This window comes from Eubacterium sp. F2 (genome assembly GCF_046244355.1).
Lineage (GTDB): Bacteria > Bacillota > Clostridia > Peptostreptococcales > Anaerovoracaceae > Aminicella.
This window is the reverse complement of sequence record NZ_CP176393.1, coordinates 1499460-1730145: the sequence shown is the minus strand read 5'-3', so window position 1 is coordinate 1730145 and position 230686 is coordinate 1499460. Positions and strand designations below refer to the sequence as shown.

General features: G+C 49.8%; 181 protein-coding genes, 3 tRNA genes and 2 other RNA genes (1 of these 186 running past the window's edge). 51 read left to right on the top strand and 135 right to left on the bottom strand.

The window, feature by feature from the left end:
- Positions 1 to 447: 447 nt before the first annotated feature.
- The 3 genes from ptsP to ACI77B_RS07230 all read right to left on the bottom strand — a co-directional run bounded on the left by ptsP (position 448) and on the right by ACI77B_RS07230 (position 6771).
- Positions 448 to 2103: a phosphoenolpyruvate--protein phosphotransferase gene (gene ptsP / locus ACI77B_RS07240; protein ID WP_409336214.1), complete on the bottom strand. Its 1656-nt coding sequence runs from the start codon at positions 2101 to 2103 to the stop codon at positions 448 to 450.
- A 2-nt stretch (positions 2104 to 2105) separates the two neighbouring features.
- Positions 2106 to 4007, bottom strand: a complete 1902-nt coding sequence (locus tag ACI77B_RS07235) for a PTS beta-glucoside transporter subunit IIBCA (protein ID WP_409336213.1) — start codon at positions 4005 to 4007, stop codon at positions 2106 to 2108.
- Between the two features lie 61 nt (positions 4008 to 4068).
- Positions 4069 to 6771 carry a Cof-type HAD-IIB family hydrolase gene (locus tag ACI77B_RS07230; protein WP_409336212.1) on the bottom strand — a complete coding sequence of 901 codons (2703 nt, stop codon included), beginning with the start codon at positions 6769 to 6771 and terminating at the stop codon, positions 4069 to 4071.
- Between the two features lie 673 nt (positions 6772 to 7444).
- Between ACI77B_RS07230 and ACI77B_RS07225 the strand changes: the two genes are divergently transcribed.
- The 5 genes from ACI77B_RS07225 to ACI77B_RS07205 all read left to right on the top strand — a co-directional run bounded on the left by ACI77B_RS07225 (position 7445) and on the right by ACI77B_RS07205 (position 13510).
- Positions 7445 to 8038, top strand: coding sequence for a TetR/AcrR family transcriptional regulator (locus ACI77B_RS07225; RefSeq protein ID WP_409336211.1), 594 nt, complete (start codon positions 7445 to 7447; stop codon positions 8036 to 8038).
- Between the two features lie 260 nt (positions 8039 to 8298).
- Positions 8299 to 9216: a glycyl-radical enzyme activating protein gene (locus tag ACI77B_RS07220; protein ID WP_409336210.1), complete on the top strand. Its 918-nt coding sequence runs from the start codon at positions 8299 to 8301 to the stop codon at positions 9214 to 9216.
- A gap of 4 nt (positions 9217 to 9220) precedes the next feature.
- On the top strand, positions 9221 to 11593 hold the full coding sequence (hypD, locus tag ACI77B_RS07215; RefSeq protein WP_409336209.1) for a trans-4-hydroxy-L-proline dehydratase: 2373 nt from the start codon (positions 9221 to 9223) through the stop codon (positions 11591 to 11593).
- A 123-nt stretch (positions 11594 to 11716) separates the two neighbouring features.
- Positions 11717 to 12526 carry a pyrroline-5-carboxylate reductase gene (proC, locus tag ACI77B_RS07210; protein ID WP_409336207.1) on the top strand — a complete coding sequence of 270 codons (810 nt, stop codon included), beginning with the start codon at positions 11717 to 11719 and terminating at the stop codon, positions 12524 to 12526.
- A 480-nt stretch (positions 12527 to 13006) separates the two neighbouring features.
- Positions 13007 to 13510, top strand: a complete 504-nt coding sequence (locus ACI77B_RS07205) for a threonine/serine exporter family protein (protein WP_409336206.1) — start codon at positions 13007 to 13009, stop codon at positions 13508 to 13510.
- An 86-nt stretch (positions 13511 to 13596) separates the two neighbouring features.
- Here the strand turns inward: ACI77B_RS07205 and ACI77B_RS07200 are convergent, their stop codons facing one another.
- Positions 13597 to 14292 carry a Bax inhibitor-1/YccA family protein gene (locus tag ACI77B_RS07200; RefSeq protein ID WP_409336205.1) on the bottom strand — a complete coding sequence of 232 codons (696 nt, stop codon included), beginning with the start codon at positions 14290 to 14292 and terminating at the stop codon, positions 13597 to 13599.
- 525 nt (positions 14293 to 14817) lie between these two features.
- Positions 14818 to 15039 (bottom strand): zinc ribbon domain-containing protein, encoded by a 222-nt coding sequence (locus tag ACI77B_RS07195; protein ID WP_409336204.1) that lies wholly within the window; start codon positions 15037 to 15039, stop codon positions 14818 to 14820.
- Between the two features lie 630 nt (positions 15040 to 15669).
- Here ACI77B_RS07195 and ACI77B_RS07190 point away from each other — a divergent pair.
- Both ACI77B_RS07190 and ACI77B_RS07185 read left to right on the top strand, forming a co-directional pair.
- Positions 15670 to 16845 (top strand): M20 metallopeptidase family protein, encoded by a 1176-nt coding sequence (locus ACI77B_RS07190; protein WP_409336203.1) that lies wholly within the window; start codon positions 15670 to 15672, stop codon positions 16843 to 16845.
- Between the two features lie 141 nt (positions 16846 to 16986).
- A complete protein-coding gene (locus ACI77B_RS07185; protein WP_409336202.1) occupies positions 16987 to 18243 on the top strand; it encodes a hypothetical protein in 1257 nt (418 codons plus the stop codon).
- Positions 18244 to 18604: 361 nt separating this feature from the next.
- Here the strand turns inward: ACI77B_RS07185 and ACI77B_RS07180 are convergent, their stop codons facing one another.
- From ACI77B_RS07180 to ACI77B_RS07115, 14 genes are all read right to left on the bottom strand, one after another.
- Positions 18605 to 19219 carry a class II aldolase/adducin family protein gene (locus tag ACI77B_RS07180; protein ID WP_409336201.1) on the bottom strand — a complete coding sequence of 205 codons (615 nt, stop codon included), beginning with the start codon at positions 19217 to 19219 and terminating at the stop codon, positions 18605 to 18607.
- A gap of 151 nt (positions 19220 to 19370) precedes the next feature.
- Complete coding sequence (locus ACI77B_RS07175; RefSeq protein ID WP_409336200.1) at positions 19371 to 20489, bottom strand: YkvI family membrane protein; 1119 nt, start codon at positions 20487 to 20489, stop codon at positions 19371 to 19373.
- A gap of 17 nt (positions 20490 to 20506) precedes the next feature.
- Complete coding sequence (grdB, locus tag ACI77B_RS07170; RefSeq protein ID WP_409337710.1) at positions 20507 to 21829, bottom strand: glycine reductase complex selenoprotein B; 1323 nt, start codon at positions 21827 to 21829, stop codon at positions 20507 to 20509.
- Between the two features lie 22 nt (positions 21830 to 21851).
- Entirely contained in the window at positions 21852 to 23138 is a 1287-nt protein-coding gene (gene grdG, locus ACI77B_RS07165; RefSeq protein ID WP_409336199.1) for a sarcosine reductase complex component B subunit alpha, read from the bottom strand.
- A 172-nt stretch (positions 23139 to 23310) separates the two neighbouring features.
- Positions 23311 to 23730, bottom strand: a complete 420-nt coding sequence (locus tag ACI77B_RS07160) for a GrdX family protein (RefSeq protein ID WP_409336198.1) — start codon at positions 23728 to 23730, stop codon at positions 23311 to 23313.
- A gap of 303 nt (positions 23731 to 24033) precedes the next feature.
- Positions 24034 to 24906, bottom strand: a complete 873-nt coding sequence (locus ACI77B_RS07155) for a LysR family transcriptional regulator (protein ID WP_409336197.1) — start codon at positions 24904 to 24906, stop codon at positions 24034 to 24036.
- Positions 24907 to 25016: 110 nt separating this feature from the next.
- Positions 25017 to 25853, bottom strand: a complete 837-nt coding sequence (amrS, locus tag ACI77B_RS07150) for an AmmeMemoRadiSam system radical SAM enzyme (protein WP_409336196.1) — start codon at positions 25851 to 25853, stop codon at positions 25017 to 25019.
- Between the two features lie 162 nt (positions 25854 to 26015).
- On the bottom strand, positions 26016 to 27404 hold the full coding sequence (amrA, locus tag ACI77B_RS07145; protein ID WP_409336195.1) for an AmmeMemoRadiSam system protein A: 1389 nt from the start codon (positions 27402 to 27404) through the stop codon (positions 26016 to 26018).
- A gap of 626 nt (positions 27405 to 28030) precedes the next feature.
- Positions 28031 to 28336: a DUF6506 family protein gene (locus tag ACI77B_RS07140; RefSeq protein WP_409336194.1), complete on the bottom strand. Its 306-nt coding sequence runs from the start codon at positions 28334 to 28336 to the stop codon at positions 28031 to 28033.
- 28 nt (positions 28337 to 28364) lie between these two features.
- Complete coding sequence (lpdA, locus tag ACI77B_RS07135) at positions 28365 to 29801, bottom strand: dihydrolipoyl dehydrogenase (RefSeq protein ID WP_409336193.1); 1437 nt, start codon at positions 29799 to 29801, stop codon at positions 28365 to 28367.
- A gap of 39 nt (positions 29802 to 29840) precedes the next feature.
- A complete protein-coding gene (gene dapB, locus ACI77B_RS07130) occupies positions 29841 to 30638 on the bottom strand; it encodes a 4-hydroxy-tetrahydrodipicolinate reductase (RefSeq protein WP_409336192.1) in 798 nt (265 codons plus the stop codon).
- A gap of 53 nt (positions 30639 to 30691) precedes the next feature.
- Positions 30692 to 31300, bottom strand: coding sequence for a TetR/AcrR family transcriptional regulator (locus ACI77B_RS07125; RefSeq protein ID WP_409336191.1), 609 nt, complete (start codon positions 31298 to 31300; stop codon positions 30692 to 30694).
- A 260-nt stretch (positions 31301 to 31560) separates the two neighbouring features.
- On the bottom strand, positions 31561 to 32937 hold the full coding sequence (gene brnQ / locus ACI77B_RS07120) for a branched-chain amino acid transport system II carrier protein (RefSeq protein ID WP_409336190.1): 1377 nt from the start codon (positions 32935 to 32937) through the stop codon (positions 31561 to 31563).
- Positions 32938 to 33083: 146 nt separating this feature from the next.
- A complete protein-coding gene (locus ACI77B_RS07115; protein ID WP_409336189.1) occupies positions 33084 to 34274 on the bottom strand; it encodes a pyridoxal phosphate-dependent aminotransferase in 1191 nt (396 codons plus the stop codon).
- Positions 34275 to 34645: 371 nt separating this feature from the next.
- On the opposite strand from ACI77B_RS07115, the gene ACI77B_RS07110 reads away from it, so the two are divergent.
- The 8 genes from ACI77B_RS07110 to ACI77B_RS07075 all read left to right on the top strand — a co-directional run bounded on the left by ACI77B_RS07110 (position 34646) and on the right by ACI77B_RS07075 (position 43454).
- Positions 34646 to 34819 (top strand): hypothetical protein, encoded by a 174-nt coding sequence (locus ACI77B_RS07110; RefSeq protein WP_409336188.1) that lies wholly within the window; start codon positions 34646 to 34648, stop codon positions 34817 to 34819.
- 64 nt (positions 34820 to 34883) lie between these two features.
- Complete coding sequence (locus tag ACI77B_RS07105) at positions 34884 to 35321, top strand: winged helix-turn-helix transcriptional regulator (RefSeq protein ID WP_409336187.1); 438 nt, start codon at positions 34884 to 34886, stop codon at positions 35319 to 35321.
- 363 nt (positions 35322 to 35684) lie between these two features.
- Complete coding sequence (locus ACI77B_RS07100; protein ID WP_409336186.1) at positions 35685 to 36170, top strand: MarR family winged helix-turn-helix transcriptional regulator; 486 nt, start codon at positions 35685 to 35687, stop codon at positions 36168 to 36170.
- 160 nt (positions 36171 to 36330) lie between these two features.
- Positions 36331 to 37812, top strand: a complete 1482-nt coding sequence (locus ACI77B_RS07095; RefSeq protein WP_409336185.1) for a DHA2 family efflux MFS transporter permease subunit — start codon at positions 36331 to 36333, stop codon at positions 37810 to 37812.
- Between the two features lie 468 nt (positions 37813 to 38280).
- On the top strand, positions 38281 to 39075 hold the full coding sequence (locus ACI77B_RS07090; RefSeq protein ID WP_409336184.1) for a threonine/serine exporter family protein: 795 nt from the start codon (positions 38281 to 38283) through the stop codon (positions 39073 to 39075).
- Positions 39075 to 39659, top strand: a complete 585-nt coding sequence (locus ACI77B_RS07085) for a threonine/serine exporter family protein (protein WP_409336183.1) — start codon at positions 39075 to 39077, stop codon at positions 39657 to 39659. Before ACI77B_RS07090 ends, ACI77B_RS07085 begins: the two co-directional genes overlap by 1 nt.
- Positions 39660 to 41768: 2109 nt before the next feature.
- A complete protein-coding gene (locus tag ACI77B_RS07080; RefSeq protein ID WP_409336182.1) occupies positions 41769 to 42437 on the top strand; it encodes a GNAT family N-acetyltransferase in 669 nt (222 codons plus the stop codon).
- Positions 42438 to 42524: 87 nt separating this feature from the next.
- Positions 42525 to 43454, top strand: a complete 930-nt coding sequence (locus ACI77B_RS07075) for a DUF4300 family protein (protein WP_409336181.1) — start codon at positions 42525 to 42527, stop codon at positions 43452 to 43454.
- Positions 43455 to 43661: 207 nt separating this feature from the next.
- Here ACI77B_RS07075 and pckA read toward each other — a convergent pair whose 3' ends face one another.
- The 7 genes from pckA to ACI77B_RS07040 form a co-directional block, all read right to left on the bottom strand.
- Entirely contained in the window at positions 43662 to 45242 is a 1581-nt protein-coding gene (pckA, locus tag ACI77B_RS07070; protein WP_409336180.1) for a phosphoenolpyruvate carboxykinase (ATP), read from the bottom strand.
- Positions 45243 to 45379: 137 nt separating this feature from the next.
- Positions 45380 to 46519 carry a glycerate kinase gene (locus tag ACI77B_RS07065; RefSeq protein ID WP_409336179.1) on the bottom strand — a complete coding sequence of 380 codons (1140 nt, stop codon included), beginning with the start codon at positions 46517 to 46519 and terminating at the stop codon, positions 45380 to 45382.
- A 20-nt stretch (positions 46520 to 46539) separates the two neighbouring features.
- Positions 46540 to 47940: a pyruvate carboxylase subunit B gene (locus ACI77B_RS07060; protein ID WP_409336178.1), complete on the bottom strand. Its 1401-nt coding sequence runs from the start codon at positions 47938 to 47940 to the stop codon at positions 46540 to 46542.
- 9 nt (positions 47941 to 47949) lie between these two features.
- Positions 47950 to 48369, bottom strand: coding sequence for a biotin/lipoyl-containing protein (locus ACI77B_RS07055; protein ID WP_178262790.1), 420 nt, complete (start codon positions 48367 to 48369; stop codon positions 47950 to 47952).
- Positions 48370 to 48373: 4 nt separating this feature from the next.
- Positions 48374 to 48526, bottom strand: a complete 153-nt coding sequence (locus tag ACI77B_RS07050) for a hypothetical protein (protein ID WP_409336177.1) — start codon at positions 48524 to 48526, stop codon at positions 48374 to 48376.
- Positions 48508 to 49869, bottom strand: a complete 1362-nt coding sequence (locus ACI77B_RS07045; protein ID WP_409336176.1) for a carboxyl transferase domain-containing protein — start codon at positions 49867 to 49869, stop codon at positions 48508 to 48510. Before ACI77B_RS07045 ends, ACI77B_RS07050 begins: the two co-directional genes overlap by 19 nt.
- Positions 49870 to 50077: 208 nt before the next feature.
- The gene (locus ACI77B_RS07040; RefSeq protein ID WP_409336175.1) at positions 50078 to 51379 is read right to left on the bottom strand and encodes an aminotransferase class V-fold PLP-dependent enzyme; all 1302 of its coding nucleotides are present in this window, start codon (positions 51377 to 51379) and stop codon (positions 50078 to 50080) included.
- 209 nt (positions 51380 to 51588) lie between these two features.
- On the opposite strand from ACI77B_RS07040, the gene ACI77B_RS07035 reads away from it, so the two are divergent.
- The 7 genes from ACI77B_RS07035 to ACI77B_RS07005 all read left to right on the top strand — a co-directional run bounded on the left by ACI77B_RS07035 (position 51589) and on the right by ACI77B_RS07005 (position 59401).
- The gene (locus ACI77B_RS07035) at positions 51589 to 52521 is read left to right on the top strand and encodes a LysR family transcriptional regulator (RefSeq protein ID WP_409336174.1); all 933 of its coding nucleotides are present in this window, start codon (positions 51589 to 51591) and stop codon (positions 52519 to 52521) included.
- Between the two features lie 343 nt (positions 52522 to 52864).
- Positions 52865 to 53599 carry a 5-oxoprolinase subunit PxpB gene (gene pxpB / locus ACI77B_RS07030; RefSeq protein WP_409336173.1) on the top strand — a complete coding sequence of 245 codons (735 nt, stop codon included), beginning with the start codon at positions 52865 to 52867 and terminating at the stop codon, positions 53597 to 53599.
- On the top strand, positions 53596 to 54561 hold the full coding sequence (locus ACI77B_RS07025; RefSeq protein ID WP_409336172.1) for a biotin-dependent carboxyltransferase family protein: 966 nt from the start codon (positions 53596 to 53598) through the stop codon (positions 54559 to 54561). Before pxpB ends, ACI77B_RS07025 begins: the two co-directional genes overlap by 4 nt.
- A gap of 54 nt (positions 54562 to 54615) precedes the next feature.
- Complete coding sequence (locus ACI77B_RS07020) at positions 54616 to 55584, top strand: D-2-hydroxyacid dehydrogenase (RefSeq protein ID WP_409336171.1); 969 nt, start codon at positions 54616 to 54618, stop codon at positions 55582 to 55584.
- A 257-nt stretch (positions 55585 to 55841) separates the two neighbouring features.
- On the top strand, positions 55842 to 56600 hold the full coding sequence (locus ACI77B_RS07015; RefSeq protein WP_178263997.1) for a LamB/YcsF family protein: 759 nt from the start codon (positions 55842 to 55844) through the stop codon (positions 56598 to 56600).
- A 12-nt stretch (positions 56601 to 56612) separates the two neighbouring features.
- Positions 56613 to 57965: a dicarboxylate/amino acid:cation symporter gene (locus tag ACI77B_RS07010; protein WP_409336170.1), complete on the top strand. Its 1353-nt coding sequence runs from the start codon at positions 56613 to 56615 to the stop codon at positions 57963 to 57965.
- 383 nt (positions 57966 to 58348) lie between these two features.
- A complete protein-coding gene (locus ACI77B_RS07005; protein ID WP_409336169.1) occupies positions 58349 to 59401 on the top strand; it encodes a methyltransferase domain-containing protein in 1053 nt (350 codons plus the stop codon).
- Positions 59402 to 59526: 125 nt separating this feature from the next.
- Here ACI77B_RS07005 and ACI77B_RS07000 read toward each other — a convergent pair whose 3' ends face one another.
- Positions 59527 to 60924 (bottom strand): MBL fold metallo-hydrolase, encoded by a 1398-nt coding sequence (locus tag ACI77B_RS07000; RefSeq protein WP_409336168.1) that lies wholly within the window; start codon positions 60922 to 60924, stop codon positions 59527 to 59529.
- A gap of 193 nt (positions 60925 to 61117) precedes the next feature.
- The gene (locus ACI77B_RS06995) at positions 61118 to 61699 is read right to left on the bottom strand and encodes a 5-formyltetrahydrofolate cyclo-ligase (protein ID WP_409336167.1); all 582 of its coding nucleotides are present in this window, start codon (positions 61697 to 61699) and stop codon (positions 61118 to 61120) included.
- A gap of 451 nt (positions 61700 to 62150) precedes the next feature.
- Between ACI77B_RS06995 and ACI77B_RS06990 the strand changes: the two genes are divergently transcribed.
- Positions 62151 to 64781 (top strand): YhgE/Pip family protein, encoded by a 2631-nt coding sequence (locus ACI77B_RS06990; RefSeq protein WP_409336166.1) that lies wholly within the window; start codon positions 62151 to 62153, stop codon positions 64779 to 64781.
- Complete coding sequence (locus ACI77B_RS06985) at positions 64781 to 66973, top strand: YhgE/Pip family protein (RefSeq protein ID WP_409336165.1); 2193 nt, start codon at positions 64781 to 64783, stop codon at positions 66971 to 66973. The genes ACI77B_RS06990 and ACI77B_RS06985 overlap by 1 nt, the downstream gene beginning before the upstream one ends.
- A 60-nt stretch (positions 66974 to 67033) precedes the next feature.
- On the opposite strand, the gene ACI77B_RS06980 is transcribed toward ACI77B_RS06985, so the two are convergent.
- Positions 67034 to 67753 (bottom strand): hypothetical protein, encoded by a 720-nt coding sequence (locus ACI77B_RS06980; protein ID WP_409336164.1) that lies wholly within the window; start codon positions 67751 to 67753, stop codon positions 67034 to 67036.
- Positions 67754 to 68519: 766 nt separating this feature from the next.
- On the opposite strand from ACI77B_RS06980, the gene acpP reads away from it, so the two are divergent.
- From acpP to ACI77B_RS06940, 8 genes are all read left to right on the top strand, one after another.
- Positions 68520 to 68750, top strand: coding sequence for an acyl carrier protein (gene acpP, locus ACI77B_RS06975; RefSeq protein ID WP_178263989.1), 231 nt, complete (start codon positions 68520 to 68522; stop codon positions 68748 to 68750).
- A gap of 28 nt (positions 68751 to 68778) precedes the next feature.
- The gene (locus ACI77B_RS06970; protein ID WP_409336163.1) at positions 68779 to 69360 is read left to right on the top strand and encodes an acetyl-CoA carboxylase biotin carboxyl carrier protein; all 582 of its coding nucleotides are present in this window, start codon (positions 68779 to 68781) and stop codon (positions 69358 to 69360) included.
- Positions 69354 to 70781, top strand: a complete 1428-nt coding sequence (accC, locus tag ACI77B_RS06965; protein ID WP_409336162.1) for an acetyl-CoA carboxylase biotin carboxylase subunit — start codon at positions 69354 to 69356, stop codon at positions 70779 to 70781. Before ACI77B_RS06970 ends, accC begins: the two co-directional genes overlap by 7 nt.
- Before the next feature lie 90 nt (positions 70782 to 70871).
- Positions 70872 to 72788 (top strand): acetyl-CoA carboxylase carboxyltransferase subunit alpha, encoded by a 1917-nt coding sequence (locus ACI77B_RS06960; protein WP_409336161.1) that lies wholly within the window; start codon positions 70872 to 70874, stop codon positions 72786 to 72788.
- A gap of 1 nt (position 72789) precedes the next feature.
- Entirely contained in the window at positions 72790 to 73719 is a 930-nt protein-coding gene (locus tag ACI77B_RS06955; protein WP_409336160.1) for a beta-ketoacyl-ACP synthase 3, read from the top strand.
- A 33-nt stretch (positions 73720 to 73752) separates the two neighbouring features.
- Positions 73753 to 74781, top strand: a complete 1029-nt coding sequence (locus tag ACI77B_RS06950; RefSeq protein ID WP_409336159.1) for an NAD(P)H-dependent flavin oxidoreductase — start codon at positions 73753 to 73755, stop codon at positions 74779 to 74781.
- A gap of 46 nt (positions 74782 to 74827) precedes the next feature.
- Complete coding sequence (gene fabF, locus ACI77B_RS06945) at positions 74828 to 76069, top strand: beta-ketoacyl-ACP synthase II (RefSeq protein WP_409336158.1); 1242 nt, start codon at positions 74828 to 74830, stop codon at positions 76067 to 76069.
- Between the two features lie 316 nt (positions 76070 to 76385).
- Positions 76386 to 76946 carry a MarR family winged helix-turn-helix transcriptional regulator gene (locus ACI77B_RS06940; RefSeq protein WP_409336157.1) on the top strand — a complete coding sequence of 187 codons (561 nt, stop codon included), beginning with the start codon at positions 76386 to 76388 and terminating at the stop codon, positions 76944 to 76946.
- A 192-nt stretch (positions 76947 to 77138) separates the two neighbouring features.
- Here ACI77B_RS06940 and ACI77B_RS06935 read toward each other — a convergent pair whose 3' ends face one another.
- From ACI77B_RS06935 to ACI77B_RS06895, 9 genes are all read right to left on the bottom strand, one after another.
- A complete protein-coding gene (locus ACI77B_RS06935; protein ID WP_409336156.1) occupies positions 77139 to 77687 on the bottom strand; it encodes a hypothetical protein in 549 nt (182 codons plus the stop codon).
- Between the two features lie 98 nt (positions 77688 to 77785).
- Positions 77786 to 79060, bottom strand: a complete 1275-nt coding sequence (locus ACI77B_RS06930; protein ID WP_409336155.1) for an SLC13 family permease — start codon at positions 79058 to 79060, stop codon at positions 77786 to 77788.
- 379 nt (positions 79061 to 79439) lie between these two features.
- On the bottom strand, positions 79440 to 80747 hold the full coding sequence (locus ACI77B_RS06925) for a Wadjet anti-phage system protein JetD domain-containing protein (RefSeq protein ID WP_409336154.1): 1308 nt from the start codon (positions 80745 to 80747) through the stop codon (positions 79440 to 79442).
- Positions 80747 to 81232, bottom strand: a complete 486-nt coding sequence (locus ACI77B_RS06920; protein ID WP_409337709.1) for an SbcC/MukB-like Walker B domain-containing protein — start codon at positions 81230 to 81232, stop codon at positions 80747 to 80749. Before ACI77B_RS06920 ends, ACI77B_RS06925 begins: the two co-directional genes overlap by 1 nt.
- Before the next feature lie 1607 nt (positions 81233 to 82839).
- A complete protein-coding gene (locus ACI77B_RS06915; RefSeq protein ID WP_409336153.1) occupies positions 82840 to 84102 on the bottom strand; it encodes an ATP-binding protein in 1263 nt (420 codons plus the stop codon).
- Positions 84071 to 84706, bottom strand: a complete 636-nt coding sequence (locus ACI77B_RS06910; RefSeq protein WP_409336152.1) for a DUF4194 domain-containing protein — start codon at positions 84704 to 84706, stop codon at positions 84071 to 84073. Before ACI77B_RS06910 ends, ACI77B_RS06915 begins: the two co-directional genes overlap by 32 nt.
- The gene (locus ACI77B_RS06905; RefSeq protein ID WP_409336151.1) at positions 84703 to 86091 is read right to left on the bottom strand and encodes a Wadjet anti-phage system protein JetA family protein; all 1389 of its coding nucleotides are present in this window, start codon (positions 86089 to 86091) and stop codon (positions 84703 to 84705) included. The genes ACI77B_RS06910 and ACI77B_RS06905 overlap by 4 nt, the downstream gene beginning before the upstream one ends.
- Positions 86092 to 86176: 85 nt before the next feature.
- Positions 86177 to 87157 carry a YibE/F family protein gene (locus ACI77B_RS06900; protein ID WP_409336150.1) on the bottom strand — a complete coding sequence of 327 codons (981 nt, stop codon included), beginning with the start codon at positions 87155 to 87157 and terminating at the stop codon, positions 86177 to 86179.
- Positions 87158 to 87222: 65 nt separating this feature from the next.
- A complete protein-coding gene (locus ACI77B_RS06895) occupies positions 87223 to 88179 on the bottom strand; it encodes a metallophosphoesterase (RefSeq protein ID WP_409336149.1) in 957 nt (318 codons plus the stop codon).
- 564 nt (positions 88180 to 88743) lie between these two features.
- Here ACI77B_RS06895 and ACI77B_RS06890 point away from each other — a divergent pair.
- Positions 88744 to 89784, top strand: a complete 1041-nt coding sequence (locus tag ACI77B_RS06890; protein WP_409336148.1) for a proline racemase family protein — start codon at positions 88744 to 88746, stop codon at positions 89782 to 89784.
- Between the two features lie 296 nt (positions 89785 to 90080).
- On the opposite strand, the gene ACI77B_RS06885 is transcribed toward ACI77B_RS06890, so the two are convergent.
- Entirely contained in the window at positions 90081 to 92066 is a 1986-nt protein-coding gene (locus ACI77B_RS06885; RefSeq protein ID WP_409336147.1) for a rhodanese-like domain-containing protein, read from the bottom strand.
- Positions 92067 to 92406: 340 nt separating this feature from the next.
- Here ACI77B_RS06885 and ACI77B_RS06880 point away from each other — a divergent pair, with 340 nt between their 5' ends.
- Together ACI77B_RS06880 and pepT are read left to right on the top strand one after the other, a co-directional pair.
- A complete protein-coding gene (locus ACI77B_RS06880) occupies positions 92407 to 93645 on the top strand; it encodes a S1C family serine protease (protein WP_409336146.1) in 1239 nt (412 codons plus the stop codon).
- Positions 93646 to 94103: 458 nt separating this feature from the next.
- On the top strand, positions 94104 to 95333 hold the full coding sequence (pepT, locus tag ACI77B_RS06875) for a peptidase T (RefSeq protein ID WP_409336145.1): 1230 nt from the start codon (positions 94104 to 94106) through the stop codon (positions 95331 to 95333).
- Between the two features lie 410 nt (positions 95334 to 95743).
- Here pepT and ACI77B_RS06870 read toward each other — a convergent pair whose 3' ends face one another.
- From ACI77B_RS06870 to ACI77B_RS06855, 4 genes are all read right to left on the bottom strand, one after another.
- Positions 95744 to 96112, bottom strand: a complete 369-nt coding sequence (locus ACI77B_RS06870; RefSeq protein WP_409336144.1) for a hypothetical protein — start codon at positions 96110 to 96112, stop codon at positions 95744 to 95746.
- A gap of 212 nt (positions 96113 to 96324) precedes the next feature.
- Positions 96325 to 97230 carry a glycoside hydrolase family 25 protein gene (locus ACI77B_RS06865; protein WP_409336143.1) on the bottom strand — a complete coding sequence of 302 codons (906 nt, stop codon included), beginning with the start codon at positions 97228 to 97230 and terminating at the stop codon, positions 96325 to 96327.
- A 345-nt stretch (positions 97231 to 97575) separates the two neighbouring features.
- Positions 97576 to 98547, bottom strand: a complete 972-nt coding sequence (locus ACI77B_RS06860) for a cation diffusion facilitator family transporter (RefSeq protein ID WP_409336142.1) — start codon at positions 98545 to 98547, stop codon at positions 97576 to 97578.
- Between the two features lie 474 nt (positions 98548 to 99021).
- Positions 99022 to 100443 (bottom strand): ISLre2 family transposase, encoded by a 1422-nt coding sequence (locus ACI77B_RS06855; RefSeq protein ID WP_409336141.1) that lies wholly within the window; start codon positions 100441 to 100443, stop codon positions 99022 to 99024.
- 211 nt (positions 100444 to 100654) lie between these two features.
- On the opposite strand from ACI77B_RS06855, the gene ACI77B_RS06850 reads away from it, so the two are divergent.
- The 3 genes from ACI77B_RS06850 (at position 100655) to ACI77B_RS06840 (ending at position 104455) form a co-directional block, all read left to right on the top strand.
- Entirely contained in the window at positions 100655 to 101167 is a 513-nt protein-coding gene (locus ACI77B_RS06850; protein WP_409336140.1) for a hypothetical protein, read from the top strand.
- Positions 101145 to 102188 (top strand): acyltransferase, encoded by a 1044-nt coding sequence (locus ACI77B_RS06845; RefSeq protein WP_409336139.1) that lies wholly within the window; start codon positions 101145 to 101147, stop codon positions 102186 to 102188. Before ACI77B_RS06850 ends, ACI77B_RS06845 begins: the two co-directional genes overlap by 23 nt.
- A gap of 458 nt (positions 102189 to 102646) precedes the next feature.
- Positions 102647 to 104455 (top strand): hypothetical protein, encoded by a 1809-nt coding sequence (locus ACI77B_RS06840; RefSeq protein WP_409336138.1) that lies wholly within the window; start codon positions 102647 to 102649, stop codon positions 104453 to 104455.
- A gap of 773 nt (positions 104456 to 105228) precedes the next feature.
- Here ACI77B_RS06840 and ACI77B_RS06835 read toward each other — a convergent pair.
- Positions 105229 to 105302 (bottom strand) — tRNA-Arg (locus ACI77B_RS06835).
- Between the two features lie 844 nt (positions 105303 to 106146).
- Between ACI77B_RS06835 and ACI77B_RS06830 the strand changes: the two genes are divergently transcribed.
- Entirely contained in the window at positions 106147 to 107607 is a 1461-nt protein-coding gene (locus ACI77B_RS06830; protein WP_409336137.1) for a L,D-transpeptidase family protein, read from the top strand.
- Between the two features lie 261 nt (positions 107608 to 107868).
- Complete coding sequence (gene htpG, locus ACI77B_RS06825) at positions 107869 to 109857, top strand: molecular chaperone HtpG (protein WP_409336136.1); 1989 nt, start codon at positions 107869 to 107871, stop codon at positions 109855 to 109857.
- Between the two features lie 274 nt (positions 109858 to 110131).
- Here htpG and ACI77B_RS06820 read toward each other — a convergent pair whose 3' ends face one another.
- The 3 genes from ACI77B_RS06820 to ACI77B_RS06810 form a co-directional block, all read right to left on the bottom strand.
- Positions 110132 to 111151 carry an alpha-hydroxy-acid oxidizing protein gene (locus tag ACI77B_RS06820; protein WP_409336135.1) on the bottom strand — a complete coding sequence of 340 codons (1020 nt, stop codon included), beginning with the start codon at positions 111149 to 111151 and terminating at the stop codon, positions 110132 to 110134.
- Positions 111152 to 111294: 143 nt separating this feature from the next.
- On the bottom strand, positions 111295 to 112218 hold the full coding sequence (hslO, locus tag ACI77B_RS06815; protein WP_409336134.1) for an Hsp33 family molecular chaperone HslO: 924 nt from the start codon (positions 112216 to 112218) through the stop codon (positions 111295 to 111297).
- Between the two features lie 92 nt (positions 112219 to 112310).
- On the bottom strand, positions 112311 to 112823 hold the full coding sequence (locus ACI77B_RS06810; protein WP_409336133.1) for a hypothetical protein: 513 nt from the start codon (positions 112821 to 112823) through the stop codon (positions 112311 to 112313).
- Between the two features lie 260 nt (positions 112824 to 113083).
- On the opposite strand from ACI77B_RS06810, the gene ACI77B_RS06805 reads away from it, so the two are divergent.
- Positions 113084 to 114058, top strand: coding sequence for a TAXI family TRAP transporter solute-binding subunit (locus tag ACI77B_RS06805; protein ID WP_409336132.1), 975 nt, complete (start codon positions 113084 to 113086; stop codon positions 114056 to 114058).
- Between the two features lie 12 nt (positions 114059 to 114070).
- Positions 114071 to 115261, top strand: a complete 1191-nt coding sequence (gene gltS / locus ACI77B_RS06800) for a sodium/glutamate symporter (protein ID WP_409336131.1) — start codon at positions 114071 to 114073, stop codon at positions 115259 to 115261.
- Positions 115262 to 115451: 190 nt separating this feature from the next.
- Here gltS and ACI77B_RS06795 read toward each other — a convergent pair whose 3' ends face one another.
- From ACI77B_RS06795 to ACI77B_RS06760, 8 genes are all read right to left on the bottom strand, one after another.
- Entirely contained in the window at positions 115452 to 115706 is a 255-nt protein-coding gene (locus tag ACI77B_RS06795; protein ID WP_409336130.1) for a hypothetical protein, read from the bottom strand.
- A gap of 333 nt (positions 115707 to 116039) precedes the next feature.
- Positions 116040 to 116939 (bottom strand): peptidoglycan editing factor PgeF, encoded by a 900-nt coding sequence (gene pgeF, locus ACI77B_RS06790; RefSeq protein ID WP_409336129.1) that lies wholly within the window; start codon positions 116937 to 116939, stop codon positions 116040 to 116042.
- A 149-nt stretch (positions 116940 to 117088) separates the two neighbouring features.
- Entirely contained in the window at positions 117089 to 118327 is a 1239-nt protein-coding gene (locus ACI77B_RS06785; RefSeq protein ID WP_409336128.1) for a thiolase family protein, read from the bottom strand.
- A 140-nt stretch (positions 118328 to 118467) separates the two neighbouring features.
- Positions 118468 to 119610, bottom strand: coding sequence for an acryloyl-CoA reductase electron transfer subunit beta (gene acrA, locus ACI77B_RS06780; protein ID WP_409336127.1), 1143 nt, complete (start codon positions 119608 to 119610; stop codon positions 118468 to 118470).
- A gap of 21 nt (positions 119611 to 119631) precedes the next feature.
- A complete protein-coding gene (gene acrB / locus ACI77B_RS06775; protein ID WP_409336126.1) occupies positions 119632 to 120432 on the bottom strand; it encodes an acryloyl-CoA reductase electron transfer subunit gamma in 801 nt (266 codons plus the stop codon).
- Between the two features lie 24 nt (positions 120433 to 120456).
- Complete coding sequence (locus ACI77B_RS06770; RefSeq protein WP_409336125.1) at positions 120457 to 121746, bottom strand: acetyl-CoA hydrolase/transferase family protein; 1290 nt, start codon at positions 121744 to 121746, stop codon at positions 120457 to 120459.
- 26 nt (positions 121747 to 121772) lie between these two features.
- Complete coding sequence (locus tag ACI77B_RS06765) at positions 121773 to 122918, bottom strand: acyl-CoA dehydrogenase (protein ID WP_409336124.1); 1146 nt, start codon at positions 122916 to 122918, stop codon at positions 121773 to 121775.
- Between the two features lie 25 nt (positions 122919 to 122943).
- Positions 122944 to 123783 (bottom strand): 3-hydroxyacyl-CoA dehydrogenase family protein, encoded by an 840-nt coding sequence (locus ACI77B_RS06760; RefSeq protein ID WP_178262898.1) that lies wholly within the window; start codon positions 123781 to 123783, stop codon positions 122944 to 122946.
- 435 nt (positions 123784 to 124218) lie between these two features.
- On the opposite strand from ACI77B_RS06760, the gene ACI77B_RS06755 reads away from it, so the two are divergent.
- Positions 124219 to 124998, top strand: a complete 780-nt coding sequence (locus ACI77B_RS06755) for an enoyl-CoA hydratase-related protein (protein ID WP_409336123.1) — start codon at positions 124219 to 124221, stop codon at positions 124996 to 124998.
- A 791-nt stretch (positions 124999 to 125789) separates the two neighbouring features.
- Positions 125790 to 126728 (top strand): AEC family transporter, encoded by a 939-nt coding sequence (locus ACI77B_RS06750; protein WP_409336122.1) that lies wholly within the window; start codon positions 125790 to 125792, stop codon positions 126726 to 126728.
- Between the two features lie 176 nt (positions 126729 to 126904).
- On the opposite strand, the gene grdD is transcribed toward ACI77B_RS06750, so the two are convergent.
- From grdD to ACI77B_RS06720, 6 genes are all read right to left on the bottom strand, one after another.
- Positions 126905 to 128056 carry a glycine/sarcosine/betaine reductase complex component C subunit alpha gene (gene grdD / locus ACI77B_RS06745; RefSeq protein ID WP_409336121.1) on the bottom strand — a complete coding sequence of 384 codons (1152 nt, stop codon included), beginning with the start codon at positions 128054 to 128056 and terminating at the stop codon, positions 126905 to 126907.
- Between the two features lies 1 nt (position 128057).
- Positions 128058 to 129605, bottom strand: a complete 1548-nt coding sequence (grdC, locus tag ACI77B_RS06740; protein WP_409336120.1) for a glycine/sarcosine/betaine reductase complex component C subunit beta — start codon at positions 129603 to 129605, stop codon at positions 128058 to 128060.
- Positions 129606 to 129988: 383 nt separating this feature from the next.
- Positions 129989 to 131515, bottom strand: coding sequence for a BCCT family transporter (locus ACI77B_RS06735; protein ID WP_409336119.1), 1527 nt, complete (start codon positions 131513 to 131515; stop codon positions 129989 to 129991).
- Positions 131516 to 131530: 15 nt separating this feature from the next.
- The gene (grdH, locus tag ACI77B_RS06730; RefSeq protein ID WP_409336118.1) at positions 131531 to 132850 is read right to left on the bottom strand and encodes a betaine reductase selenoprotein B; all 1320 of its coding nucleotides are present in this window, start codon (positions 132848 to 132850) and stop codon (positions 131531 to 131533) included.
- A gap of 15 nt (positions 132851 to 132865) precedes the next feature.
- The gene (locus ACI77B_RS06725; protein WP_409336117.1) at positions 132866 to 134197 is read right to left on the bottom strand and encodes a glycine/sarcosine/betaine reductase component B subunit; all 1332 of its coding nucleotides are present in this window, start codon (positions 134195 to 134197) and stop codon (positions 132866 to 132868) included.
- A 555-nt stretch (positions 134198 to 134752) separates the two neighbouring features.
- Positions 134753 to 135439, bottom strand: a complete 687-nt coding sequence (locus ACI77B_RS06720) for a TetR/AcrR family transcriptional regulator (RefSeq protein WP_409336116.1) — start codon at positions 135437 to 135439, stop codon at positions 134753 to 134755.
- A gap of 484 nt (positions 135440 to 135923) precedes the next feature.
- Here ACI77B_RS06720 and ACI77B_RS06715 point away from each other — a divergent pair, with 484 nt between their 5' ends.
- Complete coding sequence (locus ACI77B_RS06715; RefSeq protein WP_409337708.1) at positions 135924 to 137540, top strand: solute:sodium symporter family transporter; 1617 nt, start codon at positions 135924 to 135926, stop codon at positions 137538 to 137540.
- A gap of 331 nt (positions 137541 to 137871) precedes the next feature.
- A complete protein-coding gene (locus ACI77B_RS06710; protein ID WP_409336115.1) occupies positions 137872 to 138150 on the top strand; it encodes a helix-turn-helix domain-containing protein in 279 nt (92 codons plus the stop codon).
- Between the two features lie 62 nt (positions 138151 to 138212).
- Here the strand turns inward: ACI77B_RS06710 and ACI77B_RS06705 are convergent, their stop codons facing one another.
- From ACI77B_RS06705 to murI, 59 genes are all read right to left on the bottom strand, one after another.
- Positions 138213 to 138497 (bottom strand): hypothetical protein, encoded by a 285-nt coding sequence (locus tag ACI77B_RS06705; protein ID WP_409336114.1) that lies wholly within the window; start codon positions 138495 to 138497, stop codon positions 138213 to 138215.
- 135 nt (positions 138498 to 138632) lie between these two features.
- Complete coding sequence (locus tag ACI77B_RS06700; RefSeq protein ID WP_409336113.1) at positions 138633 to 139832, bottom strand: VWA containing CoxE family protein; 1200 nt, start codon at positions 139830 to 139832, stop codon at positions 138633 to 138635.
- Between the two features lie 32 nt (positions 139833 to 139864).
- Entirely contained in the window at positions 139865 to 140683 is an 819-nt protein-coding gene (locus ACI77B_RS06695; RefSeq protein ID WP_409336112.1) for an AAA family ATPase, read from the bottom strand.
- 262 nt (positions 140684 to 140945) lie between these two features.
- Positions 140946 to 142631, bottom strand: a complete 1686-nt coding sequence (locus ACI77B_RS06690; RefSeq protein WP_409336111.1) for a sensor histidine kinase — start codon at positions 142629 to 142631, stop codon at positions 140946 to 140948.
- The gene (locus tag ACI77B_RS06685; RefSeq protein WP_409336110.1) at positions 142628 to 143302 is read right to left on the bottom strand and encodes a winged helix-turn-helix domain-containing protein; all 675 of its coding nucleotides are present in this window, start codon (positions 143300 to 143302) and stop codon (positions 142628 to 142630) included. Before ACI77B_RS06685 ends, ACI77B_RS06690 begins: the two co-directional genes overlap by 4 nt.
- A gap of 119 nt (positions 143303 to 143421) precedes the next feature.
- On the bottom strand, positions 143422 to 144120 hold the full coding sequence (gene phoU / locus ACI77B_RS06680) for a phosphate signaling complex protein PhoU (protein ID WP_409336109.1): 699 nt from the start codon (positions 144118 to 144120) through the stop codon (positions 143422 to 143424).
- Positions 144120 to 144884, bottom strand: a complete 765-nt coding sequence (gene pstB / locus ACI77B_RS06675; protein WP_409336108.1) for a phosphate ABC transporter ATP-binding protein PstB — start codon at positions 144882 to 144884, stop codon at positions 144120 to 144122. The genes phoU and pstB overlap by 1 nt, the downstream gene beginning before the upstream one ends.
- 58 nt (positions 144885 to 144942) lie before the next feature.
- A complete protein-coding gene (gene pstA, locus ACI77B_RS06670; RefSeq protein ID WP_409336107.1) occupies positions 144943 to 145830 on the bottom strand; it encodes a phosphate ABC transporter permease PstA in 888 nt (295 codons plus the stop codon).
- Positions 145831 to 145849: 19 nt separating this feature from the next.
- Complete coding sequence (pstC, locus tag ACI77B_RS06665; protein WP_409336106.1) at positions 145850 to 146758, bottom strand: phosphate ABC transporter permease subunit PstC; 909 nt, start codon at positions 146756 to 146758, stop codon at positions 145850 to 145852.
- Entirely contained in the window at positions 146748 to 147665 is a 918-nt protein-coding gene (locus ACI77B_RS06660) for a phosphate ABC transporter substrate-binding protein (RefSeq protein ID WP_409336105.1), read from the bottom strand. Before ACI77B_RS06660 ends, pstC begins: the two co-directional genes overlap by 11 nt.
- 446 nt (positions 147666 to 148111) lie before the next feature.
- Positions 148112 to 149548 (bottom strand): alanine/glycine:cation symporter family protein, encoded by a 1437-nt coding sequence (locus tag ACI77B_RS06655; RefSeq protein ID WP_409336104.1) that lies wholly within the window; start codon positions 149546 to 149548, stop codon positions 148112 to 148114.
- Positions 149549 to 150060: 512 nt separating this feature from the next.
- Complete coding sequence (locus ACI77B_RS06650) at positions 150061 to 151047, bottom strand: ornithine cyclodeaminase family protein (RefSeq protein WP_409336103.1); 987 nt, start codon at positions 151045 to 151047, stop codon at positions 150061 to 150063.
- 357 nt (positions 151048 to 151404) lie between these two features.
- Entirely contained in the window at positions 151405 to 151737 is a 333-nt protein-coding gene (locus ACI77B_RS06645; RefSeq protein ID WP_409336102.1) for an Ig-like domain-containing protein, read from the bottom strand.
- Between the two features lie 756 nt (positions 151738 to 152493).
- Complete coding sequence (locus tag ACI77B_RS06640) at positions 152494 to 153693, bottom strand: pyridoxal phosphate-dependent aminotransferase (protein WP_409336101.1); 1200 nt, start codon at positions 153691 to 153693, stop codon at positions 152494 to 152496.
- Between the two features lie 128 nt (positions 153694 to 153821).
- A complete protein-coding gene (locus ACI77B_RS06635) occupies positions 153822 to 154664 on the bottom strand; it encodes a TlyA family RNA methyltransferase (protein ID WP_409336100.1) in 843 nt (280 codons plus the stop codon).
- Positions 154665 to 154676: 12 nt separating this feature from the next.
- Positions 154677 to 156524 (bottom strand): 1-deoxy-D-xylulose-5-phosphate synthase, encoded by a 1848-nt coding sequence (gene dxs / locus ACI77B_RS06630; protein WP_409336099.1) that lies wholly within the window; start codon positions 156522 to 156524, stop codon positions 154677 to 154679.
- A 96-nt stretch (positions 156525 to 156620) separates the two neighbouring features.
- Positions 156621 to 157517 carry a polyprenyl synthetase family protein gene (locus ACI77B_RS06625; protein ID WP_409336098.1) on the bottom strand — a complete coding sequence of 299 codons (897 nt, stop codon included), beginning with the start codon at positions 157515 to 157517 and terminating at the stop codon, positions 156621 to 156623.
- A 46-nt stretch (positions 157518 to 157563) separates the two neighbouring features.
- The gene (gene xseB, locus ACI77B_RS06620) at positions 157564 to 157767 is read right to left on the bottom strand and encodes an exodeoxyribonuclease VII small subunit (RefSeq protein ID WP_409336097.1); all 204 of its coding nucleotides are present in this window, start codon (positions 157765 to 157767) and stop codon (positions 157564 to 157566) included.
- A 21-nt stretch (positions 157768 to 157788) separates the two neighbouring features.
- Positions 157789 to 158979, bottom strand: coding sequence for an exodeoxyribonuclease VII large subunit (xseA, locus tag ACI77B_RS06615; protein ID WP_409336096.1), 1191 nt, complete (start codon positions 158977 to 158979; stop codon positions 157789 to 157791).
- Between the two features lie 18 nt (positions 158980 to 158997).
- Positions 158998 to 160164, bottom strand: coding sequence for a hypothetical protein (locus tag ACI77B_RS06610; RefSeq protein WP_409336095.1), 1167 nt, complete (start codon positions 160162 to 160164; stop codon positions 158998 to 159000).
- Positions 160164 to 160625: a transcription antitermination factor NusB gene (gene nusB / locus ACI77B_RS06605; RefSeq protein WP_409336094.1), complete on the bottom strand. Its 462-nt coding sequence runs from the start codon at positions 160623 to 160625 to the stop codon at positions 160164 to 160166. Before nusB ends, ACI77B_RS06610 begins: the two co-directional genes overlap by 1 nt.
- Positions 160622 to 160990 carry an Asp23/Gls24 family envelope stress response protein gene (locus ACI77B_RS06600; protein WP_409336093.1) on the bottom strand — a complete coding sequence of 123 codons (369 nt, stop codon included), beginning with the start codon at positions 160988 to 160990 and terminating at the stop codon, positions 160622 to 160624. Before ACI77B_RS06600 ends, nusB begins: the two co-directional genes overlap by 4 nt.
- A gap of 391 nt (positions 160991 to 161381) precedes the next feature.
- Positions 161382 to 162803 carry an ISLre2 family transposase gene (locus ACI77B_RS06595; RefSeq protein ID WP_409335832.1) on the bottom strand — a complete coding sequence of 474 codons (1422 nt, stop codon included), beginning with the start codon at positions 162801 to 162803 and terminating at the stop codon, positions 161382 to 161384.
- A gap of 94 nt (positions 162804 to 162897) precedes the next feature.
- Complete coding sequence (locus tag ACI77B_RS06590; RefSeq protein ID WP_409336092.1) at positions 162898 to 164184, bottom strand: transporter associated domain-containing protein; 1287 nt, start codon at positions 164182 to 164184, stop codon at positions 162898 to 162900.
- A 52-nt stretch (positions 164185 to 164236) separates the two neighbouring features.
- Positions 164237 to 165472, bottom strand: coding sequence for a peptidase U32 family protein (locus tag ACI77B_RS06585; RefSeq protein WP_409336091.1), 1236 nt, complete (start codon positions 165470 to 165472; stop codon positions 164237 to 164239).
- A gap of 36 nt (positions 165473 to 165508) precedes the next feature.
- Positions 165509 to 166189 carry an O-methyltransferase gene (locus ACI77B_RS06580; RefSeq protein WP_409336090.1) on the bottom strand — a complete coding sequence of 227 codons (681 nt, stop codon included), beginning with the start codon at positions 166187 to 166189 and terminating at the stop codon, positions 165509 to 165511.
- A gap of 49 nt (positions 166190 to 166238) precedes the next feature.
- Positions 166239 to 167312: an endolytic transglycosylase MltG gene (mltG, locus tag ACI77B_RS06575; RefSeq protein ID WP_409336089.1), complete on the bottom strand. Its 1074-nt coding sequence runs from the start codon at positions 167310 to 167312 to the stop codon at positions 166239 to 166241.
- Between the two features lie 152 nt (positions 167313 to 167464).
- Positions 167465 to 168028, bottom strand: coding sequence for an elongation factor P (efp, locus tag ACI77B_RS06570; protein WP_178262847.1), 564 nt, complete (start codon positions 168026 to 168028; stop codon positions 167465 to 167467).
- Between the two features lie 122 nt (positions 168029 to 168150).
- Entirely contained in the window at positions 168151 to 168513 is a 363-nt protein-coding gene (locus ACI77B_RS06565; protein WP_409336088.1) for a YlbF family regulator, read from the bottom strand.
- A gap of 12 nt (positions 168514 to 168525) precedes the next feature.
- Positions 168526 to 170430 carry a ribonuclease J gene (locus ACI77B_RS06560; protein ID WP_409336087.1) on the bottom strand — a complete coding sequence of 635 codons (1905 nt, stop codon included), beginning with the start codon at positions 170428 to 170430 and terminating at the stop codon, positions 168526 to 168528.
- Positions 170431 to 170441: 11 nt separating this feature from the next.
- Positions 170442 to 172928 carry a leucine--tRNA ligase gene (leuS, locus tag ACI77B_RS06555; RefSeq protein WP_409336086.1) on the bottom strand — a complete coding sequence of 829 codons (2487 nt, stop codon included), beginning with the start codon at positions 172926 to 172928 and terminating at the stop codon, positions 170442 to 170444.
- A 24-nt stretch (positions 172929 to 172952) separates the two neighbouring features.
- Positions 172953 to 173867: a bis(5'-nucleosyl)-tetraphosphatase (symmetrical) YqeK gene (gene yqeK / locus ACI77B_RS06550; RefSeq protein WP_409336085.1), complete on the bottom strand. Its 915-nt coding sequence runs from the start codon at positions 173865 to 173867 to the stop codon at positions 172953 to 172955.
- Complete coding sequence (gene nadD / locus ACI77B_RS06545) at positions 173845 to 174453, bottom strand: nicotinate (nicotinamide) nucleotide adenylyltransferase (RefSeq protein WP_409336084.1); 609 nt, start codon at positions 174451 to 174453, stop codon at positions 173845 to 173847. Before nadD ends, yqeK begins: the two co-directional genes overlap by 23 nt.
- Before the next feature lie 2 nt (positions 174454 to 174455).
- On the bottom strand, positions 174456 to 176228 hold the full coding sequence (aspS, locus tag ACI77B_RS06540) for an aspartate--tRNA ligase (RefSeq protein WP_409336083.1): 1773 nt from the start codon (positions 176226 to 176228) through the stop codon (positions 174456 to 174458).
- Positions 176229 to 176350: 122 nt separating this feature from the next.
- The gene (hisS, locus tag ACI77B_RS06535) at positions 176351 to 177616 is read right to left on the bottom strand and encodes a histidine--tRNA ligase (RefSeq protein ID WP_409336082.1); all 1266 of its coding nucleotides are present in this window, start codon (positions 177614 to 177616) and stop codon (positions 176351 to 176353) included.
- 17 nt (positions 177617 to 177633) lie between these two features.
- A complete protein-coding gene (gene hemZ, locus ACI77B_RS06530) occupies positions 177634 to 179052 on the bottom strand; it encodes a coproporphyrinogen dehydrogenase HemZ (RefSeq protein WP_409336081.1) in 1419 nt (472 codons plus the stop codon).
- On the bottom strand, positions 179045 to 179659 hold the full coding sequence (locus tag ACI77B_RS06525) for an MBL fold metallo-hydrolase (protein WP_409336080.1): 615 nt from the start codon (positions 179657 to 179659) through the stop codon (positions 179045 to 179047). The genes hemZ and ACI77B_RS06525 overlap by 8 nt, the downstream gene beginning before the upstream one ends.
- Positions 179660 to 179757: 98 nt before the next feature.
- Positions 179758 to 181959: a RelA/SpoT family protein gene (locus ACI77B_RS06520; RefSeq protein WP_409336079.1), complete on the bottom strand. Its 2202-nt coding sequence runs from the start codon at positions 181957 to 181959 to the stop codon at positions 179758 to 179760.
- A 30-nt stretch (positions 181960 to 181989) separates the two neighbouring features.
- Positions 181990 to 184395, bottom strand: a complete 2406-nt coding sequence (gene secD / locus ACI77B_RS06515) for a protein translocase subunit SecD (RefSeq protein ID WP_409336078.1) — start codon at positions 184393 to 184395, stop codon at positions 181990 to 181992.
- Positions 184396 to 184624: 229 nt separating this feature from the next.
- Positions 184625 to 185161: a preprotein translocase subunit YajC gene (gene yajC / locus ACI77B_RS06510; RefSeq protein WP_409336077.1), complete on the bottom strand. Its 537-nt coding sequence runs from the start codon at positions 185159 to 185161 to the stop codon at positions 184625 to 184627.
- 355 nt (positions 185162 to 185516) lie between these two features.
- A tRNA-Leu gene (locus ACI77B_RS06505) sits at positions 185517 to 185600 on the bottom strand.
- Between the two features lie 23 nt (positions 185601 to 185623).
- Positions 185624 to 185706: transfer RNA gene (locus ACI77B_RS06500), tRNA-Leu, on the bottom strand.
- 48 nt (positions 185707 to 185754) lie between these two features.
- The gene (locus tag ACI77B_RS06495) at positions 185755 to 187425 is read right to left on the bottom strand and encodes an ABC transporter substrate-binding protein (protein WP_409336076.1); all 1671 of its coding nucleotides are present in this window, start codon (positions 187423 to 187425) and stop codon (positions 185755 to 185757) included.
- Entirely contained in the window at positions 187409 to 188011 is a 603-nt protein-coding gene (coaE, locus tag ACI77B_RS06490) for a dephospho-CoA kinase (RefSeq protein ID WP_409336075.1), read from the bottom strand. Before coaE ends, ACI77B_RS06495 begins: the two co-directional genes overlap by 17 nt.
- Before the next feature lie 21 nt (positions 188012 to 188032).
- The gene (gene polA / locus ACI77B_RS06485; RefSeq protein ID WP_409336074.1) at positions 188033 to 190690 is read right to left on the bottom strand and encodes a DNA polymerase I; all 2658 of its coding nucleotides are present in this window, start codon (positions 190688 to 190690) and stop codon (positions 188033 to 188035) included.
- 33 nt (positions 190691 to 190723) lie between these two features.
- A non-coding RNA gene (ssrS, locus tag ACI77B_RS06480) (6S RNA) lies at positions 190724 to 190904 on the bottom strand.
- Positions 190905 to 191114: 210 nt separating this feature from the next.
- Entirely contained in the window at positions 191115 to 191846 is a 732-nt protein-coding gene (locus ACI77B_RS06475) for a YebC/PmpR family DNA-binding transcriptional regulator (RefSeq protein WP_409336073.1), read from the bottom strand.
- Between the two features lie 122 nt (positions 191847 to 191968).
- Complete coding sequence (locus ACI77B_RS06470) at positions 191969 to 196285, bottom strand: acyl-CoA dehydratase activase-related protein (protein ID WP_409336072.1); 4317 nt, start codon at positions 196283 to 196285, stop codon at positions 191969 to 191971.
- A 149-nt stretch (positions 196286 to 196434) separates the two neighbouring features.
- Positions 196435 to 197892, bottom strand: a complete 1458-nt coding sequence (locus tag ACI77B_RS06465; protein ID WP_409336071.1) for an MATE family efflux transporter — start codon at positions 197890 to 197892, stop codon at positions 196435 to 196437.
- 213 nt (positions 197893 to 198105) lie between these two features.
- Positions 198106 to 198446, bottom strand: an RNA gene (gene rnpB / locus ACI77B_RS06460) — RNase P RNA component class A.
- 12 nt (positions 198447 to 198458) lie between these two features.
- Positions 198459 to 199238: a Nif3-like dinuclear metal center hexameric protein gene (locus ACI77B_RS06455; protein ID WP_409336070.1), complete on the bottom strand. Its 780-nt coding sequence runs from the start codon at positions 199236 to 199238 to the stop codon at positions 198459 to 198461.
- Between the two features lie 60 nt (positions 199239 to 199298).
- Positions 199299 to 200075 carry a tRNA (adenine(22)-N(1))-methyltransferase gene (locus tag ACI77B_RS06450; RefSeq protein ID WP_409336069.1) on the bottom strand — a complete coding sequence of 259 codons (777 nt, stop codon included), beginning with the start codon at positions 200073 to 200075 and terminating at the stop codon, positions 199299 to 199301.
- 3 nt (positions 200076 to 200078) lie between these two features.
- Entirely contained in the window at positions 200079 to 201197 is a 1119-nt protein-coding gene (gene rpoD, locus ACI77B_RS06445; protein ID WP_409337707.1) for an RNA polymerase sigma factor RpoD, read from the bottom strand.
- 198 nt (positions 201198 to 201395) lie between these two features.
- On the bottom strand, positions 201396 to 203180 hold the full coding sequence (gene dnaG, locus ACI77B_RS06440; RefSeq protein WP_409336068.1) for a DNA primase: 1785 nt from the start codon (positions 203178 to 203180) through the stop codon (positions 201396 to 201398).
- Positions 203181 to 203362: 182 nt separating this feature from the next.
- Positions 203363 to 204388, bottom strand: coding sequence for a deoxyguanosinetriphosphate triphosphohydrolase (locus ACI77B_RS06435; RefSeq protein WP_409336067.1), 1026 nt, complete (start codon positions 204386 to 204388; stop codon positions 203363 to 203365).
- A gap of 96 nt (positions 204389 to 204484) precedes the next feature.
- Entirely contained in the window at positions 204485 to 204907 is a 423-nt protein-coding gene (gene dut / locus ACI77B_RS06430; protein ID WP_409336066.1) for a dUTP diphosphatase, read from the bottom strand.
- 70 nt (positions 204908 to 204977) lie between these two features.
- Entirely contained in the window at positions 204978 to 206240 is a 1263-nt protein-coding gene (locus ACI77B_RS06425; protein WP_409336065.1) for a M16 family metallopeptidase, read from the bottom strand.
- Positions 206241 to 206276: 36 nt separating this feature from the next.
- Positions 206277 to 206819 carry a hypothetical protein gene (locus ACI77B_RS06420; protein ID WP_409336064.1) on the bottom strand — a complete coding sequence of 181 codons (543 nt, stop codon included), beginning with the start codon at positions 206817 to 206819 and terminating at the stop codon, positions 206277 to 206279.
- 104 nt (positions 206820 to 206923) lie between these two features.
- Positions 206924 to 207736, bottom strand: coding sequence for a glutamate racemase (murI, locus tag ACI77B_RS06415; protein WP_409336063.1), 813 nt, complete (start codon positions 207734 to 207736; stop codon positions 206924 to 206926).
- Between the two features lie 271 nt (positions 207737 to 208007).
- Here murI and pepF point away from each other — a divergent pair, with 271 nt between their 5' ends.
- The 3 genes from pepF to ACI77B_RS06400 all read left to right on the top strand — a co-directional run bounded on the left by pepF (position 208008) and on the right by ACI77B_RS06400 (position 211771).
- Entirely contained in the window at positions 208008 to 209807 is a 1800-nt protein-coding gene (gene pepF / locus ACI77B_RS06410) for an oligoendopeptidase F (RefSeq protein ID WP_409336062.1), read from the top strand.
- 147 nt (positions 209808 to 209954) lie between these two features.
- Positions 209955 to 210809 (top strand): NAD(+)/NADH kinase, encoded by an 855-nt coding sequence (locus tag ACI77B_RS06405; RefSeq protein WP_409336061.1) that lies wholly within the window; start codon positions 209955 to 209957, stop codon positions 210807 to 210809.
- A gap of 8 nt (positions 210810 to 210817) precedes the next feature.
- Positions 210818 to 211771 (top strand): RluA family pseudouridine synthase, encoded by a 954-nt coding sequence (locus ACI77B_RS06400; protein ID WP_409336060.1) that lies wholly within the window; start codon positions 210818 to 210820, stop codon positions 211769 to 211771.
- Between the two features lie 178 nt (positions 211772 to 211949).
- Here ACI77B_RS06400 and ACI77B_RS06395 read toward each other — a convergent pair whose 3' ends face one another.
- Entirely contained in the window at positions 211950 to 212330 is a 381-nt protein-coding gene (locus ACI77B_RS06395) for a hypothetical protein (RefSeq protein WP_409336059.1), read from the bottom strand.
- A gap of 848 nt (positions 212331 to 213178) precedes the next feature.
- The gene (locus tag ACI77B_RS06390) at positions 213179 to 213958 is read right to left on the bottom strand and encodes a DUF975 family protein (RefSeq protein WP_409336058.1); all 780 of its coding nucleotides are present in this window, start codon (positions 213956 to 213958) and stop codon (positions 213179 to 213181) included.
- Positions 213959 to 214160: 202 nt separating this feature from the next.
- On the opposite strand from ACI77B_RS06390, the gene ACI77B_RS06385 reads away from it, so the two are divergent.
- The gene (locus ACI77B_RS06385) at positions 214161 to 214802 is read left to right on the top strand and encodes a thiamine diphosphokinase (RefSeq protein ID WP_409336057.1); all 642 of its coding nucleotides are present in this window, start codon (positions 214161 to 214163) and stop codon (positions 214800 to 214802) included.
- Here the strand turns inward: ACI77B_RS06385 and ACI77B_RS06380 are convergent.
- The 13 genes from ACI77B_RS06380 to ACI77B_RS06320 all read right to left on the bottom strand — a co-directional run bounded on the left by ACI77B_RS06380 (position 214773) and on the right by ACI77B_RS06320 (position 229544).
- Positions 214773 to 215612: a pyridoxamine kinase gene (locus ACI77B_RS06380; protein WP_409336056.1), complete on the bottom strand. Its 840-nt coding sequence runs from the start codon at positions 215610 to 215612 to the stop codon at positions 214773 to 214775. The two genes, ACI77B_RS06385 and ACI77B_RS06380, sit on opposite strands and share 30 nt — an antisense overlap.
- A gap of 67 nt (positions 215613 to 215679) precedes the next feature.
- Positions 215680 to 217380, bottom strand: a complete 1701-nt coding sequence (locus ACI77B_RS06375; RefSeq protein WP_409336055.1) for an acyl-CoA dehydratase activase — start codon at positions 217378 to 217380, stop codon at positions 215680 to 215682.
- A complete protein-coding gene (locus tag ACI77B_RS06370) occupies positions 217377 to 218663 on the bottom strand; it encodes a 2-hydroxyacyl-CoA dehydratase subunit D (protein ID WP_409336054.1) in 1287 nt (428 codons plus the stop codon). The genes ACI77B_RS06375 and ACI77B_RS06370 overlap by 4 nt, the downstream gene beginning before the upstream one ends.
- Before the next feature lie 143 nt (positions 218664 to 218806).
- Positions 218807 to 219313, bottom strand: coding sequence for a Cys-tRNA(Pro) deacylase (ybaK, locus tag ACI77B_RS06365; protein WP_409336053.1), 507 nt, complete (start codon positions 219311 to 219313; stop codon positions 218807 to 218809).
- Between the two features lie 30 nt (positions 219314 to 219343).
- On the bottom strand, positions 219344 to 221119 hold the full coding sequence (locus ACI77B_RS06360; protein WP_409336052.1) for a sodium/proton-translocating pyrophosphatase: 1776 nt from the start codon (positions 221117 to 221119) through the stop codon (positions 219344 to 219346).
- Between the two features lie 79 nt (positions 221120 to 221198).
- Entirely contained in the window at positions 221199 to 221429 is a 231-nt protein-coding gene (secG, locus tag ACI77B_RS06355; RefSeq protein WP_409336051.1) for a preprotein translocase subunit SecG, read from the bottom strand.
- Between the two features lie 114 nt (positions 221430 to 221543).
- The gene (locus ACI77B_RS06350) at positions 221544 to 222983 is read right to left on the bottom strand and encodes an SLC13 family permease (protein ID WP_409336050.1); all 1440 of its coding nucleotides are present in this window, start codon (positions 222981 to 222983) and stop codon (positions 221544 to 221546) included.
- 19 nt (positions 222984 to 223002) lie between these two features.
- Positions 223003 to 224055 carry a hypothetical protein gene (locus ACI77B_RS06345; protein WP_409336049.1) on the bottom strand — a complete coding sequence of 351 codons (1053 nt, stop codon included), beginning with the start codon at positions 224053 to 224055 and terminating at the stop codon, positions 223003 to 223005.
- On the bottom strand, positions 224055 to 224369 hold the full coding sequence (locus tag ACI77B_RS06340) for a hypothetical protein (protein ID WP_409336048.1): 315 nt from the start codon (positions 224367 to 224369) through the stop codon (positions 224055 to 224057). Before ACI77B_RS06340 ends, ACI77B_RS06345 begins: the two co-directional genes overlap by 1 nt.
- Positions 224370 to 224613: 244 nt before the next feature.
- On the bottom strand, positions 224614 to 225372 hold the full coding sequence (gene tpiA, locus ACI77B_RS06335; protein ID WP_409336047.1) for a triose-phosphate isomerase: 759 nt from the start codon (positions 225370 to 225372) through the stop codon (positions 224614 to 224616).
- Between the two features lie 162 nt (positions 225373 to 225534).
- Positions 225535 to 226719, bottom strand: a complete 1185-nt coding sequence (locus tag ACI77B_RS06330) for a phosphoglycerate kinase (RefSeq protein ID WP_409336046.1) — start codon at positions 226717 to 226719, stop codon at positions 225535 to 225537.
- Positions 226720 to 226777: 58 nt separating this feature from the next.
- Entirely contained in the window at positions 226778 to 227797 is a 1020-nt protein-coding gene (gap, locus tag ACI77B_RS06325; RefSeq protein ID WP_409336045.1) for a type I glyceraldehyde-3-phosphate dehydrogenase, read from the bottom strand.
- A gap of 325 nt (positions 227798 to 228122) precedes the next feature.
- Positions 228123 to 229544, bottom strand: coding sequence for an ISLre2 family transposase (locus tag ACI77B_RS06320; RefSeq protein WP_409336044.1), 1422 nt, complete (start codon positions 229542 to 229544; stop codon positions 228123 to 228125).
- Between the two features lie 449 nt (positions 229545 to 229993).
- Here ACI77B_RS06320 and ACI77B_RS06315 point away from each other — a divergent pair, with 449 nt between their 5' ends.
- A protein-coding gene (locus tag ACI77B_RS06315) for a GntR family transcriptional regulator (RefSeq protein WP_409336043.1) crosses the window boundary here: on the top strand, positions 229994 to 230686 show its 5' portion. The gene runs 30 nt beyond the window's last position; 693 of the gene's 723 nt are visible here — the first part of the coding sequence; it begins with the start codon at positions 229994 to 229996; its stop codon lies off the right edge, out of view.

Below are 230686 nucleotides of genomic sequence, written 5' to 3'. Positions count from 1 at the left end.
AGGTATATTTTCATGCATCCGCCTGTAAGAAACATTTCAGAGCATTTCAGGCCTTCCGCTTTTCTGCCGTTTTTTCTCAATTTTCCACTCTGAAGGCAATGAGAATAGTACACCTTGAATAAAGAATGACGGAATTTCGGAGAAAAGAAAACTGAAGAATGATATACCGACAGCGAAAAAAGAGGCCATCGCCCCAAGCCGGTTTTTCCAGCTTAATACAACAGCCCCTTTGCAGTTAGCAACCCCCACCTCCGATGACAATGATATTGGATCGCGAAACCCATATCATTGTATCATAGGAGTTTTTTGTTACTTTGGGTAACACTACTGTTTACTCTATTCTCCCCAGCCCTGCTGGGGGATTAAGTTCTGTTTCATTCAGTCCATTGCTCTGTCTGCGTGCGGTTATAATGCTTACGCACTTGCCAATCGCAAGGCTAGGTCTCCCTATCTAAAATCTTCTTCCTGTTCTTCTTGCGGGAGGCTCAGGTCGATTCCGCGAACCTGTTTTCTCAGTGGAAGGACGCTCTTCGGGTTGACGGAGAGTTCGTCGATGCCCATGCGCAGGAAGGTTTCGGTCAGATCGAGGTCTGCGCCGAGCTCTCCGCAGATGCCGCACCAGATGCCATGGCGGTGGGCGGCGTCAACAGCCATCTTGATCTCTCTCAGAACGGCCGGATGATGGGTGTCCAGGAACGGTTCCAGGTGTGCGTTCTGACGGTCGATCGCCAGTGTGTACTGGGTCAGGTCGTTGGTTCCGATGGAGAAGAAGTCGCACTGGCGTGCAAGGTCATCGGCAATCAGGGCGGCTGCCGGAGTCTCGATCATGATGCCGATTTCCAGATTGCCCATTTCCTGCCCTTCATTCTTCAGCTCTGTACGGCATTCCTCCAGGATTTCTTTTGCCGCCATGAGCTCTTTCAGACTGGTGATCATCGGGAACATGATGGCGAGGTTTCCATATGCAGACGCGCGGAGCAGTGCTCTGAGCTGTGTCTTGAAGAATTCTTTTCTGGTCAGGCAGATGCGGATTGCACGGAATCCAAGTGCCGGGTTGTCTTCCGGATCGAGATTCAGGTAATCAACCTGCTTGTCTGCGCCGATATCGCAGGTGCGGATGACAACCTGCTTTGGAGCCAGAGCTTCCAGCGCGCTTTTATAGGCCTGGAACTGCTCTTCTTCTGTCGGGCTCTGGTCGCCGTTCAGATAAACAAATTCAGAGCGGAAGAGGCCGACGCCTTCAGCGTCATTTTCTTTTACTGCCGGCAGGTCTGCAGGACCACCGATATTCGCATAAATGCGGACTGCTGTTCCGTCCACCGTGCGGGATTCTTTTCCGATCAGATCCTGCAGCAGGGCCTGCTCTTTTCTGTCTGCTTCACGGCGCTCCATCATCATTTCCATTGTTTCTGGTGTCGGATCGACATAGATACAGGACTGATATCCGTCTACAATCGCTGTTTTTCCATCCCAGCTGTCAGAAATGTCTTTTACCTGTATAAGGGCCGGTACGTTCATGCTGCGTGCCAGAATCGCTGTATGGCTCGTCTGGCTGCCGCCTCTGGTTACGATTCCCTGCAGAAGATTTTTATCGAGCTTTACGGTCTCGGACGGTGCCAGGTCATCCGCAACCAGGATAAACGGCTCATCGAGCGCAAAGGAATCGCTGTCAATTCCCAGAAGAACATCCAGAACGGCATTTTCCAGATCATAGATATCTGCGCTCCTGGCGCTCAGATAAGCATCGTCCATTTCCTCGAATACTTTTGCCTGCGCGGTAAAGGATTCCCTTACCGCGTATTCCGCGCTGCGTTTCTGCTCACGGATGATTTCCTCTGTATCATCAATCAGGTCCTCATCCTCCAGCATCATGGCGTGAACTTCAAAAATTTCCGCGTTTTTCTCGCCGGCCGTTTCTTTTGCCCGCTCATACAGTTCATTCTGCTGGTCGATCACTTTCGCGACCGCATCCTGAAAACGCTTTACCTGTGCATCCGTATCTTCATGCAGGGATTCATCGATCCTGCGGTCCGGTTCCTTCAGTACACGGATCTTCGTGATCGCAATTCCCTTCACGATGCTCTTTCCGGTTGCAACTACCATTTCTACTCCTCCTCTTTCTGAAGATCTCCGTAGCATTTTACCTCTTCATAATCATCGCTGTTTGTAAGCAGAACCACAACAGTATCCGGGAATCCGGCCTTCGCAATCTCATCGCGGTCGAACTCCAGAAGCTTCTGTCCCGCAGTGACATGGTCGCCTTCCTTGACCAGCGGGTGGAAGCCTTTACCCTTCATCTTGACCGTGTCAACGCCGATATGAATCAGCAGTTCCATATCTCCAGGGCCTTCCAGTCCGATGGCATGTCCGGTTTCAGCAACATTTGCAATTTCTCCGTCAAAAGGTGCAACGACAAGACCGACTTCCGGTTCGATTCCGACACCGTCTCCGAGCACACCGGATGCGAATGTCTCATCCTTGATCTCCTCACGCGGAATAATCTGTCCGTAAGCAGGAGCGTGAACTTCTCCGGCTTCACAGCGGATCAGTACCGGCATTTCCTTATTCGGTTCTTCCTTCTCCTCAACCAGAGCATCCAGGACGTCTTCCTCTCCCTTCGGGTGATCCTGTTCTGCCGGGTCCTCTTTCCAGACGACCATCGTCAGTGCAAACGCGATTCCTCCTGCGATAGCAAGTTCAACCAGATACAGCGGAATGTGGTTGATGGTCAGAAGTCCAGGAATTCCTGTAACTCCGTATGCCTTGGCACCCAGATGGGAAATCGATCCGAACCATGCGCCGACTGCGCCTCCGATCATGCCGCATACGAACGGTTTCATCAGACGCAGGTTGACTCCGAAGATCGCCGGTTCAGTAATTCCCAGTGATGCAGACAGAGAAGACGGGAAAGCGATTTCTCTGCGCTTGTGACTCTTTGTTTTTACCGCAACCGCAAGGCAGGCTCCGAACTGGGCAAAATTGGCCGCCGTAGCGATCGGCATCCAGATATTGATTCCGTTCTTCTCGGCCAGCATTCCGGCTTCAATGACATTATACATATGATGCAGTCCCATAACAACGGTAACCGGATAAATCGCGCCCATTGCAGCCGCGCCGACGCCGTGTCCGACGGTGATCAGCAGCTGTGCGCCGTGCAGAATGTAAGTCTCTGCCGTGGAGAAGATCGGTCCGATGATCGTGAAGGTTATGAATGTTGTGAATAATACCGTGCAAAGCGGCGTAACAAACAGATCCAGCATCTCTGGGACGTGTTTATGCAGCCATTTTTCCACCATACACATGATCCAGACGGCGATGATGACCGGAATAACATGACCCTGATAACCTACTGCTTTTACATGGAAGCAGAGCAGGTGCCAGACCGGAATCTGGGATGCCTTCATTCCCGCAACGGCCCATGCATTGATCAGGCTGGAGTGAATCATGCAGAGTCCTACAACCGCGCCGAGGAAAATATTTCCTCCGAACACTCTCGCGGTACTGATGGCGATGATAACCGGCAGATAGGCGAATGCCGCACCGGAAACCATGTCCAGGAAAGAATACCAGTCCGAATTAACGAAGGCCGGGCTCGCTTTACCAATTGCCTCAACCAGTCCCATCATCAGTCCGGATGCGACGATGGCCGGCAGAATCGGAACAAATACATCACCCAGAACCTTGATCAGGCGTTTCGGAAGAGGCTGACGGGCCGCAGCTGCGGCCTTGACATCGGCCTTGGTCGCTGCCGTCATTCCCGTAATATCAAGGAATTCATCGTAAACCTTGTTTACCGTTCCGGTTCCGATGATGAGCTGAAGCTGTCCGTTTGATTCGAACATGCCCTTGACACCCTCAACGTCCTCCAGTTCTTTTTTATCCACTTTCGAATTGTCTGCGATGACCAGACGGAGGCATGTCGCGCAATGAGCCGCGCTGATGATGTTTTCTCTGCCGCCGAGGTGACTGAAAATCTCCTGTGCGCAGCGGCGGTAATCTAATGCCATATGCTTTCTCCTTTATATTAAAACATTGCAATAAGAAACGAAATTCAGGGCAGCCCGGGCTTTATACCAGCCCGAGTTCTTCAAAGGCCTTTGCCAGGCCGTCGTTATCGACAGTATCGGCAACCATGCTGCTGACTTTTTTCAGGGTATCGGATCCATTGCCCATGCATACGCTGGTTCCCACCATCTTCATCATGGCGTAGTCATTCATGCTGTCGCCGAATCCGATGCTGTCTTCAAGCGGAATTCCCAGCTTTTCACAGACACATTTCACACCAGTTCCCTTGTTACAGGTCTTTCTGATCAGCTCCCCGTTCTGCACGCCGAACACCTTATCCTGAATGACAAAATCATACTGGTCAAGGATTTTACGTGCATCATTCAGCTGATGATCATCGTTAAACATAATTACGATCTTGTAAACCGGCTCCCCTTTATACTCTTTCATCGGCTTGATGCCAAGATTTTCATTTACCTGTTTTCTCCAGCGCTCCAGTTCGCTGTTGCCTTTCGGCTGCCCTTTCAGGAGTTTTCCGATATCCGGGTCACAGTAGGACCCTTCTTTAGATTCAATCGTGCAGTATACGTGATTGCTCTGAAGGGCCTCCATAGCGTTCTTGAAATCTTCCGGATCCATCGGCTCATCATGAAGGACTTCGCCTCCGGCGATGACCAGGGCGCCTGCACTGGCGATGATTCCGTCGAAATCATATTTCAGGAGCGGTTCTGCCATGGCAAGATTTCTTCCGGTGCAGATAAACACATAATTCCCCTTATCCTGTGCTTTTCTGATGGCTTTAAGAGCGCTTTCCGGAGGAATGCTCTCTCCGGAACGGGTCAATGTGCCGTCAATGTCCAGGAAGATGGCTTTCGGGCCTTCCGGCTTATCCTCTTGCTGTTTGGAATTTGTCCCGAAATCAGTGAGCAGCCAGCGGAAACTTCTGGCGGGAACGCCTACGCCCTGCGCCCGGCACGGCTCGCTGGTGATCAGGTCGATATAATCTTCCGGTTCATTGATCCAGGCCGTCTCATCGTTCGTGTTGAAGTTAAACAGCGCGATCAGCTTCTCTCCCTTGTAATATCTGCCGATGGCGAGAATATGATCGTTGTATGGTTCCATAATCCACACATCTGCGGAATTTTCAAAACAGATATGCTCTCTTCTGATCTTTTCAAGGCGCTTCAAAGCCTGGAAAATTCTGCCCGGACGCGTATTCTTATCCTCGCGCTCTTCTGCCTGATCCCACGGGAATTTCCCGCGGTGAAGATAGCGGGAATCATCCCATTTCAGCGGGTCCTCATGATAGCTGTAATCATTTCTCTGTCCGATTTCATCGCCGCTGTAGATCATCGGGATTCCGCTCTGGCTCAGCAGGAATGCATGAAGCATGATGTCCAGCGTCTCTGCGCGCTCCAGTTTCCAGTCATTCTGCTCATACTCTGCGGCTTCAATTCCGCAGAGGGATGCTGTTGTTCCGCAGAGACGGGCATCACCCAGCCGCGGATCGTCATTATACAGCTCGCCTCTGGAGTCACTGCCTTCCCAGTGGCCCTGAAGAAAATCGTTCAGGAAACGCTTATGCGCAACTTCTCCGATGCCGAACTGCGCCAGAAAATCATAATCAAGGCCCCAGCCAATATCATCGTGACAGCGCAGATAATTCAGGAAGACAAAATCTTTAGGCAGGACAAAGGTCTGACCAAGCTGATGCTTCAACAGGCGGACATCCTTGGTCGCAACGGTGTGCCAGGTTGTTGCCATAATCGGCGCGTTATAGACCATGTGGCACTCCGGTTTTTCCGGTGTTCCAAAGTACGGAGCAACCTCGCTCGGCTTCATGACGATCTCGCCGAGGAGCAGCGTTCCCGGGCAGACGATGTCCAGAACCATGCGCAGAATGCGGACCAGGGTATGTACACGCAGGAGGTTGCGGCAGCTCGTTCCTAGTTCCTTCCAGATATACGGTACGGCATCCAGACGAATCACATCAATGCCATGATTGCAGAGATTCAGAAGATTATCGGTCATATCGTGCATGACTTTAGGATTTCTGAAATTCAGATCCCACTGATAAGGATGGAAGGTGGTCATGACGACTTTATGCGCTTCATCGCACCAGCTGAAATTTCCGGGCGCGGTCTGCGGGAACACCTGCGGAACGGTCTGCTCGAACTGGTTCGGAATGTCCCAGTTATCGAAGAAGAAATAACGTCCCTGTGCTTCCCAGTCGCCCGCTTTGGCCCTTCTGGCCCACTCATGCTCATCACTGGTGTGGTTCATGACAAAATCCAGGCAGACCTGCATCTCCCTCTTATGACATGCATGCGTCAGATCTGAAAGGTCTTCCATCGTACCCAGTTCCGGCTGCACCTTGCGGAAATTGCTTACCGAATAGCCTCCGTCGCTCTTCCCCTTCGGGCTCTCCAGAAGCGGCATCAGATGCAGAAAATTCACTCCGCACTCCTGCAGGTAGTCGAGCCTGTCCTCTACTCCCTTCAGCGTGCCGCCAAAATTTTCCGTATACATCATCATTCCAAGCAGATCATTCCGCCTGTACCATTCCGGATCTTTCTGCTTCTTCTGATCCCATGACTTCAGTTCACGGCTCCTTGCAGCACAGTAATCACTGAGCTTCTGCACATACTGACGGTAATCCTCGTAATGATCCGGATACAGCTCCATATACAGCCATTTCAGCTCATCCTCGAATGGGGCGAACCGCTTGTGAAACATCGATTCCGCATTGTTTCTTGTTGTCTTCATGTCCCTTTCCTGTCTGTTACCCATAATATTTTATAGACACCACGCAGCGTATCATGCATTTTCATGTACAGATATTTTCTCTGCCCTGCCGACAGATCATTCACGCTCTGTGTAGAATCAGGCAGAGTAAGCGGACTCCTGCATCCGCAGGGCCGTTTATAACATGAAAACATTGCAGATCCGCCGCCTTGTATACATTATACAAAAACGGCGGCTTCTGCAGCCACAGGTGTATAAGTTATTATACAGGAAAAATCTTTGTAAAGAAAGTTACTGCGATATGAAAATCGATGTCCGTCCTATATAAATTATATATCGTTCTTATGTTCGGCTAACAATACATTTATTTCCATTTTTGTATACGCCGCTCCGATATTTTCCGCTGCATTCTTTATTTTCACGCACTTTTCCCAGTGTACCGCTATGATTTACCGCACGGAATCCCGCCTTCTGTGCTTCGCGGAAAGTAATTGCAGATACAGCCCCATGAAAAATTTTTCTGCACTGCCCGCATTCCGCCTCTCCGGCTCTGAAAAATCTCCGTGAATTTCCGGCATCCAGGATAAATATCTTTTCAATCCCTCAATTTTAGATTAAGATAAAGTAGTATATAAAGGCTGTCATCGGTCCGACAGAAAGAAAGCATACCGGTGACCGGGTAAAGAGGTAAAAAATGGCTGAATCCAAAAATTTAAAGGAAACAATTATTGAAGCGGCATGGGATCTTTTCCATGAAAAAGGCTTTGAGCAGACGACCATCAATGACATCATTACACGTGCAGGCGTTGCAAAAGGTTCCTTTTATTATTACTTTCACGGCAAGGACACGCTTCTGGATACACTTTCCAGCATATTGGACAAACACTATAAATTGATTGAGCCGGATATCATGAAGATTGAAAACTGCTTTGACCGCCTGATAGAGATGAATTATCTGATGCACTGCTACATCGGGGAGAAAATCAATTATCAGCTGATCGCCAGCCTTTACGCCGCGCAGCTGACCAACGAAAAAGGCAGTTCCCTGCTGGATCAGAACCGCTACTACTTCCAGATGCTCAGCCGGATTATCACAGAAGGCCAGAAAAAAGGTGACATCACAAAGAAAAAATCTGTCGCACAGCTGGTCCACATGTACGGCGTATGTGAACGCGCACTGGTGACTGACTGGTGCATGAACAAGGGCAGCTATGATCTGGGCGAATTCAGTAAAGAATACATGCCGCTCCTGTTTGCGAAGTTCCGCGGAGAGAACAAGCCAGAATAAACTGGATCTGTAACTTCCGTTGGGGCTGATTGTTTAGTTAAGTTGAAAATTCGGCGGGACCGCTGCAGCAGCACGCTCTTCATTCTCCGCATGCCTGCCCGCGCTCGTGTATACAGTATGCGCAATATCGTGAAGTTTCTGACAGTATTTTCTTTTCCCCTATTGCATTTTCCTGCAAAGTATAATATGATATTTTTATATCAATTAGACCGCGGTATAAACTTAATTCTAATAGTATAAAAAAGAAACGGAGAGCAGCATTGAACGTCATCACGAACATTCAGAAATATTCCATCCACGACGGTGACGGCATCCGTACAACCGTATTCTATAAAGGATGTCCGCTGCGCTGTGAATGGTGCCATAATCCGGAAACACAGCGGTTTAATCGCGAAATGCAGTTTGATGCCCAGAAATGTACGGGCTGTCGGCACTGCGCAGATGTATGTCCGCAGAAGGCTATTTCATTTTCTGCGCCGGGCGCTCCGGCATCCACCGATCCTGAACTCTGCACACTGTGCGGCCGCTGCATTGACCGCTGCGTGAATGAGGCACGGGAAATTATCGGTGAAACATATACGCAGAAAGATCTGATCAAAGAACTGCTGAAGGACCAGATTTTCTATGACCAGTCCGGCGGTGGTGTGACCCTGTCCGGCGGCGAGGTCATGGCGCAACAGGATTTTGATGAAATCGTAAGCCTGGCCAGAAAACTTCACCGGAACGGAATCGCCGTCAATATCGATACATGCGGCTATGCGCCATACGAGAGATTCCAGAAGATTCTGCCTTATACAGATATCTTTCTCTACGACCTGAAGGTCATGGATCCGGAAACCCATAAGCGTGTCATCGGCACAGACAACGCGTTAATCTTTGATAATCTGAAGCAGCTCAGCCGGGACGGCGGCAGAATCTATCTGCGCATTCCTACCATCCCGGGAATCAGCGGAACAGAAGAAAACATGAATCAGGTTATTGCCTTCCTGAAAGAAAATGACATCCGCCCACTTCAGATTAATCTTCTTCCCTACCACGACACCGGCAAGGGAAAATATGCAAAACTCGGAAGAGAGTATCCGGGAGAAGAATGTGAAGTCCCTAGCGATGCACTCATGGAAACATTTGTCAATCAATTCCTGAACGCAGGATTCAGCAACGTAATAATTGGAGGATAACACCATGGAAAATGCCAACATGACAGAAAGAGTTAAACGACTCCGTGAAATGACTACGACAACTCCGGTTCATATCGACCTGGAAAGAGCAAAAATCGAAACCGATTTCTACCGCGAAAACGAAGGAAAGTATTCCGTTCCGGTTATGCGTGCAATGGTTCTGAAAGAGTACTTCAGCAAGAAAACCCTGTATCTGGGCGATGACGAACTGATCGTCGGTGAAAAAGGAAAAGATCCTCAGGCAAGCCCGACTTTCCCGGAACTCTGCTGCCACAGCGTCGAGGATATGCATGTCATGAACGACCGTGACATCTGCGCCTATAAAGTTACTCCGGAAGATATCGAACTCCAGGAAAAGGAGATCATTCCATACTGGACCGGAAAGTCCATGCGTGAAAAGATCCTGGACCGCATGACCCCGGAATGGAAAGAAGCCTATGCGGCCGGCATGTTCACCGAATTTATGGAGCAGAGAGGCCCGGGACACACCTGCGGCGGCGACCGTATCTGGACACATGGATATGCAGAATACAAGCAGGAAATCCAGGAAGCTCTGGATCATCTTGATTATCTGAACGACATGGATGCAGTCAGCAAGGCAGAAGAACTGAAAGCCATGATGATCGACTGTGATGCCGTTATGATTCTGGGACAGCGTTATCACGACCTGGCCATTGAAAAAGCAAAGGAGGAGACAAATCCGATCCGCAAGAAGGAACTCCTGCAGATTGCAGAAAACTGCTCCGTTGTTCCGGCACAGAAGCCGCAGACCTACTGGCAGGCACTTCAGGCTTACTGGTTCACCCACCTGGCAGTAACTTCCGAGCTGAATCCTTGGGACGCATTCAGCCCGGGACGTCTCGACCAGCATCTGTATCCATACTATGAACAGGATACAGAAGACGGAATCCTGACCGATGATTTTGCCCTGGAGCTGCTGGAATGCCTCTGGGTAAAATTCTACAACCAGCCTGCCCCGGTCAAGGTCGGCGTCACCCTCAAGGAAAGCGGAACCTACACAGACTTTGCAAACATCAACACCGGCGGAATCCGTCCTGACGGAAGCAATGGCGTAAACGATGTCAGCTACCTGATTCTGGACTGCATGGACGCCATGAAACTGGTTCAGCCGAATTCCAACGTACAGATCAGTAAAAAAACTCCGGACCGTTTCCTGAAGCGTGCCTGCGAGATCTCCAGAAAGGGCTGGGGTCAGCCGGCATTCTACAACACAGATGAAATCGTTCAGGAACTGCTGAACGCCGGAAAGACACTGGACGATGCAAGATGCGGCGGATCCTCCGGATGCGTGGAAACCGGATGTTGGGGCAAGGAAGCTTACATCCTCACCGGTTACCTGAACATCCCGAAGATTTTCCAGCTCACCCTCTACAACGGATTCGACAACGTCAGCGGAAAGCAGCTCGGCCTGAAGACCGGATACGCAAAAGACTACAAGACATACGATGAACTCTTTGACGCCTTCCAGAAGCAGCTTACCTACTTCGTTGACATGAAGGTAAGAGGAAACAACGTCATCGAAAAACTCTACGCAGAGGACATGCCTGCCCCGTTCCTGTCCATCGTCACCGATGACTGCATCAAGAACGGAAAAGACTACAACGCAGGCGGAGCGCGCTACAACACCAGATATATCCAGGGCGTAGGAATCGGAACCATCACCGACTGCCTCGCCGCAATTAAATATCACGTTTACGATAAGCAGGATCTGACCATGGACGAACTGATCCAGGCCATGGACGACAATTATGAAGGACATGACGACGTATTCCGCATGGTTCACGACCGTTCCCCGAAATACGGAAACGATGACGACTATGCAGACGGCATCATGCAGGATGTCTTCAAGGCATACCGTGACACCGTAACCGGCAGAAAGACCGTCTGCGGCGGAACTTATCACATCGATATGCTGCCGACTACCTGCCATGTTTACTTCGGTGATGTCCTGAACGCAACCGCCAACGGACGTCTCGCCCACAAGCCGGTATCCGAGGGAATCTCCCCGGAGAAATCCGCAGATACCCACGGCCCGACTGCAGTCATCAAGTCCTGCGCCAAGATGGACCACTGCTCTACCGGCGGTACCCTGCTGAATCAGAAGTTCACCCCGAGCGTCGTAGCCGGAGAAAAGGGACTGGATAACATGGCCAGCCTGATCCGCGCTTACTTCGCGATGGACGGACACCATATCCAGTTCAATGTCATCGACAGACAGACCCTGCTGGATGCACAGGCCCATCCGGAAGAATACAAGGATCTGATCGTCCGCGTTGCCGGATACAGCGACTACTTCCACAACCTGGACAAGCCGCTGCAGGATGAGATCATCGCACGTACAGAGCAGTCTTTCTAGAGGCGCCCTTGCAGGTCGATATCGTCACGCGTACAGGGTAGTCCTTCCGGGAGTGCCCTTGCGCAGGTAAATTTTGTCAGCTGTAATACTATATAAGAAGAAGTTATAGGAGGAGAAAAACCAATGAAATTAGGATTTATCGGATGCGGAGTTATGGCAAACGCAATGATGGGAGGCATCATCAAGAACGGCCTCTTCAAGCCTGAGGACATCTGGGGCGCTGACCCGGTTGAGGCCGGCCGCCAGAAGACGAAGGAAGCCAACGGCATCAACGTCACCGCCGACAACCTGGAAGTCCTGAAGAACTGCGACGTCGTATTCTTCGCGATCAAGCCGCAGTACTACGCGTCCATGATCGACGGAATCAAGGATCATGTCCGCGAAGATCAGCTTTTCGTCAGCATCGGCGCCGGCAGGACCCTGGACTACCTGGCAGATGCCTTTGACCATAAGCCGGTCAAGATTGTCCGCGTTATGCCGAACACGCCGGCTCAGGTCGGTGAAGGAATGGCCGCTGCCTGCCCGAACGAGTACGTTACAGACGAAGAAGCCCAGCTCGCTCTGAAGATCCTCAGAGGTTTCGGAAAGGCTGAGCTCATGCCGGAGAACCTCTTCGACGTGGTAACCGGAGTCAGCGGAAGCGGCCCGGCCTATGTCTGCATGTTCATCGAGGCCATGGCAGACGCAGCCGTTCTGGGCGGCATGCAGAGAGCGACCGCTTACGAATTTGCTGAGCAGACCGTTTACGGAACCGCCAAGATGCTGATGGAGACCGGCCTGCATCCGGGAGTCCTGAAAGACATGGTAAGCTCCCCTGCCGGAACAACCATCGCCGCAGTCCGCACACTGGAGGAGATGGGCCTGCGTACCGCAGTGATCGAGGGCGTTCAGGCATGCACCGAGAAATCCATCGAGATGCAGAGCGCTAAATAGCAGAACTTCCGACAAAACACAAACGAGCAAGGAGAAACGCCCCCGCCTTTTGAAATACGCCGGCGGGGGCAGAAACTCCCTGCTCCGCAGCAAAACACTCTGAAAACAGACATATACAAACCTCTCAAGCAATACAATACGGAAAAAGGAATCGTTGCCGCAAAAGGCGGAACTTGATATACTCAGAATAGATGAATCAGCGTTCTGTTTGCATAAACAGGCAGATCATGGATTATGAGAATATCAGCGCCGTCGCCGGGAAAGATTCCTTTTTCTTTATTCTGTTCGTCGTCCGGATTCTGGGTCTACTGATAAACACACCATCCGGCTGCGGGGACTCCGGCCTGCTGCGCCGCCTGTCTGCCTGGCAGACTCTTTCACTGCGCCGCCGAAAATCCGGACATAACGGAAGGCCGGTCTGCCGCTCATCAATCGCCGTCGCTTCTGTAATTAAGCAATACTACAAGAAAGGAGCACAACATGGGCCTGAATCCCAGCATACCGATTCAACTGATTTCCTGTACCGTCGGCTGCACGGGGTTTACCCTGCTCTTTGGCGTCCGCGGACGTCAGGTCCTCGACTGCGCCATCGGCTCTTTCTTTACCTGGCTGGTTTATCTGGGTGTATACGCGGTGATCCCAAACAGCTTCGCCGCGACCACTATCGGGGCCATGTTTGTGGCGCTGTATGCGACCGTCATGTCCAGAGTCAAAAAAGCACCATCCACGATTTTTACTTCCACCTGCGCCTTTCCCCTCTATCCGGGAGCGCCGCTGTACTATTCCATGTACGGACTGGTGACGGGAAATAAAGCGATGGCAGAAAAGCAGCTGGGATCGCTGCTTGCTGTCTGCATCGCCATTGTTTTCGGCTACCTGATCTACGATACCCTCTTCCACTATGTACAGATGATCGCTGAAGAAATTGCAGGTCTCCTCGGCCACGACCTGAACCACAGAAGCACGAATTCCTATAAACGCTAGAAAAAGGCCGCAGCCTCAGACCCTTTCGCTGCCTGAAGCCGCAGCCTTTCTTTTTTATCTTCTGTTGGTAAATTGTCTCTTTCCGATTAGTTATCTCTGTTTCCGAAAATCTGCAGCAGCATGATGAAGAGATTGATAATATCCAGATAGATATCTACCGCACAGTCCACTGCATTGTCTGCGGTCTTCGGATAAACCTGCGAACGGAACATGTCATAGCCGATGTACAGGCTGAAAATCACCGCGCCCGCAATCGAGTAAAACGACGTCATTCCCGGAATCAGCCAGGTCAGAAGTCCGACGACCATGAGTCCGATCAGAGCCGAGAAGAGGAAGCCCCCGATTCTTGCGAAGAACCTCGGAAATGCCGCCGCTGCCGCGCACATAATCAGTGTAATCACACCGGTATACCAGAAGGCGGAAATAACGACGGAAGAACTGAGCCCTCCATAGGCCGTCACCAGAATCGTCACCATCACACCGATCGGCAGGACGATGAGATTATAGCCCAGGAAGCTGACTCCCGCATTCTTCGAGGTCGAGGAAATCACCACTCCGGCAATCGTCAGAACGATATATCCGATAAACAGGCCCAGCGTTCCGACCGACTCCGCCAGCTGAACCGCCGGGAAATACCGGCACATCAGCACATTGATCAGCAGTCCGTAGAGAATCGTACCGCCAAGAATCAGATTATATTTCCGCTCGGACACAATTTTCTCCGGCGGCGCAAAACAATTCAAACGCTCGTATTTGCGTTCTTTTGTCATACTGTTACCCAATCTTGTTCACTCCTTTTCATTTAAATTCCAACACATTCATTATACCCATCCGATGCCTGCCTTTGTGAACAGTATAAGGAGATTCTTTAACGGTAACTACGCACTTATCACGAACTCCGTTGACGCCCAGTACGTATACGATTGTCTTTCCGGCCTTTAAACTCAAAACCGTCTCTGGTCGGGACAGCCTTGCTGATTACCTTTTGTCCATCCTGCGTCTCGACCGGCAGCTCATTCTGACCGCTTTCAGAATGTCCTCCGTCATAATCGGCAGTCACTGTGTCCTGGCTGACCACAGAGGACGATGAAGACGCGCCGCTGTTTCCGCCCGGGCTGTTTCCCGAATCATCGTATCCTCGATAGGCTGACCTTCTGTAACCTCATATTTGTCTCATTCGCTTCAATAATTTAACATCTGAGGAAAGAACATAAAAAGAAGAACGTCCGGTTTATCTCCCGAAACGTTCTTCTTCAACGGCCCGATTCTCTGCATCATATACAGAATAGTCACATAGACATTCTGCCTTAATCCGTCAGGAAATCCAGGATATTCATCAGCGTGCTGGTATCGCCTTTATACAATTCCGTATACCCGCAGCGTCTGCAGGAAACCGTTGTAAACTTCTTATTCTGCACATCAAACATTTTCGCAAAGCTTCCACCTGTCGCCTGGAACTGATCCACATCAGCCCCTCTGTTTCCGCACTTCGGGCATACCCAGTCTGCGCTTAAATTACGTTTTGCCATTTCTATTCCCTCCTTGAAATTTACCGATCTGACTTTCGGACAGATCTACCGTGAAGATTCTGTTTCAGGTGCTGTCATTATAGCACATCCATGCATGGCCAATTATTAAATTTCCCTTAAGCGCCGGCTCAGATTATTGTCTGTTCCCACAAAAATCCACACTGTTTCTTGACAAATTTCATGATCAATGTTAAATTATATTCACAAGTTCATCACAGACAAACCGTTGAGAAAGAGTGAGTAAGCTGCATGGGAAGGTACAGAGAGCCGCAGATGCTGAGATTGCGGCGCGGAAACTGCAGCCGAATGGGCTTTTGAGGGCGGGGTGAAATCCGGAAAATGACCATCTTATTCAAACTGGCCGGCTGGAGAGTATGCCTCGACGAATCTGCAATCGTACAGGGCAGCGTATATGTTGGTATGCGGATGAGAGGATCGCTGAGTTATAGAATTCAGCTGATCAAACTGGGTGGCACCGCGGATTTTTGAAATTTCGTCCCAGGAGGAAAACAGAGCATTTTCCTCTTGGGATTTTTCTTTTTGTCCAAATAAAAAGCTGAAAAGGCTGTGATGAGGAAATTACTTTTTCTGTCCGCCAACAGGCAGAAGCAAAAGAGATTGGAGGATGGAATGATTGAATTTCTTAAAGAAGCAGAGAATATGAAAGAGGAGATCGTAAAGAACCGGCGCACTCTGCACCAGTTCGCGGAGCTGGGGCTGGACCTTCCCAAGACCAGCGCCTTCGTCATCGACCAGCTGAAGTCTTACGGATATGAGCCGCAGCGTTGCGGAAAATCCGGTGTGACCGCGGTCTGCGGAAAGAGCGGAAAGGTCATTCTGCTACGGGGCGACATGGATGCGCTTCCGATGAAAGAAGAGACCGGCCTCCCCTTTGCGGCAGAGAACGGGAACTGCCACTCCTGCGGCCACGACCTGCACACGGCCATGCTTCTGGCCGCGGCGAAGATCCTGAAGCAGCATGAGAGCGATCTGAAGGGCCGCGTCAAGTTCATGTTCCAGCCGGGAGAAGAAGTTCTGGGCGGCGCAGATGAAATGATTAAGAACGGACTTCTGGAAAACCCGAAAGTCGATTTTGCAGTCGGCCTGCACACCTCTTCCGGCCACGGAGAGATTTCCGAGGTCGGAAAGATCACCTATAAATCGGGGTACTCTACCTTCTCCGGCGACTGCATCCGCATCACCGTGCATGGAAAGCAGGCCCACGGCGCATCCCCGGAGACCGGTATCGATGCCATCAATATCGCTGCCCACATCATTACGGGACTCGAGGAACTGAACTGCCGGGAGGTTTCCAACGTCGAACGCTCCATTGTGCTGGTGGGCATGATTCACGGCGGCGACAGCTGCAACACGGAAGCCGGGACCTGCGTCATGGAAGCATCCGTCCGCGCGGCATCCCAGGAACGCCGGGACTTCCTGAAACAGCGGGTGAAGGAAATCAGCGAGGGAATCGCCCTTGCTTTCCGAGGCAGCGCCGAGGTCGATTTTGTCTACGGCATGCCGCCGATGTACAACGACCCCGCCCTCTGCAGCTGCATCCCAGGCTATCTCAGAGAAATGCTCGGCGATGACATGGTCGAGGAACTCCATGAATTCGGCGGAACGGAGGACTTCACCGCGGTCGCCAGCCGCGTGCCGTCCGTCTACTTCCACATTGGAACCGGCTCCCTCGCCGGCCCGGACGTGACGCACCACAACCCGAAAGTCCTGTTCGATGAGGATGCCCTGCCTGTCGGAGCCGCGGTCTACTGCCAGAGCGCATACCGCTTCCTGCAGGAGCACTGATCCAGGGACAAAAGCCAGCCGGGCAAGGAGATACACGGATCCCCTTCCCTCCGGGAAACAAGAAACTGACCGATGAATAATTCCTGACCCACATTCCAGACTGCAGGTCAGAACAGATACTATGATCAAGGAGAGTTTATTATGAGCGCTATTTACGCACTGACCATCGTCCTGCTGATTTACGCAGCCGGCGATGTTATCGCAGCCGTTACAAAAGCAAAGTTCCCGTCCTCGGTCGCACGAGGCGCGATCGTTCTGATTGGACTGTGGATCGGCCTGATCCCGAAAAACACCTTCAGCCAGTCCACCATCGGCGGATTCGGCATGATGGCCGTCACCCTGATGATCACCATGCTGGGCACGACAATTGACACGCCGGAGATGAAAAGGCAGATCAAAACCATCGTCATCTGCCTGGCGGGCCTTGCAGTTTCCACTGCGATCATCCTGCTCGTCGGACCGCTTCTCATCAACCCGCAGTACGCATATGTAGGCTCCGCCGTTTACGCAGGAGGAAGCGCAGTCGTCCTGATGTTTACTTCCGTCCTGAAGCCGCGCGGACTTACCGCCGTCGTCGGATTCTTCACGATTCTGAGCATGGCCCAGAGCTTTTTCGGACAGCCGGTCTGCTCCCACTACCTGAGAAAATACGCGAAGAATTTCCTGAAGAACCCGGAAAACGTCAGAAAATGGGCCAATGACGGCATCGAAGAAAAGAAGGATCCTGGACTTCTCCCGGAAAAAGCCCAGAGAGCTGCCGGTCCGAACGGGGATTCTCCGATTCTGGTCTCTGCCGCAGCTCCTGTACCGCAGCGCAAGCTTCTGCAGATGCCGCAGATGCTGGACCGTGTTCCGGTAACTCTTCTGAAAGTCGGTCTGATCTCTTCCCTGGCAGCCTTCCTTTCCAACCTGGGTGGCGGAGCCATTCATCCTTTCGTTATCTCCATCATTCTGGGATGGGCTGCCGTTGAAACCGGATTCCTTCCAAAGGGAACGCTGGACCACACAGAATCTGCCGGAATCGTCACCTTCCTCGCAGCCTGCGTACTGTTTGGAAACTATGTCGGCGTCACTCCGCACATGTTCTTAAGCTACATTCGTCCGATTGTCATTGTCATGGCTCTGGGCATTTTCGGAACCGTCGTTACGGGCCTGCTTCTGTCCCGCGTCATCAAGATGCCGGCAAGCCTGGCCATCGCCCTGGGACTGACCTGCACATTCGGATTCCCGAACACCATGATCCTGACCAATGACGTCTGCGACGCCCTGGCAAAGAACGATCTGGAACACCAGGCACTCTACAACGTGCTGATGCCGAAGATGCTGGTTGCCGGATTTGTCACCGTAACCATCACTTCCGTATTCATCGGAAGCTTCGTACTGAAGGTGTTCTTCTAAAGAAGGGGAAAAATCAGATAATTAATCCCATTTAAAAACCGGATTCCAAGGATGCTGTACGGCTTTCTGGAACCCGGTTTCTTCAGTCATAATCTTTTTCAGTTACAATATCTCATTCATTTCCGGAAGTTTCACTTCCACCTTATTCACGTTCTGACAACTACATTGTACCATCCCGCTCACATTTTTAATATATCATTTCGTGATATCATCATCCGTATCGTTCTGTGCATATACTGCCGTCGCGCCGGTTTTCAGCGACGCAGCTTTCGGATTGCTTCCGACAGCACAGATCTGGTATGTGAAATAGACATAGCTTTCTGCAGGAACAGTCCAGGAAAGCTCAGTGGCTGCTCCTGCTCTATTTCCTCAGCTGCTTCAGCTCCTCTTCCGGAAGATCAGCTGGTTTCCCCAGCTGTTTCGCCACATACAGGGTCTTCGCAATGTTCTCTGCAGCTTCCGCCATGGAATATGCCTCTCTGAGGGTCTTTCCGAATGTAAGAAGTCCGTGGTTGGCCAGCAGCACAGCCGGATAATCCTTCAGATAATCTTTGAAATGTTCGTAAATGCGCGGGGTTCCCGGTCTTCCGTAAGGGATGCATGGGATCTTTCCAAAGGTCAGATTGATCTCCGTCAGGGCATCAGACTGAATGTCCATGCCGTCAATCGCAAACGCGGTCGTAAATACACTGTGATTATGCACGATGGCCTGAACATCATCTCTGAGGCGGTAAACTTCAAGATGCATCATCAGCTCGGACGATGCCTTCAGTCCCTCTTTCTTTCTCAGGATATTTCCCTGAAGATCCGTTTCAATAATCATATCTTCCGTCAAATCCGGTTTTGCGACATGAGACGGTGTAATATAGACGCGGTCGCCGACACGTGCAGACGCGTTTCCTTCATACATGGTTACCAGTCCGGTCTCGTATTCTTTCTGTACTGTTTCAATGATTTCCGTTCGAATATCTTTCATCTCTAAAGACCTCCTCTCTTAATAATATAGTCGGGCAGCGGCATCGTCAATATGGCATGCTGCGGCAAAAATCAGACCCGGGTCCTCAATAAGAGAATCCCGGGTCTGGCAGTCAGAATAAAGTATGACTGATTCCTGTATGAATATCTATTTACGCTGCTTTTTCCTCTCCATTCTGCTTTCGTTCAGATTTCCCAGATAAAATTCCCCGTCTTCTGATATCCTGCACGATCATAAAGGCAATCAGCAGGAAACCGAGATAGCCGTTCAGTCCGTAGAACACGTTGACCAGGGTCTTATACGGGAAGAAGCAGGCAATCACGAAACCGGCGAACCCTAAAATTACCGTCAGCAGCTTGTACTTTCGGCTTTTGTCGTTTGCAAGAGCTCCGACGCTGGTCCAGAGAAGCGGCACGGAAGTTGTGTAAATTCCGCAGAAGACAATCACTGCAAGAATCTGTGAGAACCACGGGCTGATCAGTCCGGCGAGAATCAGTGCCGGGATATCTGCGTGTGCAAGCTGATCAATATGAGAAATCAGAGCAATACAGCAGAGAACGGCAACACCGAAGATGAACAGCGCAGAACTCAGAATTCCTGCCCGGACCTCTTTCAGGCGGTTTTTGGCACCGATCTCACAGAGAAAGGAGGAGAACCAGATGACAACGAAACCGCCGTATGAGGCTCCGGATGCGAATGGATTTCCGTTTCCCACCTGTGTCAGATGGTATTTTCCGCTGTCCACAGCCCTGAGGTTCTCCTGGAAATTTCCGGCGCCCTTTACGCAGGCCGCGATGGACACGATCAGCAGGACAACGATAATCACTGGCCCGATCTTACTCAGGGTATTCAGAATGCTGTCCAGACCAAATACGACCGTGGCGATGACAGCGATCATCAGGATTGCCGCGCCGACACCGGATGGAAGTCCCCACTGCTGGGATGCCGTGGAATTAGCTCCTCCGCACATGACGATGTAGCAGAGATAGCAGAATACGACAGAAAACCATTTAAAGAAGGTCCCGATATATTTTCCGCAGTAATGCTGAAAGATATCTGTACCGTGTTCCAGATGGAAGCGGTTTCCGTTTACGGCAAAGGATATATCTGTATAGATATAGATCAGCGCGGCCGTCATGATGACCAGGCCGAATCTGCTGCCATAGGATGCTTCATACTGCATGACTTCCTGCATCGTTGCAAAACCGGCTCCGATGTAAAAGGCGATACAGGATCCGCAGAATCCGAGACTTTTACCAATTTTCTTCATTAAGAACCGCCTCCGATCTACTGATCATCCCCTTCGAAAACGGTCTGCTTGTCTACTGGTACGGTCAGTGCGTGAAGCGCTCTTCTGACCAGGCCCTCACGGATTTCATAGCTCTTCTTCTCTCCGAGATTCGGGTCGCCCAGCGGATACGGGATTCCGACAGCCGGAACGATCCTGTTGGCTCCGATCGTGAGAGAAATCGGCACGACTGTGCAGATATGGGTCACCGGGATGCCTGCACGGTCAATTTCTTTTACCATCGATGCACCGCATCGTGTGCAGGTTCCTCAGGTGCTGACCAGGAGAACGCCGTCTACGCCGTCTTCTTTCAGCATTGGCACGTATTCTTCAGCAAATCTTTTTGCGTTATTGGTGGATGTTCCCGTTCCGGTTGTGGTCAGGAAATAATCGGTCAGTTCACCGATCACGCCTTCTTTTTCCAGATTTCTGAGAGCATCGACCGGGATGCACAGATCCGGATCTTCGGTAATGAAGGCACGGTCATATCCGCCGTGAACCGTCATAAAGTCCTTCTTATCTGCATGATCCATGCCCGCAATGGAATATTTTCCCCATTTCGTCGCGGATGACGATTCGATATGGTCCGGATTTCCCTGTGGAACTATTCCTCCAGATGTGACCAGGGCAATTTTTGCATGGCTCAGATCCTTAATCGGAGGAGCCGGATCAACACGGTCGATCTTCGGCATCGGATAATCGGTCCAGGTCTCTTCTCCTTTGATCTTTCTGACCAGAAGCTCTACCGCCCGTTCTGAACCTCTGCGGTCGTTGAAATAGTTCACACGGATGCCGCGCTCATGGTAGCCTTCTTTATCCGGGCCCTGGATTTCCTCACTCTTCAGCATTTTCAGAAGCAGATCTGCCATCTTCGGCACGGCTTTTCTCATTCCTGCTGCAGAATCACCTGTCTTAATAATGTAGAGATCTTTTCTGAACATATCGGTTCCCGGATTCTCCTCATACATTCCGCTGACGACGGGAATCTGCAGTTCATCCTGCACGGCCTTGGCTATGGTTCCGCAGGCGGTACCATAGCGGCCCGCATTAAATGCCGGTCCCGCGATAAATCCGTCCGGCTGATAAGTCTTAATCATCTCCAGGAGCTGCGGTACAACGCCCTTGTCGATATTGGATCCGAAATAATTATCTCCACAGACAATGGTTCCGACGATTTCTGCATCCTCCCCGAACCGCTTCTGAAAGGCCGTTCCCGGCCCCAGTGCGCCGTCTCTGGAAAAAGGCTCAATATCGGCTTTCTCTTCGCCGCCGATTCCAGCAAAGAACTGATTGATGTAATGTACGATTCTTTTTTTCATGATCTTGCACCTTCTCCCTTTGTCCCTAAAATCCTCTTGCGCACAGTTTGTTATAGCCATTTGCGATGGTAGACGCGATGATAATCTGGATTTCCGCGTCGAACCCGCCGTCTTCGTCCTTGCAGCCGACCCAGCCGCCGATCTGCATTTCGATGAATTCCTGTGTTCCGATTACGCGGTCCATGACAGGAAAATGAATGACAATATTTCCGTTTCCGCATGAAATCATGGTGTCTGCCTCATCGCAGACGTCTGCAAGAGAGTACGACTTTCCATCGCGTCCCGGGAACTCGTCCGTGATAATGACGACCTTGACTCCCTTCTGCGATACTTTCCGGCAATTCATCATCAGGTCGGTATCCGGATTTCCGTATCCCTCTTCTGTGAGAAGTACGCCGTCCAGACCCAGATATTCACAAAGTTTGGCGGTCATATCGGAGTGGCGTTCCTTATCCATCAGAAATACATTCTCGTTGGTCAGAATAACACCCATGAAGTTCAGTGTTTTTCCGTGCTGCTTATATAAATCCTCGATAACCGGGTTGTGTTCATGATGATACGTTGTCACCTTATCGCACGGCGCTACGCAGTTTCCGGACACAATTGCTCCGTCAAAGATCTCTGTCGGATACATCACCGTCGGCACGATCTGCTTAGCATCAACGCCGTAGTAATAGGTATCATGAAGAAGTCCCTGAGACTGCAGCATGTGGATATATCCCACTTTCGGAAGATCCGGGTACTGCGCCGCCTGCTCCAGAAGCGGCTTGGTCTCATACGTCTCTACCTCGTCCGGCACCTGATCGGCGAGCGTCTTCGCAAGATACGTCGCAGCAGTCAGCCCTGCCATTCTTCCGGCCGCCTCATAGACATGAGTTTCCAGGCCGTCCACAGGCTCCATGACGATGCAGACATTCAGAGTCTGTGAAAACGGGCAGTATTCCGCCGCCGGACCGCTCATATCGATGACGCCCTCCTGAAAGCCGACGATCTTTCCGACCGTGACAACACAGACGCCGTCCATGCAGTACGTCGTTCCGCTGCCTACTTCCTTTACCTTTCCCATTATTCCCGGGAATACGCAGCTATCGCTGTCCATCTTCAGCCGCGGCTCTATAACATCCTTTACCGGTGTGATTCGCACCGATTCTCCCGGCTTTGCCAGCTCAACTTTGCAGCCTTGAAGCCGGTCATCTTTCAAGATTTCCTGTTCCAGTTCTTCTGCCTGAATGTACAGCACCTTGTCCCGAATTTCTGTTTTTTCTCCAAATCGGACGTCCTGCACATGGACTTTTCCAAGCTCGAGTTTCATTACTCAGCACCTCCTGATTCTGCATTTTTCCTATTTTGCTTTTTACCGTTGCAGTGATCACTAATATTATTTAAACGCGTTTATATATCATATGATTATGAATATTTTGTATATTATTTTACGACAAATATCTCCTTGCAAGGGAAGCCTTTGCCCTCGCTGCGGCAGCCAGCTACCGTCCCGCAGAAATGTTCTGCTGCAGCAGTGACCGCTCCATCGCAGATTTCACAACAGCAAGGTCAACCGTCTGATAATCGGACAGGATCTTTTCCGGCCAGTCCGGAAGTTCGATTCTTCCCCCGGTCAGTTTGTCCACGGCCTCAATACTGCGTTCGATCATCTCTTCATCTTCAAGGAATGTTCCCGCATATTCTGATTCTGATACAATCACTGTTTTATACGGACACTGCATCGGCTTGAGGTTGCTCGCCAGCGGATGAGTGATTAAGTGCCATCCCTGTTGGACCAGCGAGCGGACTTCTACCAGGACATCCCGGTAACCCTCGCCTTCCAGAAAAACCACCTCCAGATTATGGATACCTGCAAACGCATTCCTTGCCTTGCGATTGTTGGTGATGATCCGATACCGCATGCTGTGCCTCCTCTCTGCCGCGTACTGTATCTTCTGTCTGACAATACATTAACATACTATTACGTTTTGCGATAGCGAAACTGTTTCATATTGAATATGCATATTCTTCACATCTGCATCAAGCAAGCGTAAAAAAATATGCCGCAGGCAGTATAAAGATACTGCTCGCAGCAACATTCAGAGGTGAAAATGTATGATAGCCTTTGTTTTCAGGAAATAAGAACCCCACCCTTCCACGACGCTGAAGCGTCGGGTGGGTGCCCGGGAACCTTGTTGTCGTCTAACGGGCAGACAATAAAATGATTACATATCTGTAATCATTTCTTTTGCGTACCGCACAAAAGTTCTCACCTGCGGCCTCATTTCGGATGCCATCGGGACGGATACGCCCAGTTCAATTTCCATCGGCGGATTAAGCGGAAGAAGCCGGATCCGGTTGGTTCTTCCCCGTGTCACCAATTCCTGAGTAATGAGAATTCCGGCACCCTCCTCTACAAGACCGATCGCAGAATAATTTTCAAGCGTGGTAATCATGCTGTTCAGCTTTATATCTGCATCTTTCATAACATCCATAACATCCAGATCCATTCCAAACGCCGGCATAATGAACGTTTCATCTTTCAGCTCTTCCAGAGATACCGATTCTCGGTCCGCCAGCGGATGGTTCGGCGGAAGGGCCACCATCATCCGGTCCTGCATCAGCGGCACCCATCTGCTCCGGATCGTCGGACGGTAACTGTAAAACCCGAGATCTGCCCACTTTTCGATTAGATAATTAGATACCTCCTGCCATACGCCCTCGCGAATATTGATTTTAATATTCGGAAAATCCCGGTGAAACGCAGCGACGACCTTAGGCAGGAGCTGACTCGCGATACTGGAATACGACGCAATATTCACCGCGCCCCTGTCCATATCCCGGATTTCCTCCGCCTGCAGCTCTACTGCATCATGCTGCGCACAGAGTTTTCTCAGTCCGGGAAGAACCCGCAGTGCATCGTCAGTCGGAAGGATTCCCCTCTTGGTCCTCACAAAAAGCGGAAATCCCACGTCATCTTCCAGCGCCTGCATCATATGACTGACCCCGGACGGCGTGTAGCCGAACGCCCGCGCCGCCTTCGACAGACTACCCCGGTCAATCGCACATAGATATACCTTTACTTTCTGAATATCCATCGCAAAACATCCTCATTTAGTCCAATTTATTGTCCGTAATCTCCTAATTTCCCCTGTTTTCTGTCATTTTACCAATTCCCGGGTATTTGCACAACCACATATTCATTACATCAGCAATTCCCCGTATATACATACTTCAAGCTCTTCCTTGCAATCTCCGCGAGATGATACACCGTTCTCACCGGTGTCGGCCGAAGGTCTGACATGTGGTAACGCGGGAAAAACCTGGTGACATGCAGCGGAATTTCTTTTCCTCTGCCTCCATTCAACGACGCAATCCATGCAGCCTCCTGCTCCATTTCTTCTTCCGCATCATTTTCCGCAGGTACAATCAGCGTCGTCAGCTCCACATGGCAGTCCATGCACGCCCGCTCAATAAACGCCTTTACCTGCGAAAGACTTCCCCTGCAGTTCCTGGAATAATACTCCTCCGTAAATCCCTTCAGATCAATATTCATCGCGTCAATATACGGCAAAACCTCCTCCAGCACTGGAATCTCTGCTGTCCCGTTCGTCACCAGCACAGTTTTCAATCCCTTCCCACGCGCCAGCTCTGCCGCATCCCGCACATATTCATAGCCGATCAGCGGCTCGTTATAGGTAAAGGCAATCCCGATATTTCCCCGCGGCACAAGCTGCTCCGCCAGTTTTACAAGTTTTTCCGGCGGCAGATATTCCGTTCTGCTGTTTTCTTCACCCGCCATGGAGATTTCATAGTTCTGACAAAAAGAACAGGCAAGATTGCATCCGTAGCTGCCGCATGACAGGATCATGCTGCCCGGACAGAATCTCTGAAGCGGCTTTTTTTCAACCGGATCAAGCGCCAGCGCTGTCAGTTTCCCATAATTCACAGACCGGATTCTGCTGCCGGCGCACTTCCTGGCCCGACAGAATCCGATCTGTCCGTCTTCCAGCTCACAGTGATGAAAACAAACCTCACATTTCATCAGCCTCAATCCTTTCCATAATATTATTCTTGTAAACTTAATTTCTGAATCCCGATACCCAAAACCCGCGATCTCGAAAGAACTGTCTCTTAATTTTCGGGATCGCGGTTATAAATCGAAGGTTCCCGAAGTTTGCCTACTCTTGTTCTTCGGAATTGCAGATTAGTAATGGCGGACGACCTGAAAACGCTCCAGCTGGACGCCATGTTCCCGCTTTCCGATTCCGGCTTTTTCTTTTGCGATGGCAATCTGCTGGTCTACTGTGTCGACCCCGTCAAGATTCGGAAGGAGAAGTCCCCTTCTTCCGCCCTTGCTGACGATCACTCCGTATTTCTTTACATCCAGCTGGTCCTTTGACTCAATCGGCTCCGGCTCGCCCAGAACGTCAACGCTGTATTCCAGCTCAGGCAACTCAGAAGGCTCGACTGCCGGGAAGCGTGGGTCTCTGGAGCAAGCGCTGATGCCGTTTTCTATGATTTCCTCTGCGAGGCTGTCTCTGACCGGAAGGATCGTGCCGATGCAGCCGCGCAGGCGTCCATCCTTATGCAGGGTGACAAAGGCGCCTGCCCGGCGGTTTTTCAGCCCTTCTTCCAGGGAATCCGGAAGCTGCATCTTCTGATGCGTGGAAACCCAGCTTTCCACAGACGCTCTCGCAAGACGGACGTACGAATCCTCGGCAGCCTTCTTTTCTGCAAGCCGCTCGCTTTCTTTCTCTTCCTGCCGGTCAAGAAAATTGCGCGACGGATCCTCCCCCAGAACTTTGTAAGTGCATACCCCGTAGCCAACGCCAAATACATCTTCATGAGACAGCCTTGCAGCTTCAACTTTTGTCCGGTCCAGGGCGCCCGCCATCATAACAAAGGAGCGGTGCCCGCATTCCGCCGCTTGCTCGCAGAACACATCGGAGAAATCAAACAGTTCACCGAACGCCGCTCTTCCCATGACGTCCATGATCCTTCTGTCGTACTCCGGGCCGTGCGGATCATAACCATAAGGACCCTCTGCGCGGGTCTTGTGGGAAAGGTCGCCGCTGGCAATGTAGACGACACGTTTTCCGGTCTCTTCTGCCGCCTGTTTCACCATCATGCCGAGGCGATAATGGTCTTTCAGTGGCATCCCGGAAAGGCCGATCCGAACAGTATCAAAATCCGTAAATCCCTGCTGCTTCAGAAAATACAGCGGAATCATGAAGCCGTGATCAAGTTCGCTCTGCGTGCCGAGCGTCCCGGCAGGAAAATGCTCCTGTTCTGCCTGACTGCAGATAGACTGTATTATCTGCGCATCGTATTTCACATCGAAACTGACCTGCGGGGCGCGAAACTGGCTGAAATCCCCGTATGCCCGCTCTCCGGCGGATATATTGAAATAATCGTAATACATGGCATTATGCGGAGAAGAAATCACAATGGTTTCCGGATCCAGATCTGCGATCTCCCGCGCCGCCTGCATATACGCATCCAAAGTCTTCTGAATCTTATGTTCCTCTCCTCTGCCGACCTCTGCAAGAATAATCGGCGGATGGGGAACCATGAATGCACCAATAATGGACATGTTAACACCTTCTTTGAAATGTTACTTTGCTATATCGTTTAACAAACGGGGTTTTCTCCGTACCCGTGCGTACTCCAAACATCTCAATACTCGTTATTCCAAATCCCGACACGTCGTTTTTCTTCACTTGATCATTCTCTTTTCTGAACGAATCAACAAATTTCTTATTCCTACTATTACCTTCTTTGTAATGTTCGCAATGGGCTGATCCGAAGCACGTGCCATGATAGTAGTCACAGTGTTTTTCTTGCTTATGATAATGAACGCATCTGCTGCGATGACGCCTCTTGTCCCCGTCTCCGCGTTCCATACGCTCTACATGCCAGGGGGATCCCTGCATTCTCGATAAATTACCCATTTGTTGCTTCATATCCTCTCTTTCATTGTTCAAATATCACATTATCACAATTTTAAGTACCATCTTAAGAGTCATCTACTTTCAAAAAAGATTGATTTCTCATCACAGTATACCTGCTCTATACCAAAGTATATTCAAGTAGTAATATTCAGTCAACCCTGAAAATTAGTAGTATTCAATAATGACCTATGTTCCATATATTAAAAAACGCCGCAGCATCAAACATTACATTTGATCCAGCAGCGCTCTTTCTTATCATGGTTCTATTCTAAAACACATCGTCTCCGCTCTTGAAGTCGAGTCCCGGATGGAAGTCAAAGCGGACGGCTCCGACAGCAATGTCCGGGCCGACAGCCTTCTTGATTCTGGCGAGACCTTCAACGCCAAAGCCAGCGCACAGCTCGATCGCCGTGCAGCCTTTTGCAACGAGTTCTTTCGCCGCCTTTTCCGCCTGATCATAGTTACTGACACCAATGACGTTCATATTAATTTTCTCAGAAGGAATCTGCGCCTTCTGCTCCTCCGGATCCAGTCCCGGAAATACATAAATAAATCCTGCTTCAAACATGTCCATTACCCCTTTCTGTTATTTGATAAAAACTTTATTTTTTCTTCTTTGGTACTGCCGGCGGCATATTCAGCACTCTTCCCTGAAGGTCCAGTGCCGCCTCGCGGACAGATTCAGAAACGGTCGGGTGAGAATGAATCGTGCTGATCAGATCATCCACAGCCGCTCCCATGCGGATGGCCAGAGCGCCTTCTGCAATCAGGTCGCTGGCTCTCGGTCCGATCATATGGACGCCCAGAATTTTCTCTGTTTCTGCATCTGCGATGATTTTTACGCTGCCCACGCCTCCGTTCAGAATCACGGATTTTCCGTTGGCTACAAGCGGGAACCGCCCCACCTTATAATTCAGATTCTGCGCCCTGCACTGCTCTTCGGTCAGACCGACAGCTGCAGCCTCTGGCTCTACATATACACAAGTGACATTGGTTGTCTCATCATAAAGCTGATGCTGTCCCATGATGTTTTCGGCTGCGATTTCCCCCATGACGGAAGCGGTATGCGCCAGGCGGGTTCTGCCTTTTACGCAGTCACCAATGGCGTAAATGCCCGGAACATTCGTCTGCATGCGGTCATCCGCTTCAATTCCACCTTTGTCGAAAGTGATTCCGCTCTTCTCCAGATCCAATGTGTCGACACAGGCTTTTCTTCCGATTGCCGTCAGCACCTTTTCTGCCTTGAAGGATTCTTTTTGTCCGGTCTGCTTATTCAGGCAGATGACTTCTGCCCCGCCGTCCTCAGTGCTTCGGACTTCTTCTACTGGGCATTCCAGATGGAATTTCATGCCCATCTTCTTCATCTGGGCGGCCGCGATTTCGGTGATTTCTCCGTCCAGCATCGGAAGAATGTGATCCAGTGCCTCGATGACAGTGATTCTGGTTCCGAACTGGGCATATGCGCAGGCCAGTTCCAGACCAACCACTCCGCCGCCGATGACGATCATGGATTCCGGAAGCTCCTTCAGCGACAGTGCGCCTGTAGAATCGACGCAGGCCGGATTATCCTGAAGACCCGGAATTGGAGGTACGACATTGACGGAACCCGTTGCAAGGATGATATCGTCCGGTGTCATTTCCGTCCTGCTGCCATCCTTCTCTGTAACTTCGATTTTCTTCGGACCGATAAAACGGGCTGAGCCTGTGATCACTGTAACCTTGTTGGCACGGAGCAGGCTCTTTACACCGGCAACCAGTTTTCTTGAAATCCGGGTTTTCTGCTTAATGACCGAAGGAAAAACGAGCTCCACGTCAGAAACCCTGATTCCCTGTGATTTACAGTTTTTCACTTCGCTGAAAACCTCTGCGCTGTGCAGCAGACACTTGGTCGGAATGCATCCTACATTCAGGCAGGTCCCGCCGAGCTTGTCCTTCTCAACGACGGTAACTTCCGCGCCGAGCTGCGCCGCGCGGATGGCTGCAATATAGCCGCCCGGACCGCCTCCAATGACCAGAATGCTCTTCTTTTCCTCTGCCATTACGTTCTCCTCCTTACTTCTCCTGTAACTTTACATACTCTATAATCCCAGACAGTCCTGCATCGTGTAGGCACCCGGCCTTTTTCCGGTCAGATACAGGACTCCCGTGACCGCCCCCTCTGAAAAACATTTCCAGTTTACAGCATGGTGTGTGATCTCCAGCCGCTCTCCGTTTCCGATAAAATAGACAGTATGGCTGCTCGGCCAGTCGCCGCCGCGGATGGAATGAAAGGCAATCGAACCTTCTTCTCTGCGTCCCTCTCCGACATGCCCATAAACGGCATCCTCCTTCATGGATTTTCCAAGCGCATTGCAGAGAAGCTCACCGATTTCACTGGCGGTTCCGCTCGGCGCATCCAGCTTATTTCTGTCGTGCATGTCCACAACTTCAATATCTGTGGAATCACCGATCGCTTTTGCCGCCATTTCCAGAAGCCGGTAGAGCAGATTCACCTGCATAGAAGTGTTGGCCGCCAGCATCACCGGAATCTCTGCCGCCGCATCAGAAAAAGCCTTTCGCTGTTCATCAGAGAATCCAGTCGTTCCGGTAAGAAGCGCTTTCTTATGCTTCCTCGCAGATGCAAGCGTCCTCATTCCCTGCTCAACCGTTGAAAAATCAATAATCGCATCGCACTGGTCAATGACAGCTTCAAGGTCGTCAACGACCGGAGCGCCGATTTCTTTCCCAAGTCCTGAGGCGATGCCGATGTCCTGTCCGACATAGTCCCTTCCGGAAGGTGCAACGCCCGCGACGATGTCCACACCTTCACGCGCGTCCGCTGATGCCGTGACCAGTCTTCCCATTTTCCCCCTTGGCGCAATAATGATCAGTTTCATGTTCAGCCTCCATGTCATATTTTAATATATATTCAGAAATTTATTTTCATGTTCTATTTATCTGCCTCAAGACCCCGGAGAAATATTTCCCCCAGACTGCGGCCTTTTTCCTGCAAATCGAACTTTTCTTCATCGATCCGCCATTCGAACAGAATTCCCCGGTGCAGAATCACCAGATCGTGAACAATCTCATCTTCATCGTACGTTCTGGCGATGCTTCCTTCCTCCTGACAGCCTCTGACCAGTTCATGCAGCAGCCTGATCCAGACTCGGCGTTCACTGATTTTCAGCGCCCCGTGTTCCGGTTTCTTCAGACCGTAAATAAAGCAGGAGTAAAGCACCTGGTCGCTCACACTGTCCAGAAGAGAACAGCCGATAAAATTCAGAAGTTTTTCACGCCAGCTGCGTGATGTGTCCGTCAGATACTCCTTCTCGTACTCCGCGTAGCGCTCATCCACGAAGGTCGTCATCTGCGTTGTCAGCGCTTCCTTATTCGGGAAATAGTGATAAATATTACCTGTCGAACAGCCGGCAGCCTTCGCGATATCGGCCATCGAGACATGGTCAAATCCATAGCGGTTGAATAACTCAAGCGCTGCCTGCTGAATCTGCTGCCGCATCCGTTCCGCCTGCCGCCCCCTGCTTGTCCCACGTTTTTCCATGTCAATCAGCCTCCTCATGTCAGAATTTTAGCATGATGAGCTAATATTCTCAACCTTATTTATCCTCTTACGACAAAAAACAACGTTCAAGGTGAAAAAAGAGCGGGCGATCCGGTGCCTTCATGCTCTTCCGCATGTTCACGAATCTCCCGCTTTTCACTCCCGCTTTTCACTTCCGCCATCTCTGCTGTCCGCATAAACTGCCGTCTGTACGTTCAGGTTTTCGGAAACAGAAACTGACGGGTCTGTTTTATTGTCTTTTACACTGCTTCACGTTTATTCTTTTTCATCTCATCATCGGAAGCAGGCTTTCTATACTGCTTTTTTCCAGATGCGCTGTCAAGCTCTGCAATCGTTTCTGCATAGTGTTTTCCATGGAAAAATGATCCGACCACCCCTCCGATCAGTGCAGGAAGGATCCAGCCAAGGCCGAATTTTGACAGGGGCAGACTGTTGACAAATCCAAACGGCGCACCCATCGATGCCGCAAGTGCCAGAATTTCATAAACCAGTGCTGTGTAAGCGGCAAAACCGGTGGTCATACGATCTTTAATCACCTTCTCAAAGAAGGACATCAGAACAAGAACCAGAACAGTCGGGTACATAATCTGAAGAATCGGAGCTGAAATACTGATGATTTTTGTCAGTCCGACATTAGAGAACAGATAGCTGAAAATCGTCATCGCAACGACCAGATGGGAATATTTCAGTCTTCCGCCGCTCAGCTCCTCAAAATAGTTTCCGGCTACTGAAGTCAGTCCGATTGCTGTGGTCAGGCAGGCCAGGAAGACGATAACTGCCAGAATTCCTACTCCGGCTCCTCCCATCAGTCGGTTGGTGATGGCAACCAGAAGCGGTGCCTCTTCAAGTCCTGCAAATGCGCTGTTTCCCGATGTGGTTGCTCCCAGGAAGGTCAGTCCGCCGTAGACAAGCATCAGGAGAACACCGGAAACGATTCCGGCTTTTGCGATCAGACTGGAAACCGACTTTTTATCCGTATATCCATACCCTTTTGCAGCAGTAATCAGCATCAGTGTCATCAGCATGCCGCCGATTCCGTCCATCGTCTGATATCCAGACAGCATGCCTTCCTTTAACGGAACCTCTCCTCCAATATGAACTGGATGTCCAATCGGTGCGACAATTCCTTTGACAATCATGATAACCATAACTGCCAGCAGCACCGGGGTCAGAAACTTTCCGACAATATCCACAACTTTATTCGGACGAATCGTCAGAGCAAGGACGATCGCAAAGAAGACTGCTCCGAATACCCAGTGGTTCATAGACGGGATCATCGTCTTGACTCCAAGCTCATAAGTAGTTGCCGCAGTTCTCGGGATACAGAGTCCCGGCCCGATACATAGGATAATCGCGGTTACACAGATCACACCCGGGATATGGCCGATCTTATCAACGACTCCGTCAATACTGCCCTTCTGATTCATGACAACGGCCAGAACACCCATGGTTGCCAGACCGACATCCATGATGAAGAAACCGATGAACCCGGTCATCCAGCTTGATCCGACATTTCTTCCCAGATAAGGCGGGAAGATCAGGTTTCCTGCTCCAAAGAAGGTTGCAAACAGAGCAAGTCCCATGATCATTACAATATTCAGTTGTTTACGTTTCATAATTAAACCCGTTTATTCCTTTCACGTCTGCACTTTGTCCGCCGGAAAAGAGAAAACGGACAGGAAAGGTCAGAATCACCGTGTCCCCGCAGAATTCCCTGATCCGGCAGATGCTTCAAGTGCAGCTCTTTCATAGGATGCTGTAATTATTTGTATGAATCGATCATTTTCTGGAATGCCGGGAGCGAACGCTTGATCATCTCATGATCTACGCAGTACGCAAGACGGAAATATCCGCTGCATCCAAATCCATCTCCCGGAACAACCAACAGGTTATACTCGAGCTTTGCTTTTTCTGAGAATGCATTTGCATCGCCGTTCGGAGCCTTGACAAACAGATAGAAGGCGCCGTCCGGCTTGGCACACTCATAACCCATGTCCTTCAGAGAATTGTAGATCAGTTCACGGTTCTTGTTATAGGCCTCCAGATCCGGCATCTCATCTGCACAGTGTTCGATCACACGCTGAATCAGGGTCGGCGGACATACATGTCCGTTCTTTCTGGCCGCGCCGGCAACCGCAGCAAACACCTCTTTACTGTCCGCACAGCCGTCCGGAACCAGAACATAGCCGATACGCTCACCCGGAAGCGACAGGGACTTCGAATAAGAATAGCAGACGATGGTGTTATCATACAGCGTCGGAATAAACGGAACCCTGACGCCGCCGTAAACCAGCTCGCGGTATGGTTCATCAGCAATGATATAAATCGGATGGCCGTACTCTTCAGCCTTCTTATGAAGAACCTTTCCGATCGCCAGGATCGTCTCTTCCGTATAAACGACACCGGACGGGTTGTTCGGCGAATTGACGATGACGGCCTGTGTCTGATCGCTGATGCATTTCTCCAGTTCATCGATGTCCACCTGGAAATTCTCGCGATCAGGCGGAACAACCTTGAATTTGGCGCCGGCGCCCTCTACGAACACCTTATACTCCGGGAAATACGGAGCAATCGCGATCATTTCTGACTGATGGGAAACCCTCAGCGCACTGCAGACAGCGGTAATAGCAGGAGCAGCTCCGCAGGTGAAGAAGAGATTTTCTTTCCTGATGTCCATGCCGAAGCGCTTTCTCAGGTTTGCGGCAACGGCTTCTCTGACCTCGTCGAAGCCCGCAGCCATGGAATATCCGTGCAGTTTGATCGGATCTTCTGTATCCACCAGTTTATGGATACTCTCGTTTACCTTTGGAGGCGCAGGGATACTCGGATTACCGAGAGAATAATCGTAGACATTTTCCGGGCCCACTTCTGCGGCCTTCTTCAGACCATAAGCAAACAGCTCACGGATTACGGACGGAGCACTGCCGAGTTCATAACATTTCTGATTAACCATAGTGACAACTTCCCCTCTCATAACGTTTTGCTTCGAAACTTTTTTATGCAATTGAAGCCTGTACGTATAAAATTGTTAAACCGATTCATTGAACGCGTTCACTCTTTGTACATATAATTATACACAAGTGAATATCTTTGTCAATTGCAATATTCAGAAAATGCGCAATCCAGACATATACAATTAACTGATGCAGGGGATAAAGAATATTAATACCGCCGCCATCATACGGCAAAACACACGTGCAAGGAAGTCCCCTTGACATGTATACGCTTTATCCCTGGAAAAGCAGGGCCTGATCCACCGCCATCCGGATCCTGATGACCGGCGGGCAGTCCAGGTTCTGCTGACCGATGAAGGAAGTACGGAAGATGACAGAAGACATCAACCGCTTCGCCCTGCAGAATCTCACCGAAGAAGAAAAAAACGACCTGCAGAAATCCCTGCAGATCGTTTTAAAGACATTTATGAATGGTATGGTTACATTAGGGACGGCCTTGCGCCTTCTCCCTTTGTCGTGGTATAACAATATCATCAACAGTTGATTTATGTAAGAATGCACTTTAATGTAATATACTATCCTTTTAGAAACTATAGGAGGGACAAAACTTGAAATCTCAAGGGTCCAACGCACATAAAACGAATAAAAATACAAACGGAAAACTTTATAACTGTCCTGTCGAGGCGACATTCAGCCAGATCGGCGGAAAATACAAGGCAATCATTCTGTATCATCTTCTGGACGACGGTGTACTCCGCTACAGCCAGCTCCACCGTTACATTCCTCAGGCCACAGCCAAAATGCTGACACAGCAGCTCCGCGAACTTGAAGCGGACGGCCTGATCCACCGCGAAGTCTACCCGGTCGTCCCACCGAAGACGGAGTATTCCCTGACGGAAAGAGGGCTCACTCTCGCGCCGGTCATCAATGCCCTGTGCGACTGGGGGACGGACCTATATGGCGGGAACGTTTTAAATTCCGCCCTGCAGCGGCCTGATAGTCAGATCCATGTGGTGGGGTCAAGTCCAAAATGTGGTGTAAATTGAAAAACTGATTTTTTGAAATGCGATGCGTCATCAATGCGCCAAACCAAACATATTATTTTAATTGGAGTCGGGGAAATCGCTTCAAACAACCATTTCCCGGCTTTTCAATTTACATCATTATACAGACTAAACGCTGCACCATGTATACAATATACCCTTGACAAGCCCTACCATATTAGTTACTATAGATAAGTACCTTGAATAATTACTTAGAGCAACAATCTGGCTGCCTTTCCCCTGACCCACAGAATATACTGGATTTATTCTTCAGTATGTTCTCTGGCGGGGCCCCAAAATAAGGAATATACCGGGAAAATCAAAATTTCCTGGCAGGCAGCCCGTAATGGAGAATGGAGATCTGTTATGGACATCGAACTGACAAAACGTTTTATCGATTCCTTTCACATCGCAAAAAAGATCCCCGCGATGATGCCGGACCTTCCGGACCACCTGACACCAAGGCATATTCACATCATGGAATACGTCTGCAGCGCCCCGGAAAACGGTATCCGCGTCAGCGAAATCGCAGGGAAAATGCATTCCACCATGCCGAGCATCACAAGGCTGGTGAATGAACTCGCAGAAAAAGGTTTTGTCACCAAACAAAAGAATCAGCAGGACCGCCGCGCCTGCACCGTACACCCGACGGAGGCCGGAAGAAAGCTGTTCTACATTTACGGAACCAGCTATCATCGGAAATTAGCCGCACTTCTTTCTGAAATTCCGGAAGAAGATATGCGCACGACGATATCTGTCATTCAGAGAACTTATACGCTGATGCATGAACATCCGATTGAAAAAGAAGATCTGATAGAAGAGTCTGAAGTCAGTAGTTCACAGTCAGCCTGAAGGCCGCGAAATACCGCCGCACAGATCGTCCGACTGTCATGAGCTGCGCGCGTATACAGAATACGCTATTCTGCCGCTTTCTGAACGAACTTAATCTTAACTTGAAGTCTGCTTTCCTGCAGGCTGACTCGTACCATTTCAAAAGGAGTATTAGAGAAACATGAATAACCAGTCAATTAGCAAAACCCGCCATGGTGAAATACCGAAAATCCCCGCAAAGATCGTTTTATCGGTCGTTGCTTCCGGCATCATGTCTTTCTGCGGTGTCGTCGTGGAAACGGCCATGAACATTACCTTCCCTGACCTGATGAATGAATTCAGCATCAGCACTTCTACCGTGCAGTGGATCACCTCGGGCTATCTTCTCATGCTCGCGATCATCATGCCGACCTCTTCCTTCCTGAACCGGAAGTTTACCCTCCGCCAGCTGTTTATCACCGCAGCATCCACATTTATTGCAGGAACCCTGCTCTGCGCCTTTACGCCGGGATTCTCTCTGATGCTGGCCGGCCGCCTGCTTCAGGGCGTCGGAACTGGAATTGCGCTTCCTCTGATGTATAACATCGTACTCACCCAGGTTCACCCGGCCCGCCGCGGGACCATGATGGGCGTCGCATCTCTGATTCCTGCTGCAGCACCTGCTGTAGGGCCATCTCTTGGCGGCCTGATCGTAAAATACTTCGGCTGGAGAATGATTTTCATCACACTGACTCCGGTGCTGATTCTTGCGCTGATCCTCGGACTCATCTGCATTCACAACAATCCGAAGGAAGAAAAATCCGCAGGATCCTTCGACTTCTTCGGATGGATTCTCCTGGCTGCAGGTTTTACCTGCCTGGTCATGATGCTTGGAAATCTGGGAAGCAGCTCCTTCCTTTCCGCAGGTGTCCTCGGACTTCTGATCTGCTTCGTCCTTGCGATGGTGCTCTTTATCCTCCGCTCCCGTCAGCAGATGAGAAGAGAATCCGCCGGTGAATCTGTTTCCCCGGTAATCAGCCTTGAGGTCTTTCATTCCAGAAGATTCGACTGCGCGCTTCTGGCCTTTGTTCTGATGCAGTTCAACTGTCTGGGAATCGGTTTCATCCTTCCGAACTTCTCACAGATTGCGCTCGGTAAGGATGCTTTGGCCGCAGGCTGTATTCTGCTCCCGGGATGTGCATTCGCAGCCGTATTCGCACCAATTTCCGGACGCATCTACGACCGCTTCGGCGCACGCCTTCCGCTTCTGACCGGTGCCTTCTGTATGTTTGCTTCTGTCCTTCTGTTCAACCTGCTCTTCCACGGCCATCCAACCGTTCTCATCATGATGTTCACCTACATCGTATTTGCCTTCGGTCAGACCAACAGCGTCGGAAATGGAATGTCCAACGGAATGAGCGCACTCAGGCCAGAGCTTTCCGCCGACGGAAATGCAGTATTCAATACCATGCAGCAGCTCTTCGGCGCACTCGGAACATCGGTTGTATCCATTATTGTTGCCCGTCATCAGGCAGCCCAGGGGCTTTCCCGTGGCATCCAGACCGGTTCCAGAAGCGCCTTCCTGTTTATGCTGATTCTGGCAGTCGTGCTCGTCATCGCCATGTTCGGTGCCCTTCCGAATGCAGCTTCCCGCGTGACAAAAGCAGCCGGCCAGGAAGCTTAAGGCTCTGCCGCGCTGCGAAAAATGCCACCTGCTGACGCTCCCGGCCGGCTTCGGCTTGTTTCATAACGCAAAAACACCTGTCCGGAAACGATGCAGCAGCACAGCCTGGGCCGGAAAGGGAAAGACACTTCATTCTCCCCTTCCCGGCCCGGGCGTTTCTGTATATTGTATCCAGTCTGCCGCAGCCTGCAGATCCCTGCAGCCTGCGGCAGACTGGATTTTTTGTATCTTTTTCCAAAACTCACGTCAATTTTCTATCAATCATTGACACTGCATGATCTTCTCGCTATTATAGTGGTATTGATCGCTGATACCGTTGGAAACAGTACGTTTCAGCGATTCTGACAACACCCGCGCAGACTATATGTGGGCACTGGAAAGCGGCCTCTTGCCAGCTTTTCTTTTGTCCGATTATCAGGCTGCGCAGAATGCAATTATCAGTTATTAGGAAAAGGAGTTTACAGCAGAATGCTGCAGAAGGGACAGACAGTGGAAAGAGAGTATGATTATGCCAAGATTCTTCAGGGAATCCTGGATATCGGCGAGGCCATGCTGATCTGCGGCGCCGAAGTCAGCCGGGCGGAAGACAGTATGTACCGCATGTGCCGCGCGTACGGGTTCGTACGCTACGACGTGTTCGTTATCGTGAGCAATCTTCAGGCGACCATTGAGACCAAAGAAGGCGACATCATCACCCAGATCCGCCATATCAGCCGTTCGGCAACCAATTACGACCGTCTCGACTACCTGAACAACTTGTCCAGATACGTCGTTAAGAAGAAGCCGGACCATGAGACGATTCACAGGAAATTCGAAGAGGTCATGAGCAGAGAACCTCAGCCAAAATGGATGACCTACCTCGCAGGCATCATGGGAGGTGCAGGATTCGGCGTATTCTTCGGCTGCGATTTCATGGACACCATTGTCGCAACCATCGCATCCATTTTGGTCGTGTTCTTAGGATTCGTCCTGGCAAACCGCGAAGAAAATCCGTTTGTATACAACTTCGTCATCATGTTCCTGGTGGAAATTTACATCATCCTGTCCTGCCACTTCGGCATGGGCAACCACTCAGGCCGCATAACCATCGGAGTCGTCATGCTGTTGATATCGGGACTGGGCACCACCAACGGATTCCGCGATCTCCTGCATAAGGACATCTTCTCCGGATTTCTGAATATCCTGAACTCCATGCTCGGCGCAGCCGCCCTGGCCGCCGGAATCGCCCTCGCAATCATTCTGCTGAAAGGAGTGGTGCTGTAATGTACATGAACCCAAATGTCGCCGTACAGCTGATCTCCTGTACCATCGCCTGCACCGGATTCGCCATCTGGTTCGGCGTCAAAGGCAAGCAGATCTTCTACTGCGGACTCGGCGCCTTCTTCACATGGGCCGCATACGTTATCGTTTATAAAATTGACCCAAGCAACTTTGTCGCGACCCTGATCGCGTCCATGGTCGTTGCCTGGTACGCCATCATCATGGCCAGAGTCAATAAAGCGCCGGCGACAATTTTCCTGTCCTCCTGCGCATTCCCGCTGATCCCTGGACCAAACCTTTACTACATGATGTACGGCATCGTAAAGTACAATAAAAAGATGGCCATTAACCAGACCCTCCTGCTGTTCTCCACCTGCATCGGTATCGCGCTGGGATTCATCGTCGTTGACATCCTCTACCGCTACTACCGTTCCGCGGTTTTGAAAGTTCGTGCGGCAAAAAGAAACCGCCGCAAGGTCGAACGTGCGAAGAAACTCAGAAGCGCCTGGACCCAGCAGGACTACCAGGAAGCCTGCGAAGACGAAAAACAGCGCCGCAAAGACGAACGCGAAAGCGAGCTGCTGTAAATTTAATTTCAGATCGGTGCATTCCCGTCAGACCCTTTGAATTCGAAAGGTCTGACGGGAATGTTTTTATTGTCTATCCGTCAGACGACAACATGGTTCCCGGGCACCCACCCGACGCTTCAGCGTCGTGGAAGGGTGGGGTTCTTATTTGCTTCCCTTCCGGGAGCCGGGAAGCGCGGGGGCGCAATTACAGTTCTTCAGTGCGTCCCTGCGCGGTATGATCGGATGCCATCGGGCTGTGCCACGCCGGAAGTTTGACATCTTGTTTTCCGCGTGAGACAATCCCGATGGCTTCCTTCTATGGGTTCGGAGGCGATCTCCTTTTTCTGATATGGAGAGGAGATCGCTTCATTTAATCATTCCCGACCGGCAGCAATATGTTACATTGCCGGCGGGAATGTTACCCTTTTTATAACAATGAACATTTCTGACCAGCTTTTTTACTCTTCGGCGGCTGGTCAGAAATGACCAATTCTTCTTATCTGTACATTTCCGACCAGACTTATGTATTCTCTGTGCTGGTCGGAAATGAACCTGTTTTATGATCGGAGGCGATCTCGTTTTCGGAATGGAAAAGAGATCGCTTCGTATATCTTCAAGCGGCAGAACAGCCAATTGTCCCGCTGCCCTCTTGAAGACTTGCTCATAACATTTTGTCAAGTATACTGTATTCTCAGATGGTATCTCATACCATATACTTCTTACTTCTGCCATTTTCTCACATACTATAATTCCGACCGAGGACACGTTTTGGAACCATCAATATCAGCGAAAACGCAAACAAGAAGAAGGAGTTTCCATTTTTTTGTTTACAAATTGTTTATTAATCATATCTACTAAACCTTTTGTATACCATTTTATTTTCTTGCCTGAATTTTTACAGCTCACACGCCGTCGTTTAGTTTATAAAATCTGAATAAACTGTCTATTATTATATATGTATACATATTATTCCACAAACACACTTCTTATCAGCACGATTATGTGCTAGAATATGGAAATATACAGGTGCTGAAATAGATGAAGTTGCAATATTGACTAATTATTACGACTTTATAACACATAATTCATCGCATTTTACGTCAAATAATGCATTCGCATCTATTTACACCAGTATAATTGCACGCAAGACAAAGAAAGTGCTCTTTTCTGTTACTGGAGGAGCCAATTACACGAATCCCAAAACAAAAAAATCAAAACTCCTATTAACATCGGATATACAGATAGCAAATATAGCATCAAAGTGTATTGCAGGACTGCCTGCCAGAACTCACCGTCAATGACTCCCTGAATCATTGACACGGCTGCTTGATTTTACCGTGCAGCGTGCTCATAGCTATCGGCATTTACAGCAACACCCTATTATAGAAAGGAAGGACAATGTACTTTCAGATACAGCTTGAAAATTTACTCAACGATATGAAACATCAGCTGAAAATGTGGCGGCAGGAGCTGAAGAATCTTCCTCCCGGTCAGATTACCCGCCGGAAGCGGAAAATCACGATCAATTATTACCACTGGATTCCCCGAACCGGCAATGCCAAGCGGGACAAGTTCATAAATATCACGGATGACCAGGATATGATCTGCCGGCTTATTCGAAAAAAGCATCTTCTAAAGGCCATACCCCTCCTGGAAGATAATATCAGTGATCTGGAACACTGTATACATAATTACTCCCGTACAGATGCTGTCCACATCATTCAACATCTCAACACGATTTATTCTGACCTTCCCGCAGAATACTTCACAGAATCCGGGGTACTGATAAGCTGGCAGAAGGACTGATTTTCACGCTGAATCCGGCGGTGCACAGTAATTCCTTCATTTCAAGCCTGTGGGAAATTGACTCCTAATTTCACATTTTGTCCTGACTCTTGCCAGGGATACTTTGCCGCATTCCAAATACAGTATACAGTGCATATCCCCGGCCGATGGATTCTCCATCCCTGGACACTCCCTGTGCGCAGAAGCTATAATGATTTTAATCTCATCAACTGATAATTGACTATGCCGGAAACCGGAAGTGCGCTGTACAGTAATAACTGGAAGCTTCGCAGCATTCCCGAAGCAGTCGGCACATCCATAAAATAAGGAGAATCGAAGAACATGAAAACGACGGAAAACAGCCATTTCACAGGCAATCACATGACCGATCAGCAGAACGAGAACCCGCAGAATCAGGGAGCGGCGGAATTGCAGTCCGGCACAGACGATAGCAGCTCCATAAGATGTTTCCGGCTGCAGGATTCATCGACGGAAATTCCGGACCTTGAGGCGCTCAACCTGGAGGCCTTCCCTTCCAGCGAATACATGTCCATCCCGGAAATGATCCGGGTCTGCCGCGTGATCGGCGGAGAGGCGCTCGCCTGGTACTATCGCGGAGAACTGGCGGGATTTTCTCAGTCTCTGGTCAACCGCCATACCGCCTATCACACCTACCTGGCCATCATGCCATCCATGCGCTCTCATGGTCTCGGACAAAAAATAATCGCAAGGATCATCGCCCGTAATCTGCCGCGGCAGTCGGTTCTCGATTTTGAGTTTCTGGACCCGGCCGCGGAAAATTATGGGATCAGAAAACGCCGCAAGGCGCTCTATCTTAGAAACGGTTTCCACGAAACCGGATTCTATACCGTGCTCTCAGGTGACCATTTTGAAGTCTGCTGCACAGGAGGGCCACTGGACACTTCTTCGCTGAAAGATATCTTCCAGAAGCTCAGCCGGGAGCAGGAGATTTTTGCCGGCATACTGGCGCCGATATCCTCAGCAGATTAATATCACTGGGAATAACTACAGCTTTTCCCGCTTCTGGGCATATGCTTATACTGACGAACAGACAATCAAACCTGAAAGAAGGCCTTTATGAATCATACAAGCAGAAAAGTATCTAGAAAAATCCTCATCGGAATCACCGCCGCGACGCTGCTGTTTTCCACTTTAGCGCTTCCTGTTACTGCGCATGCAGCCACTTCCGCTTCATCCGCGAAAAGCTCATCGGCATCGACATCGGCCAGCTCATCCTTCACATATTCCTACTCGAATATGTATGACAAGTCATCGCAGAAGAAGGTCAGCAGGGCGCTTTCTGCCGCAGGGATTTCCCAGAAGAACATCTCTAATTTCCTGAAGAATGTCAATGACTATAACAAAACGATCAAAGGAACGGGACTGGTTAAATCCGGTTTTAAGACGATGGAAAACACGCTTCCGAAGTACAACGATGTGAAGCAGTCCCAGCTCTGGGAGAAAAAGTACACGACCTTTCCGGGTAACAATTGCAGAATCACTGCTTACAGCCTGCTGAACGGAAAAATTGCGGTACAGAATTACGCAAAGGATAAATACACCACCTTATTCCTTGACAAGGAGGCCTTGTCGGAGACACCGTATCCCTTCCTGTCTACAGCATCGAAGAAGCAGTTTCTGTCCTTCTACGCGCCGGTGACGACAACGCTGACAAAGAAGCAGAGTGTTCATGAGAAGAAGCTGCTGGCGGCATGGAAGAAGCGTGGGGTGAGTTTCAAGACCGGGAAGGCGAAGCTGATTTCTGTGGTCATGCACTCGTATTTTTCCAAGAGCGAGGATTACCTCTTCATCGGCCACACGGGCGTGCTGGTGAAGTCGGGCAGCGGATACCTGTTTATTGAGAAGCTGGCGTTCGAGTCGCCTTATCAGGCGGTAAAGTTCAGCTCGAAGAAGGATCTGAAGGCCTATCTGCTGAAGACCTATGATGTGGATCAGAATCAGCCGACGGCGCATCCCTTCATCATGGATAATAACAAGATGCTGTAAAACACCGGAGGGTAACAGAAGAACACGAAAAAACAGAGCCATGACACGGTTCTCCTACTGCGCCGTGGCTCTGTTTTATTGTCCTTGTTCATCTGCTGCCTGTCAGAAGAACCATGTAATTCAGTACGTACTTCGCTCTGATATAGAGTCTGCAATGACGTCCGTTATGCAGTCCATAGACTGATTTATGGACGAGCTGTCCTGCTCCTAACCTCTCGGGCCGGCCTCTGCGATTTCTTTATCCATGTCTGGATAATTTTCATCAAAGTTTTTCTTAAACATTCCGGCGAGACGGCGGGCGGTCTGGTCGTAAGCCTCTTTATCTGCCCAGGTGTCGCGCGGATTCATGACTTCGGATGGAACATTGCTGCAGGACTGCGGAATGTCGAGATTGAATAAATCGTCGTGTTTGAATTCGGCGTTTTCAATTTCTCCATTGAGTGCAGCGGTGACCATGGCTCTGGTGTAGCGCAGTTTCATTCTGGAGCCTGTGCCGTATGATCCGCCGGTCCATCCGGTGTTGATCAGATAAACTCTGGTCTGGTATTTTTCGATTTTTTCACCGAGCATTTTCGCGTAAACGTTCGGATCAAGCGGCATAAACGGCTGACCAAACAGGGTTGAGAATGTCGGAACCGGCTCGGTGATGCCGCGCTCTGTTCCTGCGACTTTGGAGGTGAAGCCGGTTACGAAATGATACATCGCGGCTTCTTTTGACAGTCTGCTGATTGGAGGAAGGACGCCGAAGCTGTCTGCAGTCAGGAAAATGATCACCGACGGAATTCCTCCGACGCCCGGGATCGCTGCATTCGGGATATATTCAATCGGATAGCCGACACGGGTATTGTCTGTGATGGAGTTATCGCTGTAATCCGGCTGATGGCGGTCATTCAGGATAACGTTTTCCACGACGCTTCCGAAGCGGATGGCGTGATAGATATCCGGCTCTTTCTCTTCTTCCAAGTCAATGCACTTGGCATAGCATCCACCTTCGAAGTTGAAAATTCCACGATCGGACCAGCCGTGCTCATCGTCTCCGATCAGAAGTCTTGATGGATCCGCGGAAAGTGTGGTTTTTCCTGTTCCGGAAAGGCCGAAGAATACTGCGGTATCGCCTGTTTCCGGATCCATATTGGCGGAGCAGTGCATCGGAAGCACGTCTTCAAACGGCATCAGATAATTCATGACGGAGAAGACGCTCTTTTTAATTTCTCCCGCATACTGAGAACCTGCGATCAGAACCATTTTTGCCTCATAATCGATTCCGATAAAGGCCTCTGAATGGGTGCCGTCGATTTCCGGAATACACTTAAATCCTGGTGCCACAATGATCGTAAAGTCTGCGTCGCCGTAATTTTCCAGCTCTTCATCGGTCGGACGGATCAGGAGATTCCGGATAAACAGGTTTTCGCTGGCCAGCTCATTGATGATGCGGAACTTCTTGGTGCAGTGCGGATCGGCTCCTGCCATTCCATCAAAAATGAAGATTTCCCGGTCCTGAAGATAAGCGGCCATTTTGCCTTTGATCTGATTGAAGGCCTCTCTGCTGATCGGAACGTTGACCTTTCCCCAGTTAATCTGATCATGAACCCCTTCTGTATCCACGATGAATTTATCTTTTGGGGAGCGGCCCGTATATTTACCAGTCTGAACCACCAGGGCACCGGTATCACTCAGTATGCCCTCTCCCCTTCTCAGGGCGATCTGTGTCAGCTCTGCCGGAGAGAGATTGTGGTATACTGCTTTCGGATGGATAATTCCCAGTTTCTCTAAACCAAATGTATTCATATTTCTTTTCTCCAAATCAATATTATTTCAAACAACTAATTTAATGCGTATTTTTCTATTAAGGCAGAGAAGGTATTATTAATCCTGACCAGCCGGCACTTTTCGTCTGCCGGCCGGTCAGATAGTTCCTTGCCGGATTACTTTTGTCCCGCGGAAATTACACGGAAAACCTGCTCTGCAGTGTCGGCCATGTTCTTCTGCGCAGTCTCTGTGTCCATAGCCTCTTCCAGACTGCAGATGCGGCGGAGAATCGGGAAGAAGGCGGTGATGCCGTGATCGTTGCAGTATCTGGCGTCATCGGTCACGCTTCCAGAAAATGCCAGTACCGGAATGTCGTATTTTTCCCCGAGGCCGGCAATTCCAGACGGTGCCTTGCCCATGACGGTCTGGCGGTCCAGCTGCCCTTCTCCGGTAATCAGATAATCTGCGTCTTTTACGACTTCCTCCATGCCGGTGAAATCAAGAACCAGGTCGACACCCGGAACCAGCTCTGCATTCAGGAAGGTTCTCAGTGCAAAGCCCAGCCCGCCTGCCGCGCCGCTTCCCGGATAATCCGGATCGGCATCTTTCACGCATGCTGAAGATACTTCTGCATAATGGGAAAGCCACTGGTCAAGCTGCTTTACCATCTCCGGCGTCGCGCCTTTCTGCGGGCCGAACACAGCGCTGGATCCCTGCTCGCCGGTCAGTGGATTTCCCACGTCAGAAACCACACGAATCCGGCATTCAGAAAGCCTTGAATCCGCGTTTTCTGTGCGGATTTCTGAAAGTTTTCCAAGTCCTTCTGCTCCGAGGGGAATCGGACTGCCCTCTTCATCGAGAAGTTCAAAGCCCAGTGCCTGCAGCATTCCTGCGCCGCCGTCATTGGTCGCGCTTCCGCCGATTCCGAGGATGATTTCCCTGCATCCCCGGTCCAGGGCGTCTTTAATCATCTGTCCGACGCCATAGGTCGATGTTTTATATGGATTCAGCTGATCTTTTCTGACCAGGGTAATTCCTGATGCTGCGGACATTTCCATGACGGCAGTACTTCCGTCCAGAACCGCATACTTAGCGCTGACCGGGTCCCCCAGAGGCCCCTGAACTTCTGCAGCGGCGTCTTCTTTTACCCGACCGGCAGCAAGGGCATCTACCGTGCCCTCGCCTCCGTCTGCCATCGGACGCACAATTACATCAGCATCCGGAAGAACGCGCAGGATTCCGGTCTTTGCGGCTTCTCCTGCCTGCGAAGATGTCATGCAGCCTTTAAAAGAATCTATCGCAATCACGATTTTCATTCGAATATCACTCCTTGCTTCTAAAGCGGATACGCTTTATTCTTTTTGTCCATCGCCATGGCGGAAAGACCGGTCTGCTGGGCTCTTCTGTACTTGAAGAATTCTTCAGCAACCTGCGGGAACAGCGCATAGGACAGTGCGTCTTCCGGCTGCTCCGCCCATGGCGCGCTTTCTTCAATGAATTTCTCCATCTGTGGAGAAATATGGTCTGCCGGGCGGTCTGTAATGCGTTCTTCTCCCGCTTTCAGAATCTTTTTCACAACCGATTCCTTCATCGGACGCACGGTCTGACCGAACTCGCCTCTGACCAGCTTCTTTGTTTCGTTTGGCACCATCTTATAGCGTTCTCCGGTCAGGACATTCAGAACGGCCTGGGTTCCCACGATCTGTGAGGACGGAGTTACCAGCGGCGGCTCGCCCAGATCTTCTCTCACACGCGGAACTTCTTCCAGAACTTCCTCCAGTCTTCCGTCCTGCCCTGCCTGATGCAGCTGGCTGATCAGGTTGGACAGCATTCCGCCCGGAACCTGATATTTCAGCGTATTGACATTGACGCCCAGAACCTTGGTGCTCATCAGTCCGTTTTTCAGGCATTCCTCACGGTATGGTTTGAAATAGTCAGAAACCTGCATGATTTTCTTAAGGTCAAGTCCCGTGTCATTCGGGCCGCCCTGAAGAGCCCTGACCATGACATCCGTTGCCGGCTGGGATGTGCCGAGAGCGAATGGCGCAGAAGCTGTGTCGATGATGTCCGCTCCGGCTTCTACCGCTTTCAGACAGGACATCGCTGCCATTCCAGACGTGTAATGGGTGTGAATATCGACTGGAAGAGAGGTTCCCCTCTTCAGGGCTTTTACCAGCTTCTCCGCGTCCTGCGGAACCAGAAGGCCCGCCATATCCTTGATGCACAGGGAATCCGCGCCCATTTCCTCAATTCTTCCTGCCAGCGTCTCCCAGTACTTTAAGTCATACGCTTCGCCCAGCGTATAAGACAGGGCGATCTGCACGTGTCCGCCCTCCTTTTTCGCGGCATTTACTGCCGTCCTGAGATTTCTGAGATCATTCAGGCAGTCGAAAATCCGGATGATATCGATTCCGTTGGCGATCGACTTCTGTACGAAATATTCTACCACATCATCGGCGTAATGATTGTAGCCGAGGATATTCTGTCCGCGGAAGAGCATCTGCAGCGGAGTGTGCTTAAAGTGCCGCTTCATCATACGCAGACGCTCCCATGGGTCCTCCTTCAAAAAGCGCAGGCAGGCGTCGAAAGTCGCGCCGCCCCAGCACTCGACCGAATAATAACCGATCTCATCCATCAGATCCAGAACCGGCTCCATCTCCTCACTCGGCATCCTGGTTGCAATCAGCGACTGATGCGCGTCACGGAGTACGGTTTCCGTAATTTTTACCTTTCCCATGTCCGCCTCCTATTTAATCTTCACCAGTGTGCTTCCCATCTCCACAGCTTCACCTTCTGCTGCCGTGTAAACGATGGTTCCTGCAACCGGAGACTGAATTTCATTTTCCATTTTCATGGCTTCAAGAACCAGAACGGTTTCTCCCGCCTCTACGGTCTCACCTTCATGTTTCAGCACCCGCAGGACTTTTCCCGGCATCGGGGCAGCCACATTCTCGGCAGATCCGTCATCGGCTGGCGCAGGAGAAGGAGCTGCAGATGGCTGAGGAGCAGAAGCAGGCGCAGACTCTTCCGGTTTTGCTGCAGGAACTTCTCTGCTTTTCTGAACTGCAGGAGCAGCTGCAGCGGACCTTCTCTTTCCTCCGGCAGCCTTTTCCTCAACCGTCACCTCGTATGACACGCCATTAACTGTAATAATATATTCTTTCATTATTCTACCTCAATCTTCTTATCCGCCGGATCGACCGGACGATGATGTCGTCATCCAGAACATTTTCTGCTCCGCAGTCTTCCCGGTAAGCCTGAACCGCAGCAGCGGCAATCACCGCAAGCAGTTCACCATCCAGTTCTACTTTCTGATGCTCCATGCTCTCTTCCTTTCCGCGGACAAAGCCTGATCAGCAAGGGAATAGGCACTGCCGGAAAACTGCATCTCGAATGCTCCGCATACCTGCTGCCTCATCTCCTCCGGCCTTACGACCAGATCGATAAGTCCGCGGTTCTCCGCCGCCTGAAGGCTGTTCTGTTCCGCATCAAATTCTTCTGCATTTCCGCCAAGGATTTCCGCGGCCGCCCTGCTGTCCATGACCTTAACTTCCGCATCTGTCTCTGCAAGGATCAGATCGCTGTCCGCACTGCGGCCTGCAAACAGCATTCCCGGAAGGCCTTTAGCTTTTTTGATAATGGTGACCGTTCCCGATTCGACACATGCTTTTGCGAAAATCAGTTCGCGGCAGGACGAAAGCAGATGTGCTGCGTTCCTTTCATCCCTATTGAAGGACGAGGCCTCACAGATCGTGAGCATAGGAATCCGGAAAGCCCCGCAGAAGCGCAGCCACTCTGCAGCTTCTCTCAGTCCCTTTGCAGAAACTTCTGGGTTTTCATTGGCAATGACTCCGACCGTCTGCCCGTTCATCCGGATCAGTCCGGAAGCAATTCCGCTTTCACTCAGCGCTTTTCTTCTTAAGAAGATCCGGTCATCCGCAAGCTCTATTACTGCATTCTCGCCGTGCAGCTGTGAGAAATTCTCTGCGGCGCGGTTTAAAGAGTCCTCAGCCGGTTCATATTCATATCCTCCGAGATTATCTTTCGGAAGGAAGGAAATCAGGCTGCGGATTTTTTCTGCAAGCTCCTCAGTAGTTCCCTTGAAATCAATATTTCCCGATTTTTCCTGATGATCCGCGGACTGAAGCTCTTCATCCTTATTTCCGATTACGGCATCGGATGGGATCAGATACAGCTGAGCCTGATTTTCAAGCAGCAGGAAATCTGACATCTGCGCACAGACTGCCTGACTGCCGCCGCAGTTTCCAAATACAGCCGTGATCATCGGAATTATTCCTTTTAATTCTGATTTTTTCCTGAGCACCCGTCCAAATGCCATGAGGCTGTCCATAGCACTTGCGACCTGAACACCGGCTGAATCCAGCAGTCCAATGACCGGCGCGTGCATTTTCTCAGCCATATCATAAATCTTTTCTATTTTCTCTGCCTGACGCGGGGTCATGATTCCGCCCTGATCATCCGGATCCTGGGCGTAAATGAAGACCAGTCTGCCCTCTATCAGGCCATATCCTCCTGCCGCGCCGCCAGTGTGTTCACGAAGTTCAATAAAACTTTTCTCATCCAGAACGGCGCGTATTCTCTCTTCTGATTTTCTCATCTGACGCTGTGATGCCGGTTCATCACCGCTCCTTTCCTGTTTTTCCAACAGAAGAACCTTTCTTAATCAGGATTTTCTTCTGCAGATCCGGTTCTATTTTTTATTACAATATTCTGAAATTATAGATTTACTAATGCGAAGGCTTACTTCTTGCCTGGTGATTTTTGTCCGAAAAAACTGGAGGCGGCGGAACAGGTCGTCCTGCCGCCTCCGCAGCCTTATCGGAAGTAAAAGTATAGGAGTTGTGTATATGATATTAATTTCCAGCTTCTTTAGCGATCTGCGCGGTGATCTTCAGATATTCATCGATATCGGAAGGTCCGTAGCAGTGCAGCGGGGAAACACGGATGGCTCCGGCTTCCTGGATGCCCAGTGTGTTGATGATGCGCTCAGAATACGGGCTGCTCTTCATGCGCTCGAACACGGTGATGCCGCGGTTCAGATAAGTCTCTGCGAGCTTCGGCAGTTCAATTCCCTTGATGCCCATGGCAACGATCAGGTCTTTCTTTGTCAGATCTTCAATGTCGGTGTAAACCATGACGCCCGGGATATGTCTGAGTCCCGGAACCTCATCGCTTCCCTCAAGCATTCTGTACAGAAGGGCTCTTTCCTGAAGATGAATGTGCTTCATGCCTTCTGCATACTGCTCTCTCAGGGTCTTCAGCTCCGGTGAGAAATGAAGTCCGATCTCTGCGACATATTTAATTACTGCCATCATGGCGGCGAAGTTGCCCGGTGCCGGTGTACCCAGCTGCCAGATATCCGCATCCTTGCACTTTAATCTTGGGTGGAACATGGAAGCAACACGCGGTGAAACATAAGCGTAGCCGCAGCCTCTCACACTGAAGAACTTATACGGCGCAAAGTTGCAGACATCGACATTCCAGTCTTCTACATCGATCAGGGCGTGCGGTGCGTGCTGCACGGCATCGCTGACCACGTAGATGTCCGGGTTGATCTCATGAACTCTTCTGGAGATTTCCTTGATGTCCATGATGTTTCCGGAAATATTGGAAGCGGCCATGATGCTGACCAGAACGGTGTCCTTGTCCACGTGACGCAGAACTTCTTCTACATCGATTCCGCCGGTTTCAGGATTAGCAGGAACCTCGCGGAACTCTCTTCCGGTCTTCTTACATGCATATTCTACTGCGTCATGAGCGGAAGGGTGCTCAAGAAGTGAGGTAACCGCATTCTTACCCCAGTCTGCATTTTCCAGGATTGTTGTAACAGCCTGGAACATGCACTGGGAAGCAGTAAGTTCGGATATCAGAGCTCCGGAATGAGCGCCGAAGATGACTTCCATGATTTCCTTCGTTCCCTCTGAAACATAATAGGAAAGTCCGTAACCTCTGCCGCGGTTTCTCTCCGGGCAGTCCGGAAATGCTTCCAGCGTGGTTTTCTTCTCTACGGCATCTCTCAGTCTGAGGGATCCTCCGGAATTCTCAAAGAAGAGGCGGTGTCCGTCTGCAGGATCTGCATCTGCATAGCAGAATTTATTTTCTAAAGTCTTCTGGTATTCATCGTCAAAGAATACACCTTTAATCTCGTTACTCAAGGTATTATCCTCCTATTCAATAATAAGTGGATGCCTGAAGGCATCTTGCCTTTCCCCTGTGAAAACAATAACACAAATGTACATAGTTGAAAAATGAATTAAATTAAGATATATTATACGCGTCACGTATTATACAACATTGAATGCAGGGAAGCTATTCCAAAAGCATAAACTAAATTTTCCTTTTTACAAGATTGTGAGGCGAACTCATGAATAACACAGATATTGAAACCTTTCTCATGCTGGTAAACACCAAAAATATTACCCGGACAGCAAAAAACCTTTACATTTCCCAGCCGACCGTAAGCCGGAGATTAAAACAGCTGGAAAACGAGCTGGGCTATCCCCTGGTCAATCGTGAAAAAGGAGAAAAGCAGATTTCCCTGACTCCGGCCGGAGAAAACTTTATCCCGCTTGCGGAGCGCTGGATGGCGCTCTGGAGAAAAATGAAAGAAGCCGGCGAAGAAAATCAGAGACACTACCTTTCTATCGGCTGCACCGACACCTTTAACAGCGCGATTCTCCTTCCTCTATATGAAACTCTGTGGAATACGAAGAGAAATGAACTCTGCATGAATATCAGCACCCATTACTCTGTACAGCTTTACGACATGCTGGAAAATCATGAGATCGATCTTGGATTTGTCTTCCACTATCTGGATTACAAGAGCATTACAGCAGAACCGATCCTCGAGGAAGATATGTTCATCGTTCAGCCGAATAACAGTTTCGCGGTCAGAAAGCCGGTCATTCTTACCGATGAACTGAACCTGGATAATGAAATCTACCTGAGCTGGGAGTCCCGCTATGAAATCTGGCATAACCAGTGGGTGCAGAAAGACCGCCGCCCCGGTATCGAAGCGGATACCTATCTGCTGCTTCAGTGCCTGCTGAAAGCACCGGGCTCCTGGGCCATCGCACCGTTCTCTGTGGTGCGTAAACTCCAGAGTCAGTCGGATATCTATGTCAGCCGCATCGGAAATGAGGTCCAGCCGCCGAGACGCGTGACCTATATGATCCGCAATAAATTTGAAAACGCATCGGTCAACGAGTCACTGATGCATTTCACCTTTACGCTCCGGACCTTCCTTCGCGACAGTTACCGGGATTACAAGGACAGTATCCGGATTTTTGAATCTTGATTTTTAAATCAGATTTGCTATCAAAAACAAACGCCGGACAGATATAAAGATCTTACATAGATTTCAAAGCCACCGTGAATTTTCTTTTCTAATTCAGGAAATCATGTTTTCAAATCCGGCGTTTTTTATTCTTTTCACCCCAGTTCATATGCATTCATTTATTTTTCGTATATATTACATTGAATATATTCATTTTACGCAGATTTGATTATCTGATATATTTGCCTTGACAGAAAGTTGACAAGCAGAGCAGGAACTGTATTCCGACAATTCAAAAGAAATCATTTCTGCTCCGTCCTCATATCCCATCTATAACTGAAAAATATTATGAAAGGAGGATCTCGTGGACTGTAAGATTTTACTCTGTGGAGATTCTGCTGTCAGCGTCGTTATGGGCGATGAAATCAGTCTGGATGTAAACCGTCTGGTGCTCCGCCTTCAGAAAAGTCTGGATGAACATCCTGTTGAAGGAATTATCGAAGTGATCCCTTCCTATTCTTCTCTGATGATTCAGTACGACCCGATGATTCTGAGTTATGAAAATCTCTGCGAGGAAATTCAGAAACATGCGGACGACATGCCAGAAATCGAGGACAAAAACACCCTGGTCAAGGAAATCCCGATCTGCTATGAAGGCGAACTCGGACCGGACCTGGAAGAATGTGCCCGTCTTCAGGGATGCAGCACAGAAGAAGTCATCCGGATGCATTCCTCACATTTATATTACGTCTACATGCTCGGCTTTGCGCCGGGTCATCCATATGCGGCAAGATTTGAAGAGCCATTCGCTTTCAAGAGACGCCCGGAACCAAGACTGAAGATTCCTGGAAGATCCGTTGTCGTTCAGCAGAACCTGTCTGACCTGATCCCGTTCGATCAGCCTTGCGGCTGGAACATCATCGGAACAACTCCGCTGAATATCACAGACTTCTCCAGAAAGGATCCCTTCCTGGTTTACGCAGGAGAATGGACCAGATACATTCCGGTATCAAGATCCGAATACGACCTGATCCGTAAGGACGTCGAAGCCGGAACCTACCAGGTAAAAGCATATAAAAAGGAGGCGGCAGAGAAATGAGCATCTATGTAGAATCTCCGGGTATGCAGACAACCGTACAGGATTACGGAAGAACCGGATACCAGAAATTCGGTATTTCCCCTGCCGGCCCGATGGATACCAGATCATTTGCTATCGCAAACATCCTGGTGGGAAACACCAATGGTGAAGCCGGTCTGGAAGCCGCTTTTACCGGCCCGACACTGAGGTTTGATCAGGACAACGTCATCTGCGTGACAGGCGGCGATCTTCAGCCGAGATTAAACGGACAGAAGCTTCCGATGTATCAGGCCGTTTCTGTAAAAGCCGGCGACAAGCTGTCCTTTAAAGGCATGAACGGACACGGATGCAGAGCCTACATTGCATTTGCAGGCGGCCTTGACGTCCCAGTCGTCATGGGAAGCCGCAGCACACTGATGAAAAACAGCATCGGCGGACTGGAAGGCAGAAACCTGAAAACAGGAGATCAGATCGGATTCCTGAAACCAGTCTCCGAATATCCGGATATGGACGAGCGTAACGCCTGGCCGGAAAAATTCGGCGCGAAGACGATCACACTCCGCGTACTTCCGGGGCCTCAGGATTTCGAGTTCACCCGCGACGATCAGCTGGACTTCTACTGGTTTGACGCAGAAATCACCAACGACTTCGACCGCATGGGCGCGCGCCTGAGAATCCAGCACTCTCTGCAAGGTCTGCATGACGGAAACATCATCTCCGACGGCATCGCCTTCGGTTCCATCCAGGTACCGACCAACGGCCAGCCGATCATCATGATGGCCGATCGTCAGGGCATCGGCGGATACGCGAAGATCGGAACCGTCATCAGCACGGACCTTCCGCTTCTGGCCCAGTCCATGCCGGGAACCCATATCCATTTCATCAAGATGGACATCCGCACAACGCATAACGTTTACCGCCGTGCCATGGAAGAACTGATGGATCTGAACCAGCAGCTCAACGGCACACGGAATTTTCAATAGCAATTATCCATTTTTATCAGACAAAATTCACACAGCAAGGAAAGGAGCTGCGCAATGAAAATTGTAATTCTTGACGGATATACAGAAAACCCTGGGGACCTGAGCTGGGACGCCCTGAAAGCTATCGGAGAAACAACTATTTACGACCGCACAAGCCTCACCGATGAAAACGAAATCGCAGAGAGAATCGGAGACGCGGACATCGCGATCACCAATAAGACACCGATTTCCAAGGCAACCATCGACCGCTGCCCGAATCTGAAGTTCATCGCCGTTCTGGCAACCGGATACAATGTCATCGACATCGCTTACGCAAAGGAAAAAGGCATTCCGGTTTCCAACGTACCAGTGTACGGAACGCGTTCTGTAAGCCAGTTCGCTATCGCGCTGCTCCTGGAGATCTGCCACCACATCGGTCATCATTCCAAGACCGTTCATGAAGGAAAATGGGAGAACTGCGCAGACTGGTGCTACTGGGATTACCCTCTGATCGAGCTTGCCGACAAGACTTACGGACTTCTGGGATGCGGAAATATCGGCATCCACACCGCGGCAATCGCACGCGCACTGGGCATGAACGTCATCGCATTCGACGGAAAAGAGCGTGACGAAGCCAAGGAAATGGGCGTAAAGTACGTTGACCTCGACACCCTCTTCAGAGAGTCCGATGTCCTGGGTCTGCAGATGCCGCTCTTCCCGTTCAATGAGGGAATCATCAACAAAGAAAACATCGCCAAGATGAAAGACGGCGTTATCATCATCAATAACAGCCGCGGCCAGATGGTCGTTGAACAGGATCTGGCCGACGCACTGAACAGCGGAAAAGTTGCCGCAGCCGGCCTGGATGTCGTATCCACAGAGCCGATCAAGGGCGACAACCCGCTGCTGAAAGCAAAGAACTGCATCATCACCCCGCACATGTCCTGGGGCTCTAAAGAGAGCCGCCAGCGCATCATGAACACAACGGTTGACAACCTGAATGCATTCCTCTCCGGAAATCCGATCAACGTAGTCAACAAGTAACTCTACCTTTATTAAGGCCGGAAAGAAGGGATGTTCAGAAACAGAACACACTCCTCTTCTTTCATTCCCTCTTCCCGGCCGGAATTTTATCTGATCTTGTATTTTTTCGGCCAAACAGCCGTTATGAGCAGAAAAGATCCGACTCTGCAGAGTCAGAATCCGCTGCCTTTTCCCCGATCAAACAGCAGAAAACCAAATATTTTGTTTTCTGTCAGGCGGATGTCGGAATCTTCTGCTCCAAACAGAAGGAGAATAACATGTATAAAATCGATCTGAACAGTGATATCGGCGAAAGCTTCGGTAATTACACCATTGGAAATGATGCAGGCATCATTCCTCTGATCACCGCCGCAAACGCTGCCTGCGGATATCATGCAGGCGATCCGATGGTCATGGATAAGGTTGCCCGCATGGCAGCGGAAAACCATGTTGCCCTCGGCGCACATCCTGGATATCCGGATCTGATGGGATTCGGCAGAAGAAAAATGAACCTTTCCTATGATGAAGTCAAGAACTACGTAAAGTACCAGATCGGCGCTCTCGGCGCTTTCGCAAAAACATACGGTCTGAAGCTTCACCATGTTGCTCCGCACGGGGCTATGGGAAACCAGTGCCAGAACGACGAACAGATTTCCAACGCAATTATAGACGCAGTCCTGGACTACGACCCGGACCTGATCATCTACTACTGCGCAGGAGCCGTTCTCGGAGAGATTGCAGAAGACAGAGGCCTGCGCACTTGCTGTGAAATCTTTGCTGACAGAGCCTACATGGATGACCTGTCCCTGGTTCCACGCAAAATGGAAGGCGCAATGATCACCGATGAGGACCTGGCTATCCGCCGCTGCATCCGCATGGTAAAAGAAGGAAAAGTTACATCAATCAACGGAAAAGAACTGGACATCAAGGGACAGACTCTCTGCGTTCACGGAGACGGCGAAAAGGCTCTTCTCTTCGTTCAGAAAATCCGCAAGGCATTCACGGATGAAGGCATCTCCATCCAGACATTCGAGTAAAGGAGAAATACTATGGCAAAAAGTAAAACAGACAAGAAGCCTGCTTCTGTCATAAAGAAAATGATGATCGCCCTGATCGGCGGACTCATCGTGGGATTACTCTTCATGTTCCTCCACCAGCACCTGGTGGATACCGGACAGACGAAAACCTGGAATACGATCAACATGCTCCTCTTCCAGGACATCACCGTACCAGAAGGCGTTCATGCCATCGGTATTTTCTACATCATCGGACAGCTGTTCATGAAAGGACTGCAGCTTGCCATCGTTCCTCTGGTCCTGGTTTCTCTGAGCCTTGCGATGAACAGCATCTCAAGCTCCACCAAGCTCGGAAGAATCGCCGGAAAGACCCTGATCGGATTCTTCGGGTTCTACTGCACGGGCGCATTCTTTGCCTGCCTGGTCGCTTTTCTCATGAAGAATGCCGGATTCTTCAGCATTCACCTGCCTAAGTCCGTGGCAAAAGCGCAGACAATCGACGCATTCAACCCGATTGCCGTAATCGTAAATGCCGTTCCATCCAATATCACAGAAGCATGCAGCACAAACAACTCCATTCTGGCCGTTGTTGTAGTCGCAATTATTCTGGGCCTCTGCATGAACAAGCTCGGTGAAAAGACAGAGCCGCTGAAGAAAGTTCTCCAGTCTCTGAATGAAATCATCACCCTGTACCTGAACTTCCTGATCAACAAGGTCGGACCGTTCGCCATCTTCTGCCTGATTTCCCGTACATTCGCGATCTACGGAGCAGAATACCTGAAGCCGGCAGCAGCATACGTCATCGGCGCTATGCTCACCCTCTTCGTCCTGGTATGCACCATCTACCCGATCGGCATCTGGCTGACAACCCGCCTGAATCCGTTCAAGTTCATGAAGAAGATCGCCAAAGTCGGCGTATTCGGATTCTCCACCAACTCCTCCGCTGCTACCCTTCCGATCAACACCAAGACCTGTGAAGAAGAACTCGGATGCAGCAAGGAAATCACAAGCTTTGTCCTGCCAACTGGTATGACCATCAACATGAACGGTACCACCGTCATGCACATGTTCGCCGTAACCTTCATCGCTACAGCAGCTGGAATTCACGTTACGCCTGCCAACATGGTCGTCATGGCCTTCCTGTCCATCTGCGCAGCAGCTGGTACACCGGCTATTCCGATCGCAGGAACCACAATGATCTTCACCGTTCTTTCCGGAATGGGCTGGACCAACGAACTCTGCCTCATCGGCTACGCCCTGGTTGTAGCTATCAACCGTCCGGTTGAGATGGCACTGCTCCCGCTGAACGTTATCGGCGACGCAACAGTAAACGTCATCGTCAACAAGAAAGAAGGCGAACTGGACGAGGAAGTTTATAACTCCTAACTGGACAGAAAATATTTGTTCCCTTCTTTGAATCATGAACAGAAAACCCGGGTTACCACACACGAACAAAATCTGTGCGGATGCCCGGGTTTTTCTGTGAGCTGCAGCAGCCTCTGCGTAGAACGCCTCCCGGCTCCCTTCGCGCATACTCACATGCAAACAGCTTCTCTATCTGCTGTTTCCATATTCTGCCTCCATTACGATGTGCTATTTCCATATAACTGTATTATAATCCTATTCTTCACAATTCCAATTATGCTCTCAATCCCATCCGCACTAACTATTAGTCATATCAATAACGCTGCCCTCTGCTTTAGCTGTTTATTCCCCGGAAAATATAGTAGAATGGAGAAAGTGATTAATTACAGACAGGAGGATATGAAATGAGTGATACACACGAAACAGTGAAGGAATATTACAGCAGTGTCAGCACGGAAAAGAACGGCCAGCTGGAGACTTCGGTCTGCTGCTGTTCTTCCCACGGCATGAGCGATCAGGTGAAAGCAATTTCCGCCCAGCTGCCGGACGAGATCCTCACGAAGTATTACGGCTGCGGATCTCCGCTTCCGGACGCACTTGAAGGATGCACCGTTCTGGACCTGGGCTGCGGCACAGGCCGTGACTGCTATGTTGCGGCAAAACTCGCCGGGCCAGAAGGACACGTTATCGGCATCGACATGAACGACGACCAGCTCGCCATTGCGAATAAATATAAAGAGGAAATGGCTGAAAAATGGGGATTTGATAATGTTGAGTTCAAAAAAGGATTTATCGAGGATCTGAAAAGCGCGGGAATTGAAGACGGGTCTGTCGACGTCGTCATCTCCAACTGTGTCATCAATCTTGCCGATGAAAAGCAGAAGGTTTTCAGCGAAATCTGGCGCGTTCTGAAGAAGGGCGGAGAACTCTACTTCAGTGATATTTTTGCAGACAGAAGAGTTCCAGATGAAATCAACCACGATCCTGTACTTCTGGGTGAGTGCCTGGGCGGAAGCATGTACGTAGAAGATTTCCGCAGAATGCTGTATAAAACAGGCTGGAACGACTACCGCGTCGTTTCCTGCACACCGGCACCGATCAACAACAAAGAAATCGAAGCCAAGGTCGGAAATATCGGCTACACTTCTGATACGATCCGCGCCGTCAAACTTCCGGATTACATCGAAGACGCCGCAGAAAACTACGGCCAGTTTGTCCGCTACAATGGCGGCATCGAAGGACATGAACATAACTGGGATCTGGACATGAACCACAGATTCTATAAAGATCTGCCGGTTTCCGTTTCCGGAAATACCTGTGCCATGCTGGAGCACACCAGATTCAGCAAGTACTTCACCATTTTCGGCGACCGCAGCCATCACTTCGGATGGTTTGAAGAGCCAGAAGGCGGATGCTGTGACGATGGCGGTGATGACGAAGGCGGATGCTGCTGCTAGGCGTATTCATTCTCTCCTCTGCACAGCAGACGGGACTGCTGTACGAAACATGAATGCGCACGCACACAGGCAAGCAGCCCCGTCTCCCGGCATAGAAATGATCAAAAACGCATTCAGGGATACGGTTACACATGGGCAACCGTATCCCTGTTTGTTGCTGCAATCCTGGTCGTCTTGCAGATCTTGGAAATTCTCTTTTCCAGGGCAGCTTTCATGTCCAGTTTTCCTTTGTCGCCGTGAACGAGCCAGATCAGGCTGCAGCCGCGCTCAGCGGCATCGACATAGGTATCCATCAGCTGCGGATACTGAGCATGGCTGCTGAAGCTGTCCAGACTCTTGACGCTGCAGCGGCAGCGGCAGGGCTTATGGTCAATGGTGAGTGTCCGCTGTTCCGAGCGGTGCTTGATTTTCCAACCCAGGCTGTCTTCTACCATATAGCCGCAGGTCAGAATACAGCAGTTCTTTCGCGGCAGGATTTCCTTCAGATACTGAACGGAGCGGCCCTGACTCAGCATGCTGGATGCAGAGCAGACGACTTTTGGCGACGGATCGGCGATGCAGGCAAGACTTTCATCACGGTCTTCAATGATGCGTATATTTTCCCAGCTCATCATTTCATCGAACTTTTCTTTTTCTTTTCCCCGCAGACTTCTGCTGTAGCAGCCGAGTAATTTAACGGCCAGCGGAGAATCTATTACGATAGGTATCTTAAAGGTCTTATCTTCATGGAAGATTTTCCAGAGCATATACAGCATGGTTTCCGTTCTCTGCATGGCAAAGGTCGGAATTAAGACTATTCCGTTATTTTCAATACATACTTCCCGGATGGTTTTCTCCATCAGTTCCAGATCCTTGCGCCGCTGGCACTTTTTGGCCGAACGCTTCGGATCGTTGTAGGTGGTTTCTCCGATCAGCATGGAGCATTTCACGACCGGCTGATAATCTTCGACAAAAGGCTGCTCGAACAGGGAGTTGCCCAGATCGCCGGTATAGCAGATCTTTTTCATCGTCCCTGATGGAAGGGTGATATAGAGTTCAATCTGGCAGGACCCGAAAATGTGTCCCGCAGGTACAAGACGGAAACTGACGTGATCCGTGATCCTGTGCATGGTCATTTCTTCGCATCCCCGGAAATGCGGAAGCGCCAGACTGACATCTTCCATGTTATAGACCGGTTTCTGCGCCGCAGAATTCTTTTTTGAAAGGATCCTTGCATCACGTTCCATAATTCTCGCCGAGTTCTCCAGAATCGGTCGGACGAATTCGACGCTTTCTTCAGAAATGTAATACGGACAGTCACCGCCTTCTGCCGCAAACTTAGGCAGCAGACAGAAATGATCCGCGTTCAGGTGGGATACGATCACCGCTGTAATATCCTTCGGCCTGAAGGGAAATTTCCGGCGGTTGATCTTGTACGCTTCAACGATATTTCCCGACTGATAAATTCCGCAGTCCAGCAGGATCTTCTCTCCGGACGGACATTCGACCAGATAGCAGGATCCGGTGACATCACTGGATGCCATGCCTGCGCAGCGTACCGTTACCTTCTCACTCAAAACTTTACGTGAAATAGGAATCACCTCCTGACAGGTGTTTTTTCTTAACTTTCTGGAAAAGAATGAATTCCCTTTCCCCCTTCATTATATCCACAAAAGCTAGAATTGTGTGTATTTTCCTTTAAAATTCATGTAAAGATTTCTTCAAGAAGCGAGGGTGTCAGCGCAGCCTCCAGATGCCCTCTTCAGAAATCACCAGATCCATCGGAAGATCGTGCTCTTCCGTCGGGATGTCTTCTCTCATGATTTCCTCCCGGCAGACGATTGCGCGGAGGGCTTCTGTTTTATTCAGATAGCGGTCGTAGAATCCCCCGCCGTAGCCGAGCCGCCTGCCGTCGTGACTGCAGCTGCAGCAGGGTACAATCGCCAGCTGGAATTCTTCTGGAGAAATCATGGCGCAGGATTCTTTCGGCTCCAGAATCCCCCAGGTTCCCGGCTTAAGATCCTCTTCAAGGCTGTTGATTTCATAGGCGTCCATCTTCCCGAGGCCATGGCAGCGCGGGACAGCGACCCGCTTCCCGTCCTTCAGCATCTTCTGAATCAGCTGATGCGTATCTACTTCCGTATCCATGCTGACGAAGCAGAAGACTGTATCTGCCTTCTGGTATTCCGGAAGGGAAAGAATCGCTTCGCGGATTTTTTCATCCGCCTGTCTGCTGTATTCCCTGTCCAGCGCTTTAACGGCCTCCTTCACCAGTGCCCGGATCCGTTTTTTCTCTGCCTTGATCTCCTGTGCTCCCATTTTCTTCTCCCGACGCGTCTTCCCTTAAAACGATTTTCAGAAAGAAATCCCGTCCCGGAATCTCTTTCTGTCTTTATACCCAAAGTATAGCAGATAATTCCAGGGCGGGATGCTGTCATCATGTTCTTTTTATTTTACAGACAGCGATTTCCCTTGCAGGTGTATTTTTTGTCCGGAGAAATTACTTAATATCAGGACTCCGGCTGCTTCTGGTCAGACCCGCCTTCATACAATCCTCTCCGATTGTATAAACACAGTTCAGTTGTAATATCTTGATATACATCCAGAACATAGGTTATAATAATTTGATATTTACAGGACTGAACGATTCAAAGCAGATTTTCTTTCGCCATTCTTTTCCCGGACAAAAACAAACAGCAAAAGAACAACGTGAATATTCTGGCCGGCACTGTGCTTCGGAGCGCCCTCTGCATCCAGAGCAGGTGCGGCCTTGAAAATATCAGGGGAGGAGTATATTTTGTCCATGATCTGGAAAATCTTCTTCCGGGACCTGAAACGGCTCGGATCCAATCTCATCGCTCTCGTCGTCATTATCGGCGTGTGCCTGATCCCGGCACTCTATGCCTGGTTCAACATTGCGGCCAATCTTGACCCCTACAGCCACACCAGAAACATCAAAATCGCGGTTGTGAATCTGGATCAGGGGGGAACACTAAATGCATCTGCCCTCTCCCCGTCTGCAAAGAATCAGCAGACGAACCTTGCGCTCGGCAGTATGGTAGTCAGCAATCTGAAGAAAAATGTCCAGCTGGGCTGGCAGTTCGTCGGCAGCCGGCAGGCCATGCGGGGCGTCCGGAGCGGAAAATACTATGCGGCAATCGTCATCCCGAGTAATTTTTCCTCCTCGATTCTCAGCATTCTGAACGGAAAAATTCACCGGCCGCAGATTATCTACTACAGCAATGAAAAGAAAAACGCAGTAGCGCCGAAGGTTACGGACACCGGTGCATCCACCATCCAGCTGAAAATCAACCAGACCTTCGTATCCGTCGTCTCGGACACCATTACGCAGGCGCTGGGAACTTACGTCGTGGACTCCCGCGGCAGGCTGACCAATGCAAAAAACAACGTCCTGTCCAGTCTTTCTTCTGCATCGGACAATCTTTCTGATTCCCAGAAAACCATCAGCAGTTTCCAGAGTAACTGCGCAGATGCACAGAAAACCATCTCCTCGACCTATAAACTGCTGGATCAGCTGGACAGTACATCGTCTGATGCCCTGACCACGGTCAATCATACAGAAAAGCTTCTGAAAGCTGCCAGAAAAAGCAGTTTAAGCTATGCAGGAACACTCAGCAGCTCTGCGGATACCGCTGCTGCAGCCATCAACAGCCTGCAGAATGATACGATGACATTCTCCGGAAAGCTGACCTCTTCCATCAGCCGGGCCAGCGCAGAAGTCGATTCTCAAATTGCGCAGATGAAGGCCATTATTAATTCTAATCAGGAAATGATCGACCAGATGGAAAGCCTGCATGAACTGCTGAAAACCGATACGAAGCTCTCTTCTGATATCACCCGGCAGATTACCCTTCTGAATGAGCAGAACGCAAAATGCAGAAAAATCCTTTCCGCGCTGAACTCTGCTAATTCTGCAGTCAGCAGGGCCAACAGACAGGCAGAGAATCTGAATTCCACGATCAGCAGTCTTGCATCAAACGGAAACAAAAACCTTCAGAAGATGAGAAACAGCCTGTACAACGGGAGCACGGAAACGGTGAATGAAAGCTTCAACTCTGCGATTTCCGCCTGTGACAGCGCAAAAAATATTTTCGAAGATCTGCCGTCTGACAACAGGCAGGTCAGAAGCACGCTGAAGGCCGTCAGCCAGGGCTTAAGCGACACCAGCAGCGCGCTGTCCGCTTCAAAAAGCACACTGACGGCCGCAAAGAAAGACCTGGACCAGATCCGGACGGATCTGAACACGCTGGTCTCTTCCGCGGCATATAAAAAGCTTTTGTCTTTGACAAACACGAACAAGAAGGAGCTTTCGTCCTTCCTGGCTGACCCGATCAAGATGCAGAGCCATGTTCTCTACCCAGTGAAAAATTACGGTTCTGCAATGACGCCTTTCTACACCGATCTGGCGATCTGGGTCAGTGGAATTATCCTGGCAGCCATTATCAAACTGCGTGCCGACGCGGACGATGAAATCCCGGAACTTACGGCTGCTCAGGCCTATTTCGGAAGATGGCTTCTCTTTATCTTCCTGGGGCTCATACAGGCAGCCATTATCGCAATTGGAGACCTGTATCTTCTTAAAGTGCAGTGCCTGCATCCGGTCTGGTTCGTCATTGCCTCACTGATCAGCTCATTCGTCTTCGTTTCCGTCGAGTATTCGCTCTGTCTGACCTTCAATCACATAGGAAGAGCACTCTGTGTGCTTCTGGTCATCCTGCAGATTCCGGCCTCCTCGGGAACCTATCCGATTGAGATGACGCCGCTGTTTTTCCAGCGCCTTCATCCTCTGCTGCCGTTTTCCTACAGTATCAATGCCCTGCGGGAAACCATCGCCGGATATTACGACCACACATACTGGAAGAATCTGGGCATCCTGATGATTTTTGCGGGGATGGCTCTGTTTTTCGGTCTCGTTGTTCACCGGGCCATTCTGAATCTGAACAACCTGTTCGACGACCGTCTTGCCAGAACCGGATTTATGAGCTGTGAAAAGGAAAGTTCGGTCAGAAGCCAGGCAAGTTTAAGCCAGATGCTGCAGATCCTGACCGAAGAACAGGAAGGACGCCAGGCCGTATTGGACCGGGGCATCCGCTTCGAGCAGAAATACCCGCGCCGGGTGAGAAGAGGCTTTCGCGCCATCCTCATCATCCCGCTGTTCTTCCTGATCCTGGCCTTTGCCATCAACCATAAACTTCTCTTCCTGTCCCTCTGGGTAATTTCCCTGGTGGTCATCGCGCTTTATCTGATCGTGCTGGAATATATCCACGACAACCTGATCAACCGCCTCGGCATCCGTGATGTTCCTCAGGAAGAACTCCTGCAGCGCATCCGGACCGCCGCCGCGAAAAGAAGAAAACGCCGGAAAGGAGATGATGACTAATGAAAAACATCATAAAAATTTTCATGGGCGACATCAGCCGTCTGAAGAACAATGTCATCGCCCTGATCGTCATCATGGGTCTTTCCGTTGTTCCCTGCCTCTATGCCTGGTTTAACATCGCCGCAAGCTGGGATCCCTACGGCAGCACCGACCAGATTAAGATCGCCGTCGTCAATTCCGACAAAGGCTACACCGGCGAGCTGATCCCTCTCAAGATCAATGTCGGTGAATCTGTAACCAATGAACTCCGGAAAAACACGAAAATGCACTGGGTCTTCACCACAGACAGGGAAGCCATGAACGGCGTAAAAAGCGGGGATTACTATGCGGCAATTGTGATTCCAGAAAGCTTCAGTGACGACATGATGAGCATGTTCAGCAGCAATGCCCACGCTACACGCATTCACTATTATGTCAACCAGAAAGAAAACGCCATCGCGCCAAAAGTAACCGATAAAACCGCCAGCACAATCAAACAGAGTATTAGTGAGAACTTTATGTCAACCATCGTTCAGGTAGAACTGGACCTGATGGACAGCCTGTCGAAACTCACCGGGACCACAAGCGGCACACAGCTTCTGACCAATTTCGAGAGCAATCTGAAAGACGCCCGCTCCTCCCTGCATTCGACGCAGACTATGATCCGCTCACTTTCAAACATGACCGGATCCCTGTCCTCCATCCTGAACACGACCTCTTCGATTCTGAAAAACTCCGGCGTTCACACAGGAAATACAGGAGACAAAATTAAAAAAATCAAGAAGAAAACAGATCTGACTTCCGCTTCACTGAAAGGAACGCTCTCCGGAATGGATCAGCTCACAAAACAACTGGATCAGGTCTATTCGCAGCTGGATAAACGGACTGATTCTGCCCTTTCCGACCTGAATAGCAGCGCAGAATCGGCAGATTCTTCCATTGCGGATATTCAGAGTGACGTCAGCACACTTCTGACGAAATACCAGACCGTGAGAAGCAACCTGCAGACCCTGGATGACGCAGTCCCTGCCTCCATGACCGCCGCCCACCGTGCCAACGCGAAAATTCTGGGCCGCATGGACAGCATCATTTCCCTGATGGAGCAGCTTAAGACTGACCTTTCCAACACCCGGACGGCCATTTCAGGTGGACAGAAAGACCTTTCTTCCTATCGCAGCAAGGTAAAAAATGACCTGAACAGGATCCACTCTGCCGTCTCAGGCCTGGATAAGAAATACGACAGCAGCTGGAAAACGGATCTTCAGAAGGCCTATTCATCCCTTCTGAAAACAGCAGATTCCCTGGATAAGACAGAAGATCTTCTCTCTTCTGTGTCTTCCAATGCGCTCTCCGTCAGCGCCGGAACATCCGGAAGCCTGAAACATCTGAACAGCCAGCTGAAAAAATCTGCTGCTCAGCTTCAGAACGCCGACGCGCAGCTCGGAAAAGTCATTAAAGGCATCCGCCGCGTCATCGCCACCGGCTCCCTTCAGGAACTGACGAAAATCATGGGAAATTCGTCATCTGATATCGGCTCTTTCCTTTCCGCTCCTGTGGAAGTGCAGAAAGTCGCCGTTTACAAGGTGGAAAATTACGGCTCCGCAATGGCGCCCTTCTATTCCACCCTGGCCATGTGGGTCGGCGCCGTCATGCTCATCGCACTGATGAAAACCGAGCTTTCAAAGAGCAGAAGACGGCTGATCAAGAATCTCCAGCCCCATGAATTCTATTTTGGACGGCTGATTCTGTTTACCATCATCGGACTGATTCAGGCAACGCTGATCACACTGGGAGATGTCCTCTATCTGCAGATTCAGTGTCTGCATCCCTTTCTGCTCCTGCTGGCCGGCTGGGTAACCAGCTTCGTGTACGTAAACATCATGTACACCTTCACCCTGTCTTTTGGAGATGTGGGAAAAGCCATCTGCGTTGTTCTGATGGTACTTCAGATTGCCGGCTCCGGAGGAACCTTCCCGATAGAGATGGCACCAAAGGCCTTCCGCATGATTTACCCCTTCCTGCCATTCGTCCACAGCATGACCGCCATGAGAGAGTGCATCGCCGGAATGTACGGAAATACATACTGGCTGTCGCTTCTGAAGCTCTGCTGCTGGCTGATTCCGATGCTGCTTCTGGGACTGGTCCTGAGAAAACCGGTTATCCGGATGAATGCATACTTTGAACGTAAACTGGAAGACACCAAACTGATGTAACGGCCAAAACCCCGCGCGGCCGCAAATTCTGCGGCAGGCGGGGCTTTCTTGATGTCGGCGTTACCGGGTGGATTTTGTCCTATCTGGACCGTCCATCAGCTCTGCGTAGGTGCTGACGATCTCGTTGGTTTCCTGGATCATCGGGAAAATATCTGCCTCATCGTCAAGATCGGCAATCTGCGAGGACCAGAAGGGCCCGAGCCTGGTGTTCACCTCAAAGGCACGCTGGAAACGGTCGTAATCGCTGGCGTACTGGCCCGCCAGCTGGAGATAGCAGGCGGACATCATCAGAAGCCAGCGGCTGCGGTCACTCTCCTGCTTTTCCTGCTGATAGAGTGTGTAGTAACGCTCGGACAGGCGCAGATGGTAAAGCTCATCGTTCTGCCAGCCGGAAATGACGGCATGGGGCGAAGCGGCCAGCATGTCCTGCTCGGCATCGGTCAGACTGTCCAGAAATTCCCGCTTTTCCTCCTCGCTCATCGCGGCTGCCCGCTGTTTCGCACGGCTGCGGACTTCCTGCTGGATCTTCTCGCCTTCCCGGTCAAAATCCGACTCATCAAGGTCGCCGGCCTGGATGCCGGAAAGCTGGCTCTGCCAGTCCTGCAGGGAATTCACAGCCTGGCGGTATGAATCGCCCTCCGGCTGACCGTTGTTTTTCTGTGCAGGTTCTTCATCAACGGCAAATTCCTGCGCTTCTTCATCGGTGTTTCTCCGTGTCATATCCATCTGCTTTATATACGCAGCCATTCCTTTCTGCGCGGAATCAAAATCATTATCCATGATAACATTTCCTCCTGAAAAAATATTCGGCAGAATTATCCTGCCGGACCGGGCGGTCAGGCCCAGATATAATCATACCACAAAACATACATATTTATTACATTCCCGCCTTGAGAATGTTGCAGATTTCTCCGGATATCCATTCACGCATAGATATTCGGTTCTGCGCTTTGCTCAAAAAACGGAATTCGACGAACCGCTCCAATTTTCTTCACACATTCATCACAAATCGTCTAAAAACCGTTGATCCAGATCGGACTCTCGCATTTTCATCAAAACCTAACAGGAGAATAGTTACCCTTCCCATCTGTGCTTCCTGTAATCATTACAAACCACCCTTCAAGTTCTCCGAATCCCTCTGACAGAGGCGGAAAACTCTACAATCTCACGCCCAGATAAAAATTCATTTGACAAATTCCCACTCCCGGTGCTATACTCAGCTCGTTATTTAAATTATTTTAAATAATAATTTTTAAATAAGATTTTTTAAGCATGCGTGGCGCAGGGGTGAGGGCCGGATACCACACACAGGGAAGCAATTCTTCCGCCGCTTCCCATCGGATCATCAGCCGGATACCCGGGCAGGCACCCCCTGCATAAGCGCAGCTTGAGAAGAAGCCGGCTTTCCGGCACAGGAGGGAAACGCGGGAACCAATCCCCGGCTTCCTGCCCAGAAGACCCTGAAGAGATCCGTCTCGGAAGCGTCTGAATCACGGCAATCCTGCTGCGCTGACAGTCAGGCAGTCAGAAAAAAAGGAGATTAAAAATGACATTCGATAAAATCAAAGAAGTAATGGTTGACACTCTGAGCGTTGAAGCAGATAAGATTGATCTGGAATCCAGACTGGATGAGGATCTGGGCATCGATTCCCTGGACGCGGTTGAACTTTCCATGGCCCTGGAAGAAGAATTTGACATCAAGATTCCGGATGACGAACTCCCGGACCTGAAAAAAGTCAGCGACATTGTAAAACTCGTAGACAAGCTGAAGAAGTAATTCGAGGCGCACAATGGAAAGTATGGAAATGTTTAGCGAAATCCTCCGGGATTTCAACCATTCGGACCTCATCTCCATGGATGTGGAGATGCCGGGAATTAAACTTTCAGTGAAACGTGAAAGTGCCCCGGCTGGTCTGACGCAGGAAAGCAGCAGCCGGAATCCGGAAAACCGAAACCCTGCCCTTTCTTCCAGCCCGCTGGTGAAGCCTGCAGATACTGCCGGATCAGCTGCAGCATCCTCTTCTGAAGACACAGAAACAGGCCGGCAGGCCGGCGGCGGAAATTCAGCGGCTGACGCGGCTCCCGGTCAGACTGCAGATGCAGAATCTGCCGACAGCAGCGTGAAAGCGGAAATTCCGCAGAATCAGGCAGAAACAATTCTCTGCCCTCTGGTCGGCGTATTCTACAGCGCGTCAGCCCCGGACGCAGACCCTTTTGTAACCGAAGGACAGCACGTAAAAGAAGGCGAAGTCATGTGCATCATCGAAGCGATGAAATCCATGAACGAACTGAAAGCGCCATATGACCTGACGGTAAAGAAAGTCTGCATCCAAAACGGCGAGATGGCCGAATTCCACCAGGTATTATTCGAGGTCGAAAAATGCTGAAGAAAGTACTGATTGCAAACCGCGGGGAGATCGCACTGCGAGTCATCCGCGAATGCATGGACAACGGAATAAAGACGGTGATCATTTATTCAGAGGCCGATAAGGACTCCCTTCCCGTCATGATGGCCGATCAGGCCGTCTGCATCGGACCCGCCTCCCCTTCAGAAAGCTATCTGAATCAGGCGCGGATCATCACCGCCGCAAAACTCACCGGCTGCGACGCCGTACACCCGGGATTCGGATTTCTGTCTGAAAACCCGGATTTTGTGAAACAGTGTGAGGAAAACGGTCTGAAGTTCATCGGCCCGTCTTCTAAGGTCATTTCTGAAATGGGCGACAAGGCCAAAGCAAAGGAAATGATGAAGAAAGCCGGAGTCCCCGTCGTTCCGGGCTCTGACGGCCCGGTTTCTTCCATTGAGGAAGCCGGGAAAATCGCAGAAGAAATCGGTTTTCCGGTCCTGATCAAGGCATCTGCCGGAGGCGGCGGACGCGGCATGCGGCGTGCAGACAATGCAGAGGAATTTCCAGAAGCATACCGCGCGGCCAGTATGGAAGCCGAGGCCGCTTTCGGAAACGGAACGGTTTACGTTGAAAAACTGATCGTCAATCCCCGCCACGTGGAAGTGCAGGTCCTTGCCGACCAGTACGGAAACGTGATTCACCTGGGCGAGCGCAACTGCTCCATCCAGAGAAGAAACCAGAAAATGCTGGAAGAAGCGCCATGCTTCGGCCTGAGCAGCAAGACCCGCAGAAAACTCTGTCACGCGGCAGTCACTGCGGCGAAAGCATGCGGTTATGAGAGCGCAGGCACCGTCGAGTTCGTCATGGACGACCAGGAACAGTTTTACTTCATCGAAATGAATACCAGAATCCAGGTCGAACACCCGGTCACTGAGATGATCACCGGCGTCAACATCGTCCTGCAGCAGCTCCGCATCGCATCCGGCGCCCCGCTGAACATAAGCCAGGAAGATATCCACTTTAAAGGCCACGCCATCGAGTGCAGAATCTGCGCAGAAGATGCGGCGAACGGTTTTTCACCGGCTCCGGGAACCATTGATTTTGTTCACTTCCCGGGAGGCTGCGGCGTCCGCGTGGAAAGCGCCCTCTTCAGCGGTAGCACGATTTCCCCATGGTACGACTCTCTCGCCGCCAAGATCATCGTCCACGCCGACACCCGCGTGCAGGCCGTCCGAAGAATGCGCCGGACCCTGGCAGAGACCATCATCCGCGGCATTCCGACCACCCTGGACATCCAGCAGCTGATCCTCTACAACCGGAAATTCCTGCGGGGAAGTTACACCACCGGATTCGCAGAAGAAGAACTGCCTGCGATGATCCGCACACTCCGGACAGCAGGTACGATCGCCGATATCGAGGGACAAAAAGAAACTGCGCAAGAAGAAAACCTGCCAGACTAGCCGGAACCGCATGACAGACCACCGCACATTTCACTCCTGGCCGATTGATTTTTGTCCATGGAACATCTGAAACAGAAAGCAGAAGGGATTATGGAAAACGCATTTACACAAAGAAAAGCGATTATCCGGACCATCCAGAAACTGGTCCGTTCTGGAAAACCGGAAGCTGAGATCGAACATGATTTTGAGCTCCTTCCCTGCAGAAAATGCGGGAAAGAGTTCACCCGCGCGGAGCTGAAAAACAACCTGTATGTCTGCCCGCACTGCGGAAGATACGCCAAACTGTCCGCACCGGCAAGGATCGCATTTACGTCGGACGCAGGCACGTTCCGGGAGTTAAATCGAAGTCTCCAGGGATCGAATCCGCTTGGCTTCCCTGGATATGATGAAAAGCTGAAGGAAATGCGGGAAAAGACGCATCTCCGGGACGCGGTTCTGACCGGCACCTGCAGAATCGGCGGCTTCAAGGTCATGCTGGGCGTCATGGACAGTTATTTCATGATGGGCAGCATGGGCATGGCTGTCGGTGAAAAGATCACCCGGGCCTGCGAATATGCAACAAAACACAAGCTTCCGCTGATTCTCTTCTGCTGCTCGGGAGGCGCGCGCATGCAGGAAGGCATGCTCTCCCTTCTGCAGATGACCAAAACCAGCGCTGCGGTGGCCAAACACAAAGAAGCCGAACTTCTTTATATTTCCATTCTCACCCATCCGACCACCGGAGGTGTCTGGGCGAGCTTTTCCGCGCTTGCGGACATTCAGCTCGCAGAGCCGGACGCCCTGATCGGTTTCGCGGGGCCGAGGGTGATTGAAGACACTATAGGAAGGAAACTGCCGCCGGGCTTCCAGCGGGCAGAATTTCAGGAAGAACACGGTTTTGTAGATGCCGTGGTCCAGAGGAAGGACATGCGGGAAAGCCTGATTCAGATACTCCGCCTGCACGACAGCAGCAAGAGGAAAAACTTCATCCCTGAACAATATTCTTTTTCTGAAGAACGTTTTGATGAAGCTGTCGGTATACAGAATACGTCCGGTAAAGGGAAGCATGCGCAGAAAAAAACGGCGAATGCTGCAGAAACAGCAGACTTTTCAGGAGAAGCCGGATCTGCAGAATCTGCTGGGTCTGCGGGAACTGCAGATGCTGCGGTTTCTGCAGGATCCACAGGAAGGGAGAAATCCGCACTGCACGCCAGCACTTCCCTTTCCGCTGCAGACCGGCTCAGCATCGCAAGGCGGTCTGACCGGCCGACGGCAAAAGACTATATTCATGCGCTCTTTCAGGATTTCATGGAGCTGAGAGGCGACCGCTGTCTTGGTGAGGACGCCAGCATGATCGGCGGTATCGCATCCTTTCACGGGCTTCCTGTCACCGTCATCGGCCAGCAGAAAGGAAGAAGCCTGGAAGAGAATCTGAAATACCGCTTTGGAATGCCGAATCCAGAAGGATATCACAAGGCAGAACGCCTGATGAAAGAGGCGGAAAAATTCCACCGCCCGGTCATTACTTTTGTGGATACGCCGGGCGCTTACCCGGGAAAAGAGGCCGAAGAACACGGTCAGGGACCGGCAATCGCCTCCTGCATCATGACCATGAGCCGCCTTCAGGTTCCGACCATCTCTGTATTTATCGGAGAAGGCGGATCCGGAGGAGCCCTGGCTCTGGCCTCCTCTGACCGGATTATCATGCTGGAAAACAGTGTTTTTTCCATACTGTCTCCGGAGGGATTCGCCAGTATTCTCTGGAAAGACGCATCCAGATGGAAAGAAGCGGCAGAGGAAATGAAAATTACGGCAGGAGACCTGAAGAATCTGAAGGTTTGTGACCGGATTGTCAGTGAGCCTTACGGCGGTGCGCAGAATACGCCGGACATCGTTTACCGGGGCGTCGATCTTGCCCTTTCGGAGGCACTCCTTGAGCTTCTTCCGAAGCGTCCTTCTGATCTGCTGCAGACGAGATATAAAAAGTTCCGCCGAGTCGGTGCGGATGAAATCAGGAAAGGAGAATAAAATGGCCGGACTGAAATTCACAGGTTTTGGCGCCGCCCGGGGAGAAACCACGGTTACCAATGAGGAAATGCGGCAGTATGTCGATACCAATGACGCATGGATCCGGAAAAAAACCGGGATCCATAAACGAAATTTTGCCTTTAAGAAAAGCAACTGCGACATGGCCGTGGAAGCATCTGAAACGGCATTGAAAAACGCCGGGACAGACCCTTCAGAAATCGATGCGGTGATCGTCTGCACCGCGACTCCGGACCGGACGACCCCGTCTGTCGCCAATGAAACCGCCTCCCGCCTCGGCATGCGGGAGGACATCCTTTCCATGGATCTGAATGGCGCATGCTCCGGTTTTATCTATGGCTGCATCACCGCAAACGCCCTGTTATGTTCGCATAGCTGCAGAAAAGTTCTGATTGTCGGCAGCGAGCGCCTGTCTCAGGTTATCAACATGAAAGACCGGTCCACCTGTGTGCTTTTCGGAGACGGCGCAGGCGCTGCCGTTGCAGAATACCGGGAGGACGGCTTCTTTAAGAGCCTTTCCGGTCTGATTTACAACGACCATGCGCTCTACTGCAGCCGCTTTGATCCTGCCCTTTCTATGGCCGGACAGGAAGTTTACCATTTCGCCGTCAGCAAGGTGCCGGAGGCCACAGAGAAAATTCTTGCGCAGTCAGATTTGTCCGCGGAAGACATCGACTGGTTCATCTTCCATCAGGCAAACGAACGTATCATTGACAGTGCAGCGTCAAAACTCCATCTGGACAAGGAGAAATGCTTTAAAAATATCGCCGACTACGGGAACACGTCTGCGGCAAGCATCGCTATCGCGCTCGGCGAAATGCAGGAAAAGAAACTGCTTCAGCCGGGCATGAAAATCGTCTGCGTCGGCTTCGGTGCCGGCCTGACCTATGGAGCGATTGCAACAGAATTATAGAAATCAATACTTACTCACGGAGGAATAAGAATCATGAATAATCTTTCAGACCACATGAAGCTGCCAATCATTCAGGGCGGCATGGGAATCGGCGTTTCCATGGGAAATCTGGCCGGCCACGTCGCAAAAGAAGGCGGAATGGGCGTAATCGCAGCGGCAGGAATCGGTTTCCGCGAGCCGGATTTCTATAAAAATCCTGTGGAAGCCGGAAAACGCGCCTTGAATAAGGAAATTCAGAAGGCCAGAGAAATCGCTGAAGGAAACGGTATCATTGCGGTAAATATTATGACGGCGGCATCGGACTATGAAGCCATGGCAAGGGCCGCTGTTGAAGCCGGAGCTGACGCCATCGTCTCCGGTGCAGGGCTTCCCCTCTCCCTTCCGGAATACGTCCCAGAAGGAAGCTGCATGATTGCGCCGATCGTTTCCAGCGGCCGGGCGGCAAAAATTATCATGAAGGACTGGCTCCGCCACCACAAGCGGCGTCCCGACTTCATGATTGTTGAAGGCAGCAAAGCAGGCGGACATCTGGGATTCAAAGCTGAAGAACTGCATAATGGCACGGCCAGATCACTGGAAGAAAATGTAAGCGATGTCATGAAAGAAGCCGGAGATATTCCGGTATTTGCCGCAGGCGGAATTTACAACCGCAGCGACGTGAAGAAAATGCTCGATCTCGGCGCCGCCGGCGTCCAGCTCGGAACGAGATTTGCTCTTTCAGAAGAAGGCGATGCCAGCCAGGGCTTTAAAGATATCCTGCTGAGGGCGTCATCCGATGACGTAGAAATCATCACCAGTCCTGTCGGAATGCCGGGAAGAGCGATTGTGACCCCGCTCATTGAAAAAGTTGAATCTGGCAGCCGCGTTCCGCCGCAGCGCTGCGTCAACTGCATCCGCATCTGCAATCCGGGAACAACAAAATACTGCATCAGTCACGCCCTGATTGAAGCTTATTACGGAAATTATGAAGAAGGCCTCTTCTTCACCGGCGCAAACATCGGCAGGATCAATAAAATGCAGACCGTTAAGGAAATCATGCAGGAACTGAATCCTTACGATTAGAGAAGAAGGAAGAATAAACAGAGCAGGGCTCTGAGGAGGAATACATATGACAGACAATAAAAGACGTGTTGTCATTACCGGCATGGGCGGACTCAGCCCGATCGGAAACAGCAGCAGCGAAATGTGGGAAAACGCAAAGAAAGGAAAACTTGGAATCGGTGAAATCACACACTATGATGCTTCTGATTCTGAAATAAAATTCGCAGGCGAGGTTAGGGACTTCGACCCTTCCGCCCTGATGAGCCGTCAGGAAGCCCGCCGCCTGTCCCGCTTCACCCAGTTTGCCATCTCAGCAGCTGATGAAGCTTTCCGGCAGAGCGGCCTGGATATGGAAAAGGAAGATCCGCTCCGCTGCGGTGTCAATATTTCCAGCGGCATCGGCGGTCTGGACATTATAGAACGCGAGCACTCCAAGGCGCTGAAAAAAGGATTTGACCGGGTTTCTCCTCTGTTCATCCCGATGAGCATCACCAATATGGCGGCCGGAATGACGGCCATCCGCCTGGGATTCAAGGGCAGCTGCACCTGCCTGGTGACAGCCTGCGCTTCCTCCACTAATGCCATCGGAGAAGCCTTCCATTACATCCGGGACGGCTACGCAGAGGTCATGGCCGCCGGCGGAACAGAAAGCTGCATCACTCCCCTTGCCATTGCCGGATTCCATTCCATGAGAGCGCTGAGCAAGGCACAGGACCCTGCCAGAGCCTCCATTCCTTTTGACAGGGAACGCAGCGGATTCGTCATGGGTGAAGGCGCCGGCGTCCTGATGCTGGAAGAATATGAACACGCCGTGAAGCGCGGAGCAGCGATTTTAGGGGAGGTCAAAGGTTACGGCGCAAGCTGTGACGCGCACCACATGACCGCCCCGCTGGAAGACGGAAGCGGCGCCGCGGCATGCATGGACATGGCGCTCCGCGATGCCGGGATTTCCCCATCTGACATCGGATACATCAATGCCCACGGAACGGGAACTCCATTAAACGACAAGGGAGAAACCCGTGCGGTAAAAACCGTATTCGATGATCACACGAATGATCTGATCATGTCCTCCACCAAATCCATGACCGGTCACCTCCTTGGCGCAAGCGGTGCGGTCGAAGCCATTCTTACGGTTTCTGCCCTTCAGGACCAGATCGCTCCGCCGACCATCGGCTACAAAGTACCGGATCCGGAATGCAGCATCGCATGCGCTCCAAACCAGGCCGAAAGCATCCGGACGGAATACGCCATGTCCAATTCCCTGGGATTCGGCGGCCACAACGCCTCCCTCGTATTCCGTCGCGCATAATTCTTCTCGCGCTGAACCATCTGAAAATATCCGGAAAATGGTTCACCATCTGCCCGGAAGGCAGTAAACACGGTATCTCCATAAAATATTACCGGTATTTCTGTCCAGCACCTGTTCTGCTGCAGGATGCCGGATTATTTTTTCTTTCTTGCTGTCTGCGCAGCAGGCATATTTTGTCCCTGGCCCATGCTGCATTTCAAACAGGATTTTCTGTAATTGCCCCTCAGGACTGTGTAAATTCAGATTAATTGTAGTATAATTTAACATAAAGACCATAGACAATCAAACAACAATCCATTAACAAAGAGGTGTATTTATGCTCGCGAGCAATTTTTCAAGGGTATATGATAAATTCAAGCTATCGCTGTATGAACGTCTGTTTACAAAATTTAACAATGACAGCAAGGATGCACTCTCCCCGTCAGAGGTCATCTGTATGGAAATCATCGTTGCTCTGCACCGTCCGACCATCAATGAGTTCACGAAGATGGCGCAGATGTCCCCGCCGAATGCGGCTTACCGGATCAACCGCCTGGTAAAGAAAGGCTACATTTACAAGCGGCAGAATAAGGACGACAAGCGGCAGTACACGCTGATTGTCACGAAAAAATACAAGGAAAATTACGGCGATATCTTTAATTACGTCGATCTGGTCAGTGAGCGGATTGAAAACCGTTTTCCGCCGGAAGACGTTGATAAACTGAACAAGATGCTGCGGATTATTGCCGACGAACTGATGCCGGAAATGAACGGTTTCCACCACGTCGAGTCAAGGCTCGAGGATAAACCGTCCGCTGCTAAAGCCGGGGACGAGCTGGAGGAAGAAAGCTCGGAAATCGAAGCCGGTGCCGCAGAGGAGGATGCAGCGGCGGAATAACGGAATACAAGGCGCCTTCAGATGCATCTGAGACTCCCATGAAGGAAAACTTCCGACCGCAGGGAAAAGCATCCGTCCAGCTTCAGCACTGTCATGTAAACATTAAAAAACCGGAAGGCTCGGGATTCTGTCTGGTGATTCCCGGCGGCCTTCCGGTTATTTTTATTTTTCATGAGGTCTGCTGCCGCGGTACTATTTCTCCTTTTCTTCCGCCGCAAGCTGCGCTTCTTTATACGCATCCTCCATTTTTTCGCCTTCTTGTACCTTTTTAGCGAATGTCTTCAGATCCATTTCATGTCCGTATTCCTGCAGACGATCAATTTCTTCGGCCAGGACATCCAGAATTTTCTCCAGATGATCCATCGACCCCTCAGGAGTTGCCACATTCATGAACAGATTTTCCACCTGTCCTCCCAGGCCCTGCATTTTCTGCACGATATTGACATACTGACGGAAATGCGGAGAAACATGCGCCTCTTTCAGCATTTCCAGATCTTCCTTTATCGCGCTGACCAGCTCCTGCTCATCCTTGTATTCGCCAAGATAGATGGCATAAGGACGCACCCGGTTGAGATAGATGACTTCATTTTCCTTGATCTCGTAAATATAGGTCGCGTTTGTATCACCGTCCAGCTTGAATTTAACTTTATTCACATAGGCCGGCGCATTCTTGATCTCTACTGCGCCCATCTGCCGAAGCATTGTGTTTGCCATACTCTCTGTGATTCTGTTAATGATCATTGCCGTTCCTTTCTAAATATTTCAGATTTCTTTTTCTTCTGTATATATTATTATACATCGCTTCCCGCCTGCCGGAACAGGATTTCACACATTTCCTGCTATGCAGTGAATCCGAAACGCAGAAGCAGCCAGATCATAGATACGATCATGGACATGATCATCACCGGGAAGCCCTTCTTCAGGTAAGACTGGAAGCTAATCGGATAGCCATGCTTTCCTGCAATGCCGCTGAGCACAACGTTTGCGGACGCACCGATCAGGGTTCCGTTTCCGCCGAGACATGCGCCCAGTGAAATCGCCCACCAGAGCGGCTGCGTGTCCATTCCGTGCGCGCCAAGAGCGTGAATAAACGGGATCAGCGTAGCGACAAAAGGAATATTATCAAGGATGGAAGACAGCAGTGCGGATGCCCAGAGAAGGACCAGCATCGTGGCAATGACATGACCTCCGGTTGCGCTCATAATCAGTTTTGCCAGTGCGGAGATAATTCCTGTCTTCTCCAGTCCGCCGACCAGAACAAAGAGTCCGGTAAAGAACAGCAGGGTCGGCCATTCTACATTTGCTACAACCTCATCGATGTCAACATGTCCGATCAGCATCATGATGCCGCCTGCAGCAAGTGCAACGAAGGCTGTCTGATATCCGAACTGATCGTGAAACATGAATCCGATGGTCACCAAGACGATCATGACGATGCTCTGCTTCATCAGCTTCGGATCCGCAATAGCCTTCTTTTCATCCAGCAGCATGACCTTGTGGATGGCCGCATCACTTGCATGCATATCCTTTCCATAGAAGAATTTCAGCATCGCAAATAATACCACCAGAATGATCACACACGGGACTCCTGTATTCAGCAGGAATGCCGCAAAAGACAGATGCGCCTCGCTGCCGATCATAATGTTCGGCGGGTCTCCGATCATGGTTGCGGTACCACCAATATTAGAAGCAAAGATCTGTGCCATCAGAGTCGGCACCGGGTCTACTTCCAGAAGTCTGGCAATAGTAATTGTCATCGGGCCCATCAGAAGTACAGTAGTAACATTATCCAGGAATGCGGAACAGATCGCTGTCAGAATAACGAACATGACCATAATCCTCCATGGATCGCCGTTTACCTTCTTTGCAGCCTTGATGGATATATACTCGAAGAGTCCTGAGTGCTTGATGACGCCGACAAAGAGCATCATACCGATCAGAACCCCGAGTGTATTGAAATCAATGTACGATACCGCCTGGTCCAGTGTCATGACTTTAAATGCCAGAAGCAGCACCATGCCCAATATGGCCGCCGTCGTACGGTGAACCTTCTCTGTCATGATGCAGATAATCGCAACCAGGAAAATTATTCCTGCAATTACTGCCTGATTCATACTCTGCCTTCTTTCTTTTTCTGTCCGCAGAAGCAGCCCGCTATCTTGCATTTCAGATATCCAGTTTCTTCCCCTGCGAATTCAGAAACTTCTTTAATTAAGTAAAATTTTACCTGGTGAATCGCATGCTCTTAACACGTGTATACAGAATACACGGTTTTTCTGAATAAACCGTCACCCACGTATTTTCTGAACAATCCGCGCGGAATCCGATGTTTACTCATCTGTATAATTTGAATTCTATCCTTATAAAATTCTTTTTCTAAAATGTTAGTATACTCAACTCCCCTTTTTTCTCAAGGGGTTTCGGGAAAAATTCACATAAGCAATTTTACCTGAGAGTGGTATTGTCATTTATAAACAAAAAAAGAGACGGAATCTATACGATTTCCGCCTCCTGTTCCAGCCGGATATTCTTTTCCAGCATGTACCGGATCGTTTCATGAAAGATTTCATACTCCGGGTCTTCCAGCATCCGCTGAAGAATTCCGCGATAATGATCCGTTTCGATTTCCGCTGCCTGGGGCTCAAACTGCTTCAGTGTTTTCAGGTCCATCTTCAGCGGCTGAAGATGGGGGATCAGATTATCCCGCAGTCTGGTAAAAATACGGAATCCTCCGGCGTCAATATCGCTCCAGTGAAAGAATTCCGCGTCGGGGCTGCTCTGTCTGACTGCCTCTTCAAGCATCCTGATCCATTTTCCCTTCATCGGACTGTAACATCCTCCGTGATAGAGAACAAGTTCACGAGGATCATGATGCGTCTGCATATACCAGACATAATTGGCCTTGTTTTCGATGGTCAGCATCCGGGAAATTCGTCCGGCTTCCGCAGAGACTGTCTGCCGGACCGTCTCCGAATTCACATACGCCCCATATCTCTGGGCACTGAAATCGATCCATTCTGCTTTTCCACCTGAAGGGCTGACTTCCGGCTCTTCATTTTTCAGCAGGATTTTTACCGGCCCGCGAAATTCCAGCACTTCCGGCCATCTGCCGATGCCCCGCTGAAGCAGCAGGTCAACATCATCCGTCTCTTCCTCCCCGTTTTTCTTCGCGACACTGCGGAGAACAGACAGGATCCTGGATTTCAGTTCTCGTTCAAAATATTTACTGTCTCCGTAAAGCCGCGTGCTGACAACACGCTCCATTTCTTCCCCGTCATTTTCCATCATCTCCTGAAGAAAGCGGAACAGGTCATGGTTTTTCTGCATATCGTCCGGGAAGAAATACCGCGGCACACGCATTTTCTCCTGGATGTATTTTTTTTGTCCCTGCAGAAAACGCAGAAGATCCGCGCTGCCCGGAGCCACTGACGAATCCGGGAAACGGTCCAGAAAGGCATCGATCTCAGAAAGAAGGCTGCGCAGAAAGTCGGTCAGGGGCACACGGCCCGCAGCCCGGCAGCTTTCACGGAGCATGGACGGTTCCAGATTCAGCCAGATCTCGTCCACCAGATTGCCCTCTTCATATTTCTCCCAGGAAAAATCCAGAAGACCGCGGTCTTTCAGCTTCCGCAGGGCATCGTGAAGCAGAGCCTTCCTGTCGACGTCTTCATAGGCCTTCTTCAGCGGCTTCACTTTAGAGAGATGCACCATGATTCTGCGGGTCGTTTCTCCGGTTCTGAAGGCCTTGCTGGATTCGTATTTGTCCAGAAGAATATTCAATATTACTTTCTGATAATCCATTAAAACTCCTCATTTTCGATTTCTTTCGGGTCAAAATGGCGCGTGAAAGAATCATGTCCCTCTTTATATACGGCGATGTTGGTATCCACCAGCGGCGCGATGTCCGGGATCTTGTCCGTCGGCGCGGAGAAAATCGCCTGCAGCTTCGACTGCCGCAGGAAGCGGATGCATTCCTGTATGCGCTCTCCGTCCATCTTGCTGAAGGCCTCGTCCAGGATAATTACGCGGATTGTATTGCTGCTGGTGCGGCTGTTGATTCTGCAGACCTGGGAAAAGGATGCCAGCAGGGACAGATAGAAAGGAATCTGCGTTTCTCCGCCGGATTTTTTCAGAAGCGTCTTCGACAGGCGCTGCTGCTCACCCTGATCATTGGTCACAATCATATCAAACACCAGATAGGTCCGGTAATCCGTCAGCTTTTTGATGTTTCTCTCATACTCTGCGCGCCGGTCCGCGCTTACGTCGGCATTCTTCAGAATCAGCATGTCGAACATGCTCTTGATCTCATTCTTGTATTTATCATTGAAGTTCGCCGTGGTCAGCGTTTCTCCTGCGCCCATGTCCAGGAGCATCGGGTCCATGATCATCTTATAGTAGGACTTGTATTCTGCTCTCGGCTGATAGGTAAAATGGTAGCGATCCGTGCCGAATACATAATGACGCAGAGAATTGTTCAGCTCACTGATCTGCTCCTGCACAGTCTCGATGTTGGATTTCAGCTTGGACAGGAAATCCTGGCGGAAAGTCTCATAGGCTTTCTGCTCGGCATCTTTGATTTTATCCTGATAATCCGGCAGACGGATGCCTTTCAGGGTGTGAAGCTCCTGATCGTACTCTTCATTATCTTCGCGGTTAATGTCATACGGCATCTTGTACTCCCTGTTATATTCCCCGCGGAGAGCCTTTCTCTTATCGCTCAGCTGATGGATGATCGTTTTGGTTGCTTCCAGGGTTCTGGCGTAGCTTTCCCGAAGAGACAGCTGGGTACTGCTGCTTCTCTTGCGCAGAACGTCCTGATAATGCGGTTCTCCTGAAGTTTCCATCCACTGCGCGTCAAACTGCTCATTCATCCTTTCCTGAACGTCTTTCAGCGCATTCTCACAGAACGGAATCTGCTCTTCTCTGAGCTGACGGACTTTTTCCTGAAGCATGCCTGCAGAAGAATTCAACCCGTCTCTTCTGTTCTGCCGTTCTGCCTGCTCTTTTTCCATCTGGCTGATTTCCTTCTTCAGACGTTCCAGATACGTTAAGTCCAGACTGTCCAGCTCCTTCTGCAAGGCCTTCTGGTCTTTCCTTTTCTGCTCCTGTGACGGAATCTCGCCGGCGGCATCTGCATACTGCTTCGCCTCATAATGCTCCAGAATGCCCTGCTTTGCGGCCAGATCCAGAACCTTCTTCGTTTCCGCCAGAATATCATGACGTTTTCTGCTCTCTTTCAGCTGTTTCTGAAGCTGCTGCAGCTGGATTTCCATGGACCGCCTTCCGATAAACGGAACTTCATAACGCTTCGGGATCAGTTTCCGCGTCACATAGCCCTTATACAGCATGACGTCACGGGTGATGGAAATCCTGTGCTGATTGATATTGCGGACGTCTTCACATTTCATGACATTTCCCAGAAGAAAATCGGCATAGAGACGCGCGTCAGGGTCCTTCGTCTGAATCTCTTCCGCCAGCGATCCCTTCATCGGCTGCTTCCGGAATTCTTTTCGCATCCTGCCAAGGTCCACAAGCCCCACATCGAACAGGTGTTCGTCCTTCTTCGCGCGGCTGTAAATCACTCCCGCCTCCCGAAAATACTGTTCCGGAACCAGCAGATTAAACTTCTGACGGTCCAGATATCCCTCAATGGCGTTGGCCCACTGCGGGTCGCGGATTTCCAGAAGGTCTGCGAACACCGGGACACGGACATCCTTCCCAGATCTTTTCTTCAGCTCAATCTGAAGGATTTCCCGGAGCCTCGTCACGCTCGCCGGATAGGGCTTAATGCCCTTCTTTAAGTTTTTCTCTTTCCGCGAGAGCTCCTCAATCTCCTCTTCAAGCGCCAGCAGCTCTCCTGCCGTCTCACGCCTCTTTTCTGCGATTCTTCCCTTCAGAGATTCCATCTGCTCACAGACCCGGACAAAAGGAAACTCCGCAAGGGTATCCCGGCTGATGTCCTGCATGCTCTGTACACAGTCCCGGTCTTCCTTTTCCACCTGAACTCTGCGTTCTTCCAACCCCTCCAGAGCGCTGCCCCAGACACTTCCGTAATTCTTCGTATTTCTGACGGCCACTGAATTCGTTTTTCGATTTCGTCGATTTCCCGGCTCAGCCGCTCGATTTTTTCCGTCAGCTCATCCCGTTTTTTAATGGCATCGGAAGAGAAATATTCCTTCTTCTTGCCTTCAATGATTTGTCCGGCGCGGGATATTTCTTCTGTAAACTTCTGAATCTGCGAGCGGATTTCCTGAAGTTCTGCTTCTTTCTTCTCTGCAGACTGCTTCAGATGCAGAAGTTCTGCTTTCTTCTCGTCCTGTTCCGCACGGATAACGATGTATTCCTGCTGCAGTTTTCTTCCCACAGCATTGTCAAATTCAGCTGAAACACGGGAAATATTCTCCAGCGCAGCCACCCTTTTCTCCGTCCGGTCGATATCATCCTGCAGACTCTTATACTGCCGGATATCCGACTGCATCTCTTCTACATGAATTTCATTTTTTACATCACAGATGGACTCTGTAATGAATTTTTCGATGTCCGTGATCGGTGAGAAAGGGACAGACTTTTTCAGCAGGGTGCGGTACTTATCCTTGATATTGCCGAACACGGCCAGGGTGACATCCCGGTAACGCTTATTGGACTGGCAGAACTCCACATTCCACTTTCCCGGCTGGCTGCTGAAATACTTTTTCAGTTCGGTAATCCGGTAAGGGGTTTCTGTTTTCGGCTTGATGAAGTTCGTCTCCGGAATCCCATGATTATGCACGACGAACCACTGGGTATCAAAATTCAGATCTTCATGGCAGTCTGCACCGATTCCGATCATCTGCATCTTTTCTTTTTCCGTATCTTCGATTTCCAGAACCACATAACTGCTAAAGGGACCCTCACGGAGATAATTAAATCCAGTATCTCCATTATCTCCGTTCTCCCCGTATAAATAGCTTCTCAGTGTCCTGACGGATTTTTCATTCGCCGCCTTATTAAAGAAATTTCCACTTGTCTCTCCCAGAAGAACCAGCTGAAGCGCATCGATAATCGTCGATTTTCCAGATGCGGTTTTTCCGGTCAGAAAATTGATCATGCCGAAATCGACCAGCTCAAAACTGTATCCGTACCAGTTAATCAGCAGTAATCTCGTCAGTTTCTTCATCCGTGTTCTCCTTTGTTTTTATCAGCTCGCTGAGATTGGAAATCTGTTCGTTGGAAACGATGAACAGAATGGACGGCAGAATCAGGATCCGTGTCCTCGCATCGGACCAGGCACCGTCAACTTTCTTGATGATGTTATATTTTTTCAACGTCCTGAGCGCCTTTTCCATATCCACATTGGCCGGTTTCTTGGGAATCGCCCCGAGAGTAATCAGCTTGTTCACCAGATTCCCCACCGTCGTGAAGACTTCATTGATCAGCTGGAGTTTTTCCCGCTCTTCTTCATAGATCAGCCGCAGCGCATAGGTCATCAGCGTGGTCAGCTTATTAAAGCGTTCCAGATTTCCTTCGAAGCTGCTGCTTAAGGCGATCACTCCATAGGTCGTGTCTTTATCCAGCTGAAAGCCCGCATAATGAAGGTAATCCTGAATCATTTCAAAGTTCCGCTCGGCAAAAATATAGTCCTGATTGACGGTACTCACGTCTTCATCGAAATTATAGTCTCTGGAAAGCAGATAAGTATGGGCAAGCAGTTCATTGACAATTTCCTTAAATGTTTTCTGCTCCGCTGAAGACATTTTTTCATATTCTTCCTGAAATATCATGACTGCTTCCTCACTTTCCGCTTAAACACCGCTCTCGGCACACTGTAGCCCTGCCGCTTTGTATTTCCCTCTTCAAAATCAATCGTAAATGGCGCCGTCCGTTCTTTTCCTCTGATCGTACAGAGAAGATACAGAATAAAATCTTCCGAATCCAGAATATCAATATCTTCCGTCGTAATTCTGTCGCGTCCGTCCATGCACTTTTCCATATAAGCATCGATCTTCTTATTGGAATACTGGTTTCTTACATCTTCCAGGAATCCGCTGAATACCTGCGGACTGTCCTTCGGCTTTTCCAGTTTCCGGTAGTTCTTTTCCTGCTTTTTCGTCCGTTTTACCCGGTCATACATGGATTTCTGTCCGGCGTATTTAACGGAAAAGACATTCAGACTCTTCTCCATTTCCCTCATGAGCTTCGGGTCACCGGAAGCTTTCAGAAGGTCGATGATCCTTCCCTTTGCACTCCGGTCTGTATTCATCAGATAACGGATCCGCTCCACGGAAGAATTGGTGTATTCATTATGTTTCTGGTCAATCTGCGCGATCATCTCTTCGATGCCTTCATAGGTATCGACCGTATACTGGATCATCCGCAGAACTTCATCCCGTCCCTGTTCTTCGTCCTCCAGCACCTGACGGTTCAGCCCCTGCCGGGTGATCCGCCCGATCATTTCATCGTCATTCAGCCAGCCATTCAGGATTTTCATAATCGGATTCTTGAAGCGAGGCACGGAATCAATCGTCTTCAGCGGAAAATACACCTTGTCGATCACCTCCTCCTTATATTCGTCAAAATGCTCATGCAGCAAGGCGTTCACGTCATTTTCCCCCGGAAGATAGGAGAAATATCTGCGGATATTATTAAACAGCCCCTTCAGCTCATCAACCAGCCGAACCGTATTCTGGTAGGCTGTCTGCAGAGCCTGATACACATAATCCGGCGTCCGCTTCGCGTTTTCCAGAGCCGCATAGGTCGCATACACATAGCTGTTGTATTCCTTAACCTTCTCATTGGAAAGATCATACAGAAGATTGATGACCGAAATCGCGTATCCGGGAACCGTTACATTTTCTTCAAAGGACCGGGGTTCATATTCTGTTTCCACCCAGCCGGTCTCCCTCAGACGGCTGAACAGAAGATGAGCCTTGGCAGACAGTGCGGACGCATCCGTCTCTCCCTCTTCCTCGGCCTCTTCCGTAAAATCCGCTTCGTTAAACTGGTCTTCCAGCGAATCCATAAACATCGCCAGAAGATCCTTTCTCTTGATGACCAGCTCCGTTTTAAAGGCCTGACGCAGCACAAAAAGCGCCTCCACGTAGAGTTCTTTCTTAGGAGACGCTAATATGCTGAAAAAATTTCCCGGTATACGACTGAATAAATTCATTAGATAATCATTTCTCCTGGCTCATTTCTTTTTGTCTTCTGTCCAGTCAAGTATACCATATTATTCCAAGCCCTGACGGCCGGGATTAATTATCGGCCTTTTTCTCTATCTTCTTTCTGCCGAAATACAATGCCGCAATCAGTGCCGTCGCCGGTATGGTCAGAACGACGCCCAGGCTCGAGGACAGGCCCTGCATAATTTCAATGCCGACTGAATACATGTTGATGACTTCCCTGTAGGGATAGGCGTAGGCATAGACGTAGATCAGGGTATTGATGGATCCGCCCGCGAAAGCCAGGATCAGGGTGTTGGTCATGGTTCCCATCATATCTCTTCCGACATTCATACCAGACTTGAACAGCTCTTTCCCGCTCAGATCCGGATTCTTGTCATGAAGCTCAGAAAGGAAGGATGCCACAGACATTCCGACATCCATGACTGCGCCGAGGGCGGCAATCAGAATGCCGGCGGACAGCAGCTGTCCAATCTTGATTTTTGTCATTTGTCCCACATAAATCAGCTGCTCGATATCGGAGACGTTCAGGCCGCCGATGTCCGTAACCGCACCGAAAATCCAGGCGAAAATTCCCGCTCCGATGACGCCGATAATGGTACCGAGGATCGCCGCAATCGATTTCCGTGTCAGGCCGTCGATCAGAATCATCGTCGCGAAGGTCGTCAGTGCGCAGATCAGGATCGCCGTAAAGATCGGTGAAAATCCGCGGTAGACCATAGGCAAGAAGACGAAAAACAGACACAAGATCGTAAATATCAGCCCGGCAATGGAATCGATGCCCTTCCGGCCTCCGATCAGCACGACGATCGCAATGAAAATGCCGACCATGAGCCAGATTTTCCAGCCTCTGTCGATGCTGTACACGGAAGCATCTGACGTATTTTTCGCCTGACTGAGCAGGATGACGACGTGACTTCCTTCCTTACATTTCGCACCATACAGGTAGGAATTGGTGCTCCTGGCGGTGATGACCTCCCCCTTCAGCTTTCCGGTCGTCAGACGGATTCTGACCTGCTGGGTTCCTCCGGAGCTTCCCAGAACCTTCGTCACGACACCTTTCTGGAACGAACGCCCGTTGTTATCTAACAACTGGACCTTGGATGAACTTTTCACGTTCATAAAAAACGAAAGAAGGAGAAATTCGTCAGCATTTTCTTAAATGCGGTGCTGTCATAAGTAACGGTGGATTTTCCGCCCTTCAGAATCTTACTTCTGGAGTAAGCATGGTCATGTCCGGTCAGGACCAGATCAATCTTATTCTCCTCAAAGTACGGAATCAGTGTGTATCTCAGGTTGGTGATTTCAGGCTCGTTGGAGTGCTCAGCAGATCCGTAGATGTCCTGGTGCAGAGTGACGATTCTCCACTTGCAGTTCTTATGCGCCTTTACCGCCTGCTCGATAAACGCTTTATGCTCAGCCGCGTTGGTGTTCTGCGTGTTCAGGTCGATGAACAGAACATTTCCGTAGGTGAAGCAGTAGTCGCCGCCGGTTACTCCGTTGGAACCGAGACTGCTTGCATTTGCGCGGTTGAAATGATAGGTGTAGTTCGGGTTGTCCGCATCGTGATTTCCTACCGTTGTCGCAACAGAAACGGACTGCAGTGTCTTCGGTGCGAGATATCCGGCATACTCAATCTCATTCTTGGACCCCAGCTTGTTCGGGGACTTTGCCTTTGTCGTCTGAATCTGGTCTCCTGCAGACATGATGAATGCAGTCTTTCCGTTCGTTCTCTTCTGGATCTGATTCAGCGTAACCGACCAGTTGAAGGAGTCATTCATTACTGCATTGGACTGAGCATCGTAGAATTCCTTGCTGTCCTGACCCTTCAGTTCATTGGAAGAACCGATCTGCGGGTCGCCGACAAAGGCAAAGGAGAAAGATTTTGACGGTTCTACGGTATGAGAACGTACCGAAGAATACTCTCCGTCTTCCGGCTCATAGCGGTAATAGTAGGTTGTTCCCTCTTTCAGTCCGGACACGGTTACCTTATTGGATGTATATGTATTTCCGCTGTCATCCTTCTCATCCGCAACCGCTGTCTGCGCTGCCTTATATGTTTTTGCGCCCTTCATGGACTTATTGCTGGAAATCTGCAGGGTGATCTTTCCGTCCTTGAGGCTGACTGTATACAGAATTATGCTTCTACCGCAGTCCTGTAAACCTTATGTAAAACCATAAGGCCCCCGATCTGACAAAGGATACAGGACAAGTCCGCAGCAGCTGTCAATTTTTCTTCCCAGCTCGCCTATTCTTGCATACTGCATACAACACTTCGCAAAGATAAAGTGTTCCCTTAACTGGTCATTTTTTACACGTATGAGCGAACAAAAGCTGCTGTCCTTTTTCTTTGTTTTCCCGTGCTTTCCAGACGCCTTTCCGATTGTTTTTCTCTATACACAAACAGGAACAGGCTTCTTGCTTCATTGTTTTTTGTCCGATTCACACAGAAAATAATAAAAAAACAGGACTAGAACACAGTACATAACACATACTTGTCTCTTTCACGAAAATGCTGAAATGTCAAGTATCAATGATTCTTTTTATTAGAGTTTTCTGTATTGACTTTATCCATTTTCTACGTTATAGTTTTAACAGAGATTACGGTTGAAAAACAATCGCGCAAGGAGGTAAGAAAGATGAAATTAACACCGAAGATTGACTATTCCAAGTATGTAGACCATATCAGAACAATCGAGGCTCATACAGAGGGTGAGTACTGCCGTGTTGCGATCGACTGCCCGGAGACAGAAGGCAAGACAATGATCGAAAGAAAGCACTATCTGGAAGAGCATTATGACTACCTGAGAACAGCACTGATGTTTGAGCCTAGAGGGCATCATGACATGTTCGGTTCTTTCATCACCGAGCCATGCAACCCGGAAGCTGATTTCGGTGTATTCTTCATGGACGGCGGCGGCTATCTGAACATGTGCGGACACTGCACCATCGGAACAGTCACAGCAATCCTGGAAGGCGGACTGATGGAGATGAAAGAGCCTCAGACAGAGGTTGTTCTGGAAGCTCCTGCAGGACTGATCAGAACAGTTGCCGACGTTAAGAACGGCAAGGTTACAGGCGTAACACTGACGAACGTTCCGGCATTCCGCTATAAGAAGGATCTGCACACAACATATGAAGGAAAAGACGTTGTCTATGATATCTGCTTCGGCGGTTCCTTCTTCGCAATGGTTGATACAGAGAAGAACTTCGGCATCAAGGTAAGCCCGGAGACGGCTCCGTTCCTGACCAAGTTCTCCAGCTTCATGCTGAATGAAGTCAACAAGACAGTAGAAATCCAACATCCTGAACTGGATATCACAACAGTAGACCTGGTTGAGAACTACTCCACCACAGATACACCAGACGCAGACCTGCGCAACCTGGTTGTATTCGGTGACCCGAACGATCCGCAGCTCGACAGAAGCCCGTGCGGAACAGGAACATCCGCTAAGCTGTCCCTGCTCCACGCTCTCGGAGAGCTCCCGGTTGGCAAAGAATTCGTTTACGAGTCCTTCATCGGAACCAAGTTCTACGGAACCATCAAGGAAGAGACCAAGGTTGCTGACTATGATGCAGTTATCCCTCAGGTCAGAGGCGCTGCTTACCTCTGCGGAGAAGCAACATGGTTCATCGATCCGGACGATGCTCTGGGAAAGGGATTCGTTGTTCCTAGATAGTTTCCATAATGACGAGACTAATGATTTTACGTAATGAATAGAAGTAACAGGCCGCCGCGGCAGGGTGCATCATCCCTGCCAGCGGCGGTCTGTTTTTATGTCTGATCAATCGGGCAGACTCTGCCAGCGAATTCTGCACAGGATAAAGATCCGGCCAGCCTGTCTGCCTTCCTTCTTTCTGTTCAGTCCGCTACAGACATAAAGAGATGCGCCGGCTGACAGCCTGGATTGTCCAGACTGCTGACGGCGCTGCGCATGTTCTTTCCTGCAATATTATTTTTTCTTTTGTTCCCCTGCTACTTTACCAGATCAGCGGCATGGTCTGTCAGAAGACCCTGTGCTCCGCCGATGATGTAGGTAACGTCCTTGAATCCGTTTTCTTTCAGAATAGAAATTGCTCTCTTGGCTCCGAGGTTTCCGGATCTGCAGATGACGACGATCTTCTTGGACGGATCCAGTTTCTTATCCTTGATTGCTGTTGACAGGAGATTTTCCTGCTCGGTTGTAGAGATCGGGAAGCATGCAACCTGAACGGCGCCCTTCAGATGTCCAGCCTTGAAGCCGATGTCTGTTCCGTTATCCAGCTTGATGGAATCCTGTCTCAGATCCAGGACCTGAGTCTTGGAAGAATCCAGAGCTTTATACTGGTCATAGGTGATGCCGAGTTTCTTCCATGCATCAGCATCTGTATAATCATTTGCACGGTCTTTCAGCGTAATCGTGTAGGATGCTGTCGCATGCTTTTCACTACTGTTTGCCATTTCCGGAATTCCAGTTGCTGTAATGGTAACCTGAGTCGTGGATCCGACTGCCGGCATCTTATTAACCGTTACCGTTCCGTCCTTTGCTACGGTGACATAGTCCTCGTTACTGGATGTGTAGGTTACGTTATTATCCAGTTTTCCGCCTGTAGCAGACAGAGCATTGTCAACCGTTCCTGTCGCGGTTGCTGTGACACTGTCCTTCGCATACTTCAGTCCGCCCAGGGCTGTGTATGTGGTCGGAAGCTTGTCCGTTGTTGTGTATGTGACATTTCCCTTTGCCGGATCACCGATCTGAACCGGAAGGTTATCATGCTGCTGATATACAAACCATCCATCATCATACATGGTCATGTTGGTGTAACCATTCTGATACATGATCAGGAACGGAATGGATGCTCTCCAGCCGGTTCCGCAGTAGAAGGCGAGATTGTCATCCAGTGTTGCTCCGTAAAGCTGAATGTACTTGGCAATGGTGTCCGGACCTACAGCGGTTCCGTCAGCGTTTACGTAAGAACCGTCATCGGTATCATGACCCCAGATCGCTCCCTTAGGCTCGCCGGCCTTCTGGATATAACCATAGCCACTGGTCTGGCCGATGTATTCCTCATAGGAACGGATGCTGACCAGCTTATACTTGCTGTCCGCCTTTGTGATTGTATTGGTGTCGACAATCCATTCCGGATGAGCTGCTGTGGATCTGCCGAATGCAGATGCGCTCTTTCCGTTGTTGCTCTTCTTCTCTGTCGGATATCCTGCCTTGGTCCATGCGCCATAGCCGCCGTCCAGGGACTTGACGTTCTTTACGCCAGCCCACAGAAGTGCAAATGCAACACGGTCATCACCGGAGTTTGTCGCTCCGTTCGCGTAAACGATTACTGGTGTATCAGTCGTAATACCGAGCTTGACAAGCTGAGCCTTGATGGAATCGAACTTACGGATATCCCAGCGCTGGGATTCTCTATCGAGTTCATTGTTCTCAATCCAGTCTGTGTTGAAGTGGATAGCTCCAGGAATATGACCTGCACCATAATCAGGATCATCCTTCTCTGTTCCCCAGCCGACTTCCAGAACAACCGGTTTCTTCATTTCTTTCTGCTTACCGGCAATCGCTGCGCGGACATAAGCCGCAGATACATAGACCTTGCTGGTCTTCTCTGCCGGCTGAGCCTTGACGTTAGAAGTGGATGCAGCCTTCTTAACCGTGATCTTGATGGAAGCCTTCTGCTTTCCAGCCCGAGCAGTTACAGAAGCACTGCCTTTCTTCAGACCTTTTACAACTACGGAAGTAGTTTTCTTAGATGTCAGCTTGACAATGGTCTTTCCAGATTTAACAGACCATTTGACCTTCTGATTTGATTTCAGTTTTACCGTCTTTCCGACATAAATTGTCTTTTTGGACGGAGAAACCTTTAACTTCTTTGCTGCGTAAGACGGGTTCATGCCTAAGAATGCGACTGCTGTCAGCACTGCCAGAGCCGTAACCATAAACTTGCGCAGAGCAGAGTTAGTCTTAATCATAATCTCCTCCTCCGTGAACATGCGATAACTCTCTTCATATATTGTAGTTCCGGCGTACTATCTGCACCAATATATTCTATCAATGTTAAGCCTATAATTCTAATCGGTAATAAAATACCCTTTTAGGATTCGTGATCTCTAACTTAATATAGATCGTGACCCTGACACCTGATTTGTCCATTCTTTCATCACAATAGCAATTCCGATCATCACAAAACGGAAGAAATGTGAAAAAATTGTGCCTTCTGTGATATCAGCCTTAACTTAATTCATATTTTCTCTACGCAGGATGAACATGACCCCCGATTACAATAAAGCCATAAGTTACAGAAAACGAGATGTGAAATCATCATTCAGAAAGAAAGGGAACGAGGTGATGGTCATGCTGAGATGGAGAAAGAACAGACAGCGCAGCGGAGATCCGTACGAGCAGGGAAATGACCCGATGAGCCACAACGATTATAACCAGAATTACAGCGGCGAGGACTGGGGTAATTCCTACGATAACAGCAGCTTCCGTGATTATCCGCCGTTTGATGAAAACCGGGGATACTATTCCAATAACAATTTCAGCGGCGGTCCTTCCTCATCCGGCACGTCACACCTGCAGCCGATCAAGAAGAAAACACTGGCTCTGATGATGGCCGGATGCATGCTGGCAACGTCCGCCGTTTCCGTCGGAGGATATGCCCTGTATACCAATTACTTTGGAAGTTCAGGAAGCAGCACATCCGCGACAAATTACAAACTGACAAGTTCAAAAACAACTCTGACGACCGACAGCATCGTGAAGAAGGCGGAGAACTCTGTAGTTTCCATTACCGTTACCTCCTCTTCATCTGACAGCAGCGGATTCTCCAGTGCATCTTCGCAGACGACCAGCAGTGCAGGCTCCGGCGTAATCATCCAGTCTAACGGATATATTCTGACCTGCGAACACGTCATCGAAGATGCCTCCAGCATCAAAGTCACGCTGAAAAACGGAAAATCCTATTCCGCGAAACTGATTGGTACAGATTCCGATAATGACCTGGCAGTCATCAAGATTACAGCCACCGGCCTGACTGCAGTAACATACGGAAACAGCAGCAAGCTGGAAGTCGGTGACTCTGTCGTTGCCATCGGAAACGCCCTGGGTGAACTCAGCAATACGGCAACTACAGGAATTGTCAGCGCTCTTGACAGAGAACTTACGATCAACAACCAGAAACTGACCCTGCTCCAGACAGACGCGTCCGTCAACCCTGGAAATTCCGGCGGCGGTCTGTTCGACAGCTCCGGAAACCTGATTGGGATTGTTGAATCAAAATCCTCAGGTTCTGACGTAGAAGGCCTGGGCTTCGCTGTTCCGGTCAACACAGCCGCCAAGTCCGCAGCTAAGATCATCAAGACGCAGGGAAATATCGGATCCAGCTCAAGCTCTGACTCCGATTCCAATTCCAGCTCAGATTCTCAGTACGGATCCGGTTCAGACTCCGATTCCAGTTCCCCATTCGATTCCGGTTCTGACTCATCCGGCCAGAGCGGCGGAAGCAGCGAATACGGATCCGGTTCGGGCTCCTCCGAAAATCCATGGTAACACAGGGAATATAATCACAGCGCAGCACTGACATTGTTCAGTTTTACATAGATGGACAGGATTGATACTGAAATACTCAGTTTTACATAGATACTTTCATAAAGGATGAGACCATTACAGGCATCCGGAAATTTCACATCCGGGCGCCTGTTTTTCTTGTGTATTCACACAAATACTTTACTACGTTAAATGATCGCCCGTGTTTGTCCGGCACTTTTCTGTCAGAATCCTTGCGCATTTACTTTCCCAGTCATATAATTGAAGCGTCGGCAAAAGAAAGACGCAAGGAACTTACGGACTGCCGTGCAGCCGGTTTTCTGCCTTGCTCTGTGGATTTTGTCAGAAGATAACACTGCCCTGCCATACGGCAGCAGCGCCGGATTGACGGACAGACTGCCTGCGGGACAGACAATGACAACGATTTAAATATTATCTATATAAATGAAGGAGTGAAAAAAATGAAGGCATATGAACGACTGATGGAATACGTCAAGTATCCGACCGGTTCGACGGAAGAAAACGACGCATGCCCGAGTAATCCAAAGGAGTTCGATTTCGCGAACGCTCTTGCGGACGAGATGAAAACTCTGGGTGTTGAAGACGTCGACGTCGATGAGCACTGCTACGTAATGGGCACTATTCCGGCCAACATTGAGAATTACGATGGACCGGTTCTGGGATTGATCGCGCACATCGATACTTCCCCGGACGCACCGAATGAGAATGTCAAACCGGTTATGCATCACTATGAGGGCGGCAACCTGATTATCAACGAGAAGGAAGGCATCAAAGTTGACGCTGAAACCCTGAAGAATTTCATCGGATGCGATATCATTACTTCTGACGGAACAACACTTCTGGGCGGCGATAATAAGGCCGGCGTTGCAGAAATCATGACCCTGGCCGAGATCCTGCATAATGACAGCAGCATTAAACACGGTACAATCCGCATCGGATTCACACCGGACGAGGAAATCGGACGCAGCAGCGACCTGTTCGACCTGGACAAGTTCGGCGCAGACTGCGCCTACACCATCGACGGAGATCTGTTCGGCGAATGCCAGAGCGAAACTTTCAGCGCCATGGGATCCAAGGTTACCGTAAACGGAGTCGGCGTACATCCTGGATTTGCAAAGAATGCAATGATCAATGCGCTGCACGTTGCAGAAGAATTTGATGACATGCTCCCAAGAGACGAGCGTCCAGAATACACCGCAGGAAGAGAAGGATTCTACCATTTGGTTACCATGAGCGGCGGCGTTGAGAAGGCTGTCATGAACTTCATCCTGCGTGACTTTGACTGGGATCTGGTTGAAAAGCGTGCGGACATAATGAATAAGACAGCTGAATTCCTGAACCACAAATACGGCGAAGGAACAGTTGTTGTTGAAAACACTGAGCAGTACCACAACATGGGCGAAATCATCGAGCAGCATCCTAAACTGACGGAAATTCCGCTGTCTGTTATCAGAGAAATGGGATACGAGCCGGACACTGCGCCGATCAGAGGCGGCACAGACGGTGCATTCCTGTCCTTCAGAGGACTTCCTTGCCCGAACCTGGGACCTGGCGGAAGCAACTTCCACGGAAGAAGCGAGTTTGCTGTCGTCCAGGATATGGAAAAAGCAACGGAAATGATCACAAAGGTTGTTCAGAAAATCGCAGAAGTAAAAAAATCTGATCTGTAATTTTACGCAGCCCGAACTGATTCTGCAGACCATTTTTCAGCCACTGGCTGTCAGCTGCTGAGGAGCCTGAAAGGATCGAAATCATTCATGACGATCTCTCTCCTGCTCACCAGCGATATGTAAAAAGCGGTATCACCGGAAATCCACCGGCGGTACCGCTTTTCTGTCTTTATCATTTTTTCTGATGGAACTCTACCGGTCCGTGCTGTCTACATATGGATCGTTCAGAGCGAACGAGTCCTGACCCGCCTGCAGTCCTGCTCTGCTGTCCGCATTGCCAGGCCAAAGCAGAAAACCGTTGTCAGTCTTTTACCCGGCGATGAGGGTTTTTGAAACAGACAGGCACTCAGCCAGCCTGGAATTCACATAACCATTGAAAATTCAACCGTTTACGTCCTGTACTCTTCCGCTTAATCCTGTTGCAGCTCCTCGATCTCTTTTTCAAGCTCAGCAATTTTTTCCTTATGTGAATCAATTTCCCTGGCCAGATTTCCTGCCTCACCGACAAACTCAGTCTCTCCATTCCTATACTGCACGTAATAAATCTGTCCGATTTTCTGAAGTTCGGAATCAATCAGTCTGTTTTCCGATGCAATCATATTCTTGCGCTTTGTCACTTCAATCTTCAGTTTCGCGTCATCACTGGCCTGTTTCCCGGCTTCCTTCGCGACAGCTCCGGCATGCTTTGCCGCCTCACCTGCCTGCTTCGCCGCATCTCCAGCCTGCTTTGCCGCAGATTTTGCCTTATCCAGAATTGCGTCCTTGTCAAATAATGCCATATTACTGCCCTCCTGTCTGACAGATGCATCCATCCGCATAATATAATTACGATTACTCCTGCCCGCTTGTTCAGAAATCCCAGTTTTCATTGCAGCTGCAGTGAAAACCATATTTACAATGCATACATAACGCCTGCAAATACATACTTGATTATTCTGTATATTGAAATTATACCACTGAATCTAATCACAGAACATGGAATTTATTCCACTTATCCTGCCTGCACCATCAGAATATCCATATCCACGGAATGCGAAATTCCCGGAAGTTTTCCGCTCTGCGAATACTGCCACATGATGTACTTATGCTGAAAGGTTGTCTGATTGGTATAATGCGCGATCCAGAGATCGTATTTTGTCAGATAGGAAAGATCCAGAGAATTGTTGATCCATGTCGGATTTCCGTAAATCAGCGGTTTATACCCGTTCTGCTTCACAATAGAACAGAAAGCGTCGGTAATTTTGGTTTTCTGCATCATAGACAGATTATACGTTCTGCTGGAGGAATCCTCTTCCATGTCAAACGCCACCGGCATTGTAATTCCCTTATGACGGATCTGCTTCAGCGTCCATTTTGCTTCCTCAACAGCCTCCTTCGTATTAACCGCGGAAGAATAGAAATACACACCGACATCAAGGCCGGCATTTTCTGCGCCTTCCAGGTTGCTCGCAAAGCGCTTGTCCAGGCTGACGGCACCATCGGTAGAACCGCGGTAGCCCACACGGATCATCGCAAAGCTGATTCCCGCCTTCTTAACCTTCGCCCAGTCAATATCTCCCTGATAGGCGGAGACATCAATTCCGTTTCTGGACGTCCATTCCGCATCCTTATACTTCTTCAGACCATTCTTCCAGTAATAGGCAGAACTGCTGTACGGATTTACAGCATAGGCCTGCGCCTGGTCCAGACCATTATATTTTCCATGAATGATCCCTGCGCGCCAGTAAATCAGTCCTCCGCAGACCAGTACGGCAAGCAGAATCAGAAGGATCGTTTTTCTTTTTCCTCTGCCGGACCAGGAAAGATCGAAATGCCCGCGGAACCACTGCTTCAGCGCAAATGTATTCCGGCGCACAGACGACTTTCTCCCTTGCGCTTTTCTTTTTGTCCTCTTCATAAGCTGTTCTCCATCCCGGTCCTGCCGCCGGCCTGAAAATAAAAACTCCGCTAAGCTCCTGCACCAGCAAAAGCCGCGGAGTTTCAGAAAAGAAATTTATAACTCTTCCTTCTCATTCATCTCATCATCCAATTCACTGTACGCCATCGCCAGCACATACACAGCCAGCGCGCACAGACTGAACGTGATCCATTTTTTTCTCATAGAATACCCTCCAGCTGTACGGGAGTGACAATTCATCTCTATTCAGTATATATGCAGACGGGACAAAAATCAACTGCAAGGAGGCCCTCGCTTTCCTGTCATTCCTCTTGATTACTGCCGACAGCAAAACCCCTGCCGCCCTTATAAATCTTTATGCCCGTGGTCCCTCTCCTCATCCGGATTGACATGAACCATGCAGTGCTTCAGCTCAGGATGGCCTTTTTCAAGAATATCGTGGACCTCCCGCGCCGTCTTATGAGCGTCATAGAGGCTCAGATGTCCGTCCATCGTAATGTCCACATCGACATAAATCTTAGCACCGAACTGACGGGAACGGAGGTCGTCTACATGCATGACTCCCGGAACAGACTCCACTTCCGCATACATCTGCTCCACCAGATCATCCGGACATGCCCGGTCCACCAGCTGATTGATCGTCTCCCGGAACACATCAACCGCAGCCTTGATAATCAGGATGCCGATGACAATGGAAGCCGCCGGATCCAGTACCGGAATCCCCAGACGGGCGCCGACGATTCCGACCAGACCTCCCGCAGAAGCCAGGGAATCAGAGCGGTGGTCCCATGCCTGCGCCTTCAGTGAGACAGAATTCATTTTTTTCGCCGCACGCATGGTAAAGTGGTACAGAATTTCTTTCACTACAATCGCAATGACCGCGACGATCACCGGCAGCATGGTCGGGACGGCAATTTTCTCCGGGTGCATGATCGACTGTACGCCAGTCTTTCCAATGGAAAGGCCGACGATCAGCAGAATATTTCCTAAGACAATGGAAGCAACACATTCAAAACGCTCATGCCCATAGGGATGGTTTTTATCTGCGGCGCGGTGAGAAACCCGCGCTCCGGCCATGACAATCAGTGTTCCTGCTACATCGGACAGGGAATTAAATCCATCTGAAATCATGGCCGCGGAATGGCCCAGTATTCCTGCGAACATTTTAATAATGGAAAGTCCGATATTCGAAAACATGTTGACCAGTGAAACATGGTAAACTGCTTTCTCCTGCTGATCTCTGAGCTCTGCTCCGGATGCTGCACTGATATCATCTTCTGTCTGTGCATCATGTTCATGATGAAATAATCCATGCATAGTTTCACCTCCTCAATACGTCCTGCCAGTTATTCAAAGGGCCAGAAAAACCGCCAGAATACTGGCGGCTAGTCCAACCCTAATATCTTCAGTATATATTCTTTCAATTGTATCACTTCATTCTATTTTTATCAACCAATAGCCTATCTGTGATGGTGTCAAGAGCTAGTGGGAGTTTTTGTTGACAGATCTCCAAGTTGTTTTGTGAGCTGTACGCAGCCTGTGCCTGGAACGCCTCCCGGCTCCCTTCGCGCATGCTCACGCTTCCGACTCCGCCGGCCTTCTCCGGGCTGCGTACCTTCGGACCCGTCCTCGGTACGCCCTGTGTGTCCTGTCACCGTTTCCGTGCATTTCATGCCCGGAACGGTTCCATTCCACACAGCTGTTTCCTTCCCCGGATTCAGGCCGTCGATCGTCTGGCAGCGAGGCGCTCAGAAGTCCAGGCATCAGGCTGCATTACAGTCTCACGTTCAATCAGCTTAGCAGTTCTCTTACTGCTCCACAGCTCTTGATCAGCATCTGAGTTCCGGAAGCTCCGTCCATGACAATAGGCTCTCCGTCAAAAATACTCCAGTCATGCAGTTCTTTTTCCGCATGCTGGATGACACGGTCCGCATATTCAGCGTACTTCTCCCGGAGAATATTCTCAGGCTCTTTTTTCTGCAGATCACTCGCCTTCAGTTCACCGCCATTGATCAGATACACTCTGATGTCACTCAGTCTTCCGAGCCCTTCATCGCTCCATCCCTGCGGCTCACGACTGAACCGTTTCGACAGAATATGACTAACCAGTCCTTCTGTACAGCTTCCCGGCATATCCTTCTTGAAACGATTCACGATTGGCTTCCAGTTCCCATTCAGATAGACACCGAATCCGTTGACTTTTTCTGTCAGCTCCTTGTCTTCCTTCGCGTCATCCAGCAGTTCCTGTATGCACCGGTCAGCTCTGCTTTGATCATTTCCCTTCACAGCATCCATGATCACTTTCTTCACTCTTCTCTTTGGAAACCTGACTGCCAGTGACCGAAGGGCCTTCTGGAAATGAAAACCATCCATAACGTGAACTACATGACAAAAATCGTCCAGACCATTCCGGATCCAGTTCCCGCCGTCTCCAAGCAGCACGATTTTCTCCAGCACATCCATGTCATATTTCTTCTCGATAAATCCCTCTACCGTCTTCCACAGACGTCTGGTATTGAACTCTTCATCGACGAAGCTTACCGGCTCTACCGTCGCATTCCGATGGGTGCCGATCATCCGGATTCCTTCTGTCACTGTCACCAGTGGCACGATTCTGCTCCGTTTTCCGGGCTTCTTTCCTGCTTTCTGCATGTGCACGTGATCCTCGTCAGCAAAAACATGGAGCACACTGACCTTTCGCTTCACCTCTGGTACTGCGGTCTCTGGAACATTCACCTTCATGATACAGTTCCTTACCGTTTGTCTGCTCAGTTCACCTCCCGTCACGATCTCAGAACTCTTCGCATAGGATACACAGGCTGCATTTTCAGCCAGCTTCTTTCCTACGACCCGGTCAACACGTTCATACTTTGGCAGTCCAAGAATCTCATCCAGAAGAAACCGGTGCTTCCCGCTGTTCTTGTCATAGTAATAGCTCCGTTCGATCCCGATCGTCCCAAATTCTGTATAAATTGTCCGTTTCCTGCCTCTGGCTTTGATCGTGAGTCCGAGTTGTTTCCGGCCAGCTTTGTCATTCCTCAATTCCTGATCAAATCCCTCTGCTGCCGCACGAATGAACCTGGCGGTTGTTTCCCTGCAGTACTTCATGAGTTTTGCGCTGGTTTCCTCCCAATTCATTCCTTCGTGAGGTTTTAGTGTTTCCAGAATATTTTCCAGGAATTCAGCTGCAATTTCATGTATAATAGATGGCATAGGGATCTCCTTTCGAGTGCATAGATGTAATTTCTTCACTTTTATCTTAGCACTTGGAGATCCCTTTTCCAGTTTCTAAACTCCCACTAATACTTTACACCCTCCCTATCTGTTTCAACTCGTCAATTTTTGACAAAATGTTAAGGTCAATGTATCATAGAAAGAACAGCTGAATCATACAGCTCAGTAAATATTTCAATATTTCAGAGGATTGAAGCACCCACCTGCGATAATCGGGCATGCAGATGACCGCATCAAGAAAACCGATTCTCTGTCTGACGCAGAGAAAATACGAAAGTCCGCATTGGCGCAGATCCAATCCATAAAGACTGACGCGCAGCTGACCAAGGAAGAAAAGGCAGCAAAGGAAAAAGCAAGAAAGCGCCGTCTCGCAATAGAAAAAGCAAAGAAACGCGCAGAAAAAAGACGTGCGCAGAAAACAGCAAAGACTGCTTCACCAGCAGGAGCGCGGGCAGGCTCCGAGGCTTCTTCTGCAGCACGTTCATCCGTCAATTCCGGCTCGAACAGCAGTACTTCCAGCAGAAGCTACTCATCTTCCGCCCGCACCGGATCATCCTCTTCATACAGCGGACATTCCGGCAGCACCGGTGGAAGCAGCCATACGGGACATTCAGGGAACAGCGGTTCCAAAGGTAACAGCGGCCAATCCAATGGAAGCAGCAGTAAAGGATGTGTAGGCGATGACGCGTCAAACTTCTATTAAAGAGAACGAACATCGCAGCGGCTCTGAAGCGCCGGGAAATCATCCGTACTACGACCAGTTTTCCTATATGCGCATTATCGCGACATTCTTCATCATCATTCTGCACTCCCTGTTCGCGTCCTCAATCTATTTCAAGGACGATATGACAGCAGCCAATGTCCGTTTTGAACAGGTATTTCAGAACCTGCTGATGTGGTGTGTCCCGGTTTTCCTGATGATCACAGGAGTCCTTCTGCTTGATCCGGACCGGGAAATTCCTCTGAAAAAACTATTTGGAAAATACATCAAACGCATGCTGCTTACACTGGTCGTCTTCACCTTCCTGTTCCAGCTGTTAGACTATAAATTCGGACTGCAGCCGACGCTTTTTACCGGATGGATCCGCAGTCTGTTCTTTGCCAAGAGCTGGGCGCACATGTGGTATCTCTACATGATCATCGGCCTCTACCTGATGATGCCGTTCTATAAGCTGATCACAAGATACGCAGAAAAACTGGTCCCGTATCTGATCCTGATGCTTCTCATTTTCACTGCGGTCATTCCGCTATTTCTCAAGAGCTTCGGATTCGGCATCCCGACAGCGACCGTCTACCCGGTCTACCTCTTCATCGGATACTGGCTGTACCATCATAAAATGAAGCTTCCATTGTCCCTGCTTCTGACCATCGGATGCTCCGTGGCCCTGATTGCCGTCACCACCGTATTTCTCGGAAAAACCACCATCACCGACAGTTTCTGCGGATACGCGTCCATCCTGGTTGTCGGACAGAGCGCAGGATTCTTTTCCCTGATGAACAGAATTCGGATTGACGCGGACTCATGGATTCGAAAAATCGACCAGTGTACATTCGGTATTTACATTCTGCACATGATCGGAATCCGCTGGCTGATGAAGATATACGGCTTCAACCCGTACACATACGGACCAATGTCGTTTATCCTCATTGCCATCGTTTTATTCCTGATTTCCTTCTTCCTGACCTGGCTCATTCGGGCAGTAACAAGAAATCAGCTGCTCTAGCGCGGACAAAATAAAAACGTGCAAGGAGTCTCCTTGCTGCAGCCGGCCCTGCGGCCTAACGGGGGCCGGCTTTTTCTTTTGTCCCGGCTGCCATGCGGCTTTTACTCTTCGCATTCCCTTGCTGCTCAGGATTTGTCGTCTACAACAATTACGCCCGATAAATATAGTCGCAAATTACATTTAAATGTGAAAATAAAATATTTTTCTTTTAAGTCTTATTCTTTTCTGAATTTTGCTTGCTTTTTGTCTTCTGACTTGCTAACTTGGTTTTTGTCGGTGCTTCCGCGCCGAACTCGTCTATTCTGGAAGGGGCCGGTGTATGTGTTTAACGGAATATCCTTTCCCCCAGAAAATTTCATGAATTCAAGCTTAACAAAACCTGTGATATTCCATTCACTCTGTATTTTTCTGTACACCAGCCCTTCCGCCCATACGCGATATTTATAAGGAGGTAAGTTATGGTACGTACAAAAAGCCAGATCCGACTGAAGCGGCAGCTTTCTATTCCCGCCGCAGCTCAGCTACGGAGGCTGATCCCGCTGATTATTTTTCTTTTCATTTTTACTGCTTCCGGGCTGTTCAGCGGCGTGCACGCGGCGGAGCAGTCCACATATCCGCAGCTTCCGCATCCGGTTAACTGCCCGGAAGATGCAGACACGCAGGGGAATGCGGCCGTATGCGCAGGAGAAAAGCATGACAGCGGACAGAAGAAAGATCTTTCTTCAGGTCCTTCTTCTGTAATCACAGAATCACCGGAAAAGAAGTCTGCAGCTCTGAAATGTGGAGGCAGCCGTGAGCCCGCCGCTGCGGAATATTCATCTTCCGGCTCTGATCCTGATTCTTCCGCTTCTGAGAATCCCCCATCTTTCACCCCTTCTTCCGAGCATCTCCGCATCTGGCAGCAGCTGATAACAGACGCTGCAGATACGCCAGAATCACTCCGCCGCTACGTCATTACAGAAGAACGGGTAATCCGCCCGGACAATCCGCTTTCCGGGAGAATTCCTGACTTCAGGGGTTTTCACCTGCGCAGCGTAAACCCAGTGGTCAAAAGCACGGAAAATGGCCGCATCATCAAGAATATCTACTATGACCGCGATCTTGTGGAGCTTCATTTTATCATTCCCGCAGAGCTTTCACAAAGCGGCAGGGCGGAAAATTACGCCTGCTCCGGGCTTTCCGATGCCCCGCTTTCCTCAGCCGGAATGGTCTGGGACGACCGCTGCAGCTGGGTTCTGGGCGATGGCGATCCTCTGACAGTCGACATGGACGAAACCTCTGTTATGTCGATGACCTCATTTTCCGGATTCTCCTTTTCTCAGGGCCACCCGATTTACCTGGAGGCCCGCCCGCTTCCCGATCACCCAGTGATCATCCATCATCAATTCCTCCCGCCGCAGGGAAACACGCCCCGGTCCGTCCACACTGACCATCTGAAACAAAACGGATTTCATACGCTTCTGAAAACCATGCGTTATCGCTATCCCGGATACGAACTGACCGGTTACCAGCTTCTGAAAAAAGGGACATCCATTCCTGCCGGCAGTTTCCAGTCCATAAACTTCAGCGGCCAGTACAAGGTGCTCTCTTTCCCGTCAGCCTTTGACGCCGCCCTCATCTACCGCCCGGTCCGCTACAATCTGCAGCTCTTCATCGAAGAAGGAAGCCTCCATACCAGCCGCTTCCATCAGGAAAAGCTGTTCACTGTCTCCGAGGACAAAAATGAAAGCACAAGCAAGCAGCCGCCTGCAGATGAATTCTGCATCCGTGATTACGACTGGTTCCTGACCCCGCTCTTTCATCCACAGTCTACAGTGGATCAGAACGCCCTGATGCCGGCGCATCCGGTGACCCTGTTCGGGAAACGGAAAATTTCAATTCCCGAGGACCCGGTCATCATCCCGCCGCTTCCAGATCCAGAGCCGGAAGACCAGCCATCCGAACCGGAAGGGCAGCCAGAAAAACTCCCATCCATAGATCCAATTCCGGAAGAAGCGGATCCCAAAGACACGCCAGCAGAGCCAGACCCCGAAAAGACAGACCATTCTGTTCCTTCCCATACAGAAGAGAGCGATAACACCAGCATTTCAGAAATCGAAGGCGATCCCGTCCCGGAACCGTCCGCAGAGAAAATCCAAGACTGCACAGAACCTGACGATCCCGCGCCCGAAACAGCCGATCATCAGCCCCTGCTGCTGTGGCTGCTTTCCCTTCTCGGGAGCATGGGAGCGCTGATGGCGTTCCTGGGCAGAAGGAGAAAATCATAGAAATCCGGCTTTCAGGCACTATCGAGGTGTCCGGCAGACATCCGTCACTCAGGAATTTTCATAGCCCATGCAGCAGTGACAGCATAAATTAAAAGATGAGGCGTTGCGGTTCTTATGTATTCCTGTATTTTCAAAACACCTGAGAGGAGTTTTGAAATATCTGTTCCGAGATTATAAAATAATCGCGGTTCCTCAACGATTTTAAATGTGCACATTTTAATTGTGCATTCATAAGCATCTGAACATGCAAGAATAGCGGGAGATTAGCAGGATTTCCCGCTATTTTCATCCGATATAAAGCAATATATTCTGTATTATTAATATATGTCAATCGTTTTCTTTCAATACATGCATATCATCAAAGCAAATACAAAAGAAACCTGTCATTTCTGCACTAGTAAACAAGGAAAGTCGTCTACAGGAAGTAAAAACTCCCTTTCCGCGTTGAGAAATTTCGATTTTTCGACTTAACGGAAACAAAAAAATCCAAAGTGCCTTTTGTCACTATCCAGACTATCCATTAGATAGGACATTATACTCTTGGCATGGCAGAGTATCTGGACATGGACGAAGCATTACGATCCCTGCAAAAGGCATAAAAACACCTGATTTCAAAATATTCAGACGCTGAACTACAATAAGAACCCCACCCTTCCACGACGCTGAAGCGTCGGGTGGGTGCCCGGGAACCTTGTTGTCGTCTAACGGGCAGACAATAAAAAACAGTGCCGGAACACGTTGATTTTCCAACGTTTCTGACACTGTTATTCTAATGTGCCTAGCCGGATTTGAACCGGCGACCTTCACATTCGGAGTGTGCTACTCTATCCAGCTGAGCTATAGGCACGCATCTCTATGCGACTAATCCAGTATACCATTATTTCGATGACGGTGCAATCGTTATCTGCCAGATCTGGTCTGATGCAACTCTTATTAACCAATTATGTCATCTTCCCTTGCTTGTGACTGCTATTTTCCTCTGTTATATTGATAAACAAGAGGAGGATGATCGATATGGCCATAATGATTAGTTCCAACCTTCGCATAAATAATCACCAGAGGACTTTAAGAAAACAGTTATTTTTTCACTTAAATATCCATGGTTCTATAACTTACCTGAGTTTAAACATCGAACTTCCAGACACTGAAGGGAACAGAGTAACAGAAAACGGCCGCAATTTTATAGATTCCGGCCGTTTTCTTCCGAACTTAGGGCAACACCTCCCCGGCAGCACCCCCTGTCTTCTCGACAGAAGATATCCTGCTCCCGGTTACGCAATAATACAACTCTAGACAGCCGTTTATTTCACCAGCGGTTCATAATAGTTCTCCATAAACTCTTCTTCTGAGATCCCCTCCAACGACTGAATCAGCGACTGGTCCACTTCACACGGCAGCAATCTGCCGCACCCCCTGCCGACACCGTTTATTCACAGGATCTTCTCCCTGTAAAGCTATACTGAAAATAGTGATCCGAACCTGCTCTTTTACAATGCCCAGACATGGCTTTTGAATGTCTGGAAATTCCTGCTGAGATTCATAATTTCAATTGCGCACGTGTGAATTGTATGAATGAACAAATTATTAAAACGCTGTAAAAGTAAAGAAATCTAAAGATAGATGTAAATGATTGAAATAGCCGTTTCGATGGTATATACTGTCATGCACTGAGCAAAGAAAGGTAAAGGGAAATGAGTGAACAAGGAAATCAACCATCAGTCAAAGCAGAACGCAGCAAGAAGCCAAATGTCCGTTATAACTCAAAACGGATGACGATCATCGCTGTAATTGTCATCGCCGTTCTGATTATTCTGGGCATCTGGGTTCATCATGCAGTAAGTCCGTCGGTCTTCCCTGCCGGAAGCACCATCAACGGAATCAGTGTTGATAATCTTACTGCCAAGCAGGCAGAAAAGAAAGTGGTCAGCAAGTGGCAGGGTAAATCTCTGAAGGTCATGTATCAGGGCCAGCAGGTTGCCGTTTTCAATCACTCGGAATACACGTATAATATTTCCAAGGAAGTCGAAAATGCCCTGCATCCGGGATTCTCCAAGGGAATTTCACGTGCGTTTGATAAGAACAAGCGCCATGTAAAGATCGCTATGAAGCCGGACATGAGCAACAGCAGTTTTGAGCAGACGTTCAATAACATGAGCATTGTCAAGAACGATCAGTACACAACCAAGACGAAGAATGCCTATGTCAGCATGAAGAACCGCAAGTTCAAAATCGTCAAGGAAGTTTACGGTGACAATCTGGATAAAACAAAACTGAAGAATGCGATTGCAAAGGCAGTTGCAGACGGAAAATCCACCTTTACATATAAGAAGAAGGATTATTACTCTAAGCCGAAGTACACCAGCAAGAGTAAGCATGTCCTTAACCGCCAGGCCTTCTGCAAGAAACATCTGGGCGTAAAGATTACCTATAAGGGTCTGAACAACAGCTACACGCTTACTCCAAAGGAACTCGAGAGTATGCTGAAGTTCAGCGGAGACAATAAGACCGTCAGGACTTCCGCAGTAAAGAGTTTTGTTGATAAGACGCTTTCTTCCAAGCTGAGCACAGTTGGCTCAACCAGAAAGCTGAAGTCTGCAGGCGGCGGCACTTATACTGTTGCCGGAGGAAATTACGGCTATAACATCAGTAAGTCCAAGATGGAAAAGCTTGTTGCTTCTGACCTGAAGAATGATAAGAATGTTACACATGACGCGGTTTATTCGAAGAACGTTTCTTCCAAGATTAAGAACAGCGGCAATGACATCGGTAATTCCTATGTAGAGGTAAATATCTCTACACAGACAGTTTACTGTGTCATTAAGGGAAAGAAAGTCCTCTCGACACCTGTCGTAACGGGAAATGTTGCTGAGAACCACGCAACCCCTTATGGTGTATTCGTCCTGAACTATGAGGCTACGAACGTCAATCTGAAGGGCCAGAACGCCGACGGATCAGACTACAGTTCTCATGTAAGCTACTGGATGCCGTTCAACGGCGGAATCGGACTGCATGACGCGACATGGAGATCCTCTTTCGGCGGAGGCATCTATCAGACGAATGGAAGTCACGGATGTGTCAACATGCCGTCAGGTGCAGCAGCACAGCTGTATTCTTACGTTCATGCAGGAATGCCGGTCATCGTTCACGCATAGTCAGTAAGACAAAAGAAAACAAAGCAAGGCGTCTCCTTGCTGACCGCCCCGCGCCGGGAATTTACCCGGGCGGGGCGCTTTGTTTTTTGTCCCTTGAAACGGTTGACAATCCCTCTGTTCGTGGTATATTAATATATGTTAATAGCACTCATTCATATCGAGTGCTAACACATGAACATGATGTGGCCCTGCAGCCATACCAGATAAATGTATAGATCCCGGGCAGGCATCCCCCTGCTCCGGGCATGAGGAGGAATAGGAATGGCAAAAAAGGAATTCAAGGCAGAATCTAAGAAACTGCTGGATATGATGATCAATTCCATTTACACACATAAGGAAATTTTCTTAAGAGAGCTGATCAGTAACGCCAGCGATGCTCTGGACAAGCTCTATTACAAGAGTCTGCAGTCCGGTGACACGGGTATTCAGAGATCGGATTTCAAGATTCATCTGACCGCGGATAAGGATGCCCGGACGCTGACCATCAGTGATAACGGTATCGGAATGACCGCTGAGGAGATGGAATCCAATCTGGGCACAATTGCGCAGAGCGGAAGTCTTGCATTCAAGCAGGAAATGCAGAAGAAGAATGGAGAGAACAGCGAGGATAGCGCTTCCAATGATACGGATATCATCGGTCAGTTCGGTGTCGGTTTCTATTCCGCATTCATGGTTGCTGATCATGTAACGGTTACGAGCCGCGCTTACGGTTCTGACCAGGCAAACATCTGGGAATCTTCCGGCACAGACGGATATACCATCGAGCCTGCTGAGAAGGATGAAGTCGGAACAGACATCGTTCTGCACCTGAAAGAGGATGAGAAAGATACAGAGAACGGTGAGAATTACTCCAGATTCCTGGATCAGTACGAACTCAGCCGTCTGGTCAAAAAGTACTCCGATTACATCCACTATCCGATTCAGATGATGGTCAGCAAGACCCGTCCGAAGAAGGATGAAAGCGCGGAAGCAGAAAATACAGACGCAAAGGAAGACGAAAACAAGGAGAAGAAGCCGCCTGAAATGGAGACCTATCAGGAACTGGAAACCCTCAACTCCATGGAACCGATCTGGAAGCGCCCGAAGAGCAAGGTAAAACCGGAAGAATACAACGACTACTATAAGACCAAGTTCGGCGATTATCAGAATCCGGCCCGCGTAATCAGAACGCAGGTTGAGGGTGTGTCCAGTTACACCGCTCTGCTGTTCATTCCTTCCCATACGCCGTTTAACTACTATACAACCGACTTTGAGAAGGGCCTGCAGCTCTACTCTTCCGGCGTCATGATCATGGAGAAGTGTAAAGATCTGCTCCCTGACTACTTTAACTTTGTCGAAGGACTGGTCGACTCTGAAGATCTGTCTCTGAACATCTCCCGTGAGACGCTGCAGCAGAACCGTCAGGTCAAGAATATCGCCAAGACACTGGAAAAGAAGATCAAGAATGAACTGCTGAACTTCCTGAAGGAAGACCGTGAAGGATATGAAAAGTTCTTCCACGAGTTCGGCCGTCAGCTGAAATACGGCATTTACATGGACTACGGCATGCATAAGGATGTTCTGTCCGATCTGGTCCTGTTCTATTCCAGCACGGAGAAGAAACTGGTCACCCTGGATGAATACATCGCAAAGATGGGTGAAGATCAGAAGTACATCTACTACGCACCGGGCGAAACCATTGATAAGATTGACATGCTGCCGCAGGTCAAGGCTGCAAAGGCCAAGGGCCTTGAAGTCCTGTATCTGACCGAAGAAATCGATGAATTCGTTGTCCGCATGATGGGAAGCTATAAGGATAAGGCATTCCGCTCCATTTCCGAGGAAGATTTCAGTGAGAACGAGTCTGAGGATGAGAAGAAGAAGCTGGAGGAGCTCAATAAGGAACATGAGGATCTGCTGAAGTTCATGAAGGATACCCTGGGCGATCAGGTTACGGAAATCAAGCTGTCCGGACGCCTCGGCGACGCGCCGGTATCCCTGTCCAGCAAGGGCGGCATCTCCTTTGAGATGGAGAAGACGCTGAATAAGATGCCGATGAATCAGGGCGTCAAGGCAGAGCGTGTTCTGGAACTGAACCCAGACCACGACGTCATGAAGAAACTGGCGGATACCTTCGCTGCCGGCGATAAGGACATGACCGCGGTTTACACCCGCCTGCTGTACAATCAGGCCGTTCTGCTGAGCGGACTGACCATCGACAATCCGGCAGCAGTCGGTGATGATGTCACCAGACTGATTCTGGGCAAATAATTAACTTTTCAAGATCATAACCCGCATATCCCCCTTGCGGGAAAATGATAAAAACAACAAGACGTCTGTTCTGCATACTCCCAAATGCAGCGCAGGCGTCTTTTTCTGTGGCCGCGATTCTCACTGTCCCGGCCAGATCTTCGGCTGCCGGCAATACGGAGAAAACTTCCCCTGTGAGCCGCGCCCGCAGTCTCACAGGGGAAGTTTCCAGCTTCTGTTATTCTTTTTCATTGACCGGAAGTACCGGTAATCTATCTGCTTCAGCCGTTTCTGACTAGAGATAGTAGATCATATCTCTTGTAATGTCATCCAGTGTATTGGCACCGCACATCATCATGGTATCAGCCAGTTCATTTCCGATCTTCTCAGTGTAGAACTTCACGCCTTCCGCGCCGCCGCCGTATACTGCTGTAACATACGGTCTTGCAATCAGAACGGCGTCTGCGCCCATAGCCAGAGCCTTGAATACATCTGCACCGGTGCGGATTCCGCCGTCAACGAAGATCTTCATCTGTCCGCTGACCGCATCTGCGATTTCTTCCAGAACCTCGGCAGTCGGAACCGTATCATCCTGAACGCGTCCGCCGTGATTGGAAACAACGATTCCGGATGCGCCGGCAGCCAGAGCCTTCATGGCTGCATTCGGCGTCATGACACCCTTTACGATGAACGGAACGCCGGCTTCTTCTACGATCTCATGAAGCTCTTCCACGCTCTTTCTTCCTGCAGGCGGCTCCAGACCCTTAAGGAAAGGAAGTCCGGCAGCGTCAATGTCCATGGCGCAGGCAAATGCTCCACTCTCCTTGACGAGGGCCATTTTTTCCTTTACAACCGGCATGTTCCACGGCTTAACCGTCGGAACGCCCAGACCATTCTGAGCCTTGATCGCCCTGGTTGCGGCCTTCATAACGTTTGCATCCGTACCGTCGCCGGTGAATGCGGCTATTCCTTCTTCTGCACAGGCAGAAACCAGAACATCGTTATAGGAAACATCATTATACTTTGTGCCGTAATGCAGGTTGACCGCACCAACCGGACCGGCGAAAATCGGGAACTTGAACTTCTTTCCAAACAGTTCCAGACTTGTGTCGATATCCGCATTCGGGCAGAGTGTGTCCATATTTACCTTGATATTTCTCCATGCGTCAAAGTTTCCGATCGCCGTCAGTCCCAGTCCCTTGGCTCCAGGCCCCGGAACCTTATTCCTGCAGGCCTTTCCGTCACATACCGGACATGCCTTGCACTTATCTCCAATACTTTCTCTCGCACTCGCGAGCAGCTCATCGTAAGTCATTTTTCATACTCCTCTCTGATCATTTTAATATTTTAATACCTCTTCAGGCATACGGACAAAATTCAAACGCGCAAGGAAAGATCTCTGACGGAAACAGACCTGCCGTTCCGTCAGACAGCCGCTTCTGCACGTTCTGACGGATGCTATTCCGCTTCCTTCTTTTCTTTATCTTCTGCTTTCTGTATTCTGCGCTGCTCCAGAATCTTTTTCAGTTCTTCCGGACTGAAGCTGTATTTAGAGTGGCAGAAATAGCATTCCATCTCAACTGGCTTGTTCTCTTCGATCAGTTCCTGGATATCTTTCGTGGAAATGGCCGCAAGGGAGCGGAGAACCCGGTCTCTGCTGCAGTTACAGTGATACTGTACCGGCATGCTTCCGTTGAACTCAAGATTCTGGTCTGAAAGCAGGGCCTCAAGCATTTCTTCCGGCGTCATCCCCTGCTCCATCAGTTTTGTGACGGAGTGGATTTCCGCCAGACGTTTCTCCAGTTTTGAAATACTTTCTTCCGGGCAGTCCGGCATCAGCTGGATAATAAAGCCTCCGGCTTCCTTCACACTGCAGTCTGTGTCGATCATGACGCCCAGGCCGACTGCGGACGGGGTCTGCTGAGAAATGGTAAAATAGTAAGCCAGGTCATCGCCGATTTCTCCCGTCTGCAATGCACACTGTCCTGTATAAGGCTCTTTCAGTCCCAGATCCATGATAACGCTGAGGACTCCGCTTCCGACCGCCGTTCCGACATCAAGCTTTCCGGCTTTTTCATCTTTCAGCGGAATCTCAATCTGCGGATTATTGATGAAGCCCTTCACATTTCCATGATTGTCCGATGTAACGGTCAGCCCTTTTATCGGACCGTCTGAACGAATCTGCAGGGTCTCAATGTCTTTATCCCCCTTCATCATACTTCCCATCATTGCGCCTGCCGTCAGAAGGCGTCCCAGCGCCGCTGTGCAGACCGGTGAAGTCTGATGAATCTCACGCGCTTTCTGCACCAGATTGGTTGACCGTACCGCAAAGGCACGGATATGCAGGTCTGCTGCTGCAGCGCGCACTAAATAATCTTCCATATCGTATTCCTCTTTTCAGTAGTTCCCTTTTCTGTATTTTGTTTCTGTATTTCCGTTTCCAGTCTTCCGCTTTCGTCTGTCCTCTTGCCCATTCAGGCTTTGTCGGCATCCGACAGCGGCAGGTCATCCTTCTCTTCACGTCCCTTTCCGCAGGCTTCCGATTTATCAGAAAACATCTTCCTCAAACATCCCGGATCCTGAATGATTTTCTTCATGATAAGAAGCAGCAGAATGCTGATCGTGGAAACGAGATCCTGTACCGGCGTTGTATCGGTAACGATCATATGGCGGGCAACCAGGAAAATCAATGTCTCCAGGACATTATCCGCGTCCGGGCGGCAGAGCATTTTCAAAAACTCAATTCCGATGACAACCGTAAACATATTTTCTATGAAATGATTGAAATCTGAGCTGAGTGAATTCCCCTTCCAGAACTGCTGAAGAACAGGGACCATCTTAATAAATGCAAATATCACCGCTATGCACATGAAGGCCGCAGCGACGATTTCCAGCAGCTCGCCGGCTTTCTGCAGAAAGGTAAGCACTTTCGGCTGCTCTTCCTTATTGTTTTCCTTATTGTGTTTTCCGAAATCGTTCGTATTCAATCTGTTTCAACCTCCTGAAGTTCCCGCAGATCTGCGGACATTTCTGAAAATACGACAGCCTTTTATCATGGTCCACTGAGTCACCGCTCAGACCTTTACTATTTTAACAGAATTCCTTATGTTTTTCAAAAATCTGCCCGTATTCCTTTGTCAATAATCAAGAATTGTGATAGATTATATACGTCTATATACCAAAACTGCACGGGGGCTGCTTGCGGCCCTTTCTTTTTATTCAACTCAGGCTGAGGAGGATAGAGAATATGAACAAGAAAATAAAAATGATTCTGACCGGGGTATGTGCGGCTGCAATGGTTGTATCGATGACTGGCTGCCGTTACGTGTCTCACGGGCTGAAATTCGGTACTGCACATACAGGCGGTGTCTATCAGGAATTCGGCGCTCATTTCGGCAATATCCTGAATCACAATGATTCAGCACTGCAGGTCAAGACGAAAATCACAGCCGGATCAGCGGCGAATCTCCGTCTGCTGAATAGAGACTACATCCAGCTTGCCCTGGCGCAGAACGACATGGCCACAGCGGCGTATTACGGCAAAGGAAAATACAAGGGTGATAAGCCGATGCAGAATTTCCGCGCCATTGCGGGGCTGTACACGGAGCAGTGCCAGATCGTAGTCAGAAAAGATTCTAAGATCCGGACAATTGATGATCTTGAAGGAAAGACCATCAATACAGAGGAAAAGGAATCCGGTTCAAACCAGAACGCGAAGGAAATTCTTTCCGCCTACGGCCTTTCTTCAAAAACGGTCCATGTAAAGCACTGGAAGTACAGCAAGGCCATGCAGGCACTGAAGGATAAGAAAGTTGATGCGGTATTTATTACAGCTGGCGCAAAAACAGATGCTATTGCTGATTTAAATAAGACTACGCCGATCCGCCTGCTGTCCATTGACGCAAAGCATCAGAAGCGTATTCTCAAGGCAAATCCATATCTGGTCGAAAGCAGGGTGCCGGCCAATACTTACGATGGACAGACTGCCGCCATACAGACGGTCGGTGTCCGCTGCGTCTTCCTGGTCAAGAAGAATCTTCCAGAGGCAACGGTAAAAGAGATTACGGAGTTATTATTCAAATATAAAACTCATATGCAGGGAAAAGTCAGCGCCAATCTCGATTACACTCCGAAAAAGGCAGTCGAGAGCATCACGATTCCTTTCCATAAAGGTGCTGCCGACTACTATAAGAGTAAGGGAATTACCGTTAAAACAAAATAATCTGGAGGCCTCATGCACACAATAAAATTCGATATGTATCAAACCCTGGCTCTGGCGGTGACCGCCCTGCTTCTCGGTGCCTGGCTGCGGAAGAAAATCACTTTCCTGACGCGTTTCTGCATCCCGGCTCCGGTAGTCGGAGGCCTGGTCTTTGCCATTGTCACCTGCATTCTCCACAGCTGCGGCATCGTCGATGTCACATTCGACGACACGCTGCGTGAAGTCTGTATGGTATTCTTCTTTACCTCCGTCGGTTTCCAGGCCAACATGAAGGTCCTGAAAAGCGGCGGAAAAGATCTGGCTGTTTTTCTGGTTCTGGTCATCATTCTCATTACGAGCCAGAATCTGATTGCCGTCGGGCTTTCCAAACCGCTCCATGTCAGCGCCCTCATCGGCATGTGTACCGGTTCCATCCCAATGGTCGGCGGTCACGGCACGGCCGGCGCCTTCGGCCCGGTTCTGGAAGATTTCGGTGTCAAAGGTGCAACCACCATTGCTACCGCTGCCGCGACTTATGGACTGATCATGGGAAGTCTGATCGGAGGCCCGATCGGCAACCATCTGATCAAAAAACACGATCTCCTGAAAACCGTTCATGAGGAAGATGACAGTGTTCTCGTAGAAGACGAGCAGAAGCATGAACGTGAGGTCAGCATGTATCCGACTGCAGTATTCCAGCTCATCATTGCAATCGGAATAGGCACGATCTTCTCCTATGTGCTGTCAAAAACGGGACTGACCTTCCCTGTCTATATCGGCGCGATGATCGCTGCAGCACTGATCCGGAACATCGGCGAATACACGGGAAAAATCAAAGTCTGTATGGGTGAAATCAATGATCTCGGTGGTATTGCGCTTTCCCTCTTCCTGGGAATTGCGATGATTACCCTGCAGATCTGGCAGCTCGCTGCTCTGGCTCTTCCTCTGGTCGTCCTGCTGCTGGCCCAGACTCTGTTTATGATCTTCTACGCAGACATCGTCACCTTCCGTGTACTCGGAAAAGACTACGATGCGGCAGTCATCGTATCCGGACTCTGCGGTTTCGGCATGGGAGCAACACCGAACGCAATGGCCAATATGCAGGCACTCTGCGATAAGTACGTCATGTCCGTCAAGGCCTTCCTGATCATTCCAATCGTCGGAAGCCTCTTTGCTGACTTTATCAACAGCCTGATTATCACAGCCTTTATCAATATTATTTAATCGCTGTGCTGATATGCACGAACAGCATTATTGATTACCGAAAACAAAAAAGGGGGGCCGCTGCCAAAACTGTTTGCACAGCTTTGGCAGCGGCCTTTTGGGGTTTCAAAAGAACCTGAAATATTCTCATGAGAATTCTCAGGATCGTGGTATTTCTTTTTCAGCGGGCTGACTGCTCAACCCATGGGAACTAATGTACCGGATGCACTTCCGGAATAGCAACATCATCGTAAACGACATGACACTGTCTGCAGACCGGGGAAGTCACATCTACACCCTGACCTGTTCTCAGTGCAGGCATTCTTCTGTTGCTCCGGCAGTGAATTTCCGGAATCGCTGAACAGGAATTCATGTCCACTGTAAAGGTACTTTCCTCATTCAGTTTTACTGCAGCATGCTTCTCTGCATGTTTTCTTTCACGATATGCCCGAATAAAATTCAGCATTTTGGAGTCCTCCCCGCTTGTCATTCTCTCTGTGAATTCCGGCATTTTCCTGACAGATACCGGAATTCACATCGCGAAATTAAAATGTATTACAACGATACAATTGCAAATTCGATATGTTCAACACTTGTCTTCTTCCAACACCTATATTATATTACATTTCTTCCTTGCGTTGTTTGATAATAAATCACGTGTTCGTTGCGCATTTCGCAAACAAGTACACTGCTCCACACTGCAAAAAAATCCGGATTGGAGCTGCTGATATCCCGGGGAGAACACGTTTTCGCTTCTGCTCCCTGCCCGGAAGTTTTTGTCCAGGCGGAGAAGTCAGCGTTAGTCCGTCCGCAGCATCAGCATTGCTGCGTTATTCCCCCTCTGGCTGCCCATTATGCGGTGAGAAAACAAAAGCTCTGGATTGCATCTGGTGCAGATGTCTGTCACATAGATATGATCGGCAAGAACCCCTGCATGCTCCATAATGAGCTTGTTCAGCATATGCAGGTCAAGGCGGAATTTATCTTCCGGATACACATCCAGAACCTCATCAGCAAAATCCGGCAGCTGGCGGCGTACCTCATCCGCAACGTCCTGGCCGATTTCATAGCAGCTTCTGCAGATCGACGGACCGACAGCCGCGAGCACATCTTTCGGATCAGTTCCATACTCTTCTTCCATAAGCTGAAGCGTCTTCTGCGCCATTCCGGCAACAGTCCCCCTCCAGCCCGCATGGCTCAGGCCAATGGCCTTATGCACAGGATCGACAAAATACAGGGTTGTGCAGTCTGAACCGAACGCGGTAAGTACCAGTCCCGGTACGTTGGTAATGAGGCCGTCTACGCTTTCCCAGACGCGTGGACGCACGGTTCCCCTTCCGGCATCTTTCTCCGTCACAACCTGAACATTGGTCGTATGCTGCTGCTCCGTGTAGACCATCTTCGAAGGTTTAGATCCCATCGCCTCTGCAGCCAGTTTCACATTGCGGTCAACATCCCAGGGATCGTCACACTGGTCATAACTGATGTTCATGGATGCACAGCAGCCTCTGCTGAATCCACCGATCCGGGTTGTAAATCCGGTTCTGACCATACCTCCCGCTTCCAGCTCCGGAAAGTACAGCAGCGGCAGCCTTCTCCCGTTTTCCAGCTGCAGCTGTCTGAGCAAAGGAGAATGTATTTTCCTGTCACTCCATCGTGGAATCGCTTTAAAATCCTCAATTTTCAGTTCCTTATTCATTCTGTCCTCCTCATCTTTTCTCTTCCAACATCATAACAGAGAACAGACAAAAACAACAAGCGCTCCGGTATAAATACCGGAGCGCTTGTCAGCTATCACGGTGGTTTCACACCGCACTATATAAGTTCTGAGGATTGTTTCTGACTGGATTAGTCACACAGCTCCCACAGTGATGCCATAGCCGGACCACCGCCTACGCACAGGGATGCGCAGCCGATCTTCCAATCTGGATGACGCTTCATCTCATACAGCATTGTAACGATGATTCTGATTCCGGAGCAGCCTACCGGATGTCCCAGAGCGATTCCGGAACCATTCAGGTTGCAGCGATCAGCAGGAACGTCCATGCCGAACTCATCCTTCAGGATCTTCTTAGCGCCGAGGAACTGAGCAGCGAATGCCTCGTTAATCTCGAAGTAATCAACATCCTTGAAGTCAACTCCAGCACCCTTCAGGCATCTTGGAATTGCATAAGCAGGTCCGATTCCCATGTATTCAGGAGCAACACCAGCGTAGCAGATGTTCAGCATCTTAGCCATCGGCTTGATTCCCAGCTCTTTAGCCTTATCAGCGGACATAACGATCAGAGCAGCAGCACCGTCGTTGATACCGGATGCGTTCGGAGCAGTTGTTACACCGTCTTTTGTGAATACAGGCTTAAACTTGCTGATTGTTTCATAGTTGCAGTCTGGGATGAAGTGCTCATCCTTATCGAGAACGAGCTCGATCTCCTTACCATGTTTTCTCTTCTTCTGGATAACAGGAACGATCTCGTCCTTGAACTTTCCTTCTTCTGTAGCCTTGGCAGCTCTTGTATGGCTCTGTACAGCCAGCTTATCGCACTCTTCACGAGTGATTCCATACTTCTTTGCTACGTTATCTGCAGTAACACCCATGTGGCCGTTGCTCAGGGAGTCATACAGTCCATCATGCAGCATAGAATCATACAGCTCTGCTCCACCTTCATTAGGAATGGAACCCATTCTGTATCCCATACGAGCCTTTGGCAGTACGAACGGTGCCATGGTCATGTTCTCAACACCAAGTGCCAGGCCGATCTCTGTCTTTCCAAGCTGAATATCGTTGCATGCGATTTCCAGTGCTCTCATAGCGGATGCGCAGTTCTGGTTAACTGTGCATGCATCACTGTCTTCTCTCATGCCGATTCTCATACCAACCTGACGAGCTGGCAGGGATCCCTGCATTGCTGTAAAGCACTCACCCATAACGATCTCATCAACATCTTCTGGCTTAATGCCGGCACGCTTGATTGCTTCGCTTCCAGCTGTCATAGCAAGTGTTCTTGCAGATGTGTTCTTGAATTCTCCGAGGAATTTACCAATACCTGTACGGCAAGCGCTTACGATTACAACATCCTTAGTTTCCATAGTTACCTCCTTCGGGGGCCACGTCCGGCCCCCAACGCGGTTAATTTCTAAATAAACGGGCAATCTTTCCGATTGCGGATAAACTTATTATTTTGCGTTTTCACGCCATATCTTCGAAAATTTCTTACGAAGATCTTCAATTACTTCTTAGCCTTCTCTGCCTTGATTGCTTCTGTCAGCAGCGGAGTAACCTTGAACAGGTCTCCGGTGATTCCATAGTCAGCAACCTCAAAGATCGGTGCATCCGGGTTCTTGTTTACTGCGATGATGCACTCAGAATCAGACATTCCTGCCTTATGCTGAATGGATCCGGAAATTCCCAGTGCTACATAGATCTTTGGATGTACAGTCTTACCTGTCTGTCCTACCTGATGATCTGCGGAAAGCCATCCGGAGTCAATTGCTACACGGGATCCGCCGACAACTCCGCCGAGTACGTCAGCCAGTTCCTGAGCAAGCTTGATTCCTGTATCAACGTCTTTACTGATACCTCTTCCAACGGATACGATGTAGTCAGCACCAACCAGGTCAACCAGCTTCTTTGCAGCCTTTACAACTTCCTTTACATCTTCATGGATGTCAGAAGCGGAAAGCTCAAACTTAACTGGTGTAACCTTGACTGCATCAGCCTTTGCCTGATCAAACGGAGCCTTGGCAAGTACACCAGGACGAACCGTTGCCATTGCAGGACGGAAACGCGGGCAGATAATGGATGCCATCAGATGTCCACCGAATGCCGGACGAGTCATCTTCAGGTCTCTTGTTGTATCATGGTCTTCGCCAAGAACCTTTACGGTATGCTTGGCAATCAGATCAAGTCTGTTCTCCGGCAGAGTGGAGTTCGCTTTCAGGAAATCCAGGTACAGCGGCATATCTACATCCAGGTGTGTACAGTCAGCGCACAGTCCAGTGTGGAGACGAGCTGCGCAGCGAGGACCCAGGTCACGGCCGATGTTTGTAGCTCCGAAGAGCAGTACTTCCGGCTTCAGATCTTCTACTGTGTCGCAGATAACCTTGGTATATCCGTCTGTTGTATAAACTTCCAGAAGCGGATCATCAGCTACCAGAACTTCATCAGCACCATAGCCGCCGAGTTCCTTAGCGATTCCATCAACATTATGTCCAAGCAGAAGTCCGCAGAGTTTTACTCCCAGCTCATCTGCCAGCTTACGTCCTTCGGAAATAAGCTCAAAATCAGTCGGCATTAATTTGCCTTCACGCTGCTCGCAGAAGACCCAAACGTTCTTATAAGCAGCTGTATTTGTATTACTGTAAGTAGGCATAGCTCTTATAATCTCCTTTCATCAGATGATGTGCTTCTCTGCCAGGATACCAGCAAGTTTCTGGCAAGTTTCTGCACCGTTTCCTTCCAGCATTGTTCCAGCGCCCTTCTGCGGCGGAGTGAATGATGTCAGGATGTTTGTAGGAGATCCCTTCAGACCAATCGTAGTAGGATCGATCAGAGGTTCATCTTTCAGTGCTTCGTTATCGAGCACAGTCAGCGGCATGGAATAGGAATCCATGATTCTGCCAACGGACATGTATCTAGGCTCGTTCAGTTCCTTGATGCAGGTGAGCAGGCAAGGTGTCTCGACTTCGATCGTCATATAGCCATCTTCCAGCATACGCTTGCATGTGATCTTGTTGCCCTTTTCGTGAATGTCACCAACGTAAGTAACCTGAGGCAGGTTCAGCTTTTCAGCGATCTGTGGTCCAACCTGAGCGGTATCACCATCGATAGCCTGACGTCCGCACATAACTACATCGTCATCCTCGATACCGATCTTATGCAGTGCAGCTGCGATGATCTGAGATGTTGCATATGTATCGGATCCTCCGAATGCACGGTCGGAAAGCAGATATGCTTCATCAGCACCCATAGCTTCCAGCTCTCTCAGCATTCCTTCTGCCGGCGGTGGTCCCATCGTTACGACTACGACCTTGCATCCGGTCTCGTCTTTTAACTGAAGGGCAGCCTCAACTGCGTTCAGGTCATCAGGATTAATGATTGTTTCCATGGACGCACGGTCCAGGGTTCCATCCGGGTTCACTGCTACTACACCAGATGTATCAGGAACCTGCTTGACACAAACAAGAATTTTCATATTTAAAACCATCCTTATCAATTCTTATATGATAATGTTTTCTTTCTTCGCTTGGAATGTTAATTCGTCGCGGAATTTCGGATCAGCGATCGCAATCAGAGCCTTGGTTCTCTCACCGAGAGTCTTTCCTCTGAGTCTTGCGATTCCGTACTCGGTAACGATGCAGTCTACATCGTTCTTACTGGTCGATACCTGCGCTCCAGGAGTGAGCGTCGGGACGATTCTGCTGATTTTACCGTGTGCAGCCGTGGATGGAAATGCGATATAGCTTCTTCCTCCTTCAGACTTTACAGCACCGCGGACAAAGTCAGCCTGTCCTCCCGTTCCGGAGATATGCTTGGTACCGAGTGACTCTGCACAGACCTGCCCGAAAAAGTCAACCTGTACAGCTGCATTGATCGAAATAAAGTTCGGATGCTGTGCAATGACTCTTGGGTCATTCACATAATTAACCGGAAGCATTTCAAATGCAGGATTATCATCAATATAATCATACATTTCCCGGGATCCGAACGCGAATGTCGCAACGGTATGACCTCTGTGAATCGGTTTCATCGAATTGTCTACCGCCCCGCATTTAATCAGATCAACCATACTGTTGGTGAACATCTCGGTATGAATTCCCAGATGAAGATGATTCTTCAGTCCCTCTGCTACCGCATCAGGAATGGATCCGATTCCGAGCTGAAGTGTGGCTCCGTCCGGAATCTCCGGAGCGATGAACTCCGCGATCTTTCTGCTGATCTCATCAACTTTTCCAGGCTGGACAACCGGAAGATCTTCATCGTCTTCCCACAGTCCGTCAACCTGAGAAATATGCAGCTGTGTAGAAGACAGGCTTCTCGGCATTTTCGGATTTACCTGCAGGAAAACTTTCTTTGCAGACTTCAGGATTCCATCTGTAATGGAATGATCACATCCGGTACTGAAATATCCGTGCTTATCCATCGGGGATACAACTCCGACATAAACATCCGGCTGAACGATGTCCCCCATGATTTCAGGAATATCACGATAATATCCCGGCATGATGTCCATCATTCCTGCGTTTACTGCCTTGCGGCCGAATACGCCTCCAAACCAGTCGACTCCTCTGTAATTCTCTGCAACTTCAGGATCAGTCATAAAAGAAGCTGTCTTGGTATCCAGCAGAGAATGCTGAGTCATGTTTTTCAATTCGCCTTTGCGGACACGATCCGCTACGGCTTCATAGAACCTGTACGGCTGTGCAACTGCAATATCAGCTGCAATCTGCATACCGCTTTCCAGCTGTTCCGCTGCCTCCTGCGGCGTTATCCGTTTTTCAGCATACATTTTCTGGAAATCACTCATAACTACGACTATTTCACTCCCATAGCACGAGAAACAACGATCTTCTGAACTTCAGATGTTCCTTCATAGATCTCAGTGATCTTCGCATCACGCATCATACGCTCGATCGGGAAGTCACGGATATATCCATATCCTCCGAACAGCTGCAGGCAGCGGCGGGTTACATCAGAAGCGTTTCTGCCGCAGTACATCTTAGCCATTGCGGAATAGTATCCTGTCTTCGGATCTCCGTTCTGCTTAGCACATGCTGCACGGTATACCAGCCATTTTCCGGCATCTGTCTTTGCCTGCATGTCTGCAAGTTCGAACTGTGTGTTCTGGAATTGGCTGATTCTTCTTCCGAACTGCTTACGTTCCTTAACGTACTTGATGGTCTCGTCAATTGCTCCTTCAGCAACACCAAGTGCCTGAGCAGCGACACCAACACGAGCTCCGTCCAGCGTGTTCATTGCAACCTTGAAGCCCTTGCCTTCTTTATACAGCAGATTCTCCTTAGGAACGATGCAGTCTTCAAAGATCAGGTCAGATGTTGCACTTCCGCGAATACCCATCTTCTTCTCGTGAGGGCCTACGGAGAATCCCGGCATACCCTTCTCAACGATGAATGTGGAAATTCCGTGGTTGCCCTTGGACTTGTCTGTCATTGCAACAACCATGAATGTATCAGCTTCAGATGCATTGGTGATGAAGCACTTTGTTCCGTTCAGTACGTAATGATCTCCGTTCAGAACTGCCTCTGTCTGCTGTGCAGCGGAGTCGGTTCCTGCTTCAGGCTCTGTCAGACCGAAAGCTCCGAGCTTTCTGCCGCTTGCCAGATCCGGAACGTACTTCTCAATCTGCTCTTTTGTACCAAAGTGCAGAATAGGATATGTACAAAGTGAGGTATGTGCAGCAACGATGGTGGAAGTAGTAACGCACTTTTTCGCGATTTCCTCAATTGCCATCGCGTAAGCAATCTGATCTGCGCCTGCTCCTCCGACTTCCTTCGGATAAGGAATACCCATCATGCCGATCTTCGCCAGCTTTGGAATTGTCTCAGATGGGAATCTCTCTTCCTCATCGATTTCCGCAGCAATCGGCTCAACCTCGTTTTCCGCGAATTCGCGGTATAACTTCTGGAGCATCTGATGCTCTTTACTCAGCTCAAAATCCATAGCTTTAATCTCCTTTAATCAACAATTATTTAGAATAGTCATAGAAGCCCTTACCGGTCTTAATGCCCAGCAGTCCTCCACGAACCATCTTCTTCAGCAGGAGGGACGGACGATACTTGGAGTCGCCTGTCTCAGTGTAGATTGTATTCATAACCGCAAGAACGATATCAATACCTACAAAGTCTGCCAGCTGAAGAGGTCCCATCGGATGATTTGCTCCGAGCTTCATGGCCTTATCAATATCATCTCTGGAAGCTACGCCCTGATACAGAACTTCTACTGCTTCATTGATCATAGGAACAAGAATACGGTTTACAACGAATCCAGGAGCTTCAGATACTTCTACAGGATCCTTGCCGATTTCCTTTGCAAGGTTGTAGATGAAATCGAATGTTTCCTGAGTTGTGTTTGCTCCGCGAATAACCTCAACCAGCTTCATTACCGGAACAGGATTGAAGAAATGCATTCCGATCACTGGATGCTTAAGTCCATTTCCCATTTCCGTAACAGACAGTGAAGATGTATTGGAAGCAAATACTGTTTCCGGCTTGCACATCTCATCAAGCTCACCCAGAAGAGCTTTCTTTGTGGCCATTTCTTCCTTAACGCACTCGATTACGAGATCAGCGTCTGCAGCTGCAGATTTCTCTTCAACGAGAATCTTGTCCAGAATTGCGTTCTTGTCTTCTTCCTTCATTTTGCCCTTGGCAACTTTCTTCTCGAGGGAAGCGCCCAGCTTGTCCTTATGACGCTGTGCAGAAGCAACACTGCTGGCATACATCAGTACGGTGTGACCGTGAGCAGCCATGACCTGTGCGATACCGGAACCCATTGTTCCAGCTCCAAAGATTGCTACCTTCATGATAATCCTCCTAAAAAACTTCCACAGAACTAATGATATACGTTTTATTCATTCGACGAGATATTCCAAACAAGGAACCCTGGCCCTCAGATCTCAGAATCTCTTAGCATCAATCAGAGCTGCTGGTCGAGGAAGCCGAGGTTTTCTGCTGATTCATTAAATCCGGTTCTGCAATCTCCCGATCAGATCTCCGGCGGTTCGCTTACAACCTTGCGGTCTCTCATCTCATCTCTTGGCCCTAGTATATCACATTGATATTCCTTTAACAAGTGCAAAATTTTAAAATCTGAAAATTTTCGCTTGCAAAACTTGCGCCTAATATATTTTCTAAAAAGTCTTCTATTCTAATTGCATTCTTCTACATTTTCATATATAGTATGTTATAGAAGATTTGTTAACATTGTAACAAACACGACACACGGAAAGGAGACTTTGAAGATGTACGAGAACATCACATATGAAGTTAAAGATGGCATCGGATATCTCACCATCAACCGTCCAAAGGCTTTGAACGCATTAAATACTGAAGTACTGAAGGAAATCCAGAAATGCCTGGATGAAGATATCGCACCGGATGACAGTATTAATGTTGTTATCGTAACCGGCGCAGGCCGCGCATTTGTAGCGGGTGCAGACATCGTGGAGATGAAGGACGCCACAACGAATGAAGGTCACGCTTACACAGAAAGAGGACATAAGGTCATGAACACCATCGACCATATGCCGAAGATCTTCATTGCTGCTGTAAACGGATTTGCTCTTGGCGGAGGCTGTGAGCTTTCCATGGCATGCGATATCCGTCTTGCTTCTGAAAAAGCAGTATTCGGACAGCCGGAAGTCGGCCTGGGAATCATCCCTGGATTCGGCGGAACACAGCGTCTGCCGCGTCTTGTAGGCAAGGGAATGGCAAAATACATCATTCTCTCCGCAACAAACATCCGCGCTGATGAGGCATACCGCATCGGATTGGTCCAGAAAGTTGTCGCTCCTGAAGAGCTTATGCCTGAAGCAGAAAAGCTTGCGAAGAAGATCAGTTCCAAGGCTCCTATCGCAGTCCGTCAGGCCAAAGCAGCAATCAACGCCGGTCTGGACACCGACCTGAATACAGGCAGCCGTTTTGAAATCGAAGCAATGACACAGTGCTTCGCTTCCGAGGATAAGACTGAAGGAATGACCGCTTTTGTTGAAAAGCGTGATCCGGAATTCAAGAATAAATAGACTTTCTCCTCTTTATTTCTCTATATGCCGGGCAGATTCTATCTGCCCGGCTTTTTCAATATCTGTTCAGCAGATACGATCGCATCAGATAATTTATATAATTCGTTCATATATTTGTATCTATTTACATACACGTTATGTATTCATTTCAAGACAACAGAATTAACACACACCCTTCACAATACCGACATAAATGGAATTTTTTTACTCATCATTAATATTATCTATACTTTAACAGTCAAATATATATTCATATATCTTTCAGCTAAGAAAAAACCGCCCTAAATTGTAAACTTCTGAAAACTATATTTTTACAAATATAATTATGTCTATACGCATTGTAAAAACTTTAACACACGCTTCTCGCTGTACTACGTTCTAGTATCGCGTACATGTACATATTTCAGCACATCATTTTTTCATCAATATATTTAGCGCTGTACACCCCTGCAGATGTATGCCGTACTTCAATATTTCCATAGCAGAAATGCGATAACTGTATATGAATATGACCGCATAACCATGTGTTTTATCTTTTTTACTGCCGGGCGGAAATTCATTTTCTTTATAATATCTCTTTCAGCTGTATCTTCTTTCCCGAACGTCTCCTGCTGCTTCCTGACCATCCATTCTTGTTGATGGCCGTATTTTGTCATATAATAGTAGCAACGCGCATTTTGTGTCCTGCTGGTCACCGCTTAAGCAGAAAGCACCGCATGGACATCTGACTGACCCAGGAAGGGCCGCCTGCCGCGTCCTGCCACATACATACATTCAAAAGGAGAGTTTTTATGCAGACTGGAAGTTTGATCACACAAATCATCATTATGTTTTTACTCATGGCGACAGGACTTCTGATCCATAAACTGAAAATGATGAGCGCTGAAACATCTAAACAGCTGGTGAACATCCTCTTTCTGGTCATCAGCCCGTGTCTGATCATCCATTCCTTCCAGAAACCATTTTCTGCAAACCGTCTCCACGGCCTCATGATCGCATTTTTCATGTCCATGCTGTTTTTCCTGATCTCCAGCATAGTATCCCATCTTTCCTTCCTGAAAGTGAAGGATCCTGCAATCCGCACAATCACGGAATTCGGCAGCATCTACCCGAATATGGGTTTTCTCGGCATCCCTCTTGCGCAGGCCGTTCTGGGAAGCGCCGGAGTCTTCTACGCCGCTCCGATGCTGGCTGCATCGAACATATTCACCTGGTCCGCCGGCGTCAACCTCTACCGCAGTCACGGACAGACCGGAAAGCGGAAATTTTCCACGGTTTTATTGAAAATCATGCTGAACCCGAACATCATCGCCATCATCGCGGGAATTCTCATTTTTCTCTTTTCTGTTTCTCTCCCAAGTCCGGTCACGCAGGCGATTTCCTATATTTCCGATGCCAACACGCCGCTTGCGATGTTCGTTGTCGGCGACAGCCTGGCGCAGTTTCACTGGAATCGGGAGGCCTTTAACATTCCTGTATTCGCTGCGCTGATTCTGAGAAATCTGGTCCTTCCTCTGGGCTGCGCGCTGCTCTACCCGCTCTTCGGCCTGCACGGAACCGCATTCTGGGCGACCGTCCTGCTTTCCGCCTGTCCGAGCGCCAGCATGTGCGTTCTCTTCGCCGTGCAGGAAGACATGGATCCAACCAGCGGCATCAGCCTCATGACCATTTCCACCGTCAGCTGTATCTTTACCATTCCCCTCGTATTTGCAGCTGCAGGTGCATTATAATCCAGCGGACAAAATGCAGACGGGCAAGAAGTCAGCTCCCCTGCGGCCGCATCGGCATGGTTTTACCTTGCCGGCTTATTTTTTTGTCCAAGTTAAAACAGGACCGCTGCATACGCCATTCTGCGCATGCGGCAGTCCTGTAACGAACTGAATCATTCAATTAATATCAGAGGATTCTAGCTGATATAGCCGCCCTTTTCAAGGATTTCTTTCGCCTTGTCCAGGTTGGCATCGGAGATGCGGATGACCGGACCTGTGCATCCCATTCCGCTCTCTGCGTAAATCTTATTCTTCCAAAGAAGCTGAACGGCGTCGTCCAAATCCATGATTTCAATGCCCTGTACCTGAGAAGTTACGATCTCCTTCGGCGGCATTTCAACCTTTTCTTCGGCAGCTTCCTTCGGCTGCTGCTTGTATTTCTCCAGGACTTCTTCAAATCCTGCCTTGCGGACAGCTTCGAATTCCTGTTTTGCGACGTCGAAGACATTTCCCTTAACGAGTTCGCCGGCAAAGGTCAGTGCGCCCTTGATCAGCGGAGCTCCGGACGCTCTGGAAATAATCATGACGAGCTGGTCATAGCCCTCGCCGATTCCCGGGCCATATCCATAACCCATTGCCTCATAGCTGCCGCCGGTCGTGTAGGAGGACAGCATCTTGATCAGAATATTTCCGGTCAGTGAATCCGTGACCATAATGTCCGGTGTTCCTCTGAGCACGTCATTTCCTCTCATGACACAGCCGCCGTCCGCTCTGGAAGACTCGGCAAATGTGATGTGATAACCGTTTGCATCGAGTTCTTTCAGTGCCATCTCGGTCTGTCTTGCGCCGTCCACGTTCAGAATACCGACGGTCGGATCCTCACATCCGCAGGCCTTGGCGGTGATGATGCCGTAAATCGCATTGCGGATCATTCCCTGCACACGGTCTGTGCTGGAAGTTCCTGTCGTATTCGCGATGTACATTTCTTTTCCGAATCCCGGTGTAACGGCTCTTCCAACGGTGGAAACACCGATTGGGAACGGATAGTGCATGGTAACTGCACCGTCAACCTCGCCGCTCTGAAGGAGTTCTTCCATCTTCTTATGTCCGGCCTCATCGTCCGGAACAGAAACCGTGGTAACTCCTTCATGTGTGAGTGAACCGATATAATATACGTCAATGCCCTCTCTGGCCGCAGCGACTGCAGCCTTCATGGCATTTTCTTCTCCATGTTCGCTTCCCATGCCGGTCAGCGCAATCTTCGGCTTTTTGCCGAAACTGCCTGTCTCCAGACCGTCCGCGATCTGCAGAAAGGTGTCTGCAATCATCTTATTGATCTTGTCTGCCATTTTACTTCTCCTCCCCGTCCATGAGAGATTCAGCAAAATTCTTCATTGCCTCTGCAATCAGGCTCTTGACTTCCTTCTCGGAAACGCCTGCCTCTTCAGACTCTGCAGATGCTGTATTTCCGTTGATGACAAAGGAAACACCATCGAACAGGTTGGTCATTCTTCCAAGGAAGAGGGATCCCTTACCGATAATCATCAGACGATTGATCTTTCCATCCATGATTGCATCGCATCCAGGTCCGATTGAAGGAACTCCGGAAGGAATGTGTCCCTGTGTCGGTGCCCATCCGACCAGTCCGTGATCCTTCGTGAACTGCACCAGCTGTTTTCTTTCAATATCACCGCGCTTTACGGCAAGTGCTCCGATCATCTTATAGTTTGCCATCGGAACATCTCCTGCTCCTGCCGGCTTGGTGATATCAGGGTTCTGCATCTCCGGTGAGAAAATATCGATGTCGGTGATCTTCAGTCCTGCTCTTTCCAGAGGATCTGCCACCAGGCTTCCAATAACATGCTGCGGTGCGGAACCGGTTCCAACTGTATGACGTCCAAGGATATCCAGGTTGATTTCCGGATGAACGCCGTCATTTTCAGCAACGACGATGGTGAATCCGCCCAGGCAGTCCTCCAGAACCGGCATGCCCTTTTCTACGTGATTCTTACCGTTCATTCCGAGCTTTGCCGTGCAGCCGCCGCCTGTAACCAGAACGCACTTGAATGCTCCTGCCTTAACCAGGGATGCTGCCTCGATCAGAGCATGTGTTGGTCCTGCGCAGAAACCTCTTGCATCGGATCCTGTCGCATTGACCAGTCCGGCGATTTCCGCTTCTGCCTTTGCAAAGTTTCCGCCGCCTCTCTGGTTCATGTCTCCGCAGGCTTCCTCGGAGCAGTTGATAACGTATTCAACATCCTCTTTCTTAATTCCGGCATTTCTTACCGCGTACAGCAGGGACAGAACACTGGATGCCTTCTCGGCAAGGTTCTCATGCATAACCTCTGCGGACAGGTTGACGTCGATATCATGTGCCTGCTTGACGCAGCCGACCAGCTTATCCTGAATGTACAGGCCCTCAGCCTCTTTATTATCTACATATCCCTGAATTTCAGACAGTTCATATCCGTCTTCCACACGTGCTATCATGGAGTCATCGACCATCGGATCCTTGGCCAGTTTATCCTTTGTCGCAGCGACAAAGTCCTTATCCAGTTTGACAACCTCGAAGACATCGCAGATCTGCATCAGAATGGTGAACTCATCTTCCGGCATGATCTCGCCGTACTTTCCGAATCTGGACGCATTCTCAAACGGCTTGTCGAAGAACGGGAACTTGACTTCCTTCAGCTCGTCCGGTGTTGCATTTCCGATATATACCTGATTCGGCCAGTAATTTACCGCGTCCTCATAAGAACGGATATGCTTCGGCAGCTCTTTAAGATAGTCGCCGTCCGGATTGACGATTCTCTCTGTTGTCTGGGTTGTACCATTATGAATGACCATATCCGGTGTATGCGCCAGCACATAGCTGGAACCTAAAATGACACTGTTCATTGATTATCCTCCTCTGCAGAAAGAAAATATTCTGCAATTTCATTCATTACATTTAAGTACACGGAAACGGCAGCAGAGAACCCGCTTCCGTATGTATTACAGCACACAGAAGAGCCGGATATACAGCACCTGTCCGACTCTCCCTTCATATTTCTAAATATACAATAAATTGGTTCTATTAGCAACTGCGAATTGACAAACTTGTAACTATTACTTTTTTTGATTTAAAATCTTGTTTATTTTACGCAATTTCATGCGGATTTCTTGTGTCTGACAAAGGAAACCCTGCAAGAAAATCACTGTTATTTCTTTCACCCATCGGGAATGAAAACGCCTGCCAATCCGTATTGCCTAATAGATATTTACAAATCATCTGCCTGAGTTCACGCGCTCTCTTCTGTGGATTCAGGCACCGCGGAAGGATCTGTCTTCAGGGACTTCACCATCGCGATACAGATTGTAATCATAATAAAGATAAACGGGAAGGCCGCCGCAATGGAAATTGTCTGAAGCGGCTTGAGTCCGCCTGCCATCAGAAGTCCGACAGCAGTTACTGCCTGAAGTACGCCCCACAGCATCTTTCTGTTGTTCGGCGGGTTCAGATCGCCGTCAGAAGTCAGCATGGACAGGACGAAAGTTCCGGAATTCGCTGACGTGATAAAAAAGGTGCACAGCAGCACGATCGCAACCAGCGACATAACGAATCCCAGCGGGTACTTATTCAGTACGACAAAAAGTCCGGTTTCCGGCTTTGCGGCAATGGCACGCATTTCTGCCATAGTGAGTTTACCTTTCATTCCCAGATTCAGTCCCAGCGATCCGAAGATGCTGAACCAGACCAGGGATGCAAGGGACGGAGCCAGCACAACACCCATGATAAACTCACGGATGGTTCTGCCCTTGGAAATTCTGGCGATGAATACGCCGACGAACGGACCCCAGGCAATGAACCATGCCCAGTAGTAAATTCTCCAGGATGCCAGCCAACTGTTGTCTCCGTACGGTTCAATATGCAGACTGTCTGTAATGAAGTAATTCAGATACTGGCCCAGGGCATTGGTGAAGTTGTTCAGTATCTCCACCTTCGGTCCGACGATAAAGGCCAGAGCCATGATGCCGAGCGCGATATAGAGATTCGCATCGGAAATCATCTTGATTCCTTTATCAATTCCGGAAACGGCAGACCATACGACGATTGCGGTAATGATCACGATGATCACAATCTGTGTCATCAATCCGTCCGGAACATGGAAGAGGAAATTCAGACCGCTGTTGATCTGAAGTGTTCCCAGACCCAGTGAAGTTACAACACCTGCAAGTGTAGCAAACACGGCCAGAATATCGATCACACGTCTGAGCCCGATATGTTTATTTTCTCCAAGAAGCGGATCAAGTGTCGTAGACACCATTCCCTGCTTCTTTTTTCTGAACATAAAGTAGGCCAGTGCGAGTCCGATTACCGAATATACTGCCCACGGTTCAATACCCCAGTGCATGAATGCTGACTTCATCGCAAACTGCGCTGCCGCGTCTGTTCCGGCCTTCAGGCCGTAACCCGCCGGCGGATTGACAAAGTGAGACATCGGCTCGGCAACACCGTAGAATACCAGACCTACTCCCATACCGCATCCAAACAGCATGGCAAACCAGGAGACTGTACTGTATTCTGGCTTGGAATCATCATTTCCAAGTTTGATTTTTCCAAATTTACTGAATGCAATGGCACAGACGAAGATTACGAAAAACAGCACCACAAGCATATACAGCCAGGCAAAATCTGTAGTCAGGAAAGAAAATATGGCATTTGAAATAACGCCGAAATTCTTCGCAAATAAGATTGCCCAACCGGCCACTACTGCGGAAAGCAGCAGTGACCAGATCAGGACGGTGTGATTTCTTTTTTCTTTCATCTCACACCTCCGATATTAATAGCGAACCTTGAATACCGTCTGTTCTTTTACATCAGTTGCCAGGGCATCCAGTGCTACACCGACTCTGTGTTTTCTGAGCTTCATCTGCTCTTCAGGAGGTGTGTTCGGATCACCCAGAGGATACGGAATAGAGATCGTCGGAACGATCTTGTTTGCGCCGACCGTCATGGATACCGGAATCAGGTTGCACATATGAACAATCGAGAATCCAGCGCGCTCAAACTCTTTTACCATCGTTGCACCGCAACGCGTACAGGTTCCTCAGGTGGAGGTGAGAATGATGCCGTCGACATGATCCTCCTGGAGCAGCGGAACAATTTCTTTGGCCATTCTCGATGCCTCTGCTTCTGTTGTTCCGGTTCCTACTGTCGAATAGAAGTACGGATGCAGTTTTCCGATCTTTCCTTCCTTCTCGAATTCACGCATCGCATCCAGCGGAACGATGACGTTCGGATCGGCATTGGCTGCTGCCGGGTCAAATCCTGCGTGGATTGTCTTGTAGACGCCTGCCTGAAGACGGTCATCCTTGCTGATGTCGTATTTTCCCCATCTTGTTGCAGAAGCGGACTGAATACGGTCAGGGTTGTCGACAGGAACGATTCCTCCTGTTGTAACCAGTGCGATATTCGCTTTAGACAGATCCTGGATCGGCGGAGCGATCGGAACTTCATCCTTAGGAGGAATAATCAGTTCCGTCTGATATGGCTCACCTTTAATTTTCTTCATCAGCATCTGCACGCCACGATATGCTGCTGTATTCTCACGCTTATCCTCAAGATATTTTTCATGACGGCATCCTCTTGGGAAATAACCTTCTGCAACAGCGCCCTCGTTGCTTCCGCCAGCGAGAATCTTATTGACAAACTTCATCATGACCTTCAGGTCTTTTCTCATTTTGACTGCGCCTGCGCCGCCTTCGAAGATGATGACATCTTTCTTAAACATCTCGACGCCCGGGTTCTCTTCATTCATGGATGTAACCGCAGGAACATGGAAATGATTTTCTACAGCCTTGCAGATATTTCCGCAGGCAACTCCATAACGTCCGGCACGGAAGGCAGGACCTGCGATAAAGAAGTCAAATTCCTTATCTTCCAGCATTCCAAGCAGCTGACTGATGGCGTCATCTGTATGGGAACCCATGAAATTATCTCCGCATACCAGTGTATGTGTGACTTCCGCATCTTCAAGTTTTTTATTAATCTCCGCCGTTGGGCCGACTGTTCCTTCTACGATGTAAGGAGTCTGGTCTGCCTTGTCCTCGCCGCCGATTCCGGCAAAGAACTGATTGACGTAGCAAATTACTTTTTTCATCGTTCTCCTCCCCTGTTAAAACTCAGCCATTGTCTTTACAGACAGTCCGGAAATGTGATCTCCGCAGAACCAGTTATTATCCTCCATGATGATGGATCCGTCATCTCTTGCGGATTTTCCGAGTTTTTCATCATAGCCCCAGCTTCCGGACATTCCGTCTCTGTTCATTGCCTCGAGATTTCCGATTACTGTGCTGCATGCCGGCAGCTCACTCAATTCCGATACATTTCCTGTCGAAACAAGTGCATTCATCTTTGAATCAAGTGTTACCAGCGGCTGAGAGAAACCGTCACGGCCTGTGCACTCATTGGAAATTCCGACGCATGGAATTCCTGCATCTTCCAGGGCAACCTGGCATCCGACATAGTCTGCATCCGGGTTTCCGTAGCCTTCCTCTGTGACCAGTGCGTAGTCCGCACCCAGATTGGTGGCCATATTCGCTACCATAATTGCAGCACGCTGCTTCTGATCCAGTGCTACATTCAGCATGGACAGAATTACGCCGATAAAGTTGAAGCTTTTCCCGTCCTCGGCATACAGCTCTTTAATGGTCGGGAAATTCTGCATCTCATAAGTTGACCACTTGGAAGAAGACGGCATGAATGATCCGGAAATCAGTGCACCATCCAGAACTTCTGTCGGGCTGACATAAGTCGGGAGGAATTTATTTAAATCCCATCCGTACCAGAGGTCGTTGTATCCCAGAGCCTCCATCTGTGACTGCGGCTGGAGAACCAGGACAACATTCGGAAGGCCATTGTCTTTTCTCTTGGTAATCGGATCAAATGTGTATTCTTCTGTGCTGTCTGCATCCGCTGCATTCAGATCCTTAATGGTCTTTCCGATATATTCAGCAAGACGGTGTCCGCCCCAGCGAAGCGCGTGGTTGCACTTCTGCTGCTCATGACGTTCAAACTCCTCATCAGTATCCGCAACCAGGCAGATGTTGATCAGCTTCGACCAGTATGTGTGCTTTGCACCTTCTCCGCCCATATCGATGACTCCGTCACCGAAAGAACCATATTCCTTTGCGACAACAGTTACGCAGCATCCTTTCAATGCATTCAGTTCACCATCGCCTGCCGGAGCGACATCGTCCGTTACTCCCGGGAAAAGCGTTCTTCCATCTTTTCTGATTCTCGGTTCAATAGTTTCTACTACAGGAACGATTCTTGTATCATCTCCCGGATGTGCGATAACCAGATCTACATCTGTAAGATGCTCATCCATTTCCTTCAGATAATCAATTGCTCCCTGCTTGTCAATGGTCAGTGTTCCATCGTTAAATGAATTTTCAGAACCCAGCAGAACTTCCTTCACCGGAAAGTTGTTAATCGTCAGTTTCACGACAGTCTCCTTTCTCCTCATTTGAAATGACTTCGGGTTTCAGTTTTCTATATTTCTCATCGCATGCGAGAATATTCCAATTTATTGTCATTCATGTATATATTTTACATGTCTTTCATTCACAGAACTGCAGATTTATCACGTTTAAATCCTTATGACAAATCTCACAAGTTTCCGTCTATTTCTTCCATCTATAAACAACCTTTTAACAATCCTGATTATAATATATAAAGCTTTAGTAATCAAGATTTTTAATTGATATTTTCAATATTATTTTTACTTTCGATTCCGTAATAGTATCGTAAATATTATTTCGCATCGTATATGGATATATATTTTATTATTGTATCATTATGTATAAATTATTTTTCATCATCTTTCATCATTCCAAAGTATGCCCTTCTGATTCACCATGCCAAAGCATCGTATGCACACCCGGAATGTCCCTGCCGGTATGATTTCAAGACAGCAAAAAGGTCTGAAACCCACTGCCCGGGCTTCAGACCTTTCCTTCAGCATTGAATCAGAACATTTTTTGTTCAGATCACCGCTCGATTATTTTTCATCATTCTGTGATTCCGTTATATTATCCAGAAGGAATACACAGGCTTCCATCATGCGCTGTTTCTGTCCTTCCGGCGTATACCTTCCTCTCTGATCCTCAGAAAGCTCACGAAGAAGCATCTGCAGGTAAGAAACGGTCAGTTCATTCACGATCTTCAGATCTTTTTCACTGGTTCCTTCAGGAAGAATCGGACGGAGGACATGGATATTTCTTTTAAACATATCTGCATCTTCCATCATCTCCTGCAGGTTCTGTGACAGATTCTCTGTTTCTTCCGGGAACCACTGATAGTATTTCCGGATGACGGTTTTCAGCTCGCCGCTGTATTTCCCAAAGAAGAGCTGATACATCTCTTCCGGATGTATAAACGCATACTGGCAGAACAGATCCCAGGTCATCAGATAAACTTCTTCCGGCTCATTTTCAGACAGATACTGGTTTTCTGCATAGAGCCGCTCACAGTATTCCTGAAAGTAACTGATGCAGGCATAGGTAATCAGTTCATCCAGATCACGGAAGTAATTATACATCGTTGCACTGTTCATCTCTGCACGGTCAGCAATAGCACGAATCGTAACATTCTGAATGCCGCGTTCATCCATCAGAGATCTTGCACAGTTTATCAGTTTCTTGATATTTTCTCTTTTTGTCTTCTCATCAAGCTGCGGTCTTCCCACTTCTGTCCTCCATTACACACATATTCTGTAAAACTCCTGCTCCTCCCAGCCCCGAAAGCGGCGGCTGAGTCCCGGGAGCCTTGATATCTCCTGCTGACAGACAATCATTAATCACCATAATCGTCTGCATCTATTTCCTAATCATGATTTTAGTTTATAAAGATTCTGACTAAATGTCAAGCTGTTTGGACACGGAAACGGCCGCGAACACATTATTCAAATTTTAAAAAAATATATTTTTATCGTTTACGCATTTTATTTACAGTTAACGTAGTAATTTGATTTATATGTGTATATGTGTTATAATAAATTCCGGGATATCGATATTCTACTCGTTTCATCAGCAGCGCTACATATCAGGCCATCAGGGTCTGATATGCAGACCATTTTTTCTGTCTGACTTGACAGAGCACAGTTCAAGGATTAGAGACTGGCCGGAAACGGCCGTAATTTTTATGAAAGGGATGATGTTGTTTTGTGGCTGATGTTTACAGAATTTATCGGATTTACGGCATTTGTGGCCATATTATCCTGGTACAAGACAAGAAATGATGATTTATCCACCAAGGAGGGTTATTTCCTTGCCGGAAGAAGTCTTCCGGGAATCGTAATCGCAGGTTCTCTGATGATGACCAATCTTTCTGCAGAACAGCTGGTCGGAACAAACGGTCAGTCCTACGCAGGAAACATGAGCGCGATGGCCTGGGAAGCCACTGCGGCATTTGCGCTGGCGATTCTGGCCTTCGGCTTTCTTCCGCGTATGCTGAAAGGCGGAATTACTACTCTTCCGGAATTTTTCCGGATCCGTTATGACGATTTTACCATGCGGATGTTCGCCATCATGTTTCTGATTGCATACGTATTCACCATGCTTCCGGTTATTCTTTACTCCGGCTCCGTCGCGCTGGTATCCATGTTCAATGTAACGGGAATCCTTCACCTCACCTATTTCCAGGCGATTGCTCTGATGTGTATTCTTTCCGGTCTGATCGGTATGGCCTATGCTGTTTTCGGCGGACTGAAAGCAATTGCTTATTCCGATACCATCAATGGCGCAGGTCTGATCATCGGAGGATTCATGGTTCCTGTACTGGCCATGTTCGCGCTTGGAAAACTGGACGGCGGCGGATTCATGGCCGGTGTCCACCACCTGCTGACTGCCACCCCGTCTAAAATGAATGCATGGGCAAAACCGTCCGCTCTTCCGCCGCAGGTACCATGGCCGCTGTTGTTTACCGGCATGCTGGTCAACAATCTCTTTTACTGGGGCGCTAACCAGTCCATTATTCAGCGTGCGCTCGGAGCCAAAAACCTGGCAGAAGCACAGAAAGGCTCCATCTGGGCCGGATTCTTCAAATGTCTGGATGTATTCGTCATCGTCCTGCCGGGAGTTATTGCCTACCAGCTGTTCGGTGTCGGCCATCACGTCCATGTCGGCGTTTCCGCGGACCAGGCTTACCCGAGACTGCTGATGACCGTGGTGCCGAAACCGCTGATCGGATTTCTTGCCGCTGTCATGATGGGTGCTATTTTATCCTCCTTCAATTCCGTACTGAACTCGGCATCAACCATTTTCACCCTGGACTTTTACCATCCGCTCTTTCATCTGGATGCTGACAATAAGAAAATGGTCCATACCGGAAAGATGTTCGGAACGATCGTTGGCTTCGCATCTATCGCGATTTCCCCTTTCATCATGTATTTCAGCACGGGCATTCTGAATTTCATTAACGAATGCTGGGGATTCTTCTCCATGCCGATTCTGACTGCGCTTCTCTTCGGACTGTTCACGAAAAAAGCACCGGCAATTGCTCCGAAGATCGTTGTTCCTCTTCATATCGTCCTTTACGGCATCAGCCGTGTTCTTCCCTGCTTCAGGCATATCCACTACCTGTATGTCGTATTCGGACTTTTCCTGCTGGAATGCGCAGTCTACGGACTCTGCATCCGCTTTGCGCCGGCAGCCACGGACCGCCGGATCCAGAATGCACATGTCATGGATCTGACCCCATGGAAACACGGAAAGATCTGGTGCACCGTCGGACTTTCCATCGTTGTCCTGATGTACATCATTTTCTCTCCGCTGGTTCTGGCACGTTAGTATCTGTCATGGACAAAAGTCACCGCAGCAAGGGAACTGCCGGCACGTGCGGATTTCTCTACTGCAGTGAACATGGCCGTGCATGAAACCTTTAACATGTTAACCCCCGGGTTTCTGCACGGCCATTAATCATTAAGTTCCCTTAACCTATACTGAAGATTAATTAAGTGACATTTGCATCTTTTTTATTGACATCCAAAGGGTTCCGTTGCACAATATAGTTATAAGGGCAACAAGCCGAAAGACAGGATTTCCGCTGAAATCCTGTTTGTGTTTTATAATATGAATGTCTGCACCCGTAGCATATGGGAAACAGGAAAAGAGATCAGCTATGACAAAGGAAATGAATTACAAAGACTTCGTTAAGAACAGCGACGCGCTGAAAGGCAGAGACCCAGAAGAGGCTGAAGCCATCGTGCGCCTGATTCATCACATGGTAGAAGTCCGGAATCGTCGCGGCATCAGCCAGAGGGAACTTGCAAAACGCTGCAGCATGCCGCAGTCTTCCGTTGCACGTATTGAAACTTTCCGGACACTGCCAAATCTGGTAACTCTTATCCGTATTCTTCAGGCCTTGGATTTACAAATCACGCTTACAGAAAGCGAATAAGGAATGTTCCAAAGGGCAGCTGCCTCAAGCTCATCCGGGCAGAGGACAGCCGCCCTTTTTTTCTAATTCTGCTGCCCGATAAATGCGGAAGCAACAGCCGGATAATCGATCGTCTCCCAGTCTTCATCGTGAATTCTTTTCAGATAGGGATTTTCATTCTTCTCCTGACTGGAAAACTGGTCTTTCTGATAGATCAGGACTTTCGTAAACTCAGTCAGCAGATTTTCTTCTCCATAGCGCAGACGCAGGTTTCTTACAATAATCCGGTATTTCCGGTATGCCTTGAGATCATTGCGAAGATAAGACGCATATGCCCACGTTGCCTCATTGTCATACCCCCGATACATGACTGACACCGCCTTTCTGTTATGTCAATAGTATGACTTTCTTTTAACATCATATTCAGAGCAGACCGCCGGCCGCCGGAAGGCAGACGGACAGGTCTGAAACGCGCTTTTCTTTCCCTTGCTCATCTGATTTTGTCAGGAACGCTGCATCAGCCGGTGCATGGCTGCTTCCAGTCCTTCCTGGGACAGATGATACATCGGGAAGATTTGCTCCAGCTCCAGATAGGTCTTGAACCAGTAGCCAGGATGAGCCGGTTCTTTCTGCGGATTCAGCCATACGCAGTGCGGATAGGCTTTCAAGATTCTCAGGAAGGTATCGTATCCTGAATAGTCGCTGAATGTGCGCAGTGCCCAGTTATAGTCATGACCGTGCAGCTCATAGGGATCCATCATCGCATCGCCCACCAGAATGACGCGGTATTCCGGCCCATACTGCTTCAGAAGCCAGTCGACGGAAACCTTCTCATCTTTACGAAGTTCCGGCCCCGTGTACACACTGTCAAAGATGCAGTTGTGGAAATAATAAATGTGCAGTTCTTTAAAGTTATTGGATTTCACTGCAGCCTGGAACAGCATGCTGCACAGATTCGCGTAGTCCTCAATGGAGCCTCCAGAATCCATCATCAGAAGAACTTTAATGGTATTCTTTCTCGGCGGCCGGTAGCGGATATCCAGAAGTCCGCCCTTATCTCCGGTTGCCCGAACGGTCGCATCCACATCCAGTTCTCTCTCTTGTGTGTCGGTTTTTGCCGAAAGACTTCTTAATGTGCGGAAGGCCACCTGGAAGCTTCTGGTATCCAGTGTATTATCTTTTCTGAAATCCCGGAATTTCCGTTCTCCGGCAACAGCTCTCGCTGTGCGGTACTTACCCTTTCCGCCGATGCGGATCCCGTGCGGATGCCAGCCGGAATTGCCTGCCGGTGTGTAGCCGTGGGTTCCGATCCAGGTATTTCCGCCGTTGTGTTCCTCATTCTGCCGGTGAAGACGGTCCTGGATGAAGGCCAGGATGTCTTCCATCTCTTCCGGAGGCAGACCCAGCTTTTCCAGATCGATCTTTACGTCTTTCACATCAACGATCGGATTATTCAGGCGATCCATGAATTCTTTCGGGATATCTCCCGGATACTCCACATCCTTGAAAAATTCCAGAAAGACCTGATCAAATTTATCAAAATCGGACTCATCATGGATCAGAATCGCTCTGCACAGATGGTAAAATCCGGTCAGAGACGAGTGATGCAGTCCTTTCTGCATGGCTTCCAGCAGAGTCATCCACTCATTCAGTGAAACTCTGATTCCCCGGGATCTGAGATAATAGAAAAATTCGATGAACATTCTTTTCTCATTTCCTTTCTGATTCCTGTATGTTAACGTCTCTCCATCTGACGGCGCAGGACTTCCAGATCCTTATCCTTCTTCAGGAGAACGCCTGCGTACGGAATCTTTTTCTTAATCTGCTCAGCGGTCACGCCTCCGTACTGCAGGGCTCTGAGCCAGTCAATCAGTTCTGACGTGCTCGGTTTCTTCTGAAGCCCCGGCAGTGTGCGGATGTAATAGAAGGAGGCCAGTGCCTGATCCACCAGTTCTTCATCCAGATGATCAAAGTGAACATCCAGGATCTTTCTCATTTCCTCTGCATCCGGGAATTCGATATAGTGGAAAATGCAGCGGCGCAGGAAGGCGTCCGGCAGTTCTTTTTCTGCGTTTGAAGTGATGATGACGACCGGACGTTTCTTTGCCTTCACGGTCTTATGAAGTTCCGGAATATAGAATTCCATCTGATCCAGCTCCCAGAGCAGGTCATTCGGGAACTCAAGGTCGGCCTTATCGATCTCATCGATCAGAAGAACGGCCTGTTCCTCTCTCTGAAAGGCTTCTCCCAGTTTTCCGTACTTAATGTACTGGGCGATATTATCCACGCCGCTTGTGCCGAACTGGCTGTCATACAGTCTCTGGACAACATCGTAGACGTAAAGTCCGTCCTGTGCCTTGGTTGTGGACTTGATATTCCATGTGATCAGCTCCATGCCCAGCGCGTCGGCAACAGCCTTTGCCAGCATGGTCTTTCCAGTTCCCGGCTCACCTTTTACCAGCAGCGGTTTTTCCAGACTCATGGCAATATTCACGGTGGTCATCAGTTCGTCCGATGCGACATACTGACTGCTTCCTGTAAATTTTTCTTTCATTTTCTTACCCCTGTTTCCTGCAGCGCTCTTTCTGCACCGCATATTCTCTTGCTATGTATTATTTTACTCCAATCTTACTCGGTTATCCACCGAAATACTCTGAATTATTCGCATTCATCAGGAAAGGCAGAAAAAAGGCCCCGCACCGGGGCGAAATTTCCCGGAGCGAAGCCTCTTTATTGATGTTATCAGCTATGGTAAGTAATTACAGACCAGCGGTCTGCTTCTATAACTACGACTTGCTATATACTCTTTATCCGTGCTATTTCAGTACCTTGACCTCGCGCTTTGCCAGCGGAAGAGATACGGTAATGGTCGTTCCCTCTCCAACCTTGCTGTCTACGCTGATGGTTCCACGGTGAATCTGCACGGCATGCTTGACGATGGAAAGACCGAGGCCTGTTCCGCCGCTCGCCCTGGAATGACTTTTATCCACACGATAGAAGCGTTCGAAAATCCGGTTCAGATCTTCATGGGCAATGCCGATTCCATGGTCGGCGACCTTCAGGATGCAGCGGCTGTCCTTCGATTCCACGCTGACCCGTACATCACCATTCGCATGGTTATACTTGATCGCATTTTCCACCAGGTTGCGGACAATCTCATGCAGCAGAGACGGATATCCACAGACCTTGGTGCTTTCTCCGGTAACCTCCATCTTCACTTTCGCGGCGTCTGCCTCTGCGGAAAGCTCCTGAACGGTCTGCTGAGAGATCTCAAACATATCTACATTTTCTGCGGTCAGATCCGGCACGCCCTCATCGAGGTGTGACAGGCGGATAATATCCTCCACCAGACGGACCATGCGCTGGGTTTCTGTGTAGATCTTATTCGAGAATTCCGGAACATCATCCGGCTTGACCATCTTATTCATCAGCAGCTCTGCATAGCCGGAAATCGCATGAAGCGGTGTTTTCAGCTCGTGAGAGACATTGGCTGTGAACTCTCTTCTCATCTGCTCATTCTTCTCACGCTCTGTGATATTGAAGAACAGAATGACGATGCCGACGACGTTTTCCTGCTCCAGGATTGGTGATGCATTTACCTGGTAAACCTCTTCACCGAGCGCCAGTTTTTCTTCCAGAGTCTCCCCCTGAATAGCTCTGGCCAGAAGTCCCTGAAGCGCTGCCTCACGGCCGTAAGCCAGAATATCATGTCCTGTGCAGTTCTGACCGGTCTGCAGAATTTCTGAAGCCTCATGGTTGATGCTCACAATTCTGCCGTTCTGCGTAAGAAGAACCATTCCCTCCTGCGCGTGTTCCAGGATGGTATCAATCTGCGTCTGCTTCTCATCCAGAATATCCCTCTGATGTCCGAGCTCGATCTGCTGGCGGTAGATCCGGTCAAGCAGAGGCGCTATTTCCTCATACTCATCCTCATTATCCAGCGGATGATCCAGATCCAGGTCATTCAGCGGCGCTGCGATTCTCTTCGCCAGGCGCGACGCCAGAATCAGGGACAAAATAATCGCTGCAAGAATAACAAAGCAGATAGCCGGAATTACTCCGATCAGAAGTGAAAAGGCGGAATGCCGGGATGCGGACAGCCGGACCACCGTGTTATCCGGGAGACGCTGCGCACTGTAGAACAGCTGTTCGGTCAGCGTCTTGGAATATCTCCGGCTCTCGCCGTATCCGGTTCTCATGGCTTCTTTAACTTCGACACGGTTCTTATGGTTTCCCATGGTCGAAGGGTCTGCCTGGTTATCATAGAGAACTTTACCGCTCTTGCTGATCCAGGTGATTCTTACCTTTGCATTGTCGAAATGCTTCAGGTAGGCTTTTCCGTCCAGCTCGACTCCTTGCGCAGCAAGTTTTGTCTGCGACTTCAGCTCATCCGCTTCTACATTCTGAAAGTACGGATACATAGCCCCCATGATCAGTCCCGCTGCAGCAAGCAGCACGATCAGTGAGACCAGTAATATTGATCGATGTATTTTCTTAATCATCGTGATGCTCCCATCCGGTATCCGACACCGCGGACCGTCTCAATCTGCTGCCCGGCCTTTCCGAGCTTGCTTCTGAGCGTGCCAATATGCACGTCTACGGTGCGTGTCTCACCTGCAAAATCCTCTTCCCAGACCTGCCGCAAAAGTTCTTCTCTGGTATATACTCTGCCAGGGTGCTTCATGAACAGATGCAGCAGTTCATACTCCTTCAGTGTCAATGTGATCTCCTGACCGTCGGAATATACGCGGTGTGACCCTTCCTGAAGCTCAATCGCATCCTGACGGAGAACATTTTTCTGCGACGTTTTTCCGCTGCGGCGGAGTACCGCGCGCACGCGTGAAAGCATCTCCATCATGCCAAATGGCTTGACCAGATAGTCGTCCGCGCCGAGATCGAGGCCCCGGACCTTATCGTATTCGGTTCCTTTAGCAGTTTCCATGATGACCGGAATATCTTCCGTATCATGGGACTCGCGCAGCTTCTGAAGGATGGAAATTCCGTCTTCTTCCGGGAGCATGATATCCAGCAGAATCAGATCCGGAAGTTCCTTCTGCAGTGCCTTGAACAGTGACTTTCCGTCCGGGAATCCCTCTGCGGTGAAATCTGCTCCGCGAAGGGCGTAAAGAATCAGTTCTCTGCTGGAATCATCGTCTTCGACACAGTAAATCACGTTTAACTCCTTTTTCCCTATACTATTCTGAATTACCGGCATTGACGTACAGTGTGATCAAAAATGACCACTTCCCATACGTTTTATTCTACCCCTTATCTGCCGGTTTTTCCAGAATTCTACTCGTCCTTATTTTTGGAATCCTTTTCATACTCCGTTTCATCACCAGGAAGGATACCGTCAACGGCGTAAATAACCCATTCCGCAACATTGGTCGCATGGTCGGCGACACGCTCCAAGTACTTGGAAATCATCAGGATATCCGCAAATTCCTCTGCAGACTGTCTGACTTTCGCCTCTTCCCCCTTATACACCAGTTCGACCCATTTCTGCTTTGCGAAATTCAGTTCTTTATCGACGACATCATCCCTCTGAATGACATCGTGAGCAAGCTTGGCATCCTGCTTTACATATGCATTCAGACTGTCGGAAACCATTGCGCATGCCGCTTCTGACATTTCTTTCAGATTAACCTGTTCCAAAAACTCATCATCCTTAATATATGGTGCAACTTCTGCGATATCCTCAGCCAGATCGCCGACACGCTCCAGGTCAGAGATCATGTGCATAGTTGCGGAAACCTGACGGAGGTCACTGGCAACCGGCTGCTGGCCCAGGAGAAGCTTCAGACAAAGTGACTGAATCTCCCTCTCTGCCTCATCCATGCTGCTTTCCAGTGTGGATGTCTTCTTTGCCAGTGCAAGATCATGGTCAAATACGGCACGCATGGCCGTTTCAATAGCGTCTACTGCTGCAGCTCCCATTTCAATCAGCTGCAGATGCAGCGTCTCAAGCTGCTTCCGATAATGAATTCTCATTAACCGAACCTCCCCGTGATGTACTCTTCTGTTTTCGGATTCTGTGGATTGGAAAACAGCTGATCTGTCGGCGCAAATTCCACCATTTCCCCCAGATAGAAGAAGGCCGTGCGGTCAGAAATTCGAACCGCCTGCTGCATGTTATGCGTAACGATAACAATGGTGTAATTCTCCTTCAGTTCCATGGCCAAATCCTCGATTGCCGCTGTGGAAATCGGGTCCAGAGCGGATGTCGGCTCGTCCATCAGAAGAATGTCCGGCTCTACGGCAAGGGCTCTCGCGATGCAGATTCTCTGCTGCTGTCCTCCGGATACGCCGATGGCGTTTCTCTTCAGACGGTCCTTAACCTCATCCCAGAGACCTGCGCCTCGCAGAGACTTCTCAACAATCTGATCCAGCTGGGAACGATTTTTGATTCCGTGAATTCTCGGTCCGTATGCGACATTGTCGTAAATAGACATGTCGAACGGATTCGGCTGCTGGAATACCATGCCGACCCGCTTTCTCAGCTGGTTGACATCGACTTTCTTATCATAAATGTCTTTTCCGTCGATCGTGATCTTTCCTGTGATCTTGCAGCCCTCGACCAGGTCATTCATTCTGTTCAAGGACTTCAGCAGGGTTGACTTTCCGCATCCGGATGGTCCGATAAACGCCGTAATCTCATGTTCCGGCATCTTCAGATTGATATCCTTAAGCGCATGAAAATCATCGTAGTAAAGATCCATATGATCAACGACAATTTTATCCTTATGGTCGCTCATCTTCAATATACTCCTCAAGTATTACCACTACAATGTGTGCACTTTTTCTGTTCAGAGATTATGCTCCGCGGTTCTTCTTCACGATTCTTGCGGAAATCAGACGTGCTGCCAGGTTGAAGATCAGTACGGCGATAACCAGGATCATGGAAGAAATGTTCGCAATTTCAGTGGAATGCTGTACCATGCTTCCTTCTGTACGCATCATCCATACATGAAGCGCCAGAGTCTCGCCCGGACGCATCGGATTCAGCGGACATGTGGAAGAAGCAAGATTCCAGTTGCTCCAGTCGATGATCGTGCTCTGACCGGTGGTGTAGAGCAGTGCAGCTGCCTCACCGAATCCACGGCCGGCAACCAGAATGATTCCGGTAACCACTCTCGGAATGCAGGCCGGAATCAGAACATGCCAGATGGTCTGGAATGTTGAAGCTCCCAGTCCGATACTTCCTGTTCTGTAGTAGTCCGGCAGCGCCTTCAACGCATCTCTCGTCGTAGAGGTAATCTGCGGGATACTCAGGATCGTGACAACCATGGCGCCGGCGAACAGATTGCTCTGTGCGCCTGTCATCAGGATGAATACCAGATATCCGAACAGGCCGATTACAATGGACGGAAGGGAACTCAGCGCTTCGATGGACATGGTGATAATCTCGGTCAGCTTTCCCTGTTTGGCATATTCTGACAGATATGTACCTGCCGCCATTCCCAGAGGCACACTGACGATCAGCGACAGAACAACCAGATAAATGGTGTTGAACAGCTGATTTCCAATGCCCGCGTCAGTGAATCCCATGACACCCGGATAATAGCTCTTGATTCCCTTAATGATAATGTATCCTGCCAGAACCAGCAGCAGCAGAATCGCGCTTCCACCGACGATGTAGAACACACCGGTCATGAAGTGATCGACGCCCCGCGATCTTGCATGTACATTTTTTTCTTTCATATACACTCTTCCTTTCCGGTTAATATTCTTTCTTCTTCTTCAGTGTCAGGTGGATCAATGCGATACATACCAGGGACAAAATCAGAAGCAGCAAGGCCATGCTCCACAGAGCCAGGTTGTACTCACTGCCGTTAGCGGTATTACCCATGTCTGCCGCAATGGCCGCCGTCAGGTTGTTGGTCGGATAGAGGATTCCCTTCGGGAGTACTCGTGTTTTTCCGATTACCATGGCAACCGCGAGGGTCTCACCGATTGCACGGCTCAGTCCCAGGATGATTCCTGTGATGATTCCGCTTTTTGCCATTGGTACCTGAATCGTGTAAATGGACTGCCATCTCGTCGCTCCCATTCCCAGAGCACCCAGTTTGCAGCGCGGTGGAAGTGAGCGGAGCGCGTCCGCGGAAAGTGTGGTGATGGTCGGCATAATCATAATCGCCAGAACGATGCCGGCAGCCAGAACGGAGTAGCCTCCCATCGGTGCGTGGAATTTCTTGGAAATAAACGGTACCAGAACGGTCATGCCGACCCAGCCGTATACAACCGAAGGAATTCCGACAAAGATTTCAATTGCCGGCTGCAGGAATTTCGCTCCGAATTTCGGTGAAATCTCAGAGAGGAAGATTGCCGCTGCCAGACTGAACGGAACAGCGATTACCAGTGCAAGTGCGCAGGTGTAAACCGTTCCCATGATGTAAACGAATGCTCCGACATGTCCGCCGCCCTGACCTGGAACGTCAGACGGAGCCCAGTTTTTAGAAAAGAGGAATTCGCCAATACTGTGGTGGTACTGAACGAATGTACCGCTCCCCTTTACAACCAGAAACAGCGCGATGATAATAACGAGAGCGATAATGAGAAGCCCGCAAAGCATTACGAGTGTTTTGCAGGCTTTCTCTTTGCGCTGTCTTTTGGCAGCATTATTTGTCATGATTCTGTGCCGCCTTGTCGGTCAGCTTGGAGATTGCGCCGTATCCCATCTTCTCTACGTTCTTTACGTAGCTCTTGCCGCTCAGATACTTGATGAAGCTCTGTGCTGTCTTGGATCCGTCACCCTTTGTGTACATGTGCTCATAACCCCAGACATTGTACTTTCCGTTGTAGGTATTCTCCAAAGTCGGCTCAACACCATCGATGCTTACTGCAACAGCCTTCTTTGTATCTGTGAGGTAGGACAGTGCAACATATCCGATCGCACCCTTATTCTTCTCAACAGTTTCCATCAGTGTACCGGAGTCATCTGTCTCAAGTGCAGACTTGGAAGCCTCATCTTTGCCGTTCATTGCATACTGCTTGAACAGAGCTCTTGTACCAGAGGAATCCGGACGAGTTACCAGCATGATCTTCAGGTTCGGTCCGCCGACTTCTTTCCAGTTTGTGATCTTTCCTGTGAAGATTCCGATCAGCTGCTCAGTTGTGAGGTTCTTGACACCCAGCTTGGAGTTAACAACCGGTGCTACAGTAACCAGTGCAACCTTGTGATCCTTCAGCTTGGAAGCTGCTGTCTTATCCAGTTTCTCGCTTGCTTCTACATCAGAGTTTCCGATATCAACGGAACCCTCAGATACCTGCTTCAGACCAGTGCCGCTTCCGCCGCCGCTTACAGTGATGGAAACACCGGAATGAGCTTTCATGTAGTCATCTGCTGCCTGCTTTGCAAGTGGCTGCAGAGCAGAAGAACCAGAAGCTGAGATCTTGCTGCTGGAGCTTGATGAGCTCTTCTTGGAAGAGGAGCTTCCGCATGCCGTGAAGGCCATCATGATCGCAACAATCAATACGAGGATTGCCGCAGCCTTTAACTTTCCATGTGATTTCAATTTTTCGCCTGATAACATCATTATTCTCCTTTCTCATATTGCAAAAAGCATTATGATCAATCAGTGCATTCCGAAGGGCTTTCTTCTTTCTTTTCTCTCCCTTCGACAGTTAACAGTCTACGAAATCTATGTAAAGTAAGAAATCTTGTCTTTGTAAAACCCATGTAAAATAAGAAATTATGGCTTGATTTCAACGCTTTTCGACTTGATCTTTGTAAAACGCACTTTATTTTACATTTGATCCGCGGTCTCTTTTACATTCGAAGCCATTCACCTGTGCAATGATCTGCGCGCCAGATTATCGATATATATTATAGTAGAAAAAGAACAGGCAGGAGTCGGATGAACTCTGCCTGCTGCAGACTCACCGGCATTCCTGCCTGTTTTCATGATTCTATTTATTATTTCAGAAGCGAAACTTCTATATCCGGCAAAATTTCCCCGGCAAGATTATCATCTGTCTGTGATTATCTTGTTCCTGTCTTTCTTGCTTCCTTCTTTTCCAGATGGTACTCTGCAAGACGTCTCTTCTCTGCCTCTGCTTCCAGTCTCTCGCAGGTGTACTGCGGCTCGTCGCTGAGGAAGTCCTTAATCAGTCTGATAATCTCCGGAGACAGCGCGATGACGGCAATCAGGTTCGGGATGGCCATCATGGCATTCAGGTCGTCCGCAATTGTCCATACCAGATCCATTTTTGTAACCGCTCCGATGACGACAAAGACAACGAATACAACCTGATACGGCTTGATGATCTTCGTTCCGAAGAGGAACTCTGCACATCTGGTTCCATACAGGCTCCAGCTCAGGATGGTGGACAGTGCGAACATGGTGATGCACAGCGCGATAATGATCGCCGCAAGCTTTCCTCCGAAGGTTGTGCTGAATGCAGAAATGGCCATGTTGGTTCCTGCGCTCTTTCCGTAGAACTGACCGGCCACTCCGGAAGTCAGAACTGCAAGTGCCGTAAATGTGCAGATAACCATGGATGCTGCGAATACTTCGAAGATACCGAACATACCCTGTCTTACCGGATGGTCCGTATCAGCAGCAGCGTACGCGATCGGCGCGGATCCGAGTCCGGCCTCATTGGAGAAGATTCCTCTTCCGATACCCATCTGCATGGTGATCTTGATGCCTGTTCCGGCAAGTCCGCCGCCTACAGCCTGCGGATTGAAGGCAAACTTAAAGATGGATGCGAACACCGGTCCGATATTCTTATAATTGAAGACAACGACAACCAGAGCAGACAGAACGTAGAGCATCGCCATTCCCGGAACCAGCTTTTCCGTTACTGCTCCGATTCTGTTCAGTCCTCCGAACAGAACGAGTGTGGTCAGAATCGCAACGATAATGCCGACTACCAGATAAATAGTTTTCAGCTGTGCAGCTGTTGTAGCCGGGTTGAACTGCGTGAAGATGGAACCCACAGAAGTTACGATAGTATTAATCTGTGTCATGTTTCCGATTCCCATTGCCGCAATAGCCGCAAAGAGGGAGAAGAGCACGCCCAGCCATTTCCAGTGCTTTCCGAGTCCGTTCTTGATGTAGTACATCGGTCCGCCGACCCAGTCGCCCAGTTCGTTCTTTTCACGGTAACGTACAGAGAGCGTAACCTCAGAGAACTTGGTGACCATACCGAACATGGCAGACACCCACATCCAGAAAACCGCTCCCGGGCCGCCCAGGGCGATCGCTCCGGTTACTCCGGCAATGTTTCCGGTTCCTACTGTTCCGGCCAGGGCTGTTGTCATCGCCTGAACCGGAGAAAGAGATCCTTCCTTTACATCTGTCTTGTCAAAAAGCTTTCCAACGGTATTCTTCATGGCAAGGCCGAATTTTCTGAACTGGAAGCCTCTGGTTCTGATCGTCATAAAAATTCCCGTACCGATCAGCAGAATCAGCATCGGCGGCCCCCACAAAACCTCATACAGTGAATAAATTAACCCAGCAAACGAGTGCATAATGAAACTCCTTTCTAAACACAATGCATATTTCCATACATTTCCTGAATAATATCTTCCGTACTCAACTGACCTTATTTTATAATTAAAAACAAGATAATGGCCAGCAGAAATATCCAGACTACCTATATTGCACGCTAATTAGTACAGTATTATGTATAATTAATGGCAATACCACAAGAAATTCATGATTTTATTATAAATAATTCTAATTCAGTTTTCAAGATCTTGAAGTAATTTTCAGATATAAATGAATTTACTTTATGATATAAACAATTGTACAGCTCTTCAGGACGTTCCTGTTTTTAAATTATTTTCATGTTTTCGTCATATAGCTATATGTTTAATTTCCAACACAATAAAATAACATTCACAGAACATGGCGAATCCGTGAATGTTATTCCTTTATTTCATGTATTTAATTTTCTTATTATTCTATATTTCCTGTATTTATTTTACCCCCAGCGTGTTCCGGCACCTGCTTCTTCTGCTCTTGCGAGGATGGCTTTTGCCGCACAGAGATCCTGGACCGCTACGCCGACGGATTCAAACACGATGATCTCCTCATCGTTCTCACGCCCCGGAAGGCTTCCTGCAGCCACCTGTCCCAGTTCGCCGGTCACGTCACTTCTGCTGATCGTTCCGTCATTCAGCGGAATCAGAAGATCCCCGCTCTCGGCCAGCACAGCGTCCACAGAGTCGCAGTAGATCTTAGCAGCCCTCGGAAGCACGGCAGGGTCCAGCTCATGTTTCTCCGGCTCATAGGTGCCGATACAGCTGATCGTGCAGCCTGGCTTGATCAGGCTTCCGTCAAACACCGGAACTGGCGAGGACGTAACAGTAATCACCACGTCCGCATCTTCTACAGCCTCGTCAGAGGACTGCGCACTGACCAGCCTGACGCCGCTTCCTCCGAACTTCTCCTGCATCGCTGCAGTAAACGCATCGCGGCGCTCCTGATTTCTGCTGAAAATCCGGACTTCTTTCAGACTGCATGCGGTAAGCATGGCAGAAAGCTGCTGCTCCGCCTGACTTCCCGTGCCAAACAGCGCGCCGACAGAGGCATCTTTCCGCGCAAGAAGCTGAAATGCCGCGCCGGACGCCGCTCCCGTTCTGACCTGAGTGACATAATTTCCATCCAGCATGGCCGTAATATATCCGGTTTTTCCATCGATGTACAGGATCTGCGCTGGCGCCGTGTCCATGTTCTTCTCACGGTTGTGCGGAAAAATATTTACAACTTTCAGCGCCGCGGCGTCCATCTGCTCCGCATAGGCCGGCATAAACAGGAAATTTCCATCCTCCTTCGGCGCCGGAATCCTGGTTCTCAGCGGAATATCCGCACTCCTCTCACTGACCATCTTAAACGCCTGAATGTCCGCGTCGATGATCTCCTGCATCGATACAACCGATTCAATATCTTTCTTAGACAAAAGCAGCATAGCAAGGCCTCCTATCTGTATCTGTAAAGCTGGTAATATTCTATCCTTCGGATCATCTGCCCCTCTGCAGCGCATTTCTGCGGCTCTGACGGGCCTGCGGGCGTATCCGCGGCTTTTCCCCCGAACACTTCTTAATGCACGCGTTACCGCCCTTTATATCCATTATACTGAAGTACAGATACAGATTCCAGCACGAAAAAAGGGACTGCAGCCAGGCATATCGCGGCCTGGAACTGCAGTCCCTCTATCAGATGACTCCGATCATCTATTTTTCTCTTCTAACATAGCATGTTAGTAAGCAGTACTCAATGTGTTTCGCGGAAATGACGTATTTGTCTGCGAAATTCACAGCATGGACTACTTAACGGTTACCACACACTTGTCTCGAATTCCGTTGACACCGAGTACGTATACCGTCGTCTTGCCGGCTTTCTTAGCCTTGATCACGCCTGTATTGTAATTTACATCCGCAATCTTGCTGTTTGCTGTCAGGTAACGGAGCAGTCCGCAATGCGTCGCGTCGAGGAACGCGCGCTTCTTGTTCACCTTGGATATCGTTGCCTTCACCTTATAGGTCTTGCCCTTCTTCAGGGTAATGGCATGCTTCTTCACCTTTACGGACTTCACATTCGTGGAGCGCGCGCTGGTGTTTCCGCAAACGGAGTGAACCGTGACGCTGTTTCTTACCACGACTTTCTTTCCGTTCTTGATCTTGTACGCCGCAACATAATACTTGTAATTATGGTACGTCTTCAGATTCTTCCTGGTGTAGACACGGGCCTTCGATGCCTTGTAGTCAGCAACTTTCTTGAACGGATGGATCTTCTTTCCTTCATCAATGGATATTCATTCATGTATATGTATGTATTTTGTGTTCATCTAAGTTTGTATTTTTCTGGTTCGTTTAAATCATGATTATCCTATATTCTGCAGAACCCGGCTTTTCCTCGCAATAAGTATTCTGAAAATTTACTGTGTAAAATTCCGCATATATCCGCCATTTTTCGATTTCTGACGCCCTTCGGCAACAAATAGTTTCGACGCTGTCCTTTTCCAGTGCCTTTGCCCTCTTTAACCGCTCTCAAAGTTCCAGATTTTTGTAATATTTCCAGGACATCTCTGCCTGATCCGGACATTTATAATTATTCGGTTCTGCGCTTCCTCTCAAAACTTGAAAAAAAACGAACCGGGAACCATTCCTTCACATTTTCATCATATTTCCATATCTTTACCCGGTATCCGGCATGTACACTGAAAAACCACATCTTCCAGCCAAGTAATTAATTTCTCATCTTCCAGATTTCATTCACAGAATCCAGCCAGTGCTGCAGAGCCAGTCGCACTTCGCCTTCGGCTCATCGGCATGGGCAAAGCACCACATGAAAAGAGACGGATGCGTCTGCACCCGTCTCTTTTAGCCTATATATTGGTATATATACGATGCCGTTACTTATTTCCCTTTGCCTTGTAAGCCTTGAGGCCGAGACCGAGGAGTTCTGCGGCTCTCTTCAGGTCTTCTTTCTTCAGGATGTAAGCAATTCTGATCTCATCCTTTCCGATGCCCTTTGTTGCGTAGAAGCCGCTTGCCGGTGCGTACATAACAGTCTCGCCATTATCATCGAACTCGGTCAGCAGGAACATCAGGAAGTCTTCTGCGTCTTCAACCGGCAGTTTGACGGTCATGTAGAATGCTCCACCCGGCTTCTGGCAGACTACGCCAGGAATCTTCATGAGTTCTGCGTGGATGGTATCTCTTCTTGCGCAGTACTCTTCATTAACTGCCTTATAATAGGAATCTGGAACGCTGTAGAGTGCTGCTGCTCCGATCTGGTCGATTGTGGAGGAGCAGAGTCTGCCCTGTGCCATCTTCATGATTCCGCTCATGAACTCGTCGTTCTTGGAGATTACGCAGCCGATTCTTGCTCCGCATGCGGAGAATCTCTTGGATACGGAGTCGATCAGGATAACTCTGTCTGCGTACTCGGACAGCTGTCCGAAGGAAGCGAGCTTTCTTCCGTCGTATACGAACTCTCTGTAAACCTCATCGGCCATTACCCACAGATCGTGATCCTTTGCGAACTCGCAGATAACCTTCATGTCGTCCAGTGTCAGAACGTTTCCTGTCGGGTTTCCCGGGGAGATGCAGGCAATTGCCTTGGTGTTCGGTGTCAGGGACTTCTCCAGCAGCTCTCTCTTTGCATACTGGTATCCGTCGTCTGCGCTTGCTGTGATCGGTGCAACGCTTCCGCCTGCTTCCAGAGCAAATGTGTTGTAGTTGGTGTAGAACGGCTCTGCCATCATAACCTGGTCGCCCTCGTTCAGGATGTTCAGGAAGGACATCATCAGCGCCTCGGATCCTCCGGTTGTTACGATGATGTTCTTTCTCTCCAGGTCAACGCCGATCTTCTTATAGTATCCGATGATCGCGTCCTGCAGCTCCGGAAGTCCGCCGGACTCGCCGTATGCGATAACCTTTGGCTCATATGCTCTGATGGCTTCCATGAACTCCGGCGGAGTCTCGATATCCGGCTGGCCGATGTTCAGGTGGTAAACCTTCTTGCCTTTCTGCTCTGCCTCAATAGCGATCGGGTTGAACTTACGGATCGGGGAGAACTGCATCTCCTGCACTCTCTTGGAAAGTTCCATAATGAATCTCCTTTCATTACATTGATACGTACTTCTTCTTTCACATACAAAAGACTGCACAGACAAAATACTATGCCATTTATTTCACAAGTATAATGAAAACTCTTGCGGGCACTCACTGAAAATACTTACAAATCTTCGTGAGATTGTCTGACAATGCTTTCAACAGTAACCTCATTATAACGCGAATCGACTGGAATGTCACCCAAATTATCGGATTTGTTATTGTATTCAATATACAATAAGTACTCAATATTCCCTTTTGTGCCTTTTACCGGAGAAAAGGTTAAACCTTTTGGTGTGAACCCATTATCAACAGCATAAGCAGCAGCTTTCCGGATAACTTCCTTATGGATTTCCGGATCTCTGACAATGCCGCCAGTGCCGCGCATCTGCTCACGCCCGGCCTCAAATTGCGGCTTGACCAGGCACACCATCTGTCCCCCCTTGCGGATGATTTTTGCCGCCGTCGGAAAAATCAGCTTCAGGGAAATAAATGACACATCTACGCTGATGAAATCGATGGGATCCGGCACCAGCGCAGGGTCCAGATAGCGCACATTGCACTTCTCCATATTCACAACGCGCGGATCGCTCCTCAGTTTCCAGGCAAGCTGGCCATAGCCGACATCCATGGCATAAACCTTTGCGGCTCCGTTCTGCAGCATGCAGTCCGTAAAACCGCCCGTAGAAGCACCGATATCTGCACAGATCCTCCCCTTCAGATCGATCGGGAACAGCTCCATGGACTTCTCCAGCTTGAATCCGCCGCGGCTGACGTATGGGCAGACATCTTCCCGAACCTCAATCTCCGCGTCCGGATCAATCTTATTTCCTGCCTTGTCGCTCCGCTGTCCGTCGACGAACACGACCCCGGCCATAATCGAGCGCTGTGCCCTCTCCCTGGACGGAAAATATCCCTTCTGAACAAGAAGGACATCTAATCTTTCTTTTTTCTTTTTCTTATCCAATATTCACTCCTGTTATTTCTGCAGATTTTTCAGCGCCGAACATACGGATTCCGCAATTCCTGCGCCATCCAGTCCGTACATGCGGTAAAGGTCATCCGGAGAGCCGTGGCTCACGAATTTATCCGGCCATCCCAGACTCAACACATGCAGGCCGCACGGTGCCTTCTCCTGGAACATGGCCCCGAAGCCCTCCAGAACTATGCCGTCCTCCAGGGTAACCGCAAGCTTCACCTCAGGATTCAGCAGAGACAGATCCATCGGCTTCACCTGAAGAACACTGATGATCCCGACGGAATACCCCTGCTTTTCGAGGATTTCCGCCGCCGCCTGTGCATGGCTGAGCATCGGGCCGACCGCCCAGATTTCAACATCGGTCCCCTCTGAAATTCTCTGGTTTCCGCCCTGATACTCCGGAAGGTCTCCGTCACAGCTGCATCCGCCTCTCGGGTAACGCACCGCCGCAGGCGCGTTCAGGGACAAAGCATACCTGAGCAAGGCCGGAAGCTGCCTGCCCTCCGCCGGTGAAAATACATGCATATTCGGTATCCCGCAGAGGAAACTCAGATCGAACACACCGTGATGGGTCTCTCCGTCTGCACCGACGATTCCGGCACGGTCAATCGCCAGAACCACCGGCAGATTCTGGATACAGACATCTTCGATAATCTGGTCATATGCACGCTGAAGAAAACTGGAATAAATTGCGGCAACCGGTTTCATACCACTTGTGGCAAGGCCCGCGCAGAAGGTGACGGCATGAGCCTCTGCGATGCCCACATCGAAGAATCTCTTCGGATAATGCTTCGCGAAGTCGGAAAGTCCCGTCGCGTCCTCCATGGCGGCAGTCACGGCCACAATCCTCTTGTCTTCCTTACCGAGCTGATCCATCGTCTTTCCAAATACCTTGGACCAGGTGCATCCGGACGGATGCAGAACCGCACCGGTTTCCGGGTCAAAGGGCCCGATACCGTGGAATTTCCCCGGATCTTTCTCTGCGTTGCGGTAACCCTTTCCTTTCTGCGTCATGACATGAAGAACCACCGGCCCGTCCACTCTTCTGGCCCGGGTCAGCGCACCCCGCAATGCCGGAATATCGTGTCCGTCCACGGGACCCAGATAAGTGAATCCCAGTTCTTCAAAAAGAATTCCGCCGGACATCAGCGCGTATTTCATCCAGTTTTTTGCTGCAGCCATGCCCTCGTAAACGCCCTGGCCGATCAGCGGTATTCCCTGGACTTTCCTCTTGACGCTGCTTTTTGTCTGCAGATACTTCCGGCTGGTTCTCAGCTTGGTCAGGTGCTCGGACATTCCGCCGATATTCTTGGAAATGGACATGCCATTGTCATTGACGATGATAATCACCTTGGACTTGGAAATTCCAATGTTATTCATCGCCTCGTAGACCATGCCGCCGGTCAGGGATCCGTCTCCGATCACGGCAATCACACTATAGTGCTCGTGGCGGATGTCTCTGGCCGCGGCCATTCCTGCCGCAGCGGAGATCGAGGTGCTGGAATGTCCGGTCTGGTAAACATCATGCGCGCTTTCGCATTTCTTCGGAAATCCGCTCATTCCGCCGGTCATGCGGAGGTGATCGAACTGATCCGCACGCCCTGTAAGAATCTTATGCACATAGGACTGGTGGCCGACGTCCCAGATAATTTTATCCTTCGGACTGTCAAACACGCGGTGAAGCGCAACCGTCAGCTCCACAACGCCCAGATTGGACGCCAGGTGTCCTCCGGTTTTCGACACATGCTCAATCAGAAATTCACGGATTTCTGCTGAGAGCAGCTCCATTTCATGATTGTTCATCGTCTTCAGATCTTCAGGAAAGTGATAGTCTTCCAGTTTCTTCATCCGCTATACTCCTCCGTTTTCATAAAACTTCCCGGTGCGCTCCGGGGCTCCGCACATACCGTCTTCCGTGCGGAATCTTTCTGCATAGCGCAGAAATTAATGCGTTCTCTTTTCTAATTTTACCACAAGATCACGGAAGAAATCCGCTTCTTCTCCGTAATCCTTCAGTTCGGCAAGGGCCATCTGTGTCAGCTGGGATGCGCGTTTTTTCGCTCCGTCCAGGCCGTACAGGGAAACATAAGTCAGTTTTCCGTTTGCCTCATCCTGATGGGGATCCTTTCCCAGCTGTTCTGCGGTTCCGGTAACATCCAGGATATCATCCACAACCTGGAACTCCAGCCCCAGATTTTCCGCATACTTCCGCAGGTGATCCTTCATTTCCTGATCGGCTCCTCCGAGCTCCAGTCCCGCGGATACGGCGCCCATGATCATCGCCGCCGTCTTATTGATATGAATGTGCCGCAGCATCTCCGGGGAAGAATTCTGACCGTGATCCGATTCCACATCCGATACCTGTCCGGCAACCATGCCCTGCACGCCTGCGCCCACAGCAATCCGGTAAGCCGCGGAAACTCTGCGTTTCAGCAGGTCCGGCTTGTCGAAGTAGAGGAACATGTCCTTAAACATCAGCTCAAAAGCCGTGTTCAGCAGCCCGTCTCCGGCCAGGGTCGCAATGTCTGCACCAAAGCGGATATGATTGGTCGGACGCCCTCTTCTCAGATCATCGTCATCCATGGCCGGAAGGTCATCATGAATCAGGGAATAGGTGTGAATATACTCCATCGCACAGGCGTAGGGCAGCGCTTTCACCGGATCCCCTCCCGCAAACTGACATGAAGCCAGCAGCAGCACCGGCCGCAGCCTCTTTCCGCCGCCTGTAAGACTGTATTCCATAGAATCATAAAGCGTCTGGCTGAGCGGATTAACCTGCGGAATAAAGTCCAGCAGGTGCTGCTCCACTAAATCTTTCAATTCGTCATATTGAATCTTCATATTCGCCTCCTGACTGATCTGAAAAATCCGGGTATCATCAATATTTTTATGCTTTCGGAACTTCTTCCGTTTCAATCTTCTGTTTTGCGGATTCCAGTATGTTCATGCAGGAATCGTAGCATTTCATTCCCTCTTCATAGCATTTCAGCGCGTCCTCGATGCTGATGTCCGGACGCTGGATCTGATCCGCCGCCTGACGGAGTTTCTCCATTGATTTTTCGAATCCTTCTGCGTTTTCCTTCTTGCTCATCGTATTCTCCTGTCTGCGTCCTTACCGGGACCTGCCGGCATCTTCTGCTTTCTTCGAATCTTCTTTCCGGATCACCGCAATTTCCGCCATTCCATTCTTCATGATCAGGCGGTAAAGTGCCGGATGATCATGCCCCGGGCTGCTGGTCTGAAGCTGCGAAATATCCGAAATCACATGCCCCTCCTGATCTTCCAGCATGGAATATCCCTGCTCAAGGATTCTGCCCGGATGATTGGCCTTCAGCAGGATGCTGAGCTGCTTCAGTTCATGTTCCGCATTCTGGATGCGGCTTTGGATACCCATAATCAGCCTGTTTTTCTGCTCTGATGCCGCAAGCTCCGCGTTCTGCAGTTTGCCCCCGGCTCTCCAGTTCAGAATCTGCTTTGTCTTTTCCAGTTCCTCTCTCAGCAGATGCGTATCCGGCACGGCCAGCACCGCGCCCTTGGTCGGTGTCTCCGCCCGCAGATCCGCCGTCATGTCGGAAATTGTAAAGTCAATTTCATGTCCTACTGCAGAAATCACCGGAATTTTACTGTCGTAAATTGCCCGGGCAACCGGCTCCTCATTAAAGGCCCAGAGATCCTCAATAGAACCGCCGCCTCGTCCCACAATCAGCACATCCAGTTCCGGATGTGCGCAGTTCGCATAGCGGATGGCTGAGGAAATGTCTGCGGCCGCCTGATCGCCCTGAACCAGGACCGGAAAGACCAGAATATCCGCAAAATCGTTTCTCATGGTCAGATTCTTCAGGATGTCTCTGACGGCCGCGCCTGTTCCTGACGTGATGACACCCACCGCCGACGGAAAAGCCGGAATCGGCTTCTTATGCGCCGGATCGAACAGGCCTTCCTTCTCCAGCTTCTCCTTCAGCTTCTGAAAGGCGATCTGAAGACTTCCTTCTCCTTCTGCCTCCATGGACTTTACAATCAGTGTATAACTTCCGCCGCGCATATAGACATGCACACGTCCCCTGACCGTAACTTCCATGCCGTCAGCCGGTTCCAGATGCATCTCCTCAAGGTCATCCGCCGGAATCATGCAGCTGATTCTGCTGCTATCATCTTTCAGCGTAAAATACAGATGTCCGCTGGCCGATTTCCTCGGCGCAGAAATCTCTCCTCTCACAGCTGCCATGGAAAGAATCGGATCCGTCTCAATGATTCTGGACAGATAACGGTTCAGTTCCGACACGGTAATGGGTTTCAGTGCCATACTGCCTTCCTTTCTGCCTTACTTCAGCTGACTGTCTTTTTCCAATGCATCCAGCCCGAGAAAGGCCACGCCGACTGCATTATCCGATGACATCTGCGGTGTTCCGAAGCAGACCTGATTCTGTTTCCGCCGATGCCGGTTTTTCTGTTTTTCCTGCGCTCTTTTCAGCTCCTCCTGAAAATGCGTCCTCATAAACTGACTGGACGCGACACCGCCCGCCAGAAGAAAAGTGTGAACGTCATGAATTTCCGCAAGATCCGCGGTCATCAGCGCCGCTGCTCTGGTGATTCTCTTCATCAGAAGCAGAATCATCAGCCCTGCCGCTTTTCTCTTTTCTTCCGAAGGAAGCGTCGACAAAAAAGAGTCCGGCAGGGAGTTACCCGGCCTGTGATTCTCCAGGCTGTTCATTCCCTCTTCACCAAGAATATCCCTGAGCTCCTGATCGTCCATTTTCAGAATCCGTTCCAGCCTTCTGCTGCAGTCTGTTTCCAGGCCGGAGAAATGCACATACCCGTCTTTACAGCGGATAGAAGAAAGCCGGAATAATTCATGATCTGGAATCCTGCATGCTTCCATTTCCACAGCGATCTGATCCAGATACTGCCCGCAGGGAAAAGAAAATCCGAGCTGGACGCCGATTCTGTCCAGTACCTGTCCGGCAGCCAGGTCTTCTGTGCCGCCCACTTTCTGATACCAGCCGGCCTCTTTCTGATTTCTTTTTGTCTGGTCCAGAAGAACCGCTTCTGTCGTGCCGCCAGAGAAGTGGAAAGAAATCATGCGGTCCGGGATTTCCATACCGGAACTCTGCGCCGCCGCACGGATATGCCCCTCCTGATGGGAGGTCCGGATCAGAGGCAGATGAAGGGCCGCCGCAAGGCTTCTCGCCGTCCCTTCTCCTGCCAGAAAAACAGGCATGTAGGAGCCTTCCACCGGGCGCGGACGGGTACTGACTGCTACCGCGGCCAGCTGCTCCGAAGTAACGCCCGATTCAGAAAACAGCTCTTCCAGAAGTTCCGGAAGATGAAGCACATGCTGAAAGAGCGCGTTCTGCTGCCGCAGCCCGCGCTCATTTTCCGGAACATCCAGGAATCGTCTGCGGTCGCAGAGTAAGCGGCCGTCTGCTGAAACCAGTGCGGCCGACGTCTTGTAATTGCTCGTGTCAATTCCCAGTACTGCTCCCTGCATTACTCGTTTCCCTCTTCCTTCTGATCTTCCGGTTCTTCCTCCGGAATATCGGCATCTGCGACCTTGGCCAGGATCGCGTTGATGAAACGGGGACTCTCTTCTGTTCCGTATTTCTTTGCCAGGTCGACGGCCTCGTTGATGGAAACCGCAACAGGAATATCTTTCATATAGAGAATTTCAGCCGTGGCAAGACGGAGAATTGCCAGGTCAGTCTTGGCCATACGCTCGATTTTCCAGCCGATGCTGAAGCTGTCGATGTAATGGTCGAGCTGGCTCTTATGCTTAATCAGAAGCCGGTACAGCCTTCTGCAGTACTCTTCCTGCTCATCCATCTTTTTCTGTGTCAGGATGCTGTCCTCATGATCTGGATCAAAGTCCTTCAAAACGTCCATCTGGTAATAGACCTGCATCATCCACTCTCTGGCCTGCTTTCTGCTCATCTCTCCGTGCGTTCTGTTCATTCCTGTTCCTCTTCCCTGTTCTGACTGTGGCGGCTTGTGACGCCCTGTACATGTACATTGATTTTCTTCAGTTTAACTGATAATTTTTCAGAGACCCGGCTGCTGACGGCATTCTGCACGTTCCAGGCGAGTTCCGGTATGCTCTGTCCGTATTCTGCGTTCAGATAGATGTCTGCGATTATGTTTCCTCCGCGTTCATCCAGCTTTACTCCTTTAACACGGGATTTACGACTTACTGGAAGGTTGTCCGCGATGGCTTCTGTGAAGGTGCTGCACATGCTGCTGACTCCGTCCACGGATTCCGCAGTTTCTGCAATCAGCTCCATCAGTTTTTCCGCAATGTCCTGGCGTTCTTCCTCTTCCATGGCATTTCCTTTCTCATGATGAAATTATAGCATAATCCTGCGCGTCTGCCTAATCTTCCTCATCCTCGGATGGTGTCAAGAGCTAGTGGGAGTTTTTGTTGACAGATCTCCAAGTTGTTTTGTGAGCTGTACGCAGCCTGTGCCTGGAACGCCTCCCGGCTCCCTTCGCGCATGCTCACGCTTCCGACTCCGCCGGCCTTCTCCGGGCTGCGTACCTTCGGACCCGTCCTCGGTACGCCCTGTGTGTCCTGTCACCGTTTCCGTGCATTTCATGCCCGGAACGGTTCCATTCCACACAGCTGTTTCCTTCCCCGGATTCAGGCCGTCGATCGTCTGGCAGCGAGGCGCTCAGAAGTCCAGGCATCAGGCTGCATTACAGTCTCACGTTCAATCAGCTTAGCAGTTCTCTTACTGCTCCACAGCTCTTGATCAGCATCTGAGTTCCGGAAGCTCCGTCCATGACAATAGGCTCTCCGTCAAAAATACTCCAGTCATGCAGTTCTTTTTCCGCATGCTGGATGACACGGTCCGCATATTCAGCGTACTTCTCCCGGAGAATATTCTCAGGCTCTTTTTTCTGCAGATCACTCGCCTTCAGTTCACCGCCATTGATCAGATACACTCTGATGTCACTCAGTCTTCCGAGCCCTTCATCGCTCCATCCCTGCGGCTCACGACTGAACCGTTTCGACAGAATATGACTAACCAGTCCTTCTGTACAGCTTCCCGGCATATCCTTCTTGAAACGATTCACGATTGGCTTCCAGTTCCCATTCAGATAGACACCGAATCCGTTGACTTTTTCTGTCAGCTCCTTGTCTTCCTTCGCGTCATCCAGCAGTTCCTGTATGCACCGGTCAGCTCTGCTTTGATCATTTCCCTTCACAGCATCCATGATCACTTTCTTCACTCTTCTCTTTGGAAACCTGACTGCCAGTGACCGAAGGGCCTTCTGGAAATGAAAACCATCCATAACGTGAACTACATGACAAAAATCGTCCAGACCATTCCGGATCCAGTTCCCGCCGTCTCCATGCAGCACGATTTTCTCCAGCACATCCATGTCATATTTCTTCTCGATAAATCCCTCTACCGTCTTCCACAGACGTCTGGTATTGAACTCTTCATCGACGAAGCTTACCGGCTCTACCGTCGCATTCCGATGGGTGCCGATCATCCGGATTCCTTCTGTCACTGTCACCAGTGGCACGATTCTGCTCCGTTTTCCGGGCTTCTTTCCTGCTTTCTGCATGTGCACGTGATCCTCGTCAGCAAAAACATGGAGCACACTGACCTTTCGCTTCACCTCTGGTACTGCGGTCTCTGGAACATTCACCTTCATGATACAGTTCCTTACCGTTTGTCTGCTCAGTTCACCTCCCGTCACGATCTCAGAACTCTTCGCATAGGATACACAGGCTGCATTTTCAGCCAGCTTCTTTCCTACGACCCGGTCAACACGTTCATACTTTGGCAGTCCAAGAATCTCATCCAGAAGAAACCGGTGCTTCCCGCTGTTCTTGTCATAGTAATAGCTCCGTTCGATCCCGATCGTCCCAAATTCTGTATAAATTGTCCGTTTCCTGCCTCTGGCTTTGATCGTGAGTCCGAGTTGTTTCCGGCCAGCTTTGTCATTCCTCAATTCCTGATCAAATCCCTCTGCTGCCGCACGAATGAACCTGGCGGTTGTTTCCCTGCAGTACTTCATGAGTTTTGCGCTGGTTTCCTCCCAATTCATTCCTTCGTGAGGTTTTAGTGTTTCCAGAATATTTTCCAGGAATTCAGCTGCAATTTCATGTATAATAGATGGCATAGGGATCTCCTTTCGAGTGCATAGATGTAATTTCTTCACTTTTATCTTAGCACTTGGAGATCCCTTTTCCAGTTTCTAACCTCCCACTAATACTTTACACCCTCTCATCCTCGTTCTCTTCTTCCGGCGGGCGGATTACCATGCGCACCTGGACGATGCGGCGTTCTTTAACGTAGAGAATGGTGAATGTATAGTTTTTATATTCCACCTTCCGGCTGTTCCGGCCGTCTTTCGGAATTTCTCCGATCAGGTCGATAATGAATCCGCCCAGGGTTTCGCTGTTATCCGACTCCAGATCCGATCCGGTTTCTTCATTCAGATCATCCAGTGCGACATTTCCGCTGACCAGCCAGGTATTATCCGGAAGTTCCTTAATATCTTCTGTTTCGACATCGTACTCGTCATCAATGTCTCCGACAATCTCTTCGATGATGTCCTCCATGGTGACAATGCCGCTGAAGCCACCGTATTCATCAATCAGAATGCAGATATGCTGGCGTGTGGCCTGCAGCTCCATAAACAGAGCGGCGATATTCTTCGTTTCCGGAACCAGATAGGGCTTTCTCAGAATGGAGCGGATATCCACATGTTCAAATCCCTTTTTCCTTGCCTGAATCAGGAAGTCTTTAATATGGAGAATTCCCAGAATGTTATCCGGTTCCTCTTCATAGACCGGAATTCTGGAATACCGCATGCTCATCAGCTGATCCAGGTATTCATCCGGCGTGTCATCGATATCGATCATAAACACATCCGTTCTCGGTGTCATGATCTCATAGGCGAGCTCATCATCGAACTGGAAGATACTGCCGATCATTTTACGGCCTTCTTCCTGAATCGCACCGTTTTTCTGCCCTTCTTCAAGGAGGGACATGACATCCTCTTCCGAGAACTGCTCATCTTCTTCTCTCCTGTTCTGACGGAAAATCATCAGAAGAATGTTACTCAGCACTCTGAGCAGCCAGGTCAGCGGGAAAAACAGGATACAGAGCACTCTCTGGAAACTGCACATGACGGCTGCCATTCCCTCTGCGTGCTGGTCTGCTGTCCGTCCCGCAAAAAACAAAACGGCAATCAGGGCGGCCAGATAGACCGCCAGGCGGATCAGGGCTGTTTTCCAGTCCGGGAGGAATACCATCCACAGACAGACTGATCCTGCGGCAACACAGAGCACCTGCAGCAGCTTGTCCGTTCCCCTGTAACGGAATGGCTGGTCCAGGTATTTTCTCATCAGCGGCTGCTTATTTTCAGGAAGTTCGTCCCACTTGCTCCTGCTGAAATTTTCTATCGAACGGTAGGTAAATTCTACCAGCACATTAAAAACAAATGCCGCGACCGACGCAATAATGCATATTCGGACGGCTAAAGGGTCCTGTAACATAAATCTCCATCTCCTCGATTTTTCTTATCGGAATCCGCTTATCCAGGTGAGCCTATTTTTGGGTTTTCATTCTGAGCAGCCAGCCCGGACGAACCGGCTGGTCCATTTTCATCCGGAGTTTCTGCTGCGGATGCGGAGCGGATTCCAGGCGTTCATCGCTTTCCGCATCCCTCATGTCTGTAATGGTCTGTGTGAAGAAACTAATCTCCGGCCCGAAAACTTCAATTTCATCGCCTTCAGACATTTTATTTCTCTGCTCGACCAGCGCGTAACCGGTCTCCTCATTATAATCCAGAACTTTTCCTACAAAAGAGTACTCCCGGATGTAGGCGCTGCTCTCGTAGTTCTGCTCATTTCCGGACGGCTTTCCATAATAGAAACCGGTCGTAAACATTCTGTGGCTGGCCTTCTTCAGCTCATCCATCCACTCTTCCTTAAAGGTCCAGTGCTCCGGATCCTCATAGTAGGCATCAATCGCCTGGCGGTAGGCGTGAACAACGGTGGCCACATAGAAGATACTCTTCATGCGTCCTTCAATCTTGGCACTTGAAATTCCTGCCTCCACCAGCTCCGGAATATGGGCGATCATGCAGAGATCTTTAGAGTTCATGATATAGGAGCCGCGGTCATCTTCTTCAATCGGCCAGTACTGTCCCGGGCGCTTTTCTTCCACCAGCGCATATTTATAGCGGCATGGGTGGGCGCAGGCTCCGCGGTTGGCATCTCTTCCAGTCATAAAATTGCTGAGCAGGCAGCGGCCGGAATAGCTGATGCACATGGCACCGTGAACGAAGGCCTCCAGATCCGTATCCGGAAGTTTCTCATGAATTTCCCGGATTTCCCGGAAGCTCAGTTCCCTGGCCAGAACCAGGCGCTGTACGCCCATTTTCTCTGTCCAGAACTTACCGGTTCTCCAGTTGGTCATATTGGCCTGTGTGGACAAATGGATTTCCGCGCCAGGGATAACTTCTTTTACCATCTCAATGATTCCCGGATCAGAAATCAGAAATGCATCGATTCCGAGGTCTTTAATCTTTTCCAGATAGCGGTAAAGCGGATCGATATCTGTGTTATGCGCATAGATATTAATCGTCATATAACAGCGTTTTCCACGGCTGTGGGCGTACTCTAGCCCCTCTTTGATGTCGTCAATTGACAGGTTTCCGGCTCCTGCACGCAGGGAAAACATTTCCCCGCCAAAATATACTGCATCGGCGCCGTACTGGATCGCCGTCTTCAGTTTTTCCAGATCACCGGCAGGTGCCAGCAGTTCCAGTTTCTTCTTCATTCTCTGCCTCTCCGTTTTTCTGTGACTGTCCTGTTTCTATTCTTCATCGCCGTGATAGATGGAAACCGACATTCCGTCTCCCACCGCATTCAGGGAAGTGGACAGTCTCGGGTCGTCCATAATCTTAGAAATAAATTCTCTCATCTGACGGATATTGGTCCGGTGTTTTCTCTCACGTTTCGGATCCATGTCTGCGTCAATCAATGTCAGTCCGTTCTGCAGAATATCATCGCAGACAATCATGGCACCGTCCCTGCATACCGTCAGTGCATGATCCATGAATTCTCCGTACTTGCTCTTTGCCGCATCGATAAATACCATGTCGAAATCTTTGATTCCGTTGGCTTTCAAAAGATCGATCATTTCTGCACCGTCTCCGTGAAGAACATGGATCTGGTTCTCCAGACGTGACTGGCGGACATTGATCCGGGCGGCGCGGAACATGTACTCATCCTTTTCTATCGTGTATACCTCTGCATGCGGGCAGAAAGTCGCAAAATATACGGCTGAGTAACCGATTGCAGTTCCGATTTCCAAAATTTTCCTCGGCTGCTTCAGTTCCAGCAGTGTGGAAAGGAGCATCTCGGTTTCTCTTCTGATCAGCGGGACTTTATCTGCCCTGGATATTTCCCGGAGCTTTTCAAGACTGCTGTTCAGCGGCCGGTAATGCTGGTGAAGAAAATCTTCCACCAGCGGGCTGGTAATTTCTATCTCCAAAACGATCTTCCTTTCTGTCTGTATCGTTTCTGTATTCTAATCAGATCTGTTACTTACTCTGCTGCTTCTTCAGCGCCTTGCTGTATGCGGCCTTGTCTTTTTCAAACTGACTGTAGCTGCTGCTGAAGACATGGCTTCCGTCCAGTTTGCTGCTGACAACAAAGTACAGATACTTAGTATTGGCAGGATGCAGAGCGGCTTCCATGGATGCCTTTCCCGGGCTGGCAATCGGCCCCGGAGGAAGTCCCGTATTCTTATATGTATTATACGGGGAGTCAATCTTCAGGTCTTTATACGTGACTTCTGTTTTATGGCTTCCGGTCTGATCCAGCAGATAGGTAATCGTAGAGTCCATCTGAAGCGGCATATTCTTCTTCAGACGGTTGTAGATAACGCTGGAAACCTTAGCGCGGTCCTGATCAGCCTGGCATTCCTTCTCGATAATGGAAGCGATGGTCATGACCTTATTAACGCTGTATCCTTTCTTCACATTACTGCTGAATTTCAGCGTGTTCAGCTCGGTCTGCTCCCTTTTCAGCATCATCTCGATGATCTTATGGCTGCTCGTGCCCGGCGCTACCGCATAAGTATCCGGGAAAAGATAGCCTTCCATCTGATGGTTTCCTTTCTGGGCGCCTTTCAGGAAACTGAACTCGGAGCGGAAATCACCGTTTTCCAGTTCGTTCACAAAACTGCTGTATTTTACCAGACCTGCAGATGAAAATTTCTTTGCAATCTGATATTCCGTCAGGCCTTCCGGAATGGTTACACTGATGGTATTCGTTTTTCCGGAAGCAATGATCTGCGCGATTCTGCTGACGCTCATGGATCTGCTGATGCCGTAGGTACCGGCCTGATACTTCGCATCGGTTCCGTTCAGTTTTCCGTAAATCCGGAATGCCGCGGCAGAGCGGATCAGCCCCTTGCTCTTTAAGATTTGTCCGATGGCGGAAGCGCCGGTTCCCTGCTGGATCGTGACGACTTGCACCTTGCTGGAATTCTTATTCTCCGGCCGGGTTGATGAAATGTACCAGATTCCTGCCGTTGCCGCGATGAGAATCAGAATCAGCACGATGACCAGGACGATACGTTTTCCATGTCCGCTGTTATTTCCTGTGTTCATACACAAACTCCATTATTTCTCTATCCAGAAACAGTCCTGCGGAAGCTCCTCCGAGAATCGGTTTACTGCTCGGCAAAAATATCCGCATGGACAAGAAAGGGACGTAAATAAAACATCTACGTCCCTCCTCATGCATTTCCTTATACGGTTCATTACTCCTTGGATCTTCCGAGATACTCTCCTGTTCTCGTATCGATCTGAATCTTTTCTCCCTCTTCAATGAAGATAGGAACCTGAATGACTGCGCCAGTCTCAACGGTTGCGGCCTTGGTTACATTCGTAGCTGTGTCGCCCTTGATTCCCGGCTCTGTCTCTGTAACGGTCAGGTCTACGAAGTTCGGCGGTTCAACGGCGAAGCAGGAATTCTCATAGAAACGGAGTGTAGCTTCATCGTTCTCACGAATGTACTTTACTGCGTCTCCCATCAGATCCTTTCCTACCGGAATCTGCTCGAATGACTCTGGGTCCATGAAATAGAACAGATCTCCGTCATTGTAGAGATAAGTCATCTTTCTGGTCTCAATTCTTGCTTCATTAAACTTCTCTGTCGGGTTGAATGCCGTCTCACGGATCGCACCGGTAATAATGTTCTTATACTTTGTTCTTACGAACGCAGCACCTTTGCCCGGCTTAACATGCTGAAAGTCGACAACAACGTTAGGCTCTCCGTCCAGTTCGAACGTCATGCCCTTTCTGAAATCTCCTGCTGTAATCATTGGTTTTTCACTCCCTATTTTTTTTAGTAAATCTAATATATTATATCAGAACTGCGGTGATTTGCAACAGCCGGACGTTCTGATTGCTGGTGTATTTCTCTTTGACCGGTGAAAAATCTGATTTACAGGTTTTTCATCATATCCGGAAGCTGCGACATGTCCATGCCGATGGCCTCGCCGACAATCTTATAAACGTCTGCCATCATCAGCGAAAAACGCATTGCTGTCTGCATATACTGCGCGGCAGCGGGATTGGACATCATCATGGCGGAAATACGCTGGATCTCCTGCATCATTTCCGGTGACGGCTGATCACCGTTCATCTGCATGGACTGCTGACGAAGCTGGAGATTCTGCAGCTCTTTTACCATGTTTGAAAGTTCCGGATCGCTGTCAACCAGTTTCTGCATCTGGTCGTACTGCTTGAATTCCTCTGACTCCTTTATGGCCTGAGCCAGACCGTGGGCCTGATCATATACGTTCATTCTTTCCTCCCGTTAGATCTGCAGGAAGACCGGCAGAATCAGCGGACTCCTCCTGGTCTTCTGGAAAATGAAGCGGCGCAGGTCGTCACGCACATCGTTTTTCAGACTGTTCCAGTCCTGGAATCCTCCTGCCAGACTCTTTTCGATCGTATTCTGCGCAACCTTTCTGGATTCTGCAATCAGTCCCTCGTTCTCCTTGACATATACAAATCCTCTGGAAACGATTTCCGGTCCGGAAACCAGTGTTCCGCTTCCGGTGTCTACGCCGGCAACAACCAGAATCAGTCCTGACTCTGAGAGGAGCTGACGGTCCTTCAGAACGATATTTCCGACATCGCCGATACCGAGTCCGTCGACCATGATATCTTCTGCAGGAACCACATTTTTAAAGCGGATGGCCCTCTTCTTTGTCAGGGTCAGCTGGTCTCCATTGCTCAGAATAAAGATATGGTCTTTCTTTTCTCCAAGCTGCTCGGCGAGCTGACGGTGAATAATCAGATGTCTGTGCTCTCCGTGAACCGGCATAAAGAACTTCGGACGGATCAGGGAATGCATCAGTTTCAGGTCTTCCTGGCAGGCATGTCCTGAAACGTGGATATCCGCATTCTCGTTATAGATGACATGTACCTGCTTCTGGTAGAGCTGATTGACGACTCTGGAAACGGATTTTTCATTTCCCGGAACCGGTGTGGATGACAGGATTACCGTATCACCCTTCTTCAGCTTTACGTTTCTGTGTTCATCGGCTGCCATTCTGGCAAGCGCGGAAAGCGGTTCGCCCTGGCTTCCTGTAGTAATAATCGTTAATTTACTGTCTGGAATTCCTCTGGTCTGGTTCAGTTCCACATAGGAGCCTGCCGGGAATTTCAAATAGCCCAGTTCCATGGCCAGCTTGACGACATTATCCATGCTCCGGCCGGATACGGCAAATTTCCTTCCGTACTTCACAGACAGTTCGATGATCTTCTGGATTCGGTTGACATTCGAGGAGAATGTCGCAATGATGATACGGTTTTCCGCTTCACGGAAAATTCCGTCCAGGGATTCTCCTACAACGCGCTCGGAACGGGTATAGCCCGGACGTACGACATTGGTGGAATCACACATCATCAAATCGACTCCGGAATCTCCGATTTCTGCCAGTCTTCCCAGATCGATCGGATCTCCGTCGACCGGTGTGTAGTCGATTTTAAAGTCTCCTGTGTGGAAGATTCTGGCAGCCGGCGTTTTGATAAAGTAGCATACCGCGTCCGCGATAGAATGCGTGGTATGAATGGCTTCAATCTCAAACGCGCCGACCCTGAAGGTGTCTCCGGCGTGAATGACATTCAGATTGCCTCTGATTCCGTGCTCTTCCAGCTTGTTTCTGATCAGTCCCAGTGACAGAGGTGTTCCGTAAATCGGAACATTGATCTGCTTCAGCAGATACGGCACGCCGCCGATATGGTCTTCGTGTCCGTGGGTAATGATCAGTCCCTTGACTTTGGCTGCGTTCTTTACAACATAGCTGAAGTCCGGGATTACAACATCAATTCCGTACATGCTGTCATCCGGAAAAGACATTCCGCAGTCGATGATCAGAATCTGATCCTTGTATTCGAGAAGGGTCATATTCTTTCCGATTTCATCCAAACCGCCGATCGGGAAAATCTTTATGCTTTCCGGCTTTTTGCGCGCATGCGTATCATTTCTGGTTCTTGCGCCCCTGTGGATGTTGGCCGTGTGCCTTGCAGATGACTGTGTCTTCGGCTTCAGGCCCAGCTCCCGGCCCAGACGATCTCCCGCCGCGTCCGCTTTTCTGTTCTCACCGGACTTGCGGCTGTTGAAACGGCGCTCAGAGGAATGGTTATTCCTCTGGCCGTTTCTTTTTGCCCGGGTATTCTTCTCCTGGGCATTGTTCTTGTTATTCTCTCTCATTAAGGTCCTCTCTACCTGACGACAAAGTTTACAAGCCGATTCGGTACCGCAATGGTCTTCACGATATTTTTGCCTTCAAGAAGTTCCTTAACCCTTGCATCCTGCTGAACCATCTCAGCGAGTTCCTCTCTGGACAGTCCGCTTGCAGCGCTGACTTTTGCCTTGACTTTTCCGTTCAGCTGAACAACAATCTCTACCTCGTCCTTGACGAGTGCCTTCTCATCATAAGATGGCCATGCGTGGTGTGTCAGTGTGTCTTCTCCGCCCAGATTCTGCCACATTTCTTCGCAGATATGCGGGGTGAACGGGGAGAGCAGGACGACAACGGTTCTGACAGCCTTGGCATAAAGTCCCGGGTTCAGATCCTTCTGGTCCTTATCCTTGTAAAGCTCATTGACCAATTCCATGATGGAGCTGATAGCAGTGTTGAAGTTATAACGCTTGCTGATGTCATCGGTCACTTTCTTAATCGTCGTATTCAATACATAGTTCAAGTTCTTGTCGAGATCCGACTTCACCTCAACAGGAAGTTCCTTATCACCGTTCTGGCTGACGAATTCATAAACCAGTCTCCAGACACGGTTCAGGAAACGGTAGCTTCCGTCCACACCTTCATCTGACCAGTCCAGTTCTCTTTCCGGTGGTGCAGCAAACAGAATGAACAGTCTCGCTGTATCTGCGCCGTATTTCTTCAGAATCTCTTCCGGGCTGACGACATTTCCGACAGATTTACTCATTTTCTTGAAGACGCCGTTCTCATCGGCCTTGTTTACCATGCCCTGTGTCAGCAGATTGCGGAAAGGCTCCTCCTTGCTGACCAGTCCCAGGTCATAGAGCGCCATCATGAAGAAACGCGCGTACATCAGGTGCAGGATCGCGTGCTCAACGCCTCCGATGTACTGGTCGACATTCATCCAGTAATCGGCTTTCTTCTTGTCCCATGCCTTTTTGTCGTTGTGCGGATCTGTATAACGCAGATAGTACCAGGAAGAGTCGAGGAATGTATCCATTGTGTCGACTTCACGTCTTGCTTTCTTTCCGCAGCGCGGGCATGTGCATTCTACGAAGGACTTGGATGTCGTAATCGGGGATTCTCCCTTTCCGGTGAATTCTACATCCTTAGGAAGCAGAACCGGCAGGTTCTCCTCTTTTTCAGGAACCCATCCGCAGTCTTCGCAGTAAACCATCGGGATCGGCGTTCCCCAGTATCTCTGTCTGGAGATCAGCCAGTCTCTGAGCTTGTAGTTGACCGTCTTCTTTCCGATTCCCTCGCTGTCCAGCCAGTCGATCATCTTGCCGATCGCTTCGCGGTTGTTCATTCCATTGAACTGCTCGGAATTGATCATCGTTCCCTCTGCATCAAATGCCTGGGTCAGATTATTGACATCGATCTCCGGATCGTCGCTGTCGACTACCGGAATGATGTCCAGGCCGAACTTCTTCGCGAAATCGAAGTCTCTCTGGTCGTGAGCCGGAACCGCCATGATTGCTCCTGTTCCGTAGCTCATCAGTACGTAGTCGGAAATATAGATCGGAATCTGTTTTCCATTTACCGGATTTACCGCATAGCGTCCGATAAATACACCTGTCTTCTCGCGTGTGGTGGACGTACGCTCAATGTCATTCAGGTGCTTGACTTTCTCGACATATTCATTCACCGGTTTCTCGTATTCGCTGCCCTTTACCAGCTCCATCAGGTAAGGGTGCTCCGGTGACATTACCATGAATGTCGCTCCGAACAATGTGTCTGCACGGGTTGTGAAGACCTTCAGTGATTTATCGGAATCCACAATCTTAAAATCAATTTCTGCGCCGACGGATCTTCCGATCCAGTTGCGCTGCATGACTTTTACCTTGTTCGGCCATCCCGGGAGCTTGTCCAGATTATCCAGAAGTCTGTCCGCGTAGTCTGTGATACGCAGATACCACTGAGACAGGTCCTTCTTGGTTACAGGTGTGTGGCAGCGCTCGCAGCAGCCGTCTACAACCTGCTCATTTGCCAGTACGGTCTGGCAGCTTGGGCACCAGTTCACCGGGTTTTCTTTTTTATATGCAAGACCTTTATTATAGAACTGAATAAAGATCCACTGCATCCACTTATAGTATTCCGGGCTGCAAGTCTGTACCTCGCGGTCCCAGTCGTAAGAGAGTCCGAGACGGCGCAGCTCGTCTTCCATCTCATGAATATTATCCCACGTCCACTTGTCCGGGGCAATACCATGTTTGATCGCCGCGTTCTCTGCCGGCAGTCCGAAAGAATCGAAGCCCATGACATGAAGAACATTGTATCCCTGCATCGTCTTGAAACGGGCGATGACATCTCCGATGGAATAGTTTCTTACATGACCCATGTGCAGCTTTCCGGACGGGTACGGGAACATTTCCAGATCATAGAATTTCTCCTTGGATGGATCTTCCGTGACCTTGAAGGACTTATTCTCCTCCCAGTACTTCTGCCATTTCTTCTCGATCTCACTAAAATTGTACTTTTCTTCCATTTCTTCTTCCCCTGTAAAACAATACTACTTCCAATCCACGAGGTCACAGTCTCCCCAGACCCCTTCAATATTATATTTCGCACGCATTTCTTCTGTAAATACGTTAACGACAATATCACCAAAATCCACGAGAATCCAGCCCGTGTTTCTTCTGCCTTCTGTGCTGCGGGACAAAACGTTAAGCTCAGCAAGGCGGTCTTCTGCGGCATCGGCAAGCGCTTCTGCCTGCCGCTCGGAACTTCCGGATGCGACAACCAAGTAGTCGGTAAACGAGGATCGTTCCGCCACATCGATAATCACTACATCAATTCCCAGCTTGGCATCCATTGCCTTCGCTGCTTCAATCGCTAAGGTTCTGCTGTCCATTTTTCTCTCCTTTAACTGGTTTTCATAATAATCTCTGGCATGCAGCGTGTCCTCGTCCAGATATTTTCCCTGCGAACGGACAAAATCCACTGACCGGCTCAGCGAATACAGGCAAGCCCTGTCAATATCTTTATACGCCAGTCTTCTTGCTTCGTCAACTCCCGGATAATCTCTCGACGGCTCAATGGCGTCTGCGAGGAATAAAATTTTCTCCAGAAGCGACATTGCCGGACGTCCGGTCGTATGATAGCTGACTGCATTGATCAGATCCCGGTCGGTAACGTGGAGTTCGTTTTCCATTACTGCCGCGGCAACCTTGCTGTGGGCAAGATTCCGCTTTCCTTTATACTTTTGCGGAAGGCCGTACCGGTCAATCAGGTCGTCCAGGTCTCTCTCCTTGAACATGTCATGGTAGAGCGCTCCCGCCTCTGCCTTTTCCGGATCCGCTCCGTACTGTTTCGCAAGGCTGACGGCAGTTTCCACAACGCCTTTAATGTGACGGCGGCGCTTTTCTGACAAATGCTCGTCCAGATACTGAATAACTTTATCCTTATCGATATAATCGGTGATCATAGATATATTTTTCTACCTCCCGCGGCACGAGTCCTTTCAGTGATTTCCCTTCTGCCGCCCTTCTGCGGATTTCCGTAGAAGAAATATCCAGCGGGTCATTATGCACCAGGGAAATTCTCGCGCCATACTGATTCTCATATTGTTCTTTCATCTGCAGACAGTCTTCCCTGGAAATTCCCGGACGTATCGTTAATATAATACCATACCGGCTTAAGATTTCCGGACCATGGCTCCAGCTTTTCAGCTGCAGGAAAGAATCCCCGCCGACAATAAACCAGAAGTCGGTGTCTTCATGGATCCGGGACAATTCTTCCAGCGTATCCCAGGTATAGGAAATGCCCTGTTTCCGGATTTCGTAATCCAGAACGGAAAGGCGCGGATGATTCTGCGCGGCAATCCGGACCATGGCCAGCCGGTCTTCATCCGACACATGCAGCTCGTTCAGCTTAAAGGGGCTGACATGGGCCGGCATGAGATAGACGGTATGCAGATGAAGTTCTTCTGCGGCCGCCTCCGCGATAGATATATGTCCGAGATGAATCGGATTAAATGTCCCGCCCAGCACGGCCGCCGGCTTCTTTTTCATATTTATTCCTCTGTTACTGCGATTCCAAGCTCCTTAAGCTGCTCATCGTCAACCGTGTTCGGCGCATCGCTGACCAGGCACTGTGCGTTCTGGTTCTTCGGGAAGGCCATAACCTCACGGATGGAGGATTCACCGGTCAGCAGCATGATCATACGGTCAAGTCCGTATGCCAGTCCGCCGTGCGGCGGTGCTCCATATTTAAACGCTTCCAGAAGGAATCCGAACTTACGCTCAGATTCTTCTTTGGTAATTCCCAGGATGTCAAACATCTTCTGCTGAAGATCACGGTCGTGAATACGGATACTTCCTCCACCCATTTCCACACCGTTCAGAACGATGTCATAGGTATCGGATCCGACATGCATCGGATCGGTATCCAGCAGCGGGATATCTTCTGTTCTCGGATGGGTAAACGGATGATGCATGGCCGTGACCTCTCCGTCCTCGTTCTTCTCGAACATCGGGAAGTTGACCACCCAGAGCAGATTATACTGATGCGGGTCGAGCAGGCCCATCTGGTCGGCGATATGACGTCTCAGGAATCCCAGGCTGTCATAGACAACCTTCGGCTGATCGGCAACGATCAGGATCAGGTCTCCTGTCTTTGCATCGAATTCATCTGCGATCTCTTTCAGTTCATCCTGGCTGAAGAACTTGTTTACAGAAGACTTGAATTCACCGTCTTCTACACGAATCCAGACGATTCCCTTTGCGCCGTAATGCTTTGTCTCTTCCGTCAGCTTGTCAATCTTCTTGCGGCTGTACTCTTTGCTGCCTCCATCGATGCAGATTCCGCGGACATCGCCGCCCTGGGAAAGCGCATTGCTGAAGACCTTGAATTCGCTGTTCTTTACAGCCGGGATGTCGTTCAGCTTATGCAGCTCGAATCCGAATCTGGTGTCCGGCTTATCGGAACCGTAACGATTCATGGCATCCCAGTACTGCATTCTCGGAAGCGGAGTCTTGATGTCGACGTCCAGCATTTCCTTGAATACGCGCTTCAGGAAGCCTTCCTGCATGGTCAGAATGTCATCCATGTCAACGAAACTCATCTCCAGGTCGATCTGGGTGAATTCCGGCTGTCTGTCTGCCCGCAGGTCCTCATCGCGGAAGCACTTTACAATCTGCATGTAGCGGTCTGTTCCGCCGACCATCAGGAGCTGCTTGAACAGCTGCGGGGACTGCGGAAGTGCATAGAACATTCCGTGGTTGACGCGGCTCGGAACCAGATAGTCACGGGCGCCTTCCGGTGTGGAACGGACGAGCATCGGTGTCTCGACTTCTGTGAATCCGTTCTCATCGAAATAGTCTCTTGCGATCTTGCAGACCTTATGTCTGAAGGTCAGGTTTCTCTGCATTTTCTGCTTGCGCAGGTCCAGATAACGGTACTTCAGGCGGAGATCCATGCTGACCTGGTCGTCATCCTTGATGTAGATCGGCGGGGTCTCTGAAGAGGCGTACAGTACGATATCTGTCGCCAGAATTTCAATATCTCCGGTCGGGATGTCCGGGTTCTTGGAAGAACGCTCGCGGACCTTTCCGGAAACGCCGATAACATACTCTCTTCCCAGGCTCTGCGCGAGATCGAACTTATCCTTATCGATGGTCTCATCGAATACAATCTGCGTGATCCCGGTTTTATCTCTCAAGTCGACAAAAATTAACCCGCCAAGGCTCCTCTGGCTGGCAACCCAGCCGTCCAGCGTTACCTCCTGGCCGATGTTTTCTTTTGTCAGAACTCCACACATATGTGTGCGCTTTAGTAACTGTGACATTGCTTAACTCCTGAATAACGTGTATCTGTCCGCCGAATGCAGGCACCGGCGGACGACTTAATTATATTAATAATTGATTTATTGACTTGTTCCTCTGCATCTGAATCCGCGGACTTCCCAGATTACTTTCCGAGGAGTTCGTGTACCTTTTTTTCCAGTTCATTCAGCGGAAGCTCATGCTGCTCATGGGCATCCATATCTTTCAGCTGAACGACGCCTTTCTGAATTTCGTCATCTCCGATCATAACGGTGAAACGGCTGTTCAGACGGGCTGCATACTTGAACTGTCCCTTGACCTTTCTGGAAAGGATGTCCATTTCCGCGTGGAGACCGGACTGACGCATTTCATGCATGATGCGCAGACCCTCACGCTTCGCCGCATCGCCCATCACCGCGATGAATACATCGACCGGTGCAGGCTCCGGGAACGGGAATCCGTTTTCGTCCATCAGAAGCAGGAGACGCTCGATACCCAGGCCGAATCCTACACCCGGAACTTCCGGTCCACCGATTTCTTCAACCAGGTGGTCGTAACGGCCGCCTCCGCAGACCGTAGACTGCGCGCCGATTCCTGTGGAAACGAACTCAAATGCGGTCTTGGTATAGTAATCCAGGCCTCTGACGATCTTCGGGTTAACCACGTAATCGATCCCCATCGCGTCCAGATTGGCCTTCAGATCCTCAAAAGCGGCCTTACAGTCGTCGCAGAGATAGTCGACCATCATCGGTGCGTCCTGCACCAGTTTCTGGTCCTCCGGAGACTTACAGTCCAGGATTCTCATCGGGTTCGTCTCAAAACGGCTCTTGCAGGTGTCGCAGAGCTCATCGTAATGCGGACGGAGGAAATTCTTCAGTGCTTCCCTGTATTTCGGACGGCAGTTCGGGCAGCCGACGCTGTTGATTTCCAGCTGGACATTTTTAATTCCCATCTCGTTCAGGAAATCTTTTGCAAAGCAGATAACTTCTGCATCTGCCAGCATGTCCGGTGTTCCGAACACTTCGATGCCGAACTGGTGGAACTGGCGCAGACGGCCTGCCTGCGGTTTCTCATAACGGAAGCACGGTGTTTCATAGCAGAGCTTGGTCGGCTGTACGTTCGCAAAGGTCTTATGCTCTGTGAAGGCGCGGACAGCAGGAGAGGTTCCCTCCGGCTTCAGCGTGATGCTTCTTCCTGCGTGATCCTTAAAGGTGTACATCTCCTTCTGGACGATGTCCGTTGTTCCTCCCACGCCTCTTAAAAACAGCTCTGTATGCTCAAAATCCGGTGTACGGATTTCTTTATATCCATAGTTTTCGCACATACGGCGAAATTTTCCCTCAACAAAATGCCAGCGGTGAATTTCCTCAGGCATAATGTCTTTGGTTCCCTTAGGCGCTGTTGTCAGCATAGTTCCACTCTCCTTTACTACCCCAGATTCTTAATATCTTTTTCGGCCATGCTGTCGGAAGTGAAGAATCCGTCTGCCTTCCTCTGGCACATCTCATCGATACGGTCGATATACTGCTGATAATTGGTTACATTCGCAACCCGGACAAGCTTGTCCATCGCCGGATAATAGCGTTTGGAAATTCCGCCTGCTCCCAGAGCCAGAATGCTCTGATGCTCATCCATGATGCGCGTATTATACAGACCTTCCGTGCCCGGACGGGACCAGCCGGTATTTTCAAAATACCCGGCCATATGTTTCTGCCGGTACAGGTAATAGGGACGGAAGCCCTCCGCGCGCAGAACATCGCGGCTGTGATCAAGCATCTGACGGACGATTCCCGCCACTTTATAATGATAGTCCTGATCAATGCCTTTTAAACGCGAGGCCCGCTTGACTGAAAGCGTATGCACGGTAATATTATTCGCGCCCAGCTTCAGCACCTCATCCAGAGTTTCCGCAAAATCCTCCGGCTCTTCTTCCGGAAGCCCGGCAATCAGGTCAGCATTCACCACGTCAAATCCGACTGACGCGGCCATTCTGAAGGCTTCCCGGATTTCCTCCGGGGTGTGGCTTCTTCCGATAATATCCAGCGTCTTCTGTTTCATCGACTGTGGGTTGATACTGATTCTTCCGACATGATGCTTCTTCAGCACCTTCAGTTTATCCAGCGTGATCGTATCCGGCCGGCCTGCTTCAACAGAGAATTCCTTCAGAGAAGACAGATCCCAGGAACGTTCAACTTCAGAAAGCATCTGATCCATCTGTTCCGCCGTCAGCGTTGTCGGTGTTCCGCCGCCGACATATACAGACTCCGGATGAATGCCCTGCGCCTTCATCTTCTCCCCGGTGAAACGGATTTCCTTCAGCAGAGCTGGAAGATAGCGCGCGATTTCCTCATCCGGAACCTGATTAGACGCAAAGGAGCAGTAGAGGCAGCGGGTCGGACAGAAAGGAATCCCAATGTAGATTCCAATCGAATGGGGATCCGGATTTCCCAGGCTCTCCTGCTGGTACTGATACATTTCTGTAATCAGGTCCGCCTTTTCTTCGGTCAAAAAGTATTCCTTCAAGAAGATCTCCCGGACCTTCTCCGGATCGCCGTACTGATGCAGGAGTTCTCCGGCAAGTTTTACCGGACGCACACCGGTCAGAATGCCCCAGTCCGGACGCTTTCCGGTCAGTGCAGACAGTTTCCGGAAGAGTTCCCGCTTGATTTCATCTCTGTCTGTGCTAAACGCCTCATTGATCTTCAGGCAGTCTTCCTCACTGCTTTCCGGATCGATCAGTTCATAACGCTCCGGCGGCAGGAATTCATCAATGAGCTCACGCATCAGCGCGGTCTTTTCCACACCGTACAGTTTTATTTTTATTGTAAATTCATTCGTATCAGGCAAATGGATTCGTCTCCTTTTCAATTTTTACCGTCGATTCTCCCATATGTCCAGGCAGAAGAACCGTATCTTCCGGAAGATCCAGAATACGATGCAGGGACTTGATGATTGCATCGTAATCGCCTCCCGGGAAATCCGTTCGGCCGATCGAGCCCCGGAATACCGTGTCTCCGCAGAAGCAGTACTTTCCGACAAGGATCACCTGTCCACCCGGCGTATGTCCCGGTGTAAACATGAATTTCAGATTCATCCCGCCAATCTGCATTTCATCCCCGTCTTCCACATACTTGTCTGCATGCTCAACGATAATTCTGCGGTTGATCATCTTGGAAGAATTCAGACGCGGATCCTCCAGCGTCTGTTTTTCATGAACCGATGCAAGGACCTTCACCCCCGGAATTTCCTTCCGGAATTCTTCGATTCCTCCAATATGATCACCATGTCCATGTGTCAGCAGAATCCATCCGATATGCAGATTCTTACTGTTTACTTCGTCCATAAGCTCCTGGCTGAATCCGCCCGGATCGACGATGAATCCTTCTCCTGTTTCATCGTATACCAGATAGGTATTGACATAAATCGGGCCTGTCTCATAATGCTTGATTTCCATATTCTCTCCTGTCCAGACTGCAGTCAGCAAAAGGCTGCCTCGTCTTCATGCTCGACATCTCCGAAGACTCCAGCAGCCCCGCCGGCGGCATTCTGAATTTACACACCTGAACGATACGTGCTGATCACATCCGGAATCTTGCGCATTTTGCTCATGATCTGTTCAACCTGGTTAATATCCCGGATGGAAAGTGACAGCATCAGACGCATGCGTCCGTCTTTATCCACTCTGCCGTTTACACTCTCGATGTTGACATCCATCTCGTCGCATACACGGGATACGTCGGAGAACATTCCCTTCCTGTCAGTGAACACAACGGTAATAGCCGCCTGATACATCTGATCTTCCGGTTCGTCCTTCTTCCATTCCACGTCTATGAAACGGGCACGCTCTGATTCCGGCATGGAAGTAATGTTCGGACAGTCCTTTCTGTGCACGGAAACGCCTCTGCCCTTGGTAATGAATCCAATAATATCATCGCCCGGTACAGGGTTGCAGCAGTGCGCGACTCTGACCATCAGTCCGTCCATTCCCTTAACGATAATTCCGGCATCCTGATGTTTTTTCTTTTTCCTGACATCAGACTTCGCAGCAGCCTTAAGCAGCGCTTCTTCTTTTACACGCTTTTTCTCCTGTTCCCTCTGCTGGTCCTGATCATACTGTTCAAAAAGAATTTTAGCAAAACGGCTGATCAGTGAACCACCCTGGGCAAGCTGTTTATATGCTTCATCCAGAGTCGCAAAGTTCATCTTCCTCATCGCCTGGTTCAGGAACTGTGATTTTGTTACCGCGGAAGGTTCATAACCCTTCTTGCGGATATACTTATCCAGAGCCTCACGGCCCCGGCTGATATCATCTCCGTTATTCTGCTTTTTCAGCCAGGAACGGATCTTGTTTTTTGCCGTTGAACTTTTTACGATTTTCAGCCAGTCCACGCTTGGTCCGGAAGAATTCGGGTTGGTGACAATCTCAACGATATCTCCGCTGCTGAGCGGATGATCGATGGTGACCATCTTTCCATTCACCTTGGCTCCGACGCAGTGACATCCGACATCCGTGTGGATCTTAAATGCGAAATCCAGCGGCGTGGAACCTGCCGGAAGATCAATGACTTCGCCCTTCGGCGTAAATACGAATACCTGCGAGGAGAAGAGATCCATTTTCAGGGTATCCAGGAAATCCTTCGGATCCTGAAGATCCTTCTGCCACTCAATCGCCTGGCGCAGCCATGCCAGCTTCATGTCTTCCTTATTCTGATTTCCGGAAGAATTTCCTTCTTTATATTTCCAATGCGCAGCAATACCGTATTCAGCAACACGGTGCATCTCATACGTACGAATCTGAATCTCAAAGGGAACACCGTTATCTCCCAGTACTGTAGTATGAAGAGACTGGTACATGTTCGGCTTCGGCATTGCGATGTAATCTTTAAAACGGCCCGGAATCGGTTTCCACATGGTGTGAACCTGGCCCAGAACTGCGTAACAGTCGCGGACAGTCTCCACAATAACGCGGACCGCAACCAGATCAAAAATTTCATCCAGCTGTTTATGCTGCACCGTCATCTTCTTATAGATGCTGTACAGCTGCTTGGAACGGCCCATGATGTCGTACTTCATGTGCATGCCGTCCAGCGCCTCTTTAATCTCCGCTATAACCTTCTGGATCATCTCTTCGCGCTGCTGTTTCTTTGTATTGACGCGTTTCTCAAGATCTGCGTATTCCTGTGGATGCAGATACTTCAGAGAAATGTTCTCCAATTCAAATTTTACGGTATAGATTCCGAGACGCCCTGCAAGCGGCGCATAGATATCCAGTGTTTCACGGGATTTTTCAATTATTTTAGCAGGCGTCATGAATTCAATCGTCCGCATATTATGCAGACGATCAGCCAGCTTGATAATCAAAACCCGGATATCCTTAGACATCGCCAGGAACATTTTACGCAGATTTTCCGCCTGCGCCTGTTCCTTACTGTCGACCTTAAGATTTCCGAGTTTCGTGACACCGTCCACGAGAAGAGCGATGTCTTCGCCGAAATCTTCGACGAGCTGCTCTCTCGTGTAAGGTGTATCTTCAACTGTATCATGGAGCATCCCGGCGACCAGAGTCTCATCGTCCATTCCGAGCTGAGCCAGAATAATGGCTACAGCGATCGGATGAACCAGATACGGCTCACCGCTCTTTCTCAGCTGGCCGTCGTGGAGTTCCTTTGCTTTATCATAAGCCCTGCCGATCAGTTCAGTATTATATGGTTTATACTGAAGGATCTCTTCCAAAAACTTTGCTTTTGTCTTCATGAATGCTCATCCTTTTAGAACAAACCGGCTTTATTTCTTTCGTTTATAAGAAACGTGCTTCTGCTGATTCTTTTTATTCTTTTTCTTCGGCTTTGCCGCTGAGGAATGTTCCGGAAGGGATGCCTGTTTCTGCTCAGCACGCTGTGCCTCACGCGTCTTCTCGGCTTCCTCCTCGCGCTTCTTTTCTGCCTTGTGCTCTTCTTTCTTTGCCTCGATACGCTTCTTATTCTTCGCAATCTGCGCATAACGTGACGCTTCTTCACGCTTGTTGAACTCGTAGAAGAGCGGGCTGCACAGGCAGATGGAAGAATAAGTTCCTACTGCGACACCAACCATCAGCGGGAGAACGAATGCTGCCAGCTCAGAGGATACAAAGAACAGCAGCGGAATGATCGCAACCTCTGTGGTGATGGATGTCATGAGAGAACGGTCGAGGGTCTGGGTGATACTGGTGTCCAGTACCTCCATAACTGGTTTTCCTCTCATGATATGTCTGTTCTCACGCACTCGGTCGAAAATAACGATGGTATCGTTGATGGAGTATCCGACAATGGTCAGAACCGCGGCAACGAATGGGTTGTCGACCGTGATTCCGAAGATTGCATAGACACCGATCAGAACGAGCACGTCGTGACCGATTCCGGCAATCGCCGCAACACCATATTTCCAGGACTTGAAGCGGAAGATGATGTAAATCAGCATGCCCAGTGCCGCAATCAGGATTGATTTAATTGCATTATTTCTCAATTCGCTTCCGATGGAAGGACCGAATTCCTCAGAGGAAATAACCGAATTGGAAGGACGATTGAACTTCTGTTCCAGGGTCTTCTGAACGGCATCTCTCTGGTTGGCATTCAGGGACTTTCCTGTACGGATGATGACCTCTTTATTTCCTTTTCCGGAGTAAACGATGGTCGGATCCAGCTTATACTGGCTGACCGCCTTCTTCACTTCTGTCGTGCTGACCTTATGGCCCATATCCATCTGGATCATTGTACCGCCTGTAAAGTCGATACCATAATTAAATCCGTGGAAAATCAGGAAGCAGAGGCCCAGTACGATGAAGGCTCCGCTGCAGCAGTAGAAGATCTTTCTCTTTTCAATAAAGTGAACCTGATGCTTGATCCAGCGCCTCGGGGTTCCGTCTGCATGGCATCCGAAGAATGTGTACTTCGCTGCTCTGCTGTCTGCAAGTGTGCTGACGAATACCTGTGTAACCACAACTGCAGTAAAGATGCTGACGATGATGGAAATCATCAGGGTAATCGCGAATCCCTTAACCGTTGTGGATCCCAGCTCATACAGCACGATGGTCGCGATCAGCGTGGTGATCTGCGAGTCGAGTACGGTTACCAGCGCGTGCCGGAAACCTTCATCCACGGCAGATCGTATCGACCGCCCCTTTCCAATCTCTTCCTTGATTCGGGTAAAGATGATAACGTTCGCATCTACGGCCATTCCTACTCCGAGGATAATACCTGCGATTCCCGGCAGGGTCAGAACGGCGCCGATCATCTTCATGGACCAGAGTACGAGAAGTACGTACAGTGCCAGTGCGATATCCGCAAATACACCCAGCAGATTGAAGGCGATGATCATGAAGAGGAAGACCAGTCCGAGACCGATGGCTCCGGCAACAATACTCTTATTCAGGGCGTTTGCTCCGATGGACGCAGTCTGTACAGAAGAAGATACCTCATGCAGAGATACCGGCAGAGATCCTCCGCGGATCAGGGCGGCTTCTTCCGTAGCTTCTGTCTTGCTCATTCCGCCGGTTCCTCCTGTAATTTCACAGGTAGAGGAATCGATTCTCTGTCTTGCTGTAGGCGCAGTCAGAATATCATTATCCAGCCAGATGACAATCGACGAATTGCTTACTGTCGTTCCGTGATTCTGCACGGTCGCCGTGACGTCTCCGTTTGCAGCTTTCTCTGTGGCATCCGCGAACTTGCTCTGTCCGGAACTGGAAAGCTTCAGCACAATTTTATAGCCTCCGTTTTCCTGGTCCTGACTGGCTGTCGCGTTCTTAACGTCAGATCCGGTCATAATTGTTGTACCGTCCGCGAGTGTGAAACGCAGTTTGGCCGTTTTTCCGATCTTGTTGATGGCCTGCTTGGCATCCTTGACACCCGGCATTTCAACACGGAGACGGTTCTTTCCCTCTACGCTGACACTGGCCTCAGAAACACCCATGGCATTGACACGGCGGTTCAGAACTTCCTTTGTCTGATCCATGACCTTCTTCACCTTGGCATCACTCATATGACCTGTATCGGCTTTCAGAACAACGTACACACCACCATCAATGTCGAGTCCGTATTTCAGAGAGTCCTTCAGGTTGTTGATTGAACCCAGACCGAAACAGGACGCATACCAGCCGATTACAACGACTGCGATGATGACGATACTCAAGATTTTCTTTACTCTCGTCTTCATTTTCTTCCTTTCAACTTACACGAATTGTTACTGTCTTGATAATTGCACTTAATCATTTTACTACGTTTCTACAGTGCTTTCAAGCAATCGATCGATTTCCGAAGTTTCTCACGCTGACTGAATCATAATTTCCCCGGGAAGCCTGCTGCCTCCTTCTGAACCGATATAAAAAAGCTGCAGCGGCAATTCGGATTGTCACTGCAGCATGATTTCTTCAGCAGATAATATGCTATTTCTCACTCTTTTCCGGAGCTTCTTCCTCTTTACTCTCAGAGGCTGCGGATGTGTCTGCCTGCTCATCCTGCTTCTTCGGCTGCTGATTCTGCTTCGGTGCCGGCTCTTCTTTCTTCTCCGGCTCCTTCTTCTTCAGCATCTTCAGGCCCTTATTTCCTGTACGCTCTCCATCCTCTTCCTTATTCGCAGTCTGTCTTGCTGCATTCTGGGAAGAAGCACCCTTCTTCTTGGTGAGTGTCTTGGAAATACCCCAAGGCATAACCTCCATCTTGGTTCTGTTAGAGCCGACTTCGATGACGATGTTGCCGTCCTTCTTTACTGCATTGACCGTTCCGACAATGCCGCCGATCGTAACAACTTCATCGCCCTTCTGCAGAGCACTTCTCATCTCCTGCTGTTCCTTCTCCTTCTTCTTCTGCGGTCTGATCATTAAGAAGTACATCAGTGCAAAGAAGATGACCAGCATGATAATGGTGCTCACCCAACTGTTTTTTCTGTTTGCTGCAGCCAGCATCATGGCCGTATTCAACATAATTTTTCCTCCTGAGCTTATTTATCTTGGTTATAACTGTTTTAGCCTAACACTCTGACTATACAATAAATCTGTCCTTCGCGCAATGCTGCAGGAATAACATTCCCGCAGAAAACATCTTTTCGGACAAAACGCAGCCCGGCAAGATGGCAGCCTTTTCACGCGCCGCTGAAGTACACGGCATATCCCCGCAGTTTTTCCCCGCCGGAATAAAGCCCCCATCCTTTCATGACAGCAAAGCATCAGGCGTGCAGCCGGAAAGAATGTTGTCATCTGATTAATGGAAAACAAAAACTCCCAGACCAGGCCTTCTTATGCCGGCATTCCGGGAGTTCAGATTTCATTCTGAATAAAATGCCGGCGATGGGGGTCGAACCCATACGGTGTTGCCACCACAGGATTTTGAATCCTGCACGTCTGCCAATTCCATCACGCCGGCTCAGATGATTTTAGATAAAAAAATGGTGCGGCTGACTGGATTTGAACCAGCACGGTTGCCCATACGGCCCTCAACCGTACGCGTCTGCCAATTCCGCCACAGCCGCACAATGAATGACGCAAAATGCGTCATATCATGCATTAGTATGATCCGTTTACGACTTCTTATAAGTATCGGATGCCGTATCCGGTGTGATGGTTCTCTTATAACTCCATGTACTTACATTTCTGTACGGACTGAAGAAAACCGTTTTGCCTGAAGACTTGAGACTCTTCACCATCGTCAGTGAGTAAGTCTTATAACAGATACAGTAGTAAGGAACATCCTTTTTCAATTCCTTCTTCAGTTTCTGATAAACTGCCTTCTGGTCTGCAGCGCTCCGGGTCTGTTCAAGCTTATCGACCTCACTTGCGACTGCTTTATTATAATAACTCAACTCATTGCCCTTGTCAAACATTTTTTTCAGATTATAGCTCTTATCGAAAATATATCCGCCCATCAGCAGATCAAAATTTCCACTTTTGCGGTCTGACTGGTAGGATGCTTTATCTTCTTTCTTCACCGTTACGTTGAGTCCGATGTTTTTCAGCTCTTCTGCGATGCTCTGGGCTGCCTCGGTCCTCCTCTTATTATCAGAGTTGACCAGCAGGGTCAGGTTTACTTCCTTTCCCTTTTTATCCTCAAGCAGTCCGTCCTGGTCACGGTCTCTGTATCCCGCTTTTCTCAGCATCAGAATTGCCTTGGACTGGTTAAAAATATAATCGTCCTTTTTATTGCCCGCTCCGAGGAAATTCGGGAAGTAAATGGTATCTGACTGAATGCAGTTCGTCCCGAAATCATCCTGAATCAGCTGTCTGCAGTCAATTGCGTAGCAGATTGCCTGACGTACACGGCGTTTTTTCAGCGCAGCATTCTTAAAGCGGAAGGCAATATACTCCGCTTCCGGGGACTTTACCTTTGTGCTCTTCAGATTCTTATCGGAAGCATCACTGAAAGCTTCCTCCGATGTATCCAAAAAGCCGGTAATCGCGTCAGTCGTGACAAGTCCTCCCACATTGTCCTGATTCGGGAGTCTGCGGAAATGAATCGTGTTCGACGCCTTGCTGCCATAATACCGGTTGTTCGGCTTCAAAACCAGAGACAGTCTTCCGTTGTCCAGACTGCTGATCTTATACTGTCCGCTGCCCACCGGTTTCCACGCGTTTCCGCTGGAATAGGTACTGGAATCCACAATCGGGAAGGTCAGATTATCCAGAGCCGCATCCTTCTTCTTTGAAAATGTGATTGTCACACTGCTTCCGCTGCCACTGACCGAACTGATTTTCTTTGCGTAAGCATAGTAGGGACTGGAAGATCCCGCTTTCTTGATCTGGCTGACGGTATACTTCACGTCAGAAGCATCCACGGTATTTCCGTTGCTGAATTTCGCGTTTTTCAGCGTCATGTCAACTTTTCCGCTGGAAGGGTGCGCCTGATAGGACTTTACCAGGTCCTTCTCCAAATTCAGATTTGAATCCAGCCGGAAGAGACTGCTGCAGACAAGCTGCGCGATATAATACGTATCCGAATCTTTGGAAGACAGGAACTTCAGCGAACGAAGCCTGCTCATCGGAAGATAGACCGTACTGGTCTGCCTGTAGCTGCTTTTCACCGCCGCCTGTTTCCCGGCCGTTGTCGTCTCGTCTGCCGTATCCTTGTGAAAATGGTTGATCAGGACACCAAGCACAACCATGATAATAATCACAGCTGCGATAACCGCCACCATGTGATCACGGACATAGTCTACAATACGATAAAAAATATTATCCTTAGAAGGTTCGATCATACTTTTTCAAGAGCGCATCCACCGTCTGGTGCAGCTCCTCCACTCCTCTCGAATTATCAATGATTTCATTCGAACGCTCTGCTTTTTCACGCTCCGGCATCTGGCTGCGCATGCGTTTCTCAACCTGTCCGGCTGTCGCACCGTCGCGTGCCATGACCCTCTGTCTGCGGACCTCTTCATCTGCCGTAACGAACCATACCTGTCCACAGAGATCTTCCGAGCCGGTTTCAAACAGCAGCGGAATATCGAGAAAGATTATACCATAATTTCCGCTTTTGCGGTATTCAGTGATCCACTTTATCGCCGCTTCCCGGACTTTCATTGTGACAATCTGTCTCAATCTGTTATTCTTTTCCCTGTCGGCAAATACAATTTCCGCAAGTTTCTTCCTGTTCAGCACACCCGGACGATCCAGGATCTCTTCTCCGAATTCTTCCGCCAGCTCATCCACCACCGGACTGCCGTCCCGAGTCAGATTCCTGGAGATTTCATCCGCATCGAAGACCGGGTAGCCCAGAGAAGCAATATAGGATGACACCGTCGATTTCCCCGCGCCGATCCCTCCGGTAATTCCTATGATCATCATTTTTTGTCCCTCCTGTACTTATCAGTCTTTCAGTTCGTACCAGGACGTTCCCTCGTTCCGGTCACAGAGCAGCGCAACCTTAAGTTCCGCCGCGTTTTCCATATTTCTCTGCAGAAGTTCTTCCACCTGCTCGCGTTCATCCGGATCTGTCTGAATGATCAGTTCGTCGTGAATCTGCAGCACCAGGCGCGATTTCATCTTTCTCTCCCGGAGCTCCTTTTCCACGCGGATCATGGCGATCTTGATAATGTCTGCAGCCGTTCCCTGAATCGGGCTGTTCATGGCAAGACGCTCCCCCAGCTGGCGCGACATGTAATTTTTTGACTTGATCTCACGAATGTAGCGGCGCCGGCCGAAGAGGGTCTCGGAATATCCCTTCTCCCTGCACTGCTCAATGCAGGCATCCATGAAAATCTTTACCTTCGGATGCTTGGCAAAATAATCCTGGATGTAGCTTTCCGCTTCTTTCCGGGAAACGTGAATTTCCTCGGATAAGCCGAAGCTGCTCATTCCGTAGATCACACCGAAGTTGACCGCCTTGGCCCGGCTTCTCTGAAGCGGTGTCACGTCTTCGTAATCCACATTAAACACCCTGGCCGCTGTGGTCCGGTGAATGTCCTCGCCTTCGTTAAATGCGCGGATCAGGTTTTCATCGCCGGACATGTGGGCCAGAATTCTCAGCTCGATCTGAGAATAATCGGCGCCCACCAGAAGTCCTCCCTTTTCCGCGGTAAAGGCTCTGCGCAGCTGCCGTCCGATATCCGTCCTGACCGGGATGTTCTGCAGATTCGGTTCGGTACAGCTCAGGCGTCCGGTTGCAGTCACCGTCTGCTGGAAATGTGCGCGGATTTTCCCGTCTTCTCCGATCAGCGGCACCAGCCCTTCCACATAAGTACTCTGCAGCTTTGTCAGCGTCCGGTACTGCAGAATCAGCGAAGCGATCGGATACTTCTTTTCCAGTTTCTTCAGAACTTCCGCACTGGTGCTGTAACCGCGCTTGGTTTTCTTTCCGGCAGGAAGCCCAAGCTTTTCAAAAAGAATTTCTCCCAGCTGCTGGGTGGAGTTGATGTTAAATTCCTCTCCCGCCAGCGTGTAGATAGCCTGCTCAAGCTTATCCGTCTCTTCCTTCAGCGCACTTCCGATTTCCTGAAGAACCCCGGCATCCACCGGAATTCCCGTAACTTCCATCTGCGCGAGAACCCGGATCAGCGGAAATTCAATTTCCTCCGCCAGTTTCCGTCCATTCTCCTCATCCAGCTTCTTTTCCTGCAGTTCCCTCAGCTGAACCGCCGCATCCAGGGCATGTTTTCCATATTCCACAGACTCGTCGTCCAGACCTCCCGGGAACATGGTGATCTGCTTCTGCTTCTTTTCCAGCTTCTTGCTGTCCGGCAGAGTGATCTGCAGATATTCCAGCGCCAGAGAGGACAAAAAGTAATCTTTCCGGGAAGGATCAAGGACATACTGGGCAATCTGCGTGTCAAAGGCTGTGGAAAATTCCCGCAGTCCTTTCCGCATCAGAGGATAGTAGGCCCGGATCAGATCATGCCCGGCAAAGCGGAAGTGTTTCCGGTTCAGAAGTTCGATCAGGGAAGATTCCAGGGCGGGATCGATGACGTAATACTTATCCTCATACATCAGAGCAATCAGCTCTTCCTTCGGCATTCCTACGTGATCATCGTTTCCCAGCAGAAGAAGCCAGATTTCCGAGCCTTCCGGAATCTCATCCAGACCGGACAGCTGCTCTTCCGTTTCAATCCGGATAGTCTTATATGTTCTTTCTTCTCTTGTGTCCTGCTCCAAGAGTCCTCTGTCCGCCATCCTCTTCAGGAAGGTCTTCAGTTCCAGCTCCTGAAAGAGCTCTGCCATTGCGGCTGTATCCGGATTCCCGGTTTTCAGATCGCTTTTCACATCGATATCCAGCGGCACATTGCGGACGATTTCCGCCAGTCTTCTGCTCATGACGACCTGCTGAACATTATCTTCAATCTTTTCTCTGAGCTTTGCGCCTTTGATCTCGTCGGTGTGCTGCAGGAGATTCTCAATGCTGCCGAACTGCTTCATCAGTTTCAGTCCCGTGACCTGTCCGACTCCCGGAATTCCCGGGATGTTATCCGACTTGTCTCCCATCAGTCCTTTTAAATCGATAAACTGGCGGGGTGTCAGGCCATAGACCTCCATCATCTTCTTATCATCGTACAGATCAAACTCAGAGATTCCTTTTTTGGTAATCATGACCTGCGTCTTGTCTGAGGCGAGCTGAAGGGCATCCTTATCTCCGGTAATGATCAGCGGGCTGAGTCCTTCCTCCTCTGCTTCTTTAGAAACCGTTCCGAGAATATCATCCGCCTCAAATCCGTCAATTTCCAGATTTTTTATATCCATAGCGGTCAGGATTTTCTTCATGTATGGAAGTTCCATGGCAAGTTCTGCAGGCATGGCCTTTCTTCCCGCCTTATAGCCATCATAGCTTTTATGCCGGAAGGTCGGAGTTTTCCGGTCCCAGGCCACTGCGGCGTATCCCGGCTGAACATCGTCCAGAATCTTCCAGAGCATATTCAGAAATCCGAAAATTCCCTGTGTGTAGACACCGTCCGCAGTGATCATCGGCCGCTGCATCGCATAGTAGGCACGGTTAATCAGACTGTTTCCGTCAATGATCACAATTCTGTCTTCCATAAACTTATCTCCCATCCGCTTTTTATGACAATAGAAAAACCCGGAGGCACCGTCAGAGCTTAATTGACGCCTATCAAAATTGATAGGTGGGTACCCTGCTCAAACTTTCCATAGTCCGCTGAAAATGCGGCTGTATGGTCCGAAAGAGACTCCGGATTCCCGTTTAAGTGCTGTAGGTTCAATTAAATGCTCTAAACGTATGTTCCAGGCTCATGTTTATTATATCGCATATACCTCGGATATTCAACTTAAAATCCGTATTCTGTCAGGTAAATGTAAAACAAGAGCACTGACAACTCAGTGCTCTTGTTCAATGCATGAATCCAAGCTGTTTGCAACAGCAGTCTGATTTCATACAATTTATCTTCAGGCTATTTACTGGACAAACAGGATATTATTTTCCCATCTTCCAATCTTTTTTCTCTTACAGCTCAACCGTATCCAGATCAACTGCGCAGTTGGTGTGGACCTTCTGAACATCTTCATTGTCTTCCAGAACGTCGACAAGCTTCTTCAGCTTCTTCAGGTCTTTCTCGTCCGGAGTGCTCTCCATGGAAGGAACCTGCTCGATGTCAGACTCGACCAGTTCATATCCGGCCTTTCTCAGCGCATCATCAACATCGTTGTACGCGGATGGATCAGTCTGGATCTCATAATTATCCTCATTGCTGATCATGTCGTCTGCGCCAGCCTCAAGAGCAGTTTCCATCAGTGCATCCTCATCGATGTCATCAGACTTCTCGATGACGATAATGCCCTTTCTGGAGAACATATAGGATACGCATCCCGGGGTTCCGACATTCCCGCCATGCTTATCGAAAGTGGACTTCACTGCAGAAGTCGTACGATTGGTGTTGTCTGTCAGGCACTCTACGATGATGGCAACTCCGCCTGCACCGTATCCCTCAAACTGCAGAGATTCGTAAGATACGCCCTCCAGCTCTCCAGTACCTTTCTTGATCGCTCTTTCAATATTTGCGTTCGGCATACTGATTGCCTTGGCTTTTTCAATAGCAGTACGCAGTCCGGCGTTGTATTCCGGGTCTCCTCCGTCTCTCGCCGCTACAGTGATCATCTTCGCATACTTTGTGAATAAAGCTGCGCGCTTTGAATCCTGCGCTGCCTTTCTGCCTGCAATCGTTCCGTGTCTTCCCATGGAGACGCCTCCTTTTAACTATACAAAAAATCAAACTCAGTTCATCTATAAAAGCACCGAAATATTATACACCAGGTCAGCAGCACTTGCAAGTGTCTCCCTAGCCGGGATGCTTTTTGTCCCTATACGGCATGCTGATGGTGTTCTTCCCAGGCAGCATTGACTGCTCTCATTTCCGCCAGGGTCTTTTCATTTCTCATGCGCTCTTCTTCTGTCATGGACTCGTTCAGGTTCTTTCTCGCCGTACTCATCATCAGCTTGATACGGTTCAGCTGGTTGACGGTGCTGGCGCCCGGGTCAAAGTCGATGGCCGCAACATTGGCCTTCGGATTCATCCGGCGGACCTGTTTCAGCATGCCTTTTCCGACGATGTGATTCGGCAGGCATCCGAACGGCTGCAGGCAGACGATATTCTCTACTCCGCTGTGGATCAGCTCGACCATTTCTCCAGTCAGCAGCCATCCCTCGCCGCACTGATTGCCGATGGACAGGATGTGAGAGGCCGCATCAGCAGTCTGCTCGATTCTTGCCGGCTCGGTGTAATGCTCACTTCCCCGCAGGGCCCGGCGCACAGGATCGCGGAGCCACTCGATGACCTGAATCGCGCGCTTGTTGATCTCCATCTGCTTCCAGGTACCTGACAGGTACTTATAGTTGTAGATCTTGCTGTAGAATCCGTAGAGGAAGAAATCCAGCATATCCAGAACGACTGCTTCGCCGCCTTCATGTTCAATGGTTTCCACAATCCGGTTATTGGCATTCGGATGATACTTGACCAGAATTTCTCCGACTACGCCGACCTTCGGTTTCTTCACATCGCGGCGCTCTACGGCGTCAAACTCAGCAACCATCTGATTGACATTGCTCCTGAACTTCTTTCTGCTGTAATGCAGAGAGTTCTCCACAATGCGGTCATACCAGCTGTCCAGGAGCTTTTCAGATGTTCCCGGATTCTTTTCATAAGGACGGGTCGCGTAGAGCAGACGCATCGCAAGATCTCCATAGGTAATGGCTACGCCAAGCTGGAAGAGCATTTTCGGAGTAACCTTGAATCCCGGATTCTTCTCCAGTCCCACATAGTTGAAGGAGACGACCGGAATCTGTCCCATGCCCATGTCATTCAGTGCCTTTCTGAGAAGGGAGACATAGTTGCTGGCGCGGCATCCGCCGCCGGTCTGTGACATAAAGACAGCAGTCTTGTTCAGGTCGTATTTTCCGGACTTCAGCGCGGAAATGACCTGTCCCAGGGTCACAATCGTCGGATAGCAGGCATCGTTGTTGATGTACTTCAGACCCTCTTCCACAGAGTTCTCATCTACGGACGGAAGAAGCTCACCATGATAGCCGTATTCCGTCAGGATCGGCTCAAAGTACTGGAAGTGGATCGGCGACATCTGCGGAATCAGGATGGTATAGTCATCCTTCATCTCTTTGGTGAATACCGTACGCTCGAAAGGATGGCTTTCCGGATCACACTTCACGTCGCTCTTGTCACGTTCTTCAATGGCAGCTTTCAGCGAACGGATACGGATCTTGGCGGATCCAAGGTTGCTGACTTCATCAATCTTCAGAACCGTATACAGTTTATTATGCTGGCGGAGAATTTCTTCTACCTGATCGGTGGTTACCGCATCAACTCCGCAGCCGAAGGAGTTCAGCTGCACGATCTCGACATTGTCATGCTCTCCGGCGAATTCTGCTGCCTTGTAGAGGCGGGAATGGTATACCCACTGATCCAGAACACGGATCGGACGGTCCAGATGAACCTTGTCCGCAACGGAATCCTCCGTCAGAACGACAAAGTCAAAAGAACTGATCATCTTATCGATGCCGTGATTGATTTCCGGATCCACGTGATACGGACGGCCGCTCAGAACAACGCACTTTTTCTTATGGTCCTTTGCGTATTTCAGCGCATAGGCACCCTGCTTGCGGACATCATCCTTAAAGCGGTGCTGCTCCGCTCTCGCCTTCCGGACAGCGTTTTCGATCTCATTTTCCGGAATGTGGAAACGCTCCAGTTCTCTGACCAGAGCTTTTGCAAGTCTCTCGTCATTATCGTAAGGCAGGAAAGGATGCATAAAGCGGACCATATTCTCTTTAAAGATATCGTCCATGTTATTAGCAATCACTTCCGGATAGGTTGCTACAACCGGGCAGTTATAGTGGTTGCCTGCTTCTTTATCCTCAATCTGCTCATAGTTGATGCAAGGATAGAAGATAAATTTATAGCCGTGATCCACCAGCCACTGAATGTGGCCGTGCACGAGCTTTGCCGGATAGCAGGCAGTATCCGAAGAAATGGTCTCAATTCCGCCCTCGTAAATCTTTTTGCTGGACAGAGGGCTGAGTTCTACACGGAATCCCAGCTCTGTAAAGAAGCGGAACCAGAACGGATAGTCCTCATACATATTCAGAACTCGCGGAATCGCAACGGTTCCGCGTCTTGCGTCGAATTCGGACAAAGGCTGGTACTGGAAGAGCCTCTTCAGCTTATACTGGTAGAGGTTCGGCAGTCCGCTGCCGTCCGGATTTCCGCCGGCACCCTTTTCACAGCGGTTTCCGGTGATGAAGCGGGAACCGTCGCTGAAGCGGTTGATGGTCAGAAGGCACTGGTTTTCACAGCCGTGGCAGCGTCCATTGGAATTCTTTACCTGGAAGTTTTCCAGCTCTTTTGCATCCAGAATGGACGACCGTGTCCCCTCCACATAATTTTCCTGGGCGATAATGGCGCATCCGTAGGCACCCATCAGTCCGGCGATATCCGGGCGGATGGCGTTCTTTCCGACAATCTTCTCAAAAGCACGCAGAACAGCATCGTTCATAAAGGTTCCGCCCTGAACAACGATATGATCTCCGGTTTCATCCGTATTTCTCAGCTTGATAACTTTATACAGGGCATTCTTAATAACAGAATAGGAAAGTCCGGCAGAAATATCTCCGATGGACGCTCCTTCCTTCTGCGCCTGCTTGACCTTGGAATTCATAAATACCGTGCAGCGGCTTCCCAGGTCTACCGGATTCTGCGAATACAGCGCTTCCTTCGCAAAGGCACGCGTATCCAGGTTCACAGACTTTGCATAGGTCTCCAGGAAGGATCCGCATCCTGCAGAACATGCCTCATTCAGCATGATATTATAGATCGCGCCGTCCTTGATCTTCATGCACTTCATGTCCTGACCGCCGATATCCAGGATAAAGTCGACATCCGGCTCAAAGTATGCCGCCGCCTTATAGTGGGCCATGGTTTCAATCTCTCCCATGTCCGCACGGAAACCGGCTTTAATCAGCCCTTCTCCGTATCCGGTTACGCAGGTGTTCGCGATATAGGCGTCTCTTGGCATCTCCTTATACAGATCCGTGAGAATCTGGCGGACAACCTCGACCGGGTTTCCCTCATTGCTCCTGTACTCCGTAAACAGAAGATAACGGTCTTCATCCATCAGTGCGGCCTTGGTCGTTGTGGATCCGGCGTCAATTCCCAGATAGCAGCGGCCCTTTGCCTTCTTGAGATCTCTCCTTTTGACTTTTGCTTTGTCGTGGCGTGCCTTAAAGGCGTCATACTCCGCCTGATTCTTAAACAGCTTGTCCATATGATGGGTATCGGACAGCTTGCTCTCATCGGCTGTATCGATGCGGTGCAGAACCTCAGACAGGGTGACCGGCTGCTCACGGTCTGCCAGCATCGCCGCGCCCATTGCGACGAAGTTCTTGGCATTCTCCGGGAAAATGACCTGATTCGGCTTCAGATGCAGGGTCTCCACGAATCTCTTTCTCAGCTCAGACAGAAATGTCAGCGGCCCTCCCAGGAAGGCAACATTGCCGCGGATCGGATGGCCGCAGGCAAGACCGCTGATGGTCTGATTGACAACGGCCTGGAAAATAGACGCAGCAAGGTCAGAAACCGCAGCTCCGTCATTGATCAGAGGCTGAATATCTGTTTTTGCAAATACTCCGCAGCGGGCAGCGATCGGATAAATAATCTTGTAATTCTTCGCTGCCTCATTCAGTCCCGCCGCATCGGTATGCAGCAGAATTCCCATCTGGTCGATGAACGCGCCGGTTCCTCCTGCGCAGGTTCCGTTCATTCTCTGTTCAATCGTCTGTCCGTAGAACGTGATCTTGGCATCCTCGCCGCCAAGCTCGATGACACAGTCTGTCTGCGGAATCAGCGTCTCAACCGCCTTGCTGCAGGTGATTACCTCCTGCTCAAAACGGATGCCGATCAGCTTGGCAAATGAAAGTCCGCCGGATCCGGTAATCACCGGACGGAACTCTATATCACCGAGCTCATCATACATCTCTTTCAGAAGCTCATGAACCTTGAGGAATACATCGGAATTATGACGTTCATAGCGGTCATAGACAACTTCATTATCCTCGTTCAGCAGAACCAGTTTTACGGTAGTTGAGCCAATATCGATTCCTAATCTCTTCATCTTATACCTTCACCTCTTCAGGCAGTCCTCTGAAAATCAGAAGGCCGCCGTCCCTTTTCAACATTATCTTATCTTTCCGCCGGCTGTCCGATAACTTCTCCAACGGCTTCCGGATATTGTCAAATCAGGGATTTACCCTTTTACGCAGCCTACTGCGCCTCCGGCCGTTGATCCAGCGGCTTGATTTCTTTTTTATATAAATGCAGAACCATCAGCAAAGAACTGATAAATCCTGCGCATTCCGCAAGCGGAAAGGAAAACCATGATGCCGTTACGCCAAGTGTATGGAACAGGATGTAGGCAAACGGCAGGATGCATACCAGCTGACGAATGACCGATACAATCAAACTGTATACACCATGTCCGACGCCCTGAAACAGGGTCGAGGACATTATTCCAAATGACGCCGGAATAAAACAGAGACTGATTCTTCTCAGCGCGGGAACGCCCATCTGCAGCATGGCCTGATTGGCGCTGAACAGTTTCAGCAGCTGCGAAGGGAAGATCTGGAAGATCAGGAATCCTGCGAACATGATCACCAGAGCCGTTTCAATGCCCCTTTTATAGGTCAGCATCAGCCGCTTTCTGTTCCGCGCGCCGAAGTTATATCCCATAATCGGCATCGCACCCTGGTTCAGGCCGAATACCGGCATGAACACAAAGGACTGCAGCTTGAAATATGCGCCAAGGACCGCAACCGCCGTAGGGATCGAACTCAGAATCTGGTTGTATCCCAGCAGCATGATGGAGCCGATGGACTGCATAATGATGGACGGAAGTCCGACATCGTATATATCTTTTACCACGCCCCAGTCAATATGAAAGCCCTTCAGCTGAATTCTGACATCGCGGTCTTTACGGAAAAATACAATCCATGCCATGCTCATGGCGACGAACTGTCCAATAACCGTAGCCAGCGCCGCTCCCGCGACACCGAGCTTCGGCGCTCCGATGAGCCCGAAGATCAGAATCGGATCCAGAATAATGTTTACAACCGCTCCGCTCATACTGATCGCCATCGGCGCAATCATATTGCCGGTGGACTGGAGCACCTTCTCAATCATCATATCGATAGAACTGAAGATACTCAGACACATGACGATGCTTCCATATTCCACTCCATACTTCCAGGTCACCGGATCGCTCGTATAGGAGCTCATAAACGGCCGGATCAGGACGAGTCCCACGAACAGAAAGATCATCGCATTCATCACGGCAATCCGGATGCTGGTCGACGCGGCCTGGTCCGCCGCCTTATAATTTCTTGCTCCCAGACGTCTGGCTATCAGAGAGTTCACTCCGACGCCGCTTCCGACGAACAGGGAGATCATCAGCATCTGAAGCGGCATGATGAAAGAAACTGCCGTCAGCGCCTTCTGGCTGACCATCGCAACGAATATACTGTCCACGATATTGTAAAGCGCGTTGATTGTCATCGACGCAATTGCCGGTCCGGACATCTGCAGAAGCAGTTTTCCAATCGGTAGGTCACCCATCTTATCGGATGTGCTTGCATCTCTCTTATGGATTTCTTCTTCGACATGCTGGGCCCGGACGAGTTCCACGTCTTTCTTCCCGGAAAGACTTTCGTCTTTTGATTTACGCATGTTTTTCCTCCTCAGTATTTTACGAGTTCAGGTCGTAAACTTCATTATACAATTCTTTGAATTTATCAAATTTCCAACTGCATTCTTTTTCCTTGCAGCTCCCCTTTTTTCACTTGTTAACCAGCCGGTTCGCTCCGCAGTAAAAAAGAGCTGCTCTCCCGGCAGCTCTCGTCGCGATCCTATAGCGGATCTAAACTCCTCAATTCTTATAAAATGCGGGACAGGTCTGTAAGCCGGGTTCTGTATTTGACGATCATCTATCTAGGCGAAACATCTCTGCTCGCTCATGCGGTCCACCAACTGAACGGCGGCGGGCAGCCGCCTTACGTTCACCGACCTTGCTCCGGATGGGGTTTACACGGCCGCTGCGTCTCCGCAGCGCCGGTGAGCTCTTGCCTCACCATTTCAACCTTGCCACGGCATTACCCGTTTCGGCGGTATGTTTCTGTTGCACTTTCCCTATGATTACTCACGCCGGACGTTATCACGGCATCCTTGCCCTGTGGAGCCCGGACTTTCCTCATGCCTAAGCACGCGACCGTCTGGCCTGCCCACATCGTCCTAGCTTAACATAGAAACGGGTTGAGATCAAGTTCAGATTCCAGAATTTCACATTCTCCCTCTGGAATTCTGCTCCTGAGCTTTTCTGCCATATTGGCCGGAAAAATTTTCTCCGTTCCATAATGTCCGGCGTCAAGAACGTTCATTCCCTGCTGCAGGGCGGCTTGCGCGTCATGATACTTCAGGTCTCCGGTAATAAACAGTTCACAGCCTGCTTCTTTTGCGGTTTTGATAAACTCTGCGCCGGCTCCGGTGCACCAAGCCGCCCTCTGCACCATCGCGTCCGGATCCCCGCATGCGTGAAGAAACTTCCGGTCAATTCCAAGCTTTTCCGCCGCATAGCCGATAAACGTACGGAAAGGCAGCGGCTCAGGCAGCTCTCCGCGCCGGCAGATCTTCTCATCATCACCGAGAAGACGGATGTTCTGCATGCCCAGAATCGCTCCCAGGTCATCGTTGTTTCCGCCCGGCATGATATCAAAGGACGTGTGGCAGGCATAGTGCGTAATCCCCGCTCTCACCATCTGAAGAACCATTCTGCCCTCTGTGTCATCCGGCTCGATTTTCTTCAGACTGTAGAACAGAAGCGGGTGATGGGTCAGGAGAAACTGTGCATGTTTTTCTTCCGCCTCCCGGATGACCGCCGGCGACGCCTCCAGGGCAAGCAGGATCCGGGAAACCTCCTCCGGACCGGCATCCACCTGCATGCCGCAGTTATCCCAGTCCTCCTGCAGCGAACTCGGACAGATTTCTTCAATGATCTTCAGTATCTCCTGTTTTTTCATTTTCTCTTCCTCCCGAAATAATCTGCTTCATGGCCGGACGGATTTCTGCCGCCTGAAGGCTCAGCCTCTTATCTGCTCCTGTTTATCCAGAAGCATCTTCAGCCGCAGCACGGCTGCCTCCGTTTCTCTGCTGTCAGAATGCTCGCTTTTCTTCTGATTCTGAAGGATTTTCTCCTGCTTCTGAAGCTCTTTTGCCAGGTATTCCCGCATGTACGGCTCTCCGGCAGCCAGGCTGTCCGGGTAGGAATACTCCGCCTGAATCTCTGGCGGAAGGCTCTGGAATACGTGCAGGTCTGGCATCTTTACAGCCGGGCTGCCTTCTTGCTGCTTCCCCTTTTCCGTTGTGGTTTTTGTCCCCTCTGACAAAGGTGAAACAACAAGGATTTCACACAGGCGCTTTCCCTCCGGGGCGATCTGCTCGCGCAGGATCTGAAAGCCGCAGACGGAAAGCCGCCATCTGAGATAGCCCGGATTGCTCCGCGGCTGAAGAATAAAGCGCGGAAAAGTCCGCGCTTTCTCAAGGTCGTATTCCAGAATGTCTGCGATCAGGATTCCACCGATGCCCGCCATGACGATGCTGCCTGCCTCGCCGCATTTCAGGACCTGAAGGCCGTCTCCCAGGCGCAGGTCAGGCACGATGTCCGGAAGCTCCGCCTTCCAGTCGTCTTCCGCCTTCTTCAGCGACCCGCTGCTCACGTCGCAGAGAATCACATGGGGGCAGATGCCCTCCTTCTGCAGGCGGATCGGAAGATAGGCATGATCGGTGCCGATGTCTGCCATTGCAGCTCCTGCGGTAACTTCATCCATGATGGTCTGTAACCTTCTGCTCCACTTCATGATTTACTCCAGATAATCCTTCAGCTTCTTGCTTCTGCTCGGATGACGGAGCTTTCTCAGGGCCTTTGCCTCGATCTGACGGATACGCTCTCTGGTGACGTCGAATTCTTTTCCGACTTCTTCCAGGGTGCGGGAACGTCCGTCGTCCAGGCCGAATCTCAGGCGCAGCACTTTCTGCTCACGGTCGGTCAGGGTTCCCAGAACTTCAACCAGCTGCTCCTTCAGCATGGAGAATGCCGCGGCTTCTGCCGGTGCCGGAACGTCGTCGTCCGGAATGAAGTCGCCCAGATGGCTGTCTTCCTCTTCGCCGATAGGTGTCTCCAGGGAAACCGGCTCCTGTGCGATCTTCTGGATCTCACGGACCTTCTCAACGCTGATGTTCATTTCCTTGGAAATTTCTTCCGGGGTCGGCTCGCGGCCGAGTTCCTGAAGCAGGGTTCTGGAAACGCGGATCAGCTTGTTGATGGTCTCTACCATGTGAACCGGGATTCTGATGGTTCTGGCCTGGTCGGCGATGGAACGGGTGATGGCCTGACGGATCCACCATGTCGCATAGGTGGAGAATTTATAGCCCTTCTTGTAGTCGAACTTGTCAACGGCCTTGATCAGTCCCAGGTTTCCTTCCTGAATCAGGTCCAGGAAGAGCATGCCTCTTCCGACATAGCGCTTGGCAATGCTGACAACCAGACGAAGGTTTGCTTCGCAGAGCTTTTTCTTTGCCTCTTCATCGCCGGCTTCCATGCGCTTTGCGAGCTCTACCTCTTCATCGGCAGTAAGCAGAGGCACTTTTCCGATTTCCTTGAGGTACATTCTGACCGGGTCGTCGACGGCGATTCCCTTAGGAACAGTTGCGTCGACATCGATCTCTCCGTTTTTCTTCAGAACGACGCCGTCGGAGTCGTCATTATCATTATCGTCATTATCGTCTCCGCCGTCATTGATCAGCTCGATTCCCTGCTCCAGGAGCTGTTCGTAGATATCCACAACGGCGTTCTTATCGTGAATGTCGATATCGTAGGGATCCAGAGCCTGGTCAATTTCCTCGTAGGTCAGTGTATTTTTGTCCTTGCCCTTTTTCCCCTTTGCGATCTTGGAAAGCTGCAGCAGAATATCTGTTTTCATCTGCGCCAGCTCTTCCTTCGACATACCTGTATACTCATCCGTCTGTTTCTTATCTTCTGCCGCCTTTTTCTTTGCTGCAGAAGCCTTCTTTCCCGCAGTTTTCTTTGCTGCGGAAGCACCGGATTTCTTCGATGTCTTTTTTGCTGCAGATGCTGTTGTCTTACTCACTTTATCACTCATATATCCTCTGTTCTCCTCTTACTTTCCAGACTGCAGGCGCTTGATCTCCTTTTGCACTCGCATGAGATCGGAAGACCAGGCGCGGATTTTATCTGCGTTTTCGTTTTCGTCTGCCATGGACAGCATGGTAATCAGTTCCTTTTCGCGGGCGGTCATTCTGCTGATCTCCCAGGTCCTGACACAATCGTGAAAAACACGGTCTGCCTGGCTGGGATCAACGGCCACATTACTCAGAATCTGCTGCAGAACTTCCCGTTCTTCCTGGGGAAGTGTGTCCAGCAGCTGGTTGACGTCGATTTTCCTCTGCTCCGGATTCTGCAGAAGGATCGCAAGTACGTCCTTTGACAGTCCGCTTTCCATCATTCCGGGATATTTATCCAGATCTTTCACGCGAGAGGGATCATCGATCACCAGCTTCAGGAGCGTTCTCTCCCACGATGGAACGGAACGGGCGCCGGAGCGGATTTCCTTTCTCTTCTGCCTCTCCCTCTCGTCTTCTCTTCTGTCCTGCGCGTAGGCGCCCCGGCTGTTCTGTGCAGCCATGCCGACTTCCCGGCTCATGGCATCTCTGGAAATCCGCATCTCCTGCGCGACCCTGGTCACATATTCTTCCTGCTCGACAGGATCCAGGGCGGCGATGATCTGTGCGGCTTCCTTCAGATAAGCAATTTTTCCTTCACTTGACTGAAGGTCAGAATGCCTCCTTGCCGTATCCAGCTTATACTCCGCATAGGGGAGCGCCCCCTCGATCAGCTTCAGAAAGGCTTCTTTTCCGTTCTTTTTCACGAATTCATCCGGATCTTTTCCGTCTGTGACATGCAGAACTCTGACAGAACACCGCTCCTTTCTCAGAATTTCAATGCCTCTCAGCGCGGCCTTTCTTCCGGCATTATCCGCGTCGTAAGAAAGGACGACGCTGTCCGTATAGCGGTGCAGAAGCCTTGCCTGATTTTCTGTCAGCGCCGTTCCCAGGGACGCGCACACATTCTGAATCCCGCTCTGATACAGGGCGATCGCATCCATATAACCTTCCACAAGAATCAGATAATGTTCTTTTCCCGCATCTCTTCTGGAGATGTTCAGGCCGTAAAGATTATTCTTTTTCTGAAAAACTCTGGATTCCGGCGAATTCAGATATTTCGCGGGCGTATTGCTGTCCAGCGCGCGGCCCCCGAATCCGATGACTTTTCCCGACGTGTTGATAATCGGGAACATGACCCGGTTTCTGAATCTGTCATATATTTTCCCCCTGCTCTGAGAAACCAAACCGAGTTCCAGCATGATTTTATCCGGCACCTTCTGGGATTTCAGATAGCGGTAGAGGCTGTCCCACTGGCCGTCTGCGTATCCGATGCCGAACTTCTTCAGAATTCTCGGTTCAATCTGCCGGCCTTTCATATAGCTGTAGCCCGGATTGGGACCGCCGGTGAAGGCCCGGTAAAAGTATGCGGCAGCCATGCGGTTAACCTCGTAGTAGGGCTTTAAATCGTTTCCTGCCCGCGAAAACTTTTCCATCGGGACTCCGTATTCTTCAGAAAGCTTTTCGACGGCTTCCGTAAAGTCCAGATTATCGTATTTCTCAACAAAGGCGATGACATCGCCCCTGGCTCCGCATCCGAAACAGTTGAAATACTGACGGCTTTCCGAAACCATAAAGGACGGGGTCTTTTCATTGTGAAACGGACAAAGACCCTTAAAATTAGCCCCTGCCCGTTTTAACTTCACTCTGCGTCCGACCACATCCACGATATTGATCTGGTTCTTCAGATTTTCTATGGATTCCTTTGAAAATGAAAACGCCATGTATTCCTCCGCTGTAATACGTCCATATTCTATTATTCGCTGTCGTCTCCGATTTCCTTTAATTTTTTTGAAATAAATTAGAAATAAAGCAGAAAAAGTTCCGCGGCCTGTTTCTGCCGTTCCGGAAGTCCTCTTTTACCGCTTTCCAGAACCGCTTCATCCCTTGTATCTGCTATCCTCTTTTATACCCAGATTACCGGTGTTTCACTCTCATTCAGGCACTTCTGCCGGTAGTCCGTCAGCGCGTAGCGGTCCGTCATCCCCGCAATGTGATCCTTCACCACCGTTTCCAGTCCGTCCTCTTCCCGAAGCTCCAGATATTCCTTCGGCAGCTCCTCAGGATGGGAAAGATAATACTGATACAGCGACCGGATCACCTTTTCCACATGTACAATCTGTTCTTCCTTTCTGACCACCGGCCCGTCATAAACCTTCTCAAACATAAAGGTCCTGAGATGGTCCAGTGCCTCCTGATGGAGATCATCCATACGGACATACCCTTTTCCGTCGCTGGTGGTGATGACATTTTCAATCATCGTATTCAGCCGCGCTTCCTTGCTCTCCCCGAACACACGGAGCGTCTCTTCCGGAAGATCCGATTCTTTCAGGGCGCCGGCTCTGACCGCGTCGTCGATATCATGGTTCAGGTAGGCGATGCGGTCGCTGAGTTTGACCACCCAGCCTTCCAGGGTATGCGGCTCCCTTTTCCCCGGATGGTTCAGGATCCCGTCGCGCACTTCATAAGTCAGGTTCATGCCGCGTTTTCCCTTGTGAAATTCCAGTTTGTCCACCACGCGGAGGCTCTGCTCGTTATGCGAAAATCCCGGCTCATACAGAGCGTTGAGAATCCGCTCGCCGTTATGTCCGAAGGGCGTGTGGCCCAGATCATGCCCCAGCGCAATGGCCTCCGTCAGATCCTCGTTCAGCCCCAGAGCCCTGGAAATACTCCTTCCAACCTGCGACACCTCCAGAGTATGCGTCAGCCGCGTCCGGTAGTGATCCCCCTCCGGCGCCAGAAAAACCTGCGTCTTGTGCATCAGCCGGCGGAAGGCCTTGGAATGAATGATCCTGTCCCGGTCCCGCTGAAAAACCGTCCGGTAGGGGCACTGGGGCTCATCTTCTGCCCTGCCCCGGCTCTCCTCCGCCAGGCAGGCATGCCGCGAGAGCACCAGCCTTTCCTCGGCTTCAAGGTCTTTTCTGCTTCTCATGCTGTCCTCCTTTCCGGACAAAAAGAAAACCGCAAGGGATCCGCCGGACTGTTTCTCCTGGACAATCCGCTCTCTTACGGTTTCTGTTTTCTCTTTCTATACTCCGGTATGCCCGAATCCGCCTTCTCCTCTGTCCGTGTCGCTGAGTTCATCGGAAAGATGAAGCTCCGCACGGATCACCGGCATCAGAACAACCTGCGCGATTCTCTCGCCGTCCTTGATCGTAAATTCCTCATCGCCGAAATTGATCAGGGGAACTTTGATCTCTCCGCGGTAGTCGCTGTCAATCGTTCCGATGCTGTTAACCAGGCCGATTCCGTGCTTGATGGCCAGGCCGCTTCTGGCTCTGACCTGCGCCTCGCAGCCTTCCGGAATCTCAAAGAAGAGGCCTGTCGGTACAAGCTTTCTTTCCCCCGGCTTCAGTGTAACCGGTTCATCCAGGTAGGCCTGGATATCAAATCCGGATGCCCCCTTCGTCTTATATTCCGGGAGTCTTCCGCTTTTACTGATAATATTCATATTTATGGTCTGCATTTCTGTTACCGTCACTTTCCTTCCGCCCCTGCCCGGGTGTATTTTGCCGAAAGATCTATTTCTGCTGATACTTCGCCATCAGCGCCTTTACATCCGCGTCTTTTCCGCTGACTACGGACGCTGAATAGGTAGAGAAGTCGCCGATCAGCTTCCTGGCCTCCTCGACATCGTCAAGGGTAACCTTATCGTAGCCCTCCATGACTTCATCCGGCAGGAATACGCGGTCCAGGAGCAGCTTGTTCTTCCCGTTGACCACCATTCTGGCCGTCGGGTTCTCCTGGCTGAAGACATAGGAAGATTTCATCTGTTCTCTGGAAGAGTCCAGTTCTTCCTGGGAAATCGGATCCGACTTAAGACGTTCCAGTTCCTCATGGATACCTTCTACGGTCTTCTCCAGCTGATCGTGGGCGACACCGGCGTAAATCTCAAAATATCCGTCTGTGCTGAAGGTTCCCATGTTGGAGAAAACTGAGTAGGCCAGGCCCTTCTGTTCTCTGATATTCTGGAACAGTCTGGAGCTCATGCCGCCGCCGAAGGCATTGCTGAGAATCTGGAAGGCGTAAGAACGCGGATCCTCCAGGGTGATTGCCTTGGTTCCCAGGCAGATGTGGGTCTGCTGGATTTCCTTCTTCTCGAAGTGGTAACGCGGCACATAATGCGATTCGCTCTTCTTTCTCGGCGGCTTGCTCTGCCCCCTGTTCATGAAGTGATGCTCAAAATAGCTGCAGAGCTCATCCGGATCAAAACTTCCTGCGGCAGAAATGACGATGGCATCACGTACGTACTGATCACACACATACTGATCCATCACTCCGTGGTCAATCGTGCTCAGTGTTTCATGATCACCGGTAATCGACTTTCCGAGAGGCTCGTCCTTAAACATGTCCTCGATCAGCTTGTCGTGGGCCAGATCGTCCGGGGCATCCTCGTCCATCTTGATCTCTTCTTCGATGACCTTCCGCTCCCTGTTCATCTCATTCTGGTCAAACAGCGCATGCTCGATCATATCCGTGAGAACGTCCGCTGCCTTATACAGGCTGGAAGACAGCGACTTGACATAATAGCAGGTCGCTTCTTTTCCTGTAAACGCGTTCATCTGACCGCCGATCCGGTCGATATCAGAAGCAATCTTTCTGGCATCCCGGTCAGGCGTTCCCTTAAACATCATGTGCTCGACAAAATGAGAAATGCCGGCGTGTTCTGCCGTCTCATCCACGGCACCTGTCTTCACCCAGATGCCGATTGCCGCGGACTGCACCTGCGGCATGTCTTCCATGATAACCCGGACACCATTGGATAATTTTCTGGTTGTGATCATGTTATGTATTTCTCCTTCTTTCTTTATTTCTGTATTCTATCTGGTCATATCGGTAAAGGTCATGACAAAGTCATCCAGATCATAGTCCTTTGCCTGCTGAAAATTCAGTTCATAGGCCGGACCGCCGAGTTTCTCCGCGCGGTCCAGGATCAGCGCGTCTCTTACCGGAAGCATCTGCGACTCTCCGGACTCTGAATTGATGCACTCTACATTATCCGTTTCATTATACCAGTTTCTGAACTTCACGATTTCAGAAGCCAGGCGCAGCAGCATGTCGCTCTGGCTGTTTGAATCATCCTCTGCCGATGCATCATCTGCAAGACCGCTGATGATCCGCTTGATATTCTCCACCAGCGTATAGAAATCCGTCTCTTCATCCGGAACCGCCTCCTCCAGCTGGTCAAAGTAATTCTCCGCCAGCTCTGCGAACGCCTCCAGATCAACGTCCTCCAGCAGTTCATACAGAACGTCCTCGTCAATGTCCTCGTCTGACTCAAGCAGCTCGGCCATATTCTCAAAATACTGGAAATCCTCTCCAGACTCCATATCCAGAAGATCAAACAGCGCCTCTTTATCCATTCTGCATCCTCCCATCTTTTTGCATGAAACCTGCGCAGCCTGCATTTTTTCTTTTCCCTGCGTCTTTCCGTCCTCCGCGGCCCCTGGTCCTGCAGCCGCCTGTTTTACAGATCCAGATTTTTAAACTGGATATTCAGTTTGTCTTTGCTCTCTCCCAGAATCAGCTGAATCATATTCATAAAGCTGTCTGAAATATCGCTGGCGTAGAAGACATTCTCACCGCTCTTCTTCTCCGCCTCCATATTCCTTTTCTTCAGTTCTATACTGACCGCTGTAGCGATTTCCCTGGACGAACTGATCAGGCGGACATCCGGGAAAAGCCGGTGAATATTCGCCGCCACGATCGGGAAATGCGTGCATCCCAGGACCAGCGTGTCCAGCTCATTCTCCGCGATAAAATCATCCAGGTAATAGTGAAGCAGCTCATCCATAACACTTCCGGTAATGCCTTCCTCCACCAGAGGAACGATCGCCTGACATTCCTTCTGATACAGATGCGTAAGAGACGGATTCTTTTCCCTGATCTTCTGCAGATAAACGCCGCTCTTTACTGTTGCTCTGGTGGCCATGATGCCGATATGATCCTCCGGTCTGCACTGATTGGCAATGACTCTCGCGGTTGGAGAAATGACTCCGATAATCGGAATCTCAGGGAATTTCTCACGCAGATCCTCCAGTGCCGTCGCAGAAATCGTGTTGCAGGCGATGACCATCATCTTCACGTCATTATCCGCCATAAACTGCCCGATCTGCATAGAAAACTGCCGGATCTTCTCCGGAGACTTGGATCCGTACGGGGTTCTGGCCGTATCTCCGAAGAACACAATCCTCTCCTTTGGCAATTCTTCTATAATGTACGCGGTACTGGTCAGCCCGCCGATTCCTGAATCAAAAATACCGATGCTTCTGTTATCCATTCCTTTAACTGCCCCTTTACTATTTGGTCAGGTTCTAAACCCATATTGATATATTATACAGCAGTGAGACAGAAATGAAAATAACATCCCGCATTTCTGCGCAGGAATTGAATAAACCCTGGCATTAGTATAGAATATTGAATGTATGTACACATAAATTATCCGCCTGAAGATCATGCGGATTTCATATATTGGACACAGATTCTGCCGCCGTCCGTCCCGCTGCGGAAGATCCCGGCAGGCTGCCGTCCGGAAAGGACAAATAAAGAAAATGGCAAGAAGAAAAACAAGAGAAGAAATAAAGACGCAGGATAAGTGGAATATTGAAAAAATGTATCCGGATAACGCTTCCGCGGAAAAAGATCTTAAGGAATCCGTATCCGATGCAGAAAAATACGGAAAATATAAAGGACATCTGGCAGACAGCGCAGAAAGCCTCGCCGACGCGCTGATTGAAAGCGACCGGATCGAGCAGAAGCTGGAGCGTGCCTTCGTCTATTCTCGCATGAAACTGGATGAAGACAACCGGGCAGCTGAGCAGCAGGCTCTGTACAGCAAGGCCGCCGCCGCCATCAGCCAGGTTTCTTCCCTGACCAGTTTCGTTATGCCGGAACTGATCCGTATTCCGGAGGAAACACTGAAGCAGTTTATCGAAGATGAGCCGCGTCTTCAGACATACCGTCATCTCCTTGATTCCGCTATGCGTCAGAAAGATCATGTTTTGTCCGAAAAAGAAGAGAACATCCTGGCACAGCTCGGAGAGGTCCTGAGCGCTCCGGACCAGGTATTCACCATGCTGAACGACGCGGACATGAAATTCGGGAAAATCAAAGATGAAGAGGGTAAGGAAACAGAGCTGACCCACGGAAATTACATCAGCTTCATGCGTTCGCAGAACCGCCAGGTCAGAAAAGACGCCTACACCCACTGCTATGAAGCCTACAAGGGCATGATCAATACGATCTCCGCCAATTACAGCGCAAATGTAAAGACGGACGTGATTTCCGCCCGCCTGCGTAATTATCCTTCTGCAAGGGCTGCTGCGCTTTCCAGCGGAAGAATCCCGGAATCGGTCTATGATAATCTGATTGATTCTGTACATTCTGCTCTGCCTAAGATGTATGAGTATGTCAAGCTGAGAAAGAAGCTTCTCGGCCTGGATGAGCTGAAGATGTATGATATTTACGTTCCGCTGGTAAAGCTGCCGAAAAAGAAGATCCGCTTCCAGCAGGCTGTGGAAATCGGTAAAGAAGGCCTGGCGCCTCTCGGTGATGCCTATCTGCAGCAGTTCCAGAAGGGCATCGACAGCCGCTGGATCGACATCTATGAAACAGAAGGAAAGACGAGCGGTGCCTACAGCTTCGGTTCTTATGACAGCGATCCGTATGTCCTGATGAACTTCGACTCTACGCTGGAAGACGTGTTCACGCTGGTTCATGAGATGGGGCATTCCATGAACTCCTGGCTGACCAGAAAGACACAGCCATACGTTTACGGCGGTCATTCCATCTTTACCGCAGAAGTTGCGTCAACGGTCAATGAAACCCTGCTGATGAAGCATCTTCTGAAGACGGAGAGCGATCCGGAAATGAAGAAGTACATTCTGAACATGTATCTGGACGCGTTCAAGGGAACTCTTTTCCGCCAGACCATGTTTGCAGAGTTCGAAAAGAAGACGCATGAGTACGCCGAGAACGGCGGCGGCCTCACGGCAGACTGGATGAATAAGACTTATGATGAGCTGAACACCGAATACTTCGGACCGGCCCTGTCTCACGACGACTATATTCAGTATGAGTGGGCCAGAATTCCGCACTTCTACAACAGCTTCTACGTCTATCAGTACGCGACCGGATATTCTGCGGCAAACGCCATTGCAGACCGCATTCTGAACGGAGGCGAAAAGGAAAGAGACGACTATCTGAAGTTCCTGTCTCTGGGAAGCAGCGATTATCCGGTTGAACTCCTGAAAGTGGCCGGTGTGGACATGTCACAGCGTGAACCAGTGGACCGCGCGATGAAGGTCTTCTCCGGACTCGTCGATGAGTTTGCAGAACTGATGGAGGAATAATCGTACTGCACTTCCTCAGTCCTTTCCCGGCGCCTCTGCGCCGGGCAGGCTTACGGAAATCCAGCCTGGCCTGCTCCCGGCAACGGACTGGCGTACGAGAGAAGGTACATCTCAGTACTTCAGGCATGAAAGGTCTGAGGGGAAAGCATGGTAAGTATAATGTATAAAAAAGAGAATGTATATATCTATTCCAACCCGCTTCCAGTCTCTTTAGATCTGAAGAAGGTTCTGACAGAAAAACTGCAGAAAGCGGGATTCAACGTCATTCCTGAACTGCAGAAAGACACCTCCCTGATCTTCTGTATCGGAGGAGACGGGACGCTCCTGCATCTGGTGCATGAACTGAATTTCCCGACAGCCCCGATAGCCGGCATCAATACCGGACACCTTGGCTTTTTCCAGGATACCAGTCCGGACCGGATCGACGAGATGATTGACAACTATAAGCAGGGAAACTTCTATATCCAGAATCTGAGAACACTGAAAGCGACCATCCAGCACGAAGGAAAGATCAGTAAATGGTATGGGATGAACGAAATGATCGTCAAGGGAAATGTCGGCTGCACGGTGCATCTGAGCATCTCCATCGGCCAGAACTTCATCGAGCACTTCAGCGGCGACGGAATCCTGCTGTCTACTCCGGCAGGAAGTACCGCATACAACTATTCTCTTGGCGGCGGCCTGGTGGATCCGAGTCTGGAAATTCTCCAGGTTACACCGATCGCGCCGATGAATACCAACGCTTACCGTTCATTCACCTCCAGCCTCTTTCTTCCTGCGGATAAATACCTGTTTATCAAACCTGAGAGGAAAGATGCTCACGTCAGAATGCAGGCAGACGGATTCACCCGGGAATATAACCATGTGGACACCATCATGATCGGCTACAGTTCGACGACCCTGCACATGCTGAAATCCCGGGATTTTGACTTTTGGAAAAAGGTCAAGGAAAAATTCCTGGGAAACGATAACGCCAATTTTTCTGAAACTGAAGAGAGATAAAGAGATCCATGAAAAGACGAGAATTTACATTTACAGTAAAAAAAGAAGACGAGGGCATGGGCATCCGCCGGATGCTGAAGAAAAATCTCGATTTCTCTTCCCGCCTTCTGGCAAAAATGCGCGCCCAGCAGCTGGTATTTCTGAACGGAGAAGTTCTCCAGGGCTGGATGAAACCGAAAGAAGGCGACATGATCCGTGCCGTGCTCCCGGAAGAGCGCAGCGGCTTTCCGCCGGAAGACATTCCCTTCGGCGTCATCTATGAAGACCAGGACCTTCTGATCATCGACAAACCTGCCGGATACACCGTCCACCCGACCAAGGGTCATCCCTGCCACACCATGGCCAACGGCATCATGAAATACATGGACGACCACAAGCAGAGCTGGAAAATCCGCTTTGTCAACCGACTGGACATGGACACCACCGGGCTTCTGATCGTTGGCAAAAATTCCCATGCTCAGGATGAACTGATTCGGCAGATGCAGAAAAACAAACTCGAGAAATACTACTGCGCCATCGTTTCCGGCATTATTAAAGAGGATGCGTTCACCATCGACCGCCCCATCGGCATGCCGGACCCGGACAAGCCGAACCGCGCCGTCATGGAAGGCGGCCGGGAAAGCATCACCGAAGTCAAAGTCCTGGAGCGTATTCCTGCCCCGGAAAACGGTGAGATAATCAAGGGCCTCTACGAAAACACCGGCCATACCCTGGTGCAGCTTCACCTTCTGACCGGACGCACCCATCAGATCCGCGTGCACCTGTCCTCCATCGGACACCCGATCACCGGCGACCCTCTGTACGGCGGCGACCTGCAGGAAATCTTCCCGCGTCAGGCCCTGCACGCCATGCGGCTGAAGTTCCGGCATCCGGCGGAAGACCGCATCATCACAGCGGAGGCGCCGCTGCCGAAAGATATGGCGGGATTGCTGCAGATGCTGAGAAAAGCCGCGCGGGGGTAAAGGTTCTGTAATTATAAAGATCACTTCAAAACGCAAATAGCACATCATGTGCAAGAAGCCGCCAACACACGTTGACGGCTTCATACCCAAAACTATGAGGGGTTGACCGCCATCCTGCCTGCGGACAATCCTATTCTATAGCTATTATACATTTCGAAATGACAGGAATCAAATGTTATCATTCCGTATGGCTCTGTGCATTTGTCTTATCGCCCAGCATCCGTATGATCATGTTTACTACACAAATTGCAAGAATATACAGGATAGCAGTTTTAACGGTAACGGCAATGAAGAATACCGATATTCCCAGGATCAGGCCACTATTAAGTATTCCCCCTCCATTCCAGTTATCTGCATGACTGTAGAAATACGAACCTTTAGTGTCTTTGGATTCAATCAATAGTACAATTATACCTGCAACACAAAGAATTGCTCCAATCCCAAGTGATACATTGTCAGGGATATGTATGCTGTAAAAGTGACGTACAATTATCCCTATTATTGCAACAATTGTAATGTATATGATATTATACACACCATATTTCATCGCCCTACTCATCAGGATTCACCTCCTTAATCGTTATCTGTTAATTCTGTCTTTTCCATAGAACAAGAACAGCTCAAAGGATAAACCAGTACTACTATCTACCTGCAAATTATCATAAATCCAACTTTGTGTCAATGTTTTTTTGATCATAATATATTTTTTCAATAAATGTTATTCCCATTCTTCTTCGGATAATCACACTTTTTCTGCACTGATCCGAATTGTGTGTTATCTGTCAAGTAAAAATGACCGTTTTCTCTGGAATAAAAATATACATATCATCTGTGATCCGAAGCAGTCCTTCCAGATCACTTTAGAAACCCTCTCTAAAATGACTATCGCTCCAGGTTCTCAGGGTCAGTTGCAAATTGAAAAACTGATTTATTGAAACATGGTGCTGAACACAATGTATTGGGAAAATCATTTCAAATAGCTTTTTCCCGACCGATTTCGCCTTTTTTACATGAAAACACAGTGAATATTGGATGAATAAGTATACTGTATGCACAAAATAACTTATATCCCGGGTAATTTTCTATTACATTCTTTTCGTTTAACACCATTACGAAAACTTGACCCAATAACAATCTCCTGAGCACTATTTCCACCTGAATACAATAATCTACAATTCAACTGCCGGCCGGAGACAGAACTTATCGGAGGGGCGGTGCCACAGCCGGAGACAGACGAAAAAACTCGTGCGTGTACTGCCGCACCGTATACGTAGACGTTTGCGGCAGTTCCCACGAGTTGTCGTTTGGCTCCGATTCTGTGACCGCCCCGAAGATGGTTCTGAAAATCGGCCAGCTTTGTGAATTGTGGATTTTACAATATCAGGCTATAATAATACTCAGCACCTGCTACTGCCTGTCGATCACCAGGTGCCCCGTCATCAGATCAAAGAAAGCGGTTATCCCCGTGAGCAGGTATGCAAAGGACGCGGAAAGCGGAATGTAGCATGCTGTCGTCAGCAGGAAGAGAATGACGTGGTTTTTTGGTGAGAAGTACAGGAGCATGGCGAATGGAAGCGCAGAAGCGAGCAGCCATGGAAGGTAAGACAGCACGAGACCGAGGAACTTCATGGAATTTCCCCGCATGAGCTGCCAGCTTTCCCGGATGCACTGCATACCGGTTTTTGAGTGGTCATCCATCAGCAGGTAATTGGCCTGGCTGGTGCGGATGGCAAAGATGACTCCCGGAACGATGAAGAGCATCAGACCGCAGATCGTCAGGACGTCTCGGACAATTTTGATTTCCAGCGATTTTATGTATCGCATCGGGGTCTCAAAGCCGCTGAATACCATAACCGGATCCGTACTCTGCTGCCGGAAGAACATGAGCAGAAATCCACACAAGCCGGATACGAAGGCTCCCTGGGTCAGCAGGTCATAGGAAGACGCGAGAGAAGATACTTTCAGACCGGATGCCGCATATTTTGCGTATGCACCGAGTGCGGCAGTGTTCAGTGTCTCCCTGCCGAGCGGGATAAATAATATAAAGAACTGCCGTACCTGGGCAGTCAGCAGAAAATACAGAAAAACCGCGAGCATGACCAGGCCGAAGCGTCCTCTGAGTTCGCTCCGGGAGATGTTCATGATCAGCCGGTTGGATTCTGTTACGATACGGTTTTTATAGGTCATAAGCTTTCACTCCTTAATTTCTGTAAACAGAGATTTCCGGCGGATGGGCTGCAAGTACAGGCATCCGGCAGACTGCCTCGCTTTCCGGCTCTTCCGGAAGGCAGACGGTAAAAAGTATTATACCACATTATAAAGCGGAATCTGTGTGTAATCATAGAAGAAAGCATTGATTAGAATTTTATCTTGAAAGGACAGAAAAACGATGGAAGAAACAAGCAGAAAAGCGCTGGTCATCACCGCGCATGTCGAGGGAATTCCTCATATTCACATAAATGAAAACGAGTACGATGAAGTGATCTGCGCTGACGGCGGAATCCGCGCGGCCAATGCTCTGAAGCTCCATCCTACTCAGTATATCGGTGACTACGACTCCGCGCAGCAGCCGGATGTTCCCGGCCTGATCAAACTGCCATGTAAGAAAAACATGACGGACAGTGAAGCCGCGATCGATCTGGCCATCGAACATCACTGCAATTATATTACAATGCTCGGCGGACTGGGCGGACGTTTTGACCATACCATGGGAAACATCGGCATGCTCGCCAGCTTCACCGGAAAAATCCATCATATTGAAATTCTGGACGGCTGGAACCGTGTATTCATCGCCGACCCGGGAACCGTGCGTGTAAAGAGAAACGGCTTCAAGTACATCAGCATCATCGCCTACGGCAGCAGCGTGACAGGAATCACACTCCGCCAGGTAAAATATCTCCTTGACGATTATACTTTGTCGAACGAGACGACTCGCGGTGTCAGCAATGAAATCGCCAATGATGAGGAAGAAGCCGTCATCACGCACAAGACCGGGCGGCTGTTAATCATTCAGTCCAATGACGCGGATTAGCTCCGGGAGGGTCGACTCGAACGGGACGCTGTAGCGCAGTCCTTTATCCTCTTCAGAGGCCTTCCGGACCGTCTTCTGTACATAGGAGCTTGCGATCTCTGCCGCCTCTTTATAGTTCTTCCCGCGCAGAACAGCTCCGACGAGCACGCTGGAGAAGAGGTCGCCGGTTCCGTGATAACTGCCGCCGACCTTCTCATTCTGACAGGAGTAGAACTCGCCGGATTCACTGTTGTAGCCGTAAACACCGGTCATGCCCTCAGACAGGGACGCTCCGGTCAGCATAACCTCCTTACTGCCGAGGTCTGCGAACTTCTTCAGCAGGGTCTGATATTCCTCTCTGCTGCAGGATGCATGATACTCCGATCCGGTCAGCAGACAGATTTCCGACAGATTCGGAACCGCCAGATCTGCCTTTGCCGCCAGCTTCCGGTTTTCCGCCGCATAGGCCTCATCGAATCCCGGATACAGCTTTCCGCCGTCCGCCATGGCCGGATCCATGATGAAGAGCGTGTCCTCAGCCTTGAAGGCGTCCAGGATCTCCAGTACATACTGCACATCCTGACGGCTTCCGAGATAGCCCGTGTAAATCGCATCGAAATGAAGCTGCAGATTCTTCCACTGCTCAATGGCCTCCGGAATAAGCGATGACATATCTTTCACCTTAAAGCCCGGAATCTGCGTGTGAGAGGTCAGCACTGATGTGACCAGCGGAACCGTCTCGATTCCCATGGCAGAAAGCACAGGAAGCGCAACTGTCTGGGAGCATTTCCCGAAATATGACATGTCCTGAATTGAAAGTACTCTTTTCATCTCTGATTCCTTCTTTCTTTTCCCTTTTGACAAAAACTGACCGGGCAAGGGAACTCCCTGCCCGTGATTATCCGCGCTGCGGTTTCTTTCCCGCGGCGTCCATGGCAAACAGCGCCGCACCGATCGCGCCGCAGAGATCCGGATTTTCCGGAACATAGATTTTCTCCCCGACCAGATCCTCGATGCAGCGGACGACGCCGACATTTCTGGCGCCTCCGCCGGTCATCATGTAGGGGCCCTTTCCGCCTGTGCGGTGGACCAGTGTCATGGTCTTGGCCGCGACACTCTTATCCAGTCCGTGAACAATGTCCGGAATCTGCTTATTATCTGCGATCAGAGAAACGACTTCAGATTCCGCGAACACGGTGCACATGCTGGAGATGGTCAGATCTTCCTTCCAGTCCAGCCCGGCAGTGGAAATCTCATCCAGGCTGATCTCCAGCACCTTGGCCATGTTCTCCAGGAATCGTCCCGTTCCTGCGGCACACTTGTCGTTCATGGCAAAATTCACAACATCTCCCTTATCATCAAGGCGGATGGCCTTGTTATCCTGTCCTCCAATATCGATGATCGTATGGACGCCCGGATGAATGTGCCGCGCCCCCCTGGCGTGGCAGGTAATTTCTGTGATGTTGTCATCGGCAAATGAAATATTCATTCTTCCATATCCGGTCGCAAAAATAAGCGCTATATCGTCCGGATTCACCTTTTTCAGCGAATCCAAAGCCTTCTGTGCGCCCTTCTGCGCTTTTGCTCCTGTCCGCACGATCGCGCTGTCCAGCAGCTTTCCATCCTGATCCAGCACCGCAATGTTGGTTGTGGTCGAGCCGCTGTCGATGCCGGCAAAGTATTTTCCCCCCTGATTCATCCCCTTGATTGTCCTTTCTTTTCTCAAACCCATACTCTCGACGAATCCCCCGATCCTCGTAGACAGCTGGCCTTCTGACTGCATGGTGAAATCCGTTTCGATCTTGGTCATCGGTATGCTGACGGATTTCCGCAGCCGCTCATACTCAAATCCGTAATAATCACAGAATTTCACGGTGTGATAGATGATTCCCTTCAGATACGGATCATTAATCAGTGCCTTTCTGCCTGTGATGTCTTCCATGCGCATGCAGGGAATCTGCCGGAGCAGTTCTTCTGCATACCAGTCCAGAAGCTCATCGAACCAGGAGGAATCCTCCGTATTCTCTTCTGCAGCTTTTTTCCAGCGGGCGATCGTTTTCTCATCCGGAAGCTGCAGTCCCCGGATGCTGCAGCAGGTCAGATCCTGCACTGGAAGCGGAACCAGATCGGAGAGCTGTTCTTTCAGTCCCTCTCCCACTCTGGCGCCCAGGACGCCGATATATGGAGAAGATGGTGCATCTTCCGGAACAGAAAAGGAAGAAAGAAATCGCTCCAGTGAAAACGCTCTCCCGCTGTACTTCTGATAAGCGCTGCAGAGCCGCTTCAGTTCACTGACCAGATGCTGCCGGCTGCAGCTGTTCACCGCATGCGGAATGTCCATCAGAAAGAGAAAATCCGTCCTGTCTTTCAGGACATCTGCGGCCCTTCTGGTTCCGTCGCAGCAGTTGACCAGAATCAGTTCCGGGAGATGATGTCTGTGCACACTCTCAATCAGAGCCTTGATGCTTCCGCACATATTCATGTGCATCAGATCCTGCGCATACTCAAAGTCTTCTGCCTCTTCATTGATAAGAACCGGCTCTGCACCAAAGGCAGCGAGCAGTTCCACCGGTGTATATTTACATGTATATCCAATCATTTTTTTCTCGCTTCCAGCTGTTCGATAAAGGCCTGTACACGGGTTACCATCTGCCCGTCCTGAATATTTCTCGGATCACATCCGTCCCCGTCCAAAACCAGAGCAGGAAATCCCGCTTCTTCAAAAGTTTTTGCCGCAAGGGCAGACGCCCCGAGAGTCTGTTTGCATCCCCAATGGCAGAAATAGATAATTCCATCTGCATGCATGCTCTTCGCGTAGTTCAGGACATGACCGATCCTGCGCTCTGCAGGACCGTTGAAGGAATCCTTCAGCAGCATTTCCGCCATTGCGGCGTAGGGGTCTTTTCCTTTCAGGTCAATGTCCAGATTGTCGTAACTCATGTCGCCGCTGATGACTTCCACCCGGCTGCTGTGGTTGAATATCTCCGTCATGGACTTCTGCCAGTACGGGAGGACGTGAACCCACGCGATTCTTACCCCTTCAGCCTTTCCGTGATTAAGCGGAAGAGTCTGAAGATCTCTGATCATCTGCTTTCCGGTCTCCACCGTCTCTTTCGTTCCCAGAAGAACGTGATATTCAAAGGCGTCCATCATGAGATCGGTAAGTCTTCCGCGTTCGCTTCTGTCTGCCTTCAGTTTCAGAATTTCCCGGTAATTATCCAGGGATTCCTGCGCCAGACGCATGGACTCTTCCAGTTTTTCCTGCTGAAGTTTAACGCCGGAAGCATCCTCCAGAAATCTGGTCATTTCCAGAAGCTGCTGACGGACGTATTCCTGATTTTCCGGACTCCATTCATTGGGAACATCGATGACAAAATGCGGGACATGAAAATAATCGGCAAGATAGCGGAAGGAAAGCTGATTGGCGTCGCAGATCATCGTCGTATTTACGATGCAGCAGGGTCTCGGCAGCATGCCTTTTTCTACCATTCCGATAAACTGTTTGTGAAAGGAACAGAAGGACTCCGGTACTCCGGATTTTTCTGCCTGGTTTAAAAAGGTCTTTTCGCAGTGGGATGCCGTCATGTAGCAGCTCAGTCCCTCTGGAAAGGCAAGCTGCAGCCCCATGGCATGCATGACTTCACAGGGCGTAAAAATACTGACCACAACGCTTTTTCGTGTGTCTGACAGGGATCCTGCCATAACGCGGTTGCAGTGCTGCATCTGAAGCCCCCTCGCCGGGAGCTGACCGGATTTTTTCCTCCGCATATAGCTTCCATACAGTTTGAAGATGGAAGCAAGCAGTCTTCTTGCTCCGCGTGGATTTCTGCTGATTTTCTTTTCAGCGAAATCTCCGAAGCGGTCTACTATGGATCTGCTCATTCTCTTTCCTTTCTGTCTCTTGCTCTTTTATTCATACGGGGCTTCTCATCTTCTGTTCAGACTGCCAGTTTTTGATGGGAATGCTGCAATCTTCTGCGATTTAAAAGGAAAGCCAGGCATATGCCCGGCTTTTCCCTTGCCCCTTATTCTTTTGTCAGTGAAGTAAATTCTGCTCCGACGAGCTTCGCAAGCTTCTCCGGATCCAGGCAGATCGTCAGACCGATTCTGCCGCCGCTGACTCCGATCTTGTCGAAGAGCAGCGCGGTTTCATCGATTGCCGTAGGATACTGCTTCTTCATCCCGATCGGTGAGCAGCCGCCGCGGATATATCCGGTGACCTTATTGATTTCTTTCACGTGGATCATCTCAAGCTTCTTCTCTTTAAAGTGGCGGGCCGCTTTCTTCAGGTCCAGCTCCTCGGCAACCGGAATGACGCAGACCATATACTGCTTATCGGTACCGACCAGAACCAGAGTCTTGAATGTCATCTCCACCGGAAGTCCAATCTTATGTGCGGAGGAGACGCCGTCCGAAAACTCGCCTTTTACTTCATAGGTATATTCATCATAGGGAATGCCCGCATCTTCAACCATGCGGATCGCATTCGTCTTGATTTTCTTTTCTTTTTTGACATAACTGCTCCTTTCCATTCCATTGCGCCTGCTCAGGCGGCTGGGCGGTTAAAGGCTCAGGAATACAGGTCCGAGTGTCAGGGACACGATAACCATCAGTTTAATCACAATATAAACGGAGGAATCGGAGATGTTTTTAAACAGGGATCCTGCATTGACCATAATCGCGCCCAGAAGAACTCCGGAAACGATGGCACCGATCAGAAGTCCTGCGAGCATTTCCTGTCCGGCCGCTGCCGCAATGACGATTGGAACCAGAACGGTAATGATTCCGGACAGATAGAGTCCTCTCATCGTGGAATTTGCAGACGGTCTGATTTTTTCACGGATCTCCTTCTGATCCTCTTTACTGATCTTGGAGGAAACACGGTCGCCGAGCTGCCCCTGCAGGTCGCTGGCCATATCCTTAAGCGCACTTCCAGAAAATGTCATCGAACGGGAAGTGAAGGCAAACGGGAACATGACGCCGATCAGACTGCCGCAGACAACCATTGGATTCATCAGGGTTACCTGGCTGAACCTCAGGGAAGAGGACAGTGAAATCAGAAGCGCTACTGCGGTCATGCAGGCTGCACCGGACGTAATTCCGTTTCTGATGCGGCTCAGAGACTCCTTGAAACGATCCATCGGGTTTTTGGCACGGGCCGCTTCATCTTCTGTTGCAACTGCATAAATGACAGCGCTGCTGGTCTGTGACAACAGAACCAGTCCATGGAGGACCAGAATAACCGAACTGACGGAGACGATTCCGACTGCGCCCAGTCCGATTCCGTAATTACCGGCAAAATAGTAGGCCATGCCGATGCCGAATGCCAGGCAGACAACCGGAAGAATCGAAGCAGACATTCCCTGGCTCAGCCGCTCCAGCATTGCCGCGCGGCGTCCGCCGTCTCTGACCATTTCTCTCATTTTATGATCCGTAGAGTCTGTGTAGATTCTGGTTGCCAGTTCTCCGACCAGTCCTGCGGCAATTCCGGAAATCACTGCGCCGGAATAAGTCAGGTTCTCCAGTTCCTTCCAGCTTAAAAATATAGATACCGCTGCAACGACAACGGAAGAAACAATCAGCGCCATGTCCAGATAGTGACCATAGGCATCTACCTTTTTACGAACAAAGAAAACAGAGATCAGGGCCGTCAGAATTCCGGCAGCAATCAGGACAAAGGCCATGACGGCAGCTTTTCCGGCTGAAAATGTCGCATTGACTCCCGCATCGGTAACCGCAGACTGCGCAAGGAGCATAACTGCGGCAGCTCCGGCAATCAGTGAATCAACAACATCGTACATTTTCGCAAAAACTTCTCCGCCGGCTCTTCCCAGGAAAGCAACGGTGGAAACTCCCAGAAGCAGTCCCGGAAGTCCCTCGGTGAACAGAGTAAAGTTCATCGACCAGTAGGTCAGAAGAAGACCCAGGACGCTGATTCCCACTGCGCCGGCACCGCAGATTACAGCTGTGTAAAATCCTGTTTTCTGTGCTTTCTTCATATCTCCGTGAACAGCAGCGGCTGCGACTCTGGTATTTCCCACGATCACCGCAGAAGATACCAGCAGTCCGTCCGCCAGTCCGATCACCGCTCCGATCACATACATGCCTGCGGTAATCTGACCGGCAAGAAGCAGCAGAACCAGAAAAAATACAGCCGCAGCGACGATAGTATACAGCACGCCGGTGCGCAGATAGCGGGAAACCCCGCAGATTATATAGCCATTCAGATACTGTACGCGTGTGCTCTCAATCGGGTTTTTCTTTTTCAGCCAGAACAGTAGCAGGCCGGAAACCGCGATTGCCGCAATGCAGCAGAGCAGCGTAAACATTTTCAGCATATTGACCTCCTGAAATATTTTCTATAAAACGCATGAAGGCTCCGCATTCCTGCGGAGCCCTTTTCTTCATGACGGAATCTTAGCCAAGTGTTAAGACTGCAAGTGAAACGACAATGAAAACAACAGCCAGTACAACCGTTGCCCTATGAAGCATCGATTCATAAGCATTGGATTTCTTCTGACCGAAAAGCTGCTCAGCGCCGCCCGCGATGGAACTGGAGAGTCCGTCGCTCTTGCTTTCCTGAAGCAGAATTACAAGCGTCAATAACACACTTACGACAGCGAGAATTACCATCAAAACTGTATGCATAATCCTTACCTCCTCTTACAAATAGCATCTCATTTTAGCATATCTTTCTGTGATTAGCAAGCCATCCGGCTGATTTCCATGCGTATTTCTTTTGTCCCTGAAAAAACCGAAGTCTTATGCCTCCGAGAATGCAGGCCAGTATTTCAGCAGCAGCCAGGCAGCGACAGACATTGCCGCGATTGTAATGACAGTCAGCAGCACGCCCTTCTTGAACATGTATTTCGGTTTCAGTCCGTATCCCACTGGAATCGCGCGGATAGATGTCGGGAGCATGTAGGAAACATTGATGCCGATGGATGCGATATAGACGTATGGAATCGGGTTCACGCCCATGCCTTTCATCAGATTGATGATGATCGGAATGGAAACGCCTGCTGTCGCCGTCGCGCTGGTTACATCAGACAGAAGAACGGTAACGGTGACGATAACGAGAACGGTAATAAATCCGCCGTTCAGATTCATGGATCCCATCGCCGTTCCAAGAGCCTTTGCGGCTCCGCTCTTTTCAATCAGCGTGCCCGCCGCCAGTCCGCCTGCGTACACATACATCAGTTCCCAGATCACGCGCTTTTCCGCTGTTTTCCACTCGATCAGACGGCTGCCGTCGCTCTTGGTGACGATAAAGGCAATGATGGCGCAGATCAGGAAGACGTAGGCCGGCTTCAGATTCGGAAGCAGGTTCTGGTAGAGCTGGCGGGAGAAGGACAGGACAGCCGCTGCTGCGAACAGTCCGAGTCCCCATTTCTCCCCCGGCTTCATCTTTCCCATCGCGCGGTACTGCATCTCAAAATATTCTCTGGATCCGCCGAGGGTCTCATCCTTCCCGCAGAAAAACAGCAGGTACAGAATGTTGACCACAACCAGGACGATCATGAGCGGAAGGAAACGGACGACCCAGTGCATATAAATATATTCTTTTCCCGTCAGATCCTCCAGATAGCTGACCGTAACCAGATTCATGGCACCGCCGAGAGGCGTTCCGAGTCCTCCGATTCCGGTTCCATAGGCGATGGTCAGCAGGATCATGGAGCCCAGCTTGTTTTCTCCGATATCCTGAATTCCGATATAGTGGAGCATAGACACGGCAATCGGCGCGATGGCCGCGCAGACAACCGCATTCGGCAGAATCGATGAGAGCAGCGTCGTCAGAATAAACCAGAATACAACCTGTTTTCTGAGGCTGTTTCCGATAAACAGAAGGAACCAGGACGCAATACGCTTATCCAGTCCCGTCATCTCCCAGACCGCCGTCAAAATCGACGCACCAAGGAGAAGAAGTACGATTTCATCCGCGTAATTTGCGATAACGGCTGCCATATCCGCCATCTGCAGAAATGCGTTTACCGCAATCGGAAGAAATCCGGTAATTGCAAAATCGATCGGGCCGCTGACCCACCAGTATGCCATCCAGACGACCGTTCCCACCGCGCCTCTGGATGCCGCCGTTGTAAAGACAGAATGCGGCAGCATGACCAGACACAGCAGGAACAGAGCCGGTCCCATGAGCAGATTGAGCGTCCTCACATTTCTATGCTTCTCATAGTACTTTGACATTGATTATCTCCTTACAGAACTAAGACAGTCTGCGGTTCAGCGCCTTTGCGGCCTTGTCCCAGGCGGCCTCAGACGCGGAATCCGTATGCTTTCTGAACGTGACATGCTGATTCAGCCGGGAAGACAGATATTTCGTGTATTTCTCCGCTCCGTTAATGTTCACATGCTTTGTGTTCAGAAAATCTGTACTCCAGTTCAGATTTATCTTACCGGTCATCTTTTTCGAATTAAAATCAATAAAGGTAAACCCCTTATCACGAATCATTTTCTCACAAGTATGAAGGTCTTTCTGATCAGATTCCGGAATCTCATACGGCGAAGACACGAAAATCACTTTCTGTTTCAATGTACTGCAGTAATCCAGAAGGTCTTCAAGGACCTCCTTCTTCTCTGCATCGAGCCTGCCTGTTCCAGAGACATACTCTGGCGGATTCACCGCATAGCGTTCTGTACTTGCCGAATCATACACGAATCCCATGCAGGGGTTCTGTTTCATCTTCGGATTCAGATCGGAAGTGGAAAGGTCATCGGACCAGCGGTTGTGATAGAACAGAAATGAAAAATAATAATAGCTCTTCTTATAGCTGATGTCCGCTCCTTCGGTCTTGAAATAGTTCAAGGCTGCATTGATCGCCCGAATCCGGTTCACCGACATCGGCATGGAGTCCGTAACCCTGCGTATATCCGATTCTTTCAGCGTCTTGGACGCTGATGCAATACTTCTGATATCGATCAGGATAACCTTCATATCCGGCTGTCTTTTCAGCGCATCCTTAATGATGTATTTCTGCAGAACGACCGGCTGCGATCCCGTGCTGAGATTGAAAATCCGCATGCCGTATTTCTGATAAGCCTGCGTGGAAATCCAGTAGCGGTAGACCGAACTGCTTCCGATATATACGCCGTCCAGCGAATTTTTCTTCTGCGCGTAGAAACTTGCAAAGGTCTGCTCCGCGTGCTTGTCATCTTTCATATCGAATACTTTCAGCAGATAGATGAACATTGCTGCGGCAAAAACAAAAAACAAGAGGACGAGCGCAATTGTTTTCTTGTGATTGAATAATCGTTTCATTAGAAATTCCTGTATACAAAATTACTTGACGAGTAGCCTTCTCCGTAAACACCGAAAATCAGAACTGCAGCCAGCAGTCCCAGAATCAGAAGCCAGCGGAGAGGAACCGCTTTTGCCGCCACGGATTCACGGATGGAAACTCCATTTTCCCGCAGAACAGACACCGTAAACAGCACGATAAAGGCCAAAAGCAGTACCAGCCATTCCTTTCCGGAAAGTCCCAGAGCGGCAAGCTGCGGACGGAACATGGCAATCTGTTTCGTACTGATGGAAAAGGTTCTCCGCATCATCCAGCAGGCAGCATCAGCGGCCAATTAAGCAGCCTGCAGAAACGGAACGTTCTATAATACAAAGGCAGTCTGCCGGATCAGACCAGCGGCATATGCATGCCCGGGACTGACGAACAGGGCCATACAAACAGCGGGCCGGGAGCATCACGCTTCCGACCCGCTGTTTCTGTCTGTTTTTCTTTTACGAATTCCGGCGCTGTTCTATCATGCAGCGGATTTCTGATGCATGCCGCGCTTCCCGGAGTTTCTGCTGCAAGTGAAACCTGTTCTATTTCGCAGCGTTCAGAATGGCTGCGAATTTCTCAGGGATCAGACTGGCGCCTCCAATCAGGCCGCCGTCGATATCCGGCTCAGCCAGAAGAGCCTCCGCGTTTTCCGGCTTCATGCTGCCGCCGTACTGAATGATCAGCTTGTCTGCAGCTTCCTGACTGTAAAGGGAAGCAAAGGTCCTGCGGATGAATCCGCACATTTTCTCCGCCTGCTCAGGACCCGCCGTCTTACCCGTTCCGATTGCCCAGATCGGCTCATAGGCGATAACAACCTTCTCTGCCAGTTCTTCCGGAATTCCCTCAAAATCTGCTTTAATTTCAGAAGAAACGACCTCTTCTTCTTTTCCGGCCTCTCTTTCATCCAGATTCTCTCCGACACAGAGAATCGGAATAATACTGCTTTCATTCAGCAGTTTCTTCAGCTTCTTATTGCAGCTCTCATCCGTCTCATGGAAATACTGTCTTCTCTCAGAATGTCCGATGATACAGTAATCCAGACCGATTTCCTTCAGCATCGGAAGAGAAACCTCACCAGTGAACGCGCCGGAATCCTCAAAATGCACGTTCTGAGCGCCTACGCCGACTTCTGTCCCTTCAAACGCCTTCTTTACGACCGCGAGATCTGTGAACGGCACACAAAATGCCATCTTTGCTTTCGAATGGATCTCCTGTTTCTTAAAGGCATCGGCAAATTCTGCTGCCTCCGCCATGGTCTTGTTCATCTTCCAGTTTCCTGCGATAAATGGTGTTCTGCTCATGATAATAACCTCCAATCCCGGCCTGGTTACACGCTTCTGAATTTCCAGTTTTTTCTGCAAACTGACCGATTGCAACAGACCGGTCCATTTATAAAAAGAGGCCGTTGCAGATTCTGCAACAGCCTCATCTATCACTCATCTGAAATTACTCTGCAGCAGGCTTTACTTATCCTCGATTACGGCAATTCCCGGCAGCTTCTTTCCTTCCAGGAATTCCAGAGAAGCTCCGCCGCCTGTGGAAATGTGCGTCATCTTGTCGGCCAGTCCTGCCTTGCGGACCGCTGCAGCAGAATCGCCGCCGCCGATGATCGTCGTTCCCGGGCACTCTGCCATCGCTTCCGCGATGCCATTGGTTCCCTTTGCAAAGTTGTCCATTTCAAATACGCCCATCGGTCCGTTCCAGACAACCGTTGCAGCCTTGCGGATCTTTTCGCCGTACAGTTTTACGGTTTCCGGTCCTACATCCAGGCCTTCCATGTCTGCCGGAATCTCGTTATATGGAACGATCTTGGTATTTGCGTCATTGTCGAATTTATCCGCGCAGACGATGTCTACCGGCAGGAGCATCTCGACACCGGCCTCCTTCGCTTCCTTCATGAGGGATGCCGCAAGCTCGACGCTGTCTTCATCCAGAATGGATTTTCCAACTTCGCAGCCCTCGGACTTGAAAAAGGTGTAGGCCATTCCGCCACCGATCAGCAGGGTGTCGACCTTTCCAATCAGATTGCGGATGACCGGAATCTTATCCTTAACCTTTGCGCCGCCCAGAATGGCAACGAAAGGACGCTTCGGGGACTCAACCGCATCTCCCAGGAATTTGACTTCCTTTTCGATCAGATAGCCGGATACAGCCGGAAGGTAATCCGCAATGCCTGCTGTAGAAGCGTGGGCACGGTGTGCCGTTCCGAATGCTTCCTGAACAAAAATCTCTGCCAGGGATGCCAGCTCTTTCGCGAAGGCCGGATCATTCTCTGTCTCTTCCTTGCGGAAGCGGACGTTTTCCAGCAGCATGACCTGTCCCGGCTTCAGCTCATCCGCAGCCTTTCTGACCGCATCATCGACAACCAGCGGGCTGCTGACGAACACAACGTCCGTTCCCAGCAGCTCAGACAGTCTGTCTGCAACCGGCTTCATGGTGAATTCCATCTTCGGCTCGCCCTTCGGACGACCCATATGGGACATCAGAATGACGCGCGCATCATGCTCCATCAGATACTTCACCGTCGGAAGAGCGGCGCGGATTCTGGAATCATCCGTAATCGCGCCGTCCTGCATCGGAACGTTGAAGTCGCATCTGACAATCACACGCTTGTTTTTTACATCAATATCTTCAATTGTCTTCTTCATTTTCTCTGTCCTCGCCTTTCCGCAACAGCTATGCTCTTCCCGCGCAGCTTCAGACCGATTATTTATGGTCTACAGAGTACATGTATTTAGCGAGCTCCAGGGCTTTGCTGGAATAACCAAACTCATTGTCATAGTAAGCAATCAGCTTGAAGAAACGGTCATTCAGCTGGATACCCTCGTTTGCGTCAAAAATAGATGTGCAAGGGTCTCCCAGGAAGTCTCCAGAAACGACCTGATCATCCGTATATTCAATAACCCCTTTCAGCTCCCCTTCTTCAGAAGCCTTATGAACAGCCTCGCAGATCTCCTCATAGGAAGTTGCTTTCTTTGTCATGACGTTCAGGTCAACAACAGAAACATCGATGGTCGGAACACGATAAGCGATTCCGTTCATCTTTCCCTGCAGCTCAGGAATAACCTTGCTGACAGCTTTTGCCGCTCCAGTCGTTGTTGGAATAATATTTCCGAAGATGCTGCGGCCTCTTCTCCAGTCCTTCTCAGACTTCGCGTCGACAACCTTCTGCTTTGCCGTTGCAGCATGGATTGTGGACATCATTCCGTACTCAATTCCAAAGTTATCGTTGATGACTTTGCACAGAGGCGCCAGGCAGTTCGTGGTGCAGGATGCGTTGGAAACAACGTCCATATCCGTTGTATAATCCTGATTGTTTACACCGAATACGAAAGTCGGAGTTTCTTCGTCCTTAGCAGGTGCGGATATGATGACTTTCTTTGCGCCGCCCTTGAGATGACCCTTTGCCTTCTCGGTTGTTGTGTAAGCGCCCGTGCACTCGATTACGTACTCTGCGCCGCACTCACTCCATGGAATGGCAGTAATATCATTCTCTCCGTATACCGGAACCTTCTTTCCGTCGATGACGAGTCCGTTCTCATACTTATCCAGCGGCTTTGGGAATCTGCCGAATGTCGAATCGTAACGAAGCATGTACAGCATGTAATCCAGATCTGCATTTCTCTTATTAATTCCCGCGATCTCGATTTCCGGCATGCTCATAGCCGCACGAAGAACGACTCTCGCAATTCTGCCGAATCCGCTGATACCAATTTTAATAGCCATTATTGCCTCCTATGGTGTAATAAAAAATCAAAACGCTGCGTGCTCCTCCTGCAGAGGGCACAATTCAAGTATAGTATATCATTACCTGAATATTATTTCAATCCTGGAAAACCCAGCGATGGTGTCAAGAGGTAGTGGGAGTTTTTGTTGACAGATCTCCAAGCTTTTTCTGCGAGCTGTACGCAGCCTATGCCTGGAACGCCTCCCGGCTCCCTTCGCGCATGCTCACGCTTCCGACTCCGCCGGCCCTCTCCGGGCCGTCGATCGTCTGGCAGCGAGGCGCTCAGAAGTCCATGCATAGGCTGCGTTACAGGCTCACGCTCAATCAGCTTAGCAGGTCTCTTGCCACTCCACAGCTCTTGATCAGCATCTGGGTTCCGGAAGCTCCATCCATGACAAAAGGCTCTCCTTCAAAAATACTCCAGTCATGCAATTCCTCTTTCGCCTGTTGAATGACATGATCCGCATATTCAGCGTATTTCTCCCGAAGAACGTTCTCAGCTTTCTCCTTATGCAAATCCTCTGCTTTCAGTTCGCCGCCATTGATCAGGTACACTCTGATATCGCTCAGCCTCCCAAGCCCTTCATCGCTCCATCCCTGCGGCTCACGGCTAAACCGTTTCGACAGAATATGACTGACCAGTCCTTCTGTGCAGCTTCCCGGCATATCTTTCTTGAACCGGTTCACGATTGGCTTCCAGTTTCCGTTCAGATAGACGCCGAATCGGTTGACTTTTTCTGTCAGCCTCTTGTCTTCCTTCGCGTCATCCAGCAGTTCCTGTATGCATCGATCGGCTCTGCTTCGATCATTTTTTTGCACGGCGTCCATGATCACCGTTTTCACTCTTCTCTTTGGAAAACTGCCTGCCAGTGACCGCAGGGCCTTCTGGAAATGAAACCCATCCATAACGTGAACAACATTGCCAAAATCGTCCAGTCCGTTCCTGATCCAGTTTCCGCCGTCTCCGTGAAGCACGATCTTCTCCAGCACATCCATGTCATATTTCTTTTCGATGAACCCTTCTACGGTCTTCCACAAACGTCTGGTATTGAAATTCTCATCGACAAAGCTCACAGGCTCTACAGTCGCATTCCGATGGGTACCGATCGGTCGTATTCCTTCTGTTACGGTCACCAGCGGAACAATCCTGCTCCGCTTTCCCGGCTTCTTGCCTGCTTTCTGCATATGCACGTGGTCCTCATCAGCAAAAACATGGAGCACACTGACCTTTCGTTTCGCCTTCGGCACTGCGGCCTCTGGAACATTCACTTTCATGATGCAGTTCCTCACTGTCTGTCTGCTCAGTTCGCCTCCCGTCACGATATCAGAACTCTTCGCATAGGATACGTAGGCTGCATGCTCGGCCAGCCACTTCCCTATAACCCGGTCGACGCGTTCATACTTTGGTAGGCCGAGGATCTCATCCAGAAGGAATCGATGCTTCCCGCTGTTCTTGTCATAGTAATAGCTCCGATCGATTCCGATCGCGCCGAATTCTGTGTAGATCGTCCGCTTCCTGTCTCTGGCTTTGATCGTGAATCCGAGCTGTTTTCTGCCGGCTTTGTCATTTCTCAGTTCCTGATCGAGCCCCTCCGCAGCTGCACGGATGAACCTGGCGGTCGTTTCCTTGCAGTATCTCATGAGCTTCGCGCTGGTCTCTTCCCATTTCATTCCTTCGTGAGGTTTTAATGTTTCCAGAATATTTTCCAGGAATTCCGTTGCGATTTCATGTATAATAGATGCCATAGGGATCTCCTTTCGAGTGCATAGATGTAATTGTTTCACTATTATCTTAGCACTTGGAGATCCCTTTTTCAGTTTCTAAAACCCCACTAATACTTTACACCCTCCCGCATTTCGATGGTGTCAAGAATCAGTGAGGCGGTAAAAGACATCCAGAGTTGATTGAAGGTGAGTCTGTAATGCAGCCGGATGCGTGGACTTCTGAGCGCCTCGCTGCCAGACGATCGACGGCCCGGAGAGGGCCGGCGGAGTCGGAAGCGTGAGCATGCGCGAAGGGAGCCGGGAGGCGTTCCAGGCATCCGGCTGCATACAGCTCACAGAAAAAGCTTGGAGATCTGTCAGCGAAAATCCCACTGTTTCCTGACACCATCGCCTCCCGGCGATCTTCCTTGACATCAAAACCTGCCATCTGTATAATTATAACAGATTGTATACAATGTAAAGGAGTATCTATGTCTGTACAGCAATACCTTGAGGGAAAAAAAGATTCCAATCAGCCCTTGTCCAATAATCTATACGCCAAACTGCAGGAAGACATTCTGACCGGACGGATTAAAGCCGGAGGAAAACTGACGGAGCAGCACATCTGTGAAAAATACCGGGCCAGCCGCACGCCGGTCCGGGAGGCTATCCGTCAGCTGGAGGCCGAAGGGCTGGTGCAGCTGATTCCCAACCGCGGCGCCTTTGTCATCGGACTGACAGAAAGAGATATCTCTGACATTCTGATGATGCGCAGCTCTATGGAGGTGCAGGCCGCAGACTGGGCGGCAGAGCGGATCAGCGATAAGGAACTGGATCAGCTGACGGAGATTTATGAATACATGGTCTTTTACACCCATAAGGGGGACATCGAAAAGATGCGCAGCATCAACGCGGCCTTCCACAAGATTATCTACCAGTCCTCCCACAACCGCATTCTCCAGCGGCAGCTGAACATGTTCCAGACCTACCTGAAATTTGCGGCGCCGGACCAGTACACCCTGGAGAGCCTGAACGATATCCTTCTGGAGCACCGTGCCATTTACAGCGCGATCATGACCCATGATCCGGCGGCAAGTTCACTGGCCATGAGGAACCACCTTCAGCTCGGGGCAGAAAGGAACCATGCTGCTTCCCCTGCACATGAACAGGCAGAATCCGGAGCT

Excerpts from the sequence above, each read along its gene's own strand:
- ptsP (WP_409336214.1), bottom strand. The coding sequence starts at position 2,103 with ATGGTAGTTGCAACCGGAAAGAGCATCGTGAAGGGAATTGCGATCACG.
- ACI77B_RS07235 (WP_409336213.1), bottom strand. The coding sequence starts at position 4,007 with ATGGCATTAGATTACCGCCGCTGCGCACAGGAGATTTTCAGTCACCTC.
- ACI77B_RS07230 (WP_409336212.1), bottom strand. The coding sequence starts at position 6,771 with ATGAAGACAACAAGAAACAATGCGGAATCGATGTTTCACAAGCGGTTC.
- ACI77B_RS07225 (WP_409336211.1), top strand. The coding sequence starts at position 7,445 with ATGGCTGAATCCAAAAATTTAAAGGAAACAATTATTGAAGCGGCATGG.
- hypD (WP_409336209.1), top strand. The coding sequence starts at position 9,221 with ATGGAAAATGCCAACATGACAGAAAGAGTTAAACGACTCCGTGAAATG.
- proC (WP_409336207.1), top strand. The coding sequence starts at position 11,717 with ATGAAATTAGGATTTATCGGATGCGGAGTTATGGCAAACGCAATGATG.
- ACI77B_RS07205 (WP_409336206.1), top strand. The coding sequence starts at position 13,007 with ATGGGCCTGAATCCCAGCATACCGATTCAACTGATTTCCTGTACCGTC.
- ACI77B_RS07195 (WP_409336204.1), bottom strand. The coding sequence starts at position 15,039 with ATGGCAAAACGTAATTTAAGCGCAGACTGGGTATGCCCGAAGTGCGGA.
- ACI77B_RS07190 (WP_409336203.1), top strand. The coding sequence starts at position 15,670 with ATGATTGAATTTCTTAAAGAAGCAGAGAATATGAAAGAGGAGATCGTA.
- ACI77B_RS07185 (WP_409336202.1), top strand. The coding sequence starts at position 16,987 with ATGAGCGCTATTTACGCACTGACCATCGTCCTGCTGATTTACGCAGCC.
- ACI77B_RS07180 (WP_409336201.1), bottom strand. The coding sequence starts at position 19,219 with ATGAAAGATATTCGAACGGAAATCATTGAAACAGTACAGAAAGAATAC.
- ACI77B_RS07175 (WP_409336200.1), bottom strand. The coding sequence starts at position 20,489 with ATGAAGAAAATTGGTAAAAGTCTCGGATTCTGCGGATCCTGTATCGCC.
- grdG (WP_409336199.1), bottom strand. The coding sequence starts at position 23,138 with ATGAAACTCGAGCTTGGAAAAGTCCATGTGCAGGACGTCCGATTTGGA.
- ACI77B_RS07160 (WP_409336198.1), bottom strand. The coding sequence starts at position 23,730 with ATGCGGTATCGGATCATCACCAACAATCGCAAGGCAAGGAATGCGTTT.
- ACI77B_RS07155 (WP_409336197.1), bottom strand. The coding sequence starts at position 24,906 with ATGGATATTCAGAAAGTAAAGGTATATCTATGTGCGATTGACCGGGGT.
- amrS (WP_409336196.1), bottom strand. The coding sequence starts at position 25,853 with ATGAAATGTGAGGTTTGTTTTCATCACTGTGAGCTGGAAGACGGACAG.
- amrA (WP_409336195.1), bottom strand. The coding sequence starts at position 27,404 with ATGTCCATTATTGGTGCATTCATGGTTCCCCATCCGCCGATTATTCTT.
- ACI77B_RS07140 (WP_409336194.1), bottom strand. The coding sequence starts at position 28,336 with ATGGACATGTTTGAAGCAGGATTTATTTATGTATTTCCGGGACTGGAT.
- lpdA (WP_409336193.1), bottom strand. The coding sequence starts at position 29,801 with ATGGCAGAGGAAAAGAAGAGCATTCTGGTCATTGGAGGCGGTCCGGGC.
- dapB (WP_409336192.1), bottom strand. The coding sequence starts at position 30,638 with ATGAAACTGATCATTATTGCGCCAAGGGGGAAAATGGGAAGACTGGTC.
- ACI77B_RS07125 (WP_409336191.1), bottom strand. The coding sequence starts at position 31,300 with ATGGAAAAACGTGGGACAAGCAGGGGGCGGCAGGCGGAACGGATGCGG.
- brnQ (WP_409336190.1), bottom strand. The coding sequence starts at position 32,937 with ATGAAACGTAAACAACTGAATATTGTAATGATCATGGGACTTGCTCTG.
- ACI77B_RS07115 (WP_409336189.1), bottom strand. The coding sequence starts at position 34,274 with ATGGTTAATCAGAAATGTTATGAACTCGGCAGTGCTCCGTCCGTAATC.
- ACI77B_RS07110 (WP_409336188.1), top strand. The coding sequence starts at position 34,646 with ATGACAGAAGACATCAACCGCTTCGCCCTGCAGAATCTCACCGAAGAA.
- ACI77B_RS07100 (WP_409336186.1), top strand. The coding sequence starts at position 35,685 with ATGGACATCGAACTGACAAAACGTTTTATCGATTCCTTTCACATCGCA.
- ACI77B_RS07095 (WP_409336185.1), top strand. The coding sequence starts at position 36,331 with ATGAATAACCAGTCAATTAGCAAAACCCGCCATGGTGAAATACCGAAA.
- ACI77B_RS07090 (WP_409336184.1), top strand. The coding sequence starts at position 38,281 with ATGCTGCAGAAGGGACAGACAGTGGAAAGAGAGTATGATTATGCCAAG.
- ACI77B_RS07085 (WP_409336183.1), top strand. The coding sequence starts at position 39,075 with ATGTACATGAACCCAAATGTCGCCGTACAGCTGATCTCCTGTACCATC.
- ACI77B_RS07080 (WP_409336182.1), top strand. The coding sequence starts at position 41,769 with ATGAAAACGACGGAAAACAGCCATTTCACAGGCAATCACATGACCGAT.
- ACI77B_RS07075 (WP_409336181.1), top strand. The coding sequence starts at position 42,525 with ATGAATCATACAAGCAGAAAAGTATCTAGAAAAATCCTCATCGGAATC.
- pckA (WP_409336180.1), bottom strand. The coding sequence starts at position 45,242 with ATGAATACATTTGGTTTAGAGAAACTGGGAATTATCCATCCGAAAGCA.
- ACI77B_RS07065 (WP_409336179.1), bottom strand. The coding sequence starts at position 46,519 with ATGAAAATCGTGATTGCGATAGATTCTTTTAAAGGCTGCATGACATCT.
- ACI77B_RS07060 (WP_409336178.1), bottom strand. The coding sequence starts at position 47,940 with ATGGGAAAGGTAAAAATTACGGAAACCGTACTCCGTGACGCGCATCAG.
- ACI77B_RS07055 (WP_178262790.1), bottom strand. The coding sequence starts at position 48,369 with ATGAAAGAATATATTATTACAGTTAATGGCGTGTCATACGAGGTGACG.
- ACI77B_RS07050 (WP_409336177.1), bottom strand. The coding sequence starts at position 48,526 with ATGGAGCATCAGAAAGTAGAACTGGATGGTGAACTGCTTGCGGTGATT.
- ACI77B_RS07035 (WP_409336174.1), top strand. The coding sequence starts at position 51,589 with ATGAATAACACAGATATTGAAACCTTTCTCATGCTGGTAAACACCAAA.
- ACI77B_RS07025 (WP_409336172.1), top strand. The coding sequence starts at position 53,596 with ATGAGCATCTATGTAGAATCTCCGGGTATGCAGACAACCGTACAGGAT.
- ACI77B_RS07020 (WP_409336171.1), top strand. The coding sequence starts at position 54,616 with ATGAAAATTGTAATTCTTGACGGATATACAGAAAACCCTGGGGACCTG.
- ACI77B_RS07015 (WP_178263997.1), top strand. The coding sequence starts at position 55,842 with ATGTATAAAATCGATCTGAACAGTGATATCGGCGAAAGCTTCGGTAAT.
- ACI77B_RS07010 (WP_409336170.1), top strand. The coding sequence starts at position 56,613 with ATGGCAAAAAGTAAAACAGACAAGAAGCCTGCTTCTGTCATAAAGAAA.
- ACI77B_RS07005 (WP_409336169.1), top strand. The coding sequence starts at position 58,349 with ATGAGTGATACACACGAAACAGTGAAGGAATATTACAGCAGTGTCAGC.
- ACI77B_RS07000 (WP_409336168.1), bottom strand. The coding sequence starts at position 60,924 with ATGGCATCCAGTGATGTCACCGGATCCTGCTATCTGGTCGAATGTCCG.
- ACI77B_RS06995 (WP_409336167.1), bottom strand. The coding sequence starts at position 61,699 with ATGGGAGCACAGGAGATCAAGGCAGAGAAAAAACGGATCCGGGCACTG.
- ACI77B_RS06985 (WP_409336165.1), top strand. The coding sequence starts at position 64,781 with ATGAAAAACATCATAAAAATTTTCATGGGCGACATCAGCCGTCTGAAG.
- ACI77B_RS06980 (WP_409336164.1), bottom strand. The coding sequence starts at position 67,753 with ATGGATAATGATTTTGATTCCGCGCAGAAAGGAATGGCTGCGTATATA.
- acpP (WP_178263989.1), top strand. The coding sequence starts at position 68,520 with ATGACATTCGATAAAATCAAAGAAGTAATGGTTGACACTCTGAGCGTT.
- ACI77B_RS06970 (WP_409336163.1), top strand. The coding sequence starts at position 68,779 with ATGTTTAGCGAAATCCTCCGGGATTTCAACCATTCGGACCTCATCTCC.
- accC (WP_409336162.1), top strand. The coding sequence starts at position 69,354 with ATGCTGAAGAAAGTACTGATTGCAAACCGCGGGGAGATCGCACTGCGA.
- ACI77B_RS06960 (WP_409336161.1), top strand. The coding sequence starts at position 70,872 with ATGGAAAACGCATTTACACAAAGAAAAGCGATTATCCGGACCATCCAG.
- ACI77B_RS06955 (WP_409336160.1), top strand. The coding sequence starts at position 72,790 with ATGGCCGGACTGAAATTCACAGGTTTTGGCGCCGCCCGGGGAGAAACC.
- ACI77B_RS06950 (WP_409336159.1), top strand. The coding sequence starts at position 73,753 with ATGAATAATCTTTCAGACCACATGAAGCTGCCAATCATTCAGGGCGGC.
- fabF (WP_409336158.1), top strand. The coding sequence starts at position 74,828 with ATGACAGACAATAAAAGACGTGTTGTCATTACCGGCATGGGCGGACTC.
- ACI77B_RS06940 (WP_409336157.1), top strand. The coding sequence starts at position 76,386 with ATGCTCGCGAGCAATTTTTCAAGGGTATATGATAAATTCAAGCTATCG.
- ACI77B_RS06935 (WP_409336156.1), bottom strand. The coding sequence starts at position 77,687 with ATGATCATTAACAGAATCACAGAGAGTATGGCAAACACAATGCTTCGG.
- ACI77B_RS06930 (WP_409336155.1), bottom strand. The coding sequence starts at position 79,060 with ATGAATCAGGCAGTAATTGCAGGAATAATTTTCCTGGTTGCGATTATC.
- ACI77B_RS06925 (WP_409336154.1), bottom strand. The coding sequence starts at position 80,747 with ATGGATTATCAGAAAGTAATATTGAATATTCTTCTGGACAAATACGAA.
- ACI77B_RS06920 (WP_409337709.1), bottom strand. The coding sequence starts at position 81,232 with ATGCTGATTCTGAAGAATGCCGACGTAAGCGCGGACCGGCGCGCAGAG.
- ACI77B_RS06915 (WP_409336153.1), bottom strand. The coding sequence starts at position 84,102 with ATGAAGAAACTGACGAGATTACTGCTGATTAACTGGTACGGATACAGT.
- ACI77B_RS06910 (WP_409336152.1), bottom strand. The coding sequence starts at position 84,706 with ATGATATTTCAGGAAGAATATGAAAAAATGTCTTCAGCGGAGCAGAAA.
- ACI77B_RS06905 (WP_409336151.1), bottom strand. The coding sequence starts at position 86,091 with ATGAATTTATTCAGTCGTATACCGGGAAATTTTTTCAGCATATTAGCG.
- ACI77B_RS06895 (WP_409336149.1), bottom strand. The coding sequence starts at position 88,179 with ATGAAGGGCGCAAAAACATATAAGGCAGCGCAGACAGCGGTTGCGGAT.
- ACI77B_RS06890 (WP_409336148.1), top strand. The coding sequence starts at position 88,744 with ATGAAATTAACACCGAAGATTGACTATTCCAAGTATGTAGACCATATC.
- ACI77B_RS06885 (WP_409336147.1), bottom strand. The coding sequence starts at position 92,066 with ATGATTAAGACTAACTCTGCTCTGCGCAAGTTTATGGTTACGGCTCTG.
- pepT (WP_409336145.1), top strand. The coding sequence starts at position 94,104 with ATGAAGGCATATGAACGACTGATGGAATACGTCAAGTATCCGACCGGT.
- ACI77B_RS06870 (WP_409336144.1), bottom strand. The coding sequence starts at position 96,112 with ATGGCATTATTTGACAAGGACGCAATTCTGGATAAGGCAAAATCTGCG.
- ACI77B_RS06865 (WP_409336143.1), bottom strand. The coding sequence starts at position 97,230 with ATGAAGAGGACAAAAAGAAAAGCGCAAGGGAGAAAGTCGTCTGTGCGC.
- ACI77B_RS06860 (WP_409336142.1), bottom strand. The coding sequence starts at position 98,547 with ATGCATGGATTATTTCATCATGAACATGATGCACAGACAGAAGATGAT.
- ACI77B_RS06855 (WP_409336141.1), bottom strand. The coding sequence starts at position 100,443 with ATGCCATCTATTATACATGAAATTGCAGCTGAATTCCTGGAAAATATT.
- ACI77B_RS06845 (WP_409336139.1), top strand. The coding sequence starts at position 101,145 with ATGACGCGTCAAACTTCTATTAAAGAGAACGAACATCGCAGCGGCTCT.
- ACI77B_RS06840 (WP_409336138.1), top strand. The coding sequence starts at position 102,647 with ATGGTACGTACAAAAAGCCAGATCCGACTGAAGCGGCAGCTTTCTATT.
- ACI77B_RS06830 (WP_409336137.1), top strand. The coding sequence starts at position 106,147 with ATGAGTGAACAAGGAAATCAACCATCAGTCAAAGCAGAACGCAGCAAG.
- htpG (WP_409336136.1), top strand. The coding sequence starts at position 107,869 with ATGGCAAAAAAGGAATTCAAGGCAGAATCTAAGAAACTGCTGGATATG.
- ACI77B_RS06820 (WP_409336135.1), bottom strand. The coding sequence starts at position 111,151 with ATGACTTACGATGAGCTGCTCGCGAGTGCGAGAGAAAGTATTGGAGAT.
- hslO (WP_409336134.1), bottom strand. The coding sequence starts at position 112,218 with ATGGAAGATTATTTAGTGCGCGCTGCAGCAGCAGACCTGCATATCCGT.
- ACI77B_RS06805 (WP_409336132.1), top strand. The coding sequence starts at position 113,084 with ATGAACAAGAAAATAAAAATGATTCTGACCGGGGTATGTGCGGCTGCA.
- gltS (WP_409336131.1), top strand. The coding sequence starts at position 114,071 with ATGCACACAATAAAATTCGATATGTATCAAACCCTGGCTCTGGCGGTG.
- ACI77B_RS06795 (WP_409336130.1), bottom strand. The coding sequence starts at position 115,706 with ATGCTGAATTTTATTCGGGCATATCGTGAAAGAAAACATGCAGAGAAG.
- pgeF (WP_409336129.1), bottom strand. The coding sequence starts at position 116,939 with ATGAATAAGGAACTGAAAATTGAGGATTTTAAAGCGATTCCACGATGG.
- ACI77B_RS06785 (WP_409336128.1), bottom strand. The coding sequence starts at position 118,327 with ATGGAAACTAAGGATGTTGTAATCGTAAGCGCTTGCCGTACAGGTATT.
- acrA (WP_409336127.1), bottom strand. The coding sequence starts at position 119,610 with ATGCCTACTTACAGTAATACAAATACAGCTGCTTATAAGAACGTTTGG.
- acrB (WP_409336126.1), bottom strand. The coding sequence starts at position 120,432 with ATGAAAATTCTTGTTTGTGTCAAGCAGGTTCCTGATACATCTGGTGTA.
- ACI77B_RS06770 (WP_409336125.1), bottom strand. The coding sequence starts at position 121,746 with ATGTATGCTGAAAAACGGATAACGCCGCAGGAGGCAGCGGAACAGCTG.
- ACI77B_RS06765 (WP_409336124.1), bottom strand. The coding sequence starts at position 122,918 with ATGGATTTTGAGCTGAGTAAAGAGCATCAGATGCTCCAGAAGTTATAC.
- ACI77B_RS06755 (WP_409336123.1), top strand. The coding sequence starts at position 124,219 with ATGTACGAGAACATCACATATGAAGTTAAAGATGGCATCGGATATCTC.
- ACI77B_RS06750 (WP_409336122.1), top strand. The coding sequence starts at position 125,790 with ATGCAGACTGGAAGTTTGATCACACAAATCATCATTATGTTTTTACTC.
- grdD (WP_409336121.1), bottom strand. The coding sequence starts at position 128,056 with ATGGCAGACAAGATCAATAAGATGATTGCAGACACCTTTCTGCAGATC.
- grdC (WP_409336120.1), bottom strand. The coding sequence starts at position 129,605 with ATGAACAGTGTCATTTTAGGTTCCAGCTATGTGCTGGCGCATACACCG.
- ACI77B_RS06735 (WP_409336119.1), bottom strand. The coding sequence starts at position 131,515 with ATGAAAGAAAAAAGAAATCACACCGTCCTGATCTGGTCACTGCTGCTT.
- ACI77B_RS06715 (WP_409337708.1), top strand. The coding sequence starts at position 135,924 with ATGTTTACAGAATTTATCGGATTTACGGCATTTGTGGCCATATTATCC.
- ACI77B_RS06710 (WP_409336115.1), top strand. The coding sequence starts at position 137,872 with ATGACAAAGGAAATGAATTACAAAGACTTCGTTAAGAACAGCGACGCG.
- ACI77B_RS06705 (WP_409336114.1), bottom strand. The coding sequence starts at position 138,497 with ATGTATCGGGGGTATGACAATGAGGCAACGTGGGCATATGCGTCTTAT.
- ACI77B_RS06700 (WP_409336113.1), bottom strand. The coding sequence starts at position 139,832 with ATGTTCATCGAATTTTTCTATTATCTCAGATCCCGGGGAATCAGAGTT.
- ACI77B_RS06695 (WP_409336112.1), bottom strand. The coding sequence starts at position 140,683 with ATGAAAGAAAAATTTACAGGAAGCAGTCAGTATGTCGCATCGGACGAA.
- ACI77B_RS06690 (WP_409336111.1), bottom strand. The coding sequence starts at position 142,631 with ATGATTAAGAAAATACATCGATCAATATTACTGGTCTCACTGATCGTG.
- phoU (WP_409336109.1), bottom strand. The coding sequence starts at position 144,120 with ATGAGAATTCATTATCGGAAGCAGCTTGAGACGCTGCATCTGCAGCTG.
- pstB (WP_409336108.1), bottom strand. The coding sequence starts at position 144,884 with ATGAGCGACCATAAGGATAAAATTGTCGTTGATCATATGGATCTTTAC.
- pstA (WP_409336107.1), bottom strand. The coding sequence starts at position 145,830 with ATGAAAGAAAAAAATGTACATGCAAGATCGCGGGGCGTCGATCACTTC.
- pstC (WP_409336106.1), bottom strand. The coding sequence starts at position 146,758 with ATGACAAATAATGCTGCCAAAAGACAGCGCAAAGAGAAAGCCTGCAAA.
- ACI77B_RS06660 (WP_409336105.1), bottom strand. The coding sequence starts at position 147,665 with ATGATGTTATCAGGCGAAAAATTGAAATCACATGGAAAGTTAAAGGCT.
- ACI77B_RS06655 (WP_409336104.1), bottom strand. The coding sequence starts at position 149,548 with ATGCTGATTCTGCTGATCGGTACGGGAATTTTTATGACGATCAGAACC.
- ACI77B_RS06650 (WP_409336103.1), bottom strand. The coding sequence starts at position 151,047 with ATGCTGCTTTTGTCTAAGAAAGATATTGAATCGGTTGTATCGATGCAG.
- ACI77B_RS06640 (WP_409336101.1), bottom strand. The coding sequence starts at position 153,693 with ATGGAACTTTCCAAGAGAGTGCAGGAGATGCAGTTCTCCCCGATCCGT.
- dxs (WP_409336099.1), bottom strand. The coding sequence starts at position 156,524 with ATGAAGAAACTGGAAGACTATCACTTTCCTGAAGATCTGAAGACGATG.
- ACI77B_RS06625 (WP_409336098.1), bottom strand. The coding sequence starts at position 157,517 with ATGAAGATTCAATATGACGAATTGAAAGATTTAGTGGAGCAGCACCTG.
- xseB (WP_409336097.1), bottom strand. The coding sequence starts at position 157,767 with ATGAGCAAGAAGGAAAACGCAGAAGGATTCGAAAAATCAATGGAGAAA.
- xseA (WP_409336096.1), bottom strand. The coding sequence starts at position 158,979 with ATGGCACTGAAACCCATTACCGTGTCGGAACTGAACCGTTATCTGTCC.
- ACI77B_RS06610 (WP_409336095.1), bottom strand. The coding sequence starts at position 160,164 with ATGCAGGGAGCAGTACTGGGAATTGACACGAGCAATTACAAGACGTCG.
- nusB (WP_409336094.1), bottom strand. The coding sequence starts at position 160,625 with ATGAACAGAACGCACGGAGAGATGAGCAGAAAGCAGGCCAGAGAGTGG.
- ACI77B_RS06600 (WP_409336093.1), bottom strand. The coding sequence starts at position 160,990 with ATGGAAGAGGAAGAACGCCAGGACATTGCGGAAAAACTGATGGAGCTG.
- ACI77B_RS06595 (WP_409335832.1), bottom strand. The coding sequence starts at position 162,803 with ATGCCATCTATTATACATGAAATTGCAGCTGAATTCCTGGAAAATATT.
- ACI77B_RS06590 (WP_409336092.1), bottom strand. The coding sequence starts at position 164,184 with ATGTTACAGGACCCTTTAGCCGTCCGAATATGCATTATTGCGTCGGTC.
- ACI77B_RS06585 (WP_409336091.1), bottom strand. The coding sequence starts at position 165,472 with ATGAAGAAGAAACTGGAACTGCTGGCACCTGCCGGTGATCTGGAAAAA.
- mltG (WP_409336089.1), bottom strand. The coding sequence starts at position 167,312 with ATGAACACAGGAAATAACAGCGGACATGGAAAACGTATCGTCCTGGTC.
- efp (WP_178262847.1), bottom strand. The coding sequence starts at position 168,028 with ATGATTACAGCAGGAGATTTCAGAAAGGGCATGACGTTCGAACTGGAC.
- ACI77B_RS06565 (WP_409336088.1), bottom strand. The coding sequence starts at position 168,513 with ATGAACGTATATGATCAGGCCCACGGTCTGGCTCAGGCCATAAAGGAG.
- ACI77B_RS06560 (WP_409336087.1), bottom strand. The coding sequence starts at position 170,430 with ATGAGAGAGAATAACAAGAACAATGCCCAGGAGAAGAATACCCGGGCA.
- leuS (WP_409336086.1), bottom strand. The coding sequence starts at position 172,928 with ATGGAAGAAAAGTACAATTTTAGTGAGATCGAGAAGAAATGGCAGAAG.
- yqeK (WP_409336085.1), bottom strand. The coding sequence starts at position 173,867 with ATGATCACCGATTATATCGATAAGGATAAAGTTATTCAGTATCTGGAC.
- nadD (WP_409336084.1), bottom strand. The coding sequence starts at position 174,453 with ATGAAAAAGAAGCCGGCGGCCGTGCTGGGCGGGACATTTAATCCGATT.
- aspS (WP_409336083.1), bottom strand. The coding sequence starts at position 176,228 with ATGTCACAGTTACTAAAGCGCACACATATGTGTGGAGTTCTGACAAAA.
- hisS (WP_409336082.1), bottom strand. The coding sequence starts at position 177,616 with ATGCTGACAACAGCGCCTAAGGGAACCAAAGACATTATGCCTGAGGAA.
- ACI77B_RS06525 (WP_409336080.1), bottom strand. The coding sequence starts at position 179,659 with ATGGAAATCAAGCATTATGAGACAGGCCCGATTTATGTCAATACCTAT.
- ACI77B_RS06520 (WP_409336079.1), bottom strand. The coding sequence starts at position 181,959 with ATGAAGACAAAAGCAAAGTTTTTGGAAGAGATCCTTCAGTATAAACCA.
- secD (WP_409336078.1), bottom strand. The coding sequence starts at position 184,395 with ATGAAGACGAGAGTAAAGAAAATCTTGAGTATCGTCATCATCGCAGTC.
- yajC (WP_409336077.1), bottom strand. The coding sequence starts at position 185,161 with ATGTTGAATACGGCCATGATGCTGGCTGCAGCAAACAGAAAAAACAGT.
- ACI77B_RS06495 (WP_409336076.1), bottom strand. The coding sequence starts at position 187,425 with ATGATCGAACCTTCTAAGGATAATATTTTTTATCGTATTGTAGACTAT.
- coaE (WP_409336075.1), bottom strand. The coding sequence starts at position 188,011 with ATGATGATCATAGGAATTACCGGAGGGATCGGCGCGGGGAAATCGACG.
- polA (WP_409336074.1), bottom strand. The coding sequence starts at position 190,690 with ATGGAAGACAGAATTGTGATCATTGACGGAAACAGTCTGATTAACCGT.
- ACI77B_RS06475 (WP_409336073.1), bottom strand. The coding sequence starts at position 191,846 with ATGGGAAGACACGGAACGATTGCAGGCAGAAAGGCAGCGCAGGATTCA.
- ACI77B_RS06470 (WP_409336072.1), bottom strand. The coding sequence starts at position 196,285 with ATGAAGAGATTAGGAATCGATATTGGCTCAACTACCGTAAAACTGGTT.
- ACI77B_RS06465 (WP_409336071.1), bottom strand. The coding sequence starts at position 197,892 with ATGCGTAAATCAAAAGACGAAAGTCTTTCCGGGAAGAAAGACGTGGAA.
- ACI77B_RS06455 (WP_409336070.1), bottom strand. The coding sequence starts at position 199,238 with ATGAAAAAACAGGAGATACTGAAGATCATTGAAGAAATCTGTCCGAGT.
- ACI77B_RS06450 (WP_409336069.1), bottom strand. The coding sequence starts at position 200,075 with ATGAAGTGGAGCAGAAGGTTACAGACCATCATGGATGAAGTTACCGCA.
- rpoD (WP_409337707.1), bottom strand. The coding sequence starts at position 201,197 with ATGAAAACAGATATTCTGCTGCAGCTTTCCAAGATCGCAAAGGGGAAA.
- dnaG (WP_409336068.1), bottom strand. The coding sequence starts at position 203,180 with ATGGCGTTTTCATTTTCAAAGGAATCCATAGAAAATCTGAAGAACCAG.
- ACI77B_RS06435 (WP_409336067.1), bottom strand. The coding sequence starts at position 204,388 with ATGAGAAGCAGAAAAGACCTTGAAGCCGAGGAAAGGCTGGTGCTCTCG.
- dut (WP_409336066.1), bottom strand. The coding sequence starts at position 204,907 with ATGAATATTATCAGTAAAAGCGGAAGACTCCCGGAATATAAGACGAAG.
- ACI77B_RS06425 (WP_409336065.1), bottom strand. The coding sequence starts at position 206,240 with ATGATCACAACCAGAAAATTATCCAATGGTGTCCGGGTTATCATGGAA.
- ACI77B_RS06420 (WP_409336064.1), bottom strand. The coding sequence starts at position 206,819 with ATGGATAAAGAGGCGCTGTTTGATCTTCTGGATATGGAGTCTGGAGAG.
- murI (WP_409336063.1), bottom strand. The coding sequence starts at position 207,736 with ATGGATAACAGAAGCATCGGTATTTTTGATTCAGGAATCGGCGGGCTG.
- pepF (WP_409336062.1), top strand. The coding sequence starts at position 208,008 with ATGGCAAGAAGAAAAACAAGAGAAGAAATAAAGACGCAGGATAAGTGG.
- ACI77B_RS06405 (WP_409336061.1), top strand. The coding sequence starts at position 209,955 with ATGGTAAGTATAATGTATAAAAAAGAGAATGTATATATCTATTCCAAC.
- ACI77B_RS06400 (WP_409336060.1), top strand. The coding sequence starts at position 210,818 with ATGAAAAGACGAGAATTTACATTTACAGTAAAAAAAGAAGACGAGGGC.
- ACI77B_RS06395 (WP_409336059.1), bottom strand. The coding sequence starts at position 212,330 with ATGAGTAGGGCGATGAAATATGGTGTGTATAATATCATATACATTACA.
- ACI77B_RS06390 (WP_409336058.1), bottom strand. The coding sequence starts at position 213,958 with ATGACCTATAAAAACCGTATCGTAACAGAATCCAACCGGCTGATCATG.
- ACI77B_RS06385 (WP_409336057.1), top strand. The coding sequence starts at position 214,161 with ATGGAAGAAACAAGCAGAAAAGCGCTGGTCATCACCGCGCATGTCGAG.
- ACI77B_RS06380 (WP_409336056.1), bottom strand. The coding sequence starts at position 215,612 with ATGAAAAGAGTACTTTCAATTCAGGACATGTCATATTTCGGGAAATGC.
- ACI77B_RS06375 (WP_409336055.1), bottom strand. The coding sequence starts at position 217,380 with ATGATTGGATATACATGTAAATATACACCGGTGGAACTGCTCGCTGCC.
- ACI77B_RS06370 (WP_409336054.1), bottom strand. The coding sequence starts at position 218,663 with ATGAGCAGATCCATAGTAGACCGCTTCGGAGATTTCGCTGAAAAGAAA.
- ybaK (WP_409336053.1), bottom strand. The coding sequence starts at position 219,313 with ATGGAAAGGAGCAGTTATGTCAAAAAAGAAAAGAAAATCAAGACGAAT.
- ACI77B_RS06360 (WP_409336052.1), bottom strand. The coding sequence starts at position 221,119 with ATGCTGAAAATGTTTACGCTGCTCTGCTGCATTGCGGCAATCGCGGTT.
- secG (WP_409336051.1), bottom strand. The coding sequence starts at position 221,429 with ATGCATACAGTTTTGATGGTAATTCTCGCTGTCGTAAGTGTGTTATTG.
- ACI77B_RS06350 (WP_409336050.1), bottom strand. The coding sequence starts at position 222,983 with ATGTCAAAGTACTATGAGAAGCATAGAAATGTGAGGACGCTCAATCTG.
- ACI77B_RS06345 (WP_409336049.1), bottom strand. The coding sequence starts at position 224,055 with ATGAAACGATTATTCAATCACAAGAAAACAATTGCGCTCGTCCTCTTG.
- tpiA (WP_409336047.1), bottom strand. The coding sequence starts at position 225,372 with ATGAGCAGAACACCATTTATCGCAGGAAACTGGAAGATGAACAAGACC.
- ACI77B_RS06330 (WP_409336046.1), bottom strand. The coding sequence starts at position 226,719 with ATGAAGAAGACAATTGAAGATATTGATGTAAAAAACAAGCGTGTGATT.
- gap (WP_409336045.1), bottom strand. The coding sequence starts at position 227,797 with ATGGCTATTAAAATTGGTATCAGCGGATTCGGCAGAATTGCGAGAGTC.
- ACI77B_RS06320 (WP_409336044.1), bottom strand. The coding sequence starts at position 229,544 with ATGGCATCTATTATACATGAAATCGCAACGGAATTCCTGGAAAATATT.